204 protein-coding genes, 1 tRNA gene and 3 pseudogenes (1 of these 208 cut by a window edge) are annotated in these 230,686 nt (G+C 39.0%); 124 read left to right on the top strand and 84 right to left on the bottom strand.

Features of this window, described 5'->3' with window-relative positions:
• The 3 genes from M0M83_RS09555 to M0M83_RS09565 all read left to right on the top strand — a co-directional run.
• Nucleotides 1-987 carry the 3' portion of a TonB-dependent receptor family protein gene (locus M0M83_RS09555; RefSeq protein ID WP_248468354.1) on the top strand. 1,137 nt of this gene lie to the left of the window's left edge, so 987 of the gene's 2,124 nt are visible here — the last part of the coding sequence; its start codon lies beyond the left edge, outside the window; the stop codon is at nt 985-987.
• 24 nt (nt 988-1,011) lie between these two features.
• A complete protein-coding gene (locus tag M0M83_RS09560) occupies nt 1,012-2,151 on the top strand; it encodes an ABC transporter substrate-binding protein (RefSeq protein ID WP_423810920.1) in 1,140 nt (379 codons plus the stop codon).
• 77 nt (nt 2,152-2,228) lie between these two features.
• A complete protein-coding gene (locus tag M0M83_RS09565) occupies nt 2,229-3,209 on the top strand; it encodes a Gfo/Idh/MocA family protein (protein WP_248468355.1) in 981 nt (326 codons plus the stop codon).
• 38 nt (nt 3,210-3,247) lie between these two features.
• Here the strand turns inward: M0M83_RS09565 and M0M83_RS09570 are convergent, their stop codons facing one another.
• Nucleotides 3,248-4,897, bottom strand: coding sequence for an alpha-keto acid decarboxylase family protein (locus M0M83_RS09570; protein WP_248468441.1), 1,650 nt, complete (start codon nt 4,895-4,897; stop codon nt 3,248-3,250).
• Nucleotides 4,898-5,021: 124 nt separating this feature from the next.
• On the opposite strand from M0M83_RS09570, the gene M0M83_RS09575 reads away from it, so the two are divergent.
• Nucleotides 5,022-5,915 carry a LysR family transcriptional regulator gene (locus M0M83_RS09575; RefSeq protein ID WP_248468356.1) on the top strand — a complete coding sequence of 298 codons (894 nt, stop codon included), beginning with the start codon at nt 5,022-5,024 and terminating at the stop codon, nt 5,913-5,915.
• A gap of 69 nt (nt 5,916-5,984) precedes the next feature.
• Here M0M83_RS09575 and M0M83_RS09580 read toward each other — a convergent pair whose 3' ends face one another.
• Nucleotides 5,985-7,193 carry a calcium:proton antiporter gene (locus M0M83_RS09580; RefSeq protein ID WP_248468357.1) on the bottom strand — a complete coding sequence of 403 codons (1,209 nt, stop codon included), beginning with the start codon at nt 7,191-7,193 and terminating at the stop codon, nt 5,985-5,987.
• 363 nt (nt 7,194-7,556) lie between these two features.
• Here M0M83_RS09580 and M0M83_RS09585 point away from each other — a divergent pair, with 363 nt between their 5' ends.
• On the top strand, nt 7,557-9,170 hold the full coding sequence (locus M0M83_RS09585; RefSeq protein WP_213912810.1) for a GMC family oxidoreductase: 1,614 nt from the start codon (nt 7,557-7,559) through the stop codon (nt 9,168-9,170).
• 217 nt (nt 9,171-9,387) lie between these two features.
• Here the strand turns inward: M0M83_RS09585 and M0M83_RS09590 are convergent, their stop codons facing one another.
• From M0M83_RS09590 to pth, 10 genes are all read right to left on the bottom strand, one after another.
• A complete protein-coding gene (locus tag M0M83_RS09590; protein ID WP_248468358.1) occupies nt 9,388-9,825 on the bottom strand; it encodes a fimbrial protein in 438 nt (145 codons plus the stop codon).
• Between the two features lie 155 nt (nt 9,826-9,980).
• On the bottom strand, nt 9,981-10,880 hold the full coding sequence (locus M0M83_RS09595; protein WP_248468359.1) for a hypothetical protein: 900 nt from the start codon (nt 10,878-10,880) through the stop codon (nt 9,981-9,983).
• A gap of 50 nt (nt 10,881-10,930) precedes the next feature.
• Complete coding sequence (locus M0M83_RS09600; RefSeq protein WP_248468360.1) at nt 10,931-11,554, bottom strand: fimbrial protein; 624 nt, start codon at nt 11,552-11,554, stop codon at nt 10,931-10,933.
• Between the two features lie 45 nt (nt 11,555-11,599).
• The gene (locus M0M83_RS09605) at nt 11,600-12,331 is read right to left on the bottom strand and encodes a fimbria/pilus periplasmic chaperone (RefSeq protein ID WP_125891038.1); all 732 of its coding nucleotides are present in this window, start codon (nt 12,329-12,331) and stop codon (nt 11,600-11,602) included.
• A gap of 70 nt (nt 12,332-12,401) precedes the next feature.
• A complete protein-coding gene (locus M0M83_RS09610) occupies nt 12,402-14,903 on the bottom strand; it encodes an outer membrane usher protein (protein WP_248468361.1) in 2,502 nt (833 codons plus the stop codon).
• Between the two features lie 38 nt (nt 14,904-14,941).
• Entirely contained in the window at nt 14,942-15,373 is a 432-nt protein-coding gene (locus M0M83_RS09615; RefSeq protein WP_248468362.1) for a fimbrial protein, read from the bottom strand.
• Nucleotides 15,374-15,544: 171 nt separating this feature from the next.
• The gene (locus M0M83_RS09620) at nt 15,545-16,078 is read right to left on the bottom strand and encodes a fimbrial protein (protein ID WP_125891041.1); all 534 of its coding nucleotides are present in this window, start codon (nt 16,076-16,078) and stop codon (nt 15,545-15,547) included.
• Between the two features lie 76 nt (nt 16,079-16,154).
• Complete coding sequence (locus M0M83_RS09625) at nt 16,155-16,493, bottom strand: helix-turn-helix domain-containing protein (RefSeq protein ID WP_125891042.1); 339 nt, start codon at nt 16,491-16,493, stop codon at nt 16,155-16,157.
• A 930-nt stretch (nt 16,494-17,423) separates the two neighbouring features.
• Nucleotides 17,424-18,515 (bottom strand): redox-regulated ATPase YchF, encoded by a 1,092-nt coding sequence (gene ychF / locus M0M83_RS09630; protein ID WP_213912806.1) that lies wholly within the window; start codon nt 18,513-18,515, stop codon nt 17,424-17,426.
• 102 nt (nt 18,516-18,617) lie between these two features.
• Complete coding sequence (gene pth / locus M0M83_RS09635; RefSeq protein ID WP_125891044.1) at nt 18,618-19,208, bottom strand: aminoacyl-tRNA hydrolase; 591 nt, start codon at nt 19,206-19,208, stop codon at nt 18,618-18,620.
• 299 nt (nt 19,209-19,507) lie between these two features.
• Between pth and ychH the strand changes: the two genes are divergently transcribed.
• The gene (ychH, locus tag M0M83_RS09640) at nt 19,508-19,780 is read left to right on the top strand and encodes a stress-induced protein YchH (protein ID WP_213912805.1); all 273 of its coding nucleotides are present in this window, start codon (nt 19,508-19,510) and stop codon (nt 19,778-19,780) included.
• Between the two features lie 291 nt (nt 19,781-20,071).
• On the opposite strand, the gene prs is transcribed toward ychH, so the two are convergent.
• Genes prs through lolB form a run of 3 tightly spaced genes read right to left on the bottom strand, consistent with a single transcriptional unit; the run spans nt 20,072 to nt 22,604 of the window.
• Entirely contained in the window at nt 20,072-21,019 is a 948-nt protein-coding gene (prs, locus tag M0M83_RS09645; protein WP_248468363.1) for a ribose-phosphate pyrophosphokinase, read from the bottom strand.
• Nucleotides 21,020-21,075: 56 nt separating this feature from the next.
• Complete coding sequence (gene ispE / locus M0M83_RS09650; protein WP_213912804.1) at nt 21,076-21,951, bottom strand: 4-(cytidine 5'-diphospho)-2-C-methyl-D-erythritol kinase; 876 nt, start codon at nt 21,949-21,951, stop codon at nt 21,076-21,078.
• A complete protein-coding gene (lolB, locus tag M0M83_RS09655; protein ID WP_413776203.1) occupies nt 21,948-22,604 on the bottom strand; it encodes a lipoprotein insertase outer membrane protein LolB in 657 nt (218 codons plus the stop codon). The genes ispE and lolB overlap by 4 nt, the downstream gene beginning before the upstream one ends.
• A gap of 623 nt (nt 22,605-23,227) precedes the next feature.
• Between lolB and hemA the strand changes: the two genes are divergently transcribed.
• From hemA to M0M83_RS09690, 7 genes are read left to right on the top strand one after another with little or no spacing between them, the layout of a single operon-like run.
• Complete coding sequence (gene hemA, locus M0M83_RS09660) at nt 23,228-24,490, top strand: glutamyl-tRNA reductase (protein WP_125891048.1); 1,263 nt, start codon at nt 23,228-23,230, stop codon at nt 24,488-24,490.
• A gap of 31 nt (nt 24,491-24,521) precedes the next feature.
• On the top strand, nt 24,522-25,604 hold the full coding sequence (gene prfA / locus M0M83_RS09665; protein WP_125891049.1) for a peptide chain release factor 1: 1,083 nt from the start codon (nt 24,522-24,524) through the stop codon (nt 25,602-25,604).
• A complete protein-coding gene (prmC, locus tag M0M83_RS09670) occupies nt 25,604-26,437 on the top strand; it encodes a peptide chain release factor N(5)-glutamine methyltransferase (protein WP_213912803.1) in 834 nt (277 codons plus the stop codon). The genes prfA and prmC overlap by 1 nt, the downstream gene beginning before the upstream one ends.
• 22 nt (nt 26,438-26,459) lie before the next feature.
• Nucleotides 26,460-27,269, top strand: coding sequence for an invasion regulator SirB1 (sirB1, locus tag M0M83_RS09675; RefSeq protein WP_125891051.1), 810 nt, complete (start codon nt 26,460-26,462; stop codon nt 27,267-27,269).
• Between the two features lie 46 nt (nt 27,270-27,315).
• On the top strand, nt 27,316-28,170 hold the full coding sequence (gene kdsA / locus M0M83_RS09680; protein WP_004255137.1) for a 3-deoxy-8-phosphooctulonate synthase: 855 nt from the start codon (nt 27,316-27,318) through the stop codon (nt 28,168-28,170).
• Nucleotides 28,171-28,182: 12 nt separating this feature from the next.
• Complete coding sequence (locus tag M0M83_RS09685) at nt 28,183-29,085, top strand: TIGR01212 family radical SAM protein (RefSeq protein WP_248468364.1); 903 nt, start codon at nt 28,183-28,185, stop codon at nt 29,083-29,085.
• Between the two features lie 20 nt (nt 29,086-29,105).
• On the top strand, nt 29,106-29,840 hold the full coding sequence (locus M0M83_RS09690) for a tetratricopeptide repeat protein (RefSeq protein ID WP_125891053.1): 735 nt from the start codon (nt 29,106-29,108) through the stop codon (nt 29,838-29,840).
• Nucleotides 29,841-29,890: 50 nt separating this feature from the next.
• Here M0M83_RS09690 and dauA read toward each other — a convergent pair whose 3' ends face one another.
• Together dauA and M0M83_RS09700 are read right to left on the bottom strand one after the other, a co-directional pair.
• Entirely contained in the window at nt 29,891-31,621 is a 1,731-nt protein-coding gene (gene dauA, locus M0M83_RS09695) for a C4-dicarboxylic acid transporter DauA (protein ID WP_248468365.1), read from the bottom strand.
• A 386-nt stretch (nt 31,622-32,007) separates the two neighbouring features.
• Nucleotides 32,008-32,811 (bottom strand): helix-turn-helix domain-containing protein, encoded by an 804-nt coding sequence (locus M0M83_RS09700; RefSeq protein WP_213912801.1) that lies wholly within the window; start codon nt 32,809-32,811, stop codon nt 32,008-32,010.
• Nucleotides 32,812-32,964: 153 nt separating this feature from the next.
• Here M0M83_RS09700 and M0M83_RS09705 point away from each other — a divergent pair, with 153 nt between their 5' ends.
• The 5 genes from M0M83_RS09705 to M0M83_RS09725 all read left to right on the top strand — a co-directional run bounded on the left by M0M83_RS09705 (nt 32,965) and on the right by M0M83_RS09725 (nt 39,156).
• Entirely contained in the window at nt 32,965-33,915 is a 951-nt protein-coding gene (locus tag M0M83_RS09705; RefSeq protein ID WP_125891056.1) for a 4-hydroxyproline epimerase, read from the top strand.
• A 9-nt stretch (nt 33,916-33,924) separates the two neighbouring features.
• The gene (locus tag M0M83_RS09710) at nt 33,925-35,172 is read left to right on the top strand and encodes an NAD(P)/FAD-dependent oxidoreductase (protein WP_125891057.1); all 1,248 of its coding nucleotides are present in this window, start codon (nt 33,925-33,927) and stop codon (nt 35,170-35,172) included.
• A 17-nt stretch (nt 35,173-35,189) separates the two neighbouring features.
• Nucleotides 35,190-36,056 carry a 4-hydroxy-tetrahydrodipicolinate synthase gene (gene dapA / locus M0M83_RS09715; protein WP_248468366.1) on the top strand — a complete coding sequence of 289 codons (867 nt, stop codon included), beginning with the start codon at nt 35,190-35,192 and terminating at the stop codon, nt 36,054-36,056.
• Nucleotides 36,057-36,064: 8 nt separating this feature from the next.
• Nucleotides 36,065-37,549: an aldehyde dehydrogenase gene (locus tag M0M83_RS09720; RefSeq protein WP_213912799.1), complete on the top strand. Its 1,485-nt coding sequence runs from the start codon at nt 36,065-36,067 to the stop codon at nt 37,547-37,549.
• 86 nt (nt 37,550-37,635) lie between these two features.
• A complete protein-coding gene (locus M0M83_RS09725) occupies nt 37,636-39,156 on the top strand; it encodes an alanine/glycine:cation symporter family protein (RefSeq protein ID WP_125891060.1) in 1,521 nt (506 codons plus the stop codon).
• A gap of 8 nt (nt 39,157-39,164) precedes the next feature.
• On the opposite strand, the gene M0M83_RS09730 is transcribed toward M0M83_RS09725, so the two are convergent.
• Nucleotides 39,165-39,252: transfer RNA gene (locus tag M0M83_RS09730), tRNA-Ser, on the bottom strand.
• Nucleotides 39,253-39,590: 338 nt separating this feature from the next.
• On the opposite strand from M0M83_RS09730, the gene ghrA reads away from it, so the two are divergent.
• Together ghrA and M0M83_RS09740 are read left to right on the top strand one after the other, a co-directional pair.
• Nucleotides 39,591-40,532 carry a glyoxylate/hydroxypyruvate reductase GhrA gene (ghrA, locus tag M0M83_RS09735; RefSeq protein ID WP_248468367.1) on the top strand — a complete coding sequence of 314 codons (942 nt, stop codon included), beginning with the start codon at nt 39,591-39,593 and terminating at the stop codon, nt 40,530-40,532.
• 136 nt (nt 40,533-40,668) lie between these two features.
• Entirely contained in the window at nt 40,669-41,220 is a 552-nt protein-coding gene (locus M0M83_RS09740; RefSeq protein WP_248468368.1) for a TorD/DmsD family molecular chaperone, read from the top strand.
• 153 nt (nt 41,221-41,373) lie between these two features.
• Here the strand turns inward: M0M83_RS09740 and M0M83_RS09745 are convergent, their stop codons facing one another.
• Both M0M83_RS09745 and mdtH read right to left on the bottom strand, forming a co-directional pair.
• The gene (locus M0M83_RS09745) at nt 41,374-41,934 is read right to left on the bottom strand and encodes a lipoprotein (protein ID WP_213912796.1); all 561 of its coding nucleotides are present in this window, start codon (nt 41,932-41,934) and stop codon (nt 41,374-41,376) included.
• A gap of 38 nt (nt 41,935-41,972) precedes the next feature.
• The gene (mdtH, locus tag M0M83_RS09750; protein ID WP_248468369.1) at nt 41,973-43,178 is read right to left on the bottom strand and encodes a multidrug efflux MFS transporter MdtH; all 1,206 of its coding nucleotides are present in this window, start codon (nt 43,176-43,178) and stop codon (nt 41,973-41,975) included.
• A 323-nt stretch (nt 43,179-43,501) separates the two neighbouring features.
• Here mdtH and rimJ point away from each other — a divergent pair, with 323 nt between their 5' ends.
• The 3 genes from rimJ to M0M83_RS09765 all read left to right on the top strand — a co-directional run bounded on the left by rimJ (nt 43,502) and on the right by M0M83_RS09765 (nt 46,346).
• Nucleotides 43,502-44,089, top strand: a complete 588-nt coding sequence (gene rimJ / locus M0M83_RS09755; protein ID WP_213912794.1) for a ribosomal protein S5-alanine N-acetyltransferase — start codon at nt 43,502-43,504, stop codon at nt 44,087-44,089.
• Between the two features lie 83 nt (nt 44,090-44,172).
• Complete coding sequence (gene murJ / locus M0M83_RS09760) at nt 44,173-45,711, top strand: murein biosynthesis integral membrane protein MurJ (RefSeq protein WP_248468370.1); 1,539 nt, start codon at nt 44,173-44,175, stop codon at nt 45,709-45,711.
• 176 nt (nt 45,712-45,887) lie between these two features.
• A complete protein-coding gene (locus tag M0M83_RS09765) occupies nt 45,888-46,346 on the top strand; it encodes a helix-turn-helix transcriptional regulator (RefSeq protein ID WP_248468371.1) in 459 nt (152 codons plus the stop codon).
• Between the two features lie 47 nt (nt 46,347-46,393).
• Here M0M83_RS09765 and argS read toward each other — a convergent pair whose 3' ends face one another.
• On the bottom strand, nt 46,394-48,124 hold the full coding sequence (gene argS, locus M0M83_RS09770; RefSeq protein WP_125891067.1) for an arginine--tRNA ligase: 1,731 nt from the start codon (nt 48,122-48,124) through the stop codon (nt 46,394-46,396).
• A gap of 168 nt (nt 48,125-48,292) precedes the next feature.
• Between argS and M0M83_RS09775 the strand changes: the two genes are divergently transcribed.
• From M0M83_RS09775 to M0M83_RS09795, 5 genes are all read left to right on the top strand, one after another.
• On the top strand, nt 48,293-48,847 hold the full coding sequence (locus M0M83_RS09775; RefSeq protein WP_125891068.1) for a VOC family protein: 555 nt from the start codon (nt 48,293-48,295) through the stop codon (nt 48,845-48,847).
• A gap of 181 nt (nt 48,848-49,028) precedes the next feature.
• Nucleotides 49,029-49,790 carry a copper homeostasis protein CutC gene (gene cutC, locus M0M83_RS09780; RefSeq protein ID WP_125891069.1) on the top strand — a complete coding sequence of 254 codons (762 nt, stop codon included), beginning with the start codon at nt 49,029-49,031 and terminating at the stop codon, nt 49,788-49,790.
• Between the two features lie 290 nt (nt 49,791-50,080).
• Entirely contained in the window at nt 50,081-52,504 is a 2,424-nt protein-coding gene (locus M0M83_RS09785) for a DMSO/selenate family reductase complex A subunit (protein WP_213912793.1), read from the top strand.
• 10 nt (nt 52,505-52,514) lie between these two features.
• Nucleotides 52,515-53,132, top strand: coding sequence for a DMSO/selenate family reductase complex B subunit (locus M0M83_RS09790; RefSeq protein ID WP_125891071.1), 618 nt, complete (start codon nt 52,515-52,517; stop codon nt 53,130-53,132).
• Between the two features lies 1 nt (nt 53,133).
• Nucleotides 53,134-53,910, top strand: a complete 777-nt coding sequence (locus M0M83_RS09795; RefSeq protein WP_248468372.1) for a dimethyl sulfoxide reductase anchor subunit family protein — start codon at nt 53,134-53,136, stop codon at nt 53,908-53,910.
• 61 nt (nt 53,911-53,971) lie between these two features.
• Here the strand turns inward: M0M83_RS09795 and cmoB are convergent, their stop codons facing one another.
• From cmoB to M0M83_RS09820, 5 genes are all read right to left on the bottom strand, one after another.
• On the bottom strand, nt 53,972-54,943 hold the full coding sequence (gene cmoB, locus M0M83_RS09800) for a tRNA 5-methoxyuridine(34)/uridine 5-oxyacetic acid(34) synthase CmoB (protein WP_213912791.1): 972 nt from the start codon (nt 54,941-54,943) through the stop codon (nt 53,972-53,974).
• Nucleotides 54,944-54,945: 2 nt separating this feature from the next.
• Entirely contained in the window at nt 54,946-55,695 is a 750-nt protein-coding gene (cmoA, locus tag M0M83_RS09805) for a carboxy-S-adenosyl-L-methionine synthase CmoA (protein ID WP_125891074.1), read from the bottom strand.
• 131 nt (nt 55,696-55,826) lie between these two features.
• Nucleotides 55,827-56,225, bottom strand: coding sequence for an MAPEG family protein (locus M0M83_RS09810; RefSeq protein WP_125891075.1), 399 nt, complete (start codon nt 56,223-56,225; stop codon nt 55,827-55,829).
• Between the two features lie 149 nt (nt 56,226-56,374).
• Nucleotides 56,375-56,779, bottom strand: a complete 405-nt coding sequence (locus M0M83_RS09815) for an NUDIX hydrolase (protein ID WP_125891076.1) — start codon at nt 56,777-56,779, stop codon at nt 56,375-56,377.
• A gap of 108 nt (nt 56,780-56,887) precedes the next feature.
• Entirely contained in the window at nt 56,888-57,211 is a 324-nt protein-coding gene (locus tag M0M83_RS09820; protein ID WP_125891077.1) for a DUF4377 domain-containing protein, read from the bottom strand.
• A 509-nt stretch (nt 57,212-57,720) separates the two neighbouring features.
• On the opposite strand from M0M83_RS09820, the gene aspS reads away from it, so the two are divergent.
• The 6 genes from aspS to ruvB all read left to right on the top strand — a co-directional run bounded on the left by aspS (nt 57,721) and on the right by ruvB (nt 63,278).
• Nucleotides 57,721-59,490 (top strand): aspartate--tRNA ligase, encoded by a 1,770-nt coding sequence (aspS, locus tag M0M83_RS09825; RefSeq protein WP_248468373.1) that lies wholly within the window; start codon nt 57,721-57,723, stop codon nt 59,488-59,490.
• Nucleotides 59,491-59,495: 5 nt separating this feature from the next.
• A complete protein-coding gene (nudB, locus tag M0M83_RS09830; RefSeq protein ID WP_125891079.1) occupies nt 59,496-59,927 on the top strand; it encodes a dihydroneopterin triphosphate diphosphatase in 432 nt (143 codons plus the stop codon).
• Between the two features lie 30 nt (nt 59,928-59,957).
• Nucleotides 59,958-60,701 (top strand): YebC/PmpR family DNA-binding transcriptional regulator, encoded by a 744-nt coding sequence (locus tag M0M83_RS09835; protein ID WP_213912788.1) that lies wholly within the window; start codon nt 59,958-59,960, stop codon nt 60,699-60,701.
• A gap of 268 nt (nt 60,702-60,969) precedes the next feature.
• Nucleotides 60,970-61,491, top strand: coding sequence for a crossover junction endodeoxyribonuclease RuvC (gene ruvC / locus M0M83_RS09840; RefSeq protein ID WP_125891081.1), 522 nt, complete (start codon nt 60,970-60,972; stop codon nt 61,489-61,491).
• 142 nt (nt 61,492-61,633) lie between these two features.
• Nucleotides 61,634-62,251 carry a Holliday junction branch migration protein RuvA gene (gene ruvA / locus M0M83_RS09845; RefSeq protein WP_102140268.1) on the top strand — a complete coding sequence of 206 codons (618 nt, stop codon included), beginning with the start codon at nt 61,634-61,636 and terminating at the stop codon, nt 62,249-62,251.
• 16 nt (nt 62,252-62,267) lie between these two features.
• Nucleotides 62,268-63,278 (top strand): Holliday junction branch migration DNA helicase RuvB, encoded by a 1,011-nt coding sequence (gene ruvB, locus M0M83_RS09850; protein ID WP_125891082.1) that lies wholly within the window; start codon nt 62,268-62,270, stop codon nt 63,276-63,278.
• Between the two features lie 101 nt (nt 63,279-63,379).
• Here ruvB and znuB read toward each other — a convergent pair whose 3' ends face one another.
• Nucleotides 63,380-64,165, bottom strand: a complete 786-nt coding sequence (znuB, locus tag M0M83_RS09855; protein ID WP_213912787.1) for a zinc ABC transporter permease subunit ZnuB — start codon at nt 64,163-64,165, stop codon at nt 63,380-63,382.
• Nucleotides 64,158-64,925, bottom strand: coding sequence for a zinc ABC transporter ATP-binding protein ZnuC (gene znuC / locus M0M83_RS09860; RefSeq protein ID WP_004910688.1), 768 nt, complete (start codon nt 64,923-64,925; stop codon nt 64,158-64,160). The genes znuB and znuC overlap by 8 nt, the downstream gene beginning before the upstream one ends.
• A 76-nt stretch (nt 64,926-65,001) precedes the next feature.
• On the opposite strand from znuC, the gene znuA reads away from it, so the two are divergent.
• The 9 genes from znuA to M0M83_RS09905 all read left to right on the top strand — a co-directional run bounded on the left by znuA (nt 65,002) and on the right by M0M83_RS09905 (nt 75,236).
• The gene (gene znuA, locus M0M83_RS09865) at nt 65,002-65,961 is read left to right on the top strand and encodes a zinc ABC transporter substrate-binding protein ZnuA (protein WP_125891084.1); all 960 of its coding nucleotides are present in this window, start codon (nt 65,002-65,004) and stop codon (nt 65,959-65,961) included.
• A gap of 20 nt (nt 65,962-65,981) precedes the next feature.
• Entirely contained in the window at nt 65,982-67,322 is a 1,341-nt protein-coding gene (mepM, locus tag M0M83_RS09870) for a murein DD-endopeptidase MepM (protein WP_125891085.1), read from the top strand.
• A gap of 115 nt (nt 67,323-67,437) precedes the next feature.
• Entirely contained in the window at nt 67,438-68,412 is a 975-nt protein-coding gene (gene lpxM / locus M0M83_RS09875; RefSeq protein WP_125891086.1) for a lauroyl-Kdo(2)-lipid IV(A) myristoyltransferase, read from the top strand.
• 442 nt (nt 68,413-68,854) lie between these two features.
• Nucleotides 68,855-69,712, top strand: coding sequence for a LysR family transcriptional regulator (locus M0M83_RS09880; RefSeq protein ID WP_213912786.1), 858 nt, complete (start codon nt 68,855-68,857; stop codon nt 69,710-69,712).
• Between the two features lie 171 nt (nt 69,713-69,883).
• Entirely contained in the window at nt 69,884-70,405 is a 522-nt protein-coding gene (locus M0M83_RS09885) for a fimbrial protein (protein ID WP_125891088.1), read from the top strand.
• A gap of 57 nt (nt 70,406-70,462) precedes the next feature.
• Nucleotides 70,463-71,134 carry a fimbrial biogenesis chaperone gene (locus M0M83_RS09890; RefSeq protein WP_213912785.1) on the top strand — a complete coding sequence of 224 codons (672 nt, stop codon included), beginning with the start codon at nt 70,463-70,465 and terminating at the stop codon, nt 71,132-71,134.
• A 1-nt stretch (nt 71,135) separates the two neighbouring features.
• Nucleotides 71,136-73,622, top strand: coding sequence for a fimbria/pilus outer membrane usher protein (locus M0M83_RS09895; protein ID WP_248468374.1), 2,487 nt, complete (start codon nt 71,136-71,138; stop codon nt 73,620-73,622).
• A gap of 8 nt (nt 73,623-73,630) precedes the next feature.
• Entirely contained in the window at nt 73,631-74,653 is a 1,023-nt protein-coding gene (locus tag M0M83_RS09900) for a fimbrial protein (RefSeq protein ID WP_248468375.1), read from the top strand.
• Between the two features lie 154 nt (nt 74,654-74,807).
• Entirely contained in the window at nt 74,808-75,236 is a 429-nt protein-coding gene (locus tag M0M83_RS09905) for a hypothetical protein (RefSeq protein ID WP_125894853.1), read from the top strand.
• A gap of 52 nt (nt 75,237-75,288) precedes the next feature.
• Here the strand turns inward: M0M83_RS09905 and pyk are convergent, their stop codons facing one another.
• Nucleotides 75,289-76,731, bottom strand: coding sequence for a pyruvate kinase (gene pyk / locus M0M83_RS09910; protein ID WP_213912782.1), 1,443 nt, complete (start codon nt 76,729-76,731; stop codon nt 75,289-75,291).
• A gap of 199 nt (nt 76,732-76,930) precedes the next feature.
• Nucleotides 76,931-77,776 carry a MurR/RpiR family transcriptional regulator gene (locus M0M83_RS09915; RefSeq protein ID WP_213912781.1) on the bottom strand — a complete coding sequence of 282 codons (846 nt, stop codon included), beginning with the start codon at nt 77,774-77,776 and terminating at the stop codon, nt 76,931-76,933.
• Nucleotides 77,777-78,248: 472 nt separating this feature from the next.
• Between M0M83_RS09915 and zwf the strand changes: the two genes are divergently transcribed.
• Nucleotides 78,249-79,724, top strand: coding sequence for a glucose-6-phosphate dehydrogenase (gene zwf, locus M0M83_RS09920; RefSeq protein WP_248468376.1), 1,476 nt, complete (start codon nt 78,249-78,251; stop codon nt 79,722-79,724).
• 103 nt (nt 79,725-79,827) lie between these two features.
• Here the strand turns inward: zwf and pdxK are convergent, their stop codons facing one another.
• Nucleotides 79,828-80,676, bottom strand: coding sequence for a pyridoxine/pyridoxal/pyridoxamine kinase (gene pdxK, locus M0M83_RS09925; protein WP_125894845.1), 849 nt, complete (start codon nt 80,674-80,676; stop codon nt 79,828-79,830).
• A 634-nt stretch (nt 80,677-81,310) separates the two neighbouring features.
• Here pdxK and mdtJ point away from each other — a divergent pair.
• Both mdtJ and mdtI read left to right on the top strand, forming a co-directional pair.
• Nucleotides 81,311-81,739 (top strand): multidrug/spermidine efflux SMR transporter subunit MdtJ, encoded by a 429-nt coding sequence (gene mdtJ / locus M0M83_RS09930; protein ID WP_125894843.1) that lies wholly within the window; start codon nt 81,311-81,313, stop codon nt 81,737-81,739.
• Nucleotide 81,740: 1 nt separating this feature from the next.
• Nucleotides 81,741-82,073, top strand: a complete 333-nt coding sequence (mdtI, locus tag M0M83_RS09935) for a multidrug/spermidine efflux SMR transporter subunit MdtI (protein WP_125894841.1) — start codon at nt 81,741-81,743, stop codon at nt 82,071-82,073.
• A 536-nt stretch (nt 82,074-82,609) separates the two neighbouring features.
• Here the strand turns inward: mdtI and M0M83_RS09940 are convergent.
• Entirely contained in the window at nt 82,610-82,957 is a 348-nt protein-coding gene (locus M0M83_RS09940) for a RidA family protein (protein ID WP_110591678.1), read from the bottom strand.
• 151 nt (nt 82,958-83,108) lie between these two features.
• Between M0M83_RS09940 and M0M83_RS09945 the strand changes: the two genes are divergently transcribed.
• The 9 genes from M0M83_RS09945 (at nt 83,109) to M0M83_RS09985 (ending at nt 96,518) form a co-directional block, all read left to right on the top strand.
• Nucleotides 83,109-85,034, top strand: coding sequence for an ATP-dependent DNA helicase (locus tag M0M83_RS09945; protein WP_213912780.1), 1,926 nt, complete (start codon nt 83,109-83,111; stop codon nt 85,032-85,034).
• A gap of 94 nt (nt 85,035-85,128) precedes the next feature.
• On the top strand, nt 85,129-85,830 hold the full coding sequence (tsaB, locus tag M0M83_RS09950) for a tRNA (adenosine(37)-N6)-threonylcarbamoyltransferase complex dimerization subunit type 1 TsaB (RefSeq protein WP_213912779.1): 702 nt from the start codon (nt 85,129-85,131) through the stop codon (nt 85,828-85,830).
• A 234-nt stretch (nt 85,831-86,064) separates the two neighbouring features.
• Complete coding sequence (locus tag M0M83_RS09955) at nt 86,065-86,667, top strand: Slp family lipoprotein (protein ID WP_125894834.1); 603 nt, start codon at nt 86,065-86,067, stop codon at nt 86,665-86,667.
• 430 nt (nt 86,668-87,097) lie between these two features.
• Nucleotides 87,098-88,786, top strand: a complete 1,689-nt coding sequence (gene fadD, locus M0M83_RS09960) for a long-chain-fatty-acid--CoA ligase FadD (RefSeq protein ID WP_125894832.1) — start codon at nt 87,098-87,100, stop codon at nt 88,784-88,786.
• Between the two features lie 85 nt (nt 88,787-88,871).
• The gene (rnd, locus tag M0M83_RS09965) at nt 88,872-89,993 is read left to right on the top strand and encodes a ribonuclease D (RefSeq protein ID WP_213912846.1); all 1,122 of its coding nucleotides are present in this window, start codon (nt 88,872-88,874) and stop codon (nt 89,991-89,993) included.
• 427 nt (nt 89,994-90,420) lie between these two features.
• On the top strand, nt 90,421-91,164 hold the full coding sequence (locus tag M0M83_RS09970; protein WP_248468377.1) for a Slam-dependent surface lipoprotein: 744 nt from the start codon (nt 90,421-90,423) through the stop codon (nt 91,162-91,164).
• An 87-nt stretch (nt 91,165-91,251) separates the two neighbouring features.
• A complete protein-coding gene (locus tag M0M83_RS09975) occupies nt 91,252-92,670 on the top strand; it encodes a surface lipoprotein assembly modifier (protein ID WP_248468378.1) in 1,419 nt (472 codons plus the stop codon).
• An 18-nt stretch (nt 92,671-92,688) separates the two neighbouring features.
• On the top strand, nt 92,689-95,688 hold the full coding sequence (locus tag M0M83_RS09980; RefSeq protein WP_248468379.1) for a TonB-dependent receptor domain-containing protein: 3,000 nt from the start codon (nt 92,689-92,691) through the stop codon (nt 95,686-95,688).
• Nucleotides 95,689-95,753: 65 nt separating this feature from the next.
• Nucleotides 95,754-96,518 (top strand): TonB family protein, encoded by a 765-nt coding sequence (locus M0M83_RS09985; RefSeq protein ID WP_248468380.1) that lies wholly within the window; start codon nt 95,754-95,756, stop codon nt 96,516-96,518.
• Between the two features lie 87 nt (nt 96,519-96,605).
• Here M0M83_RS09985 and minE read toward each other — a convergent pair whose 3' ends face one another.
• From minE to minC, 3 genes are read right to left on the bottom strand one after another with little or no spacing between them, the layout of a single operon-like run.
• Entirely contained in the window at nt 96,606-96,890 is a 285-nt protein-coding gene (gene minE / locus M0M83_RS09990) for a cell division topological specificity factor MinE (protein ID WP_125894820.1), read from the bottom strand.
• A 3-nt stretch (nt 96,891-96,893) separates the two neighbouring features.
• On the bottom strand, nt 96,894-97,709 hold the full coding sequence (gene minD / locus M0M83_RS09995; RefSeq protein WP_125894818.1) for a septum site-determining protein MinD: 816 nt from the start codon (nt 97,707-97,709) through the stop codon (nt 96,894-96,896).
• 23 nt (nt 97,710-97,732) lie between these two features.
• Entirely contained in the window at nt 97,733-98,434 is a 702-nt protein-coding gene (gene minC / locus M0M83_RS10000) for a septum site-determining protein MinC (protein WP_125894816.1), read from the bottom strand.
• Between the two features lie 129 nt (nt 98,435-98,563).
• Between minC and M0M83_RS10005 the strand changes: the two genes are divergently transcribed.
• The 9 genes from M0M83_RS10005 (at nt 98,564) to M0M83_RS10045 (ending at nt 107,455) form a co-directional block, all read left to right on the top strand.
• Entirely contained in the window at nt 98,564-98,833 is a 270-nt protein-coding gene (locus tag M0M83_RS10005) for a YcgL domain-containing protein (RefSeq protein WP_248468381.1), read from the top strand.
• Between the two features lie 48 nt (nt 98,834-98,881).
• Nucleotides 98,882-99,970, top strand: coding sequence for a lytic murein transglycosylase (locus tag M0M83_RS10010; protein ID WP_248468382.1), 1,089 nt, complete (start codon nt 98,882-98,884; stop codon nt 99,968-99,970).
• A 19-nt stretch (nt 99,971-99,989) separates the two neighbouring features.
• Nucleotides 99,990-100,646 carry a fumarylacetoacetate hydrolase family protein gene (locus M0M83_RS10015; RefSeq protein WP_213912773.1) on the top strand — a complete coding sequence of 219 codons (657 nt, stop codon included), beginning with the start codon at nt 99,990-99,992 and terminating at the stop codon, nt 100,644-100,646.
• 20 nt (nt 100,647-100,666) lie between these two features.
• Nucleotides 100,667-101,110 carry a YcgN family cysteine cluster protein gene (locus M0M83_RS10020; RefSeq protein WP_102140653.1) on the top strand — a complete coding sequence of 148 codons (444 nt, stop codon included), beginning with the start codon at nt 100,667-100,669 and terminating at the stop codon, nt 101,108-101,110.
• 473 nt (nt 101,111-101,583) lie between these two features.
• On the top strand, nt 101,584-101,793 hold the full coding sequence (locus tag M0M83_RS10025; RefSeq protein WP_102140652.1) for a hypothetical protein: 210 nt from the start codon (nt 101,584-101,586) through the stop codon (nt 101,791-101,793).
• Between the two features lie 190 nt (nt 101,794-101,983).
• Nucleotides 101,984-102,217 (top strand): putative hemolysin, encoded by a 234-nt coding sequence (locus M0M83_RS10030; protein ID WP_248468383.1) that lies wholly within the window; start codon nt 101,984-101,986, stop codon nt 102,215-102,217.
• A 1,600-nt stretch (nt 102,218-103,817) separates the two neighbouring features.
• Nucleotides 103,818-104,438 carry a fimbrial protein gene (locus M0M83_RS10035; protein WP_213912771.1) on the top strand — a complete coding sequence of 207 codons (621 nt, stop codon included), beginning with the start codon at nt 103,818-103,820 and terminating at the stop codon, nt 104,436-104,438.
• A gap of 119 nt (nt 104,439-104,557) precedes the next feature.
• Nucleotides 104,558-105,259, top strand: coding sequence for a fimbrial biogenesis chaperone (locus M0M83_RS10040; protein ID WP_248468384.1), 702 nt, complete (start codon nt 104,558-104,560; stop codon nt 105,257-105,259).
• A gap of 9 nt (nt 105,260-105,268) precedes the next feature.
• Entirely contained in the window at nt 105,269-107,455 is a 2,187-nt protein-coding gene (locus M0M83_RS10045) for a fimbria/pilus outer membrane usher protein (RefSeq protein ID WP_336432237.1), read from the top strand.
• Between the two features lie 10 nt (nt 107,456-107,465).
• On the opposite strand, the gene M0M83_RS10050 is transcribed toward M0M83_RS10045, so the two are convergent.
• Nucleotides 107,466-108,619, bottom strand: a protein-coding gene (locus M0M83_RS10050) for an IS3 family transposase (protein ID WP_102140835.1) whose coding sequence is annotated in 2 segments (ribosomal slippage) — nt 107,466-108,373 and nt 108,373-108,619 — 1,155 coding nt in all. Because the reading frame shifts where the segments join, the coding sequence is not laid out codon by codon here.
• 192 nt (nt 108,620-108,811) lie between these two features.
• Between M0M83_RS10050 and M0M83_RS10055 the strand changes: the two genes are divergently transcribed.
• Together M0M83_RS10055 and M0M83_RS10060 are read left to right on the top strand one after the other, a co-directional pair.
• The gene (locus M0M83_RS10055; RefSeq protein ID WP_248468385.1) at nt 108,812-108,988 is read left to right on the top strand and encodes a FimD/PapC C-terminal domain-containing protein; all 177 of its coding nucleotides are present in this window, start codon (nt 108,812-108,814) and stop codon (nt 108,986-108,988) included.
• Nucleotides 108,979-109,974 carry a fimbrial protein gene (locus tag M0M83_RS10060; protein ID WP_213912769.1) on the top strand — a complete coding sequence of 332 codons (996 nt, stop codon included), beginning with the start codon at nt 108,979-108,981 and terminating at the stop codon, nt 109,972-109,974. Before M0M83_RS10055 ends, M0M83_RS10060 begins: the two co-directional genes overlap by 10 nt.
• A 187-nt stretch (nt 109,975-110,161) precedes the next feature.
• Here the strand turns inward: M0M83_RS10060 and M0M83_RS10065 are convergent, their stop codons facing one another.
• The gene (locus tag M0M83_RS10065; RefSeq protein WP_213912768.1) at nt 110,162-110,473 is read right to left on the bottom strand and encodes a helix-turn-helix domain-containing protein; all 312 of its coding nucleotides are present in this window, start codon (nt 110,471-110,473) and stop codon (nt 110,162-110,164) included.
• 898 nt (nt 110,474-111,371) lie between these two features.
• On the opposite strand from M0M83_RS10065, the gene grxB reads away from it, so the two are divergent.
• A complete protein-coding gene (gene grxB, locus M0M83_RS10070) occupies nt 111,372-112,010 on the top strand; it encodes a glutaredoxin 2 (RefSeq protein WP_248468386.1) in 639 nt (212 codons plus the stop codon).
• Between the two features lie 70 nt (nt 112,011-112,080).
• Here grxB and M0M83_RS10075 read toward each other — a convergent pair whose 3' ends face one another.
• Together M0M83_RS10075 and M0M83_RS10080 are read right to left on the bottom strand one after the other, a co-directional pair.
• Nucleotides 112,081-112,518: an META domain-containing protein gene (locus M0M83_RS10075; RefSeq protein WP_213912766.1), complete on the bottom strand. Its 438-nt coding sequence runs from the start codon at nt 112,516-112,518 to the stop codon at nt 112,081-112,083.
• Nucleotides 112,519-112,532: 14 nt separating this feature from the next.
• Nucleotides 112,533-113,531, bottom strand: a complete 999-nt coding sequence (locus tag M0M83_RS10080) for a 2-hydroxyacid dehydrogenase (RefSeq protein WP_125894861.1) — start codon at nt 113,529-113,531, stop codon at nt 112,533-112,535.
• Between the two features lie 234 nt (nt 113,532-113,765).
• On the opposite strand from M0M83_RS10080, the gene M0M83_RS10085 reads away from it, so the two are divergent.
• Genes M0M83_RS10085 through M0M83_RS10095 form a run of 3 tightly spaced genes read left to right on the top strand, consistent with a single transcriptional unit; the run spans nt 113,766 to nt 116,913 of the window.
• Nucleotides 113,766-116,363 carry a YdbH family protein gene (locus M0M83_RS10085; protein WP_248468387.1) on the top strand — a complete coding sequence of 866 codons (2,598 nt, stop codon included), beginning with the start codon at nt 113,766-113,768 and terminating at the stop codon, nt 116,361-116,363.
• A gap of 11 nt (nt 116,364-116,374) precedes the next feature.
• Entirely contained in the window at nt 116,375-116,587 is a 213-nt protein-coding gene (locus M0M83_RS10090; protein ID WP_102140371.1) for a YnbE family lipoprotein, read from the top strand.
• On the top strand, nt 116,584-116,913 hold the full coding sequence (locus M0M83_RS10095) for a YdbL family protein (RefSeq protein ID WP_125894796.1): 330 nt from the start codon (nt 116,584-116,586) through the stop codon (nt 116,911-116,913). The genes M0M83_RS10090 and M0M83_RS10095 overlap by 4 nt, the downstream gene beginning before the upstream one ends.
• Nucleotides 116,914-116,993: 80 nt before the next feature.
• Here M0M83_RS10095 and M0M83_RS10100 read toward each other — a convergent pair whose 3' ends face one another.
• Entirely contained in the window at nt 116,994-117,593 is a 600-nt protein-coding gene (locus tag M0M83_RS10100) for an FMN-dependent NADH-azoreductase (RefSeq protein ID WP_125894794.1), read from the bottom strand.
• A 214-nt stretch (nt 117,594-117,807) separates the two neighbouring features.
• Between M0M83_RS10100 and hrpA the strand changes: the two genes are divergently transcribed.
• A complete protein-coding gene (gene hrpA, locus M0M83_RS10105; RefSeq protein ID WP_248468388.1) occupies nt 117,808-121,707 on the top strand; it encodes an ATP-dependent RNA helicase HrpA in 3,900 nt (1,299 codons plus the stop codon).
• A gap of 276 nt (nt 121,708-121,983) precedes the next feature.
• Here hrpA and M0M83_RS10110 read toward each other — a convergent pair whose 3' ends face one another.
• Both M0M83_RS10110 and ydgH read right to left on the bottom strand, forming a co-directional pair.
• Complete coding sequence (locus M0M83_RS10110; RefSeq protein ID WP_423811142.1) at nt 121,984-123,324, bottom strand: basic amino acid/polyamine antiporter; 1,341 nt, start codon at nt 123,322-123,324, stop codon at nt 121,984-121,986.
• Nucleotides 123,325-123,676: 352 nt separating this feature from the next.
• Entirely contained in the window at nt 123,677-124,627 is a 951-nt protein-coding gene (ydgH, locus tag M0M83_RS10115) for a DUF1471 family protein YdgH (RefSeq protein ID WP_125894788.1), read from the bottom strand.
• Between the two features lie 385 nt (nt 124,628-125,012).
• Here ydgH and pntA point away from each other — a divergent pair, with 385 nt between their 5' ends.
• Nucleotides 125,013-126,542 carry a Re/Si-specific NAD(P)(+) transhydrogenase subunit alpha gene (gene pntA / locus M0M83_RS10120; RefSeq protein WP_125894786.1) on the top strand — a complete coding sequence of 510 codons (1,530 nt, stop codon included), beginning with the start codon at nt 125,013-125,015 and terminating at the stop codon, nt 126,540-126,542.
• A gap of 13 nt (nt 126,543-126,555) precedes the next feature.
• A complete protein-coding gene (gene pntB / locus M0M83_RS10125) occupies nt 126,556-127,944 on the top strand; it encodes a Re/Si-specific NAD(P)(+) transhydrogenase subunit beta (RefSeq protein ID WP_248468442.1) in 1,389 nt (462 codons plus the stop codon).
• Nucleotides 127,945-128,075: 131 nt separating this feature from the next.
• Here pntB and M0M83_RS10130 read toward each other — a convergent pair whose 3' ends face one another.
• Entirely contained in the window at nt 128,076-129,272 is a 1,197-nt protein-coding gene (locus M0M83_RS10130; RefSeq protein ID WP_248468390.1) for an MFS transporter, read from the bottom strand.
• Between the two features lie 169 nt (nt 129,273-129,441).
• On the opposite strand from M0M83_RS10130, the gene M0M83_RS10135 reads away from it, so the two are divergent.
• The gene (locus tag M0M83_RS10135; protein ID WP_004254827.1) at nt 129,442-130,065 is read left to right on the top strand and encodes a TetR/AcrR family transcriptional regulator; all 624 of its coding nucleotides are present in this window, start codon (nt 129,442-129,444) and stop codon (nt 130,063-130,065) included.
• A gap of 70 nt (nt 130,066-130,135) precedes the next feature.
• On the opposite strand, the gene uspE is transcribed toward M0M83_RS10135, so the two are convergent.
• Both uspE and M0M83_RS10145 read right to left on the bottom strand, forming a co-directional pair.
• Nucleotides 130,136-131,083: a universal stress protein UspE gene (gene uspE / locus M0M83_RS10140; RefSeq protein ID WP_125894780.1), complete on the bottom strand. Its 948-nt coding sequence runs from the start codon at nt 131,081-131,083 to the stop codon at nt 130,136-130,138.
• Between the two features lie 125 nt (nt 131,084-131,208).
• A complete protein-coding gene (locus M0M83_RS10145) occupies nt 131,209-131,964 on the bottom strand; it encodes an FNR family transcription factor (RefSeq protein WP_248468391.1) in 756 nt (251 codons plus the stop codon).
• A gap of 364 nt (nt 131,965-132,328) precedes the next feature.
• Between M0M83_RS10145 and M0M83_RS10150 the strand changes: the two genes are divergently transcribed.
• From M0M83_RS10150 to M0M83_RS10170, 5 genes are all read left to right on the top strand, one after another.
• Nucleotides 132,329-133,339, top strand: a complete 1,011-nt coding sequence (locus M0M83_RS10150; RefSeq protein WP_213912762.1) for an NAD(P)H-quinone oxidoreductase — start codon at nt 132,329-132,331, stop codon at nt 133,337-133,339.
• A gap of 402 nt (nt 133,340-133,741) precedes the next feature.
• Entirely contained in the window at nt 133,742-135,682 is a 1,941-nt protein-coding gene (locus M0M83_RS10155) for a pyridoxal phosphate-dependent decarboxylase family protein (protein WP_248468443.1), read from the top strand.
• Nucleotides 135,683-135,702: 20 nt separating this feature from the next.
• The gene (gene tyrP / locus M0M83_RS10160) at nt 135,703-136,911 is read left to right on the top strand and encodes a tyrosine transporter TyrP (RefSeq protein WP_125894384.1); all 1,209 of its coding nucleotides are present in this window, start codon (nt 135,703-135,705) and stop codon (nt 136,909-136,911) included.
• Nucleotides 136,912-137,181: 270 nt separating this feature from the next.
• Nucleotides 137,182-137,724, top strand: a complete 543-nt coding sequence (locus M0M83_RS10165) for a PadR family transcriptional regulator (protein ID WP_125894386.1) — start codon at nt 137,182-137,184, stop codon at nt 137,722-137,724.
• Between the two features lies 1 nt (nt 137,725).
• Nucleotides 137,726-137,929 carry a DEAD/DEAH box helicase gene (locus M0M83_RS10170; protein WP_125894388.1) on the top strand — a complete coding sequence of 68 codons (204 nt, stop codon included), beginning with the start codon at nt 137,726-137,728 and terminating at the stop codon, nt 137,927-137,929.
• Between the two features lie 225 nt (nt 137,930-138,154).
• Here the strand turns inward: M0M83_RS10170 and M0M83_RS10175 are convergent, their stop codons facing one another.
• Nucleotides 138,155-139,900 (bottom strand): ABC-F family ATP-binding cassette domain-containing protein, encoded by a 1,746-nt coding sequence (locus tag M0M83_RS10175; RefSeq protein WP_248468392.1) that lies wholly within the window; start codon nt 139,898-139,900, stop codon nt 138,155-138,157.
• A 435-nt stretch (nt 139,901-140,335) separates the two neighbouring features.
• Here M0M83_RS10175 and M0M83_RS10180 point away from each other — a divergent pair, with 435 nt between their 5' ends.
• Nucleotides 140,336-140,812 carry a GNAT family N-acetyltransferase gene (locus tag M0M83_RS10180; protein ID WP_213912759.1) on the top strand — a complete coding sequence of 159 codons (477 nt, stop codon included), beginning with the start codon at nt 140,336-140,338 and terminating at the stop codon, nt 140,810-140,812.
• 47 nt (nt 140,813-140,859) lie between these two features.
• Here M0M83_RS10180 and M0M83_RS10185 read toward each other — a convergent pair whose 3' ends face one another.
• A complete protein-coding gene (locus tag M0M83_RS10185; protein ID WP_248468393.1) occupies nt 140,860-141,957 on the bottom strand; it encodes a mandelate racemase/muconate lactonizing enzyme family protein in 1,098 nt (365 codons plus the stop codon).
• A gap of 638 nt (nt 141,958-142,595) precedes the next feature.
• Here M0M83_RS10185 and M0M83_RS10190 point away from each other — a divergent pair.
• From M0M83_RS10190 to M0M83_RS10215, 6 genes are all read left to right on the top strand, one after another.
• On the top strand, nt 142,596-143,666 hold the full coding sequence (locus M0M83_RS10190; protein ID WP_125894396.1) for an HlyD family secretion protein: 1,071 nt from the start codon (nt 142,596-142,598) through the stop codon (nt 143,664-143,666).
• The gene (gene rbbA, locus M0M83_RS10195; RefSeq protein ID WP_248468394.1) at nt 143,663-146,419 is read left to right on the top strand and encodes a ribosome-associated ATPase/putative transporter RbbA; all 2,757 of its coding nucleotides are present in this window, start codon (nt 143,663-143,665) and stop codon (nt 146,417-146,419) included. Before M0M83_RS10190 ends, rbbA begins: the two co-directional genes overlap by 4 nt.
• A gap of 5 nt (nt 146,420-146,424) precedes the next feature.
• The gene (locus tag M0M83_RS10200) at nt 146,425-147,549 is read left to right on the top strand and encodes an ABC transporter permease (RefSeq protein WP_185746949.1); all 1,125 of its coding nucleotides are present in this window, start codon (nt 146,425-146,427) and stop codon (nt 147,547-147,549) included.
• Between the two features lie 201 nt (nt 147,550-147,750).
• The gene (gene ahpC / locus M0M83_RS10205) at nt 147,751-148,314 is read left to right on the top strand and encodes an alkyl hydroperoxide reductase subunit C (RefSeq protein WP_004910793.1); all 564 of its coding nucleotides are present in this window, start codon (nt 147,751-147,753) and stop codon (nt 148,312-148,314) included.
• A gap of 118 nt (nt 148,315-148,432) precedes the next feature.
• A complete protein-coding gene (gene ahpF, locus M0M83_RS10210) occupies nt 148,433-150,007 on the top strand; it encodes an alkyl hydroperoxide reductase subunit F (RefSeq protein ID WP_213912756.1) in 1,575 nt (524 codons plus the stop codon).
• A 146-nt stretch (nt 150,008-150,153) separates the two neighbouring features.
• Entirely contained in the window at nt 150,154-150,447 is a 294-nt protein-coding gene (locus tag M0M83_RS10215) for a tail fiber assembly protein (RefSeq protein ID WP_282561502.1), read from the top strand.
• Between the two features lie 43 nt (nt 150,448-150,490).
• Here M0M83_RS10215 and M0M83_RS10220 read toward each other — a convergent pair whose 3' ends face one another.
• Both M0M83_RS10220 and M0M83_RS10225 read right to left on the bottom strand, forming a co-directional pair.
• The gene (locus M0M83_RS10220) at nt 150,491-152,002 is read right to left on the bottom strand and encodes a phosphoethanolamine transferase (protein WP_248468396.1); all 1,512 of its coding nucleotides are present in this window, start codon (nt 152,000-152,002) and stop codon (nt 150,491-150,493) included.
• 127 nt (nt 152,003-152,129) lie between these two features.
• Nucleotides 152,130-152,378, bottom strand: coding sequence for a phage major tail tube protein (locus M0M83_RS10225; protein ID WP_248468397.1), 249 nt, complete (start codon nt 152,376-152,378; stop codon nt 152,130-152,132).
• A gap of 57 nt (nt 152,379-152,435) precedes the next feature.
• Between M0M83_RS10225 and M0M83_RS10230 the strand changes: the two are divergent.
• Nucleotides 152,436-152,876: pseudogene (locus M0M83_RS10230) on the top strand (phage late control D family protein); the annotation flags it as partial.
• 37 nt (nt 152,877-152,913) lie between these two features.
• Here M0M83_RS10230 and M0M83_RS10235 read toward each other — a convergent pair.
• A complete protein-coding gene (locus M0M83_RS10235; RefSeq protein ID WP_248468398.1) occupies nt 152,914-154,221 on the bottom strand; it encodes a hypothetical protein in 1,308 nt (435 codons plus the stop codon).
• 80 nt (nt 154,222-154,301) lie between these two features.
• Here M0M83_RS10235 and M0M83_RS10240 point away from each other — a divergent pair, with 80 nt between their 5' ends.
• From M0M83_RS10240 to yajD, 5 genes are all read left to right on the top strand, one after another.
• Complete coding sequence (locus M0M83_RS10240; protein WP_248468399.1) at nt 154,302-154,550, top strand: ogr/Delta-like zinc finger family protein; 249 nt, start codon at nt 154,302-154,304, stop codon at nt 154,548-154,550.
• A 111-nt stretch (nt 154,551-154,661) separates the two neighbouring features.
• Complete coding sequence (locus M0M83_RS10245) at nt 154,662-155,564, top strand: HNH endonuclease signature motif containing protein (protein ID WP_248468400.1); 903 nt, start codon at nt 154,662-154,664, stop codon at nt 155,562-155,564.
• A 757-nt stretch (nt 155,565-156,321) separates the two neighbouring features.
• Entirely contained in the window at nt 156,322-157,299 is a 978-nt protein-coding gene (locus M0M83_RS10250) for a DUF1852 domain-containing protein (protein WP_125894463.1), read from the top strand.
• Between the two features lie 29 nt (nt 157,300-157,328).
• Nucleotides 157,329-158,360: a methionine synthase gene (locus tag M0M83_RS10255; RefSeq protein WP_248468401.1), complete on the top strand. Its 1,032-nt coding sequence runs from the start codon at nt 157,329-157,331 to the stop codon at nt 158,358-158,360.
• A gap of 172 nt (nt 158,361-158,532) precedes the next feature.
• Nucleotides 158,533-158,880 carry an HNH nuclease YajD gene (gene yajD / locus M0M83_RS10260; protein ID WP_102140678.1) on the top strand — a complete coding sequence of 116 codons (348 nt, stop codon included), beginning with the start codon at nt 158,533-158,535 and terminating at the stop codon, nt 158,878-158,880.
• A gap of 82 nt (nt 158,881-158,962) precedes the next feature.
• Here yajD and M0M83_RS10265 read toward each other — a convergent pair whose 3' ends face one another.
• Nucleotides 158,963-159,544 (bottom strand): YebB family permuted papain-like enzyme, encoded by a 582-nt coding sequence (locus tag M0M83_RS10265; protein WP_125894467.1) that lies wholly within the window; start codon nt 159,542-159,544, stop codon nt 158,963-158,965.
• Between the two features lie 93 nt (nt 159,545-159,637).
• Nucleotides 159,638-161,125, bottom strand: coding sequence for a PLP-dependent aminotransferase family protein (locus tag M0M83_RS10270; RefSeq protein WP_248468402.1), 1,488 nt, complete (start codon nt 161,123-161,125; stop codon nt 159,638-159,640).
• Nucleotides 161,126-161,228: 103 nt separating this feature from the next.
• Here M0M83_RS10270 and M0M83_RS10275 point away from each other — a divergent pair, with 103 nt between their 5' ends.
• Nucleotides 161,229-161,687, top strand: a complete 459-nt coding sequence (locus tag M0M83_RS10275; protein WP_125894471.1) for a GNAT family N-acetyltransferase — start codon at nt 161,229-161,231, stop codon at nt 161,685-161,687.
• A gap of 99 nt (nt 161,688-161,786) precedes the next feature.
• Here M0M83_RS10275 and M0M83_RS10280 read toward each other — a convergent pair whose 3' ends face one another.
• From M0M83_RS10280 to M0M83_RS10295, 4 genes are all read right to left on the bottom strand, one after another.
• On the bottom strand, nt 161,787-162,335 hold the full coding sequence (locus tag M0M83_RS10280) for an NADAR family protein (RefSeq protein ID WP_248468403.1): 549 nt from the start codon (nt 162,333-162,335) through the stop codon (nt 161,787-161,789).
• 99 nt (nt 162,336-162,434) lie between these two features.
• Entirely contained in the window at nt 162,435-163,157 is a 723-nt protein-coding gene (locus tag M0M83_RS10285) for an amino acid ABC transporter ATP-binding protein (RefSeq protein ID WP_102140355.1), read from the bottom strand.
• Entirely contained in the window at nt 163,144-163,908 is a 765-nt protein-coding gene (locus M0M83_RS10290) for an amino acid ABC transporter permease (protein ID WP_102140354.1), read from the bottom strand. Before M0M83_RS10290 ends, M0M83_RS10285 begins: the two co-directional genes overlap by 14 nt.
• A 65-nt stretch (nt 163,909-163,973) precedes the next feature.
• Nucleotides 163,974-164,741: a basic amino acid ABC transporter substrate-binding protein gene (locus tag M0M83_RS10295; protein ID WP_125894476.1), complete on the bottom strand. Its 768-nt coding sequence runs from the start codon at nt 164,739-164,741 to the stop codon at nt 163,974-163,976.
• A 286-nt stretch (nt 164,742-165,027) separates the two neighbouring features.
• On the opposite strand from M0M83_RS10295, the gene M0M83_RS10300 reads away from it, so the two are divergent.
• The 6 genes from M0M83_RS10300 to M0M83_RS10325 all read left to right on the top strand — a co-directional run bounded on the left by M0M83_RS10300 (nt 165,028) and on the right by M0M83_RS10325 (nt 170,516).
• Nucleotides 165,028-165,936, top strand: coding sequence for an AEC family transporter (locus M0M83_RS10300; RefSeq protein WP_248468404.1), 909 nt, complete (start codon nt 165,028-165,030; stop codon nt 165,934-165,936).
• A 125-nt stretch (nt 165,937-166,061) separates the two neighbouring features.
• The gene (locus M0M83_RS10305; protein ID WP_413776207.1) at nt 166,062-167,522 is read left to right on the top strand and encodes an AMP nucleosidase; all 1,461 of its coding nucleotides are present in this window, start codon (nt 166,062-166,064) and stop codon (nt 167,520-167,522) included.
• On the top strand, nt 167,503-168,066 hold the full coding sequence (locus M0M83_RS10310; protein ID WP_213912750.1) for a GNAT family N-acetyltransferase: 564 nt from the start codon (nt 167,503-167,505) through the stop codon (nt 168,064-168,066). Before M0M83_RS10305 ends, M0M83_RS10310 begins: the two co-directional genes overlap by 20 nt.
• A 30-nt stretch (nt 168,067-168,096) precedes the next feature.
• Nucleotides 168,097-168,435 carry a MerR family transcriptional regulator gene (locus M0M83_RS10315; protein ID WP_248468405.1) on the top strand — a complete coding sequence of 113 codons (339 nt, stop codon included), beginning with the start codon at nt 168,097-168,099 and terminating at the stop codon, nt 168,433-168,435.
• 189 nt (nt 168,436-168,624) lie between these two features.
• A complete protein-coding gene (gene accA / locus M0M83_RS10320) occupies nt 168,625-169,584 on the top strand; it encodes an acetyl-CoA carboxylase carboxyl transferase subunit alpha (RefSeq protein WP_213912748.1) in 960 nt (319 codons plus the stop codon).
• 41 nt (nt 169,585-169,625) lie between these two features.
• Nucleotides 169,626-170,516 (top strand): LysR family transcriptional regulator, encoded by an 891-nt coding sequence (locus tag M0M83_RS10325; protein WP_248468406.1) that lies wholly within the window; start codon nt 169,626-169,628, stop codon nt 170,514-170,516.
• Here the strand turns inward: M0M83_RS10325 and M0M83_RS10330 are convergent, their stop codons facing one another.
• The 5 genes from M0M83_RS10330 to M0M83_RS10350 form a co-directional block, all read right to left on the bottom strand.
• Entirely contained in the window at nt 170,517-170,975 is a 459-nt protein-coding gene (locus M0M83_RS10330) for an RES family NAD+ phosphorylase (RefSeq protein WP_213912746.1), read from the bottom strand. It abuts the gene before it with no gap.
• Nucleotides 170,972-171,433, bottom strand: coding sequence for a type II RES/Xre toxin-antitoxin system antitoxin (gene parS, locus M0M83_RS10335; RefSeq protein ID WP_248466530.1), 462 nt, complete (start codon nt 171,431-171,433; stop codon nt 170,972-170,974). The genes M0M83_RS10330 and parS overlap by 4 nt, the downstream gene beginning before the upstream one ends.
• 86 nt (nt 171,434-171,519) lie before the next feature.
• On the bottom strand, nt 171,520-171,987 hold the full coding sequence (locus M0M83_RS10340) for a DUF1456 family protein (protein ID WP_125894493.1): 468 nt from the start codon (nt 171,985-171,987) through the stop codon (nt 171,520-171,522).
• A 187-nt stretch (nt 171,988-172,174) separates the two neighbouring features.
• The gene (locus M0M83_RS10345; RefSeq protein ID WP_125894496.1) at nt 172,175-172,489 is read right to left on the bottom strand and encodes an AzlD domain-containing protein; all 315 of its coding nucleotides are present in this window, start codon (nt 172,487-172,489) and stop codon (nt 172,175-172,177) included.
• Nucleotides 172,486-173,187, bottom strand: coding sequence for an AzlC family ABC transporter permease (locus tag M0M83_RS10350; protein ID WP_248466531.1), 702 nt, complete (start codon nt 173,185-173,187; stop codon nt 172,486-172,488). Before M0M83_RS10350 ends, M0M83_RS10345 begins: the two co-directional genes overlap by 4 nt.
• Before the next feature lie 464 nt (nt 173,188-173,651).
• Between M0M83_RS10350 and leuE the strand changes: the two genes are divergently transcribed.
• Together leuE and M0M83_RS10360 are read left to right on the top strand one after the other, a co-directional pair.
• Nucleotides 173,652-174,293, top strand: a complete 642-nt coding sequence (gene leuE / locus M0M83_RS10355; RefSeq protein WP_213912743.1) for a leucine efflux protein LeuE — start codon at nt 173,652-173,654, stop codon at nt 174,291-174,293.
• 278 nt (nt 174,294-174,571) lie between these two features.
• Nucleotides 174,572-175,045: an NUDIX hydrolase gene (locus M0M83_RS10360; protein ID WP_248466532.1), complete on the top strand. Its 474-nt coding sequence runs from the start codon at nt 174,572-174,574 to the stop codon at nt 175,043-175,045.
• Between the two features lie 23 nt (nt 175,046-175,068).
• Here M0M83_RS10360 and M0M83_RS10365 read toward each other — a convergent pair whose 3' ends face one another.
• Complete coding sequence (locus M0M83_RS10365; RefSeq protein WP_213912741.1) at nt 175,069-175,683, bottom strand: LysE family translocator; 615 nt, start codon at nt 175,681-175,683, stop codon at nt 175,069-175,071.
• A gap of 153 nt (nt 175,684-175,836) precedes the next feature.
• Between M0M83_RS10365 and M0M83_RS10370 the strand changes: the two genes are divergently transcribed.
• Nucleotides 175,837-176,721, top strand: a complete 885-nt coding sequence (locus tag M0M83_RS10370) for a LysR substrate-binding domain-containing protein (RefSeq protein ID WP_248466533.1) — start codon at nt 175,837-175,839, stop codon at nt 176,719-176,721.
• Between the two features lie 133 nt (nt 176,722-176,854).
• On the top strand, nt 176,855-177,958 hold the full coding sequence (ddlA, locus tag M0M83_RS10375; protein ID WP_102140335.1) for a D-alanine--D-alanine ligase: 1,104 nt from the start codon (nt 176,855-176,857) through the stop codon (nt 177,956-177,958).
• A gap of 52 nt (nt 177,959-178,010) precedes the next feature.
• Here ddlA and M0M83_RS10380 read toward each other — a convergent pair whose 3' ends face one another.
• From M0M83_RS10380 to M0M83_RS21790, 3 genes are all read right to left on the bottom strand, one after another.
• Nucleotides 178,011-178,559 carry an adenylate kinase gene (locus M0M83_RS10380; RefSeq protein WP_248466534.1) on the bottom strand — a complete coding sequence of 183 codons (549 nt, stop codon included), beginning with the start codon at nt 178,557-178,559 and terminating at the stop codon, nt 178,011-178,013.
• Between the two features lie 118 nt (nt 178,560-178,677).
• A complete protein-coding gene (locus M0M83_RS21785; protein ID WP_125894699.1) occupies nt 178,678-179,451 on the bottom strand; it encodes a GNAT family N-acetyltransferase in 774 nt (257 codons plus the stop codon).
• 3 nt (nt 179,452-179,454) lie between these two features.
• Nucleotides 179,455-179,817: a hypothetical protein gene (locus tag M0M83_RS21790; protein ID WP_248466535.1), complete on the bottom strand. Its 363-nt coding sequence runs from the start codon at nt 179,815-179,817 to the stop codon at nt 179,455-179,457.
• Nucleotides 179,818-179,970: 153 nt separating this feature from the next.
• Between M0M83_RS21790 and M0M83_RS10395 the strand changes: the two genes are divergently transcribed.
• Entirely contained in the window at nt 179,971-180,894 is a 924-nt protein-coding gene (locus M0M83_RS10395) for an alpha/beta hydrolase family protein (protein ID WP_248466536.1), read from the top strand.
• A gap of 85 nt (nt 180,895-180,979) precedes the next feature.
• On the opposite strand, the gene M0M83_RS21795 is transcribed toward M0M83_RS10395, so the two are convergent.
• On the bottom strand, nt 180,980-181,762 hold the full coding sequence (locus tag M0M83_RS21795) for a GNAT family N-acetyltransferase (RefSeq protein ID WP_248466537.1): 783 nt from the start codon (nt 181,760-181,762) through the stop codon (nt 180,980-180,982).
• A gap of 184 nt (nt 181,763-181,946) precedes the next feature.
• Between M0M83_RS21795 and yqfB the strand changes: the two genes are divergently transcribed.
• Nucleotides 181,947-182,276, top strand: coding sequence for a N(4)-acetylcytidine aminohydrolase (gene yqfB, locus M0M83_RS10405; protein ID WP_213912736.1), 330 nt, complete (start codon nt 181,947-181,949; stop codon nt 182,274-182,276).
• Between the two features lie 128 nt (nt 182,277-182,404).
• Here the strand turns inward: yqfB and M0M83_RS10410 are convergent, their stop codons facing one another.
• The 4 genes from M0M83_RS10410 to M0M83_RS10425 all read right to left on the bottom strand — a co-directional run bounded on the left by M0M83_RS10410 (nt 182,405) and on the right by M0M83_RS10425 (nt 186,675).
• Nucleotides 182,405-183,271 (bottom strand): SDR family oxidoreductase, encoded by an 867-nt coding sequence (locus M0M83_RS10410; RefSeq protein ID WP_248466538.1) that lies wholly within the window; start codon nt 183,269-183,271, stop codon nt 182,405-182,407.
• 253 nt (nt 183,272-183,524) lie between these two features.
• A complete protein-coding gene (locus M0M83_RS10415; protein WP_248466539.1) occupies nt 183,525-184,514 on the bottom strand; it encodes a D-cysteine desulfhydrase in 990 nt (329 codons plus the stop codon).
• Between the two features lie 15 nt (nt 184,515-184,529).
• Nucleotides 184,530-185,957: a Na+/H+ antiporter NhaC family protein gene (locus M0M83_RS10420; RefSeq protein ID WP_248466540.1), complete on the bottom strand. Its 1,428-nt coding sequence runs from the start codon at nt 185,955-185,957 to the stop codon at nt 184,530-184,532.
• Between the two features lie 175 nt (nt 185,958-186,132).
• Nucleotides 186,133-186,675, bottom strand: a complete 543-nt coding sequence (locus M0M83_RS10425; RefSeq protein WP_125894711.1) for a GNAT family N-acetyltransferase — start codon at nt 186,673-186,675, stop codon at nt 186,133-186,135.
• 153 nt (nt 186,676-186,828) lie between these two features.
• On the opposite strand from M0M83_RS10425, the gene M0M83_RS10430 reads away from it, so the two are divergent.
• Both M0M83_RS10430 and ada read left to right on the top strand, forming a co-directional pair.
• Nucleotides 186,829-187,689: a helix-turn-helix domain-containing protein gene (locus M0M83_RS10430; RefSeq protein WP_248466541.1), complete on the top strand. Its 861-nt coding sequence runs from the start codon at nt 186,829-186,831 to the stop codon at nt 187,687-187,689.
• Nucleotides 187,690-187,860: 171 nt separating this feature from the next.
• Nucleotides 187,861-188,937: a bifunctional DNA-binding transcriptional regulator/O6-methylguanine-DNA methyltransferase Ada gene (gene ada / locus M0M83_RS10435; RefSeq protein WP_248466542.1), complete on the top strand. Its 1,077-nt coding sequence runs from the start codon at nt 187,861-187,863 to the stop codon at nt 188,935-188,937.
• Nucleotides 188,938-189,058: 121 nt separating this feature from the next.
• Here ada and M0M83_RS10440 read toward each other — a convergent pair whose 3' ends face one another.
• Nucleotides 189,059-190,303 (bottom strand): MFS transporter, encoded by a 1,245-nt coding sequence (locus M0M83_RS10440; protein ID WP_213912729.1) that lies wholly within the window; start codon nt 190,301-190,303, stop codon nt 189,059-189,061.
• A gap of 537 nt (nt 190,304-190,840) precedes the next feature.
• On the opposite strand from M0M83_RS10440, the gene M0M83_RS10445 reads away from it, so the two are divergent.
• Nucleotides 190,841-191,995 (top strand): MFS transporter, encoded by a 1,155-nt coding sequence (locus tag M0M83_RS10445; RefSeq protein ID WP_248466543.1) that lies wholly within the window; start codon nt 190,841-190,843, stop codon nt 191,993-191,995.
• A gap of 43 nt (nt 191,996-192,038) precedes the next feature.
• On the opposite strand, the gene ydeE is transcribed toward M0M83_RS10445, so the two are convergent.
• Complete coding sequence (ydeE, locus tag M0M83_RS10450) at nt 192,039-193,229, bottom strand: efflux MFS transporter YdeE (protein WP_125894719.1); 1,191 nt, start codon at nt 193,227-193,229, stop codon at nt 192,039-192,041.
• 285 nt (nt 193,230-193,514) lie between these two features.
• Nucleotides 193,515-194,672, bottom strand: a complete 1,158-nt coding sequence (locus M0M83_RS10455; RefSeq protein ID WP_213912727.1) for an iron-containing alcohol dehydrogenase — start codon at nt 194,670-194,672, stop codon at nt 193,515-193,517.
• A 242-nt stretch (nt 194,673-194,914) separates the two neighbouring features.
• Between M0M83_RS10455 and M0M83_RS10460 the strand changes: the two genes are divergently transcribed.
• A complete protein-coding gene (locus M0M83_RS10460) occupies nt 194,915-198,619 on the top strand; it encodes a C80 family cysteine peptidase (protein ID WP_248466544.1) in 3,705 nt (1,234 codons plus the stop codon).
• A gap of 18 nt (nt 198,620-198,637) precedes the next feature.
• Here the strand turns inward: M0M83_RS10460 and M0M83_RS10465 are convergent, their stop codons facing one another.
• Nucleotides 198,638-201,664, bottom strand: coding sequence for a Tn3 family transposase (locus M0M83_RS10465; RefSeq protein WP_042849110.1), 3,027 nt, complete (start codon nt 201,662-201,664; stop codon nt 198,638-198,640).
• Between the two features lie 177 nt (nt 201,665-201,841).
• Between M0M83_RS10465 and M0M83_RS10470 the strand changes: the two genes are divergently transcribed.
• A complete protein-coding gene (locus M0M83_RS10470) occupies nt 201,842-202,471 on the top strand; it encodes a recombinase family protein (protein ID WP_176489329.1) in 630 nt (209 codons plus the stop codon).
• A gap of 225 nt (nt 202,472-202,696) precedes the next feature.
• Here the strand turns inward: M0M83_RS10470 and M0M83_RS10475 are convergent, their stop codons facing one another.
• From M0M83_RS10475 to M0M83_RS10505, 7 genes are all read right to left on the bottom strand, one after another.
• Complete coding sequence (locus tag M0M83_RS10475) at nt 202,697-203,554, bottom strand: universal stress protein (RefSeq protein WP_166268405.1); 858 nt, start codon at nt 203,552-203,554, stop codon at nt 202,697-202,699.
• Between the two features lie 2 nt (nt 203,555-203,556).
• Nucleotides 203,557-205,035, bottom strand: a complete 1,479-nt coding sequence (locus tag M0M83_RS10480; protein WP_096865001.1) for a SulP family inorganic anion transporter — start codon at nt 205,033-205,035, stop codon at nt 203,557-203,559.
• 296 nt (nt 205,036-205,331) lie between these two features.
• Nucleotides 205,332-205,757 carry a glutaredoxin-dependent arsenate reductase gene (gene arsC / locus M0M83_RS10485; protein ID WP_166268401.1) on the bottom strand — a complete coding sequence of 142 codons (426 nt, stop codon included), beginning with the start codon at nt 205,755-205,757 and terminating at the stop codon, nt 205,332-205,334.
• 10 nt (nt 205,758-205,767) lie between these two features.
• Nucleotides 205,768-207,057, bottom strand: a complete 1,290-nt coding sequence (locus M0M83_RS10490) for an arsenic transporter (protein WP_223674023.1) — start codon at nt 207,055-207,057, stop codon at nt 205,768-205,770.
• Nucleotides 207,058-207,112: 55 nt separating this feature from the next.
• Nucleotides 207,113-208,864: an arsenical pump-driving ATPase gene (arsA, locus tag M0M83_RS10495; protein WP_096865003.1), complete on the bottom strand. Its 1,752-nt coding sequence runs from the start codon at nt 208,862-208,864 to the stop codon at nt 207,113-207,115.
• 13 nt (nt 208,865-208,877) lie between these two features.
• The gene (gene arsD, locus M0M83_RS10500; protein ID WP_096865004.1) at nt 208,878-209,243 is read right to left on the bottom strand and encodes an arsenite efflux transporter metallochaperone ArsD; all 366 of its coding nucleotides are present in this window, start codon (nt 209,241-209,243) and stop codon (nt 208,878-208,880) included.
• Nucleotides 209,244-209,290: 47 nt separating this feature from the next.
• Nucleotides 209,291-209,626, bottom strand: a complete 336-nt coding sequence (locus M0M83_RS10505; protein ID WP_042847035.1) for a metalloregulator ArsR/SmtB family transcription factor — start codon at nt 209,624-209,626, stop codon at nt 209,291-209,293.
• 308 nt (nt 209,627-209,934) lie between these two features.
• On the opposite strand from M0M83_RS10505, the gene M0M83_RS10510 reads away from it, so the two are divergent.
• The 7 genes and pseudogenes from M0M83_RS10510 (at nt 209,935) to M0M83_RS10535 (ending at nt 223,201) form a co-directional block, all read left to right on the top strand.
• On the top strand, nt 209,935-213,585 hold the full coding sequence (locus M0M83_RS10510; RefSeq protein ID WP_248466545.1) for a calcium-binding protein: 3,651 nt from the start codon (nt 209,935-209,937) through the stop codon (nt 213,583-213,585).
• Nucleotides 213,586-213,780: 195 nt separating this feature from the next.
• A pseudogene (locus M0M83_RS21800) lies at nt 213,781-214,546 on the top strand (4Fe-4S binding protein); the annotation flags it as partial.
• 2 nt (nt 214,547-214,548) lie between these two features.
• Nucleotides 214,549-216,216 (top strand): annotated as a pseudogene (locus M0M83_RS10515) (DUF4132 domain-containing protein); the annotation flags it as partial.
• Nucleotides 216,217-216,240: 24 nt separating this feature from the next.
• Entirely contained in the window at nt 216,241-217,350 is a 1,110-nt protein-coding gene (locus tag M0M83_RS10520) for an ATP-binding protein (RefSeq protein ID WP_248466547.1), read from the top strand.
• Nucleotides 217,351-217,455: 105 nt separating this feature from the next.
• The gene (locus M0M83_RS10525) at nt 217,456-220,002 is read left to right on the top strand and encodes a DUF5682 family protein (protein WP_248466548.1); all 2,547 of its coding nucleotides are present in this window, start codon (nt 217,456-217,458) and stop codon (nt 220,000-220,002) included.
• The gene (locus tag M0M83_RS10530) at nt 220,002-221,156 is read left to right on the top strand and encodes a VWA domain-containing protein (protein WP_248466549.1); all 1,155 of its coding nucleotides are present in this window, start codon (nt 220,002-220,004) and stop codon (nt 221,154-221,156) included. The genes M0M83_RS10525 and M0M83_RS10530 overlap by 1 nt, the downstream gene beginning before the upstream one ends.
• The gene (locus M0M83_RS10535) at nt 221,153-223,201 is read left to right on the top strand and encodes an SWIM zinc finger family protein (protein WP_248466550.1); all 2,049 of its coding nucleotides are present in this window, start codon (nt 221,153-221,155) and stop codon (nt 223,199-223,201) included. The genes M0M83_RS10530 and M0M83_RS10535 overlap by 4 nt, the downstream gene beginning before the upstream one ends.
• A gap of 46 nt (nt 223,202-223,247) precedes the next feature.
• On the opposite strand, the gene M0M83_RS10540 is transcribed toward M0M83_RS10535, so the two are convergent.
• Complete coding sequence (locus tag M0M83_RS10540) at nt 223,248-223,742, bottom strand: MarR family winged helix-turn-helix transcriptional regulator (protein ID WP_213912717.1); 495 nt, start codon at nt 223,740-223,742, stop codon at nt 223,248-223,250.
• Nucleotides 223,743-223,826: 84 nt separating this feature from the next.
• Between M0M83_RS10540 and M0M83_RS10545 the strand changes: the two genes are divergently transcribed.
• The 4 genes from M0M83_RS10545 to M0M83_RS10560 all read left to right on the top strand — a co-directional run bounded on the left by M0M83_RS10545 (nt 223,827) and on the right by M0M83_RS10560 (nt 227,529).
• Nucleotides 223,827-224,699: an EamA family transporter gene (locus tag M0M83_RS10545; protein ID WP_248466551.1), complete on the top strand. Its 873-nt coding sequence runs from the start codon at nt 223,827-223,829 to the stop codon at nt 224,697-224,699.
• A gap of 116 nt (nt 224,700-224,815) precedes the next feature.
• Nucleotides 224,816-225,451 carry a DNA oxidative demethylase AlkB gene (gene alkB / locus M0M83_RS10550; protein WP_248466552.1) on the top strand — a complete coding sequence of 212 codons (636 nt, stop codon included), beginning with the start codon at nt 224,816-224,818 and terminating at the stop codon, nt 225,449-225,451.
• Between the two features lie 194 nt (nt 225,452-225,645).
• Entirely contained in the window at nt 225,646-226,671 is a 1,026-nt protein-coding gene (locus M0M83_RS10555; RefSeq protein WP_248466553.1) for a threonine aldolase family protein, read from the top strand.
• Nucleotides 226,672-226,773: 102 nt separating this feature from the next.
• Nucleotides 226,774-227,529, top strand: coding sequence for a DUF4184 family protein (locus tag M0M83_RS10560; RefSeq protein ID WP_248466554.1), 756 nt, complete (start codon nt 226,774-226,776; stop codon nt 227,527-227,529).
• On the opposite strand, the gene M0M83_RS21805 is transcribed toward M0M83_RS10560, so the two are convergent.
• Together M0M83_RS21805 and M0M83_RS21810 are read right to left on the bottom strand one after the other, a co-directional pair.
• Nucleotides 227,526-227,906 carry a hypothetical protein gene (locus tag M0M83_RS21805; protein ID WP_336432184.1) on the bottom strand — a complete coding sequence of 127 codons (381 nt, stop codon included), beginning with the start codon at nt 227,904-227,906 and terminating at the stop codon, nt 227,526-227,528. The two genes, M0M83_RS10560 and M0M83_RS21805, sit on opposite strands and share 4 nt — an antisense overlap.
• A gap of 42 nt (nt 227,907-227,948) precedes the next feature.
• The gene (locus M0M83_RS21810) at nt 227,949-228,113 is read right to left on the bottom strand and encodes a TetR family transcriptional regulator (RefSeq protein WP_336432185.1); all 165 of its coding nucleotides are present in this window, start codon (nt 228,111-228,113) and stop codon (nt 227,949-227,951) included.
• 111 nt (nt 228,114-228,224) lie between these two features.
• Here M0M83_RS21810 and M0M83_RS10570 point away from each other — a divergent pair, with 111 nt between their 5' ends.
• The 3 genes from M0M83_RS10570 to M0M83_RS10580 all read left to right on the top strand — a co-directional run bounded on the left by M0M83_RS10570 (nt 228,225) and on the right by M0M83_RS10580 (nt 230,597).
• The gene (locus tag M0M83_RS10570) at nt 228,225-229,442 is read left to right on the top strand and encodes an MFS transporter (protein WP_248466555.1); all 1,218 of its coding nucleotides are present in this window, start codon (nt 228,225-228,227) and stop codon (nt 229,440-229,442) included.
• Nucleotides 229,443-229,506: 64 nt separating this feature from the next.
• A complete protein-coding gene (locus M0M83_RS10575; RefSeq protein ID WP_248466556.1) occupies nt 229,507-229,998 on the top strand; it encodes a GNAT family N-acetyltransferase in 492 nt (163 codons plus the stop codon).
• Between the two features lie 134 nt (nt 229,999-230,132).
• Nucleotides 230,133-230,597 carry a YaiI/YqxD family protein gene (locus M0M83_RS10580; protein WP_102138560.1) on the top strand — a complete coding sequence of 155 codons (465 nt, stop codon included), beginning with the start codon at nt 230,133-230,135 and terminating at the stop codon, nt 230,595-230,597.
• The last annotated feature ends 89 nt before the right edge of the window (nt 230,598-230,686 follow it).

Genomic DNA, 230,686 nt, shown 5'->3' on the forward strand with positions numbered 1-230,686 from the left:
TCAAATTGGTACCAAGCTGGCACTCAAAGTTCGCGGCCGAGTACTAATGATTATTACCAACACACATCGGGTGGAACAGAAGCCCATGCTATTTATCTTGATGATACCATTGATGTTGGTAACTGGACTGTGATCCCTGGGATCCGCTATGAGAACATTAATATTCATTTAAATGACAGTTTTAAAAACCAAAACAGAAGTAAGCGATATAGCGAACCCCTTCCTGCACTGGCAGTGATCTATCACATTGATGATGAATGGAAACTGTTTGCCAATGCCAGTACGTCGTTTGGCAGTTTGCAGTATTTTCAGTTGAACACTAAAGGGGTAGGGAATTCACCCGCAAATGGGTTAAGTGCAGAAAAAGCACATAACTATGAAGTAGGGACTAAATACGATAATACTGCGCTATCTCTTGAAGCGACATTATTCTATATCGATTTCGATGACCAATTACTTTACGTTGAAAATACAACAGGTTGGACAAATCTAGGCGCCACAACTCATCAAGGTGTGGAGTTGGCAGCAAGATATAACTTGTCTGAGCTGAGCGATAAATTGGAGGGTGTTAGCGTGTACAGTACTTATACCTACACTAAAGCGGTAAGTAAAAAAGGTGATTTCGCTCATAAGGATTTACCGTTTTATTCACGGCAAGTCTTTACCGCAGGTAGCCGTTATGAAAATGGTAATTGGGTATGGAACTTAAATACTTATGCGCAATCTACCCAAGAATCGCCTGGAACATCAAGCCACTATGTTACAAAACCCAGTGCAGATGGTCGATATGGAACAATCCCTGGCTACATGGTGTGGGATGCACGAGGCGAGTACCATTTTGGCAAAAGTTTGTCTGATTTAACGCTATCTGCTGGCATTAAAAATCTTTTTGATCAAACCTATTTTACCCGTTCTACAGATAATAATTATGGTATCTACGTGGGGCAGCCAAGAACTTACTATGTTCAAGCATCCGTAAAATTTTAATCAATACAAGGCAGAACAATGATAATGAGAAGGTTTATCGAAAAATTCGTGCTTATTTTTAGTGCGGTGAGCCTACTATTTTCGGCTAGTAGCTTATCTGCACCTATCACGGTGAAGGATATTGCGGGTAGGGACGTAACCGTCAATGTGCCGGTATCTCGAGTGATGCTGGCAGATAGCCGTGTCTTGGTTGCGCTGAATATATTACATCCACAAGATCCACTAAAAGGGATTATTGCTTGGGATGATGCGCTAATAAAAAAAGCGCCTGACCTGAGTGTGGCTTATAGCAAAAAATTCCCAGAATTAAGTAAAATTCCTGTTTTCCCAAACCCGTATACAACGGACTTTAGCGTTGAGAAAGCGTTGGTTGCACAGCCAGATTTACTCATTTTTGATATTGGCTTAAAGAGTAAACTCACAGAAAGTGGCACTTTATCATTATTGGAAAAAAGTGGCTTACCCGTTGTTTTTATCGACTTTAGGCAATACCCACTGAAAAATACTATGCCGAGTATGACATTACTTGGCCAAGTATTTGGTGAGGAACAACAAGCGCAAGCATTTAATCAATTTTACCAACAAAAATTAGATTTAATCCGTTCAAGAGTGGCTAAACTTAGCAAAGAACAACGTCCAAGCGTCTTTATTGAACGTGCTGCAGGTATCCAAGGGGAAGATTATTGTTGTAAAACGTTCGGTAATGGTAATTTCGGTGAGTTTGTTGAAACTGCAGGGGGTAATAACCTTGGCTCACAATGGTTCAGTATTGGAATGGGTGGGGAAATCAGTGAAGAACAACTGATCCACAGCAATCCAGACTACTATTTAATGACGGCAGCAGATTGGGATAACACTCGCAAAGGTAGCGCATCTGTACCCTTAGGTTATACGGGGGATAAACAAAAGTCTTTAGCTCGTTTGAATAAGCTAATGGAACGTCCTAAATTTCGTTCATTATCTGCTTTCAAAAACAAGCAAGTATTGGCGCTCTATCAGCAATATTATGATACGCCATTCAATATTATTGCGGTGGAAGCGATTGCAAAGTTTATCCACCCAGAATTGTTTGCAGACCTTAACCCGCAAGCAGATAGCGATTATTTACACAAAACGTTTACGGCCTTAGACGGTGATGGCGTGTTTTGGGTTCAAGCGGAATAAGTGTTTTACCATTTAGCTCGCTTTAATAATGAGCCTTATGGCAGAATGAAATTCACTTTTCTTAATGGATAACAGAGATGAAACTCGCGCTGGTCGGTTCTGGGAAAATAATCATGTCTGCTCTTGATGCCTTAATACAGGTGCAGGGGATAGAACTAGTCGCATTGTGTGTTCGGGCGGAAAGTATTGAAAAGGGGCAGGTTATTTGCCAACAATTTGGTATAGCAAAGTTGTATACTGACTACCAAAAATTGTTACAAGACCCGGATGTGGAGGTGATATACATTGGTTTGCCAAATCATTTGCACTATCAGTATACCTTTGATGCACTAATGGCTGACAAACATGTGGTATGCGAAAAACCGTTTACACCGAATTGGCAACAGTTGCAGGCGCTAATTTCCATTTCACAGACTAGGGGGCTTTTTTTGTTCGAAGCTATTACGTCGATTCATACCCCTGAGTTTCATTTTATCAGACAACATATTGGTAAAATCGGTGACATCAAAGTGATCCACGGAAATTACTCACAATATTCGAGTCGATACAATGACTATTTACAAGGAAGAGTTCATGCTGCCTTTGACCCACAGCAAGCTGGTGGCGCACTCTATGACATTAATCTTTATAATATTTATTTGTTATCGGCCTTGATGGGAACACCCGATAGTAGCGACTATATCTGTAATAAAGGGTTTAATGGAATTGATACATCAGGTGTATTAACGGCCCATTTTGGGGGTTCCGTTGCATCGTGTGTGGGAGCGAAAGATTCCGCGAGCCCCGGTTACTTTATTATTCAAGGTACTAAAGGGCACATCCGTATCATGGGGGCACCAAGCCTTTGCCAATCAGTAGAAGTTTGTATTGATGGAGAAATATCCAACGTATCTCGGGATGCAACAATCAACCATATGGTTTACGAGTTCGCATTCTTCCGTGAACAGATTGCCAGTAAAAACCGTACTCAATGTGATGAATTGCTTGAATTAGCATTGGTTGTCTCAAAAATATTGCATCAATCACGAGACGATGTAGGGCTGGTATTTGGGTCATAAAAACAGTGGCAGCGTGATGGCTGCCATAAGTTGTCAATTTAGAATGAATATAATGATGCGACTGATTTTCCCAGTTTTTCAGCAAGCTCAGATGCCGCATATCTGTCCATAACAACCTCAATATAGGCCGCATGGCTCGATAGTTCTGCCTGTTTAATCGCATTGTCTAATTCATCGCAATGGGTAACACGCTGGCAATACCAATCTTTGCAACCTAATGCTGTAGGGAGTTGGGCATAATTCCATTGAGGTAAATCGTTATAATAGGCCTCAGGGTTTTTGCATAGAAGCCGTTCAATTAAATAGCCATCATTATTCAGGACAAAAATAATGGGTTTTAAGCCAAAGCGGGCAAATTGGCTAATCTCTTGGGCTGTGAGTTGGTGAGAACCTTCCCCAGTCACTAAAATAATCCGTTTCTGTGGCGCTGCTATTGCCGCACCAAATGCCGCAGGAGTTGCCCAACCGATAGAACCCCACAATGTTTGGTTATAAAATTGTGCATTTTCAGGTAATAAAGCAAAACCTAATCCCATGGAGGCAGTCCCTGTTTCTGCGACAATAATATCGTCCTTACGGAACATTTTTTCGAGGCGAGGGTACAAATATGAGGCGGTAATTTGGCCATTTTCACCTTGTTGAGGGGCGCCTAATCCTTGAGCTTTGATCCCAAGATGGTTCAGTGAGGGGGCAAGTTCTTTTAATTTATGCAATATATCTTTCATCAATACATTTGGGTAGATAGCGGAATCCACTTTCACATGGTCAGAAAGAATGTTAATGCAGTTTTCAGGGTTAATCTCTGCGGTGAAGCTGCCGGAGTTGAAGTCTGTTAATACCGCACCAATACCCATGACGCAGTCACAGCTTTCGACATACTCCCTAACCTCTGGGTTCATCAGTTTTCCGTTATAGATCCCCATATATTGAGGATTAGATTCGCTTACTACCCCTTTATCCATAAACATGGTGGCATAGGGTAGGCCGGTTTTTTGAATAATAGTTTGAACATCAGTGGATAACCCCAAGCGTGCCGTTAAAATTCCGGGAATAATACAGGCTTTTTTACTTGATGTGAGTTTTTCGACAATAGCTGTAACGGCAGCTGATAATGACCCGCTATGACTTTTATTTATAGTGATGGTTTCATGTGTTTCATCTATTTTAATAGGCATAACCGCGTAGTCAGAAGGGAAACCTAAATAAACAGGTCGGGATTCTTGTAAAGCGGTCGTAATTAAACGTTCTGTCTCCGCAATACAGTTTTCGGGGGTTAAAATCGCGTGTGCACAGCTTAAATGTTGGCTCATTTGGTAAAAAACATCGAAATCACCATTTCCTAGGGTGTGGTGAACTAAACGGTGGTTTTTTTGAACTCCGCTTGCTGGCATACCAACAAGATGAAAAATAGGGAGGTCTTCTGCATAAGCGCCTGCAATCCCATTTAAAGCACTGAGTTCGCCAACACCAAAGGTGGTGGATAATGCTGCAGCGCCTTTCACGCGGGCATAACCATCTGCAGCATAAGACGCATTAAGTTCGTTACAGTTACCAATCCAGCGCATATTTTTATTTTCACACACGCTATCTTCGATAGGGAATGCGTAGTCACCAGCAACACCAAAAATATCGTGAATACCAATTTGATAAAGTTTATCTAATACGTATTCAATAACCGTCTTGTTCATCATGCTGATCTCCAATAATTACCTAGCTAATAATTCTAATTTGAATTATTTTTATCGTTTATTGTGTGTTAAGGGAAATCACTTAAACTCATTCTATCTATAACTAAAAATCATAGGGGGCAGAATGGATATTCGTTCATTACGTTATTTTGTTGAAGTCGTACAACTTAATGGATTTAGTCGTGCGGCAGAGAGTTTATTTGTAACGCAACCAGCGATTAGCCGTAGCATTAAAAAATTAGAAGATGAACTTGGCTATACGCTACTGACTAGAGAAGTTGATGGCGTTAAGTTAACAGAGGAGGGAGATGTTTTATTGATTCATGCGAAGCAAATCCTTTCTCAATTTGGGAATATGAAAAAAGCGTTACTGGAAAGGTCGGGTCCTATATCTGGCTTACTGCCCGTGGGGTTACCACCTGTCATCGCGTCGACTTATTTTGCTGACATTATTATGGCATTTAGCCAACGTTATCCGCAGGTAGAGTTGAAAATTCTTGAGCTAGGAACGCGAAAAATGCGCGAGGCGATGTTGAATGGTGAGGTTGAAACTGCCGCTGTTATGTTGCCCTTTGCTGATGACCGTTTTGAAGTACACCCCTTTTCAACGGACCGATTAATGCTATTGGTTAGTAACCAACATCCACTATCAATACGTGAATTTGTTAAATTTAGTGAAATAGTCGATGAGCCTTTTATTTTCTTTTCTGATGATTTTCTAATTAATGAACTTGTTGTCAGTGCTTGTGGCATTTATGGTAAAAAACCCACTATTTCTGGGCGCAGTAGCCATTTAGATTTGGTGACCGCCATGGTAAGAGCGGGGGTTGGGGTAACGCTACTGCCAGATAGTATGTGGAAAAATACCAGTTCAATGGGCTTATCCGTGATCCCAGTTATTGAGCCAATATTGACTTACGACATTGCTTTAGCAACAGTAAAAAGCCATCAGCAAAGCCGTCGTGCACAAGCATGGCATGATTTGGCTTTAGAAATGTTAAGAATAAGGGATATGTGAGTGAGGCTTACATAAGATTTCATACTAATCGGGTATTTTCTTATGAAGCCTACACTTTTTGATTTATCATCACGGATAAAATAGGATAAGCCCAAATATAGCAAAGGTAGCAAGGTGCATCCAACCTTGGATAGGTGATGTCTTCTGGCCATTAAATGAAAACAGAGTAAGCAGCATTGTAATTGCGAATAAAACAATTTCTGCGTTAGAAATACCCATAATGACTTGCTTACCAGTAATTATGCCGATAATTAATACCGCTGGCACAGTTAAACCTACCGTTGAGACAAAAGCGCCGTGGCAAAGGTTTATCGCTCGTTGCATTTCATTATTCATCGCTGCTTTTACCGCTGTGATTGATTCAGGTGTAAATACGATAATTGCGATCAGGACACCACCGACTGCAGAAGGTGCTCCTAAGGCTTCAATTCCGTAATCAGTGACGATAGCTAAGTAATGTGCAAGTAACACGATAGGGAGTATCAGCCCAACTAACACGCAAGAGCGAATGATAATGGCTTTTTTGTTTGACTCAGAGTGGTTATTTTTCTTTTCGATATTATTGTTTGCTAACACATTATCTACTAATACATTGCCTGCTGAAACATGGTTAACCGAAATGAATTGTTCTGGGATATTCATCAATCCTTTAGGAGGCTGAATAAAAAACCGGCGGTGGCCTCGCATCTGCATCCACAAAAAAGCACCATAGATGAGGATAGTTATCCCTGAAATACCAATGGCTTGCGTATAGGAATATTCCCCTTGGCTAGAGGTGTAATTGGGTAGTACTAACGCTAAACCTGTCAGTAAGACGATCATTGAAAGATAACTGTTCGCACCTTGCGCGTTATATTCTTGTTCACCATTTCTAGCTGAGCCCGCGAGTAAGCAGATACCTACGACGAGATTCATGATAATCATCATCACGGCGAATATTGAATCACGCCCAATGGTTGGAAAATCCCCCGGCCCTAGTAGGACTGATGCAATAAGAATGACTTCAATCAAGACGATCGATAAAGTCAGGATCAGTGTTCCGTAGGGTTCACCCAATTGTTCAGCAAGATGGTCGGCTTCTTTAACGACACCGAAGGAGGCGGTTAGTATTGTGATGAACAGCAGTAGAAAAAACCAAGTTGCGCTCAATGTAGAAAGGCTGTCATCAAGAAATGTTTCGCCACTTAAGATAAAGAAAATGACGACTAACCAAGAACCAATTAACCGAGCCCAGGTCGTTAATGGGATGAGCGGATTATTGAAGCGGAAGTGCCCCATAATATTTTTCCTTAAGAAGAAAGGGCCGTCCCTGTTGCTGATACGTACTTGAGGTCGTCCTCAAGCCGATAGAGTGTAAATTAGCGGTTACTATAGCATTCATCTATTATCTTGCAACTCTCGCTTGCTTAAGAGTAATAAATATTCATTTGTTAATGAAGTGTGGGTGGGACTTTTATATTGGTTTTGATTGGAAATTTTCTTTAATAAACAGTATGAATTAAGATTATTAAAATAATTACATAAGAAATTATTTTTGATTTGAATCACATATGAAGAATATTATTCATACATTAATAAATTAAAAGCGCTATTGTTAAATAAATGAAAATAAATTGTTTGTTTTATTTGGCGGGGTGATAAATGAGCGCAGTAAAATATGATTATATTATTGTCGGTGCGGGTTCGGCTGGTTGTGTTCTAGCTGCTCGGTTGATTCAAGAAACGCAATCTAGCGTATTACTTATTGAAGCGGGTGGTAGCGATAACCATTTGTTTATTCGTATGCCTGCGGGCGTTGCTAAAATTATCGCCCAAAAAAGCTGGCCTTATGAAACTGAGCCAGAGCCTCACGCTAATAACCGTAAAATGCAAATTGCCCAAGGGAAAGTGCTGGGGGGAAGCAGCTCTGTCAATGGAATGATCTATATCCGAGGCCAAAAACAAGATTATGATAATTGGGCACTAAATTATGGTTGTGAAGGTTGGGGATATGCGGATGTATTGCCGTGGTTTAAGAAAGCAGAGAATAATGAAAGCCTAACAGGGGAATATCATGGGACTGAAGGCCCGCTTCCCGTTAGTGAAAACAGATACCGGCATCCATTATCAATGGCATTTATTCGAGCGGCACAAGAGCATGGTCTTTCTTATGTCAATGATCTTAACGGAGAAAGCCAGCAAGGAACAAGCTTTTACCAAACCACAACGCATAATGGAGAAAGAGCCAGTACGTCGAAAACCTATTTAAAATCAGTGGAAAAGAGTGACAGATTAACATTAAAACTCAGTACTCAGGTGAACCGTATAATCATTCGTGATGGCCGCGCGATTGGTGTTGCCTATCAAGGAAAAAATGGCCATGAAGTTGAGGCATTCGCCAGTTGCGAAGTATTGGTTTGTTCTGGTGCGATGGGCTCTGCAAAATTATTGATGTTGTCAGGGGTCGGGCCAGAAGAACACCTGTCTTCACTGGGGATCGAGACTCTTGCGAATTTACCTGTGGGTAAAAATTTTCATGACCACCTACATATGTCGATAAACGTCACCACTAAACAACCAATAAGTTTATTCGGCGCGGACCAAGGCTTAAATGCAATTAAACATGGGGTAGAGTGGATGGCATTTCGCAGTGGATTACTCGCATCTAACGTTCTAGAAGGTGCGGCATTTAAAGATAGCTGCAACCAAGGTCGCCCTGATGTACAAATTCACTTTTTACCTATTTTAGATAGTTGGGATGATGTTCCCGGTGAGCCCCTGCCGGCTGCCCATGGTTTTTCTTTAAAGGTCGGGTACTTACAACCTAAGTCTCGTGGTGAAATTTTATTACGTAGCACAGACCCACAAGCACCGCTAAAAATTCACGCTAATTATCTTGCATCAGCTGAAGATATGGAAGGCTGCAAGCGCGCAGTTAAATTTGGTTTGGAAATTTTGGATTGTCCTTCATTACAAGCGGTAAGCAAAGAGGTTCTAATGCCACCGGCTTCCGTCCGCTATGATGAAGCTCAACTTGAAGAGTTTGTCCGAAATTTTTGTAAAACGGTTTATCATCCTGTGGGAACTTGTCGTATGGGAATGGATACCACAACATCAGTGACTGATTTGCGGTTACGTGTACATGGTATTGAAAATTTACGTGTCGTGGACTGTTCTGTGATGCCTGAAATTCCAAGTGGAAACACCAATGCGCCAACGATCATGATTGCAGAACGCGCAGCAGCGATGATTATAGAAGATAGAAACGCAAATTAGCCTTGTGATGGGGCAACATAGGAAAAACAGCATAAAACCAAGACAAGCGCCTGAGTTTTATGCTGTTTCAATAATCTTACGGTACTTAGACCAAGCTAATGTTAAGTTGTGGTATGCACATTAAACCACTATTTTTATTTTATTAATTTATAATGTAGAACAGCCTTATTTTCACGATAAAAGTTCGATCGTACTAATTACTTGAAAATAAATAAAGCTACTGATATTCCACTTTCAATATTCCAGAAGCGGTAAATAAACCGAGTTCAATTTCTTTTCCTTCATGAAATACTGGGGTTGCAGTTAATACTGGTTGTGTTTGATAAGTGAAATTACGGTATTCATTAGGTAATAAAAGTGTATTATCTGCTTGAATTTTTAGACCTAAATTAGGGTTGGATGTTTCAACTAAATCAGTATTAAAGCCTGCACTAGAGCTTTCAAACTTTAATTTAAGATTTGGGTTGCTGGATGATTTACTTCCGCAATCTAACCGATAGTCAATATTTTTTGTATAGCGTTCACTGGTGAACTTATTTAGATTTATTTCACCAAATGAGACTTCAATAGGTTGCCCAGGGCCATTCTCACCATATACATCACAAGTGCTTTCAATAACATTTACTTTAATTGTTAATGTATAGGTTTCTGCCATGCAAAAGCTACTAAATAAAACAATTAGTATATTACTGGGAACTACAACGAGTAAAAGCAATCTTTTTTTTATTATTTTAGTTAAAAATATCATAATGATTTATACTCCAGTTGATAAATCAAATAAACTATCTTAAGTACTTAAATTTAATTTTCTTAATTAATTGTAACAGACAAAATAGCATTTCCTACCCTCGAACCAGGCTCAGGATTTCCTAATGAAGATAACGTTGAACTAACGGAAAAAGTTAAATTTATATTTTTTTTAATATCGGCTTGAGCTAAATTATTTGACATACATTTTCCTGAGACACATACATCTAATTGGCTTTTTACACCATCTAATAAATCAATTTTATTTTCAGGTAAAAATTGGAATGTGGCACTCATATCACCAGTGCACGATATATTTCCGTCAATTTTTGCTATATTTCCATTTATATTATTTGAATTAACATTGCCATGAGATATCGTCAATGGCACAGATACATTGCAAGAAGGTAATACTGGGATTTCAGGGACATTAACTGAACAGGTTGTTCCTACAGTTTTGTCATTCACAATTATTTGTATACAGATATCTGCATAACCTGTTGCAGATGCATGGTCATCAAACATGTTTATATATCTAACATTAAACTGTCCAAACTTAACGCCAAAGTCAGGGAGTACTTCGTTACAGTGTTTAGGTGTGTTTCGTGTAACTGAATAGTATTTAACTACACCTAAATTATATATACTACTAAATCCAGATAGTAGAGAAATATCTGGTGTTGACATCATGCGTATAGAGCCTGTTGATGAGCGACCGGTTGCAATAACTGTAATATTACACTCAGTATTTGTGCTGTTTTTGATATCATCTGGAATATATAAAAAATAAGGGCCTAACGTTCTTGGTATAGTATAATATGCATCACTAATTAGAGGATGCTTTATACTTGTTGTATATATACTATTAGGATTTAATGGGCTTGCATTAGCTTTACTATTAATTATGAATAGTAAAGCTAGCATCAATATTTTTATAAGATAAATGTTTTTATTTTTTAGCATTACGCTATTACCTATCAATTTTTATAAATTATTATTGCGATGCTATGACGTTAATCATATAGCATTTCAAAAGCAATTAAAGCAGAAAAAGCACCAGGTATGAGTGGGCCGGACGTTCTTATCGCTGAGACATAATAAATTAGGCTATTTTGGCCCGATGCGATTAACGTAGGGTTGCTTTCTTTACCTATTGGTAATATTTTCCCTGTTGAATTTGCTATTTGCAACCCAAAGCCGTATGCCCCGTTGACTCGAATAATATTGGAATGCTCAGGTTCACTTACCGCTAAAAACTTTATTTTGACAGCAGGCTGTGTGCTACTCCATACCGTTTTTCCAGTTTGGAAGTTTTGAAGTTCGGTTTGAACTTGCAGGCAATTTAACAACTCAATTTGGAATGGAATAGGCTGCATCACTTGCTCAGAGGAATTTAATTCACTGAATGATATATTTCCTAATGAAATTGATTGATTACTAGATTTCATCGCTAATTCGCATGGGTTTTCAGTCAACGAGCCTGAAACATGGATGACCCCGTGCTGACCATCAACTTCCCAACCATCTGTAGGCCTAAACAGATTATTATTGCCAGCGGTTGCCGGCAATATTGTAGTTAAGCAAAGTGAAATAACTATATGTTTGGAACGTATCCAGTGGTATATCTTTGAACTCATAAATATGTCCTCATTTAGCTTTACATTCTTTTACTGTTAACTTAATTAATTTTTGTTAATAACAGTACAGATTGTATTTTTACAATCAAAGGTTAATTTTGGTCGACCACCATAATCATTAATATAAGTAATTACGGGGGTATTACCTAGTTGCTCTTTCGTCATTCCAATATTGTTTTCACTAAAAGGAGCAATCATAATTGGATTAAATTCTTTTGCATTTGTATTTTCGTGAGCCCCCGCATTAATTATTGTGACATAATAAGGTGTTGGGTTTTTAATAAAAACTAGGTTCCCTTTTTTTTCAAGTAGCAATTTTTCTTGCCAAGGTGCACTATTTTGCTGAGGTGCAATTGCTTCAGGGCGATAAAATAACTTTATTTTTGTTTGTAATGCAATCTGTAAAGTGTTTGGTTTATCACTCTTAGGTGGGATCTCACGCATATTAAAATAGAATAAAGACTCTCTGTCCTGAGGTAAGTTTTTTATATCAGGTAGAGCTTCAATTTTCATTTGACTGGATTTTCCTGGTTCTAATCGCTGAACGGGTGGTAATACAATTAATGGCGATGTTATTTTTTTACTTTCTTCATTTTCAATCCAGCCTTGAGCAAGATAAGGAAGTTGCTTATTGTTATTGTTAATATTTAAAGAGATAGATTTGTTCTCCCCATCAAAGATAATTCGTGTTCTATCTAATGATACCGCAGCCTCTGAAAAACCACTTAGGGTTAAAGATCCTAAAAAAAGACTCATTAATGTTTTTTTGATACTCATTTTGTTATTACCTTTTATATTACTTTTATCTATTTAAAATAAATAATTACTTGGCCATTGTTTTTGTTACCTAGTTACAAGGAAGTAATAAATTATCTTGAATTTCTCGATTCATTAATTCAGAAGGGAAAGTTATTTCACATGACATATTTTTACCCCATGTTACATTCATTGTTTCTGAAGGATGAACTCCACTTATATAAGTATTACCCAAATCACCTACAATCCCAACGTTTTGCTTTTTATTGTTTGTTACTTGAGCACCTAATGGAGGATGAGAACCATCAGTAAGTGCGATAACAGCCATAATTTTCTGACCTGAAATAACCGAAAATGAACGATATCCAACCGCACCTTCAGTTAGTGTTGCTTGAATAACGGATTGTTGGGCGTCAATATCATCAGGTAGTTTATTTAAATCAATTTGCGCCTTATTTCGATAGTAGCTACTGACATCCGAAATAACTGCTTTCCCAAATCGGTTTGATTCAACAGGAACGCCAATACCACGAATCGTAATATTTGGAACATCATCAGTATCAACTAATATACGAGCTCCCCCGAGATTATTTATTCTATGTGTAACCGTACCTTTACCTGTTAAAGTTAAGCCACCTGAAGTGGAAAGGCCAAAAGCACTATATTGGTTATTTATATGGTTTGCATTAACTGACCAGCGAGCGCTATCTCCTTGGTGTGAAATAAAAGCACTTGCAGTTCCACCTTTTCGATTTGCACCTGCACTGACCTGATAATTTGTTCTATCATCTAATCTGTCATAATAAGAAACACGATTAGTCGTATCATAGCGGCTTGTATTCATCGAATAACCCACATTCGCTCCGTTGCTTAGTGGGAAAGATAATGATATATAAGCGCTATCATCGGTTACACCATTATAAAAACTACGATTTGCAGATAAGCTAATACTCATATTTTTTATTGGGCCAATATCCATATATTTGGATAGCATTAAACTGTAATAATCATTATCTTTTTTATCCCAATACGTCTGATGGTTATAATTTAAATATAATGATAATCCTATATCCTGAAAATTTTTATTGACTGATATGGTGTATAGCTCTTTACTTCCATAATTACGTAGTCCTGTTTTTTGAGTATTTAAGAATTCACTCATACTCATATAACTTCGTTCTGAAAAGCGATAACCTGCGAATTGTATTTGGCTATCGAATTCTTCAAATCGTTTAGAATAGTTTATTCGGTATGAGCTGCCACTTAATGTTCCTTCACCGGGTAAACGGGCAATAGACTGAGTAACATCAAATGAAAGAGCACCGAGTGCGAGCAAATCTCGCCCAAATCCCATTGATAATGCATTATAATTTTGGCTATTTAAACTACCACCAATTAAAGACCAACCATTGCTTATGCCCCAAGAAAATTCACCTGTAATGAAATTTTCCCCTTCACTTTGGCGATCAATATTTGTTGGCTGGCCTAGTGCAAATTTATATTGAACTTGTCCAGGTCTTGTTAGATAAGGCAAATTTGCAGTATCAACTTGAAATTCTTGCATAGAACCATCTTGCTCTTTTATGGCAACATTGAGCGTTCCAGTTATGGCGTCACTTAAATTTTGGATACGAAAAGGACCCGGCGCAACTTGAGTTTCATACAATATCCGTCCTTGTTGCATAACAGTGACTGTAGCATTACTTTGTGCTATTCCTGTTATTTCTGGGGCATATCCACGTAAGTTCGGTGGTATCATGCTTAACTCAGATTGTAAGCTAGCGCCAATAAATCTAAAACCATCAAAAATATTTGAGGCCAAATAATCCTCACCCAGTACGAGTTTAGCCTTTAATTCAGATAGAGCTCGGTAGGCGTAAAAACGATTCCATGTGAAATCAGATTGGTGACGGCCTTGACTTCCTGTCGTATGGTTATATTGACTTTGCCAATCAGCTCTAAATCGCCAAGCACCTAAATTGATACCGGCTACACCATTACTATTTACTGAAGATGAATTCGGTCCCCCATTATAGGAATTTGTGGAATTTGCATTCAGATTATAATCAATCAGTAAAGCTGATATTCCATTGTCCCAGCGAGAAGGGGGATCCCAGTTTTCTGATGTGTATTCTAAGTAGGCTTGAGGAATACTGACATATAAAGATGACGTAGCTAAATCACCACGTAGTAGTAATCCCGGCAAACTATTCTCATTAAGGCATTGTCCTTCATGCCACCATGTTAATTTTTTCTGTGACTCTGAAGTAAGCGCGAGCAGCTTAACGTGTTCTGGGGATAAACAAGGCTGACTTTCATCAGGATCTTTCTCACCAGAATAATAGGGGATGTTAATATCAGATATTTGTTCATTATTAACTTTTAAAGTGAAATTATAAACCCCAGGCATAATATAACCGGCGCGTGAGAATTGGTTTAAATCAATGTTATTTTTGTCTTCTAAATCTAAAACATCAGTATTGAATTCAATATAATTATTCGCATTGCTCGTTAAAGTCACACAACTGACTGTTAACCCAATAAGAATACTTAACAATTTTAATTTTGGTGTGTAAATAGGTAACGAAGACATAAAAACATTCCTAAAATATAGCAATAATTTATTTATTATTAGTAATAATCCAGTTTGAAACGGATCGATGTCTGATACTGTCCAGCACGTAACGGTGTGTCATTTGAAACAACTTTTAACTGATAATTCAGAATATATTTCCCGGGTTTTATACTTTTCGGTAATGTTTTTTTTCCTGGGTAAATATATTCTCCATTCGGTTCAGTTAATAATAATGCTATCCCTTGTGCAGAACCCGATACCGAAAAAAAATCCCCACTAACAGGCCCATCAAATGAAACTTCAAATGTTTTCCAAAGTTCGCCTGTATAAGATGTTAGTCTGCAACCAATTAATGTAATAAAAAAATCCTGTGCCTGTCCTTGTCCTTCTTGCTGTATTAATGACAGTGGTAATATACCCATATCAATGGATTGTTCATAAGAACCAGTATCAATACTACACGCTGTATCCATAATGCTACCTTGCATTATCAAATCCATTGAACTCTTTGCAAAAGCACATTTAAAAAAGGGTAATAGTAAGAAAAAACACAATGACAAAATAGTTTCTTTTTTCTTTGTTATCATATTATAACCATTAAAATATACACCACGAGATTTATTAACCTCGTGGTGAGATAGCATTTTATAAAAAATTATTTAATTATATGCTAATGTAAAGTTAGTGACTGCTTGGAATTTTCCTGGTGTTACTGGAATAACTTTGCTTTGTGCATCAACTAACTTAAGCCCAATTAAGGATGCTTGGAATTTTAATGTATTATTTCCTTCAACATAATTTTGCTTTGCACTAGAGTTAACTTTAATTTGAGCGCCTGATGAATTCATGATCTTCACTGCGGCACCTGTAGCATCACCTGTAATCTGTAAATAACCAGTATCTTTCCCTGCCTCAGTTCCCTTGAAGGTGACAGCAACTTGATTATCACCTTTCAGGTTACAACCTTCCAATTTAATCTGGAACGGTTGTGCAGAGGATTCACCACCATTATCTAAAGTTACATTAGATACTTGGCCTAATGGGACCTCTTGATTTTCTTCACCGGGTGCAATAGAGCATGGCGCGTCAATAATAGAACCAGAAAATGTTACCGTACCACTCCCCGCATCAACAGCTAAAACAGATGTACTCATTAAACCAGAAATCATGGTTGCTAAAATAATCTTTTTCATTTTTTCCTCAAACGATAAGTATAGATATACATATAAATATTTATATGCATTTTTAAATAAAATATATTTAAATGGACTAATAAAAATAAATTGTATCAGAGGCTGATATCTTATTTCTTAAAGAAATTACATCATCCGAAGGGGACTTTTGAACTTCAGCAATAATAAGTTTAATAATTCTTTCAAATGGACAATCGAGTGCTACGCTTAAATTAAATAGCATATCAATGCTAATTTTATTTATTCCGCGTTCATAACGTGACATCTGTTGCTGTGAAATATTTACTTTCTTTGCAAGTTCATAAGCTGTAATACCATTCTCTTTGCGTATTTTTCTTATAACTAATCCACAGTAAATAGAAAATAGATTATCTTGTGTTTCACATTTGGATATAACCCTATTAACTTTACTCATAATTAATGAAAAGGTCTCAGTTTAATAATTAAATAAATTACTTTGCTTTTATGCATTCCCTTTAAGTGCTTACAATTATAATGAGTAGTTTTTTTTTAATCAAACAACCCAAAAGAATGAAATCTAATTAGCTGTTTATATTTACACTTTTTACAATTCAATCATTTTTATTATTTAACAATAACTTATAAATATTCGATGTTTCTATCAATTTTTTTGAAATCAAAATTAGATGTTAGCTTACTAGCTTATTAAACTACAAGTGATGCTAAAAATAGTATTTTTAACTGAAATTAATAAATTTTAATAAATACTCTCAATTTGTAACGGTAATAATTGATTTTAATCAAAAAAACACACGTCGAGAGTGTAATTATAATTTTAAAAGTGGAATGGAATGAAAAATAAGCAGAAAAATCAAGTGATTAGTTAATACCTGTAATAGGAGTAATAATCTACAAAAAAATACAATTAAATCATGGTACTAGCTAGTGGAGATGATGTGTGGCTTCTTACCATTCCTTACGTATCTAAAAATTTATGCTTTTATAACAGGGAAACCATAGGGCTCTATTTACTTAAAGCTATTGTTATGGCCTCTTCTGACTTACTCTATACCTAGTAAGAGAGTTACTGAAAGTAGTAAACAAATACAGGTATGTGTTCTATTTCTACTATCATATTTTAAGATATGACTTGGTCTGGCCATTGGTCTGACATTTTTTAACTTTGCTTTGTTAGCACTGTTAATTTGAAATTATATAAAGGTAGGTTAAATTCTATTTATTTGGAATTAGAAAAAGAAGGAGAAGAAATGGTGAGTATTTTTGGTATAACAGAAGGTAAAACAGCATTATATTTATAAATCAAATATTATGCTGTTTTTTGATTAATGATATTTTTACTTGAGGGTAAACCTACAATATAAGTTTACACATTAAACAAGAAGTTGAGTACATCGCCGTCTTTTACAATATAGTCTTTACCTTCTGCGCGCATTTTACCGGCTTCTTTTGCGCCTTGCTCACCACGGTACTGGATAAAATCATCAAATGCGATAGTTTGAGCACGGATAAAGCCTTTTTCGAAGTCAGTATGGATTTTACCCGCAGCTTGTGGCGCAGTAGCACCAACAGGGATAGTCCATGCACGAACTTCTTTAACGCCCGCAGTAAAGTAGGTTTGTAGGTTTAATAGCTCATATCCAGCACGAATAACACGGTTTAAACCTGGTTCTTCGATACCTAAATCAGCCATAAACTCATCGCGCTCTTCGTCTTCAAGTTCTGCAATATCAGACTCAATCGCTGCACAGACGGGAACAACTACAGAGCCTTCGGCTTCTGCAATTTTATAAACCACATCTAAGAATGGGTTATTTTCAAAGCCATCTTCATTGACGTTAGCAATGTACATCGTTGGCTTTAATGTTAAGAAGCTCAAGTAGCGGATAGCCGCTTTATCTTCAGCAGATAAATCTAATGTGCGTAACATTCCTGCTTGCTCTAAGTGCGGCAAACATTTCTCTAAGGCTTCTAACTCTGCTTTTGCGTCTTTATCGCCGCCTTTTGCGCGTTTTTGGACACGATGAATAGCGCGTTCACAAGTATCAAGGTCAGCAAGTGCTAATTCAGTATTAATGACTTCAATATCTGCGGCAGGGTCAACTTGGCCTGCAACGTGAATGATATTGTCGTTTTCAAAACAACGGACAACATGACCAATGGCTTCGGTTTCACGGATATTCGTTAAAAATTGGTTACCCAGACCCTCACCTTTGGAGGCGCCTTTTACTAAGCCCGCGATATCCACGAACTCCATGGTCGTTGGTAAAATACGCTGTGGCTTCACAATCTCAGCTAATTGATCAAGACGTGGGTCTGGCATTGGCACAACACCCGTGTTTGGTTCAATCGTACAGAAAGGGAAGTTGGCTGCTTCGATGCCGGCTTTGGTCAATGCATTAAATAGGGTGGATTTACCCACGTTAGGCAGACCAACGATACCGCATTTAAAACCCATATGTTTCTCACCTTAATAGCAAGGGGCAGCCACGTGCTGCACCCAGTGTTTAGAAATTGGCGCTGATTATACACAAAAAGTTGATTCGGATGAAATGAACTCTTATGTGGTTGCTTTAAAACCATGTAAACGATTAATGGCCTTGTCCATACCCTCTTGTAGAAGAATATCTGTACACCTAGCGGCTTCATCAATCGCATCATCAATGAGTTTTTGTTCAGATAAAGGCGGTTTTCCCAAAACAAAGCCAACGACTTTGTTTTTATCACCAGGGTGGCCAATGCCAATGCGTAAACGATAAAAATTCGGGTTATTGGCGAATTTACTTTGAATATCTTTCAAACCATTATGGCCGCCATTACTGCCACCTAACTTCATTTTAGCCACACCAGGTGGTAAATCGAGCTCATCATGGGCGACTAAAATTTCATCGAGATTGATGCGATAAAAATTGGCGATAGCGGCGACAGATTTACCACTTAGGTTCATAAATGTGGTTGGAACCAACAGTCGAATGTCATTACCGCCCATATTAATGCGTGCGGTATAACCAAAAAATTTAGCTTCTTCTTTCAGCGGCTGATTATGGCGCTCAGCCAATAAATCAACATACCATGCACCGGCATTGTGGCGCGTTTGTGCATATTCAGCACCCGGGTTGGCAAGTCCAACAATTAACTTAATTTTGCTCACGGTGGTGATTTCACTATCAGTTATGAAAATAATGCCCTAGTTTACCTTGTGAAATGCAGGATGTACAAAATTGTAATAGATAAAATCACCATGATTATAATTGCCATAAAAACTATTCGGGTTTTCTGATTTTTTGATGAAAAGCACTTTTTGTGTAGATATTCTTGCTAACTTCCTTCCTTGTGATGCTCATCGCAAAAAATTTTACTTAATGCACTATAATCATTACATAAATATAAAGTACGACCGAATTTATTTACACATGCTTACTTATCAGTTTACTGGTACTGGAGGTATATATGAAACGGAAAAACGCATATATTCTTGGTAATATCTTTATGGGGATCGGAATGGTGTTGATGATCGGGAGTATCGGTGTCAACTTATTCTCTCATATTGTTAACTTAGGCCTTTCAGAACTTATCACTAATGGTTCCTTATTCGGCATTTTTATCGGTGCGATGGTATGGTTAGTGGGGGCTAGGATCGGCGGCCGTGAAAAAGTTGCAGACCGTTACTGGCAGTTAAAACAACATTATCATTCACGCAGAGATAATCACCGCTATCCATAAATAATCTAGAGCAATTAATTGCTGATAATGGTGGACGAGTTTGATAATTAGGCATTAAGAGGAGTAAAACTCATAAGAGTTTTGCTCTTCTGTCGAGAATGCTGTGAGTTTTTTAGATGGTTATTTTTATGCCATGATAAGCTGAAAATTATCGATTGGTTGGCTATAAAGTATAAAAATGGGTATTTATGTTATGCAATCATAAAGCCCCTGCAAATGTTATTGCAGGGGCTTATATTTTTATTGTGACTTTTTCATCACGATTGCACGCTAAAACTCAATACTAGAGAATTAGTGCTCAAACATTGCTGAAATTGACTCTTCATTGCTGATACGACGGATAGCTTCAGCTAACATACCTGAAAGCGTTAAGGTACGAACATTGCTCAGCGCCTTGATTTCAGGAGAAAGAGGGATAGTGTCACAAACAATGATTTCATCAATGACTGAATTTTTGATGTTGTCTACAGCATTACCTGAGAAAATCGGGTGTGTTGCGTATGCAAATACACGTTTTGCACCACGTTCTTTCAGCGCTTCAGCTGCTTTGCACAGAGTACCACCGGTATCAATCATATCGTCCACTAAGATGCAATCACGGCCTGAAACATCACCAATGATATGCATAACTTGAGAAACGTTCGCACGTGGGCGACGTTTGTCAATAATAGCCATATCAGTGTCGTTCAGGAGTTTTGCGATAGCTCTAGCACGTACCACGCCGCCGATGTCTGGAGATACAACAATTGGGTTTTCCAAATTCTTCTGCAACATATCTTCCAGAAGAATAGGGCTACCAAATACATTATCCACAGGAACATCAAAGAAGCCCTGGATCTGCTCTGCGTGTAAATCGACAGTGAGCACACGGTCTACACCTACACTTGACAGAAAATCGGCAACAACTTTAGCGGTGATTGGTACACGGGCAGAACGTACGCGACGATCCTGTCTTGCGTAACCGAAGTAAGGGATAACAGCGGTAATACGACCAGCAGATGCACGGCGTAGGGCATCGACCATAACAACCAGTTCCATCAGGTTATCATTGGTTGGTGCACAAGTTGACTGGATGATAAAAATATCACCACCGCGGACATTTTCATTAATTTGAACACTGACTTCGCCGTCGCTAAAACGACCAACAGCCGCGTCTCCAAGATTAGTGTAAAGGCGGTTAGCAACACGTTGTGCTAGTTCCGGTGTAGCGTTACCAGCAAAAAGCTTCATATCGGGCACGAGAAAAACCTCAGGCTTGCGTCCAGAGAGATATTGTTGACCAATAGCGACAAGGCTTATTGGTGCAATACACGGGTTATCCCAGCGCGGAACTTGTGCAGTGGGGAAACGTTAACGCCTTGAGCGACGAACCCTTGCACCCACGATGGGGCTTTATTTAACACCTGCAGGGCATCCGCTTGTGTTTCAAATTCAGAAAAAACACATGCGCCTGTTCCTGTAAGGCGAGACGGAGCATATTCTAACAGCCAAGAAACAAGCTGTTCAACCTCACGAAAACGTTTTCTTGCGATTGGTTCGCAGTCATTTGCGTACGGAGCCAGTAATAATGCGGCTAGGGAGCGTTTTGGAGAATTTCGATTTAATTGTGGATCTGTGAAGATCATCGGGGTTGATATTTCAATTCCGGGATGAGCGACCAGATACCATTTCTCTATAGGGGAAGCTTTGGTTAAAATATCGCCAACCCCTTCGGCGAAAGCAGCATGCCCGTGAACAAACACAGGGACATCTGCACCTAATGATGCGCCTAATTGTGCAAGGACTTCATCAGAAACCTGTGTGTTCCAATGTTCGTTAAGCGCAATTAAGGTGGTTGCTGCGTTTGATGAGCCCCCACCAATACCACCGCCCATGGGTAATATTTTATGGATATGGATATCAGCACCTAATGGGGCTCTGTGCTGTAAGGTCTCACGGCAATAGGACTGTAATAATTTAGCTGCGCGTAAAATTAGGTTTTTCTCGGGGGGAACCCCTTGCATATCGGTCAATAAATTTAAGTGGTTATCATCACGTGTTGTGATGGTGATTTCATCGCCATAATCAACAAATTGAAATAGAGTTTGTAACTCATGATAACCATCAGGGCGTTGGCCTGTGATGTATAAAAAAAGATTTAATTTTGCCGGAGAAGGCCATGTTAACGTCATTTTTTCAGTGTCCAACTATCCATTTTCAATTTGATAAGCCTGTCCCCTTGGCGTAACTCAAGGTAATTCGGCAGCATTGGTGTTGTTTTGCTGTCATAGGAAATATAGTTGAGTTGCCATGTTTCACTATTACTTTTAAATGTGACACTTTTTAGCAGGTGATTTTCATCTAAGGTGAAATCAGTAGCACGCCCAGGGGAGCCTGTTAACCATGCGGTTAGGTCATCAATTGGAATTTCCATACCAGTGAGCTGATAAATAAGTTCGCTTGGTACGTCACTCATATGAGTTTGGCCATCTTTAGTGGTGAGTCGAGCTAAATCAGGTTCAACGGTCAGTTCAAGTTCGCGGGAGCCTAACGGATTAGTTAACAATAAACGGTATTTTTCTGGCGTATATTGTTGCCAAAAAAACTTAGCGTACGTTTTTGTCTCCCCTCCATTATAGGCAAAGGAGCCACGTGTCTGGTAGTCACGTAACTGACTCAATTCTTGTTGATGTGCTTTCCACTTAGCATCGGATGCGGAGCTGGTTCCTTTAGTGGTTGTTTGTGACGTTGTCACGCAGGCGGTTAGCAAGACACATGAAAGTGGCAATAGGCGAAAAAAATGTTTATTTATGTGCATAAAGGGCAAAGTTTGAGTTAATTGCATATCAAATCTCAAAGTTGTATTGGGCGCTGATAGCAGTCTCTAATTGAGTTACTTGCATTTAAAGATGTTCAGTTTAGCGCATTAAGGCCATCAGAGTCATTTATTGCACCAGATGATATACCTTGCGGATAAAAACCTGTAAATGATTTACCGTTTGTATACAAATAACATAGTGTATTGACGGGGGGAATGGTTTCCAAAAAAATGTTATTAGGCCAATCCAGTTTGGTCTCATGTGACGTTAAGTTATCAGGATAGACTTCACCCGTCACCATTTGCTTTCTGTGCGAAATAATAGCATCCTCTATGCATCTTATCGCAGTTAATTTATTATAGTTAATAATGATATGGCTGATAATCAGTTTTATATAACATAGATAAACGATAAAATTATGTTCGGTTTTGATTGATAAAATCGCCATTACGTCTATTTTTCGGTTTATTTTTTGGCGTGGGTCATCTTTCTGAAGGATAGGCTTATGCAAACCGTAGAAAGAGAGACGCGGATCATCTACAATAGAACAATATAAATAACAGTATTGCTAAATTGGTGGGGAAATACCCATCGAGCATTACTGAAAATAATTAGCACTGTAAGCAATGTGAGTAAGTCGTAAAGCACAATGACCTTATTAGCCTTAGGCATCAACCATAAAACAGCACCAGTAGCCCTGCGTGAGCGGGTAACATTTGGTCCTGAAAAAATTGACCATGCACTTGAGGAGCTTCTCAAACAGCCTCAAGTTAATGGTGGCGTTGTGCTGTCTACCTGTAATAGAACTGAGCTTTATTTGAGCCTTGAATCACAAGAGCGAGCTCAAGAACAGCTAGTAAAATGGTTGTGTGATTTTCATGGTATAACCCAAAAAGATTTACAGCCAAGTTTATATTGGCACCAAGACGACCGAGCGGTGAGTCACCTAATGCGTGTGGCGAGTGGTTTGGATTCCTTGGTTCTGGGTGAACCGCAAATATTAGGGCAAGTAAAAAAGGCATTTGCACTTTCGCAAGGTAACCATTCGTTATCGAGCGAACTTGAACGCCTTTTCCAAAAATCGTTTTCTGTTGCAAAGCGTGTACGTACAGAAACCGATATTGGTGCAAATGCCGTTTCCGTAGCATTTGCGGCTTGTACGCTTGCTCGTCAAATATTTGAATCACTTAAGCATTTAAATATTTTGTTAGTTGGCGCAGGGGAAACTATTGAACTTGTGGCGCGTCATTTGCGTGAACACGGCGTACAAAAAATGATGATAGCGAACCGAACACGTGAGCGAGCGGAGCTATTGGCCAATGAGGTCAATGCGCAAGTCATTTCGTTATCGGATATTGATAACCGTTTAGCTGAAGCGGATATTGTCATCAGTTCAACGGCGAGTCCTTTACCTATCATTGGGAAAGGGATGGTCGAGCGTGCAATGAAAGTACGCCGTAGCAAACCGATGTTATTAATCGATATTGCCGTTCCACGTGATATCGAACAAGATGTTGAAAAATTAAGAGATGTTTATCTCTATACTGTGGATGATTTAGAGTCTATCATCGCACAGAACCTTGCTCAGCGAAAAGCCGCAGCCGTTGAAGCTGAATACATTGTTGAGCAAGAAAGTAGCCACTTTATGGATTGGTTGCGCTCACAAGCGGCAGTGTCTACAATTCGCGATTACAGAGAACAAGCTGAGGCCATTCGGGCAAACATGGCTGAAAAGGCCTTGACGGCTATCCGTCAAGGTACAGATCCTGAGCAAGTGATCATGCAATTATCGCAACAATTAACCAACCGCCTTATTCACGCTCCAACTAAATCTTTGCAGCAAGCTGCAGGAAATGGCGATATTGAGCGTCTAAATCTACTTAGGGACAGCTTAGGGCTGGACCATCAATAACCACATTTTAATCATAGGTCTTATATAACGAATGAAGCCTTCTATTGTCGCAAAACTAGAAGCATTACAAGAACGCTACGAAGAAATTGAAGCGCACCTTGCTGATGCAGGGGTAATCTCCGATCAAGACCGTTTTCGTGCTTTATCAAAAGAATATGCTCAATTATCTGATGTTGCTAAATGTTTTAGCGCGTGGCGCACAGTACAGGATGACATCGAAACAGCTGAAATGTTGTTAGACGATCCTGAAATGAAAGAAATGGCTCAAGAAGAGCTAAAAGAAGCTAAAGCGCGCAATGAAGAGCTTGAACAGCAATTACAATTGTTGCTGTTGCCGAAAGATCCTGATGATGAATATAACTGTTTCGTTGAAATCCGTGCAGGAGCAGGGGGAGACGAAGCAGCAATTTTTGCGGGTGATTTATTCCGTATGTACAGCCGTTATGCGGAAAACAACCGTTGGCGTGTTGAACTCATGAGCACGAGTGATGGTGAACATGGCGGTTTTAAAGAAGTTATCGCGAAAATTTCGGGTGATAGCGTTTATGGACGCTTAAAATTTGAGTCGGGCGGCCATCGTGTTCAACGTGTTCCTGAAACTGAATCTCAAGGTCGTATTCATACATCTGCTTGTACTGTGGCGATTTTGCCTGAGCTACCGGAAGCTGAGTTGCCTGAAATCAGCCCTGCGGACTTACGTATTGATACCTTCCGTTCATCAGGCGCGGGTGGTCAGCACGTTAACACCACCGATTCTGCAATTCGTATTACCCATATACCAACCGGTATCGTTGTTGAGTGCCAAGATGAGCGTTCACAGCATAAAAATAAAGCAAAAGCGATGTCTGTATTAGGTGCACGTATTCGCCAAGCTGAAATGGATAAACGCCAAGCCGCAGAGGCTTCTGAGCGCCGTAATCTTTTAGGTTCTGGTGACCGTTCTGACCGTATTCGTACCTATAATTTCCCTCAAGGCCGAGTGACCGATCACCGTATTAACTTGACGTTATACCGTTTGGATGAAGTAATGGAAGGAAAACTGGATTCTCTTATCCAACCTATCATCAACGAATATCAGGCAGACCAACTTTCTGCGTTGTCTGAGCAGGAATAATGCAGTATACCGAATGGGTCAAGCAGGCAGCTAATCGGCTGTCTGCAAGTGACAGCGCGAAGCGAGATGCTGAAATTTTACTGGAACATGTCACAGGCCGTAGTCGTACCTATCTTTTTGCATTTGGGGAGACAGAGCTCAACGTCGAAGAATTCCAACGGGCTGAATTACTTTTGCAACGCCGTGAGAAAGGTGAGCCTATCGCCTATATTGTCGGTGAACGTGAGTTCTGGTCCCTTCCTCTTTATGTCTCTCCTGCAACATTAATACCTCGGCCAGATACTGAATGTATTGTTGAACAAGCCTTATCTCGGTTAACAGAGCAAAAAAATCACATTTTAGATTTAGGCACTGGGACAGGGGCGATTGCATTGGCCTTAGCATCGGAAATGCCGAAAAGTCAGGTTATTGGTGTGGATTTTAATCCTGATGCGGTTGCTTTAGCACAACGAAATCAACAGCGTTTGAATATTTCCAATGTCAATTTTATACAAAGTAATTGGTTTGCTTCACTATCAATTCAACAATTTGATATGATTATCAGTAATCCACCTTATATTGATGAAAATGATATTCACCTCAGTGAAGGTGATGTGCGATTTGAGCCGTTAACCGCTCTGGTGGCTAAGGATGAAGGCTTGGCCGATCTAATTTACATCATTAAAGAATCCAGAAAATATCTTAAAAATCAAGGGTGGTTGCTTCTTGAGCATGGCTGGACACAAGGTCTTGCGGTGCGTGATTTGTTTAAAGTACATGGGTACACCAAAATTGAGACCTGTCTTGATTATGGTGGAAGAGAGCGAATTTCACTCGGTCAATGGAATGGTTAAGTGGCATAGCACTGGGAATGTAATGAAAACCATAGCGAATATAGAATTTAATCAACTCCCTTTAAGTGAAGGGATCATGACTGTTTCACAATGTATCCGTCATGATTTCCCGCTGATGAAAGTGCAAGCTCAGTTAGACGGCTTAGTCTCATCAGCCAAGTCTTGTATCGATTTAACCGCTGATAACGAAACAAAAATTCAGCAGTTAACCTCACTTTTTTACCAAGAATGGTCATTTGGCCCAGCTGAAGGTATTTATCTGTTATCAGATATGCTATGGCTAGACAAAGTACTGTCATCTAAGCAAGGTACGCCAGTGACACTCGGAGCCATCTTTTTGTATGTTGCCGAGCGCCTTGATATTGCGATTTATCCCGCTATTTTTCCTACACAATTATTATTTATCAGTGAAAGAAATGATGGCAGCCAATGGGTAATTAACCCTGTAAATGGTGAGTCTTTGTCATTACACACATTAAATTTATGGCTCAAAGGAACCGTTGATCCTTTTTCTGAATTTTACCATGACCAATTGGATGTAGCAGAAAACAGCGTTGTCATCCGTAAAATTTTTGACACATTGAAAGCGTCATTAATGGAAGAGAAAAAGATGGAATTAGCGCTGCGAGTTTGTGAAACGCTTCTGACGCTTGACCCTGAAGACCCTTACGAAATTCGTGACCGAGGGTTAATTCTTGCACATTTAGACTGTAATCATGTGGCGTTAAGTGATCTCAATTACTTTATTGAGCACTGCCCAGAAGACCCGGTTTCTGAAATGATTAAAATACAAATTTATTCGTTGGATAATCATCCAATCGTATTACATTAATTAACATACAGGCCAATGTCCCTGTTTCAATATGAAAGGTAAGAGTATGCAGCAGAAAGTAGTCAATATTGGTGATATCAATGTCGCGAACGACTTGCCGTTTGTGTTATTTGGTGGAATGAATGTATTAGAATCTCGCGATATGGCGATGAAAGTGTGTGAGCATTATGTCACTGTGACCCAAAAGTTGGGGATCCCTTACGTTTTTAAAGCATCATTTGATAAAGCAAACCGCTCATCAATCCACTCTTACCGTGGCCCAGGTCTTGAAGAAGGAATGAAAATTTTTCAAGAGTTGAAACAAACATTTGGCGTAAAAATCATTACAGATGTTCATGAGCCAGCACAGGCGGCTCCTGTTGCCGAAGTTGTTGATGTTATTCAATTACCGGCTTTCTTGGCTCGCCAAACAGATTTAGTTGCAGCCATGGCTAAAACAGACGCAGTAATTAATATCAAAAAACCTCAGTTTATCAGCCCAGGACAAATGGGAAATATCGTTGAGAAATTTATCGAAGGTGGGAACGATAAAATTATTCTTTGCGATCGCGGTGCAAACTTTGGTTATGACAACCTCGTTGTAGATATGCTTGGTTTTAATGTCATGGTTCAAGCATCAAAAGGCTGTCCTGTCATTTTCGATGTGACCCATGCACTGCAATGCCGCGACCCGTTCGGCGCAGCATCTGGTGGTCGTCGTGGCCAAGTTGCTGAATTGGCAAGAGCTGGAATGGCGGTTGGAATTGCCGGGTTATTCCTTGAAGCGCATCCAGACCCAGACAACGCACGTTGCGATGGCCCATCAGCACTGCCATTAGATAAGCTGGAACCATTCTTAAAGCAAATGAAAGCAATCGACGAAGTTGTAAAAAGCTTCCCTGAGTTAGATACGAGTCGCTAAGTTAGGCGGCTTATGCAACTCACTGAAGTCGTTTCTATGTTCGGCGCTGATTTGCAGCGCCGATATGGTGAAAAGATTTATAAAATTACCTTACATGGTGGTTTTAATTGCCCAAACCGTGATGGCACCCTCGGGCGAGGAGGCTGCACTTTTTGTAATGTAGCTTCTTTTGCTGATGAAAGTCAGTCATCTCAAACTATTAGTGAACAAATTTACCAACAGATCACCCGAATTTCCCGCGCAAAACGTTATTTAGCTTATTTCCAAGCCTATACCAGCACGTATGCCGAAGTGAGCCTATTAAAACAACTTTATGAAGAAGCCTTACTGCAAGCCGATATTATTGGTTTATGTGTAGGTACGCGTCCTGACTGTGTTCCTGATTCAGTGTTATCTTTGCTAAGCCAATATCAACAGCAAGGCTATGAAATATGGCTTGAGCTAGGTTTACAAAGTGCTCATGATAAAACGCTACATCGTATTAATCGCGGTCATGGTTTTGATGCATACCAACAAACAACGCAAAAAGCCCGCAGCCTTGGGCTAAAAGTGTGTACACATTTGATTTGCGGGTTACCCGGTGAAAATGCCCAAATGAATATGCAAACACTTGATAAAGTCCTTGAGTGCGGAACGGATGGCATCAAACTTCACCCTTTACATATTGTCGAAGGTAGTGTGATGGCCAAAAGTTGGCGAGCAGGACGTTTGGCAACGCTTTCTCTGGATGAATATACTGAAATTGCGGGTGAAATGGTGCGCCATACTCCGACTGACATTGTCTACCACCGTATCAGTGCCAGTGCAAGAAAGCCAACTTTGCTCGCCCCGAACTGGTGTGAAAATCATTGGGTGGGAATGAATAATTTATATCAATATTTCTTAAAATGGGGCGGGCAAGGCTCCGCGCTTTGACTTCTTTAATGAGAACAACTATGAAATCAAATTATTATAAAGCTATTATCGTTTCATCTCTAATTACGTTTTCTTTTCAAGCCATAGCTCAACTTGATATTACTCCTGAAGATAAACAAAAATTTGTACAAACTCACCAAAAAGCAGTCAAGAAAGATGCCCTTGCTCAGTATCAACTTGCTCAAATGTATTTTTCCGGTTTAGGTGTCCTACAAAATCTTAACAGTGCGCGTTTATGGGCAAATGAAGCGGCAAAAAATGGTAATGGGGATGGTTATGCATTATTGGCAGATATCAATCTATTAAGTGATAGTTATTTTTCGCAGGAATTGGCTGATGCCCGTAAATACGCGACAAAAGCGGTTGAAATGGGCAGTACGCGTGGAAAAATCAGTTTAGCAGAGTCATTGATAAATCCAATTGCAGGCAAAACGGATTATCAACAATCGATAGAACTTCTTAATGAAGTTAATGCGTTAAATAACCCGGATTATTTCATTGCGCCTGTTTTGCTTGGTGTTATCTATTTAGATGGTAAAGGCGTTGCAAAAGACGAAAAGCAAGCACAGCAATGGTTTGATAAAGCAAATGAGATGACTTATCCGGGCTATGCAGAGTGGATGGCTGCATTTAAATTTTCTGAAGATAACACAGGAACAGTCACCATCGACCAAGCGAAAGCAAAAAAATTAAGAGAAATAGCCTGCGAAAAAGGAAAAAATGCAGGGAATGAGATGTTTTGTTTCAGTGAGTGATAGCTAAACCGCCATGCTATTTCACATGGCGGTTTGCTTTGACATCTAAGTTAAGGTGTTGTTGGCTTTTCTGTATCGATAGATCCCGCTTGTTCGATAGCTTTAACGGCTTCAATTGCATGATCTATTGAGTTATAAAAACTTAGCACGCCTTCAATAGGTGTCACTTTTGCTCTTGCCAATGTTTTTAATGGCTGGAATGGGATGTCACAAATTAAGATATGGGTATCTTGGCGCACGGCATCTATGAATTTTTCGAAAGCTTCTAAGCCCCCCGCATCCAACACAGGCACTGCGTCCCATTGCATAATAATCGTTTTATAGCCTGCGCTTTTGACACGTAATTCATCAAAAATACGTTCTGCCGCTGCGAAAAATAACGGGCCGTTAATTCTTACAACTAAGCGGCTTTGTTCTTCATCTGTTTCTGGTAGTTGCGTTGAACGGGTCATATTGGCAATACGACGCATAAATAATAAAGATGCGAGAACAATACCGACAGTGATGGCAATAACCATATCAAATAGAACGGTTAAGGACATGCACAGCATTAATACAATAATGTCATCTTTTGGCGCACGTTTAATCAGGTAAACGACTTTGCCTGCTGCACTCATGTTCCAAGCCACAATCAATAGTAATGCAGACATAGCGGCTAATGGCAGATAAGATAGCATTGGTGCAAGAACTAATAATGTAAGTATCACCAGTATTGAGTGAATAATTGCAGAAATAGGGGATGTTGCACCTGCACGAACGTTAGCTGCAGAGCGGGCTATTGCAGCAGTTGCGGTGATCCCACCAAAAAAAGGCGCCGCAATATTCCCCACACCTTGGCCAATAAGTTCACTATTGGAATGGTGCTTGGTTCCTGTCATGTTGTCTAATACTACGGCACATAACAGTGACTCAATTGCACCAAGTACCGCCATAGAAAATGCTGCAGGCATTAATGCGGTGATCATCGCCCAGTTAATTGGTGCACTTCCGGGGAGTTCCCACGGCAAAATAAACTGCGGTAGGATATGAGGAATACCATTACCTTCAGTACCATCAGGTAATAAATAGCTAAATTCAGAGCCGATTGTTGCGACTTCCATACCAAATAATGAAAGCACCCACATGACGAAAGTCCCGACAATAAGAGCGGGTAAATGACCGGGAAGTTTTAATTTTAATTTAGGCCAGAAAATAAGTACCAAAAGGGTTGAAAGACCAATTAGTGTGTCACTGTATTGAAACGTGGGGAAGGTATTGCCAATAGCAATGAGCTTATCAACATAGTTTTCTGGGACATGCGCCATTTGCAAGCCAAAGAAATCTTTAATCTGCATAGTGGCAATGGTGATAGCAATTCCCGACGTAAAGCCTAGAGTGACAGAAACGGGGATGTATTCAATAAACTTACCAAAGCGAGCAAACCCCATTGCAAGGAGTATGACACCGGACATCAGCGTGGCGACTAATAACCCACTCAACCCAAATTGTTGAGAGACTGGGTAGAGGATCACCACGAAAGCAGCGGTGGGGCCGGAAACGCTATAGCGAGAGCCACCGGTTACCGCAATGATGATCCCAGCAATAGCCGCAGTATATAGCCCATATTGTGGCGGAACACCGCTAGCGATAGCCAAAGCCATCGCGAGGGGGATAGCGATAATACCCACGGTAATACCCGCGATTAAATCCTTAATGAAGCGGGTAGCCGTATATTTTTCTTTCCAACAAGAATCTATTAGCGCACTAAAAGGGCGCAACCTATTAATTTTTTTTGTACTCATTATACCCTACCAAATAACAGGGTGAAAAATAAACGAAAAATGTACCTATAAGGATACGCTTAGCAACCTGAAAAAAATCTGTTATGTATCAATAAATCTACAATTATCATAACGTTTTCAGTAACAAAAGTAAAAAAACGTTATATTATAAAGAAAAATAGTTAGAATATATTTTATATGGCTACGTCCCTGTTTGAGATATGTATATAGATAATAGCCATTGTATTTTTTAATCGTAAATATAAAAATGGCAGATTATAAATATAATTATATTGGCGAATAAAATATATTTAGAGTCATTTGAACAATAAAAATATTTAATAGTAGTGAAATAGAAGGGACTTGTTCGCGTTAAGGGATAACAGATTAACTGATATGATACCCGATCACGCTAATATCTTTTGTTTATCGATTCGTGAACGCATTCGCTTGAATTGGCTAGGTGTCATTGTGGTCATTTCTTTGAACTTTCGACAAAAAGCGCTGTGATCAGCGTAAGCACATTTACTGGAAATTTCAGTAATTGAAAAATCATCTTCGAGCAGTGCAATAGCATGTTCCAGCCGCATCTTTTGAATATATTGTTGAGGGGTTATCAAAAAAATCGCTTTAAATTGGCGGTTTAATTGAGAAAGCGAAAGGCCAGATATTTCTGCAAGCGTTGTCATTTTTATCGCAATATCAAAATGTTCACTGATATAGCGCTCAACACGGCTAAGTTGGTTATTCAGTTTAGGGCTGACCGATTTGACATCTTGTAAATCCACTGAAATTCCTGCAACCCCAATAACTTGGTTACGTGTATTAAAAATAGGAACTTTAGTTGTTAAACACCATCCCAACAAACCTGCTTTATACAGGTGCAGTTCAAGCTTATTAATGACGCTAATTTTCTTTTCCATCACTAAATAATCTTGAGAACTATAGCTTTGGCCGAGTTCTGAATGAAAAATATCCTCAGCACCTTTACCTACGAGATGGTTAACACTGTCGATTTTACAGCGGGTGGCTAAATTATCATTGGCCAAAACATACTTTGCATTATGGTCTTTCACAAAAAAGGTCACATTTGGCAAGGTATTAATGAGTGGCATAATCAAACCTAAATGGTTTAATAAAATATCAATATTATCAACGGGAAATAGCATGTTTTCCTGACTAATCAACAGCAATTTATTTAGATTGATCATGCCGCGCTCCGAAATATTAAATTAATTTTATTAATTCTGTTAAATATTTTTAGATTGTGCAGAAAACCGCATAAGTTTGTTAGAAAGATATCAAGAGTTGTTAACAAAAATCAAGCATTCTATTAACAATAATAATAGATAGGATGCTAACCAATGCAATCTCAATATACCAAAATTGAAGTTATCGACTCTCATACCGCAGGTGAGCCAACTCGGCTTGTTATTGATGGATTCCCCGATTTAGGGCAACAAAGCATGGCTGTTCGCTTAGATATTTTGCGTAATAGCCATGATGTCTGGCGTCGTACAACGATTTTAGAACCTAGAGGCAATGACATTCTAGTGGGAGCCCTATTGTGTAAACCACAAAACCCAGCGGCAACAGCAGGCGTGATTTTTTTTAACAATCAAGGTTATTTAGGAATGTGCGGTCACGGCACTATCGGCTTAGTGGCCTCGTTGCACTTTCTGGGGCATATCACTTATGGCAACCATCTTATCGAAACGCCAGTAGGAGATGTCACAGCACAATTACATCAAGATGGTAGCGTGAGTATTCAAAATGTGTATTCGTATCGTTATCGCAAAGCGGTACGAGTTGATGTCCCCGATCTCGGCACGGTTATTGGGGATATCGCTTGGGGTGGAAATTGGTTTTTTCTTGTTGAACAGTCGCCAGTTGCCATTGATTTCCAAAACATTAAATTACTGACAGAAGTCAGTTTAAAAATCAAGCAAGCCTTAGTTGACCAAAGTATCTACGGTAAAGATGGCCAAGAAATTGACCATATCGAATTATTCGGTTCACACCCCAATGCCAATAGCCAAAGTTTTGTGTTATGCCCAGGTGGCGCATATGACCGCTCGCCTTGCGGAACAGGGACTAGCGCTAAACTTGCCTGCTTAGCAGCAGATAAAAAGCTGGCGGCGGGTGAAATCTGGCATCAAGCCAGCGTGATTGGCAGCCAGTTTCAGGCCAGTTTTCAACAGGCGGATGAAAACGGCATTATTCCGACTATTCGCGGGCATGCCTATATCAGCGGAAAAAATACCTTATTGATCGATGAACAAGATCCATTTCGTTTTGGAATTTCGGTGGCATAGGGGAATGAAATGGAACGCAAATATCCAGTGATTGTCGTGGGTGGTGGTATTATTGGCCTGAGTATTGCTCTGACAGTGCAAGCGAATGGGTCACAAGTGTTGCTGCTTGATAAACATGAAATTGGCCAAGGTGCCTCATTTGGTAACGCAGGGCACATTGCGACAGAACAGGTTTTTCCGATTGCGGATCCGAGTATTTTAACATCAATTCCGAAAATGCTCCTTGACCCATTGGGCCCTCTGCGTCTGGATTGGCGTTACTTATTACCGCTAGCACCTTGGTTAATCAAACTATTAGGTAACATGCGTCATAAGCCTTTTACCCATATTCACCATACATTGATGACATTAAACAGTGCCGCTTTCGATTCATGGCAAGTATTTATTCAGAAATGGCAACTAAGTGATCTGGTCAAAATGAAGGGCTCTCTGTTGGTGGCCGAGAAAAAAGAAACACTTGATAAGCTAAGCCAGCACAGTGAGTACTTGCGCAGTGTTGGTGTAGCTAATCAATTGATTGATCAGGATGCGTTACTAACACGCGAACCTGCTTTATCCGAAAGCCAAATCGGGGGTGTTTTTTATCCAGACACCGGCCATGTAGTGGATTTATGTGCGTTACACCAAAAGCTGACTGAGGCATTTTTACACGCAGGTGGACAGGTATTAACTCACTGTGAAGTAACCGAAATTACATCAACGTCGAATCAACAAGCGGTATTAACAACGACCCTAGGGCAGTTTACAGGGCAAAAAATAGTGATTGCGGGAGGGGCTTTTTCCAAATCATTAGTGCGAATGGTTAGCCGCATCAATGTGCCGTTAGAAACTGAGCGCGGTTATCATTTGATGTTGCCCCATGAATTGGGGCGGTTATCAATACCCGTATCAAGTATGGATAGGCGTTTTATTATGACGCCAATGTCTCATGGGTTACGCCTTGCGGGCACAGTGGAATATGCAGGACTAAAACGTCCAGCCAATATGCAGCGCGCTCAACATTTTCTACCGTTAGCGCAGCCGATGCTGAAAACGCCATTGAACAGCCAACAATCTACACCGTGGATGGGATTTCGCCCATCAACGTCTGACTCTTTACCGGTGATCGACCATAAAGGCCCTTATATTTTTGCTTTTGGTCACCAACACCTAGGGCTAACCCAAGCAGCGATCACCGCAGATATCGTTAATAGCTTTATTCATCAGCAACCGACAAGTATCGATTGCACCCCTTTTTCCATTGAGCGATTTCTTTAATATTGAGGAGAATTCAAATGAATTTCCATGGCATTCTTGTTCCTTTAGTCACGCCATTTCATGATGATTTAACATTAAATATCAGTGCACTTGCTGAGTTAACTGAAAAGCTTATTGAGCGCGGAGTTACCGGTTTAGTAGTCTGCGGGACCACGGGAGAGTATTACGCATTAAACGAAGATGAACGTAAAACCGTGCTGTCTACGGTTTGTAAAATTGCAAAAGGGCGAGTGACACTAATTGCGGGTATTAACGACCTATCAACCGAAGGGGCCATTGCACGAGCGAAACAAGCTCAAGAACTGGGTTATGAAGGCTTAATGTTATCACCACCACCGTATAGTTTACCGGACCAGCAAGGGGTCTATGCTCATTATGAAAAAGTCGCAAAATCAACACCACTGCCCATTATTATGTACAACTTCCCAGCTCGGGTCGGCATTGAAATTGACATTGAAACGGTCATCAAGCTAGCTGAAATTGACAATATTGTCGCTATCAAAGAAAGCAGTGGAAGCTTTAGCCGAGCACTGCATCTATTACAAACACCATTCAAAGACTTTGAAGTCATTTGTGGTTGTGATGACCAACCGGTGGATTTCTTTTTTTGGGGGTCAAAAAGTTGGATAGCAGGAGCTGGGAATGTATTCCCAGCGGAGCAAGTTGCTATTTTTAATGCAGCGCAAGCAGGTGACTGGCAACTCGCTAAGCAGATTATGAATGAAATTTATCCTGCAATTTACTCAATGGAATCAGGAAACTATAACCAAAAAGCCAAAGCGGGCTGCTTGAATGGAACATTTTATGTAGGGCCGGTCCGTTTGCCGCTGTCAAATCTAGCGTCACAAGAACGCGATGAATTCATTAAATTGATTAAACGCTAGGGGGAAATATGACCATGACCCAACAGCAGGTATTTGAACATGCAAAACAAGGAAAACTGTGGGCTGGCAATTTAATTGCAGGGCATGCAGAACAGCAAAATAAATTAGAAAACCGGACTCCAATCGATAATAGCGTTATTGGTTTTATTGCTGATGGTGATGCGAACGATATTCATGCCGCGGTACAAGTAGCGCGTGACACCTTCAATCAAGGTGAGTGGCGTGGATTATCACCTCAAGAGCGTAAAGCTATCATGCTTAAGTGGGCCAATCTTATTGAACAGCACAGTGAAGAGCTGGCGGCACTCGATTGTATAGATGCGGGTAAGCCTATCACTGAATGCTTAAATACCGATTTACCCGCAACCATTGAAACCTTTTATTGGTATGCCGAAGCAATTGACAAACTGTTTGGCAAAATTGCACCGACAAGCCATCAAGAATTGGGGCTGATAGTGCACGAGCCTATTGGCGTGGTTGGGGCGGTGTTACCGTGGAATTTCCCTGCTCAAATGTTTGCATGGAAAGTAGCTCCGGCTCTTGCTGTAGGCAACTCGGTGATAGTGAAACCGGCCGAATTAACCTCATTAAGTGCCTATCGAATGGTGGAACTGGCCTATGAGGCGGGTGTCCCTAAAGGCGCATTAAGTCTAGTTTGTGGATTAGGTGAAAAGGTCGGTGAAGCACTTGGTCGACATCATGATGTTGATGTTGTGTCATTCACTGGTTCGACAGATGTGGGACGTTTATTCTTAAAATATTCAGCAGAAAGTAACTTAAAAGAAATTGTACTCGAATGTGGCGGTAAAAGCCCTCAAGTGGTGTTTGAAGATGCCAATATTGAGGCTGCAATTCCACATATTATGGCGGCTGCCTTTTGGAATATGAGTGAAAATTGCAGCTGTGGTTCTCGTTTAATTGTGCATGAAAGCATCAAAAAAACACTATTAGACAAGCTTGCTGTAGCGGTTAAAGAATGGAAAGTGGGTGACCCAAGGCAAGCGGATGTTTCTATTGGGCCAATGGTCGAACAGGCTCATTTTGAGAAAGTAAAATCCTTTTTAGATACCACGGTAAAAGAGGGAGGAAAATTAATTGCGGGTGGGAAAATTCATCATGAATTGGGTGCTGGCTGGTACATCGAGCCGACAATTTTTGATGAAGTTACGCCTGAAATGTCGCTATTTAAGCATGAAGTTTTTGGCCCTATTTTAGCCGTTACATCCTTTAAAACAGATGATGAAGCGGTCGCTTTGGCAAATGACACTCAATATGGTTTAGCCGCTTCATTTTATAGCCAAAACATTCACCGAGCCATGCAAATTGCGCAGCGCATTAATGCAGGCACGGTTTCAGTTAATGGCTTTAGTGAAGGCAATATCACAACACCGTTTGGTGGCTTTCGTCAATCAGGTTTTGGCGGTAAAGATAACGGCTTAGAGGCATTTGAACAATATACTCAAACCAAGGTTATCTGGTTTATCCATCAGTAAAAACGTTGACCTGAGTACCCAAGTGGACTCAGGTTTTTTTACCCTGCAAATACAAATAAACAATTACAATAACGAAGGAGTACAAAATGGAAGCCATCGTTAATACAATCGTTGGTTACATCTGGGGTAATGCATTAGTGGTATTATCACTAGGTGTTGGGCTCTATTTTACATTAGCGACTCGGGGTGTACAGTTTCGCTACCTTATTAAAATGGTGTGTTTGTTAAAGGAAAATAAAGCGTCAAAAGAAGGCATTTCCTCCTTCCAAGCATTCTGTTTAGCGTTGTCAGGACGTGTGGGGGTGGGGAATATCGCGGGGGTGGCGACAGCCATTGCCGCAGGTGGCCCCGGTGCGATTTTTTGGATGGTTGTCATGGGGTTATTAGGTGGAGCAAGTGCATTTATTGAATCCACACTCGCTCAAATATACAAACAGCGCTCTGATGACCAATACCGTGGAGGCTCCCCTTACTATATCGAAAAAGGGTTAAAATTGAAGCCATTTGCCATTATGGTGGCTGCTGTTATTTGCCTGTCTTATGGTGTGCTGGTTCCGGGTATTCAAGCCAATACCATAGCGGATTCCTTTCAATCCTCATTCAACTTACCCCCAATTGCCACTGGCGGCATTGTGACAGTGCTGATGGCATGGCTAATTTTTGGTGGTATAAAACGTATTGCGAGTGCAGCGGATAAGATTGTACCAATTATGGCATTGGCTTATATCGTCATGATGGTGATCATCTTGGGTAGCCATTACGAACAAGTGCCGGCTATGTTCAGTTTAATTTTCCGCAGTGCGATGGGAATGGACGCTGTATTCGGTGGTATTATTGGTACGGCTGTTTCATGGGGTGTGCGTCGTGCAGTTTTTTCCAATGTGGCCGGTGCGGGTGAAGCCACATTTAGTTCTGCGGCCGCTGAGGTAAGCCATCCTGTAAAACAAGGTTTGATCCAAGCATTTTCGATTTATATTGATACTGTCGTTGTGTGTACAGCATCGGGTCTGATGATCCTTGTCACGAATATGTATAACGTTTTTCCCGATGGCTCGGCAACGGCCTTAGTTGAATATGTCCCAGGGGTTGCAGCAGGAACTGCATGGACTCAGATGGCGGTATCAACCGTCTTTACTTCTGCAGGGTCAGGATTCGTCTCAATCGCTGTATTTTTATTCGCATTCACAACATTGATGGCTTATTACTATATTGCAGAAACCACAATTGTTTATCTTGATAGAAAATTGCGTTACCCCATTCTTAAATTGATACTGAAATTTGTATTTTTGATTATTGTTTTTATAGGAAGCGTGCAATCAGTCAGCTTAATGTGGAGTCTCGGTGATATCGGGTTCGGTAGCATGAGTTATCTTAATCTTATCGCCATTGTCTTCCTATCAAAACCTGCATTACGGGCACTGCGTGACTTTGAGCGGCAGGAAAAACTCGGTGTTGACCCAGTGTTTGACCCAAAAATAGCAGGAGTAGAAAATGCAGAACTTTGGGAAGATATAAGCCGCGAATATCACGAACAAGGAATTGGTATAGAACCGAAAGAGAAAAAAAATCAAGGGATAGCATATCAAGAAGAAGAGAGGAAAAACTAGAAGAAAAATGGCGGTGAGGGAGGGATTCGAACCCTCGATACGTTGCCGTATACACACTTTCCAGGCGTGCTCCTTCAGCCTCTCGGACACCTCACCGTTTTTCTAAAACTGTTGTGGAGTAGGGAATAAAAACCTGCTCTGCAACGGGGCGCTACTATAGGGAAAATAGCGTCTTACGTCAACTCCCTATTTCTCCTTTTTCCGACTTTTGTTGCTGTTTAGCTAAATAAAAAACAATTTGATTATTATCTAATCTTAAATGCAATCAACTAAGGTAAATAATACTTTTGATGTTAATTTTAAAACGGCAAGTCGTAGAGGTAAAAACCGTTAGCTAGTTAACAAAATTCTGATTGAGTAGCGTGTATAGGCTTGATTAACTTGAAAAGAAATGCCATTCGGCACACTCTGTTAGAAACCAAAGAGGAGTTGCCATGAATATTTTATTTTACCATCCATTTTTTGATTCAAAACAGTGGATTGACGGTATGAAAGCGCGATTACCCCAAGTGAATATTCGCCAATGGGAAAAAGGGGATAACCAAAGTGCAGATTACGCTATGGTTTGGTTACCGCCTTATGAATGTCTCGCTGGTCGCAGTGATTTAAAAGGTATTTTCGCGTTAGGTGCGGGTGTGGATGCTATTTTAAAGCAAGAACAAGACAAACCTGGAACCTTACCGGCAGGCGTTCCTGTCATGCGTTTGGAAGACACGGGTATGGCGATCCAAATGGAAGAATACGCTTGTGCAAAAGTATTAAGCTATTTTCGTCGTATGGATGAATACCGCCAGTTGCAATCACAGCGTCAATGGAAGCAATTACCAGCCTACCAACACGAAGATTTTGTTATCGGTGTGATGGGGGCTGGTGCATTAGGGCAAGCTGTTGCAAAGCGCTTAGTTAGCTTTGGTTTTCATGTAAGAACATGGAGCCGCTCTGAAAAGCAACTGGATAACGTGAAAAGTTATTTTGGTAATGACCAATTAGCCTGTTTTCTTTCTGGTACCCGCGTGGTTATTAACCTTCTGCCAAGTACACCAGAGACCGTGGGTATATTAAACCAGCAGCTGTTTAGCCAATTAGAGCAAGGGGCATATGTCATCAACCTTGCGCGTGGAGCCCATTTAGTTGAACAAGATTTGCTTGTCGCGCTTGAATCAGGGCAAGTGGCAGGTGCAGCACTTGATGTTTTTGCGAGTGAGCCACTATCGCAAATGCACCCGTTCTGGACACATCCACGCATCGCTATCACTCCCCATGTGGCAGCCTTTACAAAACCGAAAGAAGCCATGGATATGATTGTCAGTAATATCGAACGCATTGAAGCAGGCCAAGCCCCTGTTGGTGTGGTTGATATGCAACGCGGTTATTAGCCACTTTTTTGTTGTGAGTGGTCTTTGTGGCCACTTGCAATCATCTATCCTAATCTTTTTCCTATTTTTTCGATATACTAAAGCTATTGCTTCAGTCACGAGGTGTGACTACCGGATCTGTAAAATAGGATAATATATGAACGAATTTTCAATTGTCTGCCGCATTTTGGGGACACTATTTCAACGTAGTCCCTCTGATAGCCTCGTAAAGCCGCTTATTGATATGATTGCTCAAGATAAATTAAAAGCATCATGGCCATTGGAACAAGATGAGTTGTGGTCACGCATGGCGAAAGATCTCGATATCAATGCGCTTAATGCGGATTACCAAGCTCTGTTTGCCGGTGGATCCCCAGCAGTTTCAATGTTAGCGAATGATTACGATTCTGAAATTACAGAAGCAGAGGTTCGCGAATTTTTAACGGTGAGAGGAATGTCTTTGACGAATGCGCCTGCTGATGCCTTTGGTGCTTTGCTACTCGCAGCGTCTTGGTTGGAAGACCAAGCGGCGGAAGATGAAACCGCAGCTCAAGAAGAGTTATTTGATAGCTATATTCTGAGCTGGTATGGCAGCTTTTTAGGGAAGGTTGAAGCACATGCAACAACCCCATTTTACCGTACTCTAGCCCAAATTACCCGTGATGCTGTAATCGCACTGCGTGATGAACTTGACTCAGATGTGGAATAATTGTGACGCTGTCACTTTTTGGTGTGGGTGTTACTCGATTTTAGCCGACGATGTTGATTAATAATTTTGATTGAATTTGGCCTAATAAAAAAGGCAACAGATTTTCTTGTTGCCTTTAATGCTTTTATCAATCGAAATAATTTATGGTTAAAATCAATCGACTAGTGGAATGACCAGTTTACCTGGTTTGATTTCCAGCCCTTTAGCGAGTTTCTTCGCGGTTGCTTCAGCAGCACCATTATCTGGATTTAACACATAAACAGGCTGGGTTTCAAAGAAAGTTTCAAGTGAACTGTTTAAGTACGGAATAACAGCTGACATAGCGGTATCCATATTTTCTGGCGTCACTTTGTAATTGCTAATATTCAATTCTTTTAAGTAAATTGAGCCTGTTTTAGCGTCAAAGTAAGGGCGAGCAGTGAGTGTCAGGTTAATTTGTGCTTCTGCTTTACCAATAAGCGAGTCTAATTTAACGGTTGCATCCCCCGTTAATGCGACTTTCCCTGGTTCACTGCGGCCAATTTCTGATTTTAAATTCGCGAGCTGAATATCCGCATCAGCAAAACCCGTAATGCCGACTTTATGGTCATATTTTACTTTATTAGCAAGGTAATTATTAATTTGTGACTCACTAATACTAAACTCAGATAATTGGCTACAGCCCGATAACAGAGTGACAAAGCCCACCATAGCAGCGATTAAAAACTTCTTCATAAAGACTCCTTTTGCAGTAACACAGCTAGTTTAGCGCATTACTGCCCACTCAACATGACTGTTTCAATTTTTTTACGGTTAAATTGCTTATGAAGAGCCCATAAAGTAATAAAACCGATGATCCCTAATAAGAACCAAGGTAATTGTGGCATATTCCATTGGTGGCCAATATCGTACATCCAGCCCCCACCGGTATAACCGACAGCTCCCCCTAAAGCAAGGCCTAAGCGGCTAAAGCCCATATAGCTCCCACGAGCTCTTGGGTCAGCAAGTGACGCACTTAATGTTTCTCTAGCGGGGTCAGCGGTGATTGTGCCGAGATAAAAGAGGCAAATAAGGGCAAATAGCGTATTGAGTGAGGTTGTCATGCCAATTGGAAACATACTCAGGCTCATTAAAAATAGCCCAGCCATGAGCCGGTGTTCAAGGCGAAAATATTTTTCACTCCAACGTGCAATGGGATAAAGCAACGTTAAGGATATCGCAGCTTCAATAGCATACATCCATTTGACTGCGGTTGGCGTACCGGCTAACTCATTGACAACAATAGGGAACATTAGCATTACTTGAACTGACAACATAAAATAGCCCGCTAAAGTGACAACGTAACTCACAAAGCGTTTGTCTTTTAGTACGCGGCCCATACCTTCTTTGATGGGAGTTCTGACGGTTGAGATCCGATAAGCAGGTAATAACCATGCATTACAGATGGCAGCAATGATAAAAACCGCAGCGCCAACCCAGCAAACATAATGGAAGTCATATTGTAGTAGCCAACTTCCAATCAACGCACCGATAACAGCGCCAGCACTGTCTTGCATTAAGAGTAAAGAATAAAAACGGCCGCGTTCATAAGGGCGGGTCAATTTAATCACTAAGGCTGTCCGTGGGGGATCAAATAAGGTGCCACCCAGAGCAGAAAGTACGCAAGACAACCATAAAACCCAAGGGTCATGGGCCACTGCCATCACCGCAAAACCACTGGCGCGCAATAACATTCCAATGACAATCATGGGTTTTGCGCCAAATCGGTCAGCAATAGCACCGCCAAAAATCCCCAAACCCTGTTGAACAAACTGACGAAGTCCTAAGGCAAAACCCACCACGACGGCAGCCCAACCCAGTTGATCAACAAATCGAATAGAAATTAGTGGAAAAACAACAAAAAAGCCGAGGACAACCAACATGTTGTCAAGCAAAAGGAAATACTTACCAAGGCTTCTTGCCCGTGACACCTGCGCCATGAGACACCATCAGAAAAATAGCAAAGAGGGAATGTTTTTTTAAATTACGTATCAATAATATCAGTATATTGCGGGGTAATAGATGATATATTTTTATCGATAAATATTCGTCATACTTCACTCTGTGACGGTGTTGACTGCGTTCGGCTACTTGGGTCACATAGTTATGTATGCTGCACAACGAAGAAATCTAGTGATGTATTGGTATTTTAATTTACGTAATATGTTTTTCGTCAACGCATTGTAAGCTACACTTTAGCGTTCTAAGTTATTGGCTTGGAAAGAGAGAAAATATCTGGCTTTTTATTAATTAAGGGTTAACGATGTTTGGTTATCGTTCAAATGTACCGAAAGTGCGACTTGTCACTGATAGAATGGTTATCCGTTTGACTTATGAACGTGATAACTATCGGCTAGCTGATTATTACAGCCTGAACAAAGACTTTTTAATTCCGTGGGAACCCATCAGGGACAAATCTCATTATCAGCCAGCAGGTTGGCAAAATCGGTTACAAGTCATGAATGAAATGCATCGAGAAGGGAGCGCTTTCCATTTCGTACTATTAGATAAAGAAGAAAACGAAGTGATGGGAGTCGCGAATTTTAGTAATGTATTGCGCGGCTCATTTTATGCATGTTATTTAGGTTATTCTCTCGGTGAAAAATGGCAAGGTCAAGGCCTAATGTATGAGGCACTAACCCAAACTATCCGTTACATGCAGCAGCACCAAAAAATGCATCGAATTATGGCAAATTATATGCCTCATAATATGCGTAGTGGTAATTTATTGACCAAGCTTGGCTTTGAACGGGAAGGCTATGCAAAGCAATACTTACAAATCAACGGTGAGTGGCGTGACCATGTATTGACGGCACTGACAGATAACACTTGGGCATTGAATAAAGCCTAAATTCCTAATTTACTTTTCAATCGTAGTCAGTTGCAGTGCACACTGTTAAACTGATGCGATTGTATTCTTTTAGTTTATCAATCATGAATTTATTAAAATCATTGGCGGCAGTAAGCTCCATGACCATGATGTCTCGTGTGCTTGGGTTTATTCGTGATGCCATTATCGCCCGAGTGTTTGGTGCAGGAGCCGCGGCTGACGCCTTTTTTGTCGCCTTTAAATTACCGAATCTTTTACGTCGAATTTTTGCTGAAGGTGCCTTTTCACAAGCCTTTGTTCCAATATTAGCGGAATATAAAAACCAGCAGGGAGAAGAGGCCACCCGTACATTCGTCGCTTATATTGCTGGGATGCTAACCCTCGCTTTAGCGATCGTAACTATCCTTGGTATGATTGCCGCCCCTTGGATCATTTATGTCACCGCACCTGGTTTTACCGATGATGCTGACAAATTTGCGCTGACGACAGATCTTTTACGAGTCACATTCCCTTATATCTTTCTGATCTCTCTGGCCTCTCTTGCAGGCGCAATCCTGAATACTTGGAACCGTTTTTCGGTCCCTGCATTTGCGCCAACGTTGCTCAATGTCAGTATGATCATTTTTGCTGCTTTCGCTGCTCCTTACTTTAACCCACCCATTATGTCATTGGCGTGGGCGGTGTTGGTTGGCGGTGTTTTGCAACTTGTCTACCAACTACCCCATCTTAAAAAGGTGGGTATGTTAGTGTTACCACGCCTGTCATTTCGTGATAGTGGGGTTTGGCGTGTAATGAAAATGATGGGGCCAGCAATTATCGGGGTTTCAGTCGCGCAAATTTCTTTAATTATCAACACAATATTTGCTTCTTTCTTACAATCAGGTTCAGTGTCATGGATGTATTACGCGGATAGACTAATGGAATTGCCATCTGGGGTACTTGGTGTGGCCCTTGGGACAATTTTATTACCATCATTAGCGAAAAGCTTCACGAGCGGCAACCAAAATGAGTATCGCCAATTAATGGACTGGGGATTACGCCTTTGTTTATTACTTGCTCTACCTTGTGCGTTAGGGTTGGCAATACTCGCTGAAGCATTAACGGTATCATTATTTCAATATGGTAATTTCACAGCACATGACTCATTAATGACGCAATACGCTTTAATTGCCTACTGTGTAGGGTTAACAGGCATGATTTTGGTGAAAATTTTGGCACCAGGTTTTTATTCGCGCCAAAATATTCGTACGCCAGTGAAGATTGCGATTGTCACTTTAATTTTAACCCAATTGATGAACTTAGCCTTTATTGGCCCTTTACAACATGCTGGTTTAGCCTTATCTATTGGGTTAGCGGCATGTTTTAATGCGGGCGTTCTCTATTGGCAGCTGCGTAAGCAAGATATTTTTCAGCCTTTAGCCGGCTGGAAAGGGTTCATATTTAAATTATTGATAGCGTTAATTGTAATGGGCGCTGTGCTGTTTGGTGTTTTACACTTCATGCCATCTTGGCAAGAAGGTAATATGTTGATGCGTATGCTACGTTTGATAGGCGTCGTGATTATTGGTGCTGGAAGTTATTTCGTAGCTTTATATGTACTGGGGTTCCGCCCTCGTGATTTTATGAAACGTAGTGTTGCCTAATTAATAAGCCGTCAACGACCTTAAAAGCCCAATTTTAATGAGAAAATTGGGCTTTTTTTATCTCTGTAATCTGCGTCGTTAAGGAAAAAATAACCATAGATCTGTTTCCTTCAATTTCTAGTGAGTTCTTAAATTAATGCCCATAGTAACTGAATTATTAATTTCAAAATTATTTTATGAAATTTCAATTAATTGTTTTTATTGATAAAAATAATAACCTACTCTATTTTTGGGGTACATTGACAGGGTTGTTGTTACAACAATCAAGTGATAGGGAGATATTCAATTCCTTGAATATAAAAGTGGAATCTATTGATTCCGCTTTAGTTGGGTTAAGTGATATTGCCGAATTGACAGGACTAACTTGTCAGGCAGTGGCTTTATTAAAAGATGGAGCCCGAGGGAAAGGCCATTTTCCAGCCCCCGTACAACGCTTGAATGGCGCATCGCCGTTATGGGACTTGGCGAGCGTTGCTCACTGGTTACAACAGAATAACCGGTTGTCGCATAACCCTGAACTTTATGAACAAGCAAAAACACTTTGCAAATGGAACTTAGTACTCCGTAATTGCGCGAATGAATATATCGATGAATTGCAAAAACTAACATCAAAGTTAGCAAAGCAACGCAAATAAAAACGGCTCACCGAAGTGAACCGCTAATAGGCTATTTATTGGTTTGATTACATTCTTTCAACGGTTTCAATACCTAGAGTGTCTAAGCCCGTTTTTAACGTTCTTTGGGTTAATGCAGCCAATTTCAAGCGGCTTTGGCGTTGGGCTTCGTCATCAGCTGACAAGATAGGGCAGTGCTCATAGAAACCAGAGAATAAACCGGCTAATTCATACAAATAAGCACACATAACATGAGGTGTGCCATCACGTGCAACAGTGAGAATGGTTTCTTCAAACTGTAATAAACGTGTTGCAAGTGCAATTTCACGCGGGTCTTGTAATGAAATAGGCAGAGTGAGGTCTGCGTGGGTTAAATTGGCTTTCTTGAAAATAGAGGCCACACGGGTATATGCGTATTGCATATACGGCGCGGTATTTCCTTCGAAAGCTAACATGTTGTCCCAATCGAAAATATAGTCAGTCGTTCTGTTTTTGGACAAGTCAGCGTATTTAACGGCGCCAATACCGACAACATTTGCGACATTGAGCAATTCATCTTCAGGCATATCTGGGTTTTTCTCACGGATCAGCGCTTGAGCGCGTTCAACAGCTTCATCCAGCAAGTCTGATAAACGAACGGTACCACCGGTACGAGTCTTAAACGGTTTACCATCTTTCCCTAACATCATCCCGAACATATGGTGCTCAAGCGCCATCGATTCAGGGATGTAACCTGCTTTACGGACGATGGTCCATGCTTGCATCAAATGTTGATGTTGGCGTGAGTCAATATAGTAAAGAGAACGGTCAGCGTGCAGGGTTTCGTAACGGTATTTAGCACAGGCGATATCGGTTGTTGTATACAAGAAGCCACCATCTTTTTTCTGGACGATCACGCCCATAGGTTCGCCTTCTTTATTTTTGAATTCATCAAGGAAAACAACCGTTGCGCCTTCACTCTCAACAGCTAAACCTTTAGCTTTTAAATCTGCAACAATACCCGGTAGCATGCTGTTATATAAGCTTTCACCCATCACGTCATCTTCGGTCAATGTGACATTTAAGCGGCGATAGGTTTCTTGGTTTTGTTGCATGGTGATATCAACCAATTTGCGCCACATTTGGCGGCAATATTCATCACCGGATTGCAATTTTACAACGTAGCCACGAGCACGTACTGCGAACTCTTCATCTTCGTCGTAGTGTTTTTTAGCTTCGCGATAAAACTCTTCGAGGTCAGCAAGCGCCATATCGGTGGCATCTTCATTTTGCACTTTTTCAAGGTAGGCAATTAACATGCCAAATTGCGTACCCCAATCACCGACGTGGTTGGCACGAATAACTTTATGACCAATAAATTCTTGGGTACGAGCAGCTGCATCACCAATGATGGTTGAACGCAAATGACCCACGTGCATTTGTTTCGCAACATTAGGCGCTGAATAGTCAATGACAATTGTCTCAGGCTTGACTGGTGCGACGCCTAGGCGTTGTGATGCTAATGCCTCTTCAACGTGTTTTTCAACCCACGTTGGCTCAAGGAAAATATTAATAAAGCCTGGGCCGGCAATTTCAACTTTGCTGGCAATCCCTTCCAAATCTAAGTGATTAACAAGCTGTTCAGCCAGTTGTCGCGGAGCTATCCCCATTTTTTTAGCCGCGCCCATCACTCCATTCGCTTGGTAATCACCAAACTGAGCTTTAGCGGATTGACGCACAAGTGCATCACTGTCTTCTGGAGCACCCGCTGCTAACATCGCAGCACTAATTTTATCTGAAAGAATCGCCTGAATATTCACCGAATTACCTTAAATTGCGAACCATAGTTACCACATTGTGCCATCACATGCGTATAACTAAAAGGTTGAAGAGAAAAATCGGCAGGTTTTATACCATATTTTGGGGCTCTCATGCTACAGTCTGCGCCATTGTTTAGTAGATAAGTTTTTGTAAAGAGGGGGCTTTAGATGCCACAATTTAGCAAAATTTCGCAATTACAAGATTTATGGGATGACCTACCTGTGTTTATGGGTAAATTACAACAGTTAGCGCAGGAACTGAACTTATCATTGTCATCTTTTCCGATAGATCACATCTCGGTGCGTTGCCATCATATGGCAACCGCAGAACGTTGGCATCAAGGGCTAATGGAATGCGCTGAGCTTTTATCTGACAATGTTATCAATGGTAGGCCAATTCGTTTATATGAGTTAAGAGAGCCATTAAATGTCGCGGGTCAAGAGGTATTTATTATTGAGTTGCCTTTCCCAAAAGACAAAATTTACCCGAAAGAAAGCTGGGAACATATCGAAATGGTGATTGATATTGATCCGAGTCAACTAGAAACCACAGCATTTCAGTTATTACCAGATCCTTTACCCCAAGGGTATCGTATTAAGGTAAGCCAACCCAAAGGGCAGCAAGAAAGGTTGCCAAATCCAACATTAGCAGTGTCAAATGGCGAAATAACGGTTAAATACCATCCTTTTACGCTAAAAAAGATAATTGAAAGTGAAAAATAAGTGATGCAATTAACGTTATTGATTAATAGTACAGGTTAACTTTTAGTGATGTGATATCCATCCGATAACATTTTTTAATAAATGGCATTATTAAGCGAATTGTTAACGTTTTGGATTAAAGCGTTTCATTATTTTTGGGCACATAAAGCCAGTGTTTTATTGCTCTATTTCGGAGGTCGTAATGGCAAAACTGGAAATCTGTTGTTTCGGAATTGAATGTGCCCAAGTGGCTCAAGAATATGGTGCAGATCGTATCGAACTCTGCTCTGGCGCTGCAGACGGTGGCCTGACCCCCAGTTATGGTTACCTGAAATTAGCCAAAGAGAAACTACATATTCCAGTTCATCCTATTATTCGTCCTCGCGGTGGTGATTTTTGCTATAACATTAGCGAATTTGACGTGATCCGCGAAGATTTAATTATGATTAAGGAAATGGGTTTTTCAGGTGCCGTTATCGGTATATTAGATAGCGAAGGGCGTATTGATATCAACAGAATGCATACGTTGATGGAAATAGCACAAGGGATGAATATTACCTTCCACCGCGCATTTGATATGTGCATTAATCCATTGTTAGCTTTAGAACAATTAAAAGAGCTCGGTGTTGCGCGTATTTTAACTTCTGGGCAGCAACAAAGTGCAGAGTTAGGTTTACCACTTTTAAAAGAGCTACATGAAAAAAGCCAGCAAATTAATGGGCCACAAATTATGGCGGGTGCGGGAGTACGTTTAGCCAATTTAAGTAAATTCATGGAGATTGGCTTATCTGAGGTACACAGTTCTGCAGGGAAAACGGTGCCATCAACCATGAATTACCGTAAAGTAGGGGTCACAATGGCCTCTAATAGCGAAACGGATGAATTCTCCCATTATTGTGTGGATGGCCCTACGGTAGAAGCGATGAAGGACTTTATTTCTATTACAGAAAAAGTGTTGGTTTAATTGCCGCTAGCCACAATAGGCAGCTTGACGATAGAAATTTAAATAGATTGTTATTCTCTAAGGAAAATCAATTAGTTGGTTTTCCTTGTTATTTTTCAGTCAACCAATGGCTAGTTATCATTAAAATATCAACTAAGTAAATTTATAATATTGTTTATTTGTCATTAATAGCTCAATTATTGCTTGTATTGATACACATCAATTAACCCTTGTTTTTATAAGGTTACCATCTAATTACTATAAGAATACTCAGTAATTCAATTTATAATAATTAATGAGGTAGCAATGTAATGATCAATAAAATCAGGGAAAAAGCGCTGAGTCGGAGACAGTTTATTCAAGCCTCTGCCTCTGTCGCCACGACAACGGCTATTGCCAGTTCCATCTCTCTACCTTTTTCCGCTCAAGCAACACCCACCATCACAATCCAACCAGATGAAGTCAGCGAAAAAATCAAATACAGTGCGTGCTTAGTCAATTGTGGTAGCCGCTGCCCACTCAAAGTGCATGTAAAAGATGACGTTATTACGCGCATATCGAATGAAACTATGTATGACGACACCCAATTTGGCTTACATCAAATACGCCCCTGTTTGAGAGGGCGCTCTGTTCGTTGGAAAACCTATAACCCAGACCGCTTGAAATACCCATTATTGCGTACCGGTAAACGGGGAGAAGGGAAATTTAAACGGATCAGCTGGGATGAAGCGACGACGATTGTGGCTCAAAAGCTGCGCTCAACTATTGATACTTATGGCAATGAAGCCATTTACTACCAGTATGGTTCAGGATCTACCGGTGCTAATTTGCAGGGACGTAATGCCTGCAAGCGTCTATTAAACCAACTAGGTGGGTTTCTTGATCAACATGGAACTTACTCAACAGCACAAATAAACGGTGTTATTCCATATGTCTATGGCAAGTTAGATGATTCATTACTGTCTGAAATAGCCAATAGCGATTTAGTCGTGATGTTTGGCCATAATATTGCGGAAACGCGGATGTCCGGTGGTGGTCAGTTCTACGAAACCTTAAAAGCATTAGAAAAAAGCCAAGCTAAAGTCATTATTATTGACCCGCGTCGTACTGATAGCGTAACAACGCTAGGCGCTGAATGGATCCCGATTTACCCGGGCACTGACGGAGCGCTTGTGGCTGCGATTATCCATACATTAATTAAAGAACAATTGACGGATGAGGCCTTTCTAGCGAAATACTGTGTAGGCTGGGATAGCCAGACACTTCCTGAGTCTGCGCCACAAAATGGCTCATATAAGGATTATATTTTAGGACTTGGTGATGATGGTATTGAAAAAACGCCGCAATGGGCAAGCCAAATTACAGGCGTTTCACCCACTCGTATTATTCAATTGGCTCGAGAGTTGGGTAATGCAAAAGCCGCGTGGATTTCTCAAGGCTGGGGATTGCAAAGAACCGCATCGGGAGAACAAGCGGCTCGAGCTGTGATGATGTTGCCGATTGTCACGGGGCATATTGGACGCCCAGGAACGAATGCGGGTGGATGGGGAGGCAACGTAGCGTACTCTGTGCCTGGTTTTGCTATCCCGAACCCAGTTAAAACGCAGATCCCGTGCTTTATGTGGACTGATGCGATTGCACGCGGAACCGAAATGACCGCGACAAATTCAACACTACTCGGTAAAGAGCGCCTTGAAACTAACGTGAAATTTTTATGGCACTATGCAAGTAATGTCACGGGTAATCAACATTCTGATTTGAACAAGACCCATAAAATTTTAACGGATGAGTCCCTATGTGAATTCATTTTAGTTTGGGATACGCATATGACGCCGTCGACTAAATATGCGGATTTGATCCTACCCGATGTGACCAGTGTTGAATCGAATGATTTAATTAATAATTCGTATGCAAGCGGTGCTTACCATTATGCTATTCGTCTACAAAATGCGATTACGCCATTATGGGAGTGTCGCCAATCCTATGATGTTTTAACCGATATTGCTGAAAAACTGGGGATTAAAGACCAATTTACCGAAGGTCGTACTCATGAGCAGTGGATAGAACATTGCTATAACTTGATGCGAGAAAAAAATCCCCATTTGCCAACGTTTGAAGAAACGAATGACATGGGAATTGTTGATAGAAAATTGGCGGATAGTGCTGATTATATTGCATTAAAACCATTTAGAGATTCGCCTGAAACTGCGCCATTACCAACCCCATCGGGTAAAATCGAAATCTATTCAGAAAGGCTCGCTAAGATAGCAAAAGAGTGGGAATATCCGACTGACCAACGAATTCCTGCTGTGCCTGAATATTGTGTAAATACGGAAGGTGTTGAAAATAAAGAAACTAAACAGAAATATCCGCTGCAAATGACGGGGTATCACGATAAAGGCCATGCGCATTCATCGTATTTTAATATTGCGATATTACGTGAAGCCGTGCCTCATCAATATTGGATTAACCCAATTGATGCATCGGCTCGAGGTATTCAGAGTGGCGATATGACTGAAATTTTCAATGATCGTGGACGTATGCATATTAAAGCGAAAGTGACTGAGCGTGTATTACCTGGTGTCATTGCGGTTCCGCAAGGTGCTTGGCGGGAAGTTAATGAGGAAGGGGTCGATATTGGTGGTTGTATCAATACATTAACCACACAACAACCCTCAGCTCTTGTTAAAGGGAATCCACAACATACTAACTTAGTTGACGTGAAACGTGCATAAGGAGCGACAAATGAAACAGTATGGTTTTTATTTCGACTCAACAAAATGCACAGGATGTAAAACGTGTCAGGTGAGTTGTAAAGATGAGAAAGACCTTGATTTAGGGCCTAAATTTCGTCGGGTATATGAGTTTGGTGGTGGTAGTTGGCAGCAGCAAGAGGGGATATGGCAGCAGAATATTTATAACTACTATCTATCAATTTCCTGTAATCATTGTTCTAACCCAACATGTGTTGAAGGTTGCCCAACAGGGGCGATGCATAAACGTGAGCAAGATGGGTTAGTCGTGGTAGATCAAACCATTTGTGTTGGATGCCGTTACTGCGAGTTACGCTGTCCATACGGCGCACCGCAGTATGACGAAAAGAAAAAATTGATGAGTAAATGCGATGGATGCTATGAACGTGTCGAAAAAGGGATGAAACCGGTGTGTGTTGACTCCTGTCCACAACGTGCATTGGATTTTGACGATATCAATCTTCTACGTGAGCGTCATGGCAATATTAGCGGGGTCGCCCCCATGCCAAATCCGTCTCTTACTCATCCTAACATTGTGATTAAGCCGCATAAAGATGCTAAACCTTGTGGTGAAAAGAGCGGTAAATTACAAAATCCAGCAGAGGTATAATATGCACGAACTTCCACTCGTTTTTTTCACCGTATTGGGGCAGTCAGCGGCAGGTTTATATTTGTTGGCGTATGCAAGTCGAAAACTGGGCATGTTGAGCGAAACCCAATTGCGTCATTCCAATATAGCGGCATTTGTCATTATGATCATTGCGCTAGCCATCGGTGGGCTACACGTTGGGCAGCCTCTGCGCTTCTTTAATATGCTTTTAGGTGTAGGCCGTTCACCAATGAGTAATGAAGCTTTGCTTAGTGGTATTTTTGTTGCTTTTGGGGCAGCAACTTTATTATTCACCTTGTTTATTAAAAATAAAGCGCTGAGTGAACTGTGTAATGTTGCCACGGTTATTTTTGGTTTGGCATTCGTATGGTCAATTCCTCAAGTGTATAATATTGCCACGGTAGCGAACTGGTTTACTGTTTTCACGACATTACAAATGTGGATGACACTGTTAGTGGCTGGTGGCGCATTAGCGATTTTATTCGGCTCTCTGCGCTTGGGGGCGATGGCATTTTTGATTGGCTCAATTATGATTTTTGCCACTCGTGCAGCTTATGTCGCATTTTTAGGTGAGACAGGGCCTGAAATTAGTGCCGAACAAGCAGGTTTTTGGAGCTTCCAGTTAGTCGTATTAGCGGTGATGCTGTTTGTTTATCCGGCTCTGTTGTATCGCGGAAAAAATTCATCCGTCATATTAGGTCTCGGTGCGCTAGCGGTTATTTTAGCGGAGTTATCCGGTCGAATTGCCTTTTATAATTTGTGGCAAATAACAATGTAATCGCTTGTTAATTACTATGATAATAAATGCCTATGACTTGATTGCCATAGGCATTTTATCTTTATGGCTTACGAGCAACTAAAATTGCACGTAGTGGTGCGGGGTAACCTTCGATAGTTTTAGTTTTATCATTTGGGTCTAAAAATTCAGCCAGTGAATCTGTTTTCATCCACTGTGTGCGGCGTTGCTCTTCCAAAGAGGTGACTTCTTGGTCAACAATTCGCACATCAACAAAACCACATTTTTCTAACCAAACTTTGAGCATTTTAGCGGAAGGAATAAAATAGACATTACGCATTTGGGCGTAACGGTCACCGGGGATCAAACACTGAAATTCATCCCCCTCAATAACCAGGCTCTCTAATACCAATTCGCCTTCACTCACTAATTGGTTCTTAAGTTGCCATAAATGGTCGAGCGGTGAGCGGCGGTGGTAAAGGACACCCATTGAAAATACGGTGTCAAATGCCTTCAATTCGGGCAGTTGTTCGATACCTAAAGGCAATAAGTGAGCACGTTGGTCATCACCTAATAGTTTTCTGACGGCTTCAAATTGACATAAAAATAGTTCAGTTGGGTCGATACCAACAACAAATTTGGCATCTTGCCCTAACATACGCCACATATGGTAGCCACTGCCACAACCTACATCTAAGACATAACGGTCTTTGAGTGATGAAATATGAGGTAGTACGCGATCCCATTTCCAGTCTGAGCGCCACTCAGTATCAATATTCACGCCATAGAGAGAAAAAGGGCCTTTACGCCATGGCATTAATTGTTCAAGAATATTATTCAGACGTCGCGTTTCGCCAGCAGTGAGCTCGGGTTCACGCGTTGCTGTCACGCTATTGCGTAAATCCAAATGGGTAGGCGCCATAACAGGTAGGTTATCTAGCATTTTTTCCCATGAGGAAAATCCACCGTGTAACCCTCGTTTTTTCCATTCTGAAAGTTGTGCCGGAAGCGTTTCAAGCCAATGGCTTAGAGGGCCAACTGCAATTTGTTGGTAAAAACGACCAAAATCAATCATGTCTAGGCCTCTTTAACCGCTAACAGTGAACCAAAATTAAAGCACTGGAACCAAACTTCACAGTGAGTAAAACCGACACTTTTTAAACGCGCTTTATGGGCTTCAACAGAATCTGTGAGCATCACATTTTCTAACATACTGCGTTTTTGGCTAATTTCTAATTCACTATAGCCATTCGCCCGTTTGAAGTCGTGATGCATATTGAACAATAACTCACCGATTTCCTTGTCTTCGAAGTTGAATTTCTCCGAAAGCACTAAAATACCGCCGGGTTGTAGCCCTTGATAAATCTTACTGAGTAATAATTGGCGATCTTCTGGGTTGAGAAACTGCAAGGTGAAATTGAGCACAACCATGGAAGCGTTTTCAATATTTACATCGCGAATATCGCCTTCGATAACATCAACTGGTGTGTCGGCACGATACGCATCAATATGGCGGCGGCAACGTTCAACCATTGCAGGGGAGTTATCAACAGCAATAATTTTGCTTTTTTCTACTGTAATATTACGCCTTATCGATAAGGTTGCGGCACCTAAAGAACAGCCTAAATCGTAAACATGGCTGTTGGGTTTGACAAAACGACCCGCTAGCATGCCAATCATCGTAATAATATTAGAGTACCCTGGCACGGAGCGTTGGATCATATCAGGGAATACTTCAGCAACTTTTTCATCGAATTGCCAGTCACCAAGGTTAGCGATAGGCGCAGAGAAAAGGCGGTCTTTTGAGGTTGGATCCGAATTTGACATAAGTTCTGTATTAAGCAAAAACAAAAGTAGTGGAGGATTGTATCAGAAAGGCAGTCTACTGAAAATCAATCCATAAGCAATGAAATAATAAGCGGCACATTAATAACTCGTGCCGTTACAGAGAATAAAAACTAAAGATTAAATGAAACGATCTGCAGCCAAGGTAGGTAATAGGTATTGGCGATAACCATCAGTGTCATCGCGAGGTAAGTGGCTACCATGCCGGAGCGACGATATGAGTGGTCGTGATTTTTCAAGCCGTAAGAGTGCAGTAGTCGGCCTGCAATTAAGATCAAACCACAAATATGAATCATCCATACTTGGGCGCCATTCATTTCCATTAAGAGCAATAAAATTAAAGCAATGGGAATGTATTCGATGGCATTACCATGAACGCGGATGGCGGTTTGTAATTCATAAAAACCGCCATCGCCATAGCCTATACGGTATTGGTTACGCAGCTTCACAACATTTAAGGATAATCTAAGCAGCAGTAAGGCACCCAGTACAGCATACAAAGAGCTGACCATTTTTTACTCCACCATAAAACGAATCAAACTATGAAAACACCTAAAAATATAAGTTATAGTAATGGGTATTGACAATATTTTGTGAATTGTAAATCCTAAAAAGCTGTTAGACAAATGAAATCACAACTTTTTTGAGTCAGTCTTACACACTATTTAATCAAACCTTCTTTTTTTAAGCGAGTTAAAATAGTCACCGCTGTGCTTGAGCAACGAGGTAAATCGTGAATGCTAAACCAGTCTAATTCTGCAATCTCAGCAGCGGGTTGTGGCTCCCCAGTATAGTCGGCAAAGTAACAACGAATACGGACGAGTGTTCCATCTGACTTACCGTCCGCTGGGCCAATAAATTCGCCATAAAACCGGATAGAGCCGACAATTAAGTCTAGTTTTAACTCTTCAGAAATCTCACGGCAGAGCGCTTGCTCATCACTTTCACCTTGCTCACGTTTTCCACCGGGTATATAAAATAAACTTTTGTTATGGGAACGCACCATTGCAATTTTGTGTTCGGATAAGGTGATTAACCCAAGCTTATCGATGATTTTAACACTCATAATAGGGACACTCTGTTACTTATCGATGCTTAAAGAATTATGGTTATAAGAGAGTCATTAAGTAAATTGATAAAATTACTTAATGACTTAAACTATATTGTTTGAAATTTATTTTTTATCAACGATTTTTACCAGCTCGTAACGAATACTAGGTGCATCAGCGGGTGGGTTTGGTACATCGAATTGCTTCACTTGCAAGGTGTAAGTGTAGCCAGGTTGGTATTCGAAACCTTGAATTGAGCTATAAAAAAGTTGCCAATCATCATTTGGATTTTCTTTCACTTTCATACACTTCATTGGGGCGACACCCATGCAATCAGCAAGTGAAGAATCAACATAAAACGTTTTTGTATTATCAGTCTCTGCGGGGTTCATATTTTGGCATCCTGCAAGTAATACGAACATGGAAGTAGCGAGTAATAATTTTTTCATTGGCAATCCTTAAATAGCAGATGATGATGAATTCAGCGTGTATCTATAGATTGCGATTATAGCAAACTGAAAAAGGTAACGATTCCGAAATAGAAATATTCATGATTAAAGCGATATTTATTAACCAATAATTGAATTGGAATACATTAAGTGGTGATATTTCACTCAAAAAGGTATCGAACTAATAAAATAAACCTTTGCTGCAATATGTACATGGTGCAGATAGTCCCTTAAAATTGATAGGGTCATCGTGATAGACGTCTATCTCGTTATTCAATTTTATTGTTGTTGATTAGAAAAACAATAATTGATGAAAATATGATTAAAAACAAAATGGTTTACGCGTTATGTAGAATACGTAACTATTTGTCTAACAGAATTTCCTGTATAATGTCTGCCTTTTTGACATTCTGAATTTTCAGCCCGTGTTTCGCAGATAAATAGGGTTCAGCAAAATGCCAAAATCCCGCAGCAAGCAAAAGCACAACAGCTGAGTAAAAGGATATTGTATGCGTACTAATTATTGTGGGCAGTTAAACATCGCTCACGAAGGCCAAAAAGTCACTCTTAGTGGATGGGTAAACCGCCGTCGCGACTTAGGTGGTTTGATTTTTATCGATATGCGTGACCGTGAAGGGATCGTGCAAGTTTTCTTCGACCCCGATCGTAAAGACATATTTGAAAAAGCGTCAGAACTGCGCAATGAGTTCTGTATCCAAATCACAGGGACTGTACGCGCACGTCCAGATAGCCAAAAAAATAAAGATATGGCAACGGGCGAAATTGAAGTTTTTGCTGAAGAGCTGAATGTTTTCAATAAATCAGAGCCGCTTCCATTAGATAGCAACCAAACGAATACAGAAGAGCGTCGTTTAAAATATCGCTATTTAGATTTGCGCCGCCCAGAGATGTCTGAGCGTCTGCGCACACGTGCCAAAATCACCAGCTTTGTTCGTAACTTTATGGATAACGAAGGGTTTTTGGACGTTGAAACGCCAATGCTAACCAAAGCAACACCAGAAGGTGCTCGTGACTATTTAGTGCCAAGTCGTGTTCATAAAGGTAAATTCTACGCATTACCGCAATCACCACAACTGTTTAAACAATTGTTGATGATGTCAGGCTTTGACCGTTATTATCAAATCGTAAAATGCTTCCGCGATGAAGATTTACGTGCAGACCGCCAACCTGAATTTACTCAAATCGACGTTGAAACTTCATTCATGACCGCAGAACAAGTGCGTGAAATCATGGAACGCATGATCCGTAACTTATGGTTAGAGGTTAAAGGCGTTGATTTAGGCAATTTCCCCATCATGACCTTTGCGGAAGCTATGCGTCGTTATGGTTCAGATAAACCAGACTTGCGTAACCCGATGGAGCTGGTGGATGTTGCTGATATCGTTAAAGATGTTGAGTTCGCGGTGTTCTCAGGTCCAGCGAACGATCCGAAAGGCCGTGTCGCAGCGCTGAAAGTGCCCGGCGGCGCAGCAATGACCCGTAAGCAAATCGACGAATATGGTCAATTTGTTGGTATTTATGGCGCAAAAGGCTTAGCTTGGATGAAAGTCAATGATCGCGCTAAAGGCCTTGAAGGTATTCAAAGCCCGGTCGCAAAATTCTTGAATGAAAACGTGATTAACCAGTTACTAGACCGTACTGGCGCAGTTGATGGCGATATCTTGTTATTTGGTGCGGGTGCGAAAAATGTGGTGACCGACTCTATGGGCGCATTGCGCTTGAAAGTTGGCCGTGACTTTGAAATCACTAATTTGAATAGCTGGCAGCCACTATGGGTGATTGATTTCCCTATGTTCGAAGAAGATGGCGAAGGCGGCTTAACGGCGATGCACCATCCATTTACATCACCTAAAGACTTCACACCAGAAGAGTTAGCAAGCAAGCCTGAAGAAGCCGTTGCTAATGCGTATGATATGGTCATCAATGGTTACGAAGTTGGTGGTGGTTCAGTCCGTATTCACCGCAACGAAATGCAACAAACCGTATTTAGTATTTTAGGTATTAATGAAGAAGATCAACGTGAGAAATTTGGCTTCTTATTAGATGCGTTGAAATATGGCACCCCACCACACGCAGGTTTAGCATTTGGTCTTGACCGTTTAGTCATGTTGTTAACAGGAACGGATAACATTCGTGATGTTATTGCCTTCCCGAAAACAACAGCGGCAGCTTGCTTAATGACGAATGCACCGAGCCATGCGAATCCAGATGCACTAACGGAACTCGCTATCGCGGTGGTTGCGAAAGACGAAGAGTAAGTTCAATGAAAAAATATAAGCGCCCGGAATCTGTATTAGTCATTATTGTGGCTCAAAGTAGTGGACGGGTGCTTATGTTACGACGTAAAGACGACCCAAACTTCTGGCAATCAGTGACTGGCAGTTTGGAGCCTGATGAAAAGCCGTATGAAACGGCGTGTCGTGAAATTAAAGAAGAAACCGGTTTTGAGGTTGAACAAAACCAGCTACAAGATTTGTCGCACAGTATCATCTTTGAAATTTTCCCGCATTTCAGGCATCGTTATGCACCTGATGTTACGCATTGCAAAGAACATTGGTTTAAAATGGTGCAAAGTGAAGAAAAAATGCCATTACTGACGGAACACAGTGAATTTCGTTGGCTAGCCCCCGATGAAGCAGCGAGCTTAACGAAATCCTGGAGCAACAGTCAGGCTATTTTAGAATTTGCTGTTTAATTATTTATTGACGTTTTTTGGAGATATTTCATGGCAGGTCATAGTAAATGGGCCAACACCAAACACCGTAAAGCGGCACAAGATGCTAAACGCGGTAAAATTTTCACTAAAATTATCCGTGAATTAGTGACTGCAGCTCGTTTAGGCGGTGGTGATCCCGCAACTAACCCGCGTTTACGTGCGGCTATAGATAAAGCATTATCTAACAACATGACCCGTGACACCTTAAACCGTGCTATCGCACGTGGTGTTGGTAATGATGAAAATGATAATATGGAAACCATCATTTATGAAGGTTATGGCCCAGGCGGAACGGCTGTTATGGTTGAATGCTTAAGTGATAACCGTAACCGTACTGTTTCTGAAGTGCGCCACGCATTCACTAAAACGGGTGGTAATTTAGGTACAGACGGTTCCGTTTCTTACTTATTCACTAAACGTGGCGTGATCACTTATGCACCAGGCGTTGATGAAGATGCCATAATGGAAGCGGCATTAGAAGCAGGCGCTGATGATGTTGAAACTTATGATGATGGTGCAATCGATGTTTACACAACGCCAGAAACGTTTGGTGAAGTGAAAGATGCATTAGATGCTGCGGGTTTCACCAGTGACGCTGCAGAAGTATCGATGATCCCATCGACTAAAGCGGAGTTAGATGCAGAAACGGCACCTAAATTATTACGCCTTATTGATATGTTAGAAGATTCAGATGACGTACAGGAAGTTTACCACAATGGTGACATTTCTGACGAAGTCGCTGCCACACTGTAAGTCGTGAGGCACTAAATGGCGGCATAGTCATTTAGTATAATCCGCGTAGAGAAAGCGGGCTGGCGCAGCCTGTTTTCTCTAACGCCTTCGATGCTTTCCTTCCTTTTATTCGCTATACTTGGCTAAGTATCAGTGCCATAACTCGCCTTTATTATCACTATTCTGAATGTTTGATTTGATATTCAAATAGCTATTTAATTGAAATTGATAGTATTATGAAGCTTATTAGAACAACATGGTTAATATAAAGAGGCATAAGTAAATTTATATGGCGATTATTTTAGGTATTGACCCTGGCTCTCGCGTTACGGGATACGGTGTTATTCGCCAACAAGGCCGGCAACTACTGTATTTAGGTAGTGGATGTATTCGTACCCAAGTTGATGATTTACCAAGTCGTCTGCAACGAATTTATGCGGGTGTCTCGGAAATTATCACCCAATATCAACCTGATGTGTTATCTATTGAACAAGTTTTCATGGCGAAGAATGCGGATTCTGCATTAAAACTCGGTCAAGCTCGAGGAGTTGCAATTGTTGCGGCTGCAAACATGAATATCCCCGTATTTGAATATGCAGCTCGTCAGGTCAAACAAACGGTGGTAGGCACAGGAGCCGCAGATAAAAGCCAAGTACAACATATGGTTAAATCGATTCTGAAGTTGTCAGCGAGTCCACAATCTGATGCGGCAGATGCTCTGGCAATTGCGATTACACATTGCCACTTCAATCAAAACCTTTTAAAAGTTGGCGATCCACGGTTAGTTTTAACGCGTGGTCGTTTAAGATAGCGAGTTTATCTTAAACAGAATCGCTTATTAATAAATAGCGTGCAACTGGATATGCATCCAGCATTTTTTGTGGTATAAACAACGGTATTAATGATAATAAACCAACCTGTTCAGGGTTTAGAGAGCAATAGAGGGCTTCAATGTGATAGGTCGTTTACGTGGTATTGTTTTAGAAAAGCAACCTCCAATCGTATTATTAGAGCTACAAGGTGTCGGTTATGAAGTCCATATGCCGATGACTTGTTTCTATGAATTACCCGAAATTGGTCAAGAAGCGATTGTTTTTACACATTTTGTTGTACGTGAAGATGCCCAATTATTATATGGCTTTAACGATAAGCAAGAAAGGGCGCTATTTAAAGAGCTGATCAAAGTTAATGGGGTTGGCCCAAAATTAGCGCTAGCAATATTATCTGGAATGTCTGCTCAACAATTTGTTTCTGCGATTGAGCAAGAAGCTATTGCATCACTGGTCAAATTACCTGGAATTGGTAAGAAAACGGCAGAACGTTTAGTGGTCGAAATGAAAGACCGCTTCAAAGGCTTAAATGGCGATTTATTTAATCAAAATAGCGACATTAACCTGCCAAGTGTTAACAGCAAAGTGCCAAGCATGGCAGATATTGAGGCGGAAGCCGCTGCTGCATTGATTGCTTTAGGCTATAAACCACAAGAAGCAAGCCGTATGGTGAGTAAAGTCGCAAAACCGGATAGTGACTCTGAAACATTGATCCGTGATGCCCTTCGTGCCGCACTTTGATTGAGAGACGTTGAATATGATTGAAGCTGATCGCCTAATAACGGCTGAAGTATTACAGTCAGATGAAGAAGCTATTGACCGTGCGATCAGGCCAAAGCTATTGAATGAATACATTGGTCAGCCTCAAGTTAAAGGCCAAATGGAAATCTTTATTCAGGCAGCTAAGATGCGAGGCGATGCACTTGATCATTTGCTAATCTTTGGCCCACCTGGGCTAGGTAAAACAACGTTGGCAGGGATCGTTGCGAATGAACTCGGTGTTAATCTACGCACAACTTCAGGGCCTGTATTAGAAAAAGCTGGCGATTTAGCGGCTATGTTAACTAATCTAGAACCCCATGATGTCTTATTTATTGATGAAATCCATCGATTATCTCCAGTTGTTGAGGAAATACTTTATCCCGCAATGGAAGATTACCAACTAGATATCATGATAGGTGAAGGGCCTGCTGCGCGCTCTATTAAAATTGATCTTCCCCCTTTCACATTAATTGGTGCAACGACCCGGGCAGGGTCACTCACATCGCCATTACGTGACCGCTTTGGTATTGTGCAACGCCTAGAATTTTATCAGGTCGATGATTTACAACATATTGTCAAACGTAGCGCCCAATATATGGGGCTAGATATCACCGAAGAAGGTGCGTTACAAGTTGCTATGCGATCGAGGGGGACACCACGTATTACCAACCGCTTGTTACGTCGTGTACGGGATTTCGCTCAAGTAAAAGGTGATGGCTCAATTGATGAGCTAATTGCTAATCAAGCATTAGACATGTTAAATGTTGATGCGGCAGGCTTTGATTATTTAGACCGTAAACTATTAGTGGCAATTATTGATAAATTTATGGGCGGTCCTGTTGGTGTTGATAACCTTGCAGCTGCCATCGGGGAAGAGCGTGAAACCATAGAAGATGTTTTAGAACCTTATCTTATCCAGCAAGGTTTTATTCAGCGTACCCCTAGAGGCCGAATGGCGACGGTTCATGCATATAACCACTTTGGTTTAACCCCTAAAGAAATTTAATTATATTAAATAAAAATGGCCCCAACATTGAAAGCAATGTTGGGGCCATTTGCATCAAAAATTGTATGTAACAACTGAAATTATGTAGCTCATGGCTTAAATTAATTTTTCACTTTTATTACTAAGCTAAATACGAACAGAATAGCGGATACCAACACCACAGACGGCCCTGCAGGAGTATCGTAAAAAGCCGAGAATGCTAACCCGCCAGTCACTGCGATCATACCAATTAAAACAGCGATAAAAGCCATTTGTTCAGGTGTGCGAGCAAAACGTCGCGCTGTTGCCGCTGGAATAATCAATAAAGACGTAATAATTAACGCCCCGACAAATTTCATTGCAATACCAATTGTTAGTGCGGTAACTAACATCAGTAATAAGCGTAGCCTTTGAATATTAATCCCATCAACAAAAGCCAGTTCAGGGCTAACCGTTATCGACAAAAGTGCCCGCCAACGATAAAAAAGCAACCCGCAAACGACAATAACGCCAATAAAAATCGTTATAATATCCTCATAGCTGACTGAAAGTAAGTCACCAAACAAATAAGCCATTAGGTCAACTCGGACATTAGCCATTAAGCTCACAACAACTAAGCCTAGAGAAAGTGAACTGTGCGCCATAATACCCAGTAGCGTATCAACGGCAAGTTGTGGCCGTTTTTCTAGCCAAACTAAAATTAAGGCCAATAACAATGTGACAGCAATAATGGCATAGAATGGGTTGATATTTAATAGAAGCCCAAATGCGACACCTAGCAATGAAGCATGGGCGAGTGTATCGCCAAAGTAGGACATACGGCGCCACACAACAAAAGAGCCTAGAGGACCTGCCGCAATGGCAAGTAGCATACCTGCTATCCAGCCGGGTAATAGTAACTCAATCATGTTTGCAGTCCTTGCTGTGTTGGTGACCAACAATAATATTGCCTTCTAAATCGTGTTGATGATTATGTTGATGGCGGTATACACCGAGTTGTTGAGCACCGCGATAACCAAACATTGCCACAAACTCAGGGTGGTTTGAAACAACGTCTGGTGCGCCAGAACAGCATATATGGCCATTAATGCAAAGTACTTTATCTGTTTTTGCCATTACGAGATGTAAGTCATGGGAAACCATTAATACTGCACAATTTAGTTCTGTTCTTAACTGATTGATTAAGTCGTAGAGAGCAACTTGACCGGTGATATCAACCCCTTGAGCAGGTTCGTCAAGTACTAGCAGGTCAGGTTTATTGAGTAGGGCACGAGCGAGTAAAACGCGCTGAGTCTCACCGCCTGATAATTTTTGCATCGGTTGTTCGAGTAAATGCGTCGCCTTGACCCTCTCGAGGGCAGGCAACAAATGCTCTTTACGGACACCAAGCTTTAATAACATAAAGCGTTTAACCGTCAAAGGGAGCGTCGTATCTAAGTGAAGTTTTTGTGGAACATAACCAATAGCGAGAGAAGAAGGACGCGTAATGGTACCTGATGTAGGGGCAAGTAGCCCAAGTACAACACGTACAATTGTTGATTTTCCAGCGCCATTTGGGCCTAAAAGGGTGACGATATCACCTTTATTCAGTTCAAAGGTAACATCGTTAAGAACCTGTTTTTCGCCAAATGAAACAGAAATTTTATTTAAAGTCAGTAATGGTTGCATATGAAAAACATCTTGCAGAATTCATGTTGTGTTATATTATAACATTTCAAAGTTAAAATCACGGAAAAAGACTGCTATGATACATAAATCGAAAAACATTGCCTGCAAATTTCTTTTCGGGGCGGTGGCGAGCTCAGTATTAAGTGCAACTATGGTATCAACTGCTAATGCAGATGTTGTAACGTCAATTCGCCCACTGGCCTTTATTGCCGCGGGTATTGCTGACGGTGTCACTGAGACGCAAGTTTTATTACCAGATGGTGCTTCGCCTCACGATTATGCACTTAAACCTTCTGATTTGAAAAAAATTAAACAGGCTGATTTATTTGTGTGGGTAGGGCCTGATATGGAAATGTTTTTACAAAAGCCAATCAATACATTACCACAGAATAAACGCCTAGCATTGGCTGAGCAGAAAAACATTAAGCCACTACTTATGGCGGAGTCACATGAAGATGAACACGACCATGAACATGGAGATGAAGCTAACCATGACAGGGATCACGAACATCATCATCATGGTGAGTATAATATGCACGTTTGGTTATCACCAGAGATCGCAAATTTTGCTGCGCAAGACATTTATGGACGCTTAGTAGAGCTTTATCCTGACCAAAAAGATAAGCTAGACGTAAACCTTCGTAAATTCAAAGAAAATATGGCGCAAAATGATCAGAAAATTGCTAAGATTTTGCAGCCAGCTAGAAACAAGGGTTATTTCGTTTTTCACGATGCTTATGGCTACTTTGAAAAACACTATCAACTCGCTCCTTTAGGGCATTTTACGATAAACCCAGAAATACAGCCAGGCGCGCAAAAATTACATCAAATACGAACACAATTGGTTGAGCATAAAGCGCAATGTGTTTTTGCTGAGCCACAATTCAGGCCTGCTGTGATTGAAAGTGTAGCACGTAATACGGGGGTGAAAATGGGAACTCTCGACCCATTAGGGATTGGGCTGGCTATAGGGCCGGATAGCTACATGAAGTTTTTGACTCAATTATCAGAGCAATACGCCAGCTGCCTGGATTAAAAATAGAAGGAATTGTTTAAGTGCAGCAAATGGCCAAGAGTCTGGTTCAGGTATATGGTAGCCTGTCTAGAACACATAAGATTGTATTAAGTGCGCTCACTGTAGCGACTATGGCCGTCGCAGTTTGGCGGCCAGTTCATATACCAACGACGACTGAAAATGATGGAACACCAGATACCATCATTCCACTTTCATTATTACCTGCAAGTGATGCAACCGACGATATAATTCAAGATAGTAGTGAGCAGCTGCCTGATGAAGGCCTCGCTGATACTGACGCTGAAGCCGCAGAGACAGGTGGGGCTGCAGCCCCTCTTGCTCATGAATATGTTGTTGCAAGTGGTGACAATTTAACGACTATCTTAACTCAATTCGGTATTGAAGCGGGTGATGTTGCAACGCTATCCAATCAACATAAGTCGCTGAGAAACCTGAAAATAGGCCAATCTTTAAATTGGTCGTTAACTGATCAAGGTGAATTAGAATCATTGACATGGGAAGTTTCTCGCCGTGAGACCCGTGTATTTACCCGTGTTGGAACGACTAACAAATTTGAAGAAGCCAAACAAATTCGCGAAGGTGAGTGGACTAACAGTGTTTTAAAGGGCACGGTTGACGGTTCATTTGCACAAAGTACAAATAAAGCTGGCTTAACACGCAGTGAAGGCCGTGAGGTAATTAAAGCCTTGCAATGGCAAGTTGATTTTAAAAAATTGAAAAAAGGCGATAAATTCAGTGTGTTAATGAGTAGGGAAATGCTGAATGGCCGTAGTGAACAGAGCCAACTCATTGGTGTTCGTTTACAAACAAATGGAAAAAGCTATTACGCTTTTCGCGCTGAAGATGGGCGATATTATGATAGCGAAGGGAATGGCTTAGAGCGTGGTTTCTTACGATTTCCAACCGCTAAACAATTTAGAGTTTCTTCACAATTCAACCCTCGACGAGTTAACCCAGTCACTGGGCGTGTAGCACCACATAAAGGTGTGGATTTCGCAATGCCAGTCGGCACGCCAGTACTTGCAGTAGGTGATGGTGAGGTCATTGTTTCAAAATACAGTGGTGCAGCAGGTAACTTTATTGCGATCCGCCATGGGCGTCAATATACCACGCGTTACATGCACTTACGCCAGTTATTGGTTAAGCCAGGTCAAAAGGTTAAGCGCGGTGATCGAATTGCACTATCGGGCAATACTGGGCGTTCGACTGGGCCTCATCTACATTTTGAAATGTGGGTCAATCAACAAGCGGTAAACCCACTCACTGCGAAATTACCTCGTTCTGGTGGTTTGACAGGGAAAGAGCGTAAGGAATACTTAGCGCTAGTAAAAGAAACGAAACCACAACTTAAACTACAGTAACTTAAGTTTCCATTTATATCGCTGGCAGGTACTTGTATCTGCCAGTTTTCTTTGTAATGCTCCCATAAACTATTATAAGCTATAGAAATATGGCTATTATTCACTTGAGTACAGCATGAATAAAGATCAAGACACTGATAGTAAAAAAGGCTATGTGCCAACGTTTCACCGCTCTTACCTTTTACCTAGATATTGGGGAGTGTGGTTAGGGGCTGGTATTTTAGCAGGATTAGCTTTCATTCCAGTTAAAGTCCGTGACCCTTTATTGGCTAAAATAGGGAAATGGGTGGGGCGACTCGCAAAAAGTGGTCGTCGTCGCGCTAAAATTAACTTACTTTACTGCTTTCCTGAATTGACAGAACATCAACGAGAAGAATTAGTTGATCGAATGTTTGAAACTGCACCACAGTCCTTTGTTATGTTGGCAGAGCTATGTCTTCGTGGAGCGAACAAAACGCTAGCTAGAACGCATTGGCATAATCAAGAAGTTATAGAACGTTTAAAGCAACAGCAAAGTAATGTTATTTTTATGGTACCACATGGGTGGGGCGTTGATATCCCTGCGATGTTATTAGCAGCCAAAGGCCAGCAAATGGCTGCCATGTTTCATCACCAAAAAAACCCCGTTGCAGATTATTTATGGAATAAAGCAAGATACCATTTTGGGGGGCGCTTACATTCAAGAGAGGCGGGGATTAAGCCTTTCATTGCTTCTGTTAGGCAAGGCTATTGGGGGTTTTACTTGCCTGACCAAGATCATGGTGAAGAGCATAGTGAATTTGTTGATTTTTTTGGCACATATAAAGCAACTTTACCTGCAATCGGTCGGCTAATGAAGGTATGTAAAGCGAAAATTGTGCCACTATTTCCTGTTTATGACCATAAAACGCATCAACTGCATATTTATATCCGTGAACCGATGGATGATATCGATGGAAAGGATGATAAATATATAGCACGAAGAATGAATGAGGAGCTGGAGTATCTGGTTGCTCCGAACTTAGAACAGTACACATGGATATTAAAATTATTGAAAACGCGAAAAGAGGGAGAAATAGAACCTTATCAGCGAAAAGATCTCTATCGTTAGTGCACTTAAATACAGAATCAATTTTAAACCATTACTTTTTAGTAATGGTTTTTTTATCTAAATGTGTACATTTATAGAAATACCTCTTTGAAAGTCAATGATTTTAAAAATGGTGTACGATTATCCGTAATAGAAATTTAGAGTAATATATTAATAATTGATAGTGATTTCATTCCTCTTTAGATATGTCACTAACTTTTTGTAAAGTAGTGATAAAAGTAAGTAGCGTATATTTTTTATTTATTTAGCAGTAATCATAAAAATAAAGCACTCATATTAAAAATAATTCTTTACCTATCAAAAAAAAATAACGTAAACACGCTTAAAAATATGAACAAATACCAATCATTATGTATAATCACTTATTGGTGACGTATAAAATATGTTTCGATATTTTGATTACATAATAAAAGTAACTCCCAGATGAATACTTGGAGGCTTAATGGAAAAAACTCGAACTACGTTAGACCAATGGGTAACTTTACAGGCGGTAGTTGATTATGGTGGTTTTGCTCAAGCTGCTGAAATTTTGCATAGGACGCAATCATCAATTAGTTATACCATCAGTAAATTAGAGCAAACATTGGAAATTGAAATATTTTTTTTAGAAAAACGCCGTGCAGTATTAACTAAACAAGGAGAACAACTATTAGCGTTATCGAGAGAGGTAATAGATAAAGCTATTTCACTAGAAGAAGTTGCTAAGTCATTCAACCATGAACGAAATAATAAAATAAATATTGTTATAGATTCCCTATACCAAAGTGATGAAATACTCGAAAAAGTTGGCGTTCTAAGCCGCTACAGAAAAGACTATAATCTTGATTTTCATCAGCTTTCACTAGCCAAGTCAGATATATTTACACTTGAAAATTATGATTTACTAATTACTCATCATTACATTGAATCGTTAAACCCCATATTTCTTGAACAAGTTGAAGCTATATTTGTAACCCATCCAAATCATGAACTCCAACATTGCGTAGTTGATAATGTATTGGAATTAATGAAAAAAATGACGTTAATTTCGTTGGGGACTACAGATATAGATAGGGCAAGAAGCATTCAAACCATCCATGTTTCTAATGTGGCATTAGCTATTAAATTAACTGAAAACTCCCTCGGGTATTTATGGTTACCTAAAAATTTAATCCAGAAAGAATTGAATAATAACTCATTAAGAGAGCTAAAAACACCAAATAAAAAATCATTCTATAGTTTTTATATGTATGTTAATAAAAACTCGATGGCGAATGAAATTTTAAAATATTATCTAATTGATGATGAAAAAGGTAAATGAATGCTGGAGATAAATATAAATATTTTAGATGTAATTTAAAAAGATTCAATGTATCCATGTGTTAACTTAATTAAAAGTAAATGATATATTTTCCTCGCTCACCAGAGTGAGTAAGCTATTTATTCATAAAGCAATGATTAATTATTAAAGAACTATATTATAGGAACTATTATGAGTATTCTAAAAAAATCCCTAACAGTAATAGGGATTGCTTTAGCTGTTACATCTGCGCCAATTGTATTTGCTTCAGGTACAATTAACTTTACTGGGGAAATAACTGACATAGCTTGTACAGTTGATAGCAACTCCAAAAATTTAAATGTTGACCTTGGAAAGGTATCTGTAAAGAGTTTAGCCACGCAAGGTGAAGTGGCAGGTTTAAAAGATTTCACGATTAAACTTGTAGATTGTCCAGCAAATTCCAAAGTAACTGTACAATTTAGTGGTACACGTGATACTTCAGACCGTGATATTCTTGCCATTAACCAAGCTGCTGGTGTTGCAAATAATGTCGGTATAGCCTTATTTGAAAAAGATGCAACAACACAAATAAAATTATTTGAAAATTCAAAACAGGTTGAACTCAATGGTTCAACAGTAGATTTAGATTACGTTGCTCGCTATAAAGCGACAGGCGTAGCCACTGCGGGTCCTGTTAATAGCAGTGCAGTATATAGCATTCAATACCATTAATTAGTGGAGGGTGACAATGTTTGCCCTCCTTCTAGCATCAATATTATGGTTATTTTTATGAGAAAAATATTTTTTTCAATCTGTATATGTTTACTTTCTATTTCTAATATCTCTAAAGCATCAGGCATTAGTGTCGGTGGAACACGTTTTGTCTATGAAGAAAATAAACGTGAAATTGATATTCCGATTTTTAATAGCGATAAAGAGAAGCCTTTTTTAATTCAAAGCTGGGTTTCTCTCTTTGAAGGTGAGGGGAAAGCGCCATTTATTGCGACTCCACCATTATTTCGCATTGAACCAAATACACATGGTTCAGCTAGGATTTCATACATAGGTGAATCTATTGGCTCAAATATAGAGAAAATTTATTTACTGAATATTAAATCAATACCACCGAAAGATGATAGTATTGAAAATGAATTACAGATAATTATAAACTCACAATTTAAACTATTTTTAAGGTCGAAAGATATAGCGTCTTTTGATTTTGAGAAGGTTTTTTTAGTTGAGAAGCCAGATGGAATTATGATTGATAACCGAACCCCATACCATTTGTCAATAAAAAATATAATTGCTAATGGTGAGATTGTTGATGGCGCCAGATTAATATATCCATTTAAAAATGATTATATTCTTAAGAAAAAAATGAGTAAGGGTAATTCAATAGTTGTTGAGTTTATTAATGACTATGGGGCTCTCATAGAGAAAAAACTAATTAAAAGTATCTAAAATGTCAGCTTTCCATATCAAGAGTCGGCTTATCTATACTGAAGTTTTCACTGCGGTCAGTATTATATTATATGCGAGCAATATAATTGCTGAGGATATGTTTGATATTAATGCGATTAATACTGGAATTGAAAATCAAATTGCTGATGTAAATAGTTTAGGCTATCTATCTTCTGCAGGAGGACAATTACCTGGTGATTATTTTGTTGATATTTACATCAATGATAAACTGGTTGATAATAAAACAATTACATTTGTATTTGATAATAAAACTAAAAAATTACGTCCTAAGATAACAAAAAAAATGCTGTTAGAATGGGGCGTGAAGAATTCTGCGAGTGAAAGGTTTTCATCAAGTGTAGAAAATGAATATTTAAGAAATATCGAACAAGTTATTCCTAGTGCTAACTATCAATACAAATTTGAAATGAAAAAATTGCTAATAAGCATTCCACAAATTGGACTAAAAAAGACAAGTCGGGGTTACGTTGAAGTAAATGAATGGGACGATGGAATTAATGCAGTATTTGTTAATTACACAGCAAGGTTTAATCAGTATTGGTATCAAGATAGGGACAACAGAGATAACTTATTTTTAGGATTAAGAAGTGGTATCAATATAAATGCTTGGCGTTTACGTAACTATAGTACATATAAAAAAATAAAAAATGAAAAAAATTGGAATCATTTACAAACTTATATAGAACGTGATATTAGACGTTTAAATAGTCGATTAACCATAGGGGAAACATCTTCAGATAACGGTGTGATGGAAAGTAACCCTTATCGTGGGGTGAGATTAGCATCTGATGAAAGTATGCTACCTCAAAGTGAAAGGGGCTTTGCACCAACAGTGAAGGGTATTGCTCAATCAAATGCGATTGTCACGATCAGACAAAATAGTCATATAATTTATCAAACAACAGTACCGCCGGGCGAATTTTCGATTAATGATTTATATCCAACGTCATTCAGTGGTGACCTTGACGTCACTATAGAAGAAACTAATGGGATAGTCAGGTCGTTTATTCAGCCATTTTCAGCAGCACCGTTGATGCAAAGAGCAGGCGCGTTAAAATATAGTGTGGATATTGGTAAATATAATGTTGATAGTGCACGGCGTAAGCCTAATTTTACACAAGTATCAGCAGCTTATGGGTTACCATGCAATTTATCTGTTTATGGCGGTTTTTTAGTTTCTCAAGACTATCAAGCATACACAATAGGTACCGGAGTCAATTTGGGTAATATGGGGGCAATATCGACAGATATTACACAAGCATCGACAAAATTGATTGATAAAAATAAGGTAGAAGGGCAATCGTATCGGGTTCAATATTCGAAATATATTTCTGATACAGGAACTTCTTTTTCTTTAGCCGCATACCGTTATTCAACGAGGAATTATTATGATTTTTCTGATTCGAATAATTATTTTTATCATATAGGGCGAAAAAAACAACAGTTTCAGGCGTCAGTTTCTCAATCATTTAATGGAATAGGTTATTTATCGGTGAATGGTTATCAGCAATATTATTGGGATAAACATGGTTCTGATACAAATTTAACTGTGAGTTTTAGCTCTAATTATAATTCGATGAATTACAGTATTGCTTATTCTTATACTAAACAAGAATACTCAAAAACAAATGATCAAATGATGTCATTGAATTTAAATATTCCTTTTTATTTAGGAAGAAATAATAATTGGGCCAATTATAGCTATAACACCAGTAAAAATGGTGACTCTATTAGTTCATTAAGCTTTAATGGTACGCAGTTAGAAGATAACAATTTACAATATGACCTAACACAGCGTTATAACCATAATCGTGATGAATACAGCAACTCGGTCAGTACAAACTATATCGTTTCATCGGGGGAATACAGCGCAGGTTATAACAATGACCCTAAATATCACTCTATCGACCTTGGTGCTACAGGGGCGCTATTATTGCATTCTGGTGGAATAACGACCTCACGTACGATATATGATTCAGCAGTACTCATAAAGGCAGAAAATATTGATAATTTAAAAGTAAATAATGCACAGTCACTTTATACGAATTCGTCAGGTTTTGCAGTAATTCCTACTGTTACTCGCTATGAACGAAATAAAATTAGTGTCGATACTGCAACATTAAGTGGTCACAATGATATTGCTATCAATACAGCGACAGTTGTGCCTACCAAAGGCGCAATTGTATTAGCCAATTTTCAAGCAAAACGTGGCGCTAGAGTACTATTAAAACTGGAACATGCAAGCAAACCGATTGCATTTGGTACACAAGTTTCTGTTATAGAAAATGAAAAGCACGTGACAGGAGGTATTGTTGCAAATGGTGGCGAAGTTTATTTAAGTGGCGTCCCAGAGAAAAGTGTCATCATTGTGAAATGGGGGAATAACCATAATCAGCAGTGTAAAGTTCCACTTTTACTTTCATTAAAAAATGAAAAAATTCAGATTATAAAACGAACTTGTGAATAGGAGTCGTCATGAAGAATTTAGGATTAAAAATCGGCATTTCGTTACTTTTATATTTATATTCACAATTCGGAATTGCAGAATTTAGAGCTGAATTTACCAATCAAACTGTTTATTCGAATAAAACACTTTATGTCTCACGGACATCACCTGTCGGTACATTCATTGGTTCTGTTGATTTAGGAACCCATTCATCATGGGTGTGGTGGAATGTGACAGGTAATACAGAAGTTGGAATATATTTATTAAGAGGATTAGGAAGCTCAAAGCATATTTCTGGTGTAGGTTCTGTCAGAGAAGTGGATAGCTCAGGTGTGGGTTATGCTTTACATGGTACAGTATTAAGCCCTTGTTCTGGTTCTGCGTATGTAGATGGAGTAAACACGAAAGATGGAAATATGAGTAATAGGATAATCTGTGGGTCTAATGCATCTTCAGCGTTGTATGCGGTAAAGCTAAGGGCGGATTTTTATAAACTGAGTAATTATGTTAAAAGCCAAACTTTACCAACAACTAATGCTGCAATGCTAATTTTATTTCATAATGGTTTTATTACTACAGATTTATATGGCAAAGGTGAACCAATAGTCAATATGGGGCCAATTAATATTATTTCGAGTGGTTGCGAGGTTAAAAATAAGTCAATAGATATATTCTTCGGTAAAGTCAGCAAATCGTCATTTACGGGTGTTGGCTCAACGAGTCCAGAGAGTAAGCAAAATATTCAAATTCAATTAGATTGTGACCCGATATCACCCATAAAAATGACGTTTATTGGAACTCAAGATACAAGCCAAACACCAGGGACAATCGCACTGAATAATTTAACTGATGAAAATACAGCGAAGGGTTATGGGATCCAAATAAAATACAACGGCCTACCAATAAAGCTTAATCAGTTAATGCCTATCGTTGAAAATAATAATGCAGGTCAATATAACATTCCTTTAGAAGCCGCTTATATTCAAACACACACAGCAACAAAGGCCGGAAAGGCAAACGGTACGTTGCAATTTAATTTACAATACCATTAAGTTCAACTCGCTCGACATGTCGCATCAGCGTAATGAAGAGCTTAACTTTTTTGCATAACTTTTTTTTAACCATTATTTTGCGCTTTATCTTAACTCATCAATAACCTGAGGTAGGTTATAATTAGCTTTTTCAATAACTAAGTTGGGGAAGACTATGGCATTTGATCGTATGGATTGGCACTACGGTGGTGATTATCCTGCAGAACTACCTACTGTGAATGGAGGCACCCATATTGGCTTTTATTTGACATGGATTATTCATAATAATTTAGTCGGAGAATTTCATGTTGAGGAATCAGCGGAAGAGCTGGAATTAGTTAAAACTCGAAAGCTCGATGGACGTGAATTTTTGATAACAATGTGTGATGAAAAATTTATAGATGAAGATTTAAGTGATGAGGGCAATGCTTTTACTCAGTTCTATTATGCAGCAGAAGAGAAAGGCTACTTTGAAGATTATGAACGTGTTCTTAAAGGTAATTTACCGACAACTTACCATATAGAAAACTCATGGGAAAATTACGATAAAATTGCACCCGTAATTAGCGAAGCATATATCAAATGGAAACAGGGTCAAGACTAGATAGAGTATTAATATAAAATAAAGCCCCCACCCATAGGCGAGGGCTAAACAATTATTCGACTTCTAGAATACGACAAGTATTCGTGCTACCGACCGTGCCCATTAAGTCACCTTGGGTGACAAGCACCACGTCACCACTCATTAAATAGCCGTTATCACGCAAACGCGTCACGGCCTCGTTGGCAGCCGCAATACCATCTGTGTGGGTACTACAGAAAACGGGAGTAACACCACGGTAGAGGGAACATTGATTAAGCGTTTTTTCATGACGAGACATTGCAAAAATCGGTAAGCCAGAGCTGATCCGAGACATCATACGAGCAGTACGACCAGACTCAGTCATTGCAATGATAGCTTTAACCCCTTTAAGGTGGTTAGCTGCATACATTGTTGACATAGCAATAGCTTCCTCTGGGCTGCTAAACTCTGCTTCTAAACGGTGTTTAGATATATTCAGACCAGGCATTTTTTCTGCGCCAAAACAAACTTGCGCCATCGCAGCGACAGTTTCTGCGGGGTACTGGCCTGCAGCTGTTTCAGCGGAAAGCATAACGGCATCAGTACCATCCAACACCGCGTTCGCAACGTCCATAACTTCGGCTCGCGTTGGCATTGGATTAGTGATCATTGATTCCATCATTTGTGTTGCGGTTATAACAACACGATTTAATTGGCGAGAACGGCGGATCAGTTTTTTCTGGACAGCGACTAATTCTGGGTCGCCAATTTCTACACCGAGGTCACCACGAGCAACCATAACAACATCAGAGGCAAGGATAACTTCATCCATGACTTGATCATTGGCTACGGCTTCTGCTCGTTCTACTTTAGCAACAATTTGACACTCACAACCGGCATCGCGAGCCAAACGGCGTGCATAATCTAAATCTTCACCTGAACGAGGAAATGAAACGGCTAAATAGTCAACATTAATTTTTGCTGCGGTTTTTATATCTTCTTTGTCTTTATCTGTTAATGCCTCAGCAGAAAGGCCACCACCGAGCTTATTAATACCTTTATTGTTAGATAATTGACCGCCAACAGTAACTTCGGTAAACACTTGTAACCCTTTGACTTCGAGGACTTTTAATTGAACTCGCCCATCATCAAGAAGTAAAATATCGCCTGGAACCACATCAGCAGGTAAACCTTTATAGTCGATACCCACTTTATCTTGGCAGCCTTCACCTTTGCCTAAGTTGGCATCAAGAATGAATTTATCACCAATATTTAGGAAAACTTTACCATCTTTAAACGTGGAAACTCGAATTTTAGGACCTTGTAAATCGCCGAGGATCGCAACATGACGACCTAAACGAGCGGCAATCTCACGTACCTTATTAGCACGTAATTGATGGTCTTCTGGAGTTCCGTGGGAGAAGTTAAGGCGAACAACGTTGGCACCAGCATTGATAATTTTTTCAAGATTATTATCGCGATCGGTTGCTGGACCAAGAGTTGTAACAATTTTAGTTCTTCTAAGCCGTCTAGACATGTATTACTCCGTTGACCTGTAATGGTGTTGATAAAAGAGTGAAACCATTTCACTCCATTTCGAAACCTGTTTACTGCAAATAGGGATGCTGACACGAGCACAGCTATTATATACAGCCAATTTCTTAATGCTATCAGGTCTGCAAAACTATTAAAGCCTGAAAGCAAAGAAAAGCATTAAACCTGCCAATTTATTGTCTTTAGATGCTATCAAACCGCGAATCACGTAATGCTTCTTTGACGCGCTTCAAGTTATCTCTAAATTTTTCGCCTCTTCTTAACGTAAAACCTGTAGTTAATACATCAATTACGGCGAGCTGGGCCATTCTTGATACCATTGGCATATAGATATCCGTATCCTCAGGAACATCAATAATAATAGATAAGGAAGCGGCTAGGGAGAGTGGTGAGTTTTCTGAGGTAATTGCGATGACAGTAGCGTCGTTTTCTCGAGCTAAACGTGCCATGTCAACTAATGCTTTGGTTCTTCCCGTATGGGAAATGAGCACAATAACGTCTCCTTCAGTACTATTGATGCAGCTCATACGCTGCATGACAATATCATCGAAGTATATGACAGGAATATTAAAACGAAAAAATTTATTCATTGCGTCGTGAGCGACGGCCGCGGAAGCACCAAAGCCAAAAAAACTGATTTTCCGAGCTTGAGTTAATAAATCGACAGCACGGTTAATTACCCCAATATCCAGTGTGTGTTTTACATTATCTAACCCGGCCATAGCAGATTCAAATATCTTGTAAGTATAGGTATTTACTGTATCGGTCTCTTCTATATGGCGGTTTATGTAAGGCGTACCAGTGGCTAAATTTTGTGCTAATCGTAATTTGAAATCAGGGAATCCTTTCGTATCCATTTTTCGACAAAATCGGTTTACTGTTGGTTCACTAACATCGGCTAATTGCGCTAGAGTAGCGATGCTGAGATGAATGGCATTTTGTGGCATACTTAGAATGACTTCAGCCACCTTTTTTTCTGATTTACTTAAAAAATCGAGACTTGTTTTCATTTGTTCTAAAATATTCATATAGCAAAAGCGCCTATTTCATCGAAAGGAGAAATTTTTGAGTCATCACGTTATCCTGTTGTTGATTTTAAATTTCTTACTGTGATGCTGTAATAAAGAGTGAAAATATACTATGTATGGTAGGTAAGCTATCTGAATACAGGTGATAGATAGCAGCTTTTTGTGAAACTTTGACCCGTATCTAATTTTCAGATTAGTAAACATCCCACTTATTTTGTTATTTTTTTACGAAAGCTGTCTCCATTCAGTTAAATCGCATCTTTTTAATACACTAAAAATTATTCAGTGTGTAACATAAGATTAAATAGTCAGTGTGTTGTTTTTTTCATCATAAAAACTGTGATCGGTATCATGAACATTTACTGGGCACTAGCAACAGGGTACATTAGCGGAATTAGGGCTAATTTTAACAAAATTACAATAAGGCCTATCCTAGTTAGGCCTTACATTCCGCAAATTGAGGAGAACCAATATGGCGGTACATAATGCTGCTCAAGCTTGTGACTTAATTATTTTTGGCACCAAGGGAGACCTCGCTCGTCGTAAGCTGCTGCCATCGCTTTATCAATTAGAGAAAGCAGGTTACATTCACCCTGATACGCGTATTATTGGCGTTGGCCGTGCTGAATGGAGTCAAGATGATTATGTCCACTTTGTCAAAGAAGCGTTAGAGAAGTTCTTAAAAGAAGATCTCGATTCAGCCTTATGGGAAAAACTGAGCGCGCGCTTGGATTTTTGTAACTTAGACGTTAACGAGACTGAAAGTTTTGTGCGTTTAGCTGAAATGTTAAAACAAGATGCACAACCTGCCATCCATTACTTTGCAATGCCACCGAGTACTTTTGGTGCTATGTGTCAGGGCTTAGGCCATGCTAAATTAAATAAAAAGCCAAATCGTGTTGTCATGGAAAAACCATTGGGAACGGATTTAGCATCGTCACAAGAAATAAATAATGAAGTGGCCAAGTATTTTGATGAAAGCCAAGTCTATCGCATTGACCACTATCTGGGTAAAGAAACCGTTTTAAACTTACTCGCATTACGTTTTGCAAACTCGTTATTTATCAATAACTGGGATAACCGTACTATCGATCATGTCCAAATCACGGTTGCAGAAGAAGTGGGAATCGAAGGTCGTTGGGGGTATTTCGACCAAGCTGGCCAAATGCGTGATATGGTACAAAATCACTTGTTGCAGATCTTAACGATGATTGCCATGTCGCCACCGGCAGACTTAACCACTGACCGTATTCGTGATGAAAAAGTGAAGGTCTTGCGTTCTTTACGTCGTATTGATCATACCAATGTGCGTGAAAAAGCTGTGCGTGGGCAATATACCTCTGGTTTTGTTCAAGGCAAAAAAGTGCCTGGATATTTAGAAGAAGAGGGTGCAAATAAGCAAAGTATGACCGAGTCATTCGTTGCTTTGCGTGTTGATATTGATGATTGGCGTTGGGCCGGTGTACCTTTCTATTTGCGTACGGGGAAACGCCTACCTGCTAAATGTTCAGAAGTTGTGGTTTATTTTAAAAAACCTGCGCTGAATATTTTCTCTGAAAGTTATCAAGACCTGCCTCAGAATAAATTAACTATTCGTTTGCAGCCTGATGAAGGGATTGATATTGAAATTATGAATAAGGCACCAGGCCTTGATCATAAACACCGTTTACAAACCACTAAACTGGATTTAAGTTTCTCTGAAACTTTCAATCAAACTCACCTTGCTGATGCTTATGAGCGTTTATTACTTGAAGCCATGCGTGGCATTCAAGCATTGTTTGTTCGCCGTGATGAAGTAGAAGAAGCATGGAAATTTGTTGATTCTATTATCGATGCATGGGCAATGGACAATGAAGCGCCTAAGCCATATCAAGCAGGAACTTGGGGGCCGATTGCATCTGTCGCGATGATTGCACGTGATGGCCGCTCATGGAATGAGTTTGAATAATATTATCAATACATAAAATATTATTTAGCGTATCGATTTAAATGGCGGGATGACCCGCCATTTTTCTATGTTTACGATATTTTTATCTTTATTACATAGTGAACTAAAGGATCAGTTCACTACGTCCTGTCGCTGCCATATGAATAATTGCTTGTTCGATGCGTAAACATGCCATTTTAGCGGCATCAGGAACGGATAGCCCCGCTAATAACTGGGCGGTGAGTTCTGCACCAAATAAATCCCCCGTTCCTTTGGGAGTGACAGGGTAACGTTTATGGCGGATCACGGCCACGTTATCTTTGGTAACACAAACCACTTCAATATTATCGTCATCAGGCTGGAAAGCGCTCGTGATGATTACCCACTGTGTATTTCCCTGCAATAAGCTACGGGCTGCGGCGGTGGCATCATCCAAGTTGTTGACTTGTTTACCACTTAAAGTCATGAGTTCGAACTTGTTTGGAATAATCCCTGTGGCTAAAGGAATAACTTTATCACGGTAAACTTCGGCAATTTCGGGTGGAATATAAAAACCACTATCTTCATCACCCATGACAGGGTCAACAATAACCGGTAGTGCTGTTCGTTCTTTACGGACTAGAGTTAACCAGTTAGCTAAGTCCTGGGCTTTCTCTGGGGAGCCTAGATAGCCAGTCAAAATAGCTCTCACTGAATCTAAGCTACCACGTTCAACAAAGCCGTTTAAATAACCACGAAACCATTCTCCAGGTAACTCACCGCCATAGCAAGTTGCATAATGAGGCGTATTGCTAAGTACGACAGTCGGTACTGCAGCAACACGTAAACCTTGTTTTGTTAGCGCGGGGACGGCAATGCTATTTCCAACACTGCCATAAATAACTTGTGACTGAATGGATACAACATCATAAGGCAGTGGCGTGGCATCTGCGGCATTTTGGAAACTATTGGAGGTAAGGCTAAAGGTGTTCATGGCTCTCTCTTCGGCATGTTGCAATCATATAGCTACTATAAGAAGCTTGTTCAATCAGGTTGTCAATGTTAAAAATCGAATAGAATATCTAAGGCGTGATGAGAGTATAAAAAGTGGTAAAAAGCGTTTTTTTTATGAAATAATTCCACTGAAAAATTTATTATTGACGCTTGCTTATTCGTGTAATAGCAGATAAACCAAGGGTTAATTAGCATATTGATGAATAATTATGCATATTTCTATTCAATATAAAAAATGTTTATATTCATTGACTTAATAAAAATGGCATGCTAAAAATAAGCTGAAATTAACTATCTACATGAGGGTTCGGAGTAAATTGGGTAGATGTCTACCTGATGAAAAGAATAAGATATCATGCTTAGCTCAACTAGCGGCAAGATCAGCAAGTCCCAAAAAAGAACAACACACAGGCTTTTCCTTTCAGCTATCCTTTCCAGTGAACACTACTGGTGTGGTGCATTATAGCGTCTCTCTCGATTATTCATTTCGCTGAATAAACTCAGCAACACATTGTTATTTATTTGAATTTTTAACAACCGCTCGATAGTAATCTGTATTTGCTGTTTGTACAAAAAATAGGCTATTACGCGGCTGTACATAGAGAGATATTATAATGATTTACTGGATATTTTTAGTATTAGCTATCATAACCGAAGTTATCGGCACCCTATCAATGAAACATGCGAGTGTAAGTGGTGATTTCACTGGTATGGTGGTGATGTATGTCATGATAGCAACATCGTATATTTTACTTGCTATTGCAGTTAAAAAAGTGGCACTGGGTGTCGCCTATGCACTATGGGAAGGTATCGGTATCCTTTTTATCACGACATTTAGTGTCATGTGGTTTGGTGAAACGCTGTCGCCAATGAAAATCGGTGGATTAGTATTACTGATCACCGGTATTGGACTGATTAAATCAGGCACCAAAAAGGTCACTGTTCGTCAATCTGCACAGAAAGTAAAACAAGTTACACAAAACGCGGTCAATGCAGCCAAAACAAATGCTTTAGTTGGACGCGAAGCTAAGTCGGAGGCGTAATATGGCCAGTCATTTTGAATGGTGGCATGCTGCGTTTTTGATCCTAGCAGTCATATTAGAAATCGCCGCTAACATTTTGTTAAAAATGTCTAATGGGTTTAAACGATATTGGATTGGTATTCTTTCACTAGTTGCGGTACTCGGCGCCTTCAGTGCTCTAGCGCAAGCAGTAAAAGGGATCGAACTTTCAATTGCTTATGCATTATGGGGAGCATTCGGGATTATCGCGACAGTAGCAGCAGGTTGGATACTTTTTAATCAACGGTTAAATTATAAAGGTTGGGGGGGAATTGTGTTATTGCTACTAGGCATGGTTCTCATCAAGATGTCGTAATGCTCGTCATATTTTGCACTGTCGCGTTGTTGGCTGCATTCGTTAACCCTAGTCACATACTTATGTATGCTCCAAGGGATTAACTCACTTGCCGCCTAGCGACATTGCAAACTATTTAGAGCATGAATGGGAAACCTATTTTGCACTGTCGCGTTGTTGGCTGCATTTGTTAACCTTAGTCACATACTAGTGTATGCTCCAAGGGATTAACTCACTTGCCGCCTAGCGACATTGCAAACTATTTAGAGCATGAATGGGAAACCTATTTTGCACTGTCGCGTTGTTGGCTGCATTCGTTAACCCTAGTCACATACTTATGTATGCTCCAAGGGATTAACTCACTTGCCGCCTAGCGACATTGCAAACTATTTAGAGCATGAATGGGAAACCTATTTTGCACTGTCGCGTTGTTGGCTGCATTTGTTAACCCTAGTCAAATACTAGTGTAATTGGTTATATTCTCAAATTATAGCTATTCAAAATAAAATGGGCGCTCATAATTGGCGCCCATTTTCATTAAGTTAAAATGTGCCTAGTCAATCAATTGCAGCAACAACCTTAATTTCAACTTTATATTCAGGTTTCATCAGTAATGCTTGGACAGTACAACGGACAGGCGCACTTCCAGCAACAACCCATGCATCCCATGCTTGGTTCATACCTGCAAAATCGGCTTTATCAGCGAGAAAAATAGTCGCATCAAGGATTTTACTTTTGTCTGAGCCAACACGCTCAAGCATGACATCAATCGCTGCAAGCGTGTTTGCTGTTTGGGCAACAATGTCAGCATCAAGGTTTTCAGGAACACTGGTGTAGTAAATTACATTATTGTGAATAACAGCTTCAGACCAACGATTATCTGGGTCAATGCGTTTGATAGTCATAATTATTCCTTATTATACATGTAGCTCAAGAATAACAGCTTGTAGGCGGGATGAAAATCAGTTGTTCAACGAAACAATAATTACCTCAGCAGGGTTAATAAACTCATGGTAAAGTGTGTGCCCTCATTATCACTCACAAATAGGTCTTGTAGTGCACGACGATTTTTCTGCAGATGGCTTTTTAGCTAGAACAATTCCCGGTTTCCAGCCTCGAGAAGCACAAGTTACTATGTCAAACGCAGTAACTGAGTCGATTGAGCAGCAGCATGTGCTGGTGGCGGAAGCCGGTACTGGAACAGGAAAAACTTATGCATATTTAGTTCCTGCATTACGCAGTGGAAAAAAAGTTATTGTTTCAACGGGCTCAAAGGCCTTACAAGATCAGCTGTATCACCGGGACTTACCAACAATTATTGAGGCCATGAATTACACTGGGCGGGCAGCCTTGTTAAAGGGGCGCTCAAATTATTTATGTCTAGAGCGATTAGACCAACAATCCCTCGGTGGTGGTAGTCTTGAGCCGGAAATATTGTCTGCTGTTGTGAGGCTACGCAGTTGGTCCATTGAATCTGAGCTAGGTGATACAAGTACTTGCCATGATATCGCTGAAGATAGCCCGGTTTGGCCGTTGGTAACCAGCACGAATGATAATTGTCTTGGCAGTGATTGTCCGCGTTATCAAGATTGTTTTGTTTTAAAAGCACGACGCAAAGCATTAGAAGCGGATATTGTTGTTGTGAATCATCACTTATTTATGGCTGATCGAGTGGTAAAAGACACGGGGTTTGGCGAGTTAATCCCCCAAGCAGAAGTCATGATTTTTGATGAAGCGCACCAAATCCCGGATATAGCCAGCCAATATTTTGGCCAGCAACTGAGTAGTCGCCAATTGCTGGATCTAGCGCGCGATATGATTATGGCCTATCGAACAGAGCTAAAAGACCAAGTTCAGTTGCAAAAAAGTGCCGATAGACTCACGCAAAGCACGTTAGACTTTCGGCTCAATTTGGGTGAAAACAGTTTTCGTGGCAATCTACGTGACTTACTGAAACGTCCTGAAGTACAAAGGGCGTTGACGCTACTTGATGATTCCCTTGAACTTTGTTACGAAGTGATCAAAACCACGTTAGGTCGCTCACAGAGCTTAGACTCTATTTTTGAGCGCGTCACAATATACCGAAATCGTTTAAACCGTTTAAAAGATGTGACAATTGCGGGTTACAGCTATTGGTTTGAAAGTTATGGTCGCCATTTTTTATTGGCACTAACCCCCTTAACGGTTGCAGATAAATTCAGTGAAATGATTGCAAGTACGCCGGCCAGTTGGGTATTTACATCAGCGACGTTGTCAGTAAATGAGAAACTAAGCCATTTCACTGACCGTTTAGGTTTAGTTACTGCAAAAACGTTATTATTAGCCAGTCCATTTGATTATCAAAGCCAAACTTTATTATGCGTTCCCCGTTTTTTACCCGAACCCAATCAACGAGGTTTAGCACAAAAATTGGCAACAATGCTACGACCTATGATTGAAAAAAATCAGGGGCGCTGCTTCTTTTTATGTACCTCACATCTGATGATGCGCGAATTGGCGGAAGAATTTAAATCTTCATTGACATTGCCGGTCTTAATGCAGGGGGAAAGTAGTAAAAATAAACTATTGTCTCAGTTTATTTCAGCGGGGAATGCCGTGTTAGTCGCGACGAGTAGTTTCTGGGAAGGGGTTGATGTGCGAGGGGATGAACTCACTTGTGTCATTATCGATAAACTCCCATTTACGGCCCCAGATGACCCATTATTAAGAGCCCGCATCGAAGATTGTGAATTACGAGGTGGAGATCCTTTCTCTGATGTCCAATTACCCGATGCCGTTATTACTTTAAAGCAAGGTGTGGGGCGGTTAATTCGTGATACCAGTGACTATGGTGTCATCGTTATCTGTGATAACCGTTTAGTCACTCGTCCTTATGGTGAAGTTTTTTTACGTAGTCTTCCGCCATCACCGCGGACAAGAAGTATACAAAAAGCAATTGCATTCCTTGAAGAAAAAAGGAAGGAAGCCGATAAAGCAAGCTAAATCCCATCTTGTTTTTCTGCTATTCCTACAGTCGTTTGTGCTAATATAAACGGCATCTTTTAATCAAAAACTATTAATTTGCCGGAGTTTAGGCATGTCGAGTCGTATTCTTGCTGTTGATACAGCAACAGAAGCCTGTTCAGTCGCACTTTGGTGTGATGGTGATATTATTTCGCGTTTTGCTATTTCTCCTCGGGAGCACACACAAAAAGTTTTACCAATGGTTGAGGACGTTCTTGCAGAGGCAGGAATGGGGTTGAGCCAGTTAGATGCATTGGCTTTCGGGCGTGGTCCTGGCAGTTTCACGGGTGTTCGTATTGGTGTTGGGATCGCACAAGGGCTAGCATTAGGGGCTAATTTGCCCATGATTGGCGTCTCCTCTTTGATGACACTTGCTGAGGGCGCTTTTCGTATTGCGGGGCATAAACAGGTGTTAGTGGCTATTGATGCACGTATGTCAGAAATTTATTGTGCTCAATATCAGCGAACAGCTGAAGGTCAATGGTTAGGTGAAGACAGTGAGGCGGTTCTACTTCCCGATGATTTTACAAGTAAATTTACTAAACTTTCAGGGCTGTGGGGTTATGCAGGCACCGGATGGGAAGCTTATCCTTCATTGCTGGATAAAGCGCCAGTTACATTAACTAATAGTCATATTACGCTGCCGGATGCACAAGATATGTTACCTATTGCTGCCCAATTGTGGAAGCTGGGAAAAGTGGTTGCTGTTGAAAATGTCGAACCGACTTATTTACGTAATGAGGTGACATGGAAAAAATTGCCTGGCCGTGAATAAAACACAGAAAGTGAAGTTGAATTGGTTATATCACGCGATATAACCAATAATTCATATTAAACTCATCAAATATTGATTAATAAAAATACAAATCGAATCATTTAATAATTTCAGGTATTATTAGGTAGTAATAGAACTATTATGGCGATTTTTAACATATCGTGTTTTTGTTTGCTAAATGTTATTTAAATCTGTATTACCTGAATTTATAATATAGCTAATCGGAGGTGGTCTATGAATATTGAATTAAACTGCCGTAATGCACTTAAAGGCCTTTTTGTTGCAAGCGTATTAGCACTAACAGGGTGTGTTTCTATACCAGCTTCAATTCAAGGTTCGGTTCCAAACCCAACAGACAACTTAGCATCTGTACAAAATGCACCTGAAATGTATATAGGTCAGGAAGCGCGTTTTGGTGGGAAAGTCCTTGCCGTTGAAAATGAAACTACAAGAACACGTTTAGAAATTGCGGTGATGGCATTAAATAAATATGATGCAGCACCAGAACTTAATGCACCGTCTATTGGGCGCATTTACGCTTACCTAAATGGTTTCCGTGAACCAAGTGATTTTACTAACCGTTATATCACTGTCGTGGGGAAAATCACTGGAGAACAGCAAGGGAAAGTAGGGCAAGTTCCTTATAAATATGTCACGTTAGATGTCACTGGTTTCCAACGCTGGAATGTCGCACAAAGCGTCATGCTCCCTCCGTCTGGCCCTTGGGGTTATGGCTATTACGGTGACCCGTACTTTTATCATCACCCATGGGGTTATGGTTATGGATATGGTTACCCTGGAGGGCCAGTCCCCGTACAAACTTATTTAACGGAATAACGCTTACCATATTTTCTCTAAAGGCCCTGCTTATAACAGGGTCTTTTTATTAGCACAAAAAGAATATCCAAATAAGCGTTAATAGATAAAAGTATGCAATAAAAACATTAAGTAAAATTTAATTCCAATAAAAGTGACTTCGGTTAACGTAATAGGCTAAATCCCTTCTTAAGTGGCTAGATAATCACTCCTAAAATCACGTAACATCATGTATAATTGCGCTATCTTGTACAGATTTACATCTGTTTAACTAATTTAAGACAAACTAGGCGGCTTAGTCCGCCTAGTTTTTTCTTGAAGGAACAAAATTTATTTAGTGATAGACCTCTCAACCTTGACATTGTCTGTTTTTCAAACTGGTACGCTGAGTTAATAATTTGTTAAAAGAGATGTTGAGTATAATAACTTCACTAAATTCAGGAGTAACATTTTGGAAAAAATCTGGCTAAAAAATTACCCTGCGGATGTGCCGGAAGAAATCAATCCTGATAGCTTCGCTTCTCTAGCAGAGTTACTTGAAAATGCGGTCTCTCAATTTGCCGATCAACCTGCATTCATTAACATGGGCGCGGTGATGACTTATCGGAAACTTGAAGAGAGAAGCCGTGCTTTTGCTGCCTACTTACAAAATGGACTTGGCCTTAAAAAAGGGGACCGTGTCGCGTTAATGATGCCAAACCTATTACAATATCCGATAGCCTTGTTTGGGATATTACGAGCAGGTATGGTTGTCGTAAACGTTAACCCACTCTATACCCCGAGAGAATTAGAGCATCAATTAAATGATAGCGGTGCAACCGCGATTGTGATTGTGTCGAATTTTGCGCATACACTGGAAAAAATTGTTTTCAATACCAAAGTGAAACACGTCATTTTAACTCGGATGGGTGACCAGCTTTCAAGGCCTAAAGCAACAATTGTGGATTTTGTTGTCAAATATGTAAAACGCTTAGTCCCTAAATATAACTTACCAGACGCCATCTCCTTTCGCCGTGCGATGCATTATGGCTATCGTATGCAATATATTAAACCGAATATCACTGGCGATGACTTGGCCTTTTTGCAATATACGGGTGGAACGACGGGTGTTGCTAAAGGGGCGATGTTAACTCATCGCAACATGTTAGCAAATATAGAGCAGGCAAGAGCCGCTTACGGGCCTGTATTGAAATTTGGCGCCGAATTTGTTGTCACGGCGTTACCGCTGTATCACGTTTTTGCATTGACAGTAAACTGCTTACTGTTTATCACGGTAGGGGGCGTCAATTTATTGATTACCAACCCTAGAGACGTCCCCGATACTGTAAAACAATTAGGACGTTATCCCGTTACTTCAATTACGGGGGTTAACACCTTATTTAATGCATGGCTACATAATGAAGAGTTCAAAAAATTGGATTTTTCACGTTTACGCCTTTCCGTTGGCGGCGGTATGCCTGTGCAAAAAGCCGTTGCAGAAAAATGGCAGAAGCTGACAGGGAAACATTTGCTCGAAGGGTATGGGCTAACAGAATGTGCACCACTAGTAACAGGTAATCCTTATACTTTAACCAGTTATAGTGGAAGCATTGGTTTACCTGTTCCGTCTACAGATGTTAAATTTCTTGATGATGAAGGCAATGAAGTTGCTAATGGTGAGCCCGGTGAAATGTGGGTCAAGGGCCCTCAAGTCATGAAAGGCTATTGGAACCGGCCTGACTCCACCGCTGATACGATAGTGGATGGCTGGTTAGCAACGGGGGATATCGCTGAAATAGATAGCGAAGGGTATATCCGCATTGTTGATCGTAAAAAAGATATGATTATCGTTTCGGGCTTTAACGTCTATCCCAATGAAATCGAAGATGTTATTTCTGCACATCCTGATGTTATAGAGTGTGCTGCAATTGGCGTACCAAGTGAAAGTACCGGCGAAGCTGTTAAAGTCTTTGTTGTAACGAAAAATGCGAATTTAACCGGTGATGAGTTAAAAACCTTTTGCCGTCGTTCATTAACCGCGTATAAAGTCCCTAAGATATTTGAATTCCGTGATGAATTACCGAAATCTAATGTGGGTAAAATTCTGCGTAAAGACCTACGTGATGAAGAAAAATTGCAAAGAGAAAAATCACAAGTATGATTGTGGTTTAGTTTTAAACTATGAATAGATGACGCCGGTTTTAGCCGGCGTCATTGTGATGAAAATAAAAAAAGAGAAACTTGTTTTGAATTATCGTTTAGTAACTACAGATAGCGAATTAGCCCAAGTATGCCAAGAGGCGAGTAATGCACCATGGCTCGCTTTGGATACCGAGTTTGTTCGTACCCGAACATATTACCCACAACTAGGGTTGCTACAGCTATATGATGGAAAGCAAGTTTCGTTAATTGACCCATTATTAATGACGGATTTTAGCCCGTTCAAAGCACTTCTAACTAATCCTGAGCAACTTAAATTTTTACATGCGGGGAGTGAAGACCTTGAAGTGTTCATGCATGATTTTGATTGTGTTCCTGAGCCGATGATCGACACGCAAGTTGTGGCGGCATTTTTGGGTTACCCCATTTCTTGTGGCTTTGCGTCATTGGTTGCTGAGCATTTAGGCATTGAACTAGATAAAAGTGAATCACGGACAGACTGGCTCGCGCGTCCACTGAGTGAAAAACAATGTGATTATGCCGCTGCTGATGTGCTGTATTTACTACCATTAGCTGAAGTTTTGATGGAAAAAGTGACTGAAGCGGGCTATTTGGAAGATGCTAAAGATGAGTGTCAACGTGTTGTGGCCCGTCGGCAAAAAGCGTTAAAGCCAGAAAAAGCGTACATGAATATTCATAATGCATGGCAGCTACGTGATGAACAGCTCGCTTGTTTGCAATTATTAGCCCAATGGCGTTTGAATCAAGCAAAAGCCCGCGATATGGCGGTTAATTTTGTGGTAAAAGAAGAGCACCTGTGGAAGGTGGCTCGTTATCTACCGAGCTCTCTCGGTGAACTCGATGCGCTTGGTTTAACGGGGCAAGAAATTCGTTGTCATGGTAAGCGCTTATTATCAATTGTTGAGCAAGCTAAACAATTGGATGAGAGCGAATACCCGGCTCCTGTAGCGAATATTACTGAACAGAGCCAATACAAAAGTGTATTTAAAGAAATTAAAGCGGTGGTCAAGGATATTGCTGAAAATGAAAAGTTTAATGCAGAACTATTGGCTTCTAGGCGGCAAATCAACCAGTTATTGTCTATTCATTGGGGGCTAAAATCGTCTACAACGCCACCTGAGCTATTGGCGGGCTGGAGAGGGCGGTTACTTGCAGAGCCCATCACAAAGTTATTAGCGAACATATAATGTATTCAGGTACAAGAAGAGTGCTTCTTGTACCTAATTTAAATACCTGAGTCTATTTTATTTATCTTTATCTCCATTATTCATTCAATAAGCTTATAAAAACATATATCTTATTTGTTTTTAAATATGTTTATTTGTTTTTAATTAAAAGCTGTAATTAGTCTTAAAAATTAAACTAATTCTTAATATAAAAAGTAATAAATAAAATCACTTATTACAGGGTTTTTAATTAACCAATTAAAAAATAAAAGGTTATTTTATTTTTATGGTCTAATAATAAAAAATTGAATTATATTTCTCTCATTTGTAAATAAAAATCATTTGCATATACTCAATATCGAACATTAAAGGAAAGAATAATCTTTTATTTAATGTGTTTCTTTAATAAACCAACCTAATTCAAACTTCTATTTAAGAGGATGAATAAATGAAAAAATTATCACTAATTACAGTCGCGGTATCTTTGTCTATATTTTCTGTTGGTGTTATGGCAGAAACGGAATCAGCGCAAAGCTTAAGTTACGATCTTGACCTAACAAATATTATTGTTGGTAAAACTCAATCAACCATGGGGCCACACGGTGGTAGTATTGGCGCACCGGGTATCGGTTATCGCTTTATGAGAAATGGAAAGACAATTTCGTTCTCTGGTTTAAAAAACTTAGTCACGCAAAAACCTGACAACGTGTATGTTTTGGAAAGTGGTGGTAGCCCGCACGGTGGAATGGGTAAGTTCCAATTTAGCCAGGTTGCAGATGCCGAGGTATATTTCGGTGATTGGTCACAAACTGGGGAAGCCGATGACGCAATGCACACGGTTTATTTCTCCGGTGAGAATGCAACGACAGAAGTGCCAACCAGTGGCCAAGCGACTTATACTATAGCGGGTATTAACCAATTTGCAGGTGAAGCAAAACAGACGGGTTGGTTTAATGCTGATTTTACAGATAAATCATATACAGGTTCATTAGAAGGAACGAATAGCCACTCCATGGCAGGGGATATTAAAGAAGACGGTAAATTTAGCGGTACTGCCATTGCCAATGGAACACACCATGGTAACAGTATGGGGCAACTCTTTGGTGATAATGCTGAACACGTGGCGGGTATTCTCTCTTATGCGGATAACCGTGAGTTAGATACGGCATTTGGTGGCCAGAAAGACGAATAATTACTGAACATGTAATTAGCTAAAAACAGTAGGCAAAAGTGATTTTGTCTACTGTTTTATTTTTGTCATTAAAATGGTAGCCTAATCATGTTAATTTTTAATAAAAAAACCTATTTTATATATTTGAGTTTATTATTACTTTTCTCTCTCCCTCTCCCTTCGGTATTGTCAGCTCAAGAGTTAAAAAGAGAGGTTATTGGTGATTTAAAGGATGTTAGTAACAAAAAATATCAATTGGGAATAAATAATGTTAAATATAGTGAAAAAAATATCGACGAACTTGGTTTTATTCTTTATGATCTCATTCAGAAAAAAGATTTCGATGAAATAAATGGAATTATTGATAATTACGTTAACCACAAAGACCACGATAAAGGATTGGTTAAATACATTCATTCTGAGAAGGCAATGTTAAATAAACAGTATGATTTAGCAATTAGCCTATATAATGAAATTTTGATTCACAAGCCTAATATGTTGTTGGTTGAGTTAAAACTTGCACAAGCACTGATTTATGTTAAGCATTATGAATCTGCATTGTCAATATATCAAAGTGTAAAAACAAGATATAAAGGAAGAATATCAATTCGATTAACTGAATTTATTAAAAGTAAAATAATAGATTTAGAAAATAAAAATCATTGGCAAGGTACAATTAAGCTAGGTTCAAGTTATGATTTTAATTTAAATGAAGCATCAAATAACCGTGAGATGTACTGTTTTCGAAGTAAATGTATGAATAGTAGTAACCAGTCTATCGCTGGTGGAAAGTGGCATTATTATACTAGCTTATCAAAGCGTTTTCCTCTAGTAGGAAACCACTCAGCAGTACTGTCGTTAGGTATGGTTGGGGTGGAGCCAATGAAAACAGTCACGGTCAGAAAAACAAATATATATGTTACTGGGGGGTATCAATTCGATAATGCGAATACAACGTTCCATATACAGCCCACCCTTGAGGCTAAATGGCACGATAACCAATACTATAATTTAAGCCTAGGAGGAAAAATAGCGACAGAATACACGTTAAATCATCGGGTAACCTTGTTAGGTAATATTGAATATAAAAATAAAACTTACCCTTATAAGTATAGTTTTAATAACGGCGATAAATGGGTTTATTCAGTTACTGGTACCTATTTAATAAACCCTCGATTAATGGTTTTTGGCAGTTTTTATGGAGCCAACAGGAAAAAACAATACGATAGTGATAGCTATGCACAGTATGGGGTTAGAGCTGGTTTTTTAAAAGTAACCGAACTGTGTGACCTACTTATTGCAATAGGTTATAAGCAAACAAACTTTAAACGGTTTGATGCATTTTTGAATGTAAAAAGAAAAGATCATAATGGGTATTTAAATAGCCAATTAACGTTTGATAAAAATAAAATATTAACTTTTACACCTTCTATTTATTTTAATAGCCAAGTGAATAAGAGTACGGCAGATATTATTTATTCTTTTAAGCAAAGTGAAGTCGGTGTCAATTTCACCAAGAAATTTTAATTTTCACCGGAACAGATAATGAAAATCAAAACAGTGATAGCCATTAATATCGCGACAGGTTTATCTATTGGTAGTATTGCAAATTTAGTCTATGGACAACAAAGTGCAAATATTGGCTCTATTGTAGTTAATGATAAAGCAACAACTATCAAAGAGCGTGATAGAAAAGGGGCGGATGACCAATATGATAAAGACGAATCAAATATTTATATTAGTAAAGAAGAAATTGATCGTTATAAAGGCACTAACCCCGCAGACACCATTAACCATGCAGTAGGGGTATATAGTGGTGACGCCCGTAATAGCGGGGCAATAGACCCCAATGTACGAGGGATTCAGGGGCAAGGGCGTGTCCCGGTGACTGTAGATGGTACAGAGCAAGCTATCACTGTTTGGCGTGGTTATAATGGCGCGAATAATCGTAACTATATCGACCCGAATATGATTAGTAGCATTAAGGTAATGAAAAGTGCAACACTAGACCGCAATGTGCGTACATCGACGGGGGGAGGAGTTGCTATAACAACGCTAGGCATTGATGACGTTGTGGATAAATATGAAAAATTTGGTTTTGATATTAAATTAGAAACATCGAGTAACTCGACAAAACCGAGGGTTAATCAATTAAGCCACGGTATAGATTACCGTGATGATAAGCGGCTATTGAATACGTTAGATATGCAGAAGTTTCGTGGGATTTATTTTAAAGATCACGAAATGCTTGTTGATCCTCGTAGTAAAGGTAATGCTAATTTTTTTAATCTGCAAGATAACGCAGCGCGTATTGCCGTTGGGACACGGCAAGAAAAATTTGATTTGATGCTAGCATACTGCTATCGCAACCAAGGTAATTATTTTGCTGGGCGCCGAGGGGCGGGTAAATTTTATGACGACATCATTACTTATGACCCTAATAACCCAAATAAAGCGATAGACCCATATATGCCTTTCGTAGCTAGGATTTATGGGCCAAATAAAGAGGTGGCGAATACATCAAATGAAATGTCGACATGGTTAGCTAAATTAAATTTAATGCTACCTAATTCACAGGACTTATCCCTTGGTTATATGCATACATCAAGTCATTATGGCGAAATCATGCCATCGCAAATTCGTTATCATGATTTAGAGGGAAAAATTCCACAATGGCCTTTAGCTAACTTGGCGTTAAATACTTTTTACGCCAATTATTCGTTCAAACCTGAGTCCATTGGTTGGATTGACTTTCGATTAGGCTATTGGTTGACAAAAACTAATTTAAACTCAAATACCGCAGGTGGCCAACCTAGGGAACCAGTGGAAAGGGATTGGAATTATGAATTTGGTCGAGATAAAAATGTAGCTAAAAATCCTGCTATCAATGGCACCTTAGTTGATGGGATTAAATTAAACCAACTAAACGATCGCTATGGTGTTTCATTATCCAATAAATTTCAAATTACACCTGAATTTAAAGTAACGTTAATGGGGAGCTTAATTGATGAAACTATTGGTAGCCGTGAAGATATCTTTAATTCGGATTCTAGCCCAAAGGGTAACATGTTCCGAGCTATCCCAAGGGAAGGTAAGCGTCAAGAATATAATGGGACTATTCGCTTTGATTGGCAGCCTACTGATTGGTTAAGTCTGAATGCAGGGGCTCAATATATTAGCTACTGGTCAAGAGATTTATTAAAAGAGAGGCGCATTGCGGCTAAAGATATAAATTATGCACCTTATAGCCATATAACGGCGAGAAATTTCCTATTATCCCGTTTATTAAGCGCTGAAGAATATCAAACAATAAAACAGTATATTGATGATAAAGGGAATACATATAATGATATAAAAGGAAAAAAACATGAGAGAAGAATTTTTATCGAGCAAGCATTAAAAATGAAAAAGGATTCGTTACGTGATGTTGGATTAATAGGGAAAAAGTTAGAATTTAGAATCACAGAAGTTAACCATATAGTGAAATGGAAAGTGGATGAAAATAACCGATTTACAGCCAAAAATAATCCATTTTATAATGGAGAGGTTGATTTAAAAGAAGAAAAAATAGACCCTGTCACCGGTTTAAAAGCCAAAAGATATCTCGTTGACCGCGATATTAATAACACTCAAGATGAAGTGAAGTATTCCAATAAACAAAAATTTAAAGCGCCAAAAAGAAATGAAGAATCAGCTTGGGCTCCGGCATTAGGGGCAACAATTTACTTAACAGAGAACGATCGAATATTTGGGCGTTATTTAGAAACCGTTAGGATGCCAAGTATCTTTGAAGACACTATTGGTTTTTCGGGGGGAAGAGAGCCGAATTACACACCACCGGTTTATTTGCCAGAACGCAGCCACACGATAGAACTGGGATATGTGCGTAATTTCCAAGATCTCGTTGCGGCAGAAAATCATGCTGACTTACGCATAAATTACTACAATACAGTAGTCACAAATGCCTTTGATAGGAACGATAGGTTAGTCTTTACGCAGGTTGATAAACATAACACGGCCGGTTTGGAACTATTGGCACGTTATGATAATGGCTGGGTATTTGGTGACTTAGGGGTAGATTACCGCTTAAAAAATGAAGTTTGTGATGAAGTGTCATTGATGGTAATGGATCCCTATAACAAATTTGGTGGCTCAGAGTGTACAACAGCAGGCTTCCCTGGCGGCTATTTGCGGACTCAATTGCAACCTAAGTACAGCATCCATGCCAACCTAGGTTTGCGCTTCTTAGATGAACGTTTAGAAGTGGGGAGTCGTTTGCGTTATCACAGCAAGGCAAAAAATGAAGATGAGGCGGAAATGATGGACAAATACCCGTACCAGTATGCACCATTAAACAATGACCCGATGAGTTGGAATGCCGTGTTTACCGGTGATGCTTATGTTAATTATCAGTTTAATAAAGACCTATCATTTGAATTATTAGCCACCAATTTATTTGATGAATATTATATAGACCCATTAACCCGCAGTATGATGCCTGCACCGGGTAGGACTATACGTTTCAATGTAACAAGTCGCTTCTAAAAGGGATCCCCTTCGCTGATGCCGCTGTATTTTGGTATTGGCGAAGGGTTGTTAGGGATATTAAAATGATTACTCTACGTTTTAATCTTGCTGTGATGGTTTCTTTATTATTTCATTTCGGCATCGTTTTTTATTGTTTAAATATAGAGAAAACACGTTCTGCACAAATTTACACACCAATATATGCGGCTATCGTCTCTGTTGCATTGACACAAAATGTAATTGAAAAACAAACAAATGACGTCACATTAGATAATAAGCTAGCGGGAGGCTTACTTGCAGAGTCACAACAAAATGAAAATGCTGTAATTAAAGTTGCTAATAAAAAAAATACGCATAGTGATGAAAATAAAGTGTCAGAAAAACAAAAAAAAATTATCGAGAAAAAAGAACAAAAACAACCAAATAAAAAAGTGATTAAGCAGAAAGAACAGGAACAAAAAAGTGATGATGTAAAACAAGAACAGCGTGTAGGTAAAAACGATAGCCAATCTTATGCAGCAGGCCAAGCGGGAGCACAAAGAACGGCCTCGGTAGGAAACGCAACAGATTCAAACTACCAAAGTTATATTGACAAATTACGTAGTGAAATTGAACGACATAAACGTTACCCAAGAAAAGCGAGAAATACCAATGTTCAAGGAACGGTTCTGGTGAATTTTACGCTTACGCCATTGGGGGAGATCACAAAGGTGAGTATTGCAAAGTCTTCTATGCATGTTCAACTGGACGAAGCCGCGTTAGCTGCAACACTAAAGAGCCGCTCTGTGGGAGTGCCACCGGAAGGTCTAAGAAAACAGCACACGTTGGAAATTAAATTTGAGCTATAAAGAGATTAAAAACATAACTCTGATTAATCAGGGTAAATTACGTAGTAAAAAGCAAGCCGCCATAATGTATAGCGGCTTCTTTGCGAATTATTTTTCTGCTGTCGTGGTTTTAATTTCATCACCTTCAGGAAGTGTGACATTTAATTCCAAAACAGAAATATCATCGTCTTTTTGTTCAAATTGCAATGACAACATTTCAGGGTCAATTTGCACATATTTACAGATAACTTGCAAAATATCGCGTTTCATATCAGCAAGATATGGGGGCTCACTATCACCACGGCGACGTTCAGCGACGATGATTTGTAATCGCTCTTTTGCGATATTCGCTGTCGTTTTTTTTCTCGACAGAAAGAAATCCAATAAAGCCATTATTTACCCCCCAAATAGGCGTTTTAAGAAACCTTTTTTCTCTTCTTCAATGAAACGGATAGGGCGATCTTCACCTAAAATACGCGCAACACAATCATCATAGGCTTGGCCTGCATCAGATTCTGTATCCAAAATGACCGGCTCACCTTGGTTAGAGGAGCGCAGTACAGATTGGTCTTCAGGAATTACACCAATCAAAGGAATACATAGAATTTCCAGAACATCTTCCATGCTTAGCATATCGCCACGAGTTACACGACCGGGGTTATAGCGTGTTAATAATAAGTGTTCTTTAATTGGCGTATCGCCTTTTTCTGCACGACGTGATTTTGACGCTAAAATACCTAAAATACGGTCAGAGTCACGAACGGAAGAAACTTCTGGATTGGTTGTAATAATGGCTTCATCAGCAAAATAGAGTGCCATTAAGGCACCACTTTCAATGCCGGCAGGGGAATCACAAACAATAAAATCAAAACCAAGGTCGTCACTCAATTCATCAAGAATTTTGCCAACGCCTTCACGCGTTAATGCGTCTTTATCGCGCGTTTGTGAAGCGGGTAAAATAAATAAATTCTCGGTGCGCTTATCTTTAATTAAAGCCTGATTAAGGGTTGCATCACCTTGAATAACGTTTACGAAGTCATAGACTACTCGACGTTCACACCCCATGATAAGGTCAAGGTTACGTAGGCCGATATCAAAATCGATCACTACCGTTTTGTTCCCTTTTTGTGCCAGGCCAGTAGCTATGGCCGCGCTTGAAGTGGTTTTACCAACGCCACCTTTACCTGAAGTCACTACAATTATGCGTGCCATGAATAATTCCTTGTAAATAAGGTCTAATTTAAATATTCGATGTTAAGTTTATTATCAACTAAACAAAGTTTAGCTGCTTTGGCGAGAAATTCAGCAGGGATTTGATCGCTCAGCCAATATTCACCTGCAATTGAGACCAGTTCAGCTTGCAAATGAGTACAATAAATCTGACTTTCAATATCACCAGAGGCTCCAGCTAATGCACGGCCTCGCATCACGCCATAAATATGAATATTACCATCTGCTAATAGTTCTGCACCTGCACTAACATTGCTTGTGACGATCAGATCACTATTTGGTGCATAAATACGTTGCCCAGAACGAACAGGGGTATTGATAATACGAGTTTTACGATATAAAGGTTCAGCCTGAACTGTCGCAGTCTGAGGTTCAGGCTGAATTTCAACAGGCTTTTGACTTTTACCTTCATTTAAAATCGGTAAACCCGCATCGTTTACTTTTTTCCGTATCTGTGGGTCAGTACATCCACTGACCCCAACAATACGCAATCCCGCAGAAATAACAGATTTATGAATACTCTGTAAATCGGCATTTGGGGATAATTCAGCAATGTTAATCACGACAGGGGCATTCTTAAAGAAATCAGGAGCCTGATTTACTTTATCTTGCAGCGCTTTTTTGATGAGTTTAGGCTCTTCACTGTATAAGTGAATAACTGAAAGAGTAAAACTGCTGCCTTTAAGTTCTATTGGCGATTGTGGCATCTATCCAGACTCAGCAAATTAAAATTTCCGAAACAATCCTCGGGTGAAGATATTCTGTAAAACAATAGCATGTTATAGTTACTATATACTTCAAGCAAGCTAATGAACTAAGAAAAAGAGTTAAATATAATGATTTGTGCAATTTATAGAAGCCCTAAGCGTGACCAAACTTATCTTTATATTGAGAAGAAAGATGATTTTTCACGTGTTCCTGATGAATTATTATCGCAATTTGGAACACCTCAATTCGCCATGCTTATCTCATTAGATAAACGTGAAAAGCTCGCCAATGCTGACTTGGCAAAGGTTAAATCAGATCTCTTAGAAGTGGGGTATTACTTACAATTCCCACCTCCGGTGGAGGATTTGCTTTCAGAACATAAAGAACTGAATAACTAGAGCAAATTAAGAAAATCCTGAAAAGCAAAGATAGTCTGGAGGAGACGAATGAAACCAACGTTATTATATACATTAGTCGCTGGCTTATTTTTAACAAGTTGTTCTGCAACACAGAATGAATCAGTTGTTACTTACCCGATTACCGCAGAACAAAATGCGGCTATAGCCCAAGAAGTCTCTGCTTTAGATAAAGCATTCCCTATTGAACAACGTGAACCATCACAATTTCCTGCTTATGTGGAATTATTGAAAGAACATGCTATTGCTCAGGGGATTAAACCTGCCACCATTGAGCGCGCTTTTGCTAATATTCATTTTATTGAGCGTGTTGTGAAAGCAGATAAAGGCCAACCAGAGAAAAGGGCGACGGTTACGTTAGCAAGCTATCTAAAAAATGTACTCCCACAATCGCGTATCAATGCTGGCTATAACAAATATTTAGAAAATAAACCCACTCTAGATGCTATCAGTGATAAATATGGCGTCCCACCTCAGTTTATAGTTTCGTTATGGGGATTAGAAAGTGGTTTTGGGCGCTCGCAAGGTAAAGAAGATGTTGTTTCAGCGCTTGCAACACTGTCATTTGAAGGCCGCAGAGAAGCGCTTTTTAGCAAGCAATTATTAGCTGCACTTGAGATAATGGACAAAGGTTATATTCCAGAAGATCAACAGCTCAAAGGTTCATGGGCTGGCGCCATGGGCCAAAGCCAATTTATGCCAACCTCTTATTTGTCCTACGCAGCAGATGGTGACGGTGATGGCAAAATGGATATTTGGAATAATAAATCTGATGTGTTTGCATCCATTGCTAATTATTTATCAACAGAAGGTTGGCAAGCTCAATTACCATGGGGTTACCAAGTTAATTTACCCATAGATTTTAATAAAACGTTGGAAGGCGTAAAAGCGGAACAAGGGAAATCTGTTCGTGAATGGCAAAAACTAGGCGTTACATTACCTGCATTTGCTCAATTATCTTCAGACGTAAAAACCTGGGTAGTTATCCCTGATGATCCTGAAGGCAGAGCATTTTTAGTGACTGAAAATTTCCGTACCATTATGCATTGGAACCGCTCATATTATTTTGCATTGAGTGTATGCATGATGGCAGATGGCATCGCTAATAAAATACAATAACGATAATAGGAGTACTATTATGTATCAACATCGTGACTGGCAAGGTGCGTTACTTGATTTCCCTGCAAATAAAGTTGTTTGTGTTGGTAGTAATTATGCAAAGCATATAAAAGAAATGGGATCTGCTACACCGGAAGAACCTGTTATTTTTATTAAGCCAGAAACTGCTTTGTGTGATATTACTCAATCCATTGTTATTCCAAAAGATTTTGGCGCTGTTCATCATGAAATTGAGATGGCAATTTTAATTGGTATGCCATTAAAAAATGCAGATGAAGACCGCGTATCACGTTCTATTGCAGGTTATGCGGTTGCATTAGATTTAACCTTACGTGACTTGCAAGCTAAGTTTAAAAAAGCAGGTCAGCCATGGGAAAAAAGCAAATCATTTGATGGTTCATGCCCAATTTCTGGTTTTATTCCTGTTAGTAGCCCGAATGACTTACAAAATATTCAGCTTTCACTGGAAATCAACGGTGAAGTTCGCCAAGAGGGTTCGACGCGTGATATGATCACACCAATTTTACCGCTGATTAGCTACATGTCCCGTTTTTTCACACTACGTGCAGGGGATGTCATCTTAACGGGAACACCTGAAGGTGTTGGCCCATTAGTTTCTGGTGATATGCTAAAATTATCAATTAATGATCACTCGCTGACTACTCGGGTTATTTAAATATAGGATTAATAAGTATTATGTCGCAGTTCTGGCAAGTTAAAACTTTAGATGAAATGACAGATGAAGAATGGGAATCTCTCTGTGATGGTTGCGGGCAATGCTGCTTGCACAAATTAATGGATGAAGATACCGATGAAATTTATTTTACTAATGTTGCCTGTAATCAGCTAAATTTAAAAACTTGCCAGTGTAAGCATTATGAAGACCGGTTCAGTTATGAAGCGGATTGTATAAAGCTTAATCGTTATAACTTAGAAACATTTGAATGGTTGCCAAGCACTTGTGCTTACCGGTTGTTATTAGAAGGAAAATCTCTTCCTGCTTGGCACCCATTAAAAACAGGCTCTAAAGCGGCAATGCATAATGAAGGTGTGTCTGTTCGCCATATTGCTGTCAGAGAAATTGATGTGGTGGATTGGGAGGAACACATAATGAATAGGCCCATGATAGGAAGAGGCTAGTAGTAATACCTCAAATATACAGTAAATCATTATGTAAATATCTTTGCCAGCAGTAGGCTTATTTGCCATTTTGAATATTGCCATTTTGCCTGCAATATTCTTTTTTTTTGAAAAATTTAGCCAAGCTACATTGATGATGGTCTATACATTTTAATCGCGGTATCATGCGGTTTTATATGAAAGAAAATAATAATCACATTCAGACTGGGTGTGATTATTTGCGTTATTAATAATAATAATTATTTCTAATAAATACTCGATGTTAACCCTCTAATATTAAGTTTCCTGACTTAAAAGTTTGAGTATATGAAAATCCATCTTTAAAACTGTCTACCCACTAATTTTTACGCGTTGTAGGTTAAGCTGCAAAGTTTTCATTTAAGAAAATATTATATAATTTGTGACCTCTCATTTTGCTTTTCTCAAAATACTTGGCTAATCTATTTTGGTAAAAGCGACATAAGGGGATAGAAATGAAAACATTTGGGGTGGTGCTCACAATTATTGGTCTCGTTACTGCGATTATCTCTTACAATATGGATGTGAGCATTCCTATTGTATATGGGGAGAGTGTGAAAGATACAGGGCTGGCATTTGATAGACAGAATTATATCATTGGTAGCTTGCTGGTCGCATTTTTTGGCGTTTTAATTGTCCTATTTGACAATAAGCGACGCAAGTGAGTTTATTAATACAACCCAGATATTGATAGATATAAGCAGAGCATCAATAATTGCTTTTTTAGTGACCGTTACCGATACAATATTGAACACTTAATGCGATATTGTTTCATTTCTGAATGAAATTGAGTTTATATTGGTTTCGCTCAATTATAATAAATGATGTTTCAAATTAATCAGAAGAATATCTCTTATGAAGAAAATACTTGTGTTAGCTGGTTTGGTTGTTCTTTCTGGATGTGTTTCCAATAATACTGAAATGGAGCCAAAGAATGTAGGCATGGCAAATCCCGCATCAGTATATTGTAAGCAAATTGGGGGGGCACTAGAAATTTTGAATACAGAGGATGGGCAAGTAGGGTACTGTATTTTACCATCAGGCGAAAAAGTAGAGGAATGGGCTCTATACCGGCAGAACAAACACTAGTCAATCTTTCACTTCTTAACAGCTATCAGCAGAAATATTTTGTGAGATTTTTGCTGTAGTTCCTCTCTAATAATTTTTCTATTCTATATTAATCAGTTCTTGAAATTAGCCGATATTACTATTTCCAGTATAACTTCTAGTGTTGGGTATATTTTCATATGTTGATCAACAAGATAACGGTGTTAATGCACATGGAAAATACGCAATAAACACATTATAAGAGATCTTTACGACATTTTGATGGTTGCATATGGATTTAGTAAGGTGGTCAGGAGCTTTCTATGCCAAATTATTGATATAAAATATTTTTATCCACTAATGTCTCATAACCCGTAATTTGTTGTACTAAAATAGAAACAGCTACCTTATGTTATGTAATCGCCAGATAAACTGGGCTTATTAGAAGGATTGATTCACTAAAAAGACGCTAAACTATCCTGATAGTAGAAAATGGCAGAAGAGAAAAGCATCTTTTATCGATGACTTATTGTATTGGATCACACTTTAATGCACTAAAAGAGCTATTTAGGAATATTCTTAATGCCAAATTTTGTAATCCAGTTCGGTTTTTTACAAGATATCCGTTTTAACAAAATATGCATATTTTCATAAGGTTATAAAACAAGAAAATTGACATCTTGTAGATTATAGTTTGTACAGTTGATCCGGTTTTCTTATTCTATATCAAAAATAATGATAATTTTTTTTAACATGGGTATTGGCTAAATACTTTGATATTCCAATTTTTACGTCAACAGCATATTGAATGAATAAAGAATTATATTGCGATTTTATCACTATTCCTTCTATCTAATTTATTTCCCATATTCCATTTATTTTGAAATCTAGGTTAAAATAGATGTTTATATCGTAAGATATTTTTTTTTAAGTTTTAATTTTAACCAAAGTAGACTGTTAATATAAAAAAGTATATATACACTCATAATGTGTTAATTTGATATTCAAGCATAATAATGCGAAATTCAAGGTTTATCATTGTTAGATATGACATATATTCATAAGTCGCAAATCATTAATATAAATAATGTGTGATTCTTAAATGGACGATCAATAAGTGATGTGTTTCGCGCTTACTTTGCAACAAAAAGTATCAATATATTAATGAAAATAGAAATCTAATCTAAATGTGGTGTTTTTTGCCGTTTTTAATAATCTAAATATTTATGATTTTTTGTTTTTTTTTGTCGTGAATACGTATTTTGTTTGCGTTTAAATCTAAATGTTAATCCGTTTACGAGTAAATTAGTGAAAGCTAACTATCAGGTAATCCAATCAATAGATCATTTTAATAGCCCTTGCCTATCAAAAAATAAATAAGTGATGAAAAAAACGATTTAATAAAACTTAAGTTATTATGTATCCTCTCATCGAAATCATATAGAGCATATGATTATAAATTCTAAATAGGACTAATTAAGAAATATATTTATTTGCATTAATACAAATGGTTCAAAGTGAAACGTAAACTGCAAATCATACTCTATGTATGAGCAGATTTTTATTTTTTACTTACCAATAACCAAAACTTAATCAGTTCTTTTTAATGTAAAAATAAATACCCTCATATTAGGAAATAAAAATGAAGAAAGTACTACTGACTGCGATTGCAACAACTATTATTGGTTTATCAACAGCTAACGCTGCAAGCACCAACGTTGGTGGCGGCCAAGTTAACTTTCACGGTAAAGTAACAGATGTTTCTTGTACTGTTTCTGTTGATGGTCAAGGCAGCGATGCCAGCGTTTACTTAGCACCTGTATCATTAGCAGAAGTACGTGATGGTGGTGCGGATACATTGTTAAAACCAAAGTCTTTTGTTATTGACGTAACGAACTGTGTTGCAGCAGATGTTAAAGATGTTACTAATGATTCCGCTATTGATAAAACATTATTAAATGTTAATTGGACTGGCGGTAACTTACTGCAGGGTGCATCAGGTAACTCAGAAGGTTATTTAGCAAATACTGAAACTACAGGTGCTAAAAATATTCAATTAGCACTTTCAACTGATGATAGTTCTGATTTATCGGGTAAAATCATTCCTGGTAACCCATCTCAGAAAAAAGTTAAAGGCGATTTGGATAAAGTTGAAAATGGAGCTCGCTTCCAATATTACGTTGGCTACGCAACTTCTACACCAAAAGATGTAACAACAGGTGAAGTTAAAAGTTATGCAACTTATGAAATTACTTATCAATAATAAACTAGTCAGTTAATTTCTTATTGGTTTTGGTTAAGTAGGTATTCTTTAGATATTAATTTAAATAGCTTTACTTTGATAAGCGGTAGGTATACTGCCGCTTTTATTTTGAGGTTCAAATGAAAGCAATAGTATTTATCTTCTGTTTTATTTTTAGTATGCATTCATTTGCGAATAACATTATTGTTAACGGTACACGGTTTATTTATCCAGGAAATGAAAAAGAAATTACCGTGCAATTAAATAATACTGCCGAGCGTCCTGCAATCGCACAAGCGTGGCTTGATACAGGTGATGCGTCAGAAACACCAGACACGATAAAAACACCATTTCAGATCACACCTCCCATATCTCGTGTAGAAGCTAAAGGAGGGCAAACTTTACGAATCAAACTAATGGATAAAGGAAGTATCCCTCAAGATCGTGAAAGCTTGTGGTGGTTGAATATATTAGATATTCCCCCTATGGCTAAAGCTAAAGATGGGGATAATCAAAATGTATTACAATTAGCGATTCGTTCTAGATTTAAATTTTTTTATCGTCCAACAGGTTTGAGTAGCCGTGAATTAGCACCAGAGCAGCTTGTTATAAAAGCCAATGGTAAGAGTATTATTATAGATAATCCAACGCCTTACTATATTACTATTACAAAAATTTCAACGGATGGTAGATCTGGGTTGAATGAAAAAACAATTTTATTAGAACCAAAAAATCAAGAAATAGTTGAATTAAAACAAATCGTAAGGTCAGGAACTCATATCGTAATTAATAATATCAATGATTATGGTTCAGATATTGCGGTGAAAACCACCGTTAAATAGGAATATATAATGAAACAGCGAGAGTTAATAAATAAATATAGCAATACGCTCTCTGTGACTTGCTTTGTCACTGCATGCATAGTGCCTACGTTTTATGCTTGGGGTGAAGAAGATACAACCTATGAGTTTAATAGTGGTTTTATTATAGGTAGCAAAGAAGATGTTGATTTAACACGATTCAATTCTTCAGGGATTAGCCCCGGAAAATATTCAGTTGATGTATATACAAATAATAATTGGAAGGGACGCTACGATCTTAATTTTGAAGAACAAAAAAATGGCCAATTAGCTGTGTGTTATACACCAGAAATGCTTTCTAATTTTGGCATTAATATTGAAAAACTAAACCCTGCCATGAGTAAAGATAGCAATACTTGTTTACCTTTGAAGGACTGGAATGATCACAAAGATGTCGTTGATACATTTCATTCTTCTACATTGCGCTTAGATATTTCTGTTCCGCAAATATATGAACAGAGAGTTTCCCGTGGATATGTTTCCCCTCAATTTTGGGATACAGGTATTCCTGCATTAAATATAGGCTATATGGCTAACTATTATGATAACCATACTAGTGGTTCGAAAGGAACAAATAACGCTAGTGCGTATTTAGGGTTAAATGCGGGTTTAAGTTTTGATGGTTGGTTATTGAAACATATTGGAAACCTTAATTGGCAGCGCCATGGTGGGACGAATTGGAATAGTAATCAAACATATCTGCAAAAGCCAATTGCTGAACTAAAGTCAAAAGCGACAGCAGGGCAGTTTTATACGGATGGTGATCTCTTTGACAGCATTAGTTTACGTGGTGCAAAAATAGCAACAGATGACAATATGTATCCTGATGGAACGGCAACATATGCACCAGAAATCAGAGGAATAGCACAAAGTAATGCTTTAGTAACAGTAATGCAGAATAACGCTATTATTTATCAAACAACAGTTGCACCAGGGCCTTTTAGTTTAACGGACGTCTATCCATCCGGTTACGGAAATGATTTGGTTGTTACAGTAAAAGAAGCTGATGGAAGTGAAAGTAGCTTTAGCGTGCCATATTCATCTTTAGCACAATTATTACGCCCTGGATTTACACGTTATCAAGTTGCTGGTGGTAAAGCAGATTCTGATGGATTGAGAAATCGACCATTCATTATGCAAGGCAGTATCCAGCACGGCTTAAATAATACATTTACGCTCTATGGTGGTGTTACTGCATTTGACGATTATCAAGCTTATTTAGTGGGTACTGGTGTTAACACCGGCTATGGAGCTGTTGCTGTAGATTTAACTCAGTCGAGAACTGTATTCAAATATAGAACAGAAACAGGGCAAAGTTACCGTTTCACATTTAGTCGGTTATTTACCCAAACTGATACTAACTTAGTATTAGCTGCTTATCGGTATTCAACGAAGGATTACTATAACGTCAGTAATGCATTATATGCGATAGATAATGATAAGCGTGGTGTAGAGAATACCCTAGGGCGTGAGAAAAATGGTTTTAGCTATACAGTGAATCAAAATCTTCCTGATGGTTATGGTGGGATTTATTTTACGGGCCGTATTTCTAATTACTGGGATAAGTCGGGGACAGAAAAGCAATATCAACTAAGTTATAACAATAACTTTAACCGCCTTTCTTATGGTGTCGCCCTTATGAGAGTTTATGCAGATAATACAAATAATAAAAAAGATGATCGTATCAATATAAACTTTAGCTACCCACTGTATTTTGGTGAAAGTCAGAGTGCAACATTAACCTCAAATACGGTATTTAATAATGAAAAATTTGGGTCAAGCCAAATCGGTGCGAGTGGTTCATTTGATAGAGATAATAATTGGACTTATGGCATAAATACTTCAGTTGCAAATGGTGGGCAAAAAAATATTGGCCTGAATACTGGTTATCGAGCACCATTTGTTAATACGAATGCGAATTATAGTCAAGGCCAGGGATATCGTCAGTTTGGTCTCGGTGCAAATGGTTCAGTTATTGTGCACTCTGAAGGTGTAACATTAACACCAAATACATCAACAACATTAGCTCTGATTGAAGCGAAAGGGGCAGAAGGTGCGTCAATTATGGGGGCTCCTGGAACTCGAATTGATGGAAATGGTTATGCAGTTGCTCCTTATGTTAGAGCATATCGCATAAATAATGTTGAAATCGATCCAAAAGGAAGCCCCGAAGATTGATCTGGTCAAGCTAGGCCGCACACTTTTTCCTTACACTTTCAAACTCAATTGGCGACATATCATTTAATGAAGTATGAAGCCGAACTGAGTTGTAGTATTTGATGTATTTCTCTACATCAGTTTTCATGCTTTCTCTGGTTAAATGGTAAACATTTAATAGCCATTCATTTTTCAAGCTGCCGAAAAACCTTTCAACCACAGCATTATCTAAACATGCTCCACAACCACTCATTGATGGCGTAATTCGATTGCTCCATAGCAATGATTGAAAACGCTTACTGGTGTATTGTGAGCCTCTGTCGCTATGGAAGATCAAGCCTGCTTTGGGTTGACGCAGGTTGATAGCCATTTGCATCGCTCTCATGGTTAAATCAACCGTCATGCGTTTACTCAACGCCCAGCCAATAATACGGCGAGAATGCAAATCCATCACAACAGCTAGGTACATCCAGCCTTGATGCGTTCTTAGATAGGTGATATCACCCGCCCACGCCTGATTTGCTCTGGCTGGATTGAATTGGCGCTTCAATAAGTTATCAGCAACCGCATGGCTATGTTTGCGCATAGTCGTCACTTTATAAGCCACTCGCTGTTTAACGACTAAACCGAGCTTTTTCATCAAGCTCTTAACCCGACAAATACCAATTTTAAAGCCTTCTTTGCGTAGCAACTTCATTAAGGTTCTGGCACCAGCACTACTGCGGCTATCATCAAATAACCTCTTCATGCGACGATAAAGCATTAACTCTTCAACACTAATAATCTTGGCTGGTCGCCTCAGCCATGCGTAATAGGCTGACCGACTCACTTCTAGAACCTCGCACAAAACGCTAATTGGAAAGCGCCATTGCTGCTCTTTAATATATTCGAACTTTATTTCATTTCTTTCGCAAAGAAGGCACTCGCCTTTTTTAAGATCTCACGCTCCATCTGTAAGCGTTTATTCTCTTTTCTGAGCTTAACCAGTTCAGCTCTCTCATCTTTGCTTAATGCTTCGCCTGAAGTTTGCTTGGCTAGTTTGTCTTTCCAGTTGTAAAGCAGCTTAGTTGTTATGCCTAATGATTTGGCTGCTTCAGTAACACTGTAACCTTGTTCAGTGACTAGCTTTACAGCTTCTTCTCTGAACTCATCAGTATATTTTCTAGGTTTTCTTCGTTGGGTCATTTTCACACCTTTGTTGTTGGACTAATTATCCTTCACAAAAGTGTGCGGTGCCATTAAATCAGATCAGATATTGTTTTTGATAATACGTCGACACAAGTTGTTCCTTATGAAGGAAGTATCGTTAAAGTTAAATTTGGTACTAAAGTCGAAAAGAATATTGCATTTAATGTTATAAGACCCGGAAATAAACCATTGCCATTTGGGGCTAATGTAACTGATAGCGATGGTGAGTCCATAGGTATTGTTGGCCAAGGTGGAACCGTATTTATTAGTAGTGAAACCGCAAGAATTGCAATTATAAAGTGGGAAAATGGACAATGTGTATTTTCTTTAGAAGCTGGCGATAGTAAGGAAAGTTTATGTCAATAACGAAACAAATTCGCTTGTATATCGGAGTTGGTGTGCTTCTTACCGCTAGTTATGCTTCTGCGTATTGTAATAGAACCTCAACTCATACGTATGTATTAAATATGCAGATGGGGAGAGTCGTGGTAGACCCTAACTTAAATGTTGGTGATACCATTGCGGAGCAAACTTGGGATATGCGTGAAAACTCAAGTGCTATATATGCGTATTGTACTAGAAATACACCGATAACGGCTTCGGTGACTATGCCTAGTCTAGTTCCAGTGGGTAATAAAATTTACCAGACAAATGTTCCAGGAATTGGTATGAAATTCCACCGAGAAGGTGCGGTGAGGATGACGTATCCGGACACATTTTATGCACCAAGATCAAGTAATTATTATCTTGCGGGATCAAAGTTTATTTTAACATTGGTGAAAACAGCTCCTGTTACGGGATCTGGAACTATAGCTAGTGGTCTTTATACATCTTATGGCTATATTCCAAATAATGACCCATTTTTGATTACTAAATTAGATGCAGAAGCCATAACAATCGTTTCTCCTTCTTGCCAAGTTGAAGGGGGAACGGAAAAAAATGTTTATCTTGACCCAATTAAACGATCACAATTGAATGGTACTGGAACAACTGCGGGTGAAAAAGATTTTGATATTCGCTTAATATGCAGTGGAGGGGTTAGTATTTCAGGTTTTGCAAATGTTAATATGACTTTCAGCGGTGAGATTCCAAAAAATATGAATAACCGACAAGGGGTTTTGGTTAATCAAAATAAATCTTCCAGTGGAGCTGCGGGAGTTGGCATACAAGTTTTAGAGCGTAACCGTAATAAACCACTTATGTTTAATGAAAAATATAAAGTTGGAAATTTAGTTGACAAGCAAACCAAGTATCTTGACTTAAATTATAAGGCTCGTTATTACCAATATGAGCGAGCAATCTCTGCTGGAGAAGTTAACTCTAAAATGGTTTTCAATATTACCTATGATTAAAGTTTTATATATTAAATTTATTAATAATACTGTTGGCTAATTTTATAAAATTTGAGAAATGGCTAATCCTCATGTAGAGGATTAGCCATTTTTTATTTATATAAAAGTAAGTAAAGTGAAAGTAACATGGCATATAATAGCTATGTTACTTGTATCTTATTTATATGAAATTAATATCTCATATCGATTAATAATGATCTTTAGAAGGGACGATAACTGTTTCAGCTGTGTATCTTAGCTCTTGACTTATCTCTTTGGATAGTTCATTTTTATTTAATTTTGAATTACTTACGTAACCTTGAAAAAACCATTCAATTGGACAACTTAATGCTTCAGCGATATCAACTAAATGATTAATTGGAATTTTGTTAATGCCATTTTCATAACGTGATATTTGTTGTTGGCTTAAATTTAATTTTTCAGCTAAATTAGCGCCTGATAGACCGAGTTCTTTTCTCCGGTTTTTTATTTTAATACCAATTATAGTATGAATGTCCATATGACATCCTCAATTTTATAGGAAAATTATTATTTAATGCACTTAATTTAAATTACGCTCAATAGTATATTAAAAAATAAACGGATTTAAAAGTTTTAATGAACATATTTATGATGAGAATCTCTATTTATAATTTGAACATTTACAATATAATGACATTATTTTTATTGTGGTTATTATCGGTGAGTAAGTAAATATATCTATATTTATTTCTCCATACAAAAGAATGTTTAAATTTAATTTTTTAAAATTTTATTTTGTTTTTTTGACTGCAGATTTTATCTTTAATTTAAAATCAGTTGGTTATGATAGGCTGGCAATATTACAGATATAGGTTTAAGGTTAATTTATTGTTCTGTCATGTTAATTTTTTGGTTTTTAAAAATTTAATATAAATAATCGTGTATTAAAAGCAAAGAAAGAAATTAATAACATCTATTATATATCAATTAAATTGATATATAATAAACCTTTAAATCATCTCAAATGATTACTTAGAGAATAGGTTATGTTCAGTATTTTGATTTCATATGTATTCCATTTTAAGTGCAATACTATTTGCGATAGTTTGAAGTTGCCATAACAATTGATTATTAAGTTAAATTATTCGCGATAAAACTATCTGGTGCCTCAATAGGTTAGATGACATCAAAGGTTTCAATATTATCAAAAAGGATAATTGCCATAGATTTTAACAGCATATTCTACTCAGGTATTGTCATTGCTGAGTATATTGTGGCATGTCCTATATTTTTTTTTGGGGATTTTGTGCACTTAACATATTTATTTTCCTAGTGTTAGACAAAATTTCATAAGCGTGATAAAGCATAAATATGGGCACTGAAGTATACTGTATAAAACCTATTGGGCTTTTAATACCAAACTAGCGAGGTTAACAATGAAATTATATATTTATGATCACTGTCCATTTTGTGTCAGAGCAAGAATGATTTTTGGTTTAAAAAAGTTAGCGGTAGAGCAAATTGTGTTATTCGATGATGACATCGAAACACCGACAAAAATGATTGGTCGGAAAATGCTGCCTATTCTACAAAAAGATGATGGGAGTTATTTACCTGAAAGCTTAGATATTGTTCATTATGTGGATAGTATTAGTGAACCTAAATATGCTGGTGGGAGTATCGCGCCAGAAATAGAGGCTTGGTCTAAAGCGGTTTCTGCTGTGGTATATAAGCTTGTGACACCACGTTTTACACAAACTGATTTCCCTGAAATTAGTACAGCAGAAGCCAGAGCTGCATATATCGCTAGAACATCAAAATCTTATGGTGATTTAAACGAGCTTAAAAAAGAAACGCATACGCTGTTAGTTGAATTAGAGCCCCAACTGTCGTTATTAGATGCGTGGCTAGAAACACGGGGTGAAGTCATTGATATTAATGATTTTATTATTTTTCCAACTTTACGTAGCTTGAGCATAGTTGAGCACTTAGCATTTAGCACAAACATTCGCAACTATATGGAACGAATTGCAGAATCCTCGAATATTAATTTGTTATTTGATAAGACTAAATAGTCTATCTAGCTGCCAGTTTAGTGTTTCTTGGCAAACGTTTACCGCCTCTAAAAGAGGCGGGTTGTATTCGTTAATTGACGTAGTCGCGTAGTGTATAAACTAACTTGTAATGGCCTTGAGTTAACACGAGCTTGTTGTTTTTCAATGAAATTATCGCACCTTCAGACAGTGCTCGATTTATCATTGAATCCCATTTGGATAAATCTTCATCAACGCATTCGAGTTCAGTCCTACTTAAGTTTTTTACGGTAATTTTTGCGTTTTTGATATCGCCAAACCCGTTGAAATCATTACACATTGATGCAGAAACAAACATTTTTTCGCCAAAAGCAAGGAAGGGGACTGTCTGTTTACTGTTAATCGTTTTACCATTTACTTCAGTTAAAATAAAACGGTGGTGCATCAATTTATTTTCAAGTGCTTGGTCATCATTACGCGCATTGACTTGATGAGTTTGGCATGCTGCTAGCAATAAACCCAAAATAGTAAGTGGAATTAGGCGTTTCATAATCCCAGATCCAACTATGCGTTAACAATATTAGGGCAAGCTTCCCCACAACTAATTTGACGGATATTATTTAGCGTAGTTTGACTGATACTTGTTAATGCTTCTTCTGTTAAAAACGCTTGATGCCCAGTAAATAATACATTATGACAAGAAGAAAGTCGGCGAAAAACATCATCTTGTATTACGTCATTAGATTTATCTTCGAAGAATAAATCACGTTCATTTTCATATACATCCATACCTAATGCGCCAATTTTTTGTGATTTTAGTGCATTGATGGCGGCAACAGAATCGACTAACGCACCTCGACTTGTATTGATGATCATGACCCCATTTTTCATCTTCTTGAATGCATTTTCATCGAGTAGGTGATGATTTTCAGGTGTTAATGGGCAATGAAGAGAAATAATATCTGATTGTTCATATAGAGTATCTAAGTCAACATATTCAGCACCCAAATCTAAAACAGCTTGGTTCGGGTATGGGTCATGTGCGAGTAAACGCATTCCAAAGCCCTTTAAAATACGTAGCGTCGCTTGGCCAATTTTCCCGGTACCGATAATGCCAGCGGTGCGGTTATGCATATTAAAACCGGTTAATCCCTCAAGAGAGAAATTTGCATCTCGCGTACGCTGGTACGCCCGGTGGATCCGGCGATTAAGGCATAGCATCATCCCAACTGCATGTTCTGCAACGGCTTCAGGAGAATAAGCAGGGACTCGAACAACTTGGATACCTAATTCTTTAGCTGCTTGTAAATCAACATTGTTAAAGCCGGCACAACGTAAAGCTAAAATTCGAATATTGAGTGCGGCAAGTTCTTCTAAAACAGCACGATTAGCTTCGTCGTTAACGAAAATACAGACAGCGTCGGCACCAACAGCATTTTTAGCTGTCTGAACCGTCAATGGAAAATCAAAATATTCAATACTAAAATTAAATCCAGAATTTTGATTAACTTGTTCCATGTGCTTGCGGTCATACTGTTTGGTACTATAAGAAACAATTTTCATCATAAAGACTCCAATTTTTAGGAACCAATTAGAAAAGAGTAGGTAAAAAGGTGTACCTACAAAATATAAACTCAGAATAAGACAATTAAGTTTGTAAATCACCTATAAATTAAGAAAATAGGTATCTGTTTACGATTGAATGTGGTTTATCTTTGTGAGTATCGCGTTTAATGAGACGATTTTGTTGAAATTTATCATTTGCGCTACAGAACAACTCAAACAAGGGACGTAGTAATGCAGTTAATGAAAAGAGCATTCAGAATATTACTCTGCTTTTTGGGTGGAAGCATTGCTCTCTTAATACTTTTATGGATAACGATATCCCATTGGGCTCCTGTTGTTGCATCATACTATCTTCCTAAGCCATTTAAACTGTCGTTTTCAGAACCAAGAATTAGTCATGGCCAATTAGGTATAGCAAATATCAGTATAACAGCAAATGATTGCACATTAGTTCAGTTGAATAGCACAAGGCTTTCAATCTTTCCCTTGCATGCTATTGTGGATAACCTTGATGTTAAAACTGAATGTTTGAGTGCTCTTGAGCCAACGAATGAAACAGATCATGATCCGATTAATATTGCGGACGTTATCGATAGTATCCCTGTTTTTTCATTAGTTATAAATAATGCCAACATACAGCCATGGAGTGATTACCAAGGCAGTATCTGGTTACGTAAAAATCAGACTAACCCTCTAGAATTTGATTTTAGCGGCGACAATTTAAGGTTGTCATCTTTAATAAACAGGGAACACCAATTAGTCATTCAAAATTTTTTAGCATTTCTACCAGAACAAAAGCAAACAATAGAATTATTTGGTGATGTGCAACTCCCCTTAATGGCAAATCAGCTTCCAGAAAAAGGCGAGCTGAATGCTTATTTTAAGTTAATCAACCCAGAAAAATTCTTACAAGCTAAATTCAGTTGGTTGAATGACCAAGGCGTCTTTAGTGTCATGGATACAGACACAAAGGAAGAATTGCTTTATTTACCATGGTTACTATCGCCTTCTAGAATACAAATAGCGCAAGGGAAGTGGCAATGGAAAGAAGCAGATATTCCTTTACAAGGCGGTATCAGCCTTCAAGTTGATAACTGGAATAATACATTAAGTGAAATGGTATTTTCTGGGCGCATTAACATGCTCACACAAGCAGAGAAAGGGAAAGCCAATATTGTCTTAGCGGTGCCATCTACCCAGATAAATTTACTCGATGCTGATATTAACTTTAGGCTACATGGCCAAGTTAAATATGATGATATGGTGCTGGATATTAATTTACCAGCCAAGGTTTCAGGCCAGTTAGCCACACCAAAAGTCTCTTTTTTATCCAGTTCATTATTAAGAGCTTATGGTCGGCTTTCTGAAACACTTATTCTTAATGAAGTTAGATTGCCACTCGCAGGGACATCGTTAAGTGAAGAAGGTATTTCAGGGCGTTTGCAAGCTATCCTTAAGGTTAAAGAACAGTACTGGGGAGATTTCGATATTCATTTGGATGGTAAAGCCAATAAATTTGCATTAGATAAGGGAAAATGGATTTGGAATTATTGGGGAAATGCCAACTTGCCGTCATTATCGGCTAATTGGGACATTAAGGGTAATGGGAGTTGGCAGGACACTTTAATCACATTAAATAGCTTAAATACAGGTTTTGACCAAATACAATATGGGCTCTTATCGATGAGGGCTCCGCGTTTACAACTAAGTAAGCCATTAGTTTGGCAACGTGATCAGAATAAAGCCAATTTTAATGGACAATTACAGCTTACCAGTGAACGAATGCAATTTGGTACTGAAAGTTATCTACCAAAAGTTACATTAAATGCGGATCTTAGTGGAAAATCTCCTGCTGAATTTCAACTTAAAGGTGATTTAAGCACTAAAGATGTCGGGCCAATCGTCATATTTGGGCGCTGGGATGGTGAAAGATTAAGAGGGGAAGCTCGTTGGCCTGAGCAGTCAGTCACGGCTTTTCAAACATTAATTCCTGCTGATCTTGGAATTGAATTAAAACAAGGAAAATTATTTTCTCAAGCTGCTTTCTCAATAACACCAGAAGATGGTTTTATTGCAGGAGGACACTGGCGTGTAGAAAATACGAGCCTTTGGTTAAAAGATGGTGAGTTATCAGGATTAGATTTTGTTTTACCATGGCGTTTAAAACAAAGTACCTGGACTTTAGGGGGGAAGGGACCTGTTGAGTTACGTATTAAAAAGCTCAATAATTTATTTGAATTGACGGATATTAAAGCCGATCTTGCTGGTTCATATCCACCAACGGAAAACAGGCCATTAAAACTGACTAATGTGGGCTTTAAAACCTTAGGGGGTGAGGTATCGATGGATTTACTACGCTGGCCACAAACCCATGCCTCTTCGATAAAATTAAGACAGATTGAACTTAGTCAGTTATTTACCATATTAAAAGTGTCACAGTTTGCTGTTTCAGGTAAAGTTAATGGTGAGTTACCTTTTTATTTAAATAATCCAGAGTGGATAGTTAAAGATGGGTGGTTAGAAAATAGTGGGCCATTAACGTTACGGTTAGATACTCAATTTGTTGATTCCATCCGAGAGGATAATATATCTGCGGGTTCCGCTATGGGGTGGCTACAATATTTGGAAATAAAACGCAGCCGTACAGACGTTAATGTTACAAACTTAGGGTTGTTAAATATGAAAACAATCCTTGAAGGGTATAACACGCAAGAAAAGAAAAAACGTGAAGTTCATTTGCATTATCAACATGAAGAAAATATCTTTCAATTATGGCGTAGTTTACGATTTGGTAGCTCTTTAGAAGAGTGGTTGGAAAAAAATTTATAATGAGCATAAGAATGAACGTGAAAATATTAAAATTTACTACAGCTATATCGATTGCGTTATTGTTATCAGCTTGCTTACGAGTTGAGGTCGCAACACCGGATAAGCCCATCAATATTAATATGAACGTAAAAATTGAACATGAAATCCAAATAAAAGCGGATAGACAAGTAGAAGAGTTATTAAAAGAAAATAGTGATTTATTCGGAGAGGTAAATCCCAAATGAGTCGAATTATCAAAGTACTAGCGCTATGTTCATTATTGACTACTTTTCAGGCTGTAGCAATTACAGTGGATGAAGCCAAAGAAACGGGTCTATTGGGGGAAACATTGTCAGGGTATTTAGCCCCAATTAATACAAATAATCAGGAGGCCACCAAGCTAGCAGCACAAATAAACCAAGAACGGGAAAAAAGATATAGTGAAATTGCGGCAAAAAATAACCTAAAAACTAATGACGTTGCAAGGATAGCAGGGCAGAAGCTCGTAGAAAGGGCGAACTCTGGGGAATTTGTACGTGGAATTAATGGTCAATGGCTACAAAAGAAATAAAAAGCACACTCAGAAAGTGCGCAAAATATAACAATGGTAGTTTTGAGTCTTAATAATATATTACTTAGAAAGTCTAGATCTTAAGCAATAATCGTATTTATATGGCTTTGTGCTTGTTGATGCGCTCGTTCGACTGACTCTTGGCCTAACGACGTGCCTTCAGCAAAAATAAACTCAACGTCGGTAATACCAATGAAATTTAGAAATAGTGTTAAATAAGGCACCATGGTGTCTGTTGGTGTGTCTTTGTAGATACCGCCTCGGCTCGTTAATATATAGGCACGTTTGTCTTTTAATAAGCCGACAGAACCTTGTTCTGTATATTTAAACGTGTGGCCTGAGCGAGCGATAAAGTCGAAGTAATGTTTTAAATGGGAAGAAATCGTAAAGTTATACATTGGGGCTGCAATAACAATCACATCGTGAGCCTTAATTTCCTCAATCAACGCATTTGACAGGTCCAAATGTGCTTGTTGTTGTTCTGTTTTCGTGTCACTTGGGCCAAAAGCTGCTAAAATTTCACCGTCAATCGCTGGAATTGGTTCTTTGACTAAATCTCGTACAGTTACTGTATCTGCTGAGTGTTTTTCCTGCCATTGTTGAATAAAGTAATCTGCCATTTTATTGCTTTGTGAATAGTCAGCCAGAATGCTTGATTTCAATAGTAATACTTTACTCATGTGTTCCTCTATGTTTAGGTGAAATTTCATTGGTAATGATACGTGAGGTGTAACTGATTGATAGGAAAAAAATTAGATAGCCTTCTTCAAAAAAATTGATGGTATTTTTATGTGATAACAACAATTAAAAATAAAAACAAAATTTAGCCCTCACAAATTGCGAAGTGGATTGGCTAGCGTGCATTGAAATTTATTAAAGATAAGGATTTAACAGGTGAAATCCATACTGACAGCATTAACCGCTGATATTGGACAAACTTCATTACGTGACCAATGGTTACTGAAAAAAAGAGTGCAAGGTATTGCAAAGATCCAGAACGAAAAATCGCGCTCTGCGGTACTTGACGCTATTAAAATAGATATTGAGAAAGCCAAACAAAGAGTTGAACTTAAACGATTAAACTCACCTAAAATTGTATATCCAGATAATTTACCAGTTAGCCAGAAAAAAGACGTTATTTTAGATGCCATTAAAAAGCATCAAGTTGTTATTATTGCAGGTGAAACTGGATCAGGTAAAACAACGCAGATCCCAAAAATTTGCCTTGAACTTGGCAGAGGGGTTCTAGGGTTTATTGGGCATACTCAACCAAGACGGTTAGCTGCACGTTCAGTCGCAACACGTCTTGCTCAAGAGCTTGAATGTGAATTAGGTTCAAATGTTGGTTATAAAGTCCGTTTTAGTGACCAAGTGAGTGAAACGACTCAAGTCAAATTGATGACTGATGGTATCTTGCTTGCAGAATTACAAAATGACAAATTGCTGTTGCAATATGACACTATTATTATCGATGAGGCTCACGAAAGAAGCCTTAATATCGACTTTATTTTAGGTTACTTGCGTCAATTATTACCGAGACGCCCTGATTTAAAAGTGATTATTACATCGGCAACCATTGACCCTGAGCGTTTTTCGAAGCACTTTAGTCACGCTCCGATTGTTGAAGTATCTGGGCGAACTTATCCCGTTGAAGTTCGTTATCGCCCTATTATTGGAGAGCAAAACGATAGTGACCGTGACCAAATTGATGGGATCATAGATGCGGTAAATGAACTGTCGGTTGAAGGTAATGGCGATATACTGATTTTTATGAGCGGTGAGCGGGAGATCCGTGATACTGCCGATGCGTTATCAAAACTTTCTTTACGCCACACTGAAATATTACCTCTCTTCGCAAGGCTTTCTAATAGTGAGCAAAATCGCATATTCCATCCTCATGGGGGGCGGCGGATCATTCTTGCAACAAACGTAGCAGAAACATCATTAACTGTACCGGGTATCAAATATGTTATTGATACTGGCTATGCGCGTATTAGTCGTTATAGCTACCGTACTAAAGTGCAACGCCTACCTGTTGAAGCTATCTCTCAGGCTTCAGCTAACCAACGTAAAGGGCGCTGTGGCCGTGTTTCTGATGGGATTTGTATTCGTTTATACTCAGAAGATGACTTTCTATCACGTCCAGAGTTCACGGACCCAGAAATTTTACGGACGAATTTGGCATCAGTTATATTACAAATGACTTCTATTGGTCTTGGTGATATCTCTGCATTTCCATTTGTGGAGGCTCCTGATAAACGTAACATCCAAGATGGTGTGAAATTACTGGAAGAGCTAGGTGCAATTAAGTCCCATAAACAGGCAGATAAAGGCTATCAATTAACGGATACCGGTAGGCAGCTTGCCCAGCTTCCTGTAGATCCAAGGCTTGCTCGGATGGTGATTGAAGCACGTAAACATGGTGCAGTACGTGAGACAATGGTGATTGTTTCTGCATTATCAATTCAAGACCCGAGAGAGAGGCCATTAGAGAAACAGCAAGCTGCTGATGAAAAACATCGGCGTTTCCATGATAAACAATCAGATTTCTTAGCCTTTTTAAACCTTTGGGATTACTTAAAGGAACAACAAACACAGCTTTCTAACGCCCAATTTAGAAAAATGTGTCGCCAAGACTTTCTCAATTACTTACGTATTCGAGAATGGCAAGATTTGTATACCCAATTGCGGCAAGTGGTGAAAGAACAAGGTTTTGCCATTAATAGCTCTGAGGCTGATTTTCGGAGTATTCACGTTTCGTTATTGGCTGGCTTGCTTTCACATATTGGCCAAAAAGACGCGGATAAACACGAGTTCACTGGGGCTAGAAATGCACGTTTTACTATTTTTCCAGGGTCGGGTCTGTTTAAAAAACCACCAAAATGGGCAATGGTCGCGGAACTTGTTGAGACATCGAAATTATGGGGAAGAATTGCCGCATCCATCGATGTTGAGTGGGTTGAACCTTTAGCTGAACATTTAACTAAACATAGTTATAGTGAGCCTCATTGGTCAAAATCTGAAGGTGCGGTAATGGCATCAGAAAAAGTGACGCTATATGGGCTACCTATTGTTGCATCAAGGCAGGTTAATTATGGAAATATTGACCCATTACTGTGCCGTGAATTGTTTATTCGTCATGCATTAGTTGAAGGGGATTGGGTTACTCGTCACGCATTCTTTAAAGAAAATCTGAAGTTATTATCTGAAGTTGAAGATTTGGAGCATAAGTCACGTCGGCGAGACATTTTAGTTGATGATGAAACATTATTTGCATTTTATGACCAACGGATCCCGAATGATGTGATTTCCTCCCGTCATTTTGATAATTGGTGGAAAACGGCATCTAAGCAACAATCGGACTTGTTAAGCTTTGAAAAAAGCATGCTGATTAAAGATGACGCCAGTAATGTTTCAGCACTTGATTATCCTAACTATTGGCATCAAGGGGATTTAAAATTTCGCTTGAGTTACCAATTTGAACCTGGAACTGATGCTGATGGTGTGACAGTACATATACCTCTTGCTGTATTAAATCAGGTTCAGAATATTGGCTTTGAATGGCAAGTTCCTGGTTTGCGTCATGAGCTAATCGTTGCTTTAATTAAATCGTTACCTAAACCAATTAGACGAAATTTTGTCCCTGCACCTAATTATGCTTCTGCATTTTTAGAACGAGTGCCAGAGCCTGAAGGGAGTGTATTAGATAAACTTGAACGTGAATTACGTCGTATGACAGGTGTGACTGTTGAACGTGATTTATGGCAATTAGAGCAGCTCCCAGCTCATTTGAAAATGACGTATCGTGTTGTGGGCGACAAAAATAAAACTGTTGCGGAAGGGCAAAACCTTGATGAGTTAAAAAATAGCTTAAAAGAAAAAGTGCAAGAAACGTTGTCTGAAGTTGTGGATGATGGCATTGAGCAACACGGGTTACATATTTGGAGTTTTGGTGAATTACCTCAACGTTATGAGCAAAAAAGGGGGGGATATTCCGTTAAGGCTTACCCTGCATTAGTTGATGAAAGAAATAGCGTAGGTATCAAGGTATTTGAAACGGAACTGGAACAACAGCAAGCAATGTGGGCCGGAGTACGTCGATTGTTGCTGTTAAATATTCCATCGCCAATTAAGTATTTGCATGAAAAACTACCAAACAAATCAAAATTAGGTTTGTATTTTAACCCCTATGGCAAGGTATTAGAGTTAATTGATGACTGTATTGCTTGTGGTGTTGACCAATTAATTGCTAATTTTGGTGGTGCGGTTTGGAATGAAGTGCAGTTTGAAAAATTGAAAGAGTTTGCACGAGCAGAATTAAATGATGTGGTTGTTAATATTGCTAAGCAAGTTGAACAAATATTAACAGCGGTGTTTGCGATCAACAAACGTCTAAAAGGGCGGGTCGATTTTTCGATGGCAATAGCGTTATCGGATATAAAAACACAAATGTCGAATCTGGTGTTTAAAGGTTTTGTGACCACTCATGGTTGGAAACGCTTGCCTGATATTCTTCGTTATTTAAATGGGATAGAGCGGCGACTAGAAAAGCTGGCTATTGACCCTAACCGAGATCGTGCTCAAATGAGTAAAGTCGAGCATGTTCAGAATATGTGGCAACAATGGCTAGTAAAATTATCTCCGATTCAGAAAAATATGCCAGAAGTTCAAGAAATTCGCTGGATGATTGAAGAACTGCGAGTTAGCTTGTTTGCCCAACAGCTTGGAACGCCATATCCAATTTCGGATAAGCGAATTATGCAGGCGATGGAACAGTTGTCCCAACAACTGTAAGTATTATTTTGACTAATTGGCGCTTCACGTATTTTGTATGTGAAGCGTTTTTTATTTTTAGTTTAACTGGCGCTTTAGTTACAACATACAAGCAAGGGGGAATCATATGAGCACCGAAGATCGTACAACAGTAATTTTCACCAGTATAAGGGAAGAGAAATTGTAATAGGGGGTTAATACTAGAAGGTTATTGAGGTATTGAGTATGTGGAAAATAGGAAATTACAGTAAATAGGGCTTAAATTTACGCATCAAAATTAAGCCCTTTGGTACAAAGCTAAACAACCAAATAATAGAGTGCTGGAATAGCAGCGATAGCAATAGCATATGCCATGATTTTTTCAATCATCTTTAATGGTATTTGGTTGGTTTGCTGCTGGCGAGCATAGAAAAACACCAAAATACCGGGGGCATATAAAACGACAGATAATAGTAAATTAATTAACCCTGAAGCATAAATCAGCCATAGGCCATAAAGGCTAGCAATAGATCCAACAGCAAGTAATGCCTTATTATGACGTTCAAAAGCAACCTTGACTAAAAATGCACCGACTAGGAAATAGGGGACTAATATCATTTCAGAGGCGATAGTAAGTAATGTATTGTAATTACTTCCACTAAGCCAAATAAGAACCAAAGAGAGTTGTACTGCACCATTAGTGAGCCATAGAGACGAAGATGGCGCATCATTTTTATTTAGTTTGTTGAATATTTTAGGAAATGATTGATATTGTGCTGCGATATAAGGCACTTCAGCGGCCATAATAGTCCAACTTAAATAAGCACCACAAACAGAGATAATGAGGCCAGCCGCAATAATAATATCACCACTCGAACCAATTAAATCTATCATAAGAGGGGCCATGGATGGGTTTTTTATTTCTGCAAGCTCAGCTCTTGGCATGATCCCAAGAGAAAGTAAGGTAACGAGAATATAGATAATTAAAGCAGAACTCACAGCGAAAATTGTTGCTAAGCCAACATCTCGGCGGTTTTTTGCTCTAGCTGAAACAACAACGGCCCCTTCGATACCAATAAATACCCACAATGTAATCAACATAGTATCTTTGACTTGCTCCCAAACAGGAACGCCAAATTCGATACCGCTGAAATCTGCATTGAAAATATCAAGTCTAAAGGCCAAAAAAGCTAATACAATAAATAAGCCAAGGGGAACTAATTTTGCCATTGTAGCGAGTTTATTAATTCCAGCGGCTGTTTGTACTCCACGAAGCACTAAATAGTGAACAAACCAGAGAAGTATTGATTCTCCGATCAGTGCTTGCCATGTATTTCCATCACCAAAAATGATGTTATCAGGAGTATCAGTAAAAAAACTGATCGCGGCAAATACGATAACGAGATAAGACACATTGGCAACTACCGCACATAGCCAATACCCCCACGCAGAGCAAAAACCAATTAATTCCCCGAAACCGACTTTTGCATAAGTAAATATTCCACCGTCAAGGTCAGGGCGTATACGCGAAAGCAACAATAAGGCAAATGCCAAAAAGAGGATACCCACACCAGTAATGGACCAACCGATTATTAATGCGAGCGGGCTGGCGACTTCAGCCATATTTTGAGGGAGACTAAAAACACCGGCACCAACCATCGAGCTAAGAACTAGCGCCGTTAGAGCGGTAAGACTCAAAGTATTTTTCAAAGTAAATCCTGAACGTTCAGAAATCAAAAGTTAAAATGACGTTAAAATGCCATTACAATAATTAGTTTAACTAGAAGCCATAAAAAAAGTAGACAGAATGACTGCATGTTTTCAGTGTGTGGATTCTACGAACGAAATGACAGATATGCAATGGTAATGTATGCATTTTTTAAGGTGTTTTATGCACTTTGTTTGAAAAAAGAAGATGGATAGCGTGTAAAATGTGATTTAACGTAAATGAAGTGAATAAAAACAAAAAAACCAGCCGAGGAGGCTGGTTTTAGTATCACAGAATATTGGACTATTTAAACAAGTCAGCACTGATGGTGACACTTCCACCATTAGATTGCCATTCTCTTGTAATATGGAAATATTTAGCTCCTTTTGCTTCCGCACGTTTTGCTATTTGGTAACGTACTTCAGGCGTATTGGTGTAATATCCAGAGAATGTTATAGAGTCAAATGGAACCATTTGAGCCGCGGCTGTTTTGTTGACTTCTTCGATAACATAACCACTTGGCAGGGTTACACTAGTACGACCCGGTTGACTACTAGAGGTTTCAAAGAAGCGTCCGACTGCGGTTGTTGGTTCTTCAGAAGATGCAACACCAGGAATGCGAACTTTTTTAGCCGCTTCACCGCCTTCAGCTAATAGAGCACGGCCAGCGTCTGAATCAGCAGGAACCACTGCGTCTTCATTCAGTACTTGTCGCTTCGGCGCATCTTTCTTATAGATATAAGCTGTCGCTAGTGTGTTTCCGCCATCATTCATTGCGATATTACGAACCACATAGAACGAAGCTGCATTTTTCTCAAGGGCTTTTTTAGCAATAGCCTCATACAGATCCGGTTGGGAAGGATAGAAACCGCTTACCGTAACGGTATCAAAAGGCTCATATTCGGTTGCATCCGTTTTTGACATTTCCTCAACACCACCGAATACACGACGCTTCGGTGAATCAACTTCTGGTGCATCTTTTGCGTACACGTCTGCAACAACACGCATGTTGCCGCTATCACCTACATCATCAAGGCTTTGAATGTAAAAGGCATATGCCCCCATTTTATCAGCCCTACGGGAGACTGCATCGGATGCTTCATAAATAGCATTAAAGCGCCCGGTAACTGTTATACGCTCATAAGGTTTTAATTCAGTAGCCTGTTTTGGCGTCAATTCAACAGCCGCCTGAGTAGCAGTTATACTAGTTAATGACAGCACCGCGGCTGCGATGACCGTAGTTTTCAGCTTCATACAAAATCCTTCCGCCTTGCGCAATTTATTATAAACATGCTGAATCTTAGTTGTATCACATGTACGTGATTATTACACGTAACAGAACCCGTTGTCTCATGATTTTCTTTTTATGAGAAATAAATATTTATTGACTAGTTAAATTTACCAGATTTTTTAAAGTATCCAGTATTTTATTGACCTAAAACTAAGATTTTCACAGCGAATTCCATTTACTGTCTAAGAATCGAGATCAATTATGGATCAGGACGCTTATTTTCAGTAGGTTATTAGAACATTAAAAATCTGTTTATGCACAAAATAAGACTTTTCTCTGTGATGATGGTCATTATTTTAGCAAACAGCCTATTAACAACATTACTTCAAGCATTAAAAAGGGAACATTATGCGTATTGGTATACCAAGAGAACGACTTGCCAATGAAGCGCGTGTTGCTGCTACGCCATCAACAGTGACTCAACTACTTAAGTTGGGTTTTTCTGTGTGTGTAGAGCAAAATGCGGGTCATTTAGCCAGTTTTGATGATGTAGCATATGAGCAAGTGGGTGCCGAAATCGTTGATCGTGACACTGCATTTGCTGCGGATATTGTTTTTAAAGTCAACGCACCTCTGGATGATGAAATTCCTTTGTTAAAAGAAGGAGCAACATTGGTGAGTTTCATTTGGCCGGCACAGAATGCTGAGCTAATGGAAGCTTTAAAAGCTAGGAATATTAACGTGATGGCGATGGATGCGGTACCACGTATTTCACGAGCTCAGTCGCTTGATGCGCTGAGTTCAATGGCAAATATTGCAGGTTACCGTGCAATTGTTGAAGCTGCTCATGAATTTGGCCGTTTCTTTACGGGGCAAATCACTGCGGCAGGTAAGGTGCCACCAGCGAAAGTTATGGTTATTGGTGCTGGGGTTGCTGGCCTTGCTGCAATTGGTGCTGCGGGTAGCTTGGGCGCCATTGTACGAGCCTTTGATACTCGGCCTGAGGTAAAAGAACAGGTTCAGAGTATGGGTGCTGAATTTCTTGAGCTCGATTTCAAGGAAGAGGCTGGCAGTGGCGATGGTTACGCCAAAGTGATGTCAGAAGCATTTATAAAAGCGGAGATGGAACTGTTCGCTGCACAGGCGAAAGAAGTCGACATTATTGTGACCACGGCACTGATTCCAGGCAAACCAGCGCCTAAATTGATTACCAAGGAAATGGTTGAATCAATGAAGCCGGGAAGTGTGGTTGTCGACTTAGCGGCTCAAACGGGTGGTAACTGCGAATTAACCCAAGCTGACAAATTAGTCGTGACCGACAATGGTGTGAAAATTATTGGTTACACAGATTTGCCAAGCCGTTTGCCAACACAATCATCCCAGTTATATGGCACCAACCTTGTTAACCTGATGAAACTACTGTGCAAAGAAAAAGATGGCGAAATTAATATTGATTTCGACGATTTGGTTATTCGCGGTGTTACGGTGATTAAACAAGGTGAAATCACGTGGCCAGCGCCCCCAATTCAGGTATCTGCTCAGCCGCAGGCGAAACCGCAAGCGGTGGAAAAAGTTAAAGCGCCTGAGAAAAAGATGTCACCGACGGTAAAATATGGCTTGATGGCATTAGCTATCATCTTGTTTGGTTGGTTCGCTAATTCAGCGCCAAAAGAGTTTTTATCGCACTTTACTGTATTTGCATTAGCTTGTGTGGTTGGTTATTACGTGGTGTGGAATGTGACTCATGCATTACATACACCGTTAATGTCAGTCACTAATGCTATTTCAGGGATCATCGTCGTGGGCGCCTTGCTTCAGATTGGAAGCGGTGGCTGGGTAAGCTTCTTATCCTTTATCGCCATATTGATCGCGAGTATCAATATTTTCGGTGGGTTTACTGTAACTCAACGCATGTTAAAAATGTTTCGTAAAGGATAAGGGGTAACTTATGTTGTCGAGTGGAATTGTGACAGCAGCTTACATAGTTGCTGCTATCCTGTTTATTTTCAGCCTTGCAGGGCTATCACGTCATGAAAGCTCCCAACGAGGGAATACTTACGGCATCATCGGGATGGCTATTGCATTGATAGCCACTATTTTAGGTCCTGACAGTGCTAATGTGGGCTGGATGATCGTTGCGATGGTTATTGGTGCGGTTATCGGTATTCGCTTAGCGAAAAAAGTTGAAATGACAGAAATGCCTGAACTGGTGGCTATTTTACATAGCTTCGTCGGTTTAGCTGCAGTTTTGGTTGGTTTTAACAGTTTTATTGCAAGTGAAGGGCACGCTGATGTTGTTATGGAAAACATTCATTTAACTGAAGTTTTCTTGGGGATTTTCATTGGTGCAGTTACCTTTACAGGTTCAGTGGTCGCTTATGGTAAATTATCAGGGAAAATGTCATCAAAACCGATGATGTTACCTAATCGCCATAAACTGAATTTAGCGGCGTTAGTTGTTTCATTTATTCTGTTAGTCATTTTCGTTAAAACAGAAAGTGTCGGCTTACAAGTCTTCTTGATGCTCATCATGACAGCGATTGCTTTAGTTTTTGGCTGGCATTTAGTGGCATCAATTGGTGGCGCGGACATGCCTGTGGTTGTTTCAATGCTGAACTCGTATTCAGGTTGGGCTGCTGCAGCTGCAGGTTTCATGTTAAGTAATGACTTGCTGATCGTCACAGGGGCATTGGTCGGTTCTTCAGGTGCGATTCTGTCTTATATTATGTGTAAGGCGATGAACCGTTCATTTATCAGTGTCATTGCAGGAGGCTTCGGTACAGATGGCTCTTCAACAGGCTCTGAGGAAGAAATGGGCGAATACCGTGAAATTACAGCAGAGGAAGTCGCTGAAATGTTGAAAAACTCAACATCAGTGATAATCACTCCGGGCTATGGTATGGCCGTGGCACAAGCACAATACCCTGTGGCAGATATTACGACTAAATTACGTGAGCGTGGTATCAATGTGCGTTTTGGTATTCACCCTGTTGCTGGGCGTTTGCCAGGGCATATGAATGTCTTACTCGCAGAAGCTAAAGTGCCTTACGATGTCGTATTAGAAATGGATGAAATCAATGATGATTTCTCTGATACCGATACTGTACTTGTCATTGGTGCTAACGATACGGTTAACCCAGCGGCTCAAGATGACCCAAATAGCCCAATTGCAGGTATGCCAGTTCTTGAAGTTTGGAAAGCAAGCAATGTCATTGTATTTAAACGTTCAATGAATACGGGCTATGCTGGGGTACAAAACCCATTATTCTTCAAAGAAAATACACAGATGTTGTTTGGTGATGCGAAAGATAGCGTCGATGCAATCTTACGTGCATTGTAATTTAATGAGTCACTAATTCATTTAAAAATAATTAGTAAAGTAAATAAGAAGGGGGGATTGGTTAATTCCAATCACCCCTTCTTGATATTTGAGAGCTAAATCAATTCATATGATGCAGTCTTATAAACGCATCATTTGAGGCAAAATCGTGCACAATTGGTTAGCCCTCGAGCAAAAGTAAACACTAATAAAAACGCAAATGCAGATATAGTCAGCATGCTCATCATGAGAACTCCGCCATTGAAATGGTCCATGACGTATCCTCCCACTAGACTACCAATGGTAATTAGAATTAAAAACATAAAGGTAATAAGGGCGGAACCTTTTTCGGTTAATTCTGGAACATGAACGTGCATCCACATATTGATTGTTGCAGGAACCATACCCGCAGCGATCCCCCATGAAGAAACGAATATGATACTGGTCGCCCAATTAAAATCTAAAACAGATAATGCGAGAAACGCTAAGGCTAATAAAAGTGCACTAATCGCGAAATTATAACGAACATTATATTTTCCGACATAACCCGCCAGTATATTGCCAACTACGCTGGCTACCCCAAAAAAGAGCAATAATGCTGAAATTTGTCCTTCGATAAAACCTGCGGTTTGTTTAAAGAACACCGTAAAATAATTATAGGCAGAGAAATGTGCTAAAAAAATCAGTGTGAATATAATTAACCCTTTACGTGCAATAGGGTGCGAAGGCATCAATAACAGTTCTTTCCATTGCATAGACGAAGAAGGTTTTAATGATGGTAAAGAGAAATATTGCATTAAAAATGCGACAGCACCTGCAATAACCAACGCAATATAAGGCATTCTCCAACCGTAGTTATCAGATAACCAAGCGCCTAGAGGTACTCCGAGCACGGTAACTAATGTGACGGCCGAAAAGAATATTGTTACGGATGTGGTAATTGACATATTTTTAGGTGCTAGACGTATTACTAAGCCTGCTGCAACTCCCCAAAAACCCCCTAGTGCAATTCCTAATGCGAATCTACCTAATAAAACTAAGCTAAAATTAGATGCGAAAGCCGTAATTGCATTAGCTAATATCATGAGAGCAACTAAGAAAAGTAAGACTTGGCGTCTATCAATATTTTTTGCATAGATGGGGACAAATAGAGAGGATGCCATACCTGCGATAGATGTGACAGTGACTGTAAGTCCTGCGGTACCTGTTGATATTTGAAAATCATAAGCGATGTTATTTAGCACACTAATGGCTAAAAACTCACCAGTAACAATAATGAAGCAAGCAAAAGTTGCAGATAATAGTGAAAGCCAGTTACCATTGTGCGAAGAAATATGAGTTGTTGTCATGCGCTTTCCATGAAAATTAAGTAGTTTACAAAAAAGAATGATTTTATAGTGATCGCTATAAAATCATGGCGCTATTGTTTATGTGAATTTAGGCGTTGTCAATTATTTTTATAATGATCACTATAAAATAGTTGTGGCATAGTGAATTGACTGCGAGTAAAGTGAGAATATGAATCAAATAAAACGCGGGCGGCCTAAAGGCTTTGACCAACAAGATGCACTAGCTAAAGCCATGCTATTGTTTTGGCGAAATGGCTATGTTGCAACCTCAATCAGCGATTTAACTCAAGAGCTAGGTATCACAGCGCCTAGCCTTTATTGTGCTTTTGGTGATAAAGCATCGTTGTTTAATCAATGTATTGATTATTATTTGATGAATGAAGCTTGTCCTATTTTGTCTATTGTAAAGCAAGCCAAAACAGCGAAAATTGCAATTGAATTGCTGATGTATGAAAGCGCTAAAAGGCTAATTCAGCCAAACAAGCCTGCAGGTTGTATGCTGATTACAGCGACAATGAATGGGTCAAAGCAAATCGAAGATGTGCAATTAAACGTCCAAGAAAAACGGAAAAGTTATCAGGAAATTTTACTGGCACGTATGCGTAAAGGTATTGATGATGGTGATGTTGCTCCAGATGCGCCGATTGAAGCTATCGTTGATTTTTATATAACGGTAATTGATGGTTTTACCATACAAGCTTGTGATGGAATTGATCTTGAAAGACTTAATCAAGTCATTTTTAATGCTATGCAAGCTTGGCCGATACTTAGTCAAAGTTCAGTTCAGCAATAACTTAACCATGATAAAATTAGGTCCCAATAACATAAATATTATTGGGACCTAATAAGTTTTAGATGATTAGCTAATCATCATCAGCAGGGTTAATAGGACAAACAAAACCGTCAGGTTTAATCGCTAATAAATCACATTTTAGCTTATCGATGACATGCTCCGCGGTATTCCCTAAGAAAGCCGCTGAAATGCCTGTACGGCCCAAAATACCCAGTACCACAACCCCAGCGTGCAATTCTTCACACATATCTGGAATAATTTTTTCAGGTAGGCCTTCACGGACATGGGTATATTTTTCATCAATCCCAAATTTTTGCCGTAACTCTTTCATGGCAATTAAATGTTGGCCGCGTAGTGCATTGTTATATAAGCTCGGATCGAAATCAGGTAACTCTATGGCAATATTCATAGGAGCAACAGGATACGCACTCACTAAATGGATTTCCTGTTCTTTAATAATACGCGTTGCTAAGTCTTTTGTTTTTTCGACCAGTTTGATATTGAGGTCATCGTGATAAGATTCCTCATTTGATAAGTTAACGGCGACAACCACGGAACCGTGATCAGGCCATACTTTGTCTTTTACCATCCAAACGGGAGCAGGGCATTTTCGGAGTAAATGCCAGTCTAGTGGGGTAAAAATAATCGACTCAAAATTATCGGTTTGATGTGCCATTTTCAGTAACAGGTCATGTTCACCATTTATTACTTCCTGAATAATGGCCTCATATGGCTTGTTATGCCAAATAACTTTAATTTCAATATCGATGCCCGCTTCAAGATAGAAATGAGCTTGCTGTTTGATCCAAGCCATTTTTTGGCTTATTACACCTTTACGCATGGCATTACGTTCTTCAGGCGAAAGTAATGTTGTCATATCATAGGAAAGGTCGTAAATAGGTAAAAACGCTTTTATCCGTCCACCATTACGCTGCACGATGTAGACAGCACGTCTTAATGCAGGTTGATCATCCTGATTTGGGTCAATTGCAACTAGCAGATTTTTATAGTTTGCCATATTGAAATCCTCTTGATACACGGATGTTTCCATATAGATAAACTATGATATTGAGATTAAATAGGCAAGAAATCTGGGAAAAAAAATGGAAACGGATCACTGATAACGTGATCCGTTTAGGGATATTAACATGTAATGGCTGAAACTTTACCTGCAATATCAGTCAGTTTTGTCATATCTTCGATAGTGATGTATTTACCTTTAACACTCAGCATGCCACTTTTTTGGAAACGACCTAAAAGGCGGCTAATGGTTTCAACGGTTAATCCAAGATAGTTACCGATATCCCCACGAGTCATGGTCAATCTAAATTCTCTTGGTGAAAAACCACGTTCTGCAAAGCGGTGGGACAAGTTAAGAATAAATGCAGCTAAACGTTCTTCTGCGTTCTTTTTGGATAATAAAAGGATCATTTCTTGATCGCCTTTAATTTCACCGCTCATTAAACGCATAATTTGCTGACGTAAATTAGGCATTTTGCCTGATAAATCGTCTAGAGTCTCAAATGGTATTTCACAAACCATTGAGGTTTCAAATGCTTGTGCAAAACTTGGGTGCTGTGTATGAATGATAGCATCAAAACCAACAAGGTCTCCAGCCAAGTGAAAACCGGTAATCTGCTCATCGCCTTCTTCGGTTATTGTATAGCTTTTTATTGTACCTGAGCGGATGGCATATAATGAACGCAATTCATCACCAGCTTTAAATAAAGCTTGGCCTTTTTGAATGGGTTTTTTGCGCTCGATGATATTATCAAGTTGATCCAGTTCATGTTCATTCAGCGTAAAAGGAATGCAAAGTTGGCTAATACTGCAGTCCTGGCAATGAATAGCACAACCACCAGACTGGATGCGACGAACAACTCTTTTTTCTGGGATCATATTTAAGGCTCAATCAAGTTAAAATTATTGATATGAGTCAATTTTAACATAAGATGATGCAACTGGTAAGTAGTAAAGTATGACAGAATCGACTTAATAAACAAAAAAGCCTATCAGAGAAACTGCAAGAGATTCGTGAATTTAGATGTTAATGCTAATTTAAAGAAAATTGTTAAATATAAAGTTTGATGTAGATTAAATTTCAACCTTTAAACGATAAAAAAATGACATGTAGTGCTATTGTGATTAATACTTAAATTAATGCTAATAAAGCACGAAATATTAAACTAATTAGCATTAATTTAACACGAAAATAAATTTATGAATATCAATTTTTCAAATTAACCTCAAAAAGGAGAATATAATGACACTTACTCAACAGTCTTTACCCACTTCAATGACGGTTGTTGACATTATAGAGCCTGGCGGGCCAGAAAAACTGCGATTAATTGATAAACCATTACCTAGAGTGTCTGCAGGATATTTGCTTGTTAAAGTGGAAGCTGCTGGAGTTAATCGCCCTGATATTTTTCAGCGTAAGGGATCTTACCCTCCACCGGCAGATGCATCACCGATTATGGGACTTGAAATCGCAGGAACGATTGTTGCCAAAGCGGATGATGTAGATGAATGGCAGTTAGGCGATAAGGTTTGTGGGCTGGTGGCTGGAGGAGGTTATGCAGAATATTGTTTAGTACATAAAAACATCGCATTACCATTAGGAAGTCTTTCTTTTATCGAAGGGGCTGCGATACCTGAAAATTTTTTTACTGTATGGGCAAATGTTTTTCAAATAGGAAAACTTAAGAGAGATGAAACTGTACTTATCCATGGTGGGACATCGGGTATTGGCAGTGTGGCGATCATGTTAGCGAAAGCTTTTGGTGCAAAAGTATTAACGACGGTTGGTTCTGAAGAAAAAGTGGATGCAGCAAAACGACTTGGTGCAGATTGTGTTATTAACTATAAAAAAGATGATTTTGTTGAGGCGACGCTTAATTACACTTCTTCTTTAGGTGTTGATATGGTTGTTGATATTATTGGTGGAGACTATGTCGCTAAAAATTATCAAGTTGCCGCGAAATGTGGGCGAATTATCCAAATTGGGATGATGAAAGGTAACCCTAAAGAGTTAAATATGATGCCTTTAATGGTAAAAAGACTAACTCATACAGGTTCAACTATGCGCTCTCGGACTATTGAAGAAAAAGCATTGATCGCCCAAGAACTGAGAAAACAAGTCTGGGGTTTGTTACAAAATAGTAAAATTAAACCTATCATTAACAAAACCTATGATTTATCACAGGTGAAAGATGCTCATAAGCATATGGAGTCTGGGGATCTTATTGGTAAGATAGTTTTACTAAACAGTTAGTTGACTCTACTTTTTATGGTTTTTACTATTTAAAAATAACTAAAACAGAATAGTAAAAACCGCATCCTCTATAACAATCTTTTTACATATTCAAGCTTTTTTAGCGTAAAAATCTCTTTACAGTTGACTAAATTTTGATTTTTTGTGCTTGCCCACAAATCAGAACGAAATTAGAAGGAGTTTGTTAATAATTTAATAGAGATCGATTATACCTATGAATAAGTTGGCCATTAACGGTTTGTTTATCAATAAATAATGTTTAAATGATATTTTTAAATGCATATCATTAATATATTGATATATCTTATAAACATAGTCCGTTATGCACTTTCCAATGATATTAAGTTAACTAACTTAAGTGCAATTAGCACGCGTTAATTGTAGTTTGAAGGTGTAGTAATGATGAATAATTTTAAAAACTCAAAAATAAATGTTGATGCATTATTTTTAGGTCCTAAATCTGAAAATGCTGTCTTTTTCAAAGAAATGATGGAGTATTCAGTTAGTGAACATATGCATTGGCGCTCTAGCTACCATCCTGAAGATCCTGAACTTATCTCTACCGTTGACCGTTATGCTCCCGAATACCGAGATACGCTTTATCGTACTGAAGGCATTCTTAATCAACTCTCTTCAAAATTAAAAACAACATCGGTTCCGTGGTTTTCTCCCCGTTATATGGGACATATGAATGCAGACACGTTGATGATTTCTAATTTGGCTTATGTCATGGCAATGATGTATAACCCCAATAATTGTGCACAAGAATCGTCACCAACGACAACGGTTTTGGAAATAGAAGCAGGGTTAGATTTATGTGCCATGTTTGGTTATGACGTACAACATGCTTGGGGGCATATTACATCTGGCGGAACGGTAGCTAACTACGAAGGGCTATGGGTAGCTAGAAATATTAAAACCCTTCCGTTGGCAATTATGCAACATCCGCAATCCCAAGATCTATTAAAGGATAAAACTGAAAAAGAGTTACTCAACCTCTCTGTTTCTGAGGTTTTAGATTTAATTGATGAATTAAAGAAACGGCACATTTTCGAAGAAATTCGTGATTTGACCTGCCGTGGTGTTGGAATAGAGCAAGGAAAACTCGGTAAGTTATTGGTACCGCAGTCTAAACACTATTCATGGATGAAAGCGATGGATATTCTTGGTTTAGGCCAACAGAATATTGTGCAACTACCCGTTGATGCAAGTTATCGAACGGATGTGCATAAAATGCGGGAAACCGTATTTGCATTGATTGAGCAAGGGGAGCCAATTTTAGCCGTAGTTGCCGTTGTTGGAACCACAGAGACTGGTGCAATAGACAATGTAAAAGAAGTCATTGAGCTACGACGTGAATGTGAAGAACGTTTTGGGGTTTCCTTCTATGTGCATATTGATGCCGCTTATGCGGGATACGCTTGCGCGATGTTTCGTGATGAAGAAAATCAATTTATGGAGTATGAGAACGTAATCCAACGTTATCATAGTGAAGGAATTTTTCCTGAAAACATGGTGTGGCCAAAGCGCGATGTTTATGAAAGCTTTAAAGCATTAAGCCAAGCTGACTCTATAACTGTTGATCCTCATAAAGTGGGGTTTATTCCGTATGCCGCAGGTGCAATCTGTATGAAGGATAAGCGGATTGTGGATTTAGTGTCTTATCATGCCGCATATGTATTTGAAGAAGTACAAGAAAAACAGCGTAAAACAGAAAAAGCGCAGAATGTATTACTTGGCTCTTCTATTATGGAAGGGTCAAAAGCAGGGGCAACTGCAGCAGCGGTATGGGCTGCACATCGTTTAGTCCCGTTAAATATTTTAGGGTATGGAAAAGTAATTGCGGCAGGGATCACCACAGCCAATTGGATGATTGACAAGATAAACCAATGTGAGCCCTTTATTATTGAAGAGCGCCAGTTTTCAATTATTGCGATGCCCAGACCGGACTTTCACATGATTAATTTTATGTTTCGTGAAATCGGTAACACATCTTTAGAAAAACAAAATCAATTAAATAAACGGTTATACGAATTATGTTCTTATGCCGCAGGTCGAAGTTATTCTAATGATTTTCTCACCTCATCAACCTCACTAACACATGAAGAGTATGGCGATAACCCACTGAGCTTATGCCGAGATGCACAGTTTTCTGATAATGAATGGCATAAAGTACGGTCAATTTATGTGCTACGGGCAGCGATAATGACGCATTGCTTGCGCGATAGGGCTCATTTTGAAACCTATTGGATGGAATTAAAAAATATTTTTGAAGACAAACTGCAACATCTCATTAATGAAGAAAATAAGTTAAATCATTCCAATTATAAAATTAAAATTTAATTACTTGTTAGGATCTCAATATGAAAAATCGCACACTTGGTAGTGTATTTATTGTTGCAGGTACTACGATTGGCGCAGGTATGTTAGCTATGCCTATCGCTGCCGCTGGTAATGGTTTTTTAGTGAGTTTGGCGATGTTATTAGTATTGTGGGCATTGATGTGTTACACGGCATTGCTTTTGGTTGAAGTTTACCAACATGAATCTCACGAAACTGGGATCGGTAGTGTTGCTCAACGGTACTTAGGGCCCAGCGGTAAATTTATTACAGGTTTCAGCATGATGTTCCTTATGTATGCATTGACAGCGGCTTATGTGAGTGGCGCAGGGGAAATTATTACTTCAAATTTAAAAAGTAGTTTTGCCATTGATATGGCTGATTGGATGGGAATTGTTGTATTTACCATTATTGGTGGGGGAGTTGTATGTTTTGGGACTTCATCAGTAGATTTTATCAACCGTATTTTATTTGCTGCGAAAATTGTTTTCTTAGTCATTATATTGGCGTTAATGATACCTCATGTTGAGCAACAGAATTTATTAGCAGCACCAACTGAAAAAGTCCTCATTTTATCGGCGATCCCCGTATTTTTTACCTCATTTGGTTTTCATGGCAGCGTTCCCAGTATCGTTAAATATATGGGGGGAGATGTCAAAAAACTCCGTGTTATCTTTATCATCGGCAGTGCTATCCCGTTAATCGCTTATATTTTATGGCAAATTGCAACATTAGGGAGTATTGGCACAACAACATTTGTTGGTATTCTGGCTGAAAACGCAGGGCTTAATGGGTTGCTCGATGCAATTAAGGATGTAGCTCAATCAGGAAAAACAGAATTAATCGCACAGATGTTCATGAGTTTGGCTTTAGCAACTTCTTTCCTTGGAGTCGCTTTGGGGTTATTTGACTTTTTAGCTGATTTATTTAAACGCCAAGATAACGCCTCTGGGCGCATACAAACGGGGTTACTCACCTTTGGACCACCGCTAGTTTTTGCCTTATTTTATCCGAAAGGGTTTGTGATGGCGTTAGGGTATGCTGCGATTGCACTTTCAATACTGGCCTTATTGTTGCCTAGCGCAATGGCATTCAAATCAAGATCATTAAATCAACGGAAATATCAAGTATTGGGGGGTGGGTTAGGCCTATCATTGGTATTTATTTGTGGAATTATCGTTATTGGTGTTCAGTTAGGGATTGTCTTCAACATATTACCAAATATTGGTTAATAGAATACATGTATACCAGCCAGCCATCTCTTGATGGCTGGCTCAATTCCTAAAAGCCTTTCCTAAATTTACTGCATAATTTACTCAGCTAGACAATTTACCGCACATTTTTACTGTTGTATCGACAGTTAGTCGGTATAATCCATATAAGAATGATTATCATTAGCACGTTATGCACAAAACAGATATATCTAAAGCTAGCATTTTCTGTAAAAGTAACTATTATATTAGATATATCGGTTTTAGTACGAATAACCACTGAGAATTTTAATGGCAAGTGAACAACAACTAGACCCGTGTTTGTGTAACGGTAAAAGTGTTAGCCGTATGTTTAACCCTAAACAGTTGAGGATTTATATCCTGCATCTACTGACAGGGGGAATTAATTACGGCTATGAGCTAATAAAAAAAATTGCAGAAGAGACTGCAGGTTTTTATTGCCCAAGCCCAGGGGTGATATATCCAACTCTGACGTTGCTAGAGGAGTTAGGGTTTATTTCAGCAGGTAAAGATAATGGAAAAGGGCGAAAGTGTTATGTTATTACACCTGAAGGCCGCTGTTTTTTATTACTCAAGGCTGAAATATTGGCAGAAGTTCAACTAAAATTAAAATATGCACAGGAATTAAAAGCAGGTAATCAATTTGCAAATGAAATTGAATGTGCTGTAGACAAATTTAAGTCATTGTTAAGACACCAAATCGTGATACAACAGTTGACGAAAGAAGAGACAACAAGAGTCGTTGAGATCATTAACCGAGCAGTGGAACGAATAGAGCAAGTCAATGCCGTGTTAGTGGCAGAGGAAAAATAAAATGGCTAAAACGAATGATATTATACAAGCAAAAGAGCGTTTATATATGAAAGAAACAAGTAAAATACCACAAACTGACGTCCCGGTTTCATCTGAAAATGAACAGCCTGTAAATACGAATAAAGATGTTAAGTTTAAAGAGGTTGTATGTCCGAGTGTCCCAACTTCATATTTTAAGCGAGCTAAGAAACAAAAAATAAAATAACAATTTGGATAGTTTACAAAATCTTTATTCACATAAAATGCATAAAGAATAAACTTTGTTTATTTTCATTATTGGTAAATAACGGGATTTAAATTTCTGTAATGTCGCCAATAAGGTAAATTTCAGGGTGTATATAATTATTTTGTAAACTGTAACTATCATCCTATATTAATATACAACTTCTTCAGAAAATCCCCTGGTCACTAATGTGACCAGGGGTATTGGTTACAATCCCAATTTAGCGTGTATTTTGGCTATTTCGTTGCTCCATTGTTGTTGTAACTGTGGTTTTTGGTGGCTTAATTTGCGTTTTTGATCCGCAAGTAATTTTTGCTCCAATATTAGCAATGTCTCTAATAACGCATCCTCATGAGCCGTTTCCCCTCGAGGAATTTCAATCGTCGATTTAATCGGGACATCTCCCCCAAGCGTAGGCGCTAATAATGGTTGTGCTTGCTGCTCGATTTTATGATATATATCATCAAGATTAAGGTATTCCTCTAACCGATTATCATCGATAAACCAGAATCGTTGACAGCTATTTTCAATGAGCCACCTATCATGGCTTACAATTAATAGCGCCCCTGAAAATAAGCTAATTTGCTCGCAAAGTGCTTCCTTACCTTCTAAATCAAGGTGATTGGTCGGTTCATCCAACAAAATCAACTCGTACTGGGCCAAACTTAAGCCAATAAACAACAATCTAGCGCGTTCGCCACCGCTGAGTGTAGCGACTTTTTGTTGATGGCGAGAGTAGGAAAAACCGGCGCCAATCAATGCCATTTTTCGTTGTTCATCGGTTAAAGGTGCAAAATGTCGTAATGCATCTAATAGGCTATCATTATCATTTAGCTGCTCTAATTGTTGGTCATAATACCCAACACTAATTGCCGGATGAAACTTCAATTGTGCGCTATAGCGTAAATCTTGCTGATAATGTTGCCAAAGTAGACGCAGTAGTGTTGATTTACCGCAGCCATTGGCCCCCATGATAGCGATGCGATCACCACTTTTTACTTGATGAAATGCCGTTTTAAATAACGGATTTCCTTTCGGTGTTGAGACAACGGCGCCTTCCAATTCCAAAACTCTATCTGCTGGAATGGCTTTGCCATTTAATGCAAGCCTCCATTGATAGCCTTCGGTTAATTCAGTTTGGGTGTCTTTAAGGCGGTCAATCTGTTTTTCCATTTGCTTAGCTTTACGTGATAAGGCTTCATTATCATAGACATGTCCCCAAATCGCTAAACGCTTGGCGCTTGATGCAATACGGTCAATCTCTTTTTGCTCTGCTTGATTACGGCGTGCATCTGTGATGTCTTTTTCACTCAATGCTTGCCGTGCTGCACTGCAAGGTAATCGATAAAAATGCAGTGATTTATCTCGTAAGATCCAAGTGCAGTTACTGACCTTATCTAATAACGATTGGTCATGGGAAACTAGCACAAAACTACCTTTCCATGATTGTAAGAAATTGCCTAACCAAATAAGTGTGGGTAAATCTAAATGATTACTTGGTTCATCGAGTAACAGTAAATCGGGTTGTTCAATTAAAGCACGCCCAAGAAGCAAACGTGTATGTTGCCCGCCACTGATTGCATTCGCTTTTTGTTCCCATTGCTCAGACGTAAAACCTAATTCTGATAATATAACTTCCGCCCGCCAACGGTCAGTGACTTTATCTTGTTCAGGTAATTTTTGAACAAGTGCATCAAGCAGTGTCAAATTGGCAACATCATCGGGTAAGTGTTGTTCAATATAAGCAGTTACACAATGATTCGAATAAGTGATACTGCCACTATTGGGGGAGAGTTGTTGGGTTATTAGCTTCAACAATGTACTTTTGCCACTTCCGTTATGGCCAATTAAACCAATACGGTCACCTTGTTGAACAGTAAAAGAGATGTCATTCAATAAGGTAGAGGTTGAGGTATCGTAATTTAATGATTTTACAGTTAATAAAGTGCTCATAGCTTACTCAAATTTTAGGCATAAAAATGCCAGGGTATAGTCGTTACGACAACCCAGTAAGCTGAGGGAAGATTTTCTTTAGTGACTTCGCTCAGGCAGGGTTATCGCAGTATAAAACTGTGAAAGCCTGAGCTCTGGCGATTACCAAAGAAGTGTGAATATTCAATAAGATCACACAACAACATAAATTAGCCTCCTTAATATTCATCTAGTTAATCGATGAGGTAATTATAGCAAATATATTATTTAATCAACAATGTCTAGAAATGCGTTGTTTAATGATTATTGTAAAAGCAGTATTGTTGTAGATGTAAGTATATTCGCAGGTATAAATGATACTTATATCATGCGCGAAGAGATGAATAATATTGCTGTGAATTGGGTTCTTGTTATGTAACGTTTAAAATCATGATTCAAATAACAAGAGAGCCCCAAATGAATGTAGAAATAAAAACCGCAACCCGTGATGACGCTGCTTTGATATTAGATATGATCATTGAATTGGCAGATTATGAAAAAGCACGTCATGAAGTTAAAGCCTCGGTGGCCGATATTGAAAACTCCCTATTTGGCGCTAATTCAAGCACAGAAGCTTTAATCTGTTATGTGGATGGGACGCCCGCAGGATATGCCGTATTCTTTACTAGCTATTCAACATGGTTAGGCAATAACGGTATTTATTTAGAGGATTTATATGTCTCCCCTGATTTTCGAGGTGCGGGAGCAGGAAAAAAATTATTAAAGCATATTGCAGTGCTAGCCGTAGAACGAAAGTGCCAACGGTTGGAATGGAGTGTGTTAGATTGGAATCAGCCTGCGATTGATTTTTATAAAAGTATTGGTGCAGAGCCTCAAGATGAATGGGTTCGCTACCGAATGGATGCGAAAACAATTGCGCAATTCGCTAATTAGCTTGCTCACCCCCCGATGTTCTCGGGGGAAGTTAACTAGTTTTAAAATTATTTATCACAACGGTAATAGGTTAGTTTATCTTCATCTACCATAATACCCGTCCCCGGTGCCGTTGAAGCCTCCGCGAAACCCTCTTTAATGACTAAAGGAACTGCGCTCAAATCATCTGCAATTTCAAGGAAATTTGTTAGTTCTGCTGCATGTTGGCAAGTATTTTTTCTTGCGCAGGCAAATTGGATATTAGCTAGCGTACCTAACTGAGTATCTCCTTGATTACCCACGTATACCGGCACTTGTAAACCTTCACATAATGCTGCAATTTTAGCGGATTCAGTAAAGCCTGTACGCGCTGTTTTGATACAAATAAATGAAACCATTCCGTCATTGATTTCTTGAGCAACATCATTAAGAGATGTGCAACTCTCATCACCGCAAATAGGTTGAGCCAGCACATTCGCCAATTTTTTGCGACCTATACGATCACTGGCTGGGGAGGGTTCTTCGAAAAATAAAAAATTTTCATCACGCAAAGATTGAGCTGCATAAATAGCATCATGAGCAGGCCAGCCATGATTAGAGTCAAGATATAAACAGGCTTCTGGCATAGCTTTGCGTAATGCTTTGCATGCAGTGATGTCCGCATGAACATTACGACCCGTTTTTACCTTAAATGTTGTCACTCCATATTTGTCTTTCATCATCAACGCGTGTTCAACCATTTTTTGTGGTTGGTCGTAACCTATCATATGGCTAACTGCGATTTTATTATCCCATCCACCCAAAAGTTGATAACAGGGGCGTTGGTATAACTGACCTAATGCATCCCAAATGGCCATATCTATTGCCGCCCGGGCGGTTTGATTTCCAGTAACCCACCGCATTGCATGATAGACACGTTCAATATTTCTAAGATCAATATTTGTCAGTGAAGGCCAAAACCAAGATTGGATAGCATAAATGATAGACGCTTGGGATTCGCCATAAATATAAGGTCGTGATGGGGCTTCTGCGCAGCCTATTATCCCTTCATCAGTATGAATACGGACTAATACATTTTCCACTTCAGTAATGCTACCTGTGGCAAACTCAAGTGGTGTTAAATAAGGAATTTTATAAGGAATAGTCTCTATTCGTATGATTTTCATTATATTTCACTCATGTTATAAAGAAAAAAAACAGCCATATTGGATTTACTATGAGTAAATTTAGCGCTAATTACCGGATTAAAAATGAGAGCTAAGTCAAATTATAGTCTTAAAACGATTGGTTAAAGATATGAGGAAGACGAAAAGCACAATGAGTGCAAAAAAGTGGCTAAAATGATGGGTCTTGAGCTATCTAATTTAGTTGATAAAATTTAACATGTATTTTCTTTGCGGAATAAATGCAAAAGTATTTTGAGTCATTAATTTATTATTTATGGTATTTACGCATAAAGTATTTGTTAAATTTAGATAATTTATTGTATCGAAAAGTTAAGCCATTTAGCATGATATAAAACATTTTTGGGCATTAAATGCGGTATCTGTACCATATTCGTTTATGCAATGATTTTTGTGATGAAAGACAGTATATGTTTGTTAGTTAACTGATAAAATTTTATAAAATATAAAAAAATATAATAATAAACCAGATCTGCTTTTTATCGGATCTAAGAATAGCATCACCTATTGAGATATACGTATTTCAGCTGTAAACAGTTATTCCATTTTATTAATTCACCTGGGGTAATAATCATAAATAATTGTTGAATGTTGTTTTTCATATAAAGAAAAGGGATGGTATGAAAATAAATAAGCAAAAAATATCTTTTTACATCATTTTAATATTAATTATTGTAGCAGGTGGTCTTTATTACTGGAATGTTAATTCAGGCGGGCTACCTGCTGGGTTCGCGCAAAGTAATGGTCGCATAGAAGCAACGGAAATTGATATTGCTACTAAGACTGCCGGGCGCATTGAGACGATTAATGTTAAAGAAGGGGATTTTGTTAAAGAAGGGCAAGAACTTGCTCGTATGGATACGCGAGCCCTCCAGGAACAGCTCCATGAAGTACAAGCTCAATTACGCCAAGCAGTTAGCGCGGTGACGACAGCCGAATCAGCATTAGCGCAACGTAAAAGCGAAAAAGTTGCAGCCCAAGCGGTTGTTCGTCAACGTGAAGCGGAATTAGATGCTGCACAGAAACGACTAAATCGCTCTAGAGCTTTGGTGAGAACAAACGCAGTTTCCCAACAACAAGTGGATGATGATACCGCACAGATGCAAGGTGCTCGCGCAGCACTGGAAGCGTCGAAAGCCCAAGTGGCTGCTGCGACATCAGCGATTGATTCTGCGAGCGCGGGTATTGTTCAAGCTAAAAACCGTGTTGATGCAGCGACAGCAACGGAACGTCGTATTATCGCGGACTTAGATGACAGTATTCTCAAAGCACCGAGAAACGGACGTATTCAATATCGTGTAGCAGAACCCGGTGAAGTCCTTGGTGCTGGTGGACGAGTTTTGAATATGGTCGATTTGAGTGATGTGTATATGACCTTTTTCTTACCAACAGAAGACGCAGGTAAAGTTGCTTTAGGGAGTGATGTCCACATTATACTCGATGCCGCACCAAATATCGTGATCCCAGCGAAAGCCACCTTTGTAGCAAGTGTCGCACAATTCACGCCGAAAACCGTAGAAACACAAAATGAACGCTTAAAATTAATGTTCAGAGTACGTGCGCGTATTTCTCCTGAATTATTAGAGCAACACCTCGAATATGTGAAAACTGGGCTACCTGGAAAAGCGTATGTGCGTTTAGATCCGAATGAATCTTGGCCTGCTGAACTTGAGGTGAGATTACCACAATGACCAATAAACTGATGGATGATGTGATTATCGATATACAGCATGTCAGCCAACATTATGGTGATAATTGTGCGTTGGATGACATTGTACTTTCCATCCCAGCCAGAAAAATGGTTGGGTTGATTGGCCCAGATGGTGTAGGGAAATCAAGCCTGATTTCTCTGATCGCAGGGGCAAGAGTGATTCAACAAGGCCAAATAACAGTACTTGATGGTGACATGAATGATATTGAACACCGTCGTGCAGTTTGCCCTCGTATCGCTTACATGCCTCAAGGGTTAGGAAAAAACCTTTACCATACGTTGTCAGTTTATGAAAACGTTGATTTTTTTGGCCGGTTATTTGGCCAATCAAAAGCTGAGCGTGAATATCGCATTCAAGACTTACTTGAAAGTACTGGCTTAGCACCCTTTAAAGATCGTCCTGCTGGCAAGTTATCAGGGGGAATGAAACAAAAGCTGGGGTTATGTTGCGCCTTAATTCATGATCCTGACTTATTGATTTTGGATGAACCTACCACTGGGGTTGACCCCTTATCTCGCGCACAGTTTTGGGATTTGATTGATCGCATTCGTTTGCGACAAACCAATATGAGTGTTTTGGTCGCAACCGCATATATGGAAGAAGCGGAGCGCTTTGATTGGCTAGTGGCAATGGATGATGGCAAAGTGCTCGCTACAGGCCATGCCTCTGAATTAAAAGCCCAAACGCAATGTGATGACCTTGAAGCTGCATTTATTGAATTACTGCCAGAAGAAAAACGCAGTGGGCACAAAAAGGTCGTGATCCCTGCGCGTGATACCTCGAAAGACAATATTATTGCCATTGAAGCCCAAGACCTGACCATGCGTTTCGGTAACTTTGTGGCGGTTGACCATGTGAATTTTAAGATCCCAAAAGGGGAGATTTTTGGTTTCTTAGGCTCGAATGGTTGTGGCAAGTCAACCACGATGAAAATGTTGACGGGTTTGTTACAAGCCAGTGAAGGGCAGGCATGGCTATTTGGCCAAGAAATAGACCCGAAGGATATCGAAACACGCAAGCGTGTCGGCTATATGTCACAAGCATTCTCGTTATATAGTGAACTGAGTGTTGAGCAGAACCTCGTGCTTCATGCCAAGCTTTTTCATATATCTGAGGATAAAATCCCTCAGCGAGTTGACGAAATGTGCCAACGTTTTGAGCTTGAAGAAGTCAGGGATACCATGCCAGATGACCTGCCTCTGGGTATTCGCCAGCGCTTATCGTTGGCCGTAGCGGTGATCCACGAACCAGAGATGCTAATACTGGATGAGCCAACTTCAGGCGTAGACCCCGTTGCCAGAGATATGTTCTGGAATTTAATGGTTGATTTATCAAGACGTGACGGCGTCACAATTTTTATCTCCACCCACTTTATGAATGAAGCGGAGCGCTGTGATCGCATTTCACTCATGCATGCAGGTAAAGTCTTAGATTGTGATACTCCCGCTAACCTGACCAAGAAAAGAGGGCTTGGCACGCTTGAAGAAACCTTTATCGCCTATTTACAGGATGCCGTGGGGGATGCAGGACAAGGACAAGAGACCGCGCCAGAGTTCCATGTTGACCCTGAACTAAAAGAACAAGCGACCGAAGCGTTAAAAAAACGTTTTAGTTTGCGTCGGTTATTCAGCTATTCCATACGGGAAGGCATGGAGTTACGTCGTGATCCAGTACGTTCAACATTGGCGTTATTGGGAACGGTCATTCTTATGTTTATCATGGGTTACGGTATCAGTATGGATGTGGAAAACTTACGTTTTTCAGTGCTAGATCGTGACCAAACTGGGCTAAGCCAGGGATATACGTTGAACTTAGCTGGTTCACGTTATTTTATCGAACAACCACCAATCAAGGATTATGATGATTTAGAAGCGGGTATGCGTAGCGGTAATATTACTGTTGCGATAGAAATTCCACCTAATTTTGCAAGGGATGTAGCCCGAGGGAGTAACGTTAAAATTGGTGTGTGGATTGATGGTGCCATGCCAAACCGTGCTGAAACTGTTCGTGGCTATGTACAAGCGATGCACTTAGCATGGCTGAGCACGATGGCTGCACGCCAACCAGCTGGCGTTGCAGGGATACCGGCTATCGACATTGAGACTCGATATCGTTATAACCCAGATGTTCGTAGCTTGCCGGCAATTGTTCCCGCGGTTATTCCATTATTATTAATGATGATCCCAGCCATGCTGAGCGCGTTGAGTGTTGTTCGGGAAAAAGAGCTCGGTTCGATTATCAACCTTTATGTTACTCCGATCACCAAATTAGAGTTTTTGCTTGGAAAACAGCTCCCTTATATTTTATTGGGTATGTTTAACTTTGTGCTACTTTGTATATTATCGGTATATATATTTGGTGTTGAATTTAAAGGCAGTTTTCTGACGTTAACGTTGGCTGCCTTTTTGTATATCAGTATTGCAACAGGCATGGGGTTATTAATTTCATGTTTTATGAAAAGCCAAATTGCGGCAATTTTTGGGACTTCTATCATTACGTTGATACCCGCAACTCAATTTTCAGGAATGATTGACCCTGTCTCATCATTGGAAGGTATTGGCCGCTGGGTTGGGATGGTTTATCCAACATCACATTTTTTGACTATCACGCGAGGAACTTTCTCTAAGGGATTAAATTTATTCGATTTACAATCATCATTTATCCCATTACTGATCACCATACCTTTGGTTATTGGGCTAAGTGTTCTATTCCTGAAAAAGCAGGAGGCATAGGGATGATCCGTAAAATTCAGAATATTTTTAACCTAGGCGTCAAAGAATTACGTAGTTTAGGCCGTGATAAAGCGATGTTAGCTTTGATTGTTTTTGCTTTTACGGTGTCGATTTATTCGTCAGCAACCGTGACGCCTGGATCTTTACATAATGCGCCTATTGCGATTGCTGACCAAGATAAGTCACAGTTATCAAATCGAATAATCAATAGTTTTTATGCGCCTTATTTCTTACCCCCTGTTGATATTACGCCAGACCAAATCGATGGTTTGTTAAACCGTGGTTCATATACATTTGCATTAGATATTCCGCCTAATTTTCAACGTGATGTGCTTGCCGGACGGCACCCAGAAATTCAGGTAAATATTGATGCAACAAGGATGAGCCAAGCTTTCTTAGGAAATAGTTATATTCAAAATATTACTTTAGGGGAAGTGAATGAGTTTCTAGCAAAATACCGTAGTAATGCGAGTTTACCTGTCGATTTGGAAGTGCGCATGCGCTTTAACCCCAACTTGACGCAGTCGTGGTTTGGTTCTGTTATGGCAATTATTAATAATATCACCATGTTATCAATTGTTTTAACGGGAGCGGCGCTGATCCGCGAGCGGGAACACGGTACAGTCGAGCATTTGATGGTTATGCCACTCACGCCATTTGAAATTATGATGTCGAAAATATGGTCAATGGGATTAGTGGTACTGATTGCATCAGGCGTTTCCTTAATTTTGGTGGTAAAAACATTGCTACAAGTCCCCATCGAAGGGTCTATCTTATTATTTATGTGTGGGGTAGCCCTGAGTCTATTCGCGACAACGTCGATTGGTATCTTTATGGGGACGATTGCGCGGTCTATGCCTCAATTTGGTTTATTGATGATCTTAGTGCTATTACCATTAAATATGCTTTCTGGTGGGATGACAGCGCGAGAAAGTATGCCTCAGCTTGTTCAAGATATTATGTTAACCATGCCGACAACGCACTTTGTTAGCCTAGCTCAGGCTATTTTATATCGCGGTGCTGGCTTCCAAATTGTTTGGCCTCAATTTGCGGTGCTCGTGGTGATTGGCGCTGTTTTCTTTTCCCTCGCACTCATTCGTTTTCGTAAAACGATTGCCACCATGGCATAACGGACTGTACATAAAATAGCCTTTATAAATAGATCTTATAAATAAAACGCTTGCTGAATGGCTCAGCAAGCGTTTTAATGCTTCACCTATTAATTGTTATGACATAGTTAGGTTGTGCCTATCAAATCGATAGCGGGTAATGATTGGATAAAGCTGCTGTAAAACAGTAACTTAATAGGCAACCAAACAGGAGAACATCATATGTCATTAATTAATACTCAAATCAAACCATTTACTAATCAAGCATTTAAAAACGGTGAATTCATCGAAGTTTCTGAAAAAGATGTTGCAGGTAAATGGAGCGTTTTCTTCTTCTATCCAGCAGACTTTACTTTTGTTTGCCCAACTGAATTGGGTGACATTGCAGACCATTACGAAGAATTCCAAAAATTAGGTGTTGAAATTTTCTCTGTTTCTACCGACACACATTTTACCCATAAAGCATGGCACGCAAGCTCAGAAACTATCGGTAAAATCAAATATGCCATGATCGGTGACCCAACAGGTGCATTAACACGTAACTTCGAAAACATGCGTGAAGATGAAGGTTTAGCAGACCGTGGTACTTTCGTTGTTGACCCACAAGGTATTATTCAAGCGATTGAAGTTACTGCAGAAGGCATTGGCCGTGACGCTTCAGATTTACTGCGTAAAGTAAAAGCGGCGCAATATGTTGCTAGCCACCCAGGTGAAGTTTGCCCAGCTAAATGGAAAGAAGGTGATGCAACGCTGTCTCCATCTTTGGACTTAGTCGGCAAAATCTAATTAATCTAACTTGATTGATTAATTACTGAATAATTCAGGTTGCAGGTGTTTAGGCCTGCAACTTGGATCATGACGGGTATATGTACCCGATTTTACGATAAAAATTAAAGGGGATTACATGCTCGACAATAATTTACAGGCACAATTGAAAGCCTATTTAGAACGTTTAACTAAACCCGTTGAATTAGTTGCTAATATAGATGACAGCCAAAAATCAAATGAAATCAAACAGCTGTTAGAACAAATTGCATCACTGTCAGATAAAGTTACTGTACGTGAAGAACGCAACAGCGCATTAAGAACACCGTCTTTTTTAATTACTAACCCAGGTACAGATAGTGGTTTGCGTTTTGCAGGCTCACCTCTGGGACATGAATTTACTTCTCTTGTGCTGGCATTATTGCAGATTGGTGGTCATCCATCGAAAGAAGCGCAAGAGTTATTAGAGCAAGTTAAAGGGCTTGAAGGCGAGTTCCACTTTGAAACTTATTATTCTTTATCTTGCCATAACTGCCCAGATGTTGTTCAAGCACTGAACTTAATGGCGGTTTTAAATCCAAATGTTAGTCATACCGCTATTGATGGTGCACTTTTCCAAAATGAAATTGATGAACGCAATGTCATGGGCGTTCCTGCCGTTTTTCTGAATGGAAAAGAGTTTGGCCAAGGCCGTATGACACTCAGTGAAATTGTGAGCAAAGTTGACTCGAATGCCGATGCGCGTGCAGCGAAATCACTGACAGAGCGCGAGCCTTTTGAAGTCCTCGTAATCGGTAGTGGCCCAGCTGGGGCTTCAGCAGCAATCTATACCGCACGTAAAGGGATCCGCACAGGCGTGATAGGCGAGCGTTTTGGTGGGCAAGTGATGGATACGGTTGATATTGAAAACTATATTTCAGTTATCAAAACGGAAGGGGCTATTTTTGCAGGCGCATTGAAGAACCACGTGGACAGCTATGATGTTGATGTCATTGATGGCCAATCAGTTGCAAAACTGATCCCTGCGGCAGAAGAAGGTGGATTACACCAAATCGAAACTGCATCAGGTGGGATCTTAAAATCACGCAGTATTATTATTTCAACGGGGGCTCGCTGGAGAAATATGGGCGTTCCAGGGGAACAAGAATACCGCACGAAAGGCGTCACATTCTGCCCACACTGCGATGGCCCATTATTTAAAGGCAAGCGTGTTGCCGTGATTGGCGGTGGTAACTCAGGTATTGAAGCGGCTATTGACTTAGCGGGTGTCGTTGACCATGTGACTGTGCTGGAGTTTGCGCCAGAACTGAAAGCGGACTCCGTATTGCAGCAAAAAGCACGTAGCATGAAAAATGTGGATATTATCGTTAATGCGCAAACCTTAGAAGTAAAAGGTGATGGCAGTAAAATGACTGGCCTTGAGTATAAAGACCGTACTGATGATAGTGTACATTTATTAGAAGTGGCGGGAGCATTCGTACAAATCGGTTTATTGCCGAATACCAATTGGTTAGGTGACACCGTTGCCAGAAACCGTATGGGCGAAATTGAAATTGACGCACGCAATGAAACCAGTATTAAAGGTATCTTCGCTGCCGGCGACTGTACAACCGTACCATATAAGCAAATTATTATTTCAGCCGGAGAAGGGGCCAAAGCCGCACTTAGCGCCTTTGATTACCTGATCCGCACAAGTACCAGAACCGCTGAATAGGTGTAATTTACTTTATATTCAGTGAGTTGTAGTCAAAAGGCACTCGGGGGCGAGTGCCTTTTTTTTGTGCATAATCTGTACAAAAAAGGCTCAAAAGTGCCTAAAAGTGTTCAAGTGTGGACAACTTGTGGACGATCTAAACGCTGATTTGGTGGTGTTTAGGTTTCAAAGTTGTACAGAACTTTAACGGATTTCCAGAATGGAAAGAGCTTGAGGAGGCTGAATTGAAAGAAAAAGAAGTTTATACAGCCAATAAATGTAAAGTTAAACTGATTAATCATGCAAATAAAATCATAATTCCATTACAAGATGCATTAGATTTAGGGATTGCTTTAGAAAGTGAGAAATTACAATTAAGCGCTTGGAAAAAATATCGAGTAATATTAAATCGAGTAGACACTTCAACTGCACCGGATATTATTTGGCCAGTTTATCCGTAATATTTTAAGGATGCCTTATGAGTGAAGGCACCCCATTTTATTTTTATTTGGAATAATCATCGGGTAAATCATCAAATATGAGATGATTTCTATTAAAATCAATTATTCTATTTTGGTTAGGGCAGTCATTTTCAGACAGCATATTGCAATGACTCTCAATGTTACTTTCTTCTATTCCTGTCCACTGTGAAAATAAAGACATAAAATTTAGCCCACTACGACGACTATTTATCATTTCTTTATGCTTAGAATTATAAGATGTGATGAAAAAAGGCACTTCATAGTTCTGTTTGTATTTATCACTATGTGCCAATTCATTTTTGTCATATGTTAAAGATAACGCATGATCAGAAAAATACATCATTGACCATTTTGACTTGGTTTTACTTAAATCAGAATATATTTCTGATAACAATTTATCTGTGTTTTTTATGCTTTGGACATAACAAGAGAATTTTTTATTCTGATAAAAATGGTCATACTGCTCCTCTGTTCTGGTACAAAATGGCGTATGACTTCCCATAAGATGAACAACAATAAGTTTTTTGGGTTTTTGTGATTCCAACGCCAATTTAAATTCAGGTAATAAAGCACCGTCTGGAGAGACTAATTTATCATCTGAGCTTCCTCTCTTAACAAAGAAGCTATTATTTGCCCTTCGTCCTATAGCGGCAACTGAACCATCATATTCACCAACAAATCCTTGATTAGATAACCAGTAAGTATCAAAACCCGCTTTGTTAGCTAATGTCATGATATTATTGCCAATTTCAGGATATAAGGATAAGCTATGCGTTAAAGACGGTTGTGTCGAACTCGCTGCAGAGATGTAGTTAGTAAAAAAAGTCCCATTGATTGAGCTCATAAATGGTGTGTTTTGTATTTTAAAACCGAATTCTTGCATAAAATCTTTTCGGACACTTTCACCAATAACAATAACGTAAGTATCATATTGGTTATTAACTACAGTGATCTTAAAAGTGTCCTTGCTTGTATATAATTCAACCTCGTTGATTAAAGAGTAAACAGAATAAATCAGCTCTGTAAAAAAACGTGTTTCTGGTGTTCCTGAATTAGCCGCTCTCTCATATTTACCACTTAAGGCATATTTTGAAGGAGTGAAGAAAAAAACCACCATTGCGATGCTTAACATCGTCTTTTTATGATAGTTCACCGGGTTTGTTTTAATAAAGCTAACTAAAGTTCCAAAAGCGAGTATTAAGATAGAATAAATAAAATATTTGTTATCTATATTTGATATAAATTCTCGTGATTCTTGTATATCAGTATAATAAAAGGAAGCAACTGTATTATATGTAGGGGGGCCATAGATCAACCCAACAGGTAAATAAATAGCAGCTAAAATGGTGAAAAATAAAACAACAAAACGGTAGGCGCTATTTTTCACATAAAGCAAACCAATGCTTATAAAAAAGATATACAGTGGCTTGAATGGGTACCCCATTACTTTGTGTAACATAGAAAAGAGAAAAAATAATGCGATAAACTTCAGCATTATTTTGCTTAAAATTACATTCTGTATTTTCTGGATCATAACTCGCTTTTTAAAAATTCACTCTTAAATTTTGCCGCATAGGCTAGCACAAATAGAGTAAACTAAACATAACAATAGGATTGAACTTCTAATATTATTAGAGAAACTTATCATTAATTGAGCTGTGTCACTCATTATAAAGTTCTATATCATGAGCTATGCTCATGGTTGTTTGCGTTATCGGCAAGATAATGCAAAAGCTCAATGCACCAGAATCAAAGCCCATCGTGACAGCGACGGAGCCCACCATATCGGCACCCTGATAATCCTCTGCTTTTAATGACAGCTTTGGCGGGGTGACTTCTTCTACTTGTCCAAGGTAGGTTTGACCATCAATGTATAGATCAAACAAAAAGAGTTTTTTAGGCATACCCATGATTCGAATTCCTTAGCCCAGTTGGTCAAAAACGTGAAATGCTCGGCGCGATAGCCACGATTGGCTGACCGTCAAGCGTACACCGGCGTACAAGCTTACTGGTTAGATTTGAACTACGGCAAACAAAAGAAAACCAATCTTAAACGCAAGCAAAAGCCCCAAAAAGAGAAGTCGAGCAAAAAAGAGGGCGATTACATCGAGGGTGCCGAGGGTAACGTTTTTGTGATGCGACAAACCTTTAAAAACGAACAATCCGCTAAACGTGCCGCCGCGGCCAAGTGGTCAAAACTGCAAAGGGGCGTAGCAGAATTTAATATTACATTGGCCGAGGGGCGAGCAGACCTATACCCTGAAATGCCTGTCACGGTAACTGGTTTTAAACCGACCATTGACAGCCATCAATGGGTGATTAGCCGTGTTGTTCATCAAATCGATGGCCACGGCTTTATCACAAGTTTGGAGTTAGAAATAAAGATCAAAGATGTTGGTATTGAATGAGGAGTAAACTCATCAGAGTTTATGTTAATACTATAAACTAATCCTTTTCAACTAGACTCACATCGTTATTGTTGACAAATATACATTTAGGGGGCGTTTTTTCATGTTTAAAGAAAATAAATTCAATTTTTGTGGTTAATGATTTAATATCATCATAGTTACAAAAGATAGAATGCGTTGGTGTTTGAAATGCATTGAAAGCAGTCATTTGAATTTTATTCAGTGTTGCAGGAATAGGTGTGTCAGCATCATGCCATTTTTTTGCTGTTATTTCGATTTTGTTTTTATTAATGAAATGTATGGAGTCAAAGGTTTTATAAGCCAGAAGGTTAAGAATATTAGTGGTGAAGGATAAAAATATTAAATACAGTGAGAGATAAACAGTCTTTTTTATGATTCCAATGTTTGGGAGTAGAAGTATCACGTTTGGAATTGTATATAAGATAAGGCACAAGCTAACAAATGGTATGAAAGCATCTTCTAATTGCATTTCACCATCAAGGTTATTTACTAATGCCGAGATAGATAGTATAGACATAGGAATGATAAGCAGTGAAAACAATAATAGCATTATAAATCTATCACGATTTGTTATTCGGTTGTTGCCTTTTTTACTTCTGAAAATATCTTTAAATTCATTAGGGTGTGTCATGAAATAAGGTGTTTTTGTTATTGTTTGGAAGGTCTTTTTCACTAAACTGAATAATGCTTTTTGGGCTTTTTTGAAATTAAAAACAGTTTCGGCTAGTACAAATGAAAGGCAAAGAAAGTAAGGCACAGATGCTAAATGATATTTTTTCTCGCTAAAATAACTATAAACTATAATAAAACCAATTGTTAAAAATAAAATGCTAATAGCTTTGTATAAAAGAATTTTGTAAAAATTTAATTTGATTTTTATGATTTTAACATTGTTCTTGTATCGTAATATTAGTAGTACCATTACTATAAATGTCATGAATGCCATGAGTGTCACATATTTGGGATGATCCACCGTTAAATAAATCATAGAAAATATTACAATTGGACTTATACATATTGATAATAAATAACTCCAAATAGATAATCTAAAGTTTTGCTTTATATTATTATCATTGGTTATTTCAATAGATAGATTAATAAATTTAAATGTTAAAAATGGAAGACTATAAAATATAAACGTAAAAACAAACCAAGCGATAGAAATAAATATCAGATAAGGGAATAAGTAGCTCTCTTGTAATAAAAAAGAAAAGAAATTTTGAGCATTCAGTGTACTAAGATAAATAAATAATATTATGGGTGATATAAGGACAGATACGGATATCAATAATGTGATTTTAGAAGAAAATGAACCTTTAGACATATAATAAAATCCTTTTAATTGATTTTTGTGATGAATAGATTAACCTAACTTAAGGCATACTCCAAACCCAAGGTTAAAAAATGGCGTTCAATTGTCCCCTGTGTGGCGCTGTGACCTATACCAAAACCAGTAAATCCATGAGTAGTGAAACCCGTAGAAGCTATCACCAATGTCAAAATATTTTGTGTGGTTGTTCTTTTACGACAATAACCTCAGTGGAGATTTATCTTACAAAAACTATCCCTCAAGAGTTACCAGAAGGCTTTGAGATCCCGATGGAAAAGTTACCTAGATCACATCGGGGGGAGAAACAGATGGAGATGTTTTGAAACATTTTTTAAATACTTAGAATTGCTCACTATTCTGGTAATAGTTTTAGGCTAAAATAAGTATTAGCTGTGACAGTTATTAAATAATTTATTCTTAAGGATACGCTAGCTTTGAGTGCTAAAAAAAGTAAGTTTAAATTTAAATCACAATCTCCTTATGATTGTGAGGTATGTGGAAAACATTTTAGTTCTACAATGGGATTATATTCTCATCAAAGGACACAAAAGCATGGTAAACATGCAAATGTTGAATATAGTAAGATTAAACCAAAGAAACGACTCAAATCATCAATTGACCTTGAAATCAGAAAACATAAGCAAGAAGTGTATACTTCAATGTCTCAAGAGCAAACTAAACGAAAAAGTAATGAAGAATTGAGAGAGGCTTTGAGAGAGCAGCTAGCCGTTGATGAACGTCCTTACTACAATATTGAAGCTTATCAATTAGCAATAAGAACTATGACAACTGGTGAAGCATATAAATTAGCAAAGAATGAACTTAAATCTAATGCTCTTATTGACTCGTATAAACATAACCTAGACGTTGCAGTAGTCGAAAATGATGAGGCTATAGCTCTTTCAAAGGGTACGGGAGTTATCGCAAATAATCCTTCATCGTCAATCATTATTCATAATAAACGTGGGAAAAAGGTAGAGATTAGCACTATAGGCCGTGATACTTCGGAGCAAGCTGCTTTTCGAAGAGCTATTAGTATTAACTATAATCATAGGTGCTGTATTACTGGTGATTCTATAGCGATTGAAGCCGCTCATATTCAAACTCATAGTGATTATTATGACAATTCTATTGATAATGGAATTATGTTATCTGTTGGTTTACATCGACTTTTCGATAAAGGCATTATGGTTATAGATCCTGATTCAATGGCTATACATTTTACAGATGATTGTTTTTATAAACGGTACTTAGAAGGCGCTGTTATAACGCAAGGGAAAATTAAAATAAACAAAGAGAAATTATTAGCAAAAAATAGGTTAATATTTAATGATTAATCTTTTATTGAAAGTGATTTTTTCGAATTAAATATCCTTTATGAGGTTATTGTTTCTTTACTGTAATAGTAAAAAACTCCTCCCACTCATTGAAAAATAAGCAAAAATAAAGCCTCTCATCAAAAGAGGCTTTATAAGTGTGGTCAATATGTGGACACTAACCATTGACTAAATCCATTTAAATCAATTATTTAAATCACTTTTAGAACGCCGCACTTAGCGCATTTGATTACCTAATCCGCACAAGTACCAGAACCGCTGAATAGGTGTAATTTACTTTATATTCAGTGAGTTGTAGTCAAAAGGCACTCGGGGGCGAGTGCTTTTTTTTGTGCATAATAATACGCCACCTTTTATTATTGTAGCGAATGGTTCTTACTGTATAACCCAAGTGTTTTCTTTATGTATCAAATAAATTTATTTCACTAACCAATGTTCAAACCTTCGCAACGATTATTCGCTTCTCTCAAAATTTAGAAAAGTAAATCTCTTAATACAATGATTTTTCAGGAAAAATAATGTTTATTTGTTCTTTGTCACATAATTAAAATAAGTGAAAAAGATGATCATGAAAATCGTTCATGTTTGAAATGAAATTAAGTCGCTTTCACTCAGTCAGCAGCTCTGGCATAAATTAGATAACGCAAACGAATTAACGTATTTACAACATAAAGATTGATGAATGGGTAGCTAAAACTTCTAGAAAATCAAGAAGTCAATTGAGTTTCCATCTTGGAATTTAGGGTGTGACGAGACGATGAACAAAAATTTTACATTTACGATTAAAAGTAGTCTTTTTGATGAAAATTATAATCCTTCTGAAAATACACGTATTACAACTAACTTTGCTAATTTAGCCAGAGGGAAAAATCGCCAAGAAAATTTGCGTAATACGCTTGTCATGATGAACAACCGTTTCAATACCTTGGCCTATTGGGATAACCCTAAAAGTGACCGTTATTCAGTCGAGTTGGAAATTATTTCTGTCGAGATGAGTGTGGAAGGGAATGGTCGCACCTTTCCGGTGATTGAAATATTAAAAACCAATATTGTTGATCATAAAACGGGTGAACGTACTGAAGGTATTGTTGGAAATAATTTTTCATCTTATGTGCGTGATTATGATTTCAGTGTTTTATTGCTAGATCACAATAAAGACCAAGCCAACTTTAGTGTCCCAGAAAACTTTGGTGACTTGCATGGGAATATCTTTAAATATTTTGTAAATTCGGACGAATACAAAGCACATTTTAGTAAAGCGCCAGTGATATGCTTAAGTGTATCAAATAAAGATATTTACCACCGAACTGGTAATACCCATCCTATATTGGGTATTGAATATCAGCAAAATGGAGCTTCATTAACGGATCAATATTTTAAAAAGATGGGATTACAGGTTCGTTATTTTATGCCTAAAAATAGTGTTGCACCGTTGGCATTTTATTTTACGGGAGACTTGCTGAGCGATTACAGCAATATTGAATTGATTAGTACAATCAGCACGATGGAAACATTCCAGAAGATTTATCGGCCAGAGATTTACAATGCGAACTCTGTTGCGGGGCCATGTTACCAACCGAGTTTGACGAACCAAGACTATTCATTAACAAAAATTGTTTATGACCGCGAAGAACGTAGCCGATTGGCTATTGAGCAGGGAAAATATACAGAAGAACACTTTATTGAACCCTATAAGCATATTCTAGAGCAATGGTCTGCTAACTACGCGCTTTGATTCATTATAAAAATTTAAGGTCAATTATTATGAAAACATTATTACCAACATCTACCGCAGGCAGCTTACCAAAGCCTTCTTGGCTTGCTCAGCCAGAGACTCTTTGGTCTCCTTGGAAGTTGGAAAACGAAGAACTTGTAGAGGGAAAACAAGATGCACTGCGCTTGTCCCTAGAAGATCAACTGCGCGCAGGAATTGATATTGTTAGCGATGGTGAACAAACGCGTCAGCACTTTGTGACGACATTTATTGAGCATCTCAATGGCGTTGATTTTGAAAAGCGAGAAGTGGTTAAAATTCGCAATCGCTATGATGCGAGCGTGCCGACGGTGGTTGGAGCGGTTGAACGCCAAAAACCTGTTTTTGTGGAAGATGCTAAATTTTTACGTAAGTTAACGAACCAGCCGATAAAATGGGCGCTTCCTGGCCCAATGACAATGATTGATACACTGTATGATAACCATTACAAAAGTCGTGAAAAACTGGCATGGGAATTTGCTAAGATTTTGAACCAAGAGGCAAAAGAGCTTGAAGCAGCGGGGGTTGATATTATTCAATTTGATGAGCCTGCTTTTAATGTATTTTTTGATGAAGTGAACGATTGGGGTGTAGCTGCATTAGAAAGAGCCATTGAAGGGCTAAAATGTGAAACCGCAGTTCATATTTGTTATGGATACGGCATCAAAGCCAATACTGATTGGAAGAAGACTCTGGGTTCTGAGTGGCGACAATATGAAGAGGCTTTCCCAAAACTGCAAACCTCGAATATCGATATTATCTCTTTGGAATGTCATAACTCTCATGTTCCCATGGACTTAATTGAACTTATTCGCGGCAAAAAAGTGATGGTGGGGGCGATTGACGTAGCGAGCAATATCATCGAAACACCAGAGGAAGTCGCTAATACATTACGTAAAGCGCTCCAATTTGTCGATGCAGACAAGCTTTATCCATCCACTAACTGTGGTATGGCACCGTTATCTCGTCGTGTTGCAACGGGTAAGCTTAATGCATTAAGCGCAGGGGCTGAGATTATCCGCAGAGAATTATTGAATAAGTAATCTAAGGATAAATTAACGAATAAAAGGACCCAGAGTTGATGACGAGCCCGATAAAATAGGCGTTGTCATCATATCTGGGTTTTTTGTTGTTTTGAGTTTCTTTTTTTGCTCTAAACTGAGGTATATTAGGCGTATTATCTCAAAATTACTATTTTCAACAGGAATATCGGCAATGGCTTTGATCCCTAAAAACTATGCGCGATTAGAAAGTGGCTATCGTGAAAAAGCACTTAAAATTTACCCATGGGTTTGTGGACGCTGCACCCGCGAGTTTGTGTATTCAAATTTGCGTGAATTAACCGTGCATCATATCGACCATGATCATACCAATAACCCAGAAGATGGCAGCAATTGGGAGCTATTATGCCTATTTTGTCATGACCATGAGCATTCGAAGTATACAGAAGCTGAAATGTATGGCACGAATGTCGTGGCAGGGGAAGATGCGCAAAATGACGTTGAGGCAGCAACTTATAACCCGTTTGCTGACTTGAAATCGATGTTAAATAAGAAAAAATAAGTCTCATTGTAAATTCAGTCGATTATATCAAAAAGCACTCGATTGAGTGCTTTCTTGTGTGAGTTTACATCCGTATTGGTTGTTAATGTATATCCTCATGACTGCGGTATATGAGCGATAATTCAGGGTGATGCCATAGACTTGCAGGAGTCACTGTTTTACGTTCCCATGGAATTTGACCAATAAACCATAATTTCCAAAAAGTTAATTTTGCATTCGGGTTTTTAGTTAATAATTCCTTGAAGGTTTCTAATTCCCCTATTTGAACTGATAACGCAGATTGATAAATATCGAAAACAAACTTTGAACAAAACTGCCTAGAAGACTCATAATTAAATCCAGTGTGATAAAATTTATTTAAACGAGCAGGAACTTCGGAAACTAATGCAGATTTTTGTTCATTGGTTAATGTATGAGTAAATCGACGTACACTGTAACGTTTATCCGATGAACGGGCAATAAAGCGAGATAGGGTCGTGGTTGTTGAAAGCGGAACGCGACTTTCTGCAATCAAATAGTCTTCGCCATTATGGCCGACAATCATACCAACATGGTTACTCCAACATAAAGACGCCGAGGCTATTTGCCGAAATAACTCGGTTCCAATACTGGTAAAGACAACATCGCCAACTTCGTACTCATGGGGATAATTTATTTTTGTCATAAAAGTACCTCAATATAAACAATGCTATTAAGGTACAGTTATAAAGACTAGAAAAATTCTCGCTATCGGATAAACGCTGAAAATCATTCTTGTTTAACTAGGGTATATATTAGTCAATTGTTCACTAAGTAATTTTATATTGCTAATTATCTCGTCTTCACAATGAGCGGCATAGCCGAAAAGGAGCGCATTTTGGTGAGAACTTTGAATACAGTAGCGCGATAACGGTTGTGCTCCAAAGCCTAACAGACGGCATTGGTTAAGGATCACGTTAGTATCATAACCGTCTTTAACCCAGCAGACAGTATGAATGCCTGAATCCGTCATTTGCACATTAAATAGGTGAGGGAGATAGTGATTAATGGCATTGATAAACGTATTTTGCCTATCGTAGCATATCTTCCGTATTTTTCTGACATGGCGTGCATAGTGGCCTTCTTGGATAAACTGGGCTAAAGCGGCCTGTTCTAAATAACCACAATGGCTATCACTGTAATATTTCATCATGGTGAATGCCTCACTCAGAACTTCTGGCACAATTAAGAAGCCTAAACGAAAACCAGGATACATCATTTTAGAAAATGTCCCTGCATAAATAACACGTTGATGATTATCTAAGCCTTGTAGCGCTTGAATAGGCTTTGATAAAAAGCGAAATTCACTGTTGTAGTCATCCTCAAAAACCCATGCGTTGTTTTGCTGGGCCCAATCCAATAATGCTAAACGCCGCGGTAAGCTGAGGGTTGTGCCTAACGGAAACTGGTGAGAAGGCGTGGTATAAATTAATTTTGCTGTTTCATGGTGTTTTGCACCGTAGGCAATATCCATCCCTTCTCTGTCAGATGGAATAGCAGCAATATCAGCACCTGCGGCGGTGAAAATAGCTCTGGCGCTATCATAGCCAGGGTCATCTAACCATACTTTGTCCCCTTGCTGTAATAAGATTTTTGCTACTAAATTAATGGCTTGTTGCGTCCCATTAACAATAATAATTTGTTGTGGTTTGCAGTGAACCCCGCGAGTCGAACGGACGTAATCTACCAATAAGTTTTTTAGCGGTGTATAGCCATCAGGATGATTAAAATGTGCAATCGTTTGTTTGGATTTACGCCAAACACGGCCTAATAGTCGTCCCCATAATTCATGTGGAAATTGGTCAACACAGCCAATACCAATATTAAACATTTGGTACTTGTTGGTGTTTGGGCGCGATTTTTCCCATAAGTTCGTTAAAGTAGAAACTTGGGGATTCAGATTTAATGCAGAATATCTAGATTGGTCACTTTGCTTAGTACTATCTATGGTGCCAACTAATTCATCAGGAATGTGGGGAGAAACATAAGTTCCCGAGCCTTTTTTGGAATAAATATATCCTTCATCAATTAATCGTTCAAACCCAGCAATGACCGAGTTTCGTGAGATCGACATCATTTCGGCTAATGCTCTAGAGGAGGGGAGTTTAATGCCGACAGCAATACGACCATCTAAAATAGCGTTACGTATTGTGTGATAAACATTTTCCTTAATATAGCCTTCTTCAAGTAAAAGTAATGGAAACTGTGCATGCTGTTGGCGGCGCATAAAGTGGATCCTAAATAAATAACAAAAGTGTCTCTTATACAGAGCCAGATTGCTATGTACTATAGCGCCATTATGTAATATGTCTATAAATGGAAGGGTTATTATGAATAAAACGGCATTACCAGTGACAGTAGAATTCGTTACTCCTGATCATTACTCAGCATGGTTAGTATATTGGTTGGAATACCAAAAATTTTATAAAGTCGATTTAAGTGAAGAGATTACCTTAAAAGCATGGGCGCGCTTTTTTGATGAGAATGAACCGATGTATTGTGCTGTTGCTCTTGAAAATGGCAAAGTTGTTGGCTTTGTGAATTATTTATTTCACCGGTCAACATGGGCTGAAAATGATTTTTGCTACCTTGAAGATTTATATGTGGCGCCAGAAATGAGAGGGCGGCATGTCGGGAAGCAACTAATTGAATTTGTACATGCACAGGCACAAGAAAAACAATGTGGCCGCTTATATTGGCATACACAAGAAACCAATCTACGTGGGCAAAAACTGTATAACTGGGTGGCAGAAAAACCTGGTGTGATTGAATATAGGATGCCTTTGTAATAAAGCTCAGTAGTATATCCTATATTTTAATTAAAATATTGGCAGGCCCGCGGTTTAACAACAACGGGCTTTTCTGTCTTATCAGAAAATAAGCAAAAATTAGCGTGTTAAATGGGCTAACTGACTTCTAACGTCCATTAATGCGAAACCGAGCAGATTTAACCCTTTCCATGTTAATGGGTTTTCAATATTTTCCGCATCCTCAGCGAGGCCTATTCCCCATATTTTATCGACAGGGCTAGCTTCAACGAGCACGCGCTCATTTGTGGAGAGTAAAAATTGTCCCAATTCTTTATTCTGAGAAAATTTTTCCATATTAGCCGCAACGACAATAGCAAAACGGTTTTCATCCCAAACATCTTGCTTAAACCCACGAACTTCACGGCCAAATGCTTTAGCCGCTCCAGGATTTGGTGCATAAATAATTTTATCCAGCGTTTCAAAATCGCCAAATAAGCGTGCTTTCTCGGCCATCATAAAATGTTCTGCACTGGCAAAGCGGTGGTTATTGACAATAAATGGGGAAGGGTACCATTGGCTGAAACAGCTTGTTGTTATTTGATTTTGTTTGGTTTGGTGGCCCCAGAAGAAAACATATTTAAATTTTTTCCCTGAGCGATATTGTTTGCAGAGGCTTGTGATATCCATAAATTAAACTTTATTAAGTAATAATATTCTTAGCATATCGATAATAAAAAGATTTGGATATCAGAAAAACCTGCTTAGCATGCTAAGCAGGTAATAAAACTAAAGTACTTTACTTAAAAATTCCGCAGTTCGTGGGTTTTTAGGTGCAGTAAAGAGTTGTTCTGGTGTGCCTTCTTCTTGAATGATACCTTGGTCAATGAACATGACTCGATCAGCAACTTCACGCGCAAATCCCATTTCATGGGTGACGATGACCATCGTCATACCTTCATTCGCAAGGGTTTTCATCACGGAAAGCACTTCACCAACTAATTCGGGGTCAAGTGCAGATGTCGGCTCATCAAATAACAAAATGGATGGCTGCATAGCTAACGCTCGGGCAATAGCAACCCGTTGTTGCTGCCCTCCAGATAAACTGGCTGGCCATGCATCAATTTTATCTAATAGTCCTACTTTGATCAGGAGTTGCTCAGCTTGCTTAAGCGCCACTTCTTTTTTTATCCCTTTCACTAAGGTAGGGGCCATCATCAAGTTTTCTAACACAGTCATGTGAGGGAATAGGTTAAAACGCTGAAACACCATCCCCACATTTTCCCTCATCTTATTTAAATCAGTTTTAGGATCATGAACGTCAAAGCCATTGACTTTAATCTCACCGCCATCTGGACGTTCTAGTGCATTTAAACAGCGTAGAAAGGTGCTTTTTCCTGAACCAGAAGGGCCAATGACACAAATCACTTCTTGAGGTTTAACTTCGCAAGAAATGCCTCTAAGTACATGGGCATCGCCAAATTTCTTTTGTAAATTATTAACGTAAATCACTTCTGCCCAACCTTCTTTCCATATATTGCACCAACTGAGCAAGTATAAATGTCAGCATCCAATAAATCACAGATATCGTTAAGTAGGGTTCCCAATATGTTGCATAAGCCCCGGACACGGTTCTCGCTGCATAAGCGAGATCTGCCAAGCCGATAGCGGAAGCGAGGGAGGAATCTTTGACAATCGCGATGGCATTATTTCCCAGTGGGGGAAGAATGCGACGGAAAGCTTGCGGAAGAATAACCTTCCGCATTGTTTTTGCCCAACTCATGCCAAGAGCACGAGAAGCCTCCATTTGTCCTTTATCAATAGATTGAATACCCGCACGGAAAATTTCAGAGACATAAGCCCCTGAGTTTAAAGTAATTGCAATGACACAAGATAGAAATGCGCCGTAATCGGAACGAAGCATTTTAGCGGTGTCAACGGACATTATCCCAGATGTAACAAATAACCCATCACGAGGGTTAATGAATAATGGCACTAAGGCAAAGTGAACAACCATTATTTGAACGAATAGCGGGGTACCACGAAAGGCACTGACATAGAAACGAACTGGCCATTGCACAAAATAATGTAAAATTGGTTTCCAAATTCCTTGTTCAGCTTTGGCCGTTCTTCCTAAGCCGAGGGTTAACCCCCATAGTGAGCCTAAAATAACGCAGATGATGGTCGCTTTTATCGTCATCATTGCGCCTTCAGCAAATAATGGAGCGTATTCTTCAATTATTTCCCAACGAAACGCAGACATCTTAGTGTTCACCCTGATTTATAACGTGAAAAAGCCATCCAAGGATGGCCTTAAGTTAGATTAAATTATTGTTTTGGTAATTGAGGAACGTTTTCATCAAACCATTTTTGGTAAATTTTATTGTACGTACCATCTGCGATGATCTTATTTAAACCATTATTAATTTTTTGCTGTAATTCACTATTTCCTTTTGCGACAGCAATACCAAAATATTGTTTTTCGAAATGGTTATCGTAGATCAGTTTAAATTTTTTCTCAGGGTGAGTTTTTATGTAGTATTTAATGACACCGACATCACCAACAGCTGCATCAATGCCATCTTCAAACAGTTCTTGTAATAAAAGCGGGGTATTGTCGAAACGTTTAATTGCAGTGCTATTTTTGCCGATTACGTCAGAAACAACGATATCACCAGTGCTGGAGTTTACGACACCCACATTCAGGTTTTTTAAACTATTTAAGTCTTTTACATCAGAGGTTTCGCTGATGACGATCGCTTGTTCAGCAGGAAAATAAGGGTTAGAAAAATCAACCATATTTTTGCGTTTATCTGTAATCGTGATCCCTGAAATTAAAATGTCTCTATCACCAGACGACAAGGTTGCAAAGATCCCTTCCCAAGGTGTATTGACAAGTTTAACGTCAAAACCTTCTGCTTCTGCAACCGCTTTAATAATATCAATATCAAAGCCTTCAAGCTGTTTTTGGCTATTTTCATATTCGAATGGACGGTAAGTCCCACCAGCACCAACGGTATAGCTTTCTTTTGCGTAAACATTCCCGGCGAAGGCTGCCAATGACATACAGCCAGCAAAAACGAGTTTTTTAAACATACCAACCTCTTTAATTATGCATTTATAGTGAATAAAAATACATAATATTTCTGTTATAGGCAAATGATTTTTTATATAAGAAAGTGGATAATTTTAGGGTTTAATTTTTTATGGGTGGAAAAGTATTTATTTAAAGATAAATAAGTGAAAGTTGATTAAATCGAAAATAAATTGATAAAAGTAAAATATAGGAATAGCGCTTTTTTTACCTATCAGTTACAAAAATTTAACGATAGACTAATTAGCAAACTCACTCAATACTCGAATAAAAACAGATTACGCTCTCATGGATAAGATTCTATTAGTTTTGTGGCCATTATTTGCTCTCATTGCAATGGGGTTTGTATTACGACGCTCAACAATATTGACGACTGATTTTTGGCCGAGTGCGGAAAAATTAAACTACTTTATTTTGTTTCCCGCACTGTTAATTAACAGTTTAGCCACCGCGCCTTTGGATAATCCTAAGTTACCCTATCTAGCGAGTGCTCTCCTTTGTGTTTTAGCGATTAGCTCTGCACTAACTCTAGGTTGTAAATATTTATTCAAAATACCTATCCCGAGGTTTGGTGCGTATATCCAAGGAATTACGCGGTTTAATACTTATTTAGGGTTGGCTATTGTTGCTGATTTATTTGGCAAAGAAGGGATCGCTATTGCTGCGGTAATTATGGCTGTTTTGGTGCCAAGCTGTAATGTCATTGCGGTACTTTCGTTATCTTCGGGGCAAAAGGTTTCAGTTAAGCAAATTTTATTACCGATCATAAAAAATCCATTAATCATTTCCTGTGTCGTTGGTGTGTTATTAAATATATCACCTATCGGATTGCCATTTGGCTCTGACCAATTTTTAAAATTACTCGCAGCCGCCAGCTTGCCACTGGGGTTAATATGTATTGGGGCCGCATTACAAACAGCAACGCTAAGAAATGAATTTAAACCTATTATGGCATCGACATTGCTACGTTTATTTCTTATGCCTATTTTAGCGGTAACAGTGGCGGGGCTATTTTCGTTGCCAAATCTTGAAACCGTCCTATTAGTACTATTTTTTGCTATCCCTACGGCGCCAACAGCCTATATTTTAACGCGTCAGTTAAATGGAGATAGCCAACTAATGGCAGGTATAATTACATTACAAACCGTGGCAGCGGTGTTTACATTACCAATTGTTCTATCCTTTGTAGTGCATTGATCATGATAATAAATGCATTGCTGAAGATATAAGTACATTAATCGCAATATATTTTGCAACTATCACATTGATACTCTATGTTATCGGAGATGATTTTATCTGATGATAAGGAGTTGTGTGTGTCTTTGGAAAAATGCCAGAAATATGAAAACTTATCTATTGACGATGTTTTAGATAAACTTTCGTTGTTATATAGCAATGCAATTGATTCATTAAGAGATGCTATCGCTATTTATGTAGAAGAAGGCCGCATACCAGATATTACTGAAAGGGATAATGGGTTATTTGCTTACCCTGAGCTGTGTGTTACATGGGAAGGGAAAGTCGATCACTGTGAAAAAACACGTGCTTATGCACGCTTTGTTAAACGCGGTAATTACACCATTACAGTGACTCAGCCAGAGCTATTTCGTGCTTATTTAGTTGAGCAACTGTCTATTTTGCAGCAAGATTATGATGTCACTTTTGCTGTTCGCCCTTCAAAAATTGAAATTCCTTATCCTTTTGTCATTGATGGTTCAGACTTAGTGTTGGATAGGAGTATAAGCAGTCATTTAGCTGCACATTTTCCGATAACCGATTTATCTCATATCAGCGATGATATTACAGATGGTTTGTACTCTGCTACGGATGCAATGCCGCTGTCTCATTTTGATGCATTGCGTGTGGATTTTTCATTAGCGCGTTTGAAACACTATACAGGAACCCCTCCTGAACATGTCCAACCGTACATTTTATTCACCAATTATAATCGCTATGTTGATGAATTTGTGAATTGGGCATGTGAACAAGTCCGTGATCCTGAAAGTCGTTATATTGCATTATCTTGTGTAGGACATAATTATTTAACTGATGAGAATGCAGACCCACAAATTGCCACTTCTGATTTAACCTGGAAAAAATTTCAAATGCCTGCATATCATCTAATCGCGAGAGATGGTGCAGGAATTACTTTAGTGAATATTGGTGTTGGGCCTTCAAATGCAAAGAATATTTGTGATCACTTAGCGGTTTTACGACCACATGCTTGGTTGATGATTGGCCATTGTGGCGGGTTAAGAGAAAGCCAAAAAATTGGCGATTATGTTTTGGCCCATGCCTATTTGCGTGATGACCATATTCTTGATGATGTATTACCGCCAGATATTCCTATTCCAAGTATAGCGGAAGTCCAACGCGCCTTATATGACGCAACAAAACAAGTTAGTAATATGCCTGGGGAATTGGTAAAACAACGTCTCAGAACAGGAACCGTTGTTACAACCGACGACCGAAATTGGGAATTACGTTTTTTTGCAACAGCTCGCCGTTTTAACTTAAGCCGCGCGGTCGCAGTGGATATGGAAAGTGCCACAATTGCAGCTCAGGGTTATCGTTTCAGGGTTCCCTATGGCACGCTGTTATGTGTTTCTGATAAACCATTGCATGGCGAGATTAAATTACCCGGTCAAGCCAACAGTTTTTATGAAGGTGCAATCTCAGAACACTTGCAAATAGGTATTCGTGCTATTGATTTATTAAGGCAAGAAGGGGATAAATTACACTCAAGGAAATTGAGAACATTTGATGAACCCCCATTTAGATAGCAAGGAGATGCAATCAATGGCTGTAATACCTGTGCTTGAAACAGAAAGATTGATATTAAATAAACACCAAGTGAGTGATTTTCCTGCACTTGCGAAATTATGGGCAACTGAGTCGATGGTTCGCTACATTGGTGGTATGCCATCTAGCGACCGCGAATCATGGATGCGCATGCTAGCTTATGGTGGTTTATGGCCGTTATTAGGATTTGGTTATTGGGCTGTCCGTGAAAAAGCAAGTGGCCAGTATATTGGTGATTTAGGGTTTGCTGATTTCCATCGCATGGTTGAACCCCAAGTTAAAGGTATTCCAGAAGCGGGTTGGGTCATTGCACCTGAATTTCAAGGAAAAGGTTACGCAACAGAAGCAATGAAGGCCGCATTGTCTTGGCTAGTAAAAGAAAATAAGTTCCGGCAATCTATTTGTTTTATTGAGCCGAGGAACTTAGCCTCTTTACGGGTGGCTGAAAAGTTGGGTTACGTAGTTGACCGTGAAATTTTTATGAATGGCGCAATCACGGTATTATTACGGCAACAATTAGCTTAAGTTGTGAATGTTAGAGCGGGTTATAATTTCATGCATGATGAACTGGATATTTCTCAAGTTAGCCAATTATCAGGTCTAGCGGCATCAACCTTACGTTATTATGAAGAAAAAGGGTTGATTAAACCGATTGGGCGCAAGGGGTTAAAACGGGTTTATCAAGGGAAAGATGTTATCACCCGCTTATCTTTAATTGCATTAGGGCAAGAAGCTAAATTTACACTCGACGAAATTGCTATCATGCTCAATCATAAGGATGGCCCTAATATTGAACGTGCGAGCTTACTTGAAAAAGCTGAAGAGATTGAGCAAACCATACAGGGGTTATTAGCCTTAAAAAAGGGTATTTTTGCATATTGCGAACTGCCCTGAAGAAAATCACTTTTTATGCCCTAATTTTAAAAAAATTATGGAAAACAGCTTAAAATTAAACTCACTAAAGAAAAGTCAGCGTTAAATATTATCCCACTATTGATAATAATCAATCCTATTTTTAAGCATAGAATGGGATTGATTCTCTGATTAAACTCCTAAGATTACCGTCACCATTTTAGGAAAGTTATGACTAACCATTTTCTTGCATTTGAGAAACCCATCGTTGAACTCAATGACAAAATTGAGGCACTTATTGCTTTCAAACAAAAAGGGCATCCTTCAGAAATAAAGTTAGAAGAAGAGATCTTGCTCTTGAAAAAAAAGAGTCATTCGCTGACGAAAACGATATTTGCATCTCTTGGGGCATGGGAAATTGTCCAGTTAGCGAGACATCCACTAAGGCCTTATCCCCTTGATTATATTTCATTAATATTTACTGAATTTCAAGAATTAGCCGGTGACCGTGCTTTTGCTGATGATAAGGCGCTGGTGGGAGGGCTTGCTCGTTTGGATGGTAGGTCTGTTATGGTGCTGGGGCAACAAAAAGGGCGTACAACAAAAGAGAAAGTTATGCGTAATTTTGGTATGCCGTCGCCAGAAGGCTACCGTAAAGCACTCCGTTTAATGAAAATGGCAGAACGTTTCCATTTACCTGTTTTGGTATTTATTGATTCTGCTGGGGCTTACCCCGGTGTTGGCGCTGAAGAGCGTGGACAAGCAGAAGCCATTGCACGCAATATTATCGAAATGTCGCGCTTAAAAACGCCCATTATTTGTGTTATTACAGGTGAAGGTTGTTCTGGTGGTGCGTTAGGCATTGGTGTTGGCGATCGTATTAATATGTTGGAATACAGTACTTATGCAGCGATATCCCCGGAAGGTTGCGCTTCTATTTTGTGGAAAGATCCCCAAAAGGCACAAATTGCAGCGGAAGCAATGGGCATGACTGCGCCACGGTTAAAAGAACTTGGTATTATCGATACTATTATTTCTGAGCCCTTGGGGGGAGCGCACCGCGACTATCAATTAGCTGCACAACAATTAAAACAACAGTTACTGACTGATTTGAATGAACTAACTCAATTAGACATGGAAGTATTGTTGGCGGAACGGTATCAAAAAATAATGGATTTTGGTTACTGCTAATGCTATTAGTTCAGGTTAATAGAAAATTGTAGGGGTTAAATATGGCTGTTGACCTGAATTTATTGAAAGTGTTTATTGCTGTTGCGACACAAGGGAGTTTTGCCAATGCAGCAAAGTTACTTTCAATGCCGACATCGAATGTGAGTCGTTATATTAAACAGCTGGAGCAACAACTTAATAGTCAGTTAATTGAACGAACGACCCGGCAAATGCGGTTGACCGAGACGGGAAACATTTTATTTGAGCAAAGTCAAAAGCTAGTCAGTGAATTAGAACAGGTTGTGGTGCAAATTTGTCATCCACAACAACTTACCGGAACGATACGGCTAACTATCCCCAGTGAATTTGGTAGCCTACTATTCGCGGATTTATTAGCGAAGTTTGCATTACTACACCCACAATTAAATATTCACTGTGATACACAATTAATGCCTCAAGATGTTATTAGTGATGATATTGATTTATTACTCACATTTCACCGTGGTCACCTTGAGGACAGTAGCTATCACTCACGTTTAATCAAATCATGGCAAAGTGTTGTAGTTGCCGCTCCCCAATTAATTGAACAAGTAGGAAAACCGCATTCATATACGGACTTAGCTAATATGCCATGTATTTCAAGCTTGAGTGCATTGCAGGGACAACCATGGATATTTATTGATTCAGAGGGATTACAGCAAAAAGTGATAGTTAACAGTAACTATCGCGTAAATAGTGGCATTCTAGCTCACGCTGCTGCAATGCACGGTGTTGGTTATGCCATCCTGGCATTAGAAGGGTGTGCCGAACAGATTACACAAAATAAATTAGTGCGAATAGAATTCGATGAGGTATCACCAGCCCCAATAGAACTGCGCGCGGTTTATGCGAGCCGTAGTGCATTATCACCGAAGATAGATGCTTTTTTACAATATTTGTTAGCAAACATTTAGTTATGCTAAGCGTGGGTCAACGTTAAAATCCAGTGGTTTAACCGTCTGTATGGCTTTTTGAAATTGCGGATGCAATGGGTTGAGTATTGCGTTGTATTCATAGGGAATAATACAAGAGGGAATTAACAATACCAAGCTATCTTGGTTATTAAGCCATGTAGTGCCAATATCCATAGTAGAGGTTGGCGCTGGGTCTTGCTGCCAATCCGTTGGAAGGTGGTCTAACGACAACTTCATAACGTACTTATCATTGATATCTATGGATAGTAAACTGAACTGGTTTAATAGTATGTCTTGATTGATGTGAACGAGTATTTCAAGGGTTGCTAATGAAATACTCGTCGATGTATAAACAGCAGGAGTCCCTTTATGATTCCACCGGCCACCGTACAACATAGCTCCTTGCCCCGACCATGCATCGTGAACAAAACTGGATTTCACCAATCGATATAAAATCATGAAAATACACCATGTTCAATGCGGCCAATTAAATCAATTACTTCAATAGCACCGCTTTCTGTCGCGATAAGCTCAATAGGGCGTAAGTGACCCAAGCCTTTCACTGGATGATTGAGCCAATCACTTGCTGCGTGTTTATCACCATTAAATAAACGCACTGCGGCATCAAATACCCGTACTAGACGTGCAATTCGTTCACTTTCATCTGCATTTAGGGGCTGGCCAGCATTTTTACGACGAGCAATATTGCGTTCATTGATGCCAGATATCCGCAATAGTTCTGTTTTGCTCACCCCTGACCACTCTTGGATATTGTCTAAGACAGAGACAGACAGGCCTTGACGTAAATAGTGGGTCAATTCAATACCCCTTTCAGCGGGTAACCCGACATGGCGCCATAGTGGCTTAAAAGCAGAAGCTGCGGGTTGAATTGGCGTTGTGGGGATATAGTTTCTCATTTGAACCTCCTGACATTTGTCATTTTTATTATAGACAAATGTCAGGGGGATGTAAAATAAACGAATAAAAAACGAGCAGGATACGGTTACTTATTACCACGTAGGCGAATTGTCAGGCCTTTTAGGAAGTAACGCAGCAATTGGTCTCCACATTCGCGGTAGTTTTTATGACCTGGTTTGCGAAATACAGCGTTAAGTTCAGGCTTAGATACACGAAAGTCAACAAGCTGATAAATTTCAATCATATCTGTATCTTTTAATTCAAAAGCCACGCGTAATTTTTTGAGCATAATATTGTTATTAAGGCGGCTATCAACTTCAGGTGCGGGATGGTTTTCATCTTTTCCACGACGGTGATAAATTAAACCGTTTAGAAAATGCCCCATGACATTATCGTTACATTCAACATATTCAGGCTCATTATCTTTTTTTAACCAAGCCACCATTTCTTCTTTTGTAACATCCAAATCTGCAAGTTTTACGATTTTAACCATTTGGGCGTCGCTTAAGTCCAACATATAGCGAACGCTGCGTAAAACATAATTATTAAGCATGGTATTGTATTATCCATTATCTATAAAAGTTAATTGGCTATTTATTGAGTAAGGCCAATAAAGTATTCACTATGACAATCAATGACAGGGTGAAATTGAAAAGGAATGTATTTTGAGAGGGGCATATTATGAGGGATTAACCAAGATAAAGCAAAGTGCTAAACGATGCTTTATCCTGAATAATAAGTTAACCGATGAAATAAATAAGGGAATAGAAAAATACTAAGGTAAGACCGACAGTTAACAGCATATTTTTCAATACTAAGGCAACAACGACACAGAATAACGCCCCCCATAAATAAGGATTATCTGGGAAGGAACGTAGCTCATGGTTTTCCAATAAGATAACAGGGGCACAAATTGCGGTTAATAAGCAAGGTGCTGAGTACCCTAACGCTTGACGAACTACAAGTGGGAGGCGTATTGGCAACTGTGGTATTAGAAAAATATAACGTAGAGTAAAAACAACCGCTGTTAAGGTAATAATTAAAAGCCAAATCATTTTTCTTCCTTCAATATACGTGAAACAGCCACTGATACAAACATCCCACCCACACCTGCGATAACAATAGCACTGCTAAAGGAGTACATTGAAAGTACGATAGCGACAACGAGCGAAAAGATAACGCCACAAAGCGTACTAATTTTTCTGGTTAATGGAACGACGATCGCGAGCAAAGTTGCAACCACAGAAAAGTCGAGATGTAAGCGGCTCAAATCGCCCACAATATTGGCCATGGCAATACCACAAAGGCTAGTAATTAACCAAACAAGATAAAAACTAAACCCAGCACCAAAGAGATAGGGAAAACTTAAACCCTGGCGTTTAGCAGCGCTAATCGCAAATAGTTCGTCAGTCAGCAAAAAGCCGATGCTAAGGCGCTGAGGCGTTGTAAAGTCTTTAACTTGGGGGCGCAAAGTCAGCCCATAGAGTAAGTGCTGGGAAGTAATAAAAAAAACAGAAATAACAATTGTGATATAGCCAGCACCCGAGTTAAGCAACCCAAGAGTGACTAACTGTGCTGCGCCTGCAAATACCATTGCAGACATCGCTACGCTTTGCCAGAAATCGAGACCAGTTTCAACTGCCATTGAACCCGCTAAAACTCCCCAAGGAATAACAGCGAGATTGAGAGGAGCGGTATGAACCGCGCCTGCCATCATCGATTTTTGCCATTGATTACTTTGTTGTGACGCCATTTAAGCTAACCTTATTGTAGTTATGAGCACTTATATAATTTGATTGATTTTAAAATTAGTGGTGGGATATTTTAGTTTCATACAGGCTTTATCCGATTTTACTTCTAAATAGCACCGACTTTTATGTTATAACGCGAAACCTTAATCAAATCACTACTGCTATTTTTATTTGCCTCATGGCATTAAATGCCACCTAAACTTTAAATTTTGGTGTTTATTGCTATTTGACTAGCTGTTTATAGCTAGCTTCTGATTAAGATGGTTATATTGGATTATTGTTTCGATTTAACCCTCCAATTCAATGGTGTTCATCTAGTATTTTGTATTTAATTGGTTTTATGTCTTGTAATGTAATTATCAGGCAGTGATATCTTTTACAAGTCATATAAAGCCTGTATCATAATAACCATAAAGAAACAATGTGAATTTTTTGTTATAACTTTTATTGAGTTAGCGGGTTTCCTATGCTTGAAAATCTCGGTATTACAAATTTATGGACTTATCTTATCGGTGTTATTTTTATTACACTGGTACCAGGCCCTAATTCTTTATTTGTTTTAACTAGCAGTGCAAAATATGGTGTGAAAAATGGTTATAAAGCCGCATTAGGTGTCTTTACAGGAGATGCTATCCTCATTTTTCTCTCATTTTTAGGCGTTGCATCTTTAGTAAAAACATCACCTATCTTTTTTAGTGTTATAAAATACGCAGGGGCAGCTTATTTATTTTATTTAGGGATGAAAACCCTGTATAGCGTATTATATAAGAAAGAAAATACAGGTGATGTTGATTCAATTATCTTAGAAACCAAGGGTATCTATAAAAAAGCTGTTTTTTTAAGTTTACTAAATCCTAAGATGATCATTTTTTATGTTTCATTTTTTATCCAATTTATTGACCCAGCTTACCCAAGTGCAGGCGTGCCATTTTTTATCCTTGGCGTCATTTTAGAAGTCTGTAGCATGATTTATTTATCACTATTGATTTTTGGCGCGATTGCCGTAACGAATATGGTCAAACATAATAAAAAACTGTCTAAGTTCTCTAATAGCTGTATTGGTGCCGTATTCTTGATGTTTGGAGCAAAACTTGCACTAACCGCATAATGGTTTTATTAGAAATAGCTGGCCCATGGTTGGCTATTTTTTTACCTCTAACGTTTTATGACGGTTACTCCCTTAACATTCACCTATCTCTGCTCTGTGTCCTCCCAGTCCATTTGACGGTATAGTGCTTATATGCTTGGCGAGTATAAATAGCTAATGTAGCGATAACATTTAAAGTAACAAGATAATACGCTAACCCTTTAATCTTTAATGGTTATATAGAAAGTGACTATGTAGCTTCTGTATTAGAAGTAAAATGAAAAAAGGAATGTGATGGAATGAGTGGGGAAATTAAACATTTTACAGCAACAGCAATGATCCGCAATGAGCATGGTGAGTTTTTATTACACGAACATCAACAACTTGGTTTTTGGTTACCCCCAGGTGGCCACATTGAAGAGAATGAAGAACCACAACATGCGGTTTTTCGAGAAGTTCTTGAGGAAACAGGGCTAGAGTGCCAAGTGATTAGTTGCGGTTTCCCATTTGCCTCACAAATCCATGATTCATCTCATACACAAGTACTACCGTTACCCATTGCTATTTTGAAAGAATTTATTGCAGATAAAAAGAGAGGAAATCATTGGCATATTGATATGATTTACTTATGTGAGCTATTACCCTCATCACAACTGCCTTTTGCTCCATTTGAATGGGTACCATTTGAGAAACTCGCCAAACTCAATATTCCTGAAGATGTCATTGAGCTGGCGAAAGTGGTTAATGAATACTATCGGTCGCAGGGTAAATAGCGATAATTTATGTGAATATAAGATTAATTTACATTAAAAAATAATAAAGATAATCCCAATAGAATGAGTAGCGCGCCAATTGTTCTATCCATAATAAATTGGTAGTTAAGAATTTTGTTACGTACTACTGGTGTTGCAAAGAAAATAGCAATTAGACTAAACCAAAGCCAATGAGCGAACGAAATAAATAGGCCATAACTCAAATTTAACCAAATTGAGTTCTGTGTACTGATCACTTGGCTATACACAGAAACGACAAAGAACATGGTTTTTGGATTTAATGCATTCGTTAAAAAACCATTTTTAAACGCATTTAAGGCAGATAATGGTTGTGAGGCGGTTTTGTCTGAGGATATTTTGACTTTATTGGTCAATGATTTAAACCCGATGTACACCAAATAAAATACACCAATAAGTTTAACGATTAAGAATAATGTTGGTGAACTCAAAATGACTAAAGTGATGCCGAAAACGGTATAAAACACATGAACTTGCACACCTATGGCGATACCTAGCGCACACAGTAAGCCTATTTTAATTCCATAGGTATAACTATTACGAGTTACCATAGCAAAGTCCGGTCCCGGACTAATGACAGCTAAAATGGTTATAGTCGCTACTGCAATAATTTCATTCATATTAATTTCCTAAAAGGTAATAAAAACAGACCAAAAATGTGTTTTTTTTGAAAATGTTTGTTTATTTATTGTTTTTATTATCAATAGATTGAATAAAACTAAAAAGCGATTTATCCTGACACAAATCTGTCAGTTTTCGTTACCTATATATATATGAAACTACCACCATTAACGTCATTACGTTTTTTTGATACTGCGGCAAAAGCAGGCAGTTTTGTGCAAGCGGCACATGAGCTGAATGTGACTCACAGCGCAATTAGCCGACAAATTCGTTTATTAGAAGAATACCTTGGTGTTGAGTTATTCGAACGAAGGAACCGTGCTGTTTTTTTAACAGCGAACGGCCAGATATTGTTACAAACCACTAGTGCGATATTTGAGCAACTCAAAGAAGGGGTTGAAAAGATAAAAAACAGCGCATTTCCGGATGTTGTTAGCTTATCTTGTGAGCCAACCATTGCAATGAAATGGTTAATACCTCGACTTACGCATTTTTATCAGCAATATCCTCATATTACGGTACATTTAGTCGCGGCTGGTGGTGTCATTGATTTCACAAAAACGAATGTTGATTTAGCATTGAGGCGTAATGATTTTAAATGGAATGACAATCTTTTCGCGGTAAAAGTGTGTGCAGAACGAATGGGCGTTGTGGTTCGGCCTGAACTTGATTTTAAGAAAAACGTTAATCATATAGCACTGCTATCAACCACCTCTAGGCCTAATGCATGGGAAACTTGGCAAAGTATAAAAGAAATAGATCTTAAAAATAGTAAAACGATTACATATGAGCATTTTTACTTGTGTATTCAAGCGGCCTTAGCTGGGCAAGGGGCGGCTCTCGCGTCATTTTTGATGGTTGCCGACGAAATACAATCGAAACAATTAGCCGCGCCATATGGTTTTATTGAAGATAATTCAGCGTACTATTTATTGTCATCGAAACCTGTTGAGCAAGGTAGTGCAGCGGCTATTTTTACGCAGTGGCTAATTGAACAGGTGAATATCAGTATTGAAACTCTGATAGATAAAAGATAATTAGCTATCAAAAAAAGAAGGTTTGGTTATAAAGCCAGCGAGTCTTAATGAAAAATAAATAATTTATGTCATAACCTTTTCTTTGCATGCTATATTTCTCGGCTAGGTTTGGTGTTTTATGTCGGAGCAAATAATGAGCAAAATACGAGTCGGTGTTATTTTTGGTGGTCGATCAACAGAACATGAAGTTTCACTACAGTCCGCTAAAAATATTATCAATGGGTTAGATCGCAATAAATTTGATGTATGCCTTTTGGGGATTAATAAAGAAGGGCAATGGCATGAATATAACGAATCTGATTATTTATTGCATGGTGATGATCCCTCTCGTATTGCGTTAAATACGCCTAAGCGAGCCATCGCACTTGTTCCAGGTAAAACGAGCGAGCAATTTATTTCGTTAGAAGATGCCAAGCCATTGCCACAAATCGATGTTATTTTTCCTATTGTTCACGGTAACTTAGGCGAAGACGGCTCGCTGCAAGGGTTATTGCGCATGGCGAATTTGCCATTTGTAGGCCCAGGTGTTTTAGGCTCCTCTGCCTGCATGGATAAAGACGTTACCAAAAGACTACTTAGAGACGCAGGCTTAAATATTGCTCCATTTATAACAGTGCTCAAAAATGAACGTGCAACAACTGAATATGAAGCAACCGTGGCGCAATTAGGCTTACCGCTATTTATTAAACCGGCGAACCAAGGCTCGTCCGTTGGGATCAGTAAAGTCAGCACTGAATCGGAATTTAACGCGGCATTGGATTTTGCCTTCTTATTTGATATGAAAGTCCTTATTGAAAGCGCAGTAAAAGGGCGTGAAATTGAGTGCGCCGTATTGGGTAATGAAGAACCGCTTGCCAGCCCTTGTGGTGAAATCGTATTACACGACAGTTTCTATGCGTACCACACTAAATATATTGATGAAAATGGCGCTTCTGTCGTGGCTCCTGCGCAATTAGATGATGCAGTAAGTGATAAAATACGTGAGATTGCCTTATCTGCGTACCGTGCACTAAATTGCAGTGGCATGTCCCGTGTAGATGTTTTCTTAACGGAAAACAATGATGTAGTCATCAATGAAATCAACACATTGCCTGGCTTTACAAATATCAGTATGTATCCAAAATTGTGGCAGCAAGGTGGTATGACATACCCGCAATTAATCAGCCGATTGATTGAGTTAGGAATTGAAAAATTCCAACAAACTGCGATGTTAAAAACAGCATGTGATGAGCTTTAATCGCTGAGTAAAATACTGTCTCGGTGGTCTTTATGACTACCGAGATGTTTCTTTACCCTGAAACTTGAGCTTTCATCTGTTGCAAAAATAAATTTGTTTCTTTTGGAGAAGTGAGCCGAACAAACTGAATATGGCGTAAGTTGATATTAGCCATATGACCTAAGTTTCTTTTCTTATTTGGATAGTAAGTTTTTAGCAGCCACAAAATTATCGAATCACGGCTGAAAAAAGCATTTTTCCAACATTCTTTATTGCCTGTATGTTCCCATAACTCCTGCCCAGAACGAATGCGTGATAATGTGCGCGTAATTGACTGATAAAGGGTTCGAGAAAAGGAGTAATCCAACCAGACCACCATATCAACCTCTTTCCATTTAATAGGTTGAGTCCGTGTATAGTTGCCATCAAGGACCCAGCCAGATCCCGCTTTATTTAATGCAGAGGTGAGTTTCTGGTTAAGCTCATCATCCGAAGAACCTTGCCAATTTGCTAGCCAATATAAGCTATCTAACTCAATAGAAGGGACATTTAATAACAAAGAAAGTTGCTGGCAAAGGGTACTTTTACCGCTGCCACTCGTGCCAATAATATTAATCTTCATATGTAAACATCAGACGGATTTTGTTATTAGGATTGATTTGGAATGACAGAAAGTGGAACCATTGCCTGAGCAATAGTTCCAGATTAGATGCATCTACAAGTAACGGAATCGCTGTAAATTACTTGCACCAAACATAATTGATGTAGCGAAACAGTGGCTCGAAGCCAAATTTTTTATATAGGTCAAAACCTGCTTCAGATGCATCTAGGAAGCAGTGCTCTACGCCTTGCTGGCGGCAAAATGCAAGTGCGTAATCAATGAGTTGTGAAGCGTAACCATTACCTTGGTGGCTTGGCTCAGTCCCAATATCATCAAAACGGGCTAACGTTCCTTCAATCGTCACAGTCATTGAGGTCGCAGGCTCGCCATTGACGAGTAACACAAGGTGAAACTGTGGGGCGCCTTGCTGTAGTGCATCTTCATGATAACGCACATATTCCTGAATAACCTGGTCGTGTTCTTCAGACAGATAAAATGCAGAAACCAGCGGTTTTGCCCATAATGACAAATCGTGATTCGCTAAGACGATATCGACTTGGTTATCAGGCAGTTCAACTTCATTTTGCTTCGCTAAGGTTAATGCCATCGCAGTGGTGACGCTGTCACGTTTATACCCTAAAGATTCGGCTTCATTAACCACCTGCGGGAGCATCTCTTCGGGGATCACTAAGGTATGGTTTTTCTTTTGTGAAACAAACAGGTTGTGAGCCTGCATAAAGGCGTGACTGGTCGAGTCAGGCTGCAAATAAATGAAGTTAAACGCCGGCGAATTAAGGGGCGTTAAATAGCAAATTGTGTGTTGTGCAATCTGGATACTATGTTCACAAATAGATGTCCAAAACGTTTTTTCAATGGATTGGTAATGTCTTAAATAGTACAACGGAATATTCATTTGTCAGTTACCTGATGCAAAACGAGTTAATCGATATGGGCCAAGGGCAGCTTGTTCTATTCCATGCAAGATTTCATCTTGAGCCAATTGGCATATCAAAGGCGCTAGCGTGATCGCAGCGTGCATACTGATAATATATAAACCTTCGAAATCAGCAACTTTTCCGACAATTGGCATCTCATCTTTAGGCATAGGTCGCATTCCTATGAAAGCGTTTTCAAAATTTAACGTATGACTACCTATAAATGAATTTTTAATCGTTGTAAGGGCATTTTGTGCGATAGCCATCGCACAATGCTCGGGCTTTTCACTAATATAATCTTCAGCACAGAGTATTTTACCTGAACCTGCCGGTCGTAGCTCCATTTGTGGTGTCGAAATGATATGTTGAACCAATGTTTGTTCGATTGAATCATTTATATGCACAATGATGGAGGGGGAGGGAATAACAGGTAATTATTTATTATAAAAAACGTAATATAATGTCGTCGAAAGGCTCTTGTAAAACATAATGAGTGTATGATGAAATTTAAAATTGCTGCTCTGTTATTTTCAACTTATTCGTTAAGTGTATTTGCTCAGGATTTACCTGTGAATATGCAAACTCTTCACCTAGCGGGCAAAGAAATAAACTATTACTTAATCCAAAAGCAAGCAGAAAAATCAAAGGATTTATTAGTTTTATTACAGGGTTCTGATTGTAAAAGTGTTATTAATAATCCCAATATGTTGAAAAATTTCGGTGCTGTATTCCCTGATAATGATATTTTATTAGTTGAAAAAACAGGGCTAAACAATCATGTGGGGACTAAAGATGAAGAAGCTTCGGAAGAAGAATGTCCTGTTGACTATATGTCGAAAGACTCGCCATTAGAACGCGCCAATAATTATATCGTGGTATTAAAACAATTGAAAAATGATTACCAACACATCGTGCTATTAGGCGGAAGTGAAGGTGCGTTGGTGACTAATTTAATTGTTGCTCAAGAAAACTTTATTACCGCATCCGTTGCATTGAATGTTGGTGGTCAATATTTTATCAATGACGTATTGTACAGTATTGAAAATAATACACCTAAAGAAGAGGTTGCAAACTCAAAAGAAGGTTTTAAACAATTTGCAGAGGCAGTAAAACAAAAACAATTAAATAACGACCAATTTGTCAGCGGCCATGGCTCAAGATGGTGGTATGAGATGCTCACCATTGACAATTTAGAACTTATCCAGTCAGTTAAAACACCACATTTGGTGATACAAACGATGACGGATACCAACGTGGATGCTCATGGTACAGATAATATGATGAAAAAAATCCGTAATCCCCATGTTAGTTATCGAGCATATCAAGATTTAGACCATTTTTTCAAAGATAAAGATGGGCAATTGCAGACAGATCACATTGTGGCGGATATTCAAGATTGGTACCAAATGGTGACAAAATAAAGTGGATATATTAGTGGGTGACTCCCAACTATGATGTCACCCTGTACAATTATGTATCTTGGTTATTAAGATGCGTTCAATAAAATCACTCTGCAATATAGCTGTAGTAATTAAATATAGGTTCAAAACCCAGCTTTTTATAAATAGACAAACCATCACTGGATGACTCTAATACACACTGTTTAATCCCTTGCTGATGGCAAAGGGATAGCGCATGTTTAATAAGTAAAGTCGCGAGCCCTTTACCTTGGTATTGAATATCAGTGCCAATATCATCAAGTCGAGCTGTTTGATTATTAAATGTCATAGTTAAGGTTGAAACTGGTTGCTGATCTGCAAATAAGACTAAGTGCACCATATTAGTTTGCTTATCAAGGGCTCTTTGATGGTACCGAATATACTCGTCGGTAACCGTTGAATCATCTTCATCTGTATCAGAATCGACAGGGAATGCCGTAATTAAAGGCTGAGCCCAATCTTTAAGTTGATTATTGCTCAACACTACCTGAAAACCAGAACTAAGCTGTGGTGGTGAATTGTATTGTGATAAAACCTCTTGCGGCAAAATCATCGCGGTTGATTCACCATCTGCGACTAATCCGCGTGTTGCTATTTCCGTCTCAAATACTGAAAGCACCTGGTCATGAACAACCAATACATAAGGTTTAGCTTGCTGTTTGAATAACGCTTCGGCCTTTTCGTAATCTGAAATGAGGGCGCCTTGGTGGAGATAAATATAATTAAATATAGGTAATGGTAGCTCAGAAAAATAAGCGCTAGTTTGGTTGCTGATTTTCACCGCATTCGCACATATTGCAGACCAAAAATAGTGCTCTTGTTGATAGAATAAATTTTCATTGTTATTCATTATGTGTACTCAATTTATTGTAGTAGATAATATTTTATAGTTTGATTGTATATAAGACTGATTGATCACTATAGTGTTCGTAAAATTAGAAGCACAAAAAGAACCATTTTATTGCAATTTATTAGGTTTATAAGAAAATAGGGGCTCCTAACAAAGGTATTGCATAAGAAATAAGAGAAATATTATGAATAACGCCCCTGACACGATAACCTTTTTTGAGCGTCTACTTCCACTGGTGGTTTCCGGTAAAAAAATTATCACTATCCGTGATAAAAGCGAAAGCCACTATATTCCTGGGACTATTGTGAAGGTATACGCGCTGGAAACAGGTGAATATTATACTGATATTAAAATATTGTCGGTAGAGCCAATTTCTTATGATGACATTTCTGAATACCATGCTAAGCAAGAAGCCATGAGTCTAGAGACGTTGAAAACGCTTATCAAAGAGATTTACCCAAACGAGCAATATTTATACGTAATCACTTACCAATTGCTGAATAGCACTGATTAATCACGATGTTTCGAAGATGAGCAAATCAGCACGGTGATCTTCATTGGCGGAATATTAATCATTTTGGGAATACTGACTGTGAGTAAAAATTAATATAAAAATAGGCCAAGTAGAGGCCTATTTTACGTTTATTTAAATTGTTCTTGGTGCTTCAAAATAAATTCTTTAAGTGATGTCGGTGCTTTGCCTGTTATTGTTTGAAAATTATCGAAAACCATTCCTGAGCGGTCTAATGTTCCATTAGTAAAATCTACATAATGGTCATAGATACTTTTCATATAGGCGAGCTCTAAATTATTTTTAAGGGCATGTTGCCAGAATTCATCGGGATTTTCTGCCTGATAGCTGAAAGGGATCCCCAACTCTTCTGTTAATAACTCAGCTATTTGTGTGTAATTTCTGTTTTCATAACCAAGGCGATAAATTTGGCCTGCGTGCTGTTGCGGGTTAAGTAAGCAATAAGCCGCAAGTTCAGCAACATCGGCACAGTCTACCCAACTGAGTACCGCATTGCCAAAATAAGAGCGCAAGACACCTTTTTGCAAGTTCTCATCCCCTTGGTAACCCAATAAGTTTTGCATATAAGATTCGGGGCGAAGGTGAGTAAATTGTATTCCTGACCATTCAATATAGCGTTCAATAAGTTGGTGCCATGCCCAATGTGCCACTTGCGCGTCATCGTCCCCACATGCACCTAAATGCACGATATATTTCACGGCTGATTTTTTTGCGATATCAACAAAAACCTTGCTTTGTACAAGCATATCAATGGTATATCCTGTCATCATGAAAACAGAGTCGATACCTTGTAAAGCGGTTTCAATAGTATCTGGCTTATCATAATCCATTAACACAGTGCGATAAGATGTATTTTTTAATTTAGCGGCGTCTCTAACGGCTAAAACAACATCATGATAGCCTTTTTCCTGTAATGATTGAACGAGGTAGTGACCAACCTGACCTGTCGCACCAGTGATAAGAATTGTATTTTTCATGAATATCCTATAGTGACAATATATTCAGTTAAAGTGTTTTGCTCATAATATATTCAAGATATTATTGAGCAATAAAGCGTTATATTTTGTCGCTTTTCTTAATGTAAGAGGAACTTGGTTTATAAACATATTCTCCTGAGCTTTATCAGTGTATAGCAATCAATTGATAAATGTTATAGAAGAGGAAAAGTAGAGCATTCTTGGTACTAGGGGGAAGATAAAAGGGCAATCTAACCCTTTTATCTGAAAATGATTATTTAATTGTTTGGCTAATATCTGAGTAAGCAAATAACGCTTGGGCTCCACCTGTATGAATAAATAGAATGGGTGTTTTTTCTTCAGCGTTTTCTAAGTAATCAATTAGCCCAGCCATGGCTTTACCCGTATAAACGGGGTCTAATAAAATACCTTCTTGCTGCGCTAATAAGTTGATTGCGGCGAGGCCTTTTTGGTTTGGCATTCCATACATTGGAGCAAAAAAGTTATCCCATAGCTGTACCTTTGGGGTTTTATCTAGAGACAACCATTGAGCCAGTTCGGATTGCAATTTTTCAACTTTAGGGGCCTGGTCTTGTTGCTTTCTTGAAACGGTTACGCCAATTACTTGACTTTGCGGTAATAGTTCTTGTAAACCAATGGCAAGGCCTGCATGCGTTCCAGCACTCCCAGAGGCAACAATCACTTTGTCAAATTCAATATGTGCTGGTTTCTGTTGAGCTATTTCAATAGCGCACTGAATATAGCCTAAAGCACCTAATGTATTTGACCCACCCACAGGGACAATGTAGGCATCTTTTAGAGACAGTGTTTCAATTAGTGCTTCCATTTGAGATTGCGGGTCGGTTAATTCATCACACATGACACAGCGAGTGCCAAATAAGTCAGTTAATAGTTTATTACCATTATGTAGAAAGTTAGGGTTATCACTTTGAATTGGGTTTTCTAACAAAGCGACACACTCAAGCCCATACATGGCAGCAACAGCCGCAGTTTGGCGGACATGGTTTGATTGAATTGCTCCCGCAGTAACAATAATCTTTGCATTTTTGGCTAATGCATCGGCCATTAAAAATTCGAGTTTACGTAATTTATTTCCCCCCATAGCAAGAGGGGTCATATCATCACGCTTGATATAGATCTCACGGCCAAACTTATGCGATAAATTATTTAATCGATTAAGAGGAGTCGATGCGTTAAGTAAATCTATTTTTGCGAACTGCGCTAATTGTTGTTGAAGAGACATCTAAACTCCCAATAATTAATAAGAGAAACCAAGATAAAGGTAAATAGCAAGTACAACACTGGCTGTTACAAGAGCATAAGGCATCTGTGTTCGGATATGTTCAATATGTTCGCAGTCTGTCGCCATGGAGGCAACAATAGCATCTGCAGAAATTGGAGAGGTCATATCACCAAATATTGAACCAGAAATTGCTGCACCTATCATATATTCTACAGGCATTCCTACTGACAGTCCTAATTGGACGCCGATAGGGATCATTATAGCGAAAGTACCCCAAGAGGTACCCGTTGCTAAAGACATAATGGCGCTAATGATAAAGATAAAGCCAATAGAAAACCCTGGAGCCATAACCCCTTGAGTAACTTCAGCAATATAAGCACCAGTATTTAATTCTGCAGAAACATTACCCATTAAGAATGCTAAAATCATAATTGAGCTAATTTTTAGCATGTTGGCATAACCGATAAACAACTCTTTGAAAAATGCATCAATATTTAATAGACGTCGGCTTATAAACCAACAGAAAGAAACTACGGTACCAAACATGACACCCCAATATACGGATGTCGATCCACTTCCTTTGCTAAAGTCACCGTCGCCTGTAATATACAGAGCAATAGGTACCATTAACACCGTCGATAAAATAGGAATAAAAAAGTTTAATGAGGAATGAGCATTAGGATGGTCAATAATCTCTTCTTCGCTATCTTGGCTTTGTAATTGAGATATATTTCCAGCAATAAAATTCTGTTGATACTTTTCTTCTGCTTTTTTCATGGGACCCCATGAAACGTTAGTAAATACATAGAATAGGATAGTTAGAATGGATAGCCATGCCATCAAGTTGTATCCAATCGACGTAATTAAAATATCAAAAGGCTCGCCTTGAATCAGTCCTTGGGATATTTGTACCCCAATTAACCCCATTATTACCGCTCCCCAACCATTGATGATGGCCGAGGAACAAACAGAAACACACGCTGTTTGGATAATATAGGACATTTTTTCAGGGGCAACACCATATTGCCGTGCTAGATTTTTAGTTGAGGCGCCGGCGACTAATTGGTTAATTGAGCTTTCAATAAAAATAAGAGAAGTAATGATGATGGCAAGCAACTGGGTAGATTTACGGTTTTTAATTAATTTTGTCTTATTGGTAAGTAACTGAACTAACGCACGAACACCACCGGTAACCACAACAAGCCTCATGATCCCACCGATCATAACCATAAAGACAATTGTTCGCGTATTCCCTGCAGATGAAAATGTATCAATAATACCATCAACGGTACCTTGAACACCTAATAATACGTTGTGGTCATGAATGACAGTAAAACCAACGAGTATTCCTAACATTAATGAAAGCATGACTTGGCGAGTTAATATCGCCAATATTATAGTCACAATGGGAGTGATAACGGTCCAAATACCATAGTCCTGCATGTGTTTACCTGTGATCTGAGAGAAAATATGAATTTTATAATTATTGAAAAATCATAGCATTAATAGGAACACGGTAGAATAATTTTATGTAGTTTGAAATGAGTTGTGACAATAAATTAATAAGAAAAAGGCCAAACAGATAAATGCTGGCCATATGTACAGATAGAATCAAATATTACTGTCGAGCTTGCCACTCTTTAGCCGTTATTTTACTAATATCTTCTGTTTTAGTTTCACCAATTAATTCAATAAATTGTGGTTCAAGAGTTGCATAGTATTTGAAACCACATTTCTCTTGAGCAATTTTAGATTGTTCGTTGCCTTGAAAGTAACCGCACCACAAATTATCTAATTTCAAATCAGTGAAAGCATGGTGCATGATGGCGTTAATTGATTCTGGGATAATACCTTTACCCCAGAACGGTACACCTATCCAATAGCTAACTTCTGCATCATTTTCACCAATAGAAAAATTACTTTCATGGCTGAATGATAAACCAATCAAGCCAATAGCTTGGTTCTCATTTTTTAACGTTACAGCGTAAATTTCATCACGCATAAAAATATTCTTGATGATAGAAAGACTCTCTTCTTCGTTTTTGTGAGCAGGCCAACCTGCGATTGGGCCAATTCTTTCATCTTTTGCATAGAAATATAAATCAGCGGCATCTGTTTCTTGCCAAGGACGCAATACTAACCTATTTGTTGTAAGAACCATTTTATCAGCTCCTCATTATGGCATCTCCTAACTTGAAAGCTATTTTAGGTATTTATGGAAATAAAATAAGGGCATAATTTGTTCATTTTAGGTACTTATGGCAACTTATCTGTTATGGTAGTGCGATATGGCGCAAATTAAAGTACAACGATCATGCTACATTTAAAAAATTATCAAATTGATTTGCCAAAAGTTATTCGGATTGGTGAAAGCAATATGGATGAAATGCAATATAAACCGATTAAAACATCTTATGTGACAGTTTGTATGTGCAAGCAAGGATATGGCGTATTTAATATTAATTTTAAACAACAGCCAGTACGCAAAAACGACATAATCGTTTTGTACGATGATTCCTTTGCAATGCTACAAGCCAAATCACGCAAATTTCGTTTGGAATATTGGTTGATTGATAAAAAGCTAGCAACAGAAATTGCTTATGCATTACCACGTCAACTGTTTGCTTTTTTGAATGACTTTCCTGTTATTTCAACGCCATTAGGAAAAGTGGAACTGCTTGAAAACTGGAGATATATTCTGCTAGCGATAGTGCATAACTGGGGCGAACATGGGTTATTACAGTTAAAAAATTATTTGCAAAATTTATTTTTAGAAATTAATTATCATACTCAACACACATTTAGTAAACCAGAAAATAAAAGCCGCCAAGAGCAACTATGCTGGCGTTTTTGGGACTTAATTACAATTTACTGTAAACAATATAAAGAAGTAAAATTCTATGCTGAAAAATTGTCTATTACGCCATTTTACTTATCTAAGATTAGTCAAAGTTTCTTTAATGACCCGCCAAAAGTATTAATTGATAGGCAAGTTATTCTAGAAATAAAAGCATTATTAGAAGTTGGTAATCTGTCCATTAAGCAAATTGCTGATGAATTAAATTTTGAAGATACATCCTATTTATGTCGCTATTTTAAACGGCATACAGGGATGACGTTAACGGGATTTAAAAAACGGATTGCACAAAGAGAGCTGGGAAATCAATACCAGTAGTATGGTTCATTTTTGTTGAATTCTTTTTATGAATTTAATTAATCAATATAATTCAATTATTTATAACTAAGCGCTTAACGGACAGAAAGTGAATTAAAAAGCAATGTTCGGAGTTTTTTGCAATTGTAGTTTGTCATAATTAATGCAATTAACTAAAGTAAGGACGACATGATGACAACTAAAAATTTGTGGAATACGCCAGAACAGAGATGGCAAGCGGTGGTTGAAAGGAATAAAGCTGCAGATGGTCACTTTGTTTACGGTGTAAGAACCTCTGCTATTTATTGCCATCCGTCTGCTGCTGGGCGTTTACCAAATAGAAATAACGTTGAGTTTTTTGATAGTGAGCAGCAAGCGATTGAACAAGGCTATCGTGCTGGAAAACGCTTTCGTGCAGAGACCTCACGATTAAGCCAATTTTATCAAGAACAAATTGAAAAAGCTTGCCGTTATATTGAACAGCAGGAGCAAGCAGTGAGTTTGGCAAGTTTAGCTGATTATATCGGTATGAGTCGTTACCATTTACATCGTTTATTTAAAGCACAAACCGGGTTAACACCAAAAGCCTATGCAGATGCATTTCGCCATAAAACCTTGCAACAACGACTTCAAGAAAAAAAACGAATTACTGATGCTATTTATGATGCGGGTTATCAATCAAATAGTCGCTTTTATGAAGTTTCATCTAAACGATTAGGTATGACACCAAGTGAATGGAAATCAGGTGGCGGTGGTAATAAAATTTATTTTGCTCTTGCGGCTTGCTCATTGGGGACACTACTCGTTGCACAAAGTCCGATAGGTGTTTGTGCAATTTTATTAGGAGACGACCCTGAACAATTACTGAATAATTTACAAGACAAATTCCCAAAAGCAGAGCTGATAGGGGGAGATGGTGACTTTGAACTATTGGTAGCCCAAGTGGTTGGCTTTATCGAGGCACCTGAAATTGGTTTAAACTTGCCACTTGATATCCAAGGTACCGCATTTCAACAGCGTGTCTGGCAAACTTTACAAAAGATCCCTATTGGAGAAACAGTCAGTTACGCTGATATTGCAGAGAAGATAGGTCAGCCTAATGCCGTTAGAGCGGTAGCGAACGCCTGCGGTGCAAATATGTTAGCTGTCGCTATTCCCTGTCACAGAGTGGTTAAGAGTAATGGTGACCTTTCAGGCTATCGTTGGGGTATTGACCGGAAACAAGCGCTATTGCTAAAAGAAGCTAAGTATAAGGTAGATAATAATTAACTAAATAGTACTAGAAAATGAAGAGTAACCCGAATGTGACTATTTCAAACTCGCCTATTTGAGATAATAGGAATCCCCTTACTCGGTCAATATGCTACATGAATAAGGGGAGTAATAGCCATTAACTATTTGTATTCGAATGACTATTTTTAGAATAGAATAAGTAAATAACATAGAGAAGCGTAAAACTGGCAGTGTAACCTGTAAAAATCATCCAAAAGGTTTTCCAATCTACTATACCATTGACGGTATTAAGCTCGATAACCCAACCACATAATACAGCTCCTAAAAAAGTCCCAAAACCGTTAACTAATGTGGTGAATACACCTTGCGCTGTTGAACGGAATTCAGCAGCAATTTCCTTTTCCAAAAATAACGCGCCAGCGATATTAAAGAAATCAAATGCGCAGCCGTATACAACCATAGATAAGAATAAAGCGATGGTACCAATTGCTGTGAAATCACCATAAGCAAATAAACCAAGTCGTAAAATCCACGCAATCATACTCATGAATAAAATGGTTTCAATTTTGAATTTTTTGAGTAACAGAGGTAAAAGCAAAATGAAGATGATTTCAGAAAATTGCGATATTGATAAAAAGATAGTGGGATATTCAGAAAAAATAGAGCCTCTCGCTTCAGGCATTAATGCCATATCTTGTAAAAAGGGAACACCAAAGGTATTGGTAATTTGTAAGACGGATCCTAATAGCATGGCAAAAAATAAGAATACCGCCACTCTCCCTTTTTTAAACAGAAGAATAATATTTTGGCAACTAAAGCTGGATTTTTCTCTCTTTTTCTCAACTTTACAGCTCTGCGTGGAAATAAAGAACACAGAAAAAATACTGAGTATAACTGATGCAATTGCACCGACATATAATTGATAAAAACTCATTTCCAATTTTAATAAGCTAATTGTCCACATAGCGACAATAAAGCCTACGGTACCGTAAACGCGTATTTTTGGAAAATAGATATCAGAATCGAGTTTTTTTGCACTCAACATTTCAAAAACAATACTATTACAAACAGAAATCGTGGGCATATAAAACATTAGATGAACTAATGTCATAATAAATAGCAGGGTTATTGAATCACTATGAGCCATTGCAATCAAAAATACAGCAGAAATAATATGTGATGCAACGTAAACAAGCTTTCGGTTGTTAATTTTATCTGCAATAAATCCAATGATAATTGGTGAACATAAAGCTGAAATGCCTAATGTACTAAAAATTAGGCCAATTTCACCGCCTTTGAAATGCAATGTATTGAAGAGATAAGACGCGAACGTAACTAGCCATGATCCCCAGATAAAAAATTGCAGAAATGAAACAAATTTCAATCGAGTCGTGATATTCATGTTTATATACCTTCCGTTAGCTTAAACATGCTTTAATCTAATCATTAAATAAACTGTTCTTTTCAATTAATTTAATAACCAAGTCTGGAAGCATCTATCTTGTTATTGTTTGTGCATTATAAAATAGCTAATGAGAGTTTTTTTTGATATGGAGGCGGGTAATCATCGATTAATAGTAGGAATTAGCCTGTTTATATAGAGGGTATTACGTATTTATATACATAGGAATAATAAAATTGGTTAATATTTGGCTTTTCTGAGTTTAAAGTGCCTAAAGAGTAGATGCTGTAGATTCAACTTTTTTATAGGTTAGTTGAATTTAATTAAAATTTAAGGTTTAATGGCTGTCTCTTCACGCTTATCTTCTAATTTACTGCCTCAATCCATTATCTCAATATTTCCAGTGGTTAAATGCCACTTGCATCCTGCAACTCATTGCCAAAACATTCCCTCAATTTCTTTAAAAAAACAAATGACAATAACTCCAATCATAATAATGATTGGGAGATTTAATGTATGTGAAAAAACGAGAAAATTATGATTTCCACTCATTACTTGCTGCTTTTATCCGCAGTAGCGGTATACCTTGTTGGTACCGCAGAATTTATGTTGTCGGCTATTATATCGCCGTTAGCGACTGTGTTTAATGTTCGACCTGAACAAATTACTTGGTTGATATCAGCTTATGCTTTGTCCTATACCTTGGCTGCTCCTATTATTGGTTTTTTATCGGATAGAATCGATAGGCGTAAAATTGTGCTCATAGCTCTTTTGTTATTATCACTCGACAGTTTAGCCATCATTTTCTCACCTAATTTATTGATTGCTCTAGTTTTAAGGGGATTCGGTGGATTGGCATCAGCAGCGCTTGTCCCAGTTATTTTTGCCCTTATTGCTGATGCAGTTAGTGAAAGAAAGCAAGCTGCAGCAATGGGAAGCATTATGATGGGAATGACGGTAGGTATTATTACGGGGCCTATTGTTGCTGGAATATTAGTTCAATATTTTGCTTGGTATGCCCCATTTGTATATACCGCTGTAGGATGCTTATTGGTATTTATCATAGCGTTATTTACACTACCGCACTCTCAAAAAACGATCGGAAGAAAATTATCGTTTAAAGCGATTAAGCACGTAGGTATTGTCAGGTTCATATTAGCTAAAGGCATATGGAATGGCGTGTCGGTTTGCATGTTTTTGCTTGCTGGTGAAATATTAAGGCAACGATCTCACTTAGAAAGTGTAGAGGTTGGTAGCTTAATGGGACTATTTGGGATTGGACTATTATGTGGTAATGGTTTAGTTACAAAAATTGAAAAACTTAAAATATCAAATAATGCAAAACTCGTGGTTATTATTTTAATAATTATGGTAACGATTATCTTATTTCTCAGTGGGTGGCTTCCGTTAATTGGTCATGGATTATGTTTAGCTGTTTTAGGGGGGATGTTGGGTCTGGCATCACCGATAAGTACAGCAATGTTAGCAAGAAAAAGTGCAGAGAATAAAGGTTTTATTCTGTCTATATCCGAGAGTGTTAACAACTTGGTTCTACTATCTGCATTACCGATATTTTCTTTGTTTTTTTCAAAAGGTCTAATGGTTACTTCTGTAATCATAATTATTGTATTGTTAAGTACAGCTATTTATTTAGTTTTACCAACAAGAGAGAAAAAAGAGGCTGTAGATTGATTGCTTTTCTCCACTAAGATTATTTTTTAGTGGAGAAAAAGTGCTATTGAGCAATTAGTATTTGTTTTTTTCTTAAACGCATTCCATTTAACATGGATAGCCAGGCTAAAAACGTAACAAACATAAGAATAATGAAAATAAAATAGGGTGGAAGTTCCGTGAGTACAACACCTGTTAACATCGGATTAAATGCACCACCAAGTAGCCCTAGAGATTGAGCTGAAAAATAACTGGCCTTCATTCCGTCTGGGGCAATACTATCAATTAACATATATTCTCCAGGGGCATAGATTAACTCACCTAGAGTGAATATAAAGGCGCCAAGAGCCCAAAGGTATAAATTTTCATGGGAATACATAAAGGTTGCCAATCCTAAAATGAAAAATAGGCTACCTAATGTCATTAATTTTCTTAAATTATCTGGCGTGATCCGTTTGCCAACCGTATATTGCAAAGTTACTACGACAATCGCATTCACTGGTAAAATAACGCCAATAACCACTTGTGCAAAATCGCTGTTAGCAACGGTAATGGCATACTGCGATATCCAAGTCGTAAAAGTACCGAAAACTAATGAGCCTAAGAAAGTGGATAAAATAAACCATGCTAGGACTTGATCTCTTAGCATAGCGACAGGGTTCCATTTACGGTTCTGTCCTTCTTCTAAAGGTATTGGTTTTATGCTCTGCACAAACCTCTGTATAAAGAATATTGGGAAAGCGGCAGAAATTGCAGCTAAATAGAATGGTAGGTTAATGCTATACATTAATAACCAAGTACCAATAGGGGGCCCAACGGTCCAGCCAATATTAATGAATGTATAATTTAAGGAAAATATTTTTGCTTTTAATGCAACCGTAAGGGTATCGGCAAAGTACGCTTTTAGTACCGTTGAGAACACGGAATAAGAGCAATTTATTAGCGAAAAGAAAATAATGACGAGAATTGCATTATTAACGATAGGTATTGCAATAAACCCACAAATAAAAGCGATAACTGCAGATAACATGCAGCGTTTTTTGTCAACACGATCAGCTAGCATGCCAAAGCCCATGCTAAATAAAACACCGACCACCATAGCCATTGACATTGCAACACCGACAATATCAATAGCCATTTTATATTCACGGGTTAAGTAAATAGCCATAAAGGGTAATGTTGCACCACGGCCAATCGTTAAGAGCAGTGACGATGCAAGTAATGCACTGTTTGATATATTAAATTTAGATAACATGGCCCACTACCTAGCTTATTAATTGTTGTTATATATTTGTTTCGGATTATTTGTAAGCTATAAAATATCTAAAATTACAGTGGTGAGATATGGTGAATAATGCTCAAAACTGAAAACGATATTTTGCTAATGCTAATGTACCATTTTCAATTAAATATCTGGGGATATGAAATACAATCAGGCCAATAAAACGTTATATGCTATTGTAATTATCGATGAATTTAGGAGGTCAGATGAAAAACAGGAAAAAGGTGCAATTTTGCACCTTTTCGAAGAAGATAAAAATTATAAAGCAGCCGTATATACGCGACGGCTAACCTCCAAATTAATATCTTGGTGCTCGCCTAATTTTGTCATACTGTGAGCTTCTAAGCTTTTTACTAATGGTTCAACAACATCGTGAGTGAGCTGGTAGTCACTAAAGCGTGTGCCTACTTGCATTTTTTCAAAGAATGCTCGGGTTAACTCGATGGATTTTAATGCTTTCTCTTGTTCTGAACCTGTCGTAATCCCCCAAACTTGTTCGGCATATTGCACTAACTTGGCCTGTTTTTGTGGTAATTTTTCTGTCAGCATGGATGGAAGAACAATGGCAAGAGTTTGTGCATGATCCAAGCCATATAAGACCGTGATTTCGTGGCCTAACATATGTGTAGACCAGTCTTGTGGCACACCGACACCAATTAAACCATTTAAAGCTAATGTGGCAGTCCACATTAAATTGGCCCGAAGATCATAATCTTTTGGAGCCTCAAGCGCTTTAGGCCCAATTTCGATTAATGTTTTTAATAAGCCTTCCGCAAATGCATCTTGTACGTAAGCATTTACTGGATACGTTAAATATTGTTCAATAACATGAACGAAAGCGTCAACGACACCATTACTGATTTGGCGAGCGGGTAATGTATAGGTTTTTACTGGGTCAAGAATAGAAAATTGAGGGAACACGTGGTCACTCATAAACGCAAGTTTAGAATGTAATTCTTCACGAGTGATCACAGAACCTTTGTTCATTTCAGAACCGGTTGCAGGTAATGTTAATACAGTCCCAAAAGGCAGCGCATTTTTTATGGTCGCGCCTTTGTTTGTGACTACTTCCCATTTATCGCCCGGATAATTTACTGCAGCAGCGACAAATTTAACGCCATCAATGACGGAACCGCCACCAACAGCCAGCAAAAAATCAAAGCCTTCTTTTTCAACTTTATCGACGGCTTTGATCAAGGTTTCATAACGAGGATTAGCCTCAATCCCACCAAAATGGTCGAATGTCCGAGAGCCTAAAGCTTGTTCAACTTCGCTTAAGGTTCCTGTTTTTCTTGCACTTTCACCGCCGAATAAAATAAGAACCTTAGCATTTTTAGGGATAACTCGATCAAGTTCGCAGATTTTACCTTCACCAAAAATGATACGAGTAGGGTTATAAAATTCGAAATTGTTCATATGTAACCTTCGTCGAAAGTAGAAACGAACCTCATGATTACATGCATACAATTATAAGTAAACATAATATAACTTTAAATAATTAAGAGTTATATATATTTGATTGCTTATATTCCAATGGGAGAATTATATTAACAATATTTAATTGTAGTTAATCTTAATTATTATTTTTATATTTTATTGATACAGCAATCTTGTTAATTTGATGATGGATTTTAATTTAACATGGAAAGGAAAATTAGATGATAAATATAAATAATCAAAAAACGAATGATAACGTAATTGATAAAGATGAAGATTTAATGTTTTTGATGGAACACTTAGATGAAAACCCCTTAGTGGGGGAACAATCCTCTGAGCTTAAAAATATATCCAATTGGTTTAACCCTATAGATGAATACACAAGACTTAAAACTTCCAAGTATTTAATGAGTAAGCCAATAAATGACTCTATATATGATTATCACGTTTTAATCCAAATAGGCGGTGACGATACAACAGCTAAATCAACGGGGCGGTTATTAGCAAAATTCCCTGATAACTCACTTGTCATACAGTTTGATGTTGCAAACGAACAGTGGAAGATACTACATGGTGATTTAAAAACCAAAGTTAATGGGAAAATACGTTGGGCGGTTATTGGTCATGGACAGTACAAAGGGCGCAACCAACAAAGTTACTTTGAAGGGTACCAAGCAAATCAACTTATTGCAGGGCTGAAGTACCTTAAAAATCATGTATTAAAAGCATACCCACCAAATAAGATTGTCTTAGCTGGCTGCCAATTAGGCCGCGGGGGCGTAAATGAAAATTTTGTCTTCAGAGCAAGTGTCGAGTTAGCTAAACAGGGAATATACCTTCCTGTGGTGGGGTATAATCGGCTTATCGGTGTCACGAGTGACAGTAAAAAAATAACGTGGCCATATGATCTCGCAGGGGAAAAACAATCGACTAAAAATTGGCGGTTAGAAGTTAATATTAACCAAACTGACCAACAAGCCTATATTAATGGTAAGCATGCTAGTTTATATTTTATCGATGAATTAAGACGTGATGAGCTAGACGTATGGCAGTTAATAAAAGATGACCACTCTACTTCAATGGATATTTTTAGGGAACCCAATAATGAGTATAAAATCGACATTGATTTGATTAAGAAAGTGGCTTTTAATCATGATGCATACGCTATTTTTAAAAATAAATTAAACATGAAGAGCATTCTATTTAATAGTGATTTTAGACGTGAGTTACTTCATGAATATGAGAGTGTTGGAATATTAGAATCACCATTGTGGTTAATGATTAATAAAAACAATGTGTATATTAACTCGCAGAAAAATAAAGATAATATCAAAATTATTATTCGCACAGGAAGGGGCGTTGTAGGGAAAAAATATGCGGAAGATCTCCTGAATAGCTCCCCTAATAGCACACTGTTGCTTCAATTAAACCCGAATACAATGGAGTTTTTCTTAGAACATGGGGACATAGAGCGGTTACTCAAAGTACCCAAACAACAGTGGATATTAATAGATAATCTTCATCCTGAACCTGGTTATATACAAAACTATGCTAACTCGCTACATGAATTAAAGTTAAGATATGATTTTAAAATCCCAGAAAGTATTTCACTGTATTTAACCGATACAAAATCATTATTAACTAAAGATGAGAAGGTGAGTTTTTTTGATGAGTTAACAAGTAAGCTAAAAATAAATGGAGTATATACAAAATTTTTTTTGGAGAGTAATTTTGAAATAAGGCATAGAATAAGGGCGTTACTTGAGGATATTAGCATAGGTAATTTATTAATAGAAAATATTGACATAAATGAAAATTCTTGTTTAAAAGGTTTTTTTACATTACAAGATGGAAGTATTGATAAAGATAAATTAAAAGTTGCAGTATATGATCCCATTATCAGTAAAAAAATTAATAAAATATGTGAGGCTGAGAATGAAAGTGATTTTGCTCAGATGTGGGATTCAATTTTTTCTGACGATAACTCCACGAGGGTTAAGCAGCAGGCTATTGAAGTAAAAGAAATTTTGGAATTTTTAAGTCATCAGCCTGAAAAAATACACTACCTAAGTAAGCCGTCTATAAGCCGTTTGTCTGAGTTATTCCCGAGCGGGCAAGGTTTTAATCATTCAGATGTTTTAAAATTGGTCCAAGATCCAATAAAGTTAAGGGAATATAACCAATATATTGATGATTTTTTAACTATCTATATAGATATTGAAATATCATTTGCAGATAAAAAATCATTAAGTGAAGAGTTTAAATTGATATTTGATTTAAACGAAAAAATAAAATCTAATCATGCAGCACTTTCTCAGTTATCATATAAAGACGGGCTTGATATTACACTCAACAAATTACCCGTTGAAATAAGTTCCTTTGAAGGGCTCTACTTTTTACATCTTTTTCAGCACAGTAATTTAACTGATGAACAACGTTTGCAACTTAAGGACAAGCTGGGGGTCTTAAAAAAGCTAACACGAAAAAATGGATTGGGTAATATTACAAGCAAAGAGCAGGAAGCACTCAATCGGTTTGATGAAATATATCAATGTAATTCTGATTTATTAGGCACCATTTCTAGTGAAATAAGCGAACAATCTCACATAGTATTATTTGAGAATATGGAGAATAACCAAATCATCACGTTTCAAAGTGATGAAGAGATATATACAATCACAAGCTACTCGCGCAATGATAAGTATATTTTGACCTTATCCGATTCGATAGGGATCGAGCTGATTATTAGTCATTCAGAATTTAACCAAGCAAAACAACAGTTATTTAATGTTTTTAATGAATATATTAACCAAGAAATAATCAAAGATGATGGTACTGTATCAACAAGAGGAAATATTGCAGGATTTAAGCATGGAGTAGGTGAAGCCCTGTTTGGTGAAGTGAAATCTATAAATACAAAGAGTGAAGCATATCAAAGTATGCAGAAAAACATGATGAGTGAACTGGATACCGTTTTCAGGGGATCTGCAATATCAGTGACTGATGGCCCTGAAGTTATTTTTGGCGAACAGGTCACATCACTGAAAACACTTAGAGATATCGGGGCTACGATAGATAACGAACCATTAGATTTTAAACATACTCAACTCCCTAATTGGGGGGATAATGTTAAATTTAATCCTGACAAATTAGTATTTCAGTTAACCTTTTTAACTGGGAATGAAAAGGATATTAATTTAATTAAAATGCTCAATAAGATCTTACAAGGGGATAAAATAGCAAGACGAATTGGTGCTAATTCAATGATCCAGCCAAGAGCGATACTACAAGAACAACTCCAGATTATTCAAAAATTACAATTTGGTCATCAGGATGGAGTAGAGAAAGTCGTGGAAGATTTACGGCGTGTCGGTGTTAAATTACCCGTCTATGCCAGAATGGCTAATTATTTCGGGCAAGGAATTGGTTCTACAGGAATATTTTTGACGGTCAATTCGGTTTATCAGTTGATAGATGAATTAGATAATCCTAATTTATCGGAGAAAGAGAGACGAGAAATACAGAAAAATCTTGATCTGGCCTGTGCAAATGCATTTTTTAATTATGGAGATATGGTTTTACAGCCTATTTTACTCAAGCTTGCTTATAAACAAGCTGGGTCATTTAATGTATCATCAAAAATTACAGCTCGTATTACAATCATATTTAATTTAATTGGAATGGGGTTAGATGTATATCAAGCGTGTGAAGCATTTGAACAGCTAGATAAAGTTACAAATGATAAAGATCGGCAAGATTTAATGGTGAATGGTTCCTTGTCAATTGCCAATATTGTTGTGGGTGGAGTAACCATGGTTGGCATAATCATTGGCTCATCCGCAATCCGGGGTTGTGTGCCCATTTCATCGAAAAGTCCAAAGTTTGCTTGTAGCCCTTTGATATCAAGGACTACAGCCGATATATAGTTTAATAATATTAATAGACTATGCCGCTAAGCTTAACGACTCTTCTGAAATAAGAGGATCTAAATTCTCCAGTAATCTTTCCAGTACAATATTATCTTTTTTAAGGCCAAAGGTGTAATTACCGGCCAGCTGTATATGCTGCCATGCGACAGGTGATAACTCAGCTATCATATTCACCGCTTCTTGATTATTTTCACGCGCAAATTTTTCAATCAAACTGGATAATAATGCAGAATTATAATAAATAATGCAGTTAGCAATGATACGAGCACAATCATTCCATTGTTCTATCTGGTAATCATCGCCACCTCTGAATTGATTACCATTAATTGACGCAATTGCACGCCGTAATTGATGGTAAGCCTCACCCCGATTAAGTGCTTGTTGGACAAACTGCCTGAGCATTTTGTCATCAACATAATCGAGAACGTATAAACACTTAATTATTCGGTCATATTCACGAAGAGCCGCTAAGGTGCGATTGTTTTTCTTACTGTTAGAAAGCTTAGTAATCACCGTGCTTTGTGTCGTCGTTTTACGGCTTAATGAACAAATTATCCATTGAATATTTTCCCACTCTTCTTGAATGAGTGATAAGTTGAGCGATTTTTTAAGTTTCAGGGAAAGGATTTCATCATACTCGATCTCAAACAATTCATTAAAAACGTGTTTAAATTTTGCATATCGCGGGGCAAACTGATACCCAAAGAGATCAAGGATAGCAAAGTTTACATTGTTAACGCCATGCGTGTCTGTTGCTAATGTTTTGGGCTGAATATGGCTGGTATTATTATAGAGTAAATCGAATGCGTGGTGAGCCTCATATTCATTGGCTGAAATCACTTTCGTATTTATTGGTACATGATTTGAAACTAATGTGAGTGCTGATACGCCTTTCCCTTTTCGGAAATATTTAGCAGAAAAACGGGCTTTAAATGTATTGATTCGGCAACCATGTTTTTGGCCATCAATACTACCAAATGGGGCACTTTCGTTAATCGTATAATATTTGAAAATGGGGAGTTTTGCTAAAGCATCAGCTATCATATCATTAGCTTCACTCGTTGTTTCAGGCCTAATATAACCATCATTGACGGCTCTAAGCACACCGATGGCTCTATCTGATATTGATGACATATGATGAACACCATAGTTTGAGCCATTTCCAAATATGCAAGCGAGTAAATCGCCCTCTTTGGCCTTAGTGTTTTTCTTTTTTGATGCGATATTTTTAAATGCATCTAAGTAACCCGTTTTTTGATGAACATAGTCCATAATTTCAATGATCCCCATATGTTGGAGCTGGTTATATATGGGATTATCAATGTCATCTTTCCAGCGTTTATTCGCCAGTTTCCATGTTAACTGATTTGAACGCGGTTGAAGTGTCACGAAATCATTGGCTCCATCATGGATATTGCGACCAATTCGCTCCATTTGGTCTCTCAGTTTTTGCGTTAATTCCGAAAGCGTTTGTTGTATCGGTGTATTGAGCCGAGTTAATCCTGTTTTTTGAATGATGACATGGCTTTTTTTCCACTCGGTGGCTGAAATCAGATCATCGTCTAAACGCTTGTTGCTGGCGCTTTCATTGATGTAAATATTGTTACTCTCAATCATCCGAGCCACTTTTTGGTATAAATAGTATTCAAATCGTTGAGTATTAACCTGTTCATCTATCAGGATAAAAGGTTTATCGTTTTTTAACAGTAACCGCTGATCGACGGTAGAAATGTGCTTATCTTTTTGAAGTTCTGATTTTGCTGTTAATAATTGGGAAGATAGTAGTTGTAATCCTGGTTCGCACTCGATATCAATCGCGAGAAAGAGTGACCTCATTGTATTCGCAATTTTTCTGTATTGTGTATCAATGTATAGCCACTCATAATGGGTTTTATCAAAACTATTCTTATTAAGATGTTGACTTATTAACTGAATTTCATCTTTAGACATCATTGCAAATGCATTTTGGCGAATATCACCAAATTGCGTATTGTCACTGACGTTTTCATCAACAAAGAGGTGTAAAATATTACCCGCATGCATTAACTTTTCACGAATAATTTCCAGTTCTTCTGCAATGCGTAACTTAGCTAAAGCACTCGCAGCTTCCCTTTGCTTTCTCGTCACATATAAAAAAGCTGTTACCAATTTATCATTAGTTTCTTGGTAGCGAAAAAATAGATAACAAACCAGATATAACATGCCTTGCCATTCGGGAAATCGACGAATTTTATAAATCGATTGATGTTGAATAATCGATGCATAATAGCTTAAATTACCTAATGATAATCCCAATTCACCAACAAGACGTTTTACGTCGGGATAAACACTTTTTATGGCATTATGCGTTTCAATTTCACTTGCGAGCTCTGTCGGTGTAAAATCTTTAGCTGCGCCTTGTTGGCCAGATAGACTATTTAAAACCCCTTTTGTATGCAGTATCTTCTTTAATTTTTTATGTATTATTGGTGGCACGCTATTTGAAAGGATCAACTCGGTACGATGCCTCTCATTAGCTAAAACCGTGGTGATCATATTTTGCAAAGTGGAATAACCCACTAATCCAATTCTGTTTTGACCTAAAAAAGCGAGGCATTCATCAAAAATATATTTGGGGTATGTACAGATTGTTGCGACATCACCCAAACGCTCTATCAAGGCTTGTTTATCTTGTCTTAATAACCGCGAAAAACCCAGTATTTCATGCATTTTAGCGATCAATGTTGCTCGAGTACTTTTAGCAATAAAGGGGTATTTCGGCTTTCTATTTGGAAAATGTGTCGCATAAATATAGTCGACATCTTGTTTAACCTCTCGTAGTTTAAATTGAGCGACAACAGGCTTCGCGCGAAAATAACCAATCAGAAGAATTAAATATATTTTCGTTTCAATTTTTCCCATTTTAGTGAGGATTTTTTTTATACTCGGATCTAATGAAAAATATTCTTCACGCTCAATTTGATTAAATATTGGACGAGAATAGAGCTCATGAATCTCCTGTTCTGTCAAAATTTGAATACGGCCTGATTTAATCTCTTTCATTGTGGTTATGTTCTATCCTCTAAAAATAAACAACATCATATAATGGACGCGCGCGTAATCGATATAAAAGTGCAATTTAAGTCTACCTTAACTTCCACTAAGCAAACTCTAGTGTAGTAAGTATGAAAAATGAATGTATAATGCACTGATATAACAACACCAATGTATAATGCACCGATGAATACAAATACACGAATTTATGGGTATCTTCGCGCATCAACGCATGAACAGGATGCGTCGAGAGCAAAAAATGAACTGTTGAAATTTGCTGAAGGAATGGGGTTGCAAATAGCCTGCTGGTTTGAAGAGAATGAGTCAGGTGCTCAGCTTCACCGACCCGAACTCTTTCGCTTACTTAATGTGGCCATGTCAGGCGATATTATTTTAGTTGAACAGGTGGATAGAATTAGCCGCTTGAATACGGATGACTGGGAAAAATTAAAATATCTCATTGGGCACAAAGGGTTAAAGGTTGTTTCGTTAGATCTCCCAACCAGTTACCAATTTATGAATCGCACCGATGAATTTACGGAACGAATGCTTGCAGCCCTTAACAGTATGATGTTAGACATGCTGGCAGCGGTTGCGAGAAAGGATTACGAAGATAGACGTCGTCGTCAAGCCCAAGGAGTGCAAAAAGCCAAACAAGAAGGCAAGTATAAAGGTCGCCCTATCAACAAAATATTACATCAAAAAATTGAAGGTCTGCTGATGGAGGGGAAAAGTTATAGCCAGATAGAAAACCTAATAGGTTGCTCAAGACACACAATTTCGAAAGTATCAAAAGCGATGAAAATAAAGAAATAAATATTTCATTATTTGCTTATCAGGGGTTAAGCACCTTCCAATTTTACCAAATTTTGACATACAAAACGGAATGAAATGAGAAATATTCAAGTATAAACACTTGCTAAATAACATCAAAATTCAATTAATTATATTTATAAAGACAAACCCCGCTCGATATTATGAGATGGAGAGCTGACGAAAGTGAGTCACCTCTCCTTGCAATGATAAAAGTAAACGAAAAGACTAACGGATGATGAGTAATGATACCGGAGTTTTCGCTATCATTTCTGTCGTATGACTCCCTGCAAAAAATTGCCTCAATCGCGAATGTCCAAAAGCCCCCATAATGATTAAGTCAATGTGGTTTTGTACTGCAAAACCACATAACTCATCAACAGTGCTGTCACCACCCTGAAGTAAATTAGCTTTCACCTCAATGCCTGCTTGATGAAGCATATCTTGTGCTTTTTTGAGTTGACTGTCTTGACTACCGTGCATCGCCAGATGGCAATCACGACCCGCTAATAATTTCACTTGTATTAATCGATGGATGACTCGTTCACCTTCCTCACTGCCATCAAACGCAATCATAATCTTTTTCGGCGGGGCAAAATTTCGCTTACAGATAAGTACTGAATTTTTTTGAAGACGGATGATCCCCTCTAGCTGACTGCCGATATGACCCGTTAATTCAGATTGCTCGCCTCGACGACCGAGTACAACAATATGCGCATCTTCCTGATTAAGCATTTCGGCTAAAGACCCTTGCCGCTGAAGTGTATTAACATCATGAAGACCTAAATCTTGAGTGATTTTTTTTGCACTCATTAATAATTGTCGACCTTCCTCACGGGTTAAACGCGCTCGCTTTTCTTCAATATCCACAAGTTCATTCAATAAGGTTTCTCGGGTGTCAAATCCGATGATCCCGCTTAAGTCATGGTGTGCCGATGTTGGGATTTTTTCATTCATGTGTAACAGTGTCAGTGGAAGATTAAGTGTTTGGGCTATCCAAGCACTGGCGTGACAAACGGCAATCGCCGAGGACGAACGGTCTATACACCCAATTACGCAAGTTTTTTGAATGATATCTGCTGCCATAATTAATGACCTCCCATGAATTTTTCAATTTTTTTCGGGTCGTCATGAATACCAAACTTATCAACCAACGTTGCAGTGGCTTCATTCATCCCCTTAATTTCAATATCAATGCCTTCACGTCGAAACTTAATCACCACTTTATCTAACGCGCTGACGGAAGTGATATCCCAAAAATGAGCATGATTCACATCGATAATCGCTTTATCAATGTCTTCTTTAAAATCAAAGGCATTAACAAAGCGTTCCGATGTGGCAAAGAAAATTTGTCCCCGAACTTCATAATGACGTACCTTTCTGTCTAGTCTTGATGTAACTGTCATGTATCTCGCGACTTTATTGGCAAAATTAAGCGCTGCGATGAGCACCCCGACAAGTACCCCGTAAGCCAGATTATGGGTCCAAACGACAACAATGACGGTGGCTATCATAACGATGCTGGTTGATAGCGGATGGACTCGTATATCGGCAAGGGATTGCCAAGAAAAGGTTCCAATTGACACCATAATCATCACAGCAACTAACGCCGCCATAGGGATTTTTGATACCCAATCATTAAGAAAAACCACCATTAGCAATAAAACAACACCCGCAACCAGTGTCGATAATCGACCTCGGCCACCCGATTTTATATTGATAATGGATTGACCGATCATCGCACATCCCGCCATCCCACCAATAAATGCAGTGGCTATATTGGCAATGCCTTGTCCTTTACATTCTCGATTTTTATCACTGGTTGTATCCGTCAAATCATCCACAATCGTTGCGGTCATCATTGATTCCAATAAGCCAACAACAGCTAGAGCTAATGAGTAGGGCAATATGATAAGTAGCGTTTCAATGTTCAAGGGAATATCGGGCAAAAGAAAAATAGGCAAACTGTCAGGCAAAACGCCCATATCACCAACCGTTCGGATATCAAGACCAAGCCATATTGAAATTATCGTTAATACAACAATACACACTAATGGCGAAGGAATGGTTTTATTGACTAATGGAAACAAATAGATAATCCCTAAGCCTGCCGCGGTCATGGCATAAACATGCCAACTCACATTGGTTAACTCAGGAAGTTGGGCTAAAAAAATCAAGATAGCCAGCGCATTAACAAATCCCGTTACGACAGAGCGTGAAACAAATCGCATTAGACTACCCAATTTTGAATATCCTGCGATCACTTGAAATATCCCAGTTAAAACCGTCGCGGCTAATAAGTATTGAAGACCATGTTCTTTCACCAGAACAACCATTAAGAGCGCCATGGCACCTGTTGCTGATGAAATCATGCCGGGGCGTCCCCCGATGAAAGCAATAATCACTGAAATAGAAAAAGCAGCGTATAACCCGACTTTGGGGTCGACGCCTGCAATAATTGAAAATGCGATGGCTTCAGGAATTAACGCTAAAGCAACAACAATACCGGCTAGGACATCCCCACGGATGTTACCCAGCCAGTCCTGACGAGATGAGGACAAAAGCATATTAGACTACCTTGTAATCTATCAATCCCAAGATGGGAGAGCATATTTTAAATAAACGAAATTATCCCAAAGAAGGGATGTGGAAATTAGCTGATTTAGTATCAACCTAAAAGGAAGGAGGTATCTCAGGGTGGCGTAAGGCGCATAATATGATTAGCTGTTCCTATGTAGCTGTTCCTATGAATAGTATGTTTTTTAAAATACCAATATCAACGACCTTAAGCAAGTACCGGATTAACATGAGCGTACTGATGCCCTGCATCGGTACACTCATCATGATAAATATCGTCAGTGATTTACTTTACTCTGATGCCTTGTTTATCAACAATAACCTCGCCATCTTCTTTGATAAATTCACGTTGTTGCGGATGAGGTAATATATCCAAAACGACTTCTGAAGGTCGGCAAAGCTTAGTTCCTACTGGTGTAACAACAATCGGTCTATTAATCAGTATTGGATACTGCAACATAAAATCAATGAGTTGCTCATCGGTATAAATATCATTTTCTAAAGCTAATTGTTCATACGGTTCAACATTTTTTCGTAGTAACGCTCTTACCGTGATTTTCATATCGGCAATAAGTTGCACTAACACATCTTTAGTTGGAGGCGTTTCTAAATAATAAATGATCGTCGGCTCAACGCCACTATTGCGGATCATGGCAAGGGTATTACGTGATGTACCGCAATTCGGGTTGTGATAAATTGTAATTTCATTCATGGGATCACCCTTAATTTAACAGTGAGAGTCGAAGTACTAAAGCGATAAGTGTGACGGTGAGTACAGGGATCGTCATGATAATTCCCGTTTTAAAATAATATCCCCACGTAATCGTCATGTTCTTTTGTGATAAAACATGTAACCACAACAATGTCGCCAAACTCCCTATCGGTGTGATTTTAGGCCCCAAATCGGCACCAATCACATTGGCATAAACCATTGCTTGTTGAATTAGCCCTGACGCTTCACTCCCTTCAATGGATAAAGCACCAATTAATACCGTTGGCATATTATTCATTATTGAGGATAAAAATGCAGTTATAAATCCCGTACCAATTGTTGCTACCCATAACCCTTTGTCTGCAAGATAATTGAGCGTTTCAGAAAGATAATCGGTTAACCCTGCATTTCTTAAACCATAAACAACCAAGTACATACCTAAAGAGAAAATGACGATTTGCCACGGTGCGCCACGTAATACTTTTTTGGTGTTAATCGTATGGCCTCTGGTTGCAATCCCCCAAAGAATTAAGGCGCCAATAGCCGCAATTGCACTCACTGGAAGACCTAATGGTTCTAAGAAAAAGAAACCAATAAGTAGCAGTACCAATACCAGCCAACCTGCTTTAAACGTTGTCATGTCCTTAATGGCTAAAGTCGGTTCACTCAGTTTGGTAACATCATATTGTTTAGGGATATCTTTGCGGAAAAACCAATGCAGCATCGCTAATGTTGCAATAATTGCTGCAATATCCACTGGCACCATAATCAATGCATATTCAGTAAATCCAATATTAAAGAAGTCCGCAGAAACGATATTCACGAGGTTCGAAACAATCAGCGGCAAGCTCGCCGTATCTGCAATAAACCCGGCAGCCATGACAAATGCTAATGTCGTACCTTTGTTAAAACCAAGTGCCAATAACATCGCAATCACAATGGGCGTTAATATCAATGCTGCGCCATCATTGGCAAATAAGGCCGCAACCGTTGCACCCAGTAGCACGATATAACTGAATAGTAATCTTCCTTTACCCCCACCCCACTTGGCAACATGTAATGCAGCCCATTCAAAGAAGCCACTTTCATCTAAAAGTAGGCTAATAATAATCACGGCAACAAATGTCGCCGTGGCATTCCAAACAATGTTCCAAACTATCGGAATGTCTTGAAAACTGATCACACCAAAGATCAGTGCTAATACCGCTCCTGCCGATGCACTCCAACCAATCCCCAATCCTTTGGGTTGCCATATAACAAACGTAATTGTTAGAACAAAAATTAATGCGGCAATAAACATAACAACCTCGTTTAAAAGGTGCTTTTGTGCACCTTTTATTTTTAGAAAATGAAACTTATTCTGCGATCTGACTTAATGCTGATATCCCCACAGGCTCTGTTTCAAGCAAAGGAACAAGTGCAACACGTTTTGCCAATGTTGATGTCACCTTTTCAATTTGAGCGACTTCCTGTTCTGCTCTTGAAAGTAACAATGGTGAGGTTGTTTCCGTAATAGATAGGCTATTATTAATTACCCACGCCCACGGATGTATATCTGCCCGTATTAAATCATTTTGTAAGTTCTCCGCCTCAAGCACAGGCGTAGTTTCAGCGAGTGTCGTAATAATAACTTTGGTGCGTTCAGGATCTTGTAATTGCATCATCGGCGTTAAATAGTGGCCTTTTTCGCCCATTTTTTTAGCAATTTCTTTATGGTATGCCCCTGTTGCATCCAGAAGTAATAATGTATGCCCAGTCGGTGCAGTATCCATGACGACAAAACGTTTACCCGCGTCTCTAATGATGCGAGAAAAGGCTTGAAACACCGCAATTTCTTCTGTGCATGGAGAGCGTAAATCTTCTTCAAGTAATGCTCGGCCTTGTGTATCTAAATCTTTCCCTTTGGTTTCTAATACATAATGACGATAACGTTCAGTTTCAGCGATAGGGTCAATTCGGCTAAATTGAAGATTGGGTAAAACACCATCGAGGGTTGATTCAATATGCGCGGCTGGATCAGATGTCGTCAGATGTACATCAAGCCCTTTTTCTGCCAATTTAACCGCGATTGATGCCGCAATCGTTGTTTTCCCTACACCACCTTTGCCCATTAACATAATCAGCCCGTGCTGTTGCTGAGATATTTCGCCAACCAGTTCTGACAAGGTAGGTAAAGAAATAGGTTGTTTTGTCGGGGTAATAGTTGGAACTTGTAGCATATCATTAGATAACAACTGTTTCAGTGCATCAACTCCAACCATATTGATATTTTGTAAATAAAGAATATCGATAGGTAACGAACGTAATGCTTCAGGCATAGACGCTAATGCCGCTTGTTCACGAGAGTAGAGCGCATGGGATAACTTATCATTTTCAGTCATCGCCGTTTCAGGGAAAACACCATTGACAATCAATTGCTGATTTTTGATACCCAGAGATGACAACTCGCTATAGGTTCTCGCGACTTCCCTCAATGCAGCAGACTGAGCTCGTGCAACCAAGACTAGCCTTGTTAGTGATTTATCACTCAACGCTTCCACCGCCATGCTGTACTGCTCACGTTGTTTATCAAGACCAGACATTGGCCCTAAACATGACGCGCCATCAGGATTGTCACTAATAAAATCACTCCATGCACTCGGGAGTTGTAATAAACGGATGGTATGCCCCGTTGGTGCGGTATCAAAAATGATATGGTCAAATTGCTCTGTAATTTCGGTATTGGTTAACAACCCGGTAAATTCATCGAAAGCGGCAATCTCTGTGGTACAGGCACCTGATAGCTGTTCCGTAATACTTTGAATTACCGCTTCAGGTAAACTTTCTTTGATTGGATTAATAATTTTGTTTCGATATTCTTCGGCTGCGGCTTGAGGATCTATTTCAATAGCAAATAGATTTGGAACCAATGTTATTGGCTTAATATTGTTGCCTATCGATTGAGAGAATACTTGCCCAACGTTAGAAGCTGGATCAGTGCTCACCAGTAAAACTTTTTTCCCTTTTTCAGCCAACTTAATTGCGGTCGCACAGGAAATAGAGGTTTTACCCACACCACCTTTTCCAGTAAAAAATAAATAATTAGGTGTGTTATTTAAAAATTTCATTTTATTGCTCCTGTTAACAACACGTTTTACCATTACCACAACACGATTTAACAATTTCAGCTTTTTCAATATTCGGTCGAATACCAAACCATCTGGCTATCTCATGTCGTTTTGGGTATCGACCGGTCAGCACAATCTCACCGTCAAGAATCAATAGTGGAAGTGACTCGGCACCTGCGGTTTCCAAAAATGTTTTTGCTTTTGTGTTGTTAACAAACGCCATAGGCTCTTGCGCTAAATTAAAACGCCTTATACTTGCCCCTTGTTTTTTTAACCAATCCACATCTGTTGCGAAGTCTACCAATGCTTGATCGACTTCGGTTCCGCAAACACCAGTGCTACAGCATAATGCGGGATCAAATACTTCTAATTTTTTCATATCTCAACCTTATATATGTTTTTTCGAATATGTTAACTTAAAAATTTTTATATAGAACAGCTACTCGCAGGTTCTTTTGTCTCTAAGCTTTTGAGTAAATCTGCAACTCTATTTTTCTCTGTGGCATAGGTGACATCAATGATACTTTTCACCCACGGTAGTAATGCTGGAGATAATCGATAATGAACCCATTTACCATGTTTTGAATCGAGCAAAAGACCCGACTCTCTAAGCATTGCTAGATGTCGAGAAGTCTTTGGTTGCGATAAATTCAAGGCCGTATAGATGTCGCAAACACACAGTTCACCAGATGCTTTTAGCAGTAGCACGATATCCAGTCTGGTTTGGTCGGCTAAAATTTTAAACAGCAGTAGTGGTTCCATACTTTCTCCTATATTTAATGTGTGTAAGATATACCAAGGAAATACATTCGTCAAAACATATATATTGGCCTATGAATTATCTAAACGAACGCTATCTTTATTTATTGATAATTCCTTACTGAGGAAATTAGAACCTTTAATTTTTCAATGTAATAGTATCAAGTGTTAATACTGTCGTATAACACACTATCTGTAGCCCTTGATATTACAGGGCTAGGAGCAAACTTTGGACTTTTCGATGAAATGGGCACACAACCCCAATCCCCGTTGTTGGCTTAATTGTTGCGGGGTCCTTATTAATTGGAGGGATGGTATATACAGGTATTCGTGCAGTAGAAAAAATTGAAGAGGAACTCGGTGAGTCTCTAGACTGGGATGAAAAAGCCAGAGAAGGTATTCGTGCCGCACTGGGTTTTTCCCCTTCAGACAACATATTAAATCGGTTTAGTTATAAACAGCATTTAACTTACTTTCAAAATATAAATTGGCAACAAGATTTAGATACTTTCAAGTCATCATTTTTATATCAGGGGTTTGATGAACACTTACAATTAGTTGGAAAACCGATCCTTGTGGAACACGCAAAATATTATATTTATTATAGGGATAATTCAAAAGTAATTAATAGCACAGCATTTTCTGATTCGGATAACAGTGTATTCCTTCATCATATTGATAGTGATGAAATCGGGCCTTACTATACTATCGAGCAAATCAATTTTATTCGAGAAAATTATCATTTTGACTCTCAATATAATCTCTGGGTAAAAAACACACAACCTCAAAGCATTAATGAACTGAATTTTAATTATCGTTTTAGACTTGTGAATAAAACGGCACCTATCGCTTATAAAGACATTGGTGAGGAGGTTGCCAATGATATTATTGTCCTTAATCCTGAATATGATAGTTCATTATTAAAAGACTTTTTACATGAAAATAACTTGGATACGTCTTATCGCCTAAAAAAAAGGCAGTCAGTTGCGACACAATTAAGCTCTTTATCAGCATCAGAGTTACGGTTATTCCAAGCCAGGAACAATTACACCAATATTACTCACCCAGATATTAATAGCAATATCGCAGTTAATAGATTAGGTAATGAGTTTTTAAACCAGCCTATTGATATCGCTAGGGAATTATTAAGTAAGAACCCTAGGGTTATTTATGAAGGCATGCAAAATATTGGTTTTCGATATGAAAAAGAATCAAAGCAAAAAAACATCAGTTTTAACCCGGGAAATGGGACAGATATTATCGTTGGTAAAAAAGATTCACGGAATTTGTTTAATATCAATACAGGGTGTAAATTTTTAGTCGGAGGAGAAAAGGATGACATTACAAACTTATCCTTATTATTTAAATATGATGTTCAAGAAGATAACGACGTTTATTTTGATGGTAACGGCGGCAGTAATGGCATAATCATTAAAGATATTCCATCTAAATCTAAAGTTGAGATCAATTTGAACAATAAGGTATCAGAGGTTGCGTTAATAAATCAGAGTGTTAGGCGAGTCCATCTACGTAATGTACATGATGTGATGCTAATTGGAGATAGAACGACAAAAGCGGAACTATTAGGGAATAAAGGTTCTAATACATTGGATGCTGGAGCAGCGGTTGCCTTTATTCAAGGTATGGAGGGAGATGACCAGCTAATATTTGAATCTGGCATAGTTAATGGTGGTGAAGGGGATGATAGTTATTTTCTACGTCGTGTTGATTGGTACAATGAGCAAGAACAATTAAATAATAACCTATTAGAGTTATCTGCTGTCATTATTGAAAACACCCAAAGTCAAAGCCGAGTAAATTTAGGGTATACATTGAATGAAATCAAAGGGGCGAATATTTCTGGTAATGATCTCATCTTAACGGTTGAAATGAACTTAGCAGAGTCAGAAACTAAAAAATTAATATTGAATGTTACTTTAAAAAATATGTATAGACGCCATCGTCATGGTAGGGAAATTGTTCATCGATATCAATTGCATACACGGGATGGGTTTGTATTAAATACCAAATTAAATGACTTAGATTCAAGCGCTTTACACATTATCAGTGAAAATATTTTCAATATTACTTATCAAAAGGGCGTTGGTTCTACAATGAGCATTGATGAGAATGAAAAAACAATTACAGTTGATAATAGAATATACCATCAACCACGATGGGGGGATTTCAAATTTCATGGGCTAGCAAGCCATCTAGAATATAAGGGTAGCAGTAGTGATGACCACCTTTTAATGGTAAGTAGAAATAGTCACATTATGGTTACTAAAGGGAGAGATATTTATCAGGTTAGCCCAGAACAGATTTTTCAAGGTAAAATAACGTTTGATTTTATAAATATGAAATCCGAAATGAAAGATAATTTTGATATGCTAATTCTGTTACCTTTTGAGAACGGTTTTAATATTAAAACGTTGGGAACATCAATATTTTTGTGTGATAAGTTTAGTAATGAAAAACTTGAAATTAACCTTATTAATTTATCATTTCCAATGAGTGAAAAAATTTACATTAAAGATGGTCATGGAAATCTATTTAAAATAATAGTGGGGCAAGAGTTTCATGATGTAGAGGTCGTTGAATGTTTGGAGTTACCCACGGAAAGGGATGATTATATAAAAATCCCTAAGGGATATAATTCCCGCTATCCTATTTTAGATACAAACAATGGTGATGACCTCATTGAAGATAATAGCATGACAGGAAATATCATCAATTCAGGAGAGGGTAATGATATTGTGATTGCCAATGGAGGGGCGAATGTTTTGTATGGGGGGAACGGTGATGATTATATTTACGGTGGTGAGAAGAGTGATTTAATTTTATCTGATTTAGGTAATGACAAACTTGATGGACAAGGTGGTGGAGATCATTATTTGATCGATGGAAGCAAAGGCGTCGGTAATACCGAGATAGTAGACCAAATTGGACTTAATCGTATTCATTTAGTTAACTTTAAAACCGAGTATCAGGTCATAGAACAACGAGAAGAGACTTACCATCTTTATACCTCGGAATCTAATTTGCGGACAGTCAAAGTAAAAATTCCTCCAAATAATAAAAACAACAATAATCACGTTTATCACCACGAACGATTACCTTCCCATATGCCAATCCATATTCATAATGATGGTATGGCACATTTAATTCGCTATCTTGCTGAACAACAGCAATATAAAAAAGAATTATCGCCTGAGCAGGTTTGGCACCCTATGGATGAGTTTAAACATTTTTCTAACGATTTAAGTTTTTCATCCATTATTGATACAGAGGCAGAAAATATACATATTAGTGAAAACATGCCATTTAGGCGCTTGTTTATTCGGACAAGTGGCGCCGAGCAAAAAATTTGGGATAGAAGTGGCGTTGGGCGGGTATTTAAAGGGCAAGCGGCCACAGGCGCTATTTCAATACCCGATGGTATCGAAGGGAATAATGTTCTTTATGCGTCAACAAGTGATACCAATTTATATGGTGGTGAAGGGAATGATGTCTTCATCTCCAATGGTTCAAATGGGTTGTTAACAGATGCCAGTGGGAAAAATAGCTTTATTATCAATGGTGAAATTTCCGGTTGGAATTCGCTGTACAGCCTTGGCGGTGAAAACACGATTTACCTCATTAATTTCAATGAGGACGTTACTCGAGAAGACCCAGATCACCGAAGTAATGCAACTCGATATATTTATACTTCAGAGCAGGGACGTAGCGTGAAAATATTTCAGTATCCGAACACGATAGCGCCTACGGTTGTTCATGTGCAGTCTTTAGAGGGGCAAAATACGCATTCCACTCAACAAAAATTGGACAATTTAGTCGAGTCCCTAGCTACGCTGCGTTTACAAGATGAAGAAAGCGGCATTGGTATGCAGGATATTGAACATTTACAGGTGGATTGGGCCCCTGTTAACCTTGTGGATAATTACATGAAAAAAGCTAGTTAGCGAGACGAGGAAAACCACAAAACGTAAAAATACAGGAAGTTTTGTGGTTTTTAAATCATTATTTAGCCCAAATCATCTTTATCTACAACGTGTTGTACTAAAATAGTTTTAAAATTAATGCTAGAATTTAACGATTAAATGTAGCAAGTTATTTAAAATATTTTATTTTTTGTTGTAACGGGAGGGGATATAGCAATGAGACGTTTTATTAGTTTAGAGTTGCCTCCTGAACCTATAATTAATGGCCAGTGCGTAAGAAAACGCCTGAAAAATAGTATTTGTGATAATTGTGCCACCAGCTGTCCCGTCGGTGCGGTATCGTTTAGCCATATGAATGCAGAAATTAATAATGAATTATGTTTTCAATGTGGTAATTGTTTGTTTGCGTGCCCTGTAGATGCTATTGAAAATATCAGCCCCCATGAACGTAGTTATCAAGGGGAGTATCTGATAGTAAACCATGATGAGCCTATTGCGAATGAGGATGAATTGATTGTTTGGCATCGGCAATATGGGATCCGTGGCATGCAAATTGCTGAACCCTGGGTTGATAAATGGTTGCCAGCGATTGCAGCATTAAATTTAAAGCTCAAAGCGTTACAAGAACCTATTTGGCAATTACGTATTGTTCAGCCGGAACAAGTCGATAGTGGTCGCCGTATGATGCTATTTCGTCAAAAATTGGATTCGAAACCTTTGGACAAAGGGCAGGTGAAAACTGGGCTAAATGCGAGAAAGCAATTTTATCCAGAAGATAGTTGGTTTAAAGTCGAGTTAGACACGGAAAAGTGCATTCTCTGTGGTGCTTGTGCAAAAATGTGTGATGAGCATGCGATAGAAATTGAAAATAACCAATTTTTGATAGATGAAAAACGTTGTACGGGTTGTATGAGCTGCCAAGTCGTTTGTTTTCCTAAATCTATTCATGTACAAACCTATACAGCTAAAAACAACGTGCCGAAAGCGCAAAAAGGGCTAAAAGCGAAAGCCCCTGCCAGTATGGCGTGGTTTAACTTAGATACGTTGCCCGCATTGACGTGGCAAAATAATAAACCCGTCGAAGCTGATATTATTCGCTGGTGGGTGATCTTGGCGGTTAAATTAAAAATGCCAGCAGGTAATGGGCTGCTACAACGTTATATTGGTTTGCTTACGGTGGAGAGCCAAAAGAAACTCGGCAGTTTTATTTTAAATAGTTTTATCGGTCAGGACATTGCTGGGCCATCATTAGAAGCGGCAATGGCGGAAGCCGAACGCGATGCGCCAGCACGCTTAGCGAATTATCAAGATTGGGTGAAACGTTGGCCTGAATATTATAGCCAATATGAAAACTATACATTAGAGCAGACGTTTAATGAGATAAAAAATGAAGTTCTGCGCCGTTATTTAGGTTCCGCTATTAGTGATAAAGGAATGTTAGCACTGATTTGTGGTATTGAAGGGCACCTTGCCGTGACTACACTGCGTAATTATATGCGTGATCACTACCAACGGCGTGCACAAATTGAAGCCATGATTGATGCGGTGGCGACAAGCAATGACCCGCTTATCATTCAATTATTATTGTCGCTTTCTCGCCGTTATCGTACCGCATCAGTTCAAGAAAAAGCGCGTAACCTGGTTGCTCAGATTGCCGAGCGTAATGGTTGGAGCGCCGATGAACTTGCGGATAGAACAATACCAACAGCGGGAATGGATGAAACCGGTATTTTGTCACTTGAATACGGTGACCGCACGTTCACGGCGAAACTGGATGCACAGCAAAAATTAGTTTTGTTTAATCCAGAAGGTAAAGAAATCAAAGCATTACCTGCTGCACGCAAAACAGACAATGAAGAGCTGGCTAAAGAATCTAAAAAGTTATTCACTGCGAGTAAAAAAGAGCTCAAACAAGTGATTGAACTACAAACCGCACGTTTGTATGAAGCGATGTGTGCAGAGCGCCTTTGGACAACCGCAGATTGGCAGGAATATATTCAAGCACACCCGGTGATGCGTGGTCTTATTGAAAAATTAGTCTGGATAGAAACCAAAGACAACAATACCCTGAATGTATTTCGTCCATCGGACGATGGCAGTTTATTAAATTTGGATGATGATGAAGTGACGTTATCCTCTGATTCTTATATCAAATTAGCCCATGCGGCATTGGTCAGTGAAGATGAACGTAAAGCGTGGATAGCACACTTTAAAGATTACAAAGTGAAATTTTTATTTTCACAAATGGAGCATAAAATCCCTGATTTAGATCTGAAATTAACCGAAATTGAAGACCGCAAAGGGTGGTTAACCGACACCTACACCTTGCGTGGCGTCTTGACGAAAATGGGTTACCAACGCGGGCAGGCGGAAGACGGTGGGAGTTTCACCCATTACGCAAAACATTTCACCAGCTTAGGGTTTTATGTCTATATCGAATTTAGTGGCAGTTATGTACCTGAAGAAAATATCCCAGCTGTCTTATATTCATTAAGCTTTGAAAAATCACAACAAAGCTCATGGAACCGCAGCTATATCGAGTTAAAAGATATCCCACCTATTTTGTTAGCTGAAAGCTATGCGGATTATTTAAAAGTTGCGGATGCGTGTGCAGGTTTTGATCCTGAGTGGGAAAAGAAAACACCTTGGTAAGCGGGATTAACGTAGGATTTTAGAATGACTGACAATAAAAAAACAGAAGGGAATGTTCTGCGTGAAAGCGCAGAAATTCGTTTTGCCGACGAATTGGCCCGTTTAACCGAAGCGGATAAACAGAACCCAAAACCGCAAGGGTGGTTGCGATCCCCTCGTGCGGTTAGGCAATTTATCTTAGGTGATGGAACACTCAATATTTCTGCGAAATTTTTCGGTGATGATGCTTTAGTTGACCGTGCAATTGTGACGTTATTAGGCAAACAAGGGTTAATGTTAGTGGGGGAACCCGGAACAGCAAAATCCATGTTATCGGAGTTATTAGCTGCTGCAATTAGTGGTGACTCAGGCCTAACCATCCAAGGAACAGCGGGTACAACTGAAGATCATATTAAATATTCATGGAACTATGCTTTGTTACTGGCAGAAGGCCCGACAGAAAAGGCACTGGTGAGTTCACCGTTATACCAAGGCATGCAAGAAGGTAAAATTGTTCGTTTTGAAGAGATAACCCGCTGCCCACCTGAAATTCAAGATGTGCTGGTCAGTTTAATGTCAGAAAAACAAATGATGATCCCGGAAATGAAAGACAATGCACGGATCAGCGCGAAGCAAGGTTTTAATTTGATTGGTACAGCAAACTTACGTGATCGTGGTGTTCATGAAATGTCATCAGCGTTAAAACGTCGCTTTAATTTTGAAACAGTACGGCCAATCCAAGATCCCGCCTTTGAAATTGAGCTGATTAATAAGCAATTAACCACAGAGTTAGCCGACCTCAACGGCCAAGTGACAATCCCTAACAACGTTATTGAACTGTTAGTGACCACCTTTCAAGAACTGCGTTCAGGAAGTACCAAAGATGGGGGCAATATTAAAACCCCAGATGCGGTGATGTCGACAGCTGAAGCCGTGAATATTGCTTACGCATGTGCGCTTGAAGCCCATTACTTAGGCGATGGCACTTTAAACGCAGGCGCAGTTGCACGCCAGCTTATTGGTGTGGTGTTAAAAGATAATGCAGATGATATCAAACGGATGCGCTATTACATTGATAATGTCGCGAGAGAAAGGGCAAAACACAGCCAAGAGTGGAAAGCCTTTTTTGATGCATCAAGGGCGTTTTGGCAATAAATTTTTTATTGCAATAGCAGAGCCGCGAAGGCTCTGCGAATTCATCTTGATGAAAATTAAATCAGCAAAGGCCATTTAAGGCGAATAACCCCTAGGGAAACAGCGGTGAGCTTGCTATCGATACCTTTACCAGAACGCATTGAAAAAGCATTACAAGATAGGCGACAACTTGAGTCAGTGGGTATTTATTTCGCGCCAATTCGCCATCATAGTCCTGCGTGTGCATACAGCACACTCTCTTTGATTGAGCACATAAAACCCGACTACGTTTTAATTGAAGGGCCTGATAGTTTTAATGGGCTACTGACAAGTTTGCTACATCATGATGCCGAGCCACCTGTCGCGATTATGGCGCAAACAGAGTTAAAACGCGCACAAGAGGACGACAAAAGTGACGCTGTCACTCGCTCTGCCTATTTTCCTTTTTGTGACTATTCCCCCGAATGGCAAGCTTTGCACATCGGCCAGCAATACCAAGCCCAATTACGTTTTATTGATTTACCTTGGACAGCACAAGTCAATGAAGACGAAGCCAATGATCTGCAATCTCAAAGCTTACAGAAAGAGCGCTACTTAGCACATAGCTTGTTTATTAGTCAGCTTGCGAAAAAAAGTGGTTGCCGTGACCATGATGAATTATGGGAACAGACTTTTGAATTACGAGCGATTGAACAGCTTGCGGATTGGCCCGCTTTTTTTATGGATAGCTTCATTTGGTGTGCATTGGCACGACTTGATTATGAACCCCAAGTTCTTGAGTCAGAAGGTTCCATCCAACGTGAGCAATATATGCAATCGCATATCCAAACCATCAAATCTCAATATCCAGAAGCTAAAATTGTGGTGGTAACGGGGGGCTTTCATACCCTTGCGTTACTTGAAGGGTTGGAAGAGGCGCGCAAACAGCAGTTTAAGCTTTCTGCGGCACAACAAAAAGCGTTTATCCAACAGCAAAAACTGGGCGAACAAGACAAGGCTTGGTTTATTCGCTATAGCTATGACAAACTCGATGCATTGAATGGCTATGCATCAGGGATGCCTTCCCCCGCATTTTACCAGCAATCGTGGTTATCATTATTAGAGCAACGCCAAGCCCAGATGGCAGGCGACAATCAACCTACGCAAGCTTATCGAAATCGTTTAGGTGTTGCCTATCTGTCTAAAGTTGCGCATGTCTTACGTGAAAAACAATTTGAAGCCGCTCCTGGCTTTCTATCGGTTAAACTGGCCGCAGAGCAAAGCATTCGCCTTGCTGCCTTTCGTGGGCATGCAGGTCCTGGGCGCTATGATCTGTTAGATGGGTTACAAAGTGTTTTTATCAAAGGTAGCTTAGATGAGAGCCAAATCGAGCTTTGGCAGGAAATAAAAACCTGTTTTTCGGGTTTTTTGCTCGGGAAAATCCCCAAAGGGACAGCAACGCCTCCGCTGGTCACTGAAACTTATGAAATCGCAAAAAGTTTTCGTTTCAAACTTGATGATACCTTAAGTAAGGTGAGTCGCTTAGATGTCTATCGTAATCAACAACATCGTGCGCGTAGCCGATTCCTGCATTTATTAGCATTTCTCGATATCCATTTTGCGAAACATCTGTCTGGGCCAAATTTTTTGTCGGGCAACCAAATGGATTTATTGTTTGAAGAGTGGCAATACGCGTGGACGCCCAATGTTGAAGGGGAATTGATTGCCTTATCAGAAAAAGGGACGCAACTCAAAGCGATAGCGCTAAATCGTTTGTTTGAAATGGAAAAAAATTTAGAGCAACAAGGTGTTAGCCGTTCAAGCCAAAGTGCGGTCGGGTTACTCATGCAAGCTGCATTGATTGGCTTGCATCAACGGATGCCGGCATTATTTTCCTTGTTAGATGGTTATATTCAACAGGATACAAAGTTTGCGTCATTGATCGCGTGTGGTCATAAACTTGTTCATCTGTGGCGGGGTCGCCAATTCTTTGATATTGGCGATGGTTTTGCTATCGAAGCACGTTTAGATGCTCTGTTGCAACAAGCATTTTATTGCTTTGCACAAATTACGCAGGGGGATGAACAGCAGCAAGAACCCCATTTTTCAGCTTTGCTCTCTTGCCGTGAATTAATCACTTTCATGCCTGAAATCAATAAAAATCATGATTATACCAATGATTTTTATCAGGAATTAGACCGTTGTGAAGGTCAATTAAATCATACGCCGCTTTTAAAAGGCGCGGTGGATGCATTGCGCTATCTCGGGGCAAAAATAGATGAATCCGTCCTGACAGAAGAAATTAAACGTGCGTTCAGTACGGGTAGTGATCCTGAAATGGCTATTGGCTATTTTATTGGTGTTATGCGAACGGCGCCAGAGTTGGTTCTACGGATACCATTACTTATTGATATGTTAAATCAGCTGCTTAATGGATGGGATGAGGGGCGTTTTATTCAAGTGTTGCCCGATTTACGGTTTGCATTTAGCCAATTAACACCTAAACAAAATGCACAAATGGCAGAATATGTGGCACAAGACTTAGCGATTGAGGCCAAAGAACTCACATTGCACCAAACCGAATTTAATGAGCAACAAATGATGCAAGCTATTCAACTCGAACAACAATTACAAAGCCAGCTCATTGAATTAGGGTTGCAAAATTGGTTTTCTAGCGCTCAGGAAGGTAAATAATGAGTCAAAAAAATGTCACATTAACCCCTGAACAACTTCTACTGGCTAAGCGCTGGCGTTTAATACTCGGGCAATATGCCGATAACGCACTGGGCCAAGCCACCTTCAGTGCTGAAGAGTTGAAAATAGAACGTTCTTTGGATTTTTTATATCGACGAGAATACCAACGCCGAGGCTTAAAGCAAGAAGCAGGACGCCATGGTTCTTTAGATGCATCTCAATTAACTGCAGTTAATTGGTTAAACCAAGCCCGTAAATTGTTTCCTAATAGTACCTTTGAGCGGATGCAATCTCAGGCTTTAGAACGCTATGAGATCAGTAGTTTGTTAAAGGATCCACAGGCGCTCAATGCCATGGAACCAACAAAGTCCCTCGCAAAAGCGTTGTTAAGCCTGCGCGGGAAGATGAATGAAGAAACCCGTGATGCCGTTAAAAATATCATCCGCAAAGTTGTGGATGATATTCTAAGTCAAATGCGTAACCAATTTCGCCAAGCACTAACAGGGCGACGTAACCGCTTTCAACGTTCACTGATCCCAAATAGCCGTAATTTTGATTGGCGAGGAACGATTGCCGCTAATTTGAAAAATTACGATAAGCAAAATCAACGGTTAGTGATAAAGACACCTCATTTCAACTCTCGTCAGCAACAACATTTACCCTGGGATGTGATCCTGTGTGTAGACCAAAGTGGCTCGATGGCGAGTTCTATTATGTATGCGGCCGTGTGCGCGAGTATCTTAGCGGCATTACCGACTGTACGCGTATCTTTGGTCGTTTTTGATACTCAAGTTGTTGATTTAAGCCACCTTGCACACGACCCTGTTGAAGTGTTAATGACCGTGCAATTGGGTGGCGGAACGGATATCGCTAAAGCGATGCAATATTGTGAAAGTTTGATACGTAATCCAAAACGCACGGTGATTAGCTTAATCAGTGATTTTGAAGAGGGTGGCGCGCTGAATCATTTACTCAATTGCACACAACGTTTGCATAGCCAACAAGTTAAATTATTAGGTTTAGCAGCGCTAGATGATGAAGCACTCCCTGTTTATGATCCTGAAATTGCCCAAAAACTCGCAGATAGAGGGATGCATGTTGCTGCATTAACCCCGGAACATTTTGCCCAATGGTTAGCAGAGGTCATGCAATGAGTTGGAAAAACAGTTATTTACAGTATGACGACGATGCATTAGCCGTATTTGCGAATGTGGGGTTACTGAGACGTGCCCGCAAAGATGTTGAAAACCAAAAGGTTATTCCAACGGACTTAGGTGCTGGAACATTCACGAGTGATGGGCAGAGCGTTTCTTTAGATGCGCAAGGGATCCAAAAGGCCACTTGTGATTGCCCTGCAACAGGGTGTTGTAAACACATTTTGGCAGCAGTTTTGTGGGTGCAGTCGAATACAATCGAAGAAAGTGATCCCGAAGAGTCGATTGCCAGTGAAAGTGACACAGTACTAAGCGAATTATTGGCACTGCAACCAGAGAGCCTAATCACACAAGCCACTAAGCTTGAACTTCGTTTAGCGTTGAAATTTGTCGCACAATGGCAAGACAACGAACTGGTTTATGACGCGCAACCCAACCAGTTAAAAATAAGTCTGCCAGAATATGATGAGCCCATTATTTATATGCGTAATAGTGGCTTGCAGGGCATGATTTCATCTCTCCCCGAAAAACAAAAAAAGGCGATTCACCTCGCGATTATTGCAAAACTGAAGCTTCAGCATGGCCAAGATTGGCATTGGCCAGAAGAACTCACCGCAGGTCAAGTTCAGCAACAGGGACTTAGCCAAGACGATAAAGTGGTGATGGATTCAATCGAACAATTTATTCAGGATATGTTACGGCAAGGGCTGTCGCATATTAGCCAAAGTAGTGCTAGCCAGTTGCAATTACTGAATATGTCAGCGCGTGCTGAAGGGTTGCCTCGCTTAGCTAAGGATATGAAACGCCTTAGCCAGCAAGTTAAACGCTTAGCTGATAAACATTTTACGATGGATGAAGGGCAAGTTTTGCGGTTAATTGCAGAAATATCAGCTTATTTGTACCAATTATCAGCGGCAAATGAACAGCAGCTGATTGAGCTCAAAGGGTTACAAAGACGGCAGTATAGCGAGCAACCGACAGAATTTGATTTATTGCCTATTGATGCAAACTGGTGGAAAACCGAGAGTGGTGCGATTGGGGCTACATTGAGTTTCTGGGATCGACAAAATAAAAAAATCATTCAATGCACGCAAGGTCGTAGTAATAGCCTTGACCCAACATTTAATCGACAAAATGTTTGGCAAACATTGTCGTTATGGAAACATACTGCAGAACATTTGATGAAAACCCCCTTTAGATTGCATTCACCAAGGTTATCTGAAGAGGGTGAGTTATCAGCTAGTGGCGAAAGCTACGCCGTTAGCGGCAAAGAAAAAGGGTTAACAGCCGATGATTACCTTAATATTAAAGCTGAATTCGGTTATACCGATTGGCAGTTAGTGGCTAACGAGTTACCTACACTCACACAGGACAATCGGTTTTCTCCCGTTTTATTGCATATTACTAATTATGAGCCGCTCTATTGGGATGAAACAGAACAATGTGTCTTGTGGACGGTGACTGATGCACAACAAAATCGGGCATTTTTACGGTTAAACTGGCAAGGGAGTGATGACCATAAAATTGAAGAGTTGCGGTTTATGACGAAACAGCAATGGCCAATTTGTGCTGTGACGGTGCAGGTAAGTTATTCGCAAGAGGCGATCCAGTTGGTGCCCAAGACGCTATGGTTAAAAAAGGAACAGGGTATTGAGCTGTTCTACTTAGACTTTGAAAGTACACCACGTAAGAAACAACGTTCAGGCTTTTTTAATAAAATTATCGAATATATGGCGAAAAAGCAGCAAAAAAGCCAAGTTTTTGTGCCTGAATTAATGTTGGCGAGCCAACTTGTTCGGCCAATACTTTCAGTATTAGAAACGCAAGCGTGTACAGGAAGAGAGTGCTTATCCCAAAATCAACAAAATGAAATTGCATATGTCATTAAAACGCTTGAGGATTTGGGGGCTCTTTGGTTGGCTAAACAATTCAAACCATTGATTGCCTCCAGTGACTTACAACCCGAAGTACTATTACAGTTAGTCTATTTATGTGACCGTTTTGAAAGGTTACAAATGCCATTGCCTTTTCAATTTAATCAATAACATAAGAGGGAGTAAGATCACTCCCTCATTATGTATCAACAGTGTGTTACTTCTCATTAGACTCAAATGACGCTAAGAATGTCCGCAGTAACTGATCTAATGCTTGTTGTTCTTTTTGCGATAATTTAGCAACGAGGCGGGCTTGGTTTTGTGTATGTGCTTCAATAAGTTGGTTGATTAGCGTTAAGCCTTCGGTTGTTAGTGAAACCAAAAAACCGCGGCCGTCATCAGGGTTGGCATGGCGGCTGACTAACCCCGCTTTTTCTAATTGGTCTATTCGGTTGGTCATTGTCCCCGATGTGACCATCAACGTCGATAGCATTTCCCCCGGGCTCAGCGTATAAGGGGATCCTGCTCGGCGCAATGTCGCAAGCACATCAAAGCTTGAGCGGTTAAGGCCAAATTGTGTGAAGACCTTTTCCATTTCACGAGTTAAGTGAAACGCGACGTTACCCAACCGACCAATTAACCCCATTGGGCTAATATCGAGGTCAGGGCGTTCTCTTTCCCACTGTTGAGTGATTTTATCTATTCTATCCATAGGCAAATAATGGCGCTTATTTATCTTGACGTCAAGGTAAAATCCACATATCTTGACGTCAAGATAAATTAAGAGAGTAAAAATATGAATCGTATAACGGTTTTAGGGCTGACCGCATTAGCACCGATCGTGTGGGGGAGCACATACTTAGTGACAACAGAAATGTTACCCGCAGGGATACCATTAACATTGGCGGTATTGCGCGCTTTACCTGCAGGGTTGCTATTGATACTCGTGCTACGAAAGCTACCCGAGGGTATTTGGTGGTTACGTGTGGTGATATTGGGAGTTTTAAATTTTTCGTTATTTTGGTGGTTATTGTTTATTGCTGCATATCGCTTACCCGGTGGTGTGGCTGCAACGGTTGGTGCTGTACAGCCATTAATTGTTTTATTTTTAAGTCGTTGGTTGTTAAATAACCGTTTATCATCGGTATCCATTATGGCATCAATTGCAGGGGTCTTCGGGGTAGCGATATTACTCTTAACACCGAATGCCACTTTAGATCCGCTAGGCATTATTGCGGGGTTAGCTGGTGCATTATCAATGGCTGCAGGAACCGTATTGAGTCGCCGGTGGCAGCCACCTGTCAGTGCATTAACCTTTACATCATGGCAATTAACCGCGGGTGGGCTAGTATTATTACCGTTTGCCATTATCTTTGAGCCAGCGTTACCAACATTGAGTTCATTGAATTTAATTGGGTTAGGGTATCTAACACTTATTGGTGGGGCATTAACTTATGCCTTATGGTTCCGTGGACTTGCCATATTAGGCCCAAGTTCCGTTGCTTCTCTTGGTTTTTTAAGCCCCGTCAGTGCGGTGGTTCTAGGGTGGTTTTATCTCAACCAACAACTGAGTATCTTGCAATTCGTTGGCATGGTCGTCATTTTGCTCAGTGTGTGGGCGAGTCAGCGAGCGGAAACAAGAAAAGTGACTTTAGCTTATCAACGTTAAAGTCAACCCTATAGGCTGCTCATTACTGCTAAGTTGTTCATTGAATGTAATGAACAACTTTTTCCTGTGTTAATATCCATTAGAACATTCGCGCGGCCTATAAATGAGTGGCTAATATGTTATTTCCTGATGAAGATAATACGGTGCAAATTGCACCAGACGCTTTTTTACTCAAAGGTTTTTTACTGGGGCAAAGTGATGCACTATTGCAGTCATTAAGTTGTGTTATTACTGCGAATCCATTAAGGCATATGGCAACCCCAAATGGCTATCAACTGTCTGCCGCAATGACTAACTGTGGTGAGTGGGGTTGGGTAAGCGATGAGAAGGGATATCGCTATAGTCAGCGTGACCCTGTCACTAATGAGCCTTGGCAACCGATACCAATTCCCTTTATTCAATTGGCCATTTCTGCCGCGAGCGCGGCTGGCTTTGACCATTTTATCCCTGATGCCTGTTTGATTAACCGCTATGCAATTGGCGCTGCAATGTCATTGCACCAAGACAAAAACGAATCAGACTTCACTCAGCCAATTGTCTCTTTTTCTTTAGGATTACCAGCCATGTTTGATTTTGGTGGGGTAACGCGAGAAGCGCCAAAAGTTGCAGTTTATTTAGAACATGGGGATGTCTTGGTATGGGGCGGTCAGTCGCGGTTAAATTATCATGGAGTACGTCGTATTAAATCAGGTGTACACCCATTGTTAGGGCCTTACCGCTACAACTTGACGTTTAGGCGTTCTCAACCCTAAATTCGTTTTTTACAGTATGCCAATTTATCCATTAAATAAACCATGAATGACTTAATATTTCATTTCAGTAGATTAAATAATATTATTCGTTAAATTTGGTATTTATATAGAAAAAATACCATTGAATAATGAATTGGATACACCTATAAATGATGATTATAAATTAATATAACTAGGTATTGGTAGGTAAGTGAATGTATAGCTTTTTAAATGATTATAATGAGATAGCTCACCCTGCAGTTATGCAGACTTTAAATGATTTATCAGGGAAACGTTTCAAAGGTTATGGCACTGATGAAGTTTGTAGCAGGGTCGCGGCTCAAATCAGATTAAGAATTGGCCAACCTAGTGCGGATGTTCATTTCTTTAATGGCGGTACAATTACTAACCTGACAACGATTTCCCATGTATTGCGACCTCACCAAGCGGTGATCACCGTGGAGAGTGGCCATATCGCAGTCCACGAAACGGGGGCAATTGAAGCGACAGGCCATAAAGTCATTACCATTGACTCACCATCAGGTAAATTAACCCCCGCACATATTACTAAAGTGTTATCTGAGCACGGTGATGAACATACTGTCCAGCCTAAGCTTGTTTATATCAGTAATTCAACTGAAATTGGCACTGTTTACCGTAAACAAGAGTTAGTTGCGTTACGCGAGATTTGTGACGCTCATAACTTGTTGTTATTTATGGATGGTGCTCGCTTGTCTTCTGGTTTAATGTCGAAATATAGTGATTTAACCATTGAAGATGTCGCGAAATTGACCGACATTTTTTATATCGGTGGAACGAAAATAGGCGCATTAACCGGGGAGATCTTAGTAATTGTAAACCCTGCATTGCAATCAGATTTTCGTTTTAGTATTAAGCAAAAAGGTGGGTTACAAGCAAAAGGTTGGCTACTCGCTGCCCAGTTCGAGCCGCTGTTTAATGATGATTTGTATTTTAAGTTGGGAAGCCACCTTAATGAGATGGCATCACAATTAGCTTCATTTTTTACCGAAAAGGGATTTCAGTTTCTTGCGCCTGTAGAATCAAACCAAGTTTTTGTTATTTTTCCCAATGCATTGGCGAATAAATTATTAACGCACTACCAGTTAAGCTTAATTTGTCAGCCGACACCGGAAACCACCTGTATTCGCTTTTGTACCTCATGGTCAACAACTCAGCAAGATGTAGACAAATTAAAGCAGACTTTCCAAGCTTTACTTTAGGTAATTATCATCCCAATAAATATTTCCGATATTTCGCCTATATTTATTGGGTTTTATTTATCATGATGGCGGCATATTGATGACGTTAATGAGCAATTTGCCATGCCTTGGACTTTTTCCCATCCTGCGGTTGTTTTTCCGATTAAACAAAGTCGATTTGGGCGCTTTTTAAGCTTGCCTGCTTTAATTTTAGGCAGTTTAAGCCCAGATCTATTTTATTCAATGATGTGGTACTCGGCAGCCACTACGGCTCATGACTTGATCGGCTGGTTATATACTGGCTTACCATTATGTTTACTCATCACTATTTTTGTACAAAAAAGTGCTTTTTTTCTCCACTATGCTGTGCCATTTCCTCTAAAAAGCAGAAGTGTAAGCTCACTTCGACAATTCTGTATTGTCGTGCTTTCTTTTTATATTGGTGCCGCAAGCCATATTATCTGGGATGCTTTTACTCATCAGTCGGGGGCTTTTGTTCGGCACGCTGAATTCTTGCAGTTTGTCGTATTTAACATGACAGATAGCCAAGAAATTGCTATTTATAAATTACTGCAACACCTTGGCTCTTTATTGGGGGCGTTGTACTTGTTGATAAAATACAAGCAGTTCTACCGTCGGCAATCTGCAGTTCAGCAGCAACAGTATGCTAAAAAATTAATGGTATTATTCATAATAGCCATTATTTCAGCGTGTGTTTCCTTACCATTTGCTTATAATTTAGCCATTACAGGGGCTGTTTTTAATTTCAATCGCTTTGTGTATATAGAGCTGACATTGCTGGTTCCTGTTTTCTTTATGGCCAGTATATTGTTTGCACTGATAAAGTATCAACGTCAGCGAAAGGCAACACAACGCTAATCTTTTGTGAGTAATAGCCCTGATAACATGATATCAATGGCACTGATACTTTTCTTTAATCGCTGTTGGCTATCACCTTGTGAAATCCAATAGGCCGCTTCAGCGAGACCGCCATTAATTAAAAAAGCCAATGCATGGGTATCAATCTCTTTAATAATGCCTTTTTGGGCGAGCTCATAGAGTAAACGTTCAATCTGTTCGGTACATTGCAAGTTTGATTTAGCTAAGAAATCGCCTAATACGGCTTTTGCGTCACGCAAAATAATTTGTTGATATTCGGGCTCTAATGCCATTTCTAAGTAAGCATGACAACGCTGACAAAAACTGTTCCATAGGTCTTCAGTATGGTGAGTAATACCTTGTAAACGCGCATTCATCTGTGAGTCAATTTGCTCAACAACGGCAATAAATAAGCCTTGTTAGTCGCCAAAGTGGTGGTAAAGGGCACCACGTGTGAGATTGACACTTGCTGCAATTTCATCCATTGAAGTTTCTGCATAACCAAGCCGGCTAAAGTGCTCTCGCGCTGTAGTTAGCAAATTCGCACGTGTTTCTGCCATTTGCGCTTGTGTTCTTCTTGCCATAAAAACTCTCTTACATACAGGGCGTATAATTATTTACATTCAATGTGTATGATTATATCATGATTATACATACGCAAAGTATGTATAATTAAATTTCATATTGGAGCTCATATGATAGGTCGCTATCAGCAGTTATTTCAGGCAAAAGAAAACCAACGCTTTGTGATAGCAGGGTTACTGGCGCGTTTATCGTTACCGATGATGGGGATCGGGATCATCACCTTGTTAGCCCAACTAAAAGGGAGTTACACCTTGGCAGGGCTTGTTTCTGCAACTTTTGTATTAACGTATGCGTTGTTATCGCCACAAATTTCCCGTTTAGTGGATAAATATGGCCAATTTCGCGTCTTGCCCGTGGTGACGGTCATCAGTGTGCTCGGTGTGTTTATTATTATCATAACAACGTGGTTATCGTTACCTGATATCGGTTTATTTATCGGGGCATTATTAACGGGCGCGAGGCCCAGTATGTCAGCGATGGTCAGGGCAAGGTGGACGGCGCTGTATAAAAATCAACCCATATTACAAACGGCATATTCATTAGAAACTGTCTTTGATGATGCCACTTTTATCGTTGGCCCTCCGTTGTCTGTCGGGATCACCGTCGCTTTATTTCCCCAAGCAGGATTGCTGGTGGCCGCAGTTTTATTAGCCGTGGGAATGGCTTTGTTTATTTCACAGCGCAGCACTGAACCTAAAGTCGTAGCATCTGATCATCTTGTAATGCCGAATAAATCAATTATCACAATGGTTGGACTGCAGTTATTGGTTGTATTGATGATTGCTTTAGGTGTGATTGTCGGGAGTGTGGATATTTTGAGTGTTACTTTGGCTCAATTACAACAGCAACCGGCGATGGCCAGTTTAGTGCTGTCGGCCTATGCAGTCGGTTCATGTGCAATGGGGATTGTTTTTGGGGGGGTAACCTTTAACACGCCTTTGCCTCGCTTACTATTCCTCAGCGGCTTAATGACGTTTCTTTCTATTGTGCCGATGTGGTGGGTCGTCGGGGTTTATTCTCTATCTGTGGTGGTGTTCATTTCCGGGTTGTTCTTTGCCCCGACGATGATCATTGCAATGACATTAGTTGAGAAAATTGTTCCGCAAAATAAATTGACAGAAGGAATGACCTGGTTACTCGCAGGGCTAAATATCGGTGTTGCTATTGGCGCGATGTTAACGGGTAAAATGGTGGATACTTATGGCCCTTATGCAGGTTACGCCGTTGCTATCTCTGGGGGGATTTTCGTTTTAATTTCAACATGGCTGAGTTACTTACGCGATAAAACCCAACAAAAAATAGCCGTTGAATGCGAAAATGGCCATTAAAAACAACGAAAAAATAAGCCATGTAGTGATAAAATCATCAAAAATAATTTAATGAGGTAATCCAATGCATTCTCCTGTCTTTCGTGCCGCCACACTTGATGATATCGACCGTTGTTATGCGATTGAAGTCGGATCCTATGAAGGGGATGAAGCCGCAACAAAAGAAAAGATAGCAACGCGGATCCAACAATATCCAGATGGTTTTTTATGCATGGAATTAGCCGGGGAAGTGATTGGCTTTATTAATGCGGGTTGTGCATGGGACGTTATGATGTCCGATGAAGAATTTAAAGAGCTTATTGGGCATGACCCACAGGCACCCAATGTCGTTATTATGTCAGTGGTGGTACATCCCAAATATCAAGGTAAAGGGTACTCATCTTTACTGATGAAAAAGTTTATTAATTCTATGGAAGAAATGCATAAAGAAACAATTCATCTGATGTGCAAAGAACGTCATATTGACCTGTATAAGCATTTTGGCTACCAATATGTGAAACCATCAGAATCCGACCATGGTGGAATGACGTGGCATGAAATGGTGATGAAACTGTAAAGTCTTTTTTCTCAAGCTGACTATTTTAGGGCTGTATGAGGTAGTTTGGGCATTTCAATACGAGGTATCTAACGTGCGGTTTTGTTGTCTGTTATGATACCTCATCATATGTAATCACTATTTGGAACGTAATGATGATAATTTGGGTTGATGCGGATGCATGTCCAAAAGTAATTAAAGAAGTTTTATACCGTGCGGCAGATAGAGAAAAAGTGCAAATAACATTTGTTGCAAACCAGCGTTTAACGGTACCACCATCACCTTTTTTAAAAACTTTGCAGGTGCCTGCGGGTTTTGATGTTGCGGATAATGAAATTGTATTGCGAGCTCAAAAAGATGACTTAGTGATCACCGCTGATATCCCTTTAGCTGCAGAGGTGATGGAAAAGGGCGCGAATGCATTAAATCCTCGCGGGGAACGCTATAGCGAAGCGACTATTCGTGAGCGTCTTAATATTCGTGACTTTATGGATACGATGAGAGCCAGTGGCATCCAAACGGGTGGGCCTGCAAGTTTAAACCAGAAAGACAGGCAGCAATTTGCCAATGAATTAGATAAGTGGCTGTTACAACGTAAAAAAGCATTAGCGTCATCATAAGTCGGCACATTTTCTGATTTAAGCTCAGAAAATGTGCATAGCAAAACAGAATTACACCCTATACCGTGTCTATAATGGGTAACCTTAAA

The organism is Providencia rettgeri, assembly GCF_023205015.1.
GTDB classification, from domain to species: domain Bacteria; phylum Pseudomonadota; class Gammaproteobacteria; order Enterobacterales; family Enterobacteriaceae; genus Providencia; species Providencia rettgeri_E.

Coding starts and splice junctions, on each gene's coding strand:
- M0M83_RS09740 (WP_248468368.1), top strand. CDS start 40,669: ATGAACGAATTTTCAATTGTCTGCCGCATTTTGGGGACACTATTTCAA.
- ghrA (WP_248468367.1), top strand. CDS start 39,591: ATGAATATTTTATTTTACCATCCATTTTTTGATTCAAAACAGTGGATT.
- M0M83_RS10470 (WP_176489329.1), top strand. CDS start 201,842: ATGAATACAAATACACGAATTTATGGGTATCTTCGCGCATCAACGCAT.
- M0M83_RS09835 (WP_213912788.1), top strand. CDS start 59,958: ATGGCAGGTCATAGTAAATGGGCCAACACCAAACACCGTAAAGCGGCA.
- zwf (WP_248468376.1), top strand. CDS start 78,249: ATGGCGGTACATAATGCTGCTCAAGCTTGTGACTTAATTATTTTTGGC.
- tyrP (WP_125894384.1), top strand. CDS start 135,703: ATGAAAAATCGCACACTTGGTAGTGTATTTATTGTTGCAGGTACTACG.
- znuA (WP_125891084.1), top strand. CDS start 65,002: ATGATACATAAATCGAAAAACATTGCCTGCAAATTTCTTTTCGGGGCG.
- M0M83_RS10560 (WP_248466554.1), top strand. CDS start 226,774: ATGCCTTGGACTTTTTCCCATCCTGCGGTTGTTTTTCCGATTAAACAA.
- M0M83_RS10130 (WP_248468390.1), bottom strand. CDS start 129,272: ATGACAACAACTCATATTTCTTCGCACAATGGTAACTGGCTTTCACTA.
- znuB (WP_213912787.1), bottom strand. CDS start 64,165: ATGATTGAGTTACTATTACCCGGCTGGATAGCAGGTATGCTACTTGCC.
- M0M83_RS10165 (WP_125894386.1), top strand. CDS start 137,182: ATGGCAAGTGAACAACAACTAGACCCGTGTTTGTGTAACGGTAAAAGT.
- M0M83_RS10185 (WP_248468393.1), bottom strand. CDS start 141,957: ATGAAAATCATACGAATAGAGACTATTCCTTATAAAATTCCTTATTTA.
- M0M83_RS10065 (WP_213912768.1), bottom strand. CDS start 110,473: ATGGACATTCATACTATAATTGGTATTAAAATAAAAAACCGGAGAAAA.
- M0M83_RS09685 (WP_248468364.1), top strand. CDS start 28,183: ATGCAACTCACTGAAGTCGTTTCTATGTTCGGCGCTGATTTGCAGCGC.
- M0M83_RS10145 (WP_248468391.1), bottom strand. CDS start 131,964: ATGATCCCAGAAAAAAGAGTTGTTCGTCGCATCCAGTCTGGTGGTTGT.
- M0M83_RS10040 (WP_248468384.1), top strand. CDS start 104,558: ATGAAAGCAATAGTATTTATCTTCTGTTTTATTTTTAGTATGCATTCA.
- M0M83_RS09720 (WP_213912799.1), top strand. CDS start 36,065: ATGACCATGACCCAACAGCAGGTATTTGAACATGCAAAACAAGGAAAA.
- M0M83_RS10190 (WP_125894396.1), top strand. CDS start 142,596: ATGAAAATAAATAAGCAAAAAATATCTTTTTACATCATTTTAATATTA.
- yajD (WP_102140678.1), top strand. CDS start 158,533: ATGGCTTTGATCCCTAAAAACTATGCGCGATTAGAAAGTGGCTATCGT.
- M0M83_RS09690 (WP_125891053.1), top strand. CDS start 29,106: ATGAAATCAAATTATTATAAAGCTATTATCGTTTCATCTCTAATTACG.
- M0M83_RS10580 (WP_102138560.1), top strand. CDS start 230,133: ATGATAATTTGGGTTGATGCGGATGCATGTCCAAAAGTAATTAAAGAA.
- M0M83_RS10380 (WP_248466534.1), bottom strand. CDS start 178,559: ATGAAGATTAATATTATTGGCACGAGTGGCAGCGGTAAAAGTACCCTT.
- M0M83_RS09905 (WP_125894853.1), top strand. CDS start 74,808: ATGGCATTTGATCGTATGGATTGGCACTACGGTGGTGATTATCCTGCA.
- M0M83_RS10430 (WP_248466541.1), top strand. CDS start 186,829: ATGCTACATTTAAAAAATTATCAAATTGATTTGCCAAAAGTTATTCGG.
- M0M83_RS10530 (WP_248466549.1), top strand. CDS start 220,002: ATGAGTCAAAAAAATGTCACATTAACCCCTGAACAACTTCTACTGGCT.
- M0M83_RS10440 (WP_213912729.1), bottom strand. CDS start 190,303: ATGAATATCACGACTCGATTGAAATTTGTTTCATTTCTGCAATTTTTT.
- M0M83_RS21790 (WP_248466535.1), bottom strand. CDS start 179,817: ATGGAGCTACGACCGGCAGGTTCAGGTAAAATACTCTGTGCTGAAGAT.
- M0M83_RS10545 (WP_248466551.1), top strand. CDS start 223,827: ATGAATCGTATAACGGTTTTAGGGCTGACCGCATTAGCACCGATCGTG.
- M0M83_RS10075 (WP_213912766.1), bottom strand. CDS start 112,518: ATGAAACGCCTAATTCCACTTACTATTTTGGGTTTATTGCTAGCAGCA.
- M0M83_RS09725 (WP_125891060.1), top strand. CDS start 37,636: ATGGAAGCCATCGTTAATACAATCGTTGGTTACATCTGGGGTAATGCA.
- M0M83_RS10250 (WP_125894463.1), top strand. CDS start 156,322: ATGAACAAAAATTTTACATTTACGATTAAAAGTAGTCTTTTTGATGAA.
- minC (WP_125894816.1), bottom strand. CDS start 98,434: ATGCCACAATCGCCAATAGAACTTAAAGGCAGCAGTTTTACTCTTTCA.
- M0M83_RS10265 (WP_125894467.1), bottom strand. CDS start 159,544: ATGACAAAAATAAATTATCCCCATGAGTACGAAGTTGGCGATGTTGTC.
- pyk (WP_213912782.1), bottom strand. CDS start 76,731: ATGTCTAGACGGCTTAGAAGAACTAAAATTGTTACAACTCTTGGTCCA.
- accA (WP_213912748.1), top strand. CDS start 168,625: ATGACTAACCATTTTCTTGCATTTGAGAAACCCATCGTTGAACTCAAT.
- M0M83_RS09615 (WP_248468362.1), bottom strand. CDS start 15,373: ATGCAAGGTAGCATTATGGATACAGCGTGTAGTATTGATACTGGTTCT.
- M0M83_RS10555 (WP_248466553.1), top strand. CDS start 225,646: ATGTATAGCTTTTTAAATGATTATAATGAGATAGCTCACCCTGCAGTT.
- M0M83_RS10445 (WP_248466543.1), top strand. CDS start 190,841: ATGATTTCCACTCATTACTTGCTGCTTTTATCCGCAGTAGCGGTATAC.
- M0M83_RS21795 (WP_248466537.1), bottom strand. CDS start 181,762: ATGAATAACAATGAAAATTTATTCTATCAACAAGAGCACTATTTTTGG.
- M0M83_RS09575 (WP_248468356.1), top strand. CDS start 5,022: ATGGATATTCGTTCATTACGTTATTTTGTTGAAGTCGTACAACTTAAT.
- M0M83_RS10505 (WP_042847035.1), bottom strand. CDS start 209,626: ATGGAACCACTACTGCTGTTTAAAATTTTAGCCGACCAAACCAGACTG.
- M0M83_RS09580 (WP_248468357.1), bottom strand. CDS start 7,193: ATGGGGCACTTCCGCTTCAATAATCCGCTCATCCCATTAACGACCTGG.
- M0M83_RS10220 (WP_248468396.1), bottom strand. CDS start 152,002: ATGATCCAGAAAATACAGAATGTAATTTTAAGCAAAATAATGCTGAAG.
- M0M83_RS10510 (WP_248466545.1), top strand. CDS start 209,935: ATGGTATATACAGGTATTCGTGCAGTAGAAAAAATTGAAGAGGAACTC.
- mdtH (WP_248468369.1), bottom strand. CDS start 43,178: ATGGCGCAGGTGTCACGGGCAAGAAGCCTTGGTAAGTATTTCCTTTTG.
- M0M83_RS10095 (WP_125894796.1), top strand. CDS start 116,584: ATGAGTCGAATTATCAAAGTACTAGCGCTATGTTCATTATTGACTACT.
- M0M83_RS10170 (WP_125894388.1), top strand. CDS start 137,726: ATGGCTAAAACGAATGATATTATACAAGCAAAAGAGCGTTTATATATG.
- M0M83_RS10300 (WP_248468404.1), top strand. CDS start 165,028: ATGGATAAGATTCTATTAGTTTTGTGGCCATTATTTGCTCTCATTGCA.
- arsA (WP_096865003.1), bottom strand. CDS start 208,864: ATGAAATTTTTAAATAACACACCTAATTATTTATTTTTTACTGGAAAA.
- prmC (WP_213912803.1), top strand. CDS start 25,604: ATGCAGTATACCGAATGGGTCAAGCAGGCAGCTAATCGGCTGTCTGCA.
- M0M83_RS09890 (WP_213912785.1), top strand. CDS start 70,463: ATGAGAAAAATATTTTTTTCAATCTGTATATGTTTACTTTCTATTTCT.
- ruvB (WP_125891082.1), top strand. CDS start 62,268: ATGATTGAAGCTGATCGCCTAATAACGGCTGAAGTATTACAGTCAGAT.
- mdtI (WP_125894841.1), top strand. CDS start 81,741: ATGGCCAGTCATTTTGAATGGTGGCATGCTGCGTTTTTGATCCTAGCA.
- M0M83_RS09560 (WP_423810920.1), top strand. CDS start 1,012: ATGAGAAGGTTTATCGAAAAATTCGTGCTTATTTTTAGTGCGGTGAGC.
- M0M83_RS09790 (WP_125891071.1), top strand. CDS start 52,515: ATGAAACAGTATGGTTTTTATTTCGACTCAACAAAATGCACAGGATGT.
- cmoB (WP_213912791.1), bottom strand. CDS start 54,943: ATGATTGATTTTGGTCGTTTTTACCAACAAATTGCAGTTGGCCCTCTA.
- pntA (WP_125894786.1), top strand. CDS start 125,013: ATGCGTATTGGTATACCAAGAGAACGACTTGCCAATGAAGCGCGTGTT.
- arsC (WP_166268401.1), bottom strand. CDS start 205,757: ATGAATGAAATTACAATTTATCACAACCCGAATTGCGGTACATCACGT.
- M0M83_RS10005 (WP_248468381.1), top strand. CDS start 98,564: ATGATTTGTGCAATTTATAGAAGCCCTAAGCGTGACCAAACTTATCTT.
- M0M83_RS21810 (WP_336432185.1), bottom strand. CDS start 228,113: ATGGCAAGAAGAACACAAGCGCAAATGGCAGAAACACGTGCGAATTTG.
- M0M83_RS10345 (WP_125894496.1), bottom strand. CDS start 172,489: ATGATTTGGCTTTTAATTATTACCTTAACAGCGGTTGTTTTTACTCTA.
- M0M83_RS10480 (WP_096865001.1), bottom strand. CDS start 205,035: ATGCTTTTGTCCTCATCTCGTCAGGACTGGCTGGGTAACATCCGTGGG.
- M0M83_RS09700 (WP_213912801.1), bottom strand. CDS start 32,811: ATGATCAATCTAAATAAATTGCTGTTGATTAGTCAGGAAAACATGCTA.
- M0M83_RS10315 (WP_248468405.1), top strand. CDS start 168,097: ATGCATGATGAACTGGATATTTCTCAAGTTAGCCAATTATCAGGTCTA.
- M0M83_RS10175 (WP_248468392.1), bottom strand. CDS start 139,900: ATGAGCACTTTATTAACTGTAAAATCATTAAATTACGATACCTCAACC.
- hemA (WP_125891048.1), top strand. CDS start 23,228: ATGACCTTATTAGCCTTAGGCATCAACCATAAAACAGCACCAGTAGCC.
- M0M83_RS09810 (WP_125891075.1), bottom strand. CDS start 56,225: ATGGTCAGCTCTTTGTATGCTGTACTGGGTGCCTTACTGCTGCTTAGA.
- M0M83_RS10080 (WP_125894861.1), bottom strand. CDS start 113,531: ATGAAAATTGTTTCTTATAGTACCAAACAGTATGACCGCAAGCACATG.
- M0M83_RS10045 (WP_336432237.1), top strand. CDS start 105,269: ATGAAACAGCGAGAGTTAATAAATAAATATAGCAATACGCTCTCTGTG.
- M0M83_RS09880 (WP_213912786.1), top strand. CDS start 68,855: ATGGAAAAAACTCGAACTACGTTAGACCAATGGGTAACTTTACAGGCG.
- alkB (WP_248466552.1), top strand. CDS start 224,816: ATGTTATTTCCTGATGAAGATAATACGGTGCAAATTGCACCAGACGCT.
- ychF (WP_213912806.1), bottom strand. CDS start 18,515: ATGGGTTTTAAATGCGGTATCGTTGGTCTGCCTAACGTGGGTAAATCC.
- ychH (WP_213912805.1), top strand. CDS start 19,508: ATGAAACGGAAAAACGCATATATTCTTGGTAATATCTTTATGGGGATC.
- M0M83_RS21785 (WP_125894699.1), bottom strand. CDS start 179,451: ATGAATATTCCGTTGTACTATTTAAGACATTACCAATCCATTGAAAAA.
- M0M83_RS10035 (WP_213912771.1), top strand. CDS start 103,818: ATGAAGAAAGTACTACTGACTGCGATTGCAACAACTATTATTGGTTTA.
- M0M83_RS10290 (WP_102140354.1), bottom strand. CDS start 163,908: ATGTCTGCGTTTCGTTGGGAAATAATTGAAGAATACGCTCCATTATTT.
- M0M83_RS10015 (WP_213912773.1), top strand. CDS start 99,990: ATGTATCAACATCGTGACTGGCAAGGTGCGTTACTTGATTTCCCTGCA.
- M0M83_RS10240 (WP_248468399.1), top strand. CDS start 154,302: ATGGCGTTCAATTGTCCCCTGTGTGGCGCTGTGACCTATACCAAAACC.
- M0M83_RS10295 (WP_125894476.1), bottom strand. CDS start 164,741: ATGTTTAAAAAACTCGTTTTTGCTGGCTGTATGTCATTGGCAGCCTTC.
- M0M83_RS10310 (WP_213912750.1), top strand. CDS start 167,503: ATGAACCCCCATTTAGATAGCAAGGAGATGCAATCAATGGCTGTAATA.
- M0M83_RS09775 (WP_125891068.1), top strand. CDS start 48,293: ATGCCACAATTTAGCAAAATTTCGCAATTACAAGATTTATGGGATGAC.
- M0M83_RS10270 (WP_248468402.1), bottom strand. CDS start 161,125: ATGCGCCGCCAACAGCATGCACAGTTTCCATTACTTTTACTTGAAGAA.
- M0M83_RS10365 (WP_213912741.1), bottom strand. CDS start 175,683: ATGAATGAAATTATTGCAGTAGCGACTATAACCATTTTAGCTGTCATT.
- M0M83_RS10330 (WP_213912746.1), bottom strand. CDS start 170,975: ATGATTTTATATCGATTGGTGAAATCCAGTTTTGTTCACGATGCATGG.
- ddlA (WP_102140335.1), top strand. CDS start 176,855: ATGAGCAAAATACGAGTCGGTGTTATTTTTGGTGGTCGATCAACAGAA.
- M0M83_RS21805 (WP_336432184.1), bottom strand. CDS start 227,906: ATGAATGCGCGTTTACAAGGTATTACTCACCATACTGAAGACCTATGG.
- M0M83_RS09590 (WP_248468358.1), bottom strand. CDS start 9,825: ATGGCAGAAACCTATACATTAACAATTAAAGTAAATGTTATTGAAAGC.
- rimJ (WP_213912794.1), top strand. CDS start 43,502: ATGTTTGGTTATCGTTCAAATGTACCGAAAGTGCGACTTGTCACTGAT.
- dauA (WP_248468365.1), bottom strand. CDS start 31,621: ATGAGTACAAAAAAAATTAATAGGTTGCGCCCTTTTAGTGCGCTAATA.
- M0M83_RS10280 (WP_248468403.1), bottom strand. CDS start 162,335: ATGGATATCACAAGCCTCTGCAAACAATATCGCTCAGGGAAAAAATTT.
- M0M83_RS10225 (WP_248468397.1), bottom strand. CDS start 152,378: ATGGGTATGCCTAAAAAACTCTTTTTGTTTGATCTATACATTGATGGT.
- M0M83_RS10465 (WP_042849110.1), bottom strand. CDS start 201,664: ATGAAAGAGATTAAATCAGGCCGTATTCAAATTTTGACAGAACAGGAG.
- M0M83_RS09595 (WP_248468359.1), bottom strand. CDS start 10,880: ATGCTAAAAAATAAAAACATTTATCTTATAAAAATATTGATGCTAGCT.
- M0M83_RS09765 (WP_248468371.1), top strand. CDS start 45,888: ATGAAATTTCAATTAATTGTTTTTATTGATAAAAATAATAACCTACTC.
- M0M83_RS10135 (WP_004254827.1), top strand. CDS start 129,442: ATGAATCAAATAAAACGCGGGCGGCCTAAAGGCTTTGACCAACAAGAT.
- M0M83_RS10575 (WP_248466556.1), top strand. CDS start 229,507: ATGCATTCTCCTGTCTTTCGTGCCGCCACACTTGATGATATCGACCGT.
- M0M83_RS10475 (WP_166268405.1), bottom strand. CDS start 203,554: ATGGCAGCAGATATCATTCAAAAAACTTGCGTAATTGGGTGTATAGAC.
- kdsA (WP_004255137.1), top strand. CDS start 27,316: ATGCAGCAGAAAGTAGTCAATATTGGTGATATCAATGTCGCGAACGAC.
- M0M83_RS09980 (WP_248468379.1), top strand. CDS start 92,689: ATGAAAATCAAAACAGTGATAGCCATTAATATCGCGACAGGTTTATCT.
- ahpC (WP_004910793.1), top strand. CDS start 147,751: ATGTCATTAATTAATACTCAAATCAAACCATTTACTAATCAAGCATTT.
- M0M83_RS10325 (WP_248468406.1), top strand. CDS start 169,626: ATGGCTGTTGACCTGAATTTATTGAAAGTGTTTATTGCTGTTGCGACA.
- M0M83_RS10255 (WP_248468401.1), top strand. CDS start 157,329: ATGAAAACATTATTACCAACATCTACCGCAGGCAGCTTACCAAAGCCT.
- M0M83_RS10030 (WP_248468383.1), top strand. CDS start 101,984: ATGAAGAAAATACTTGTGTTAGCTGGTTTGGTTGTTCTTTCTGGATGT.
- M0M83_RS10415 (WP_248466539.1), bottom strand. CDS start 184,514: ATGTCTCTTCAACAACAATTAGCGCAGTTCGCAAAAATAGATTTACTT.
- cutC (WP_125891069.1), top strand. CDS start 49,029: ATGGCAAAACTGGAAATCTGTTGTTTCGGAATTGAATGTGCCCAAGTG.
- leuE (WP_213912743.1), top strand. CDS start 173,652: ATGCTTGAAAATCTCGGTATTACAAATTTATGGACTTATCTTATCGGT.
- M0M83_RS10060 (WP_213912769.1), top strand. CDS start 108,979: ATGTCAATAACGAAACAAATTCGCTTGTATATCGGAGTTGGTGTGCTT.
- M0M83_RS10490 (WP_223674023.1), bottom strand. CDS start 207,057: ATGTTTATTGCCGCATTAATTTTTGTTCTAACAATTACGTTTGTTATA.
- lolB (WP_413776203.1), bottom strand. CDS start 22,604: ATGCAATTAACTCAAACTTTGCCCTTTATGCACATAAATAAACATTTT.
- minD (WP_125894818.1), bottom strand. CDS start 97,709: ATGGCACGCATAATTGTAGTGACTTCAGGTAAAGGTGGCGTTGGTAAA.
- M0M83_RS09970 (WP_248468377.1), top strand. CDS start 90,421: ATGAAAAAATTATCACTAATTACAGTCGCGGTATCTTTGTCTATATTT.
- ahpF (WP_213912756.1), top strand. CDS start 148,433: ATGCTCGACAATAATTTACAGGCACAATTGAAAGCCTATTTAGAACGT.
- M0M83_RS10155 (WP_248468443.1), top strand. CDS start 133,742: ATGAATAATTTTAAAAACTCAAAAATAAATGTTGATGCATTATTTTTA.
- M0M83_RS10425 (WP_125894711.1), bottom strand. CDS start 186,675: ATGGTTCTTACAACAAATAGGTTAGTATTGCGTCCTTGGCAAGAAACA.
- lpxM (WP_125891086.1), top strand. CDS start 67,438: ATGAATAAAGATCAAGACACTGATAGTAAAAAAGGCTATGTGCCAACG.
- M0M83_RS09570 (WP_248468441.1), bottom strand. CDS start 4,897: ATGAACAAGACGGTTATTGAATACGTATTAGATAAACTTTATCAAATT.
- znuC (WP_004910688.1), bottom strand. CDS start 64,925: ATGCAACCATTACTGACTTTAAATAAAATTTCTGTTTCATTTGGCGAA.
- M0M83_RS10535 (WP_248466550.1), top strand. CDS start 221,153: ATGAGTTGGAAAAACAGTTATTTACAGTATGACGACGATGCATTAGCC.
- rbbA (WP_248468394.1), top strand. CDS start 143,663: ATGACCAATAAACTGATGGATGATGTGATTATCGATATACAGCATGTC.
- M0M83_RS10110 (WP_423811142.1), bottom strand. CDS start 123,324: ATGGTTGGTGCCGGTGTTTTTAGTCTCCCTCAAAATATGGCTGAAGTC.
- M0M83_RS09975 (WP_248468378.1), top strand. CDS start 91,252: ATGTTAATTTTTAATAAAAAAACCTATTTTATATATTTGAGTTTATTA.
- M0M83_RS10180 (WP_213912759.1), top strand. CDS start 140,336: ATGAATGTAGAAATAAAAACCGCAACCCGTGATGACGCTGCTTTGATA.
- M0M83_RS09955 (WP_125894834.1), top strand. CDS start 86,065: ATGAATATTGAATTAAACTGCCGTAATGCACTTAAAGGCCTTTTTGTT.
- M0M83_RS09885 (WP_125891088.1), top strand. CDS start 69,884: ATGAGTATTCTAAAAAAATCCCTAACAGTAATAGGGATTGCTTTAGCT.
- M0M83_RS10455 (WP_213912727.1), bottom strand. CDS start 194,672: ATGAACAATTTCGAATTTTATAACCCTACTCGTATCATTTTTGGTGAA.
- tsaB (WP_213912779.1), top strand. CDS start 85,129: ATGTCGAGTCGTATTCTTGCTGTTGATACAGCAACAGAAGCCTGTTCA.
- minE (WP_125894820.1), bottom strand. CDS start 96,890: ATGGCTTTATTGGATTTCTTTCTGTCGAGAAAAAAAACGACAGCGAAT.
- M0M83_RS10420 (WP_248466540.1), bottom strand. CDS start 185,957: ATGCAGGACTATGGTATTTGGACCGTTATCACTCCCATTGTGACTATA.
- M0M83_RS10395 (WP_248466536.1), top strand. CDS start 179,971: ATGATGAAATTTAAAATTGCTGCTCTGTTATTTTCAACTTATTCGTTA.
- M0M83_RS10150 (WP_213912762.1), top strand. CDS start 132,329: ATGACACTTACTCAACAGTCTTTACCCACTTCAATGACGGTTGTTGAC.
- M0M83_RS09565 (WP_248468355.1), top strand. CDS start 2,229: ATGAAACTCGCGCTGGTCGGTTCTGGGAAAATAATCATGTCTGCTCTT.
- aspS (WP_248468373.1), top strand. CDS start 57,721: ATGCGTACTAATTATTGTGGGCAGTTAAACATCGCTCACGAAGGCCAA.
- pdxK (WP_125894845.1), bottom strand. CDS start 80,676: ATGAACACCTTTAGCCTTACCTCCAATAGTTTCCAAAATGCCGCAGAT.
- M0M83_RS09785 (WP_213912793.1), top strand. CDS start 50,081: ATGATCAATAAAATCAGGGAAAAAGCGCTGAGTCGGAGACAGTTTATT.
- M0M83_RS10020 (WP_102140653.1), top strand. CDS start 100,667: ATGTCGCAGTTCTGGCAAGTTAAAACTTTAGATGAAATGACAGATGAA.
- M0M83_RS10025 (WP_102140652.1), top strand. CDS start 101,584: ATGAAAACATTTGGGGTGGTGCTCACAATTATTGGTCTCGTTACTGCG.
- M0M83_RS09610 (WP_248468361.1), bottom strand. CDS start 14,903: ATGTCTTCGTTACCTATTTACACACCAAAATTAAAATTGTTAAGTATT.
- arsD (WP_096865004.1), bottom strand. CDS start 209,243: ATGAAAAAATTAGAAGTATTTGATCCCGCATTATGCTGTAGCACTGGT.
- parS (WP_248466530.1), bottom strand. CDS start 171,433: ATGAGAAACTATATCCCCACAACGCCAATTCAACCCGCAGCTTCTGCT.
- grxB (WP_248468386.1), top strand. CDS start 111,372: ATGAAATTATATATTTATGATCACTGTCCATTTTGTGTCAGAGCAAGA.
- uspE (WP_125894780.1), bottom strand. CDS start 131,083: ATGGCAAACTATAAAAATCTGCTAGTTGCAATTGACCCAAATCAGGAT.
- M0M83_RS10275 (WP_125894471.1), top strand. CDS start 161,229: ATGAATAAAACGGCATTACCAGTGACAGTAGAATTCGTTACTCCTGAT.
- sirB1 (WP_125891051.1), top strand. CDS start 26,460: ATGAAAACCATAGCGAATATAGAATTTAATCAACTCCCTTTAAGTGAA.
- M0M83_RS10460 (WP_248466544.1), top strand. CDS start 194,915: ATGATAAATATAAATAATCAAAAAACGAATGATAACGTAATTGATAAA.
- M0M83_RS09940 (WP_110591678.1), bottom strand. CDS start 82,957: ATGACTATCAAACGCATTGACCCAGATAATCGTTGGTCTGAAGCTGTT.
- M0M83_RS09625 (WP_125891042.1), bottom strand. CDS start 16,493: ATGAGTAAAGTTAATAGGGTTATATCCAAATGTGAAACACAAGATAAT.
- M0M83_RS09915 (WP_213912781.1), bottom strand. CDS start 77,776: ATGAATATTTTAGAACAAATGAAAACAAGTCTCGATTTTTTAAGTAAA.
- M0M83_RS10340 (WP_125894493.1), bottom strand. CDS start 171,987: ATGCTTAATAATTATGTTTTACGCAGCGTTCGCTATATGTTGGACTTA.
- M0M83_RS09895 (WP_248468374.1), top strand. CDS start 71,136: ATGTCAGCTTTCCATATCAAGAGTCGGCTTATCTATACTGAAGTTTTC.
- M0M83_RS09900 (WP_248468375.1), top strand. CDS start 73,631: ATGAAGAATTTAGGATTAAAAATCGGCATTTCGTTACTTTTATATTTA.
- M0M83_RS10350 (WP_248466531.1), bottom strand. CDS start 173,187: ATGGCGTCACAACAAAGTAATCAATGGCAAAAATCGATGATGGCAGGC.
- mdtJ (WP_125894843.1), top strand. CDS start 81,311: ATGATTTACTGGATATTTTTAGTATTAGCTATCATAACCGAAGTTATC.
- M0M83_RS09710 (WP_125891057.1), top strand. CDS start 33,925: ATGGAACGCAAATATCCAGTGATTGTCGTGGGTGGTGGTATTATTGGC.
- M0M83_RS09605 (WP_125891038.1), bottom strand. CDS start 12,331: ATGAGTATCAAAAAAACATTAATGAGTCTTTTTTTAGGATCTTTAACC.
- yqfB (WP_213912736.1), top strand. CDS start 181,947: ATGAATAACGCCCCTGACACGATAACCTTTTTTGAGCGTCTACTTCCA.
- M0M83_RS10370 (WP_248466533.1), top strand. CDS start 175,837: ATGAAACTACCACCATTAACGTCATTACGTTTTTTTGATACTGCGGCA.
- cmoA (WP_125891074.1), bottom strand. CDS start 55,695: ATGTCAAATTCGGATCCAACCTCAAAAGACCGCCTTTTCTCTGCGCCT.
- M0M83_RS10090 (WP_102140371.1), top strand. CDS start 116,375: ATGAACGTGAAAATATTAAAATTTACTACAGCTATATCGATTGCGTTA.
- M0M83_RS09815 (WP_125891076.1), bottom strand. CDS start 56,779: ATGAGTGTTAAAATCATCGATAAGCTTGGGTTAATCACCTTATCCGAA.
- M0M83_RS10235 (WP_248468398.1), bottom strand. CDS start 154,221: ATGTCTAAAGGTTCATTTTCTTCTAAAATCACATTATTGATATCCGTA.
- M0M83_RS10520 (WP_248466547.1), top strand. CDS start 216,241: ATGACTGACAATAAAAAAACAGAAGGGAATGTTCTGCGTGAAAGCGCA.
- dapA (WP_248468366.1), top strand. CDS start 35,190: ATGAATTTCCATGGCATTCTTGTTCCTTTAGTCACGCCATTTCATGAT.
- ispE (WP_213912804.1), bottom strand. CDS start 21,951: ATGACGTTAACATGGCCTTCTCCGGCAAAATTAAATCTTTTTTTATAC.
- prfA (WP_125891049.1), top strand. CDS start 24,522: ATGAAGCCTTCTATTGTCGCAAAACTAGAAGCATTACAAGAACGCTAC.
- M0M83_RS09620 (WP_125891041.1), bottom strand. CDS start 16,078: ATGAAAAAGATTATTTTAGCAACCATGATTTCTGGTTTAATGAGTACA.
- M0M83_RS09705 (WP_125891056.1), top strand. CDS start 32,965: ATGCAATCTCAATATACCAAAATTGAAGTTATCGACTCTCATACCGCA.
- M0M83_RS09745 (WP_213912796.1), bottom strand. CDS start 41,934: ATGAAGAAGTTTTTAATCGCTGCTATGGTGGGCTTTGTCACTCTGTTA.
- M0M83_RS10570 (WP_248466555.1), top strand. CDS start 228,225: ATGATAGGTCGCTATCAGCAGTTATTTCAGGCAAAAGAAAACCAACGC.
- murJ (WP_248468370.1), top strand. CDS start 44,173: ATGAATTTATTAAAATCATTGGCGGCAGTAAGCTCCATGACCATGATG.
- M0M83_RS10085 (WP_248468387.1), top strand. CDS start 113,766: ATGCAGTTAATGAAAAGAGCATTCAGAATATTACTCTGCTTTTTGGGT.
- M0M83_RS10100 (WP_125894794.1), bottom strand. CDS start 117,593: ATGAGTAAAGTATTACTATTGAAATCAAGCATTCTGGCTGACTATTCA.
- nudB (WP_125891079.1), top strand. CDS start 59,496: ATGAAAAAATATAAGCGCCCGGAATCTGTATTAGTCATTATTGTGGCT.
- ada (WP_248466542.1), top strand. CDS start 187,861: ATGACAACTAAAAATTTGTGGAATACGCCAGAACAGAGATGGCAAGCG.
- ydgH (WP_125894788.1), bottom strand. CDS start 124,627: ATGAAGCTGAAAACTACGGTCATCGCAGCCGCGGTGCTGTCATTAACT.
- M0M83_RS10410 (WP_248466538.1), bottom strand. CDS start 183,271: ATGAAAAATACAATTCTTATCACTGGTGCGACAGGTCAGGTTGGTCAC.
- M0M83_RS09585 (WP_213912810.1), top strand. CDS start 7,557: ATGAGCGCAGTAAAATATGATTATATTATTGTCGGTGCGGGTTCGGCT.
- ruvC (WP_125891081.1), top strand. CDS start 60,970: ATGGCGATTATTTTAGGTATTGACCCTGGCTCTCGCGTTACGGGATAC.
- M0M83_RS10360 (WP_248466532.1), top strand. CDS start 174,572: ATGAGTGGGGAAATTAAACATTTTACAGCAACAGCAATGATCCGCAAT.
- M0M83_RS09820 (WP_125891077.1), bottom strand. CDS start 57,211: ATGAAAAAATTATTACTCGCTACTTCCATGTTCGTATTACTTGCAGGA.
- M0M83_RS10010 (WP_248468382.1), top strand. CDS start 98,882: ATGAAACCAACGTTATTATATACATTAGTCGCTGGCTTATTTTTAACA.
- M0M83_RS09600 (WP_248468360.1), bottom strand. CDS start 11,554: ATGAGTTCAAAGATATACCACTGGATACGTTCCAAACATATAGTTATT.
- M0M83_RS09795 (WP_248468372.1), top strand. CDS start 53,134: ATGCACGAACTTCCACTCGTTTTTTTCACCGTATTGGGGCAGTCAGCG.
- M0M83_RS10540 (WP_213912717.1), bottom strand. CDS start 223,742: ATGGATAGAATAGATAAAATCACTCAACAGTGGGAAAGAGAACGCCCT.
- M0M83_RS09985 (WP_248468380.1), top strand. CDS start 95,754: ATGATTACTCTACGTTTTAATCTTGCTGTGATGGTTTCTTTATTATTT.
- ydeE (WP_125894719.1), bottom strand. CDS start 193,229: ATGTTATCTAAATTTAATATATCAAACAGTGCATTACTTGCATCGTCA.